Genomic DNA, 228,221 nt, shown 5'->3' on the forward strand with positions numbered 1-228,221 from the left:
TGACACTGGACGTCCGACGGGTGCCGCAGGGGCTCGCGGACTCGAAGCTGCTGTCCGCCAGTCGCCGGACCGAGCTCGTCCCCGTGGTCACCCGCTGGGCGCGGACCGCGGTCGGGATGGCCCCGGCGTCGTACGTCGACGAGCAGGGGATCGTGCCGGCGCTCGGCCTGGCCGGTGCCCGCGCGCTGGCGACGCTCGTCGCGTCGGGGGTGTCGCTGGACGGCGCCGTGGTGCTGCTCGACGGGTCGTTCGACTGGCTCTCACGCGCACTGCCGCCGTCGCTCGTGCCCGCATCCGCGCCGCTCGACGTGGTCGTCCGGGTCAAGGCCGACCGCGACTGCGCCTCGGTGGCTGCGGCCTCGGTCGTCGCCAAGGTCGAGCGCGACGCCCTGATGGTGGCTGCCCACGACGAGGCACCGCACTACGCGTGGGCGTCGAACAAGGGGTACGGGTCCACCGCGCACTACGACGCGATCCGCAGCCGCGGTCCACACGCCCTGCACCGCACGAGCTGGCTGCACGCGGTGTCCGCAGCGCCCGACGCCGTCGAGCTGGCGGGCTTCGACGCACTCGACCAGGTCGCCGGGTGACGTCCTCCGCGCGGCGCGGCCGACCGTCGTCGTTCCTCGTGTCCGTCCCGTCGCCCGCGGGGTGCTCGTGCGCCGTAGACTGTGGCCGCAATGGATGACGACGAATTCGACGACTACGACCGCGAGGTCGAGCTCGCCCTCTACCGTGAGTACCGCGACGTCGTGGCGCAGTTCCGCTACGTGGTCGAGACCGAGCGGCGGTTCTACCTGGCGAACGAGGTGGAACTCGCCCGACGCGACACCGAGCACGACTTCTACTTCGAACTGACGATGAACGACGTCTGGGTCTGGGACGTCTACCGTTCCGACCGGTTCGTGAAGTCCGTCCGCGTGCTCACGTTCAAGGACGTGAATGTCGAGGAACTCACCACGCGGGAACTCGAACTCCCGAAGGAACTCGCACTCGACGAGTGATCGTCGCTTTCTCTTCCGTGCACGTCCTCCGGTATTTCCGACAAATGCACGGTACGCTGGCGGGGATTTCCCGTCCCCACCAGCAAGGAGAACACAATGGCACAGAAGGTCACCGTGCAGCTCGTCGACGACCTCGACGACTCGCCGATCACCCCGGGTGACGGTCGCACCGTCGAATTCGCATTCGACGGCTCCACCTACGAGATCGACCTGTCGAACGACAATGTCGACAAGTTCCGCGACTCGATCTCCGACTACATCGCCGCCGCACGCAAGGTGAGCGGTCGCCGCACCGGTGGAACGGCAGCCCCGAAGTCCGCTCCCAAGCGCGGCAACTCGGAAGAACTCGCAAAGGTCCGTGAATGGGCCAAGGAGAACGGGTACGACGTCTCGACCCGCGGCCGTATCTCCACCCAGGTGCAGGAAGCGTACGCAGCCGCACACTGATCTCCCGCTCCACCGGAACCCGATCGGCCTCCGTGGCCGGTCGGGTTCCGTCGTTCCTGCACAGGTCGTCGTCAGTGGCATTCCGTCCACAGATTGCGGTGGCTTCGCTCGTGGCGCATCGGTGATCGCGACGCTGGGCTCATGGGAACAGCGGAAATGGGCGCTCGGGGCGAGGACATCGCGGTCGACTGGCTCGAACAGCACGGATTCACGATCGTCGACCGCAACTGGCGCTGCGCTCGCGGCGAAGTCGACATCGTGGCGCGACATCAGGACGGACTCGTCTTCGTCGAGGTGAAGACGCGCAGCGGTGTCGTGGGCGGTCATCCGCTCGAAGCGATCACCCGGACGAAACTCCGACGGCTCCGGCATCTCGTCCCGGCGTGGTTCGCCGCACACCCGGAGCACACCGCCGGCCACATCCGCATCGATGCCGTGGCGGTGCACCTCATCGCCGACCGAGCGATCGTCGAGCACGTCGAGGCCCTCGTATGAGCGACATCGGTCGGTCGGCGGCGGTGGCGCTGCTCGGGGTGAGCGGGCGACTCGTCGAGGTCGAGGCCCACCTGACCAGCCAGCTGCCGGGCTTCAGCATCATCGGGCTGCCGGACACCTCGCTCGGCGAAGCCCGCGAACGTGTCCGGTCCGCGGCAGCCAATGCCGGCTGCCCGCTGCCGGCACGTCGCATCACGGTGAACCTCACGCCCGCGGCGATCCCGAAGCGCGGTTCCGGGTTCGACCTGGCGATCGCGATGGCCGTGCTCGCCGCGGCAGGGACGGCACCACGTGCGTCGGGCCGCGTCGTCTACGTCGGTGAACTCGGGCTCGACGGACGGGTCCGGCCCGTTCCCGGCGTGATCCCGATGGTGCTCGCTGCTCGCGACGCCGGCGCCGACCGGATCGTCGTCCCGATCGGCAACCTCGACGAAGCACGTGTCGTCCCCGGGGTCGTCGTGCACGGTGTCGACTCGCTCCGCGGTGCAGCGATCGACGCGGGGGCACTGCTGCAGCCCGTCCACGTCGACCCGGTCCTGACGACGAGCGTGCCCGAGAGCGTGCGGCCCACCGCCGAACTCGGCGACGTCGTCGGCAACGAGATCGGCGTGCGGGCGATGCTCACCGCTGCTGCCGGTGGTCACCACGTGCTGCTGCTCGGACCACCCGGCGCCGGCAAGACCATGCTCGCCGAGCGGCTCCCCGGGATCCTACCCGACCTGCAGTCCGATGCCGCGCTGGAAGTCGCGGCGGTGCGGTCCGTCGCCGGCCTGGGCGCCCGGTCGTGGACGACCCGCCCGCCGTGGGAAGCGCCGCACCACTCGGCGTCGGCGATCGCGCTCATCGGCGGCGGCTCCGGCACCATCCGTCCCGGTGCGGTGTCCCGCGCGACCCGTGGCGTGCTGTTCCTCGACGAGGCGCCGGAGTTCCCCCGAGCGGTGCTCGACGCACTGCGGCAACCGCTGGAGTCCGGCCGCATCACGGTGCACCGGGCCGCGGGGTCGGCCGAGTTCCCGGCGCGGTGCCAGGTCGTCCTGGCGGCGAACCCGTGCCCCTGCGGCCACGCCGGCAGCCGACCCGATCTCGGTGGTCCGGTGTGCGAGTGCACGGCGACGACGGTGCGGCGGTACCTGGGTCGGATGTCGGGGCCGCTGCTCGACCGCATCGACATCCGGGTGCAGGTCCCTCGGGTCACCACCGCGGTGATGCGTCGCGGCGACGGGACGACCCCGACCACGGCCGAGGCCCGGCTCACGGTCGAAGCGGCACGGTCTCGGATGACCGATCGACTGGCCGACACGGCGTGGACGCGCAATGCCGACGTGCCCGGTGCCTGGCTGCGCGGACCGGGGCGTGCCGAGGCGGGGGCGACCGCGGTCCTCGACCGCGGACTCGAACTCGGCACCCTGACCATGCGCGGGTGGGACCGCGTGATGCGTCTGGCCTGGACCATCGCGGACCTCGGCGACGTGGAGCGCCCCGGTCGTGCACAGGTGACCGCTGCGCTCGCCCTGCGGGGTGGACTGTGACCGGGCAGGTCGGGGCGGTCGATGCCGAGGCCGCCGCTCGCGTGGCATGGAGCACGCTCATCGAGCCCGGCGACGCCGCCGCTGGCGTCCTCGTGACGACGCTCGGCGCCGAACGGTCTCTGGCGCTCGTGACCGGGAAGGACCCCGTGCGTGCCGTCGTCGCCGCGCTGCAGTCGTCGGGCGGTGTGGACGTGACGTCGATCGACGACGTCGTGGCCAGCGCGGTGGAACGCTGGCGCCCTCGGTTCCGGCGAGCCGATGCTGCTCGCGTGCTCGATGCGGCCACGGCGGTCGGTGCATCGCTGGTGGTCCCCGGCGACCCGGATTGGCCCGGCGGGCTCGACGACCTGGGAGTGCACGCGCCGATGGTGCTCTGGCGTCGCGGCCGGCCGCGTGGTGGCCAGCCGCCGGTGGTGGAACGCCCGTGTCTGTCGGTCGTCGGCGCGCGGTCGAACACGCTAGCGGGCGCCGAGGCCTGCGCCGAGATCACCTCGGCGGCGGCGGACGCCGGGTGCACGACGGTGAGCGGGGGCGCGTACGGGATCGACGCCGTGGCGCACCGGGTCGCGATCGCCGCGGGGACTCCCACCATCGCGGTGCTGGCCGGCGGGATCGACCAGCTCTACCCGGCCGGACACGTCGAGCTGCTCGGCAACGTCGGTCGGCAGGGGATGCTGCTGGCGGAGTCGCCCCCGGGCACACCGCCCACGCGATGGCGGTTCCTGGCGCGCAACCGGCTGATCGCGGCGCTCGGGCACGCGGTCGTGGTGGTCGAGGCCGGTGCCCGGTCCGGGGCCCTCAACACCGCGCACCACGGGGCGCAGCTCGGACGTCCGGTGTTCGCCGTCCCCGGGGCGTTCACGTCACCGGCATCCGTCGGGTGCCACCGGCTCGTGGCCGACGGCGTGGCGCAGCTGGCGGTGCACCCGCAGGACCCCGTTCGTGCTGCCGTGGCGGTCCATCACGGGGGAGACCCCAAGGACCTGTCGGCGCCGCTCACGTCGGCGATCGTCGACCCCGAGGTGGTCCGTGTGGTCGATGCGCTCGGCCGTCGTCCCGTGACGGTCGTCGACGTCGCGGAGCGGTCGGGGCTGTCGGTCGCGGCCGCGACGGATGCGCTCGCCTTGGCGGAGCTGCAGGGGATCGTCGAGCGACGCACCGACGGGTGGGTGCTCGGAGCAGCGGGTCGGACAGGGACCACCGGTCGTGTCACGGGGCGGCGCGCATGAGTGGACGCACTGCCGCCGCCTACGCTGAGCCGCATGGGACACGACGGCGGGAGGCTCGGTGCGGCGGTCGACGCGTTCCTGAACCACGCCGCGCACGGGCGGGGCTTGAGCGACCAGACGGTGCGGGCGTACCGGGGGGACCTCGAGGACCTCCAGCGGTTCAGTGCTGCGCGGGGCGTCGAGCGGGTCGAAGCGCTGTCGCTCGACGTCCTGCGAGACTGGCTGTGGGCGGGCAACGAGCGCGGACTCGCCCGGTCGAGCATCGCGCGGCGCTCGTCCTCGGTCCGGGCGTTCACCCGGTGGGCCAGTGAGACCGGGCTCGTGGGGACCGACCCGGGCGTGCGCCTGCGAGCCCCCAAGGGTGCGGCCCACCTGCCCCGGGTCGTCTCCGAGGACCAGGTCCGCACGCTGCTCGACGGGCTGTCGGCCCGGGCGGCCACCGACGACCCGGGGGCGCTCCGCGACCTGGCGCTCGTCGAACTGCTGTACGCCGCAGCCATCCGGGTCAGCGAGCTGGTGGGCATCGACGAGCGGGACCTGGACCGCACACGACTGACGGTGCGCGTGCTCGGCAAGGGCGGCAAGGAACGGGTGGTGCCGTTCGGTGTTCCCGCGCGCGACGCGATCGAGGCGTGGTCGGATCGCGGACGTCCGACGTTGCTCGCGCGCGCCGCAGCCCCGACGGACGCCTTGTTCCTGGGGGATCGCGGCGCGCGGCTCGGGGTCCGGAGCGCCTACCGCATCGTCGCGCGGCTGTTGCAGGACCTGCCCGGCGAGGGGCCGAGCGGACCGCACACCTTCCGGCACACGGCAGCGACGCACCTGCTGGACGGGGGAGCAGACCTGCGTGCGGTGCAGGAGCTGCTCGGGCACGCCAGCCTCGGCACGACGCAGATCTACACGCACGTGTCGTCGGCCCGGCTGCGCGAGGTGTACCGGACGGCCCACCCCCGGGCGTGACCGCCGGACCCCGGCTCACGTGACCGCCGGACCAGGGCTCACCCCGGCCATGCGGACGCCGGCAGCAGCACGGGCCACTCCGCCGCCGGCAGGTAGGGCGTCGGGTCGACGTAGCGGTCGTCGAGCCGGGCGCCCAGGTGCAGGCACGGCGCCACAGCCGGGCAGTGCCCCACAGCGACCGCGCCGACGGCGTCCCCCTGCGACACCGTGTCACCCTTCGTGACCGAGGGCTCGACCGAGTCCAGGGTGCTGACCAGCCCCGACCCGTGGTCGATCGTCACGACACCACGACCGGCGACCGAGCCCGCGAACGTCACGACCCCGTCGTCCACCGCCACGGCCGGTGTGCCGAGCGCCGCGCCGACGTCGATGCCGCGGTGGCCGGCCCCGTAGTCGCTGTCGGGGGCTTCCCACGGTCGCTCGACCACACGGCTGTCGGTCGGCCACACCCACGGTGCGACGTCGCGGGCACCCGCACCCAGCGGCGCCGACGTCGCCGCCGACGGTGCCGTGGTGTGGGCGGCGACGAGCACCGCGACGGCGGTGGCGACGGAGATGGTGAGCCGGTCCATGGACCCAGCGTCGGGGAAGCGCCGCACCGTCCTGGCCGGGCGGGCCGATCTGTGGAGGCCGGGCCGAGCCTCCAGGCTGTGCAGGAGCGAGCACGGCGACGCCCCACCCGGCGTGCCGGCACGGGCACCGGAGGGCCGATCGCGACCCGGTTATGACCACCGGCCGATCGGAGAGTACAGTCGGGGCCGCTCCGGACCACGCAACGCCGCTCGGACGGCGAACCAGCCGATCCACCGGGGCACCGTGCCCACACAGCAGCACGGCGGCAGAACCCAGGAGCATCGTGAGCACCTCAGCGACCGGGCACGGCGAAGACCGTGCGTTCAAGGGGAAGGTCACCGCGTTCGCCATCGCTGCGGCGGTCGGCGGCTTCCTGTTCGGGTTCGACTCGTCCGTCATCAACGGCGCGGTCGACGCGATCAAGGGCGAGTTCTCGCTGTCCGAGGGTGCCAGCGGGTTCGCCGTCGCCTCGGCCCTGATCGGCTGTGCGTTCGGTGCGTTCTTCGCCGGTCGCCTGGCGGACCGCTGGGGCCGCACACGCGTGATGTTCTGGGCCGCGGTGCTGTTCTTCGTCAGCTCGATCGGTGCCGGGTTCGCGTTCGCGACCTGGGACTTCGTGATCTGGCGTCTCGTCGGCGGCCTGGGCATCGGGACCGCGTCGGTCATCGCGCCGGCCTACATCTCCGAGGTCGCACCGAAGCAGATCCGCGGTCGCCTGGCCTCGTTCCAGCAGCTCGCGATCACGCTCGGTATCTTCGCCGCCCTGCTGTCGGACCAGTTCTTCGCCGTCACCGCTGGCGGCGCGTCCGAGGTCATCGCCGGTCTGCCCGCGTGGCGCTGGATGTTCCTGGTCGGCGTGATCCCGTCGGTCGTCTACGGCATCCTGGCGATCACCCTGCCGGAGTCCCCGCGCTTCCTGCTGGCGAACGGCCGCAAGGACGATGCGCGCGACGTCATGACCAAGATCGTCCCGCAGGACACCGTCAACACCAGCCTGGAGGAGATCCAGGACGGCATCGACAAGGAAGCGAACGAGAAGAAGGGGACGATCCGGGGCAACCGCTTCGGGCTGATGCCCATCGTCTGGGTCGGCATCATCCTGGCCGTGCTGCAGCAGTTCGTCGGCATCAACGTGATCTTCTACTACTCGACCACGCTGTGGCAGGCGGTCGGGTTCAAGGAGAGCGACTCGTTCCTCATCTCCACGATCACCTCGGTGGTCAACGTCGCGGTGACGTTCATCGCGATCTTCCTGGTCGACAAGGTCGGGCGGAAGCCGCTGCTGGTGTCCGGCTCGGCCGGCATGTTCGTCTCGCTGCTGATGGTCGCGATCGCGTTCTCGCAGGCGACCATCGACAAGGCCGGCGACCCGCACCTGCCCGGCGCCTGGGGCGTCATCGCGCTGGTCTTCGCGAACCTGTTCGTCGTGTCGTTCGGCGCGACGTGGGGCCCGCTCATGTGGGTGCTGCTCGGTGAGATGTTCCCGAACCGCATCCGTGCGACCGCGCTCGGCGTCGGTTCCGCGGCGAACTGGGTGGCGAACTTCATCGTCACGATCACGTTCCCGGTGCTGTCCGGCTTCAACCTCGCGGTGACCTACGGCATCTACGCGCTCTTCGCGCTGCTGTCGTTCTTCTTCGTGCTCGCCAAGATCCCGGAGACCAAGGGCCGTTCGCTCGAGGAGATGGGCATCACGGCCGAAGGCGACACGGTCGACGCCAAGGCGTAGCCCCGGCGCCAGACAGGAGGCACGGTGCGGGTCCGAACCGCATCGTGCCTCCTGTCATGTCCTGCTAGTATCTCTGCAGCAGCGCGCTGAGCGCGCTGACTTCGCGTGTCCACGCAACGCACCCGATCACCGGTCCCGCTCTCGAGCGGGCGGTCGCGTGTCAGGGCACCAGGGATCGCGACCTCCGGTCGCAGTCGACACAACCGCACCAGGTGCACGGTCATGCCGTGCGCCGAGAACACAGAAGGAGGACGGCACATGGCCGTCGTCACCATCCGCCAGCTGCTCGACAGCGGCGTCCACTTCGGACACCAGACCCGTCGGTGGAACCCGAAGGTGAAGCGATTCATCCTCGCCGAGCGCTCCGGCATCCACATCATCGACCTGCAGCAGTCGCTGGCCTACATCGACCGCGCGTACGACTTCGTCAAGGAGACGGTCTCGCACGGTGGCACGATCCTGTTCGTGGGCACCAAGAAGCAGGCCCAGGGCTCCATCGCCGAGCAGGCGATGCGCGTCGGCCAGCCGTACGTCAACCAGCGTTGGCTCGGCGGTCTGCTCACGAACTTCCAGACGGTCTCCAAGCGCCTGGCGCGCATGAAGGAGCTCGAGGAGATCGACTTCGACGACACGACGAAGGGCTTCACCAAGAAGGAGCTCCTCATCAAGAAGCGCGAGCTGGACAAGCTCCACAAGACCCTCGGTGGCATCCGCAACCTCACGCGGACCCCGAGCGCGCTCTGGATCGTCGACACCAAGAAGGAGCACCTCGCCGTCGACGAGGCGCAGAAGCTCGGGATCCCGGTCATCGGCATCCTCGACACCAACTGCGACCCCGACGAGATCGCCTACCCGATCCCGGGCAACGACGACGCGATCCGCTCCGTCGGCCTGCTGACCCGCATCATCGCCGACGCCGCTGCCGAGGGTCTCAAGACCCGTCACAACGGTGGCGACGACGACGAGGCCACCGAGCCCCTCGCCGAGTGGGAGCAGGAGCTCCTGGGCGGCGACACCGCCGCTCCGGTAGCCACGGAGACCCCGGCCGCTGCCGCCTCCGAGACCCCGGTCGAGGAGAACGACGCCGACGCGCAGGTCGCAGCGAAGGAGATCGGCGAGCCGATCGCCGACGACGCCAAGAACGCGGAGCCGACCGCCGAGGCCGAGGCCGCCGCGGAGACCACCCCCGCCGAGTGAGTGTCCGAGGGCGCCGGGCCGTCTGGCCCGGCGCCCTCGACGCCGCTCTCCCCTCCACACACGCACAGTCCAGAAAGGACGCCAGTCAATGGCAAACTTCACCGCACAGGACGTGAAGAAGCTCCGCGAGGACCTCGGGGCCGGCATGATGGACGCGAAGAACGCGCTCGTCGAGGCCGACGGCGACTACGACAAGGCCGTCGAGCTGCTCCGCATCAAGGGTGCCAAGGCCGTCGCCAAGCGCGATGACCGGGCCACCTCCGAGGGTGTCGTCGTCGCGACGGCCGACAACGGTGCCGCCACCGTCGTCGAGCTCGCCAGCGAGACCGACTTCGTCGCGAAGAACGAGAAGTTCACCACGCTCGCCGACAAGGTCCTCGGGGCCGTCGCCGCTGCGGGTGCAACCGACGTCGCGTCGGCCAACCAGGCGCCGCTCGAGGGCAAGACCGTCCTCGAGGTCGTCAACGAGAGCGCCGCGGCGCTCGGCGAGAAGCTCGAGGTCCGCACGGTCCGCCGTGTCGAGGGCTCGGCCTTCGAGATCTACCTGCACAAGACCAGCCAGGACCTGCCGCCGCAGATCGCCGTCGTCGTCGCCTACCAGGGTGACAACGCCGCCGAGGCACGTTCCATCGCGCAGCACGTCGCGTTCGCGAACCCGTCGTACCTCACCCGCGACGAGGTCCCGACCGAGGCGATCGAGAAGGAGCGCGCGACCGTCGAGGCGATCACGCGTGAAGAGGGCAAGCCCGAGGCCGCCCTCCCGAAGATCGTCGAGGGTCGCGTCAACGCCTTCATCAAGGGCATCGCGCTGCTCGACCAGGACTACGCGAAGGACAACAAGATCTCCGTCGCGAAGGCCGCCGAGAACGCCGGCATCACGATCCAGGGCTTCGCTCGCGTCAAGGTCGGCGCGTAACGAACCCGTGACGGGGTCAGGAACCAATCGGTTCCTGACCCCGTTTCTGCGCCCGCGGCACCCCGCCGGTCGGCGGCGCTAGTAGATTCCACGAGACGCATGACGAAGGGCGAGTACATGACCGACGAGAAGACCGGACGACGACGGGTCCTGCTGAAGCTCTCCGGTGAGGCCTTCGGTGCCGGGTCCCTCGGCGTCAACCCCGACGTGATCGGCACCATCGCCAAGGAGATCGCCATCGCCGCGCGCGACGTCGAGGTCGCCATCGTGGTCGGTGGCGGCAACTTCTTCCGCGGCGCCGAGCTGTCGCAGCGCGGGATGGACCGTGGGCGTGCGGACTACATGGGCATGCTCGGCACGGTGATGAACGCGCTCGCGCTGCAGGACTTCCTCGAGCAGGCCGGTGCCGCGACCCGCGTGCAGTCGGCCATCAGCATGACCCAGGTCGCCGAGCCGTACATCCCGCGTCGCGCCGAGCGGCACCTCGAGAAGGGCCGCGTCGTGATCTTCGGTGCCGGCGCCGGGCTGCCCTACTTCTCGACCGACACCGTCGCGGCGCAGCGGGCGCTCGAGATCGGTGCGACCGAGGTCCTGGTCGCGAAGAACGGCGTCGACGGCGTGTACTCGGCCGACCCGAAGAAGGACCCGTCGGCCCAGAAGCTCGACCACGTCACCTACCAGGACGCCCTGCTCAAGGGACTCAAGGTCGTCGACGCCACCGCCTTCTCGCTCTGCATGGACAACGGCATGCCGATGCACGTGTTCGGCATGGAGGGCGAGGGCAACGTGCAGGCCGCGATCCGCGGTGAGCGCATCGGCACGGTGGTCAGCAACTGACCCACTCGGCTGACTAGACTCGACGACGTACCGAAGGAGAACCACCGTGATCAGTGATGTCATGACCGAAGCCACCGAGAAGATGGCGAAGGCGGTCGACGTCGCGAAGGACGACTTCGCCACCGTGCGCACCGGCCGCATCAACGCCGCGCTCTTCCAGAAGATCCCCGTGGACTACTACGGTTCGCCGACGCCGCTCGCTCAGCTGGCCTCGCTCCAGACGCCCGAAGCCCGCACGCTCATCGTGACGCCGTACGACAAGACGGCACTCAAGGAGATCGAGCGGTCGATCGCGACGTTCCCGAACCTCGGTGCCAGCCCGACGAACGACGGCGAGATCGTCCGGGTCACGATCCCCGAACTGACGCAGGACCGCCGCAAGGAGTTCGTCAAGCTCGTCCGCGGCAAGGGCGAGGACCACAAGGTCGTCATCCGCAACATCCGTCGCAAGGCCAAGGACGACCTCGAAGCGCTCAAGGGCGAGATCTCCGACGACGAGATCGCGCGCAGCGACAAGGACCTCGAGACCCTGACCAAGAAGCACGTCGACCTGATCGACGACGCGCTGAAGAAGAAGGAAGCCGAACTCCTCGAGGTCTGATGCCGCGTCGTGACGAGGGCGCAGACCGCCCGACAGCAGATGAGCCCCGACCGGCGACGAAGGGCCTGAGGCACGACTTCGACGCCCGGGCGCGCGCGGCCCGGTCCGACTTCGAAGCGCAGCTTCGGCAGCGTCGTGCGTCGTTCGACGCTCGCCGGGCGTCCTTCGACGCGCGGAACGAGGCGCTGACGGCGCGCACCGGACGCAACCTGCCGGCAGCCATCGCGATCGCCCTGGCGTTCGCCGTGGTGATGCTCGGCTCGCTGCTGATCTGGCCGCCGTCGTTCATGGTCGTCGCGGCGTTCCTGATCGGGTTCGGCGTGTGGGAACTCGCCGGAGCGATGCGGTTCGCCGGCCGTGACGTCCCGCGCATCCCCAGCGTGGCGACCGCCATCGCGATGGTCCCCGCCGCCTTCCTGGGCGGTCAGGCCACGGCGCTGTTCACGATCCTGGGCGGCATCGTGCTGATCAGTGTCTGGCGGCTCGTCGAGGTCGCGGTCGCCCGACCGCGTCCCTCTGCGGGCAACGTCGTGCGCGACCTGACGAACGGCCTGTTCGTGCAGGCCTACGTCACGTTGCTCGGCGCCTGCGTGGTGCTGCTCGCCCCGCTCGAACGCGGCAACCTGTGGGTCATCGGGTTCGTCCTGGTCGTCGTCGCCGTGGACACCGGTGCGTACGCCACGGGGCTCAACCTCGGCAAGCACCCCATGGCGCCCCGGATCAGCCCCAAGAAGACCTGGGAGGGCTTCGCCGGATCGGTCGCCGCGAGCATCGTGATGGGCATCCTGGTGTCGTGGCTCATGCTCGGCCAGCCCTGGTGGTTCGGCATCGTCCTGGGGGTCCTGATCTCCGGCTCCGCCACGCTCGGCGACCTGACCGAGTCGATGATCAAGCGCGACCTGGGGATCAAGGACATCTCGTCCTTCCTGCCCGGACACGGGGGTCTGCTCGACCGGATGGACAGCATCCTGCCGTCCGCCGCCGTCGCCTACCTGCTCTACCTCATCGTCAACCACTGACCCCCGCTGAGCGGCCGCGCGGGGTCGGCCCCGCGCGTCCAGCTGGTACCGGGGGAGTGTCCTGGCAGAATGACGCCGTGCCCACGACGTTCCCGACAGCTCCCCGCTCGGTCCTCGGCTACGACATCGACGAGGTCGAGCGTTTCCTCGAGGACGCCCGTCGCGCCTACACGGCGAACGACAGCGCTCCGGGGATCGAAGCCGCCAAGATCCGCGCGACCGCCTTCTCGATGAAGAAGGGCGGGTACTCGACGCAGCACGTCGACGCCGCGCTCGAACGACTCGAGGACGCCTTCGCCACGCGCGAGCGTGAACGCGAGATCGCCGAGTCCGGCCAGAAGACCTGGTACGCCGAGGCGCGCACGAAGGCCTCGGACGTCGTGGCACGGCTCGAGCGCCCGGACGGCCAGCGCTTCCACCGCGTGAACGTCCTGGCCACCGGGTACCACCCGAAGGACGTCGACGCGTTCGCGAAGCGCCTGGGCGGGTACTTCCGCGACGGCAAGCCGCTCAGCCTGACCGAGGTCCGGTCGATCGTGTTCCGGCCGAAGCACGGCGGGTACCGCGAGGCCCAGGTCGACGCGCTGCTCGACGCGGTCGTCGAAGTCATGCTCGCCGTCCGCTAGCCAGCTCGGTCGAGCCCGCGGGACGGGCTCGGATCGCGACCCGCCGCGACGCGCTGGGTGGATGCGCTTCGCTTTCCGTGATCGTTCCGTTATCCTGGTCGAACTCATGGGCAGGCACACGGCAGACATTCGATCCGACCGCGCATCCCGGCAGCAGTTCGACCACCCCGTGGTCAGCGAGCGCCGCGCGGCACAGAACCGAATCCGCACCGCGGACACCTCGGTTGCTCCGGCGAACGCACCGACCCCGGCGACAGCCCCGGTCGCGACGCCGGTCCCCACCCCGATCGCGCCGAAGTCGGTGGCGGCCAACCGCGTCAGCCCCCAGATCGCGCACGCGGTCCCGGCGACGCCGACCGACGGCCGCATCGTGCGGCAGCGCCGTGCCTCCGTCGCGCGTGCGGCCTCCCGTCCCGCGTCGACGCACCCGACGACGCTCAACGGCTTCATGCGCCGCCGCGCCACCATCCCCGCGCTGTCGTTCTTCGCGGTGTCGCTCATGGCGGGCGGGTCGCTCTTCAACCCGCTGCAGGCCGACGTCGCACAGGCGGCCGTCACGACCCCGGTGCTGACCAAGGCACCCCCGGCAGCGCCGCAGCAGTACTCCGCGCACGGCACCTACGCCTCGTTCGACGTGACGCGCGACAGCTACGACATCACCAAGCCCGCACCGAAGGTCGTCGCACCCGCCCCGACCCCGACGGCCGACGCCACCACGAGCACCTCGACCACGTCGAAGACCGCCGTCACCCCGTCGAACACCATCGCGCCGACTGCCGCCACGCCGGACCCGGGCAGCGCCCAGGCCATCGCCCAGCAGCTCGTCGCGGCCCGCGGCTGGGGCAGCGACCAGTACAGCTGCCTCGTCTCCCTGTGGAACAAGGAGTCGGGCTGGCGTGTGAACGCCTACAACCCGAGTGGCGCGTACGGCATCCCGCAGGCGCTGCCCGGCAGCAAGATGGCCTCGGCCGGCGCTGACTGGCAGACGAACCCGGCGACGCAGATCACCTGGGGCCTGAACTACATCTCCGGTGTCTACGGCACCCCGTGTGGTGCCTGGGGTCACAGCCAGTCCTTCAACTGGTACTGATCGGCGGTCCCGCAGGTGCCGCGCAGCAACCGACCGCGGCGGCCTCGGGTCGACCGGCAGATCGATGACGTCGAGGAACCCTTCGGCCTCGATCGTCTGATGAGCGGCTGGAAGCGCACCGAGGTCCGACGCGGCCGCGAGTACGCGGTCCAGCCGATCTCGACCGCCTCGGCGCAGAAGGAGTACGTCTGCCCGGGGTGTGGCGGCACCATCCTGCCCGGGGTCGCGCACGTGGTGGTCTGGCGGATCGACGGCGTCCTCGGCGACGCGGCCGACCTGGCGTCTCGCCGGCACTGGCACAACCACTGCTGGAGGACCGCATGAGCGATCCACACGACACCATCGCGGCAGACGACACCGAGATCCGGTCCGGCACGGTGCTGCCGGCGCGGCGCACGGACATCGAGCTGGTCACCGACGACCACCTCGTGCTGGTAGGGGAGCTCGCGGAACCGGCGGAGCGGCCGGCCCGCGGCACGATCGTCACCCTGCACCCTCTGCCCACCGCACACGGGTTCATGGACTCCCACGTGCTCAAGAAGGCCGCGTCACGCCTGCCGGCCCTGGCCGACATCGCCGTCCTGCGCTTCAACTTCCGCTCCGTGACGTCGCCGCGCGGCACGTCCGAGGGCACCTTCGGTGACGGCGTGTCCGAGGGGTTCGACCTGCGCGCCGCCGTGGCCGAGATCACGCACCGGCAGCTGCCGACCCCGTGGCTGGTCGGGTGGTCCTTCGGCACCGAGGTCGTCCTCAAGCACGCGCTCGAGCACGTCGGATCGGGCGCGGTGGCGGGCGTGGTCCTGCTCTCGCCGCCGCTGCACCGCACCACCGACGACGAACTGGCACGGTGGGCCGCGGTCGACGTCCCGGTCATCGCCCTGGTCCCCGAGCACGACGACTTCCTGCGGCCGGACGAGGCAGCCCGCCGCTTCGCCGTCGCGCCGAACGTCCGGGTGGTGCCGGTCGAGGGGGCGAAACACCTCTGGGTGGGCGAGCGGTACGTCCGCATCGTCCTCGATGCGATGGCGGACCTGGTCGTCCCCGGCATCGCGCCCCTGCCGACGCACTGGGCTGGCTGACCGGCGCCCCGGCGGCCCGGCGCCTGTCACGTCAGCCGCAAGCACCGAGCAGCGAGCAGCGAGCCGCGTGGCACCGGTCAGGAGGCGCGGCATGCGCCCCCTGGACCGGCTGCGGTCAGCGGTCGGCCGGTCCGGACTCGGCCGGTGCGTCGTCGACGATCCCCGCGGCGTGCGACAGGACGCCGCGCAGGTTCTCGAGGTAGCCCGCCACCGCGTCGCGTTCGGTGCGGATGGTGGCGAGTCGGTCCTCGGCGTCGGCGATCTCGGCGGCGGTGCGTGCTTCGGCTTCGGCGACGATCCGGTGCGCCCGCTCGTTCGCGTCGGCGAGGACGGTGCGTGCACGTGCCTCGGCTTCGGCGGTGCTGGTGCGCTCGAGGTCGTTCGCCTCGTGCTGCAGCCGCTCGGCACGTTCGCGGGCCTCGGCGGCGCGGCGGGTGGCCTCGGCGAGCTGCAGGTTCGCTTCGTCCAGGTACTTCTGCGTCTCGGTCACGGTCTCGTGGTGCTTCCGCAGGTACTCCTGCTCGGCGTCGTCACGGCGGTTCGCCAGTTCGGACTCGAGCGTGGTGCGGGCTTCGTCGCGGTCGCGGGCGAGTTCGGCGCGGACCTCGTCGCGCTCCTTGGCCAGGTCGGCCCGGGCGGTGTCGATCTCCTGCCGCAGGGCGGTGCGCTCGGCCTGCAGGTCGTCGAGCTCGGCGCTGCGCCGCTCGGCGATCTCGGTGTCGACCTCGGCGTGCTCGCGTTCGCGACGTGCGGCGAGTTCGGCCTCGTGGTCCTGTGCGGCGCGCTCCGCCGCTGCGAGTGCCTCGGCCCGCTCGCGCTCGATGCGCGCGACGTGCTCGTCGGTCTCGCGGGCGATCCGGTCCTCGGTCTCCTGCACCAGACGGGCGTTCTCGGCGGCCGTCTGCTCCTGGTCGACACGCAGCTGGGCGCGGGCGGCGTCGAGCTCCTGGGCCAGTGCGACCCGGGCGGATGCGAGTTCGCGGTCCCACTCGGCTCGCGCGGCGGCGAGCTCTTCGTCGTGGACGCGGCGTCGGTCGGCGAGTTCGGCGGCCAGGTCGGCGCGACGTCCGTCCACCTCGGCGGCCAGGTCGGCGCGCCCGGTGGCGATCTCGAGTTCGAGCGCGCGGAGCCCCTCGGTGCGCTCGTGTTCCCACGCGGCGCGGCCCTCGGTGACCTCGCGCTCGAGGGCGGCGCGGCGGTTCTGTTCGTCGCGGTCCAGGTCCTCGAGTCGGCGGGCGTGGTCGGCTTCGAAGACGCTGCGACGGTGCTCGGTCTCGCGGTCGAGGTCGGCCGCCGCGCGACGGGCCTCGGCCGCTTCACGCTGGGTGAGCTCGCGGAGCTCGGCGACCTCGCGCTCGACCGCAGCGCGCAGCGCGTCGGTCTCGCGGATGGCGATCGAGCGGACCTCGGCGGCCTCGGTCACCGCGGCCCCGCGGATCGCAGCGGCCTCGTTGTGGGCGTCCTGCGTGCGCATGCCGGCCTCGGAGCGGGCGCGCTCGACGGTGTCGGCCGACTCGGCGCGGGCGCGGGCGAGTTCGTTCGTGGCGCGGGTGCGGGCGTCCTCCAGGGTCTCCTGGGCCTCGGTCCGGGCTTCGCGCAGGGTGCGGTCGGCCTCGGCGCGACTCGAGGCACGCAGGCGCTGGGCGTCGATGTCGGCCTGGCTGATCAGCCGGGTGGACTGCTCTTCGGCGACACGCAGGGTGGACTCGAGGCGTGTCCCGAGTCCGCTGTACGTGGGCGTGCCGGCTTCGTCGAGCTCGCCCTGCATGTCGGCGACGCGCGTCTGCAGGAGACGGATCTCCTTCGCGGCCTCGGCGCGGTCGTTGTTCGACTTGATGAGCTCGCGGCGCAGGTCGTTCAGGGCACGCTCGACCTCGTCCTTGCGGTAGCCCCGCAGTTCGACCCCGAACTCTGCCTCGTCGTTCGCCACGTGTCGCTCCCGCTGGTCCCGCCGGACGACCCCGTGCCGCCCGCGCGTCGATTGTAGTGGTGCCGCACCGAGCACGTCTGAGGCGCTGGACAGCGGGCGGGGATGCGCTGTCCAGCGTCCCTCGCGTACCCTGGGGCGTTGGTTCGCGCGCCGATTCCCCCACCCCGGCGCAGAGGGAGAGAGATCCGTGCGATTCGTCCTGGCGATCGTCGCCTTCGTCATCGGGCTGCTGCTGGTCGGCCTCGGTGTGGCTCAGCGGACCGTGTTCGCTCCACCGTCCTCGATCGTCGCGCAGACGTCCACGACCTCGACGGCACCGGTCACCGTCATCCCGGGCACCGTGCTCAACGCCAACCCCGGGTACCAGCGCATCAACATCGCCGACTCCGGCGCGTTCGCGGCGTACGGCAAGACCAGCGACGTCAAGGCCTGGGTCGGTGACGCCGAGCACGAGACGCTGCGCTACGACGCCGAGACCTCGAAGCTCGTCGAGAAGCAGACCGGCAGTGAGTCCTCCGTGCCGGACCCGCGCGGCAGCGACCTCTGGTACCAGGAGTGGGACGGCGCGGGACAGTTCACCGTGCGGTTGCCCCAGGACGTGTCGATGGTCATCGTCGGCAAGGACGGTTCCACCGCGGCGCCTGCCGTGTCCGTCACCTGGCCGCGGGACACCGCCACGCCGTCGGTCGGCCCGCTGATGACCGCCGGTGGAGTGTTCGTGCTGGGCGGCATCGTGTTGCTCGTCTGGGCGTTCCTGCACCAGCGTCGGTCCCGCGGTCCGCGTCGTCGCAGCGGTGGCACCCGTCCGCCGCGCGTGCGTGCCTCGCGCCGCGCCGCTGCCGCCGGTGCGCAGGTCCCGACCAAGTCGCGTCGCGGCCGTCGCTCGCTCGTCGCCCTCCCGGTGGTCGTCGTCGCAGCCCTCTCGCTCGCCGGGTGCTCGTCCGAGTACTGGCCGCAGGGTGGAGCGGACGCCGCGGCGACCGCCACCCCCACGGCCACGGCGACGGGTGCCGCGCAGCAGGCCGAGCCCACCGCGGCCACCCGGCAGCAGATCAACCGTGTCGTCACGCGCGTCGCCGAGGTCGCCACCAAGGCCGACGCCGACAAGGACGCCACGCTCGCAGCGACCCGGTTCACCGGTCCGGCACTCGAACTCCGCAAGGCCAACTACACGATCCGCGGCAAGGACCAGGACGTCCAGGCCCCGCCGGCGATCTCGGCGTCTGACATCTCGGTCTCGCTCCCGCAGCAGACCGACTCGTGGCCCCGGACGGTGTTCGTCGTCGCGTCCGACCCCGACGACCAGAAGACCGCCCCCCAGGCGCTCACACTGGTGCAGGAGTCCGCGCGTGACGACTACAAGGTCATGTACGACGTCTCGCTCGAGGCCGACGCCAAGCTGCCCTCGGTGGCACCGGTGTCGATCGGCGCGGCACAGCTGGCGTCGGACACCAAGCTGCTGGCGCTCGCGCCGGACCAGGTCGGCACCGCTTACGGCGACATCCTGTCCAAGGACGCCGACAGCGAGTACGCCAAGCTGTTCCAGTCCGACGGCGACGACCTGCGCGCCAAGATCGGCAAGGACTACAAGGACAAGAAGTCCGCGGGCCTGCCCGACACCGCCAAGATCGAGTACTCGTCCGAGTCGCCCGACGACTCCGCGATCGCGTTGGCGACGAACGGTGCCGGCGCGCTGGTGTCGGTCGACCTCAACGAGATCGAGAAGGTCACGCCGACCGCCGACGGTGCCGAGGTGAACACCGAGGGTGCCGTCAAGGCGCTGTCCGGTGTCGACTCCAGCAAGAAGGGCGTCAGCGCCACCTACGGCGTGCAGCTGCTCTTCTCCGTTCCGGCCGTCGGGTCGGACGACAAGATAGTCCTGCTCGGGTTCACGCAGGGCCTGACCGCAGCAAGTGAGGTGCAATGAGCAACGTCCCCCCGACCCCGTCCGGCCTCCGCGGCGCCGTCGACCTGTCCTCCCTGGTCGACCGTGCGCAGCGCCCGGCACCGCAGCAGCCGACAGCATCCGGGACCCCCGGCACGTCCGGGACCCCCGGCGTGACCGGTGGTGACACCGGGGCAGCACTGACCGTCCCGTCGCTCGTGATCGACGTCACCGACCAGAGCTTCCAGGACGTCCTCGAGCTCTCCACCGTCGTCCCCGTCATCGTGGACATCTGGGCCGAGTGGTGCGGCCCGTGCAAGCAGCTCTCGCCGATCCTCGAGCAGCTCACCGCCGAGTACGACGGCCGTGTCGTCCTGGCCAAGGTCGACGCCGACACGAACCCGCAGCTCGTGCAGGCGTTCCAGGCGCAGTCGATCCCGACCGTGGCAGCGCTGATCGGCGGACGCCCGCTCGGACTGTTCGTCGGCGCACTGCCCGAGGCGCAGGTCCGCGACGTCTTCGAGCAGGTGCTGCAGGCCGCCGAGCAGAACGGTGTGTCCGGCCGCGTGAGCGTCGACGGCGCGGACGCTCCGGTCGACACCGCCGAGCAGGGCGAGCCGGAGCCCGAGCCGCTCCCGCCGCACCACCAGGCGGCGTACGACGCGATCGAGCAGGGCGACTACGCCACCGCGATCCAGGAGTACACCACGGCGATCGCGCAGGACCCGCACGACCAGATGGCCGTCGCGGGTCTGGCGCAGGTGTCGTTGCTCGACCGGCTGAACGGCCGGACGGCGGACGACATCCGCGCGGCGGCGGGCAACGACCCGGCCGACGTGCCGGCACAGCTGGCCGTGGCCGACCTGGACATCAGCGGCGGGCACGTCGAGGACGCGTTCGGTCGTCTGCTCGACCTGGTGCCGACGGTGTTCGGCGAGGACCGCGAAGCGCTGCGCGTCCGGCTCGTCGAGTACTTCGAGCTCATCGGTGCCGAGGACCCGCGCGTCGTCGCGGCCCGACGTCGCCTGGCGAACGCCCTGTACTAGCAGGGACACGAGACGGACAGGAGGCCCGGTGCCAGCTGGCACCGGGCCTCCTGTCCGTCTGTCATCACCGCGAAAGCGACAGAACGCCCCGGACCTTCCGCGGTGAACTGTCGCTTCCGCGATGAAGAGCGGAAGGACTACCGCTCGAGCCGCAGCCAGACGGCGCCGAGTGGCGGCACCACCAGGTGCGCCGAGGCGGGTCGACCGGCCCACGGGGTGTCCTCGGCGGTGACGACGCCCAGGTTGCCGACACCGGACCCGCCGTACTCTGCGGCGTCGGTGTTGAGGACCTCGGTCCACGTACCGGCCAGGGGCAGCCCGAACCGTCGCTCGACGGGCACGCCGGAGAAGTTCACGAACACCGCCAGGCGCTCGTCACCCGCCTTCCGCAGGAACCCGATCGTCGAGTGCGGTGCGTCGCCGCCCTCGATCCACTCGAAGCCCTCGGCGGTGGCGTCGAAAGTCCACAGCGCGGGGGTGTCCTTGTACACGCGGTTGAGCTCGGCTACCAGCCGCTGCACCCCGTTGTGTCCGGGGTCGTCCGACTGCCACCAGTCCAGCCCACGCTCTTCGGACCACTCCGAGACCTGCGCGAACTCCTGGCCCATGAACAGCAGCTGCTTGCCGGGGTGCGCCCACATGAAGGACAGGTACGCACGGACGTTGGCGAGTTTCTGCCACTCGTCGCCGGGCATCTTGCCGTAGAGCGAGCCCTTGCCGTGCACGACCTCGTCGTGGCTGATCGGCAGCGTGAACTGCTCGCTGAACGCGTACACGAACGAGAACGTCAGCTCGTCGTGGTGGTACGCGCGGTACGCCGGGTCGCGCTGCACGTACTCGAGCGAGTCGTGCATCCAGCCCATGTTCCACTTCTGCCCGAAGCCCAGACCGCCCGCGTTGGTCGGCTGGGTGACGCCGGGCCACGAGGTGCTCTCCTCGGCGATCATGACGATGCCGGGGTAGCGCTTGTACGCGGTGGCGTTGGTCTCCTGTAGGAACGAGACGGCGTCCAGGTTCTCGCGTCCGCCGTGGATGTTCGGCAGCCAGTCGGTGCGCGAGTAGTCCAGGTACAGGATCGAGGCCACGGCATCGACCCGCAGGCCGTCGATGTGGAACTCCTCCATCCAGTACAGCGCGTTCGCGACCAGGAAGTTGCGGACCTGCGGCTGCCCGAAGTCGAACACGTAGGTGCCCCAGTCGAGCTGCTCGCCGCGGCGGGGGTCCGGGTGCTCGAACAGCGCGTGGCCGTCGAACCTGCCCAGTGCCCACTCGTCCTTGGGGAAGTGCCCGGGGACCCAGTCCATGATCACGCCGATGCCCGCGGAGTGCAGACGGTCGATCAGGTAGCGCAGGTCGTCGGGCGAGCCGTAGCGCGAGGTCGGGGCGTAGTAGCCGGTGACCTGGTAGCCCCACGAGCCGCCGAAGGGGTGCTCGGACAGTGGCAGGAACTCGATGTGCGTGAAGCCGAGGTACTGCACGTGGCCGATGAGCTGGTCGGCGACCTCGCGGTAGCTCAGCCCCGGCCGCCACGAGCCGAGGTGCACCTCGTACACGCTCATCGGCTGGTCGTGGGTGGTCGTCTCGGCGCGCTGCTGCATCCAGGCGGCATCCCCCTCGGACCAGGTGTAGTCCGAGCTGGTGATGACCGAGGCGGTCAGCGGCGGCACCTCGGCACGGCGTGCGAACGGGTCCGCGCGTTCGACCCAGCCGCTGTCGGTCAGGATCTGGAACTTGTAGCGCTGGCCGTCGAGCGCCCCGGGCACGAACAGCTCCCAGACGCCCAGCTCGTTCAGGCGACGCATCGCGGTGGTGCGGCCCTCCCAGCCCTCGAAGTCGCCGATCACGCGCACGGCGGTCGCCCGCGGTGCCCAGACGGCGAACGCGACGCCGTCGACGTCGTCGAGGGTGGTGACGTGTGCCCCCAGGTGGTTCCAGAGCTGCTCGTCACGGCCCTCACCGAACAGGTGCAGGTCGAGTTCACCCAGGGACGGCGCGAACCGGTACGCGTCGTCGGTGGTCCAGGTGGCGTCGTCCGAGTCGGTGGAGTCGTCGAAGTCGTAGTCGGCTTCGACCCGGTAGCGGCCGAGCGTGTCCGCGGTGGCGCCGGCCCACAGGCCGTCGCCCTCGTGGGACAACTCGATGTCGTCGCCGTCGGGCCGGACCAGACGGACGGCCTTCGCCAGGTGTCGGACGACACGCACGCTGGTGCCGCCGTCGACGGGGTGCGGGCCGAGGACGTCGTGCGGTTGCGACCAGCGGGCCTCGGCGACCTGCTGCCGCAGCCACTCCTCGACGGGGGCGGGACGCGGTTCCACGGTCGGACGGGAGGCCCGGGTCGGCTCCGGCGCGTCGGCGGGCGCACCCGGGGCGGTCGCGTCGGCCGGCACGCTGGCTGCGGTCGGCACGCTGGCTGCGGTCGGCACGCTGGCTGCGGTCGGCACTGCGGGCGCGGTCGGTGCTGCGGTGTCGGGCAGCGGCGTGGAGCCGCCCGCCAGGGTCTCCGACTCGGTCACGCCGCGGTCGGGCGCCTCACGCTTCGGCAGCCGCGCGCCGGGCATGTCCTCGCCCGGCGCGGAGACCTTCGGCTCGGTGCGGGGCGCAGCGGCAGGATCGGCCACGGGGCGCGACGGCACCGGTCGCGGGACGGCTGCGGCGGGACGAGCAGGCACGGGCGGAGGCGGCGGCTGGACCGGCGGCACGCTCGGCCCCTGCCCGCGGTCCCGGGGAGTGGTCCGGTCGGCCTCGTTGGGGTCGGTGGTCATCGGTGTGGTCCTTCCACGACGAGCAGGTGCACGGGCTCCTGGAAGGCATCCAGGCGCACGTAGTTGGACGATCCCCACACCCAGCGCTGCCCGGTCACGACGTCGCGGACGTCGAACGCCTGCTCCGGGTCGAGTCCGAGGGCGGTGAGGTCGAGGTGCACGGTCGTCTCACGGGCGGAGTGGGGGTCGACGTTCGCGACGACGATCACGGTGTCGTCGCGACCGGAGCGGATGAACCGTCCGGGCAGGTGCTTGGAGTAGACGACGATCGCGCCGTCCTCGGCGTCGTGCACGTGCAGGTTGCGGAGCTGGCGGAGCGCGGGGTGCGCGGACCGGAAGCGGTTCAGCATCGTGACGTACGGCGCCAGGCTGGCACCCTCGGCTTCGGCCAGCGCGAAGTCGCGCGGCTTGTACTCGAACTTCTCGTTGTCGATGTTCTCCTCGGACCCCGGGCGGGCGACGTCCTCGAAGAGCTCGTAGCCGGAGTACATGCCCCACGTCGGCGCACCCGTCGCGGCGAGCGCTGCCCGGACCTTGTAGCCGGCGCGGCCGCCGAACTGCAGGAACTCGGTCAGGATGTCCGGCGTGTTCACGAACAGGTTCGGGCGGAGGTAGTCGCTCGTCTCGTGGCTGAGCTCCTCGAAGTAGTCGGCGATCTCGTCCTTCGTGTTGCGCCAGGTGAAGTACGAGTACGACTGCTGGAACCCGGCCTCGGCCAGGGCGCGCATCATCGCCGGGCGGGTGAAGGCCTCGGCCAGGAACACCGTGTCGGGGTGCTCGTCGCGGATCTCGCGGATGACCCGCTCCCAGAACCACAGCGGCTTGGTGTGCGGGTTGTCCACGCGGAAGATCCGGATGCCGAACGCGATCCAGTGCTCCAGTACACGCTCGACCTCGGCGACCAGGCCCTCGGGGTCGGTGTCGAACTGGATCGGGTAGATGTCCTGGTACAGCTTCGGCGGGTTCTCGGCCGTGGCGATGGACCCGTCGGCGCGCACGGTGAACCACTCCGGGTGCTCGGTGACCCAGGGGTGGTCGGGGGAGCACTGCAGCGCGAAGTCGAGCGCGACCTCCATCCCGGCGTTCTTCGCCGTCTCGACGAAGTCGCGGAAGTCGTCCTCGGTGCCCAGGTCGGGGTGGATCGCGTCGTGCCCACCGGCCTCGGAGCCGATCGCCCACGGGCTGCCCGGGTCGTTCGGCCCGGCGTCGAGGGTGTTGTTCGGCCCCTTGCGTGCGGTGTGCCCGATCGGGTGGATCGGCGGCAGGTAGACGACGTCGAAGCCCATCCGGGCGACGCCGGGCAGGCGACGCGCGGCGGTGCGGAAGTCGCCGCTCTTCCACGACCCGTCCGGGTTCCGCTTGGCGCCCTCGCTGCGCGGGAAGAACTCGTACCAGGCGCCGACGCCCGCGCGGGTGCGCTCGACGTCGAGGAGCTGGACGGGGGAGTGGGTGCGGAGCGAGGTGAGCGGCGCTTCCTCGACCTCGGCGGCGATGCGCGGGTCGTCGACCGCGGCCAGACGCTCGGCCGGGTCGAGGTCCTGGTCGCGGACCCGGGCCGCAGCGCGGGTGGCCGCGGGGGAGTCGGTCTCGTCGGCGAGTCGGTCCAGCAGCGCAGCACCGTCGAGCAGGGTCGCCTGCACGTCGACGCCCGCGGCGACCTTGAGCCGCGCGCCACGCAGCCAGGTCGTCCAGTCGTCGGAGTACGCCTCGACGTGCCAGGTCCAGACGCCGACGTGGTCGACCTGCACGGTCGCCTCGTAGCGGTCGGTCCCCGGTGCGACGAGGGTGAGCGGTACGGTCCTGGTCCCTCCGTCCGGCCGCTCCAGCACGACGTCGGCGCCGATCACGCCGTGCCCCTCGCGGAAGACGGTCGCGCCGAACGTGATCACCTCGCCGTCGAAGGCCTTGCCCGGGAAGCCGTTGGGCGTCCGGGGGCTGAGTTCGGTGATCGGGATGCGCCCGATCTTCGGACGCCGGGGTCGGTCTGCGGTGGCCACGGAGCAGACGCTACCCGGCCGGGCCCGCTCTGTTCCCCGGAACTGCCGGACGGTCCGGGCGTGGCGGAGACGAGCCGGGCCTCCAGGCGGTGTCCGAGTCGTGGTGTGGCGGGCTGTCAGACGATGTCGAAGACGTGGATGCCGGGGCCGTACGCGGTGAACACGGTGCCGGCGGGACGCAGCCGCTCGTGGTCGCGGTGCTTCTCGCTGGACCAGGCCAGCCGGTACGCGGTGACGTCGTCGGGAGCGGGCAGGGTCAGGTCGCGGGTGCGGCCGCTGCCGTGCACGACGACCAGTACCCGGTCGTCGGACTCGTCCTGGTCGTGGGGCGTCGACGCGACGGACCACTGCACGACCCGGTGCAGCGGCTGGTCCCACCACTCGCCGGTCATCGGGCCGCCGTCGGGGCCGTACCAGCGCATCCGCGACGCACCTGGCGTTGTCTGCCCGTCGACGCCGTAGCGGTCGGGCCGGAGTGCCGGGTGGGCCGCACGCAGGCGGGTCAGCGCGGCGACGGTCTCGGTCATCGACTCGGCGTCCTCGTCGCCCGACCAGTCGACCGGCGTCAGGTCCTCGGTCACGACGTAGGCGTTGTTGTTGCCGTGCTGGGTGCGGCTGCGCTCGTCGCCCGCGGTGAGCATCGGCACGCCCGCCGACAGGAACAGCGTGCCGAGCAGGTTCCGCATCGAGCGACCGCGTGCCGCACGCACCCCGCGGTCCTCGGTGGCGCCCTCGATGCCGTGGTTGAACGAGCGGTTGTCGTTCGAGCCGTCGCGGTCGTCCTCGCCGTTCGCGTGGTTGTGCTTGCGGTCGTACGCGGTCAGGTCGTGCAGCGTGAAGCCGTCGTGCGCGGTGACGAAGTTGACGCTCGACAGCGGACCGCGGTCGGCGCCGAACACGTGACGCGAGCCGGTCAGGGCCCCGGCGAGCGCCCCGATCCCGGCGCCGGGGACCCCGGAACGGCGTTCCTCGGCGATGTCGGTGAGCCAGAACTGGCGGACCGTGTTGCGGAAACCGTCGTTCCACTCGCTGGAGCGGGCGCCGAACTGGCCCGTCCGCCACCCGTCGGGTCCGACGTCCCACGGTTCGGCGACGACCAGCACGTCCTGCAGGTCCGGGTCGGTGCGGATCCGGTCGAGCACGGGGTGCGCCGGGTCGAACGCGTGGTCGCCGTTGCGGGCCAGGGACGCCATCAGGTCGAAGCGGAAGCCGTCGACCTGCATCTCGCGTGCCCAGTAGCGCAGGCTGTCGAGCACCAGGTCCGCCGTCGCCTCGACCGAGGTGTCGAGCGTGTTGCCGCAGCCGGTCGTGTCGAAGTACGTGTCGTCCGCCGCCCAGCGGTACCGGTTCGTGCCGTCGATCCCGCGCAGTGACGACGTCGGACCGCCCAGGCCCTCTTCGGCGGTGTGGTTGTAGACGACGTCCAGGACCACCTGGATGCCGGCCTCGTGCAGCAGCCGGACCATGCCCTTGAACTCGCGCAGCACCGCCTGCGCGCCGGCCTGGCGTGCGGGTTCCGACGCGTACGCGGCGTGCGGGGCGAAGAACCCGAGCGTGTTGTAGCCCCACGCGTTCTCGCGCCCGGCCTGCTGCAGCCAGTGCTCGGAGTCGAACGCCTGGACCGGCAGCAGCTGGATCGTGGTGACGCCGATGCGCTGCAGGTGCCGGATGGTGCTGTCGTGGGCGACCCCCGCGTACGTGCCGCGCAGGTGCTCCGGCACGGCGGGGTTCGCGCTGGTCAGGGTGCGGACGTTCGCCTCGTAGACGACCGCGTGCTCGAGGGGCACCACGGGCTTGGTCGATTCGCCCCAGTCGAAGGCGTCGTCCACGACCACGCTGGTCCACCGTGCCGACGACCCGCGGACGATGCCACGCGCGTACGGGTCGAGCAGCGGACGCTCGGCATCGAAACCGTGCCGCGGACCGGTCGGCCCGTCGACCAGCAGGTGGTAGGTGTCGCCCAGCTGCACGTCGTCGAGCGAACCGGTCCACAGGTCCGTGTCCGGCAGCTGCTCGAGCGCCACGGACCCCCGCCCGTCGACGACGAGCGTGGCAGCCGTCGCCGAGGCGCTGCGCATCGTGAACCGCGCACCGCCGTCGACCAGGCGCAGCCCCTGGGCGGTGTCGATCGCGGTCTCCTGCATCTGCCCAGGGTACGAGACGACGCGACTATCCTGGGAACGCACCAGAAAGGGGTCCCCGTGCCGGTCTACCTCGACCACGCAGCGACCACGCCGATCCTGCCCGAGGCGCTCGCCGCCTTCACCGACGCGATGGCCACCGTCGGCAACCCCTCGTCGATCCACAGCGCCGGGCAGCGCGCCAAGATGCTGCTCGAAGACGGCCGCGCCCGCGTCGCCGCATCGCTCGACGCCGAACCCGTCGAGGTCGTCTTCACCTCGGGCGGCACCGAGAGCATCAACCTGGCGATCAAGGGCCTGTACTGGGCCCGGCAGCAGGACCGGCCCCGGCCGCGCATCGTCGTGGCAGCGGGGGAGCACCACGCGACGGTGGACACGGTCGACTGGCTCGAGCGCCACGACGGCGCGGTCGTCGACGTGGTGCCGTTGGACGCGCTGGGTCGCGTCGACCTGGCCGGACTGGAGGCCCGACTCGCTTCCGCCGACGACGTCGCCCTGGTCACGTTCCTGTGGGCCAACAACGAGGTCGGCACCATCCAGCCCGTCACCGCGATCACGGCGCTGGCGCATGCGGCCGGCGTGCCGGTGCACGCCGACGCCGTCGCCGCCTACGGGCAGGTCCCGGTGTCGTTCCGCGAATCGGGCCTCGACGCGCTGAGCGTCTCCGCGCACAAGATCGGTGGGCCGGTGGGCATCGGTGCGCTCGTACTCGGTCGCACTGCCACGGTCGAGCCGCTCATCCACGGTGGTGGGCAGCAGCGTCAGGTCCGCAGCGGCACCCAGGACGCCCCCGCCGCGATCGCGTTCGGGGTTGCAGCGGCTGCTCCGCACGTGTCCGTCCGGGCGCTGCGCGATCGTCTGGTCGCCGGGGTGCTGGATGCCGTGCCCTCGGCCGAGCTGCGCGGCGACCCGGTCGACCGACTGCCGGGCAACGCCCACTTCACGTTCCCCGGGTGCGAGGGCGACTCGCTGCTGTTCCTGCTCGACGCGGCCGGGGTCGCGGTGTCGACCGGCTCGGCGTGCCAGGCCGGCGTCCCCGAGGCGTCGCACGTGCTGCTCGCGATGGGGTTGTCCGAGGAGCAGGCCCGCGGGGCGCTCCGCATCACGCTCGGGCAGACGTCCACCGACGCGGACGTCGATGCGTTCCTGGCCGCGCTGCCCGACGCCGTGGCACGGGCGGGTGCTGCGGGGATGGCGTCCCGCGAGCCGCTGCTGGGTCGGTAGTGCGGGTCCTTCCATGCGGATGCTCCTGACGTCGAACGGCATCACGACCGATGCCATCCGCGATGCACTCGTCGGCCTGCTGGGCAAGCCCGTCGCCGAGTCGCGCGTCGTCGTGGTGATCGACGCGATCCTCGGGTTCCCCGGGGACAGCTCCACGCTGGTCGACCACCTGGGGGCGCTGCGTGCGCTGCCGTGGGCCGAGTTCGACGTCGCGTCGTTGTTCGCCGGGCCGCCGGCGCTCGTCGCGTCACGGCTGCGGGCGGCCGACGTGGTCCTCGGGTACGGCGGCAGCAACCTGTGGGCGGCGCACACCTGGCACGCGAGCGGTCTCGCGCCGGTGCTGGCGGAGGTCCTCGACCAGCAGGTCTACGTCGGTTGGAGTGCGGGTTCGATGGTCTTCGCCCGCCAGCTCGGCCAGTGGCCCGTGGCCTTCGACGACCAGGACGAGCTGAACCTGTTCGGGCTCACCAGCGTCGCGCCCGCCGTTCCCCTGTTCGATTGGTTCTTCGCCGGCCACCTGGGGGCCGACTGGATGCCCGCGGACGCCGAGGAGCGGTTCGCTCGGGGCGCGGCACGGTCGGGGCAACCGGTCTGGTTCGTCGACGACGACTCGGCGCTGCTGATCCGCGACCCGTCCGCGGCGCCGGTCGTCATCGGCGACGGGCACTGGCGGCACTTCGGTGCGGACGGGGCGCTCCTGGCGTCGCGCTGACCGGACACCCGTGCTCAGGATTGCCATGCTGACCGCTCTCGGCCCGGCCGCCGACGCCTGACCGGTCGACCTGCGAAGCTGGGGACATGTCATGGCCACGAGCGGACGACCTGCACACGGAACGTGTCTCGCTGGAACCGCTCACCGAGCAGCACGCGAGCGAGATGGTGACCGCTCTGGCCGCCGAGGAGCTGTACCGCTTCACGGGCGGGGGACCGCCCACGCTCATCGAGCTCGAGGAGCGCTACCGCCGCCAGTCGCGAGGTCAGTCCGAGGACGGAACGGCGGGATGGATGAACTGGATCATCCGACCCGTCGCCGGCGGGCCGGCGATCGGTTTCGTCCAGGCGACGCTCGCCCGGCAGGGTCCGGCCCTCGACGCTGACCTTGCGTGGCTGGTGACGGTGTCTGAACAGGGCCGCGGTCTCGCCGTGGAAGCCACAGCTGCCGTCGTGAGGTGGTTGACCTCGATCGGTGTCGGGCGCGTGCGTGCCTTCATCCGCCCCGACCACACCGCGTCCCAGCGTGTGGCCGAGCGGCTCGGGCTCGTGCCGACGTCGACGCACGTGGACGGCGAGGTCCTCTGGTCCGCCGACACGTCGTCCACGACTGATCGACCGGGGGTGGTCCGAGAGCTGGCTCCGCACTGGTCGTTGTCCAGGCGCCCTGCGTGACATGTGTCACGGAGGATCGTGACAACCGGGCACGTCCGCTCACGGACCGGCGGCACTTGACTGATCAGGCCCGCTGCGCACGTCCGCGCGGCCCGACCGGAACGAGCACCATGCGGAAGCCCCTGCGCATCACCCTGATCACCATCGGCGCGCTGGTGGCGATCCCGGTGCTGGCGCTCGCCACGACCTCGGTCGTCAACGTGGTCGCCACGCACCGCGAGGCGTCGGAGATCACCGACTACGGCCAGCGGGTCGAGGTGGACGGCAAACGGATGAACGTCGTCGTCCGCGGGTCCGGCGCGCAGACCGTGGTGCTCCTGCCCGGGCTGGGCACGGCGGCGCCCGGGCTGGACTTCGCGCCGCTGATGGACCAGCTCGACCGGACCTACCGTGTCGTCGCCGTCGAGCCGTTCGGGACCGGACTGAGCGACCAGACCGACGTCCCGCGGACCGCTGCCAACATCACCCGCGAGGTGCACGAGGCACTGCACCGGCTCGGGGTCGACCGCTACGTGCTGATGGGTCACTCGATCGCCGGCATCTACGCGCTCGAGTACACGAAGGACTACCGGGACGAGGTGACCGCGTTCGTCGGGATCGACAGCAGTGTGCCGCGGCAGGCGAGCTGGGACGAGCCGATCCCGACCGGTACCATCGTCGCCGCCGACCGACTCGGGCTGCTGCGGATCGCGAACGCATCGGCACCCGACACGCTCGGCGATGCCTACGACGCCCGGACGAAGCGGCAGATGCGGCTGCTGACCGGCAAGAACGGTGCGGCACCCACGCTCATCGACGAGATGCGTCGCACCCCGCAGAACTTCCGTTCGGCCGAGGACCGCACCTTCCCCGCCGACCTGCCCGTGCTGCTGTTCGTGCGGACCAACGACAACGACGTGCCGAACTGGGTCGCACTGCACGACCGTCAGGCGGCGAGTGTCGAGCACGGTGCAGTGATCGGCATGGTCGGCGACCACTACCTGCACCACACCCTGTCGGCGCAGATCGCCAGGGACACCGTCGCCCGTCTCGCTACCCTGGGCGTGTGACGCTCCCCGGGCACGCGCGGCCCCGCGCCGACATCGACGTCCGCGTCGTCCGCTGGTCGTCGATCGCGTCGCTCTGGCTCGTCGTGGTCGTCGGCGGCGGCGTGCAGTTGCTCGTCGGCACGGACGGAGCGCCCTCGTCGCGGACCCCGGTCCTCGTGGTGCTCTCGGTCGTCGCCGTGGTTGCCGCGACGGTGACGATCCCGCTGCTCATCCGCCCGGCCGGGGAGGCCTCGGTCCGTCATCCCGCCGTCCAGGCCCTGGTGCTGACCTCCCTCGCCGTCTGGATCGTGTCGATCGTACCGCCGTCCCGGGGATCGGCGTGGTCGTTCACGTTGGCCATCGCCGGTGGGACGGCCGCCTGCCTGCTGCGCGGGTGGGGACGCGTCGTGCTCCTCGCCGGCACGGTCGTCCTGCTCGTCGTCATGACCGATGCGGATGCACCGCCCGGGGACCTGGTCCTCGTCGGGACCCTGGTGCTCTTCACCCTGATGCCGCTCAGCGTGGTGTGGATCCACCGCGTGGTCCTCCGGCTCGAAGCCGCCCGCCGGACGGCATCCGACCTCGCGGTCGCCGAGGAACGACTCCGGTTCGCGACGGACCTGCACGACATCCAGGGCCACCACCTGCAGATCATCGCGCTGAAGAGCGAACTCGCGGAACGGCTGGTGCTCGCCGAGCCCGACCGCGCCCGCGCCGAGCTCGGAGACATCCGGTCCGCGGCACGGGCCGCACTCGATGACACGCGCGCGCTCGTGCACGACTACCGGACCGTGACCGTCGCCGCCGAGGTCCGGAACGCGGCGTCGGTGCTGCGGTCAGCGGGTATCGACTGCTCGGTACAGATCGTGACCACCGGCATGACCGATGCGATTGGGGCCCTGTTCGCCGTCGCCATCCGCGAGGCCGCGACCAACACGATCCGGCACAGCCGGGCGACCACTGCTGCGATCGAGCTCCGACGGGTCGACGACGCGTGGCGGCTGACGGTGTGGAACGACGCGCCGATCACCGCCGGCCGTCGCGAGAGCGGCATCGCGGGCCTCCGCCAGCGCATCGCGCCGCACAGCGGCACGGTGGAGACCACCCGAACCGACGACCGGTTCACCCTGGTGGTCCGGATCCCCGCAGGCGCCGAGTCGGAGGTCCGACCGTGATCCGGATCGTGATCGCGGACGACGAGGAACTCATCCGTGGAGCGCTGGTCGCGCTGCTCGGCCTGGAACCCGACCTGGAGGTCGTGGCTGAGGTCGCGGACGGAGCTGCGGCTGTCGCCGCCACGCTTTCATGCCAGCCCGACGTGGTCCTGCTGGACCTGGAGATGCCGGTGATGGACGGGATCGAGGCGGCGCGGTCGTTGGCCGCATCCTCGACCGGAGCGCCGGTCCGCACCGTGATCGTCACCCGACACGCCCGACCCGGGACCCTCAAGCGCGCGCTCGCCGCCGGCGTGCGTGGTTTCGTCCCGAAGTCGACGCCCGCCGCGCGCCTCGCGCAGATCATCCGCGACGTCGCTGCCGACGTGCGGTACATCGACGCCGGTCTGGCGGCGGCCGCGCTGACCGAGGACGAGAGCCCGCTCACTCCGCGCGAGGCCGACGTCCTGCGACTGACCCGCGACGGACTGGCCACCAAGCTGATCGCACGGGAACTCTCCCTCGCGCACGGCACCGTCCGGAACCACCTGTCGTCCGCGATCGCGAAGCTGCACCGTGACGACCGTCGTGCTGCCGCACAGGTGGCCTGGGACCGCGGCTGGATCTGAGCTCGGACCGCCCAGGCGGCGGCGGATCGAGCCGGAGCGACTCCGCACTCAGGCTGGTGCCACGCCAGGAGTGGACCTCAGGGGGCGAACGGCGTCAGACAGAACGGATGCCCCGCGGGGTCGAGCATGACGACCCACCGGGTGTCCGGCTGATCGGGAGCCACGACCGCGCCGCACGCTTCCGCATGCTCGCGGAGCGCGCCCAGGGCATCCCGCTCGCACGTCAGGTCGAGATGCACGATGGACGTTCCGGGCCACACCGGACGACGGTAGGGCGACACCCGCTGGGCCACGAGGGACCAGCTGCCGGCGGTCACTCCGGCGGCGCTGTCCGTGACCCAGTCGACCCGGCCGCCCAGGAGTCGGGCGTAGAAGGCCGACAGCTCGCGGTGGTCCTCGCAGTCGATCGAGACCCCAGCGACGCGAGCGCTGGCCACTGCTCCGCTCATGGGAGCGAGCGTACGCACTCAGTCCGCGCGGTCGCCGCGGCGACCGCGTCGTCGCAGTGTTCGGCGGACTGCGAACAGCGCAGCACCACCCGCAACCGTGGCGACACCGCCGAACGCGACCGCGCTCGTCGACCCAACGCCGTAGTTGGACCACGGGAGCCCGAGCGACCACTGGGCCACCGGGCCGACCAGGAGCATCGCGCCGGCTGGTGCGACGACGACGACCACGGCCGTGCCGCCGCTCCAGGCTGGGTGCCGGATCACCGCGATGCTCGCTGCTGTCGCGGTGGCGAGTGCGCCGTACACCCAGGAACTGCCGGACATCCGCCAGCCGTCGTACGCGAACCAGTCCTGCACCCCGCGAACGGTCCGCGCCCACGCATGCGGTCCTGCGCTGCCGTGTGTCGACGAGATGACGGGCAACGGCCACCCGACGACGGCCAGCAGACCCGCGAGTGCGCTCACCACCCCGAGGACGACGATCACCGTCCGCCGGCGGACGACGGGCTCGCCGTCGAGGTCCGGGATGCTCACGCGGAGGACAGTACCCGGCAGGCACGCAGGAGCTGGCGCTCGGCGTCTGTCGCTGGGGAACGAGGCCTGCGTCAACCGCACCGCGGCGTCTCGTGTCGCTTCGAGCGCGTCGTCGTCGGTCGCCGTCGCGCCCTGGGCTGCGATGAGCGCCGCACGGAGCCGCAGCGGCGAGCGCTAGCGACAGGGACGGGGACAGCGAGGTCGTCACGTCCGGATCTGCGCTCGTATCGTTGGGCGATGGACCTCGAGCACGTCTGGCCGCTGTACGGACTCCGCCTCGTCACGCCGCGGCTGGAACTGCGGCCGCTGCGCGACGACGACCTGCCCGGGCTCGTCGATGCGGCGCTGTCCGGCGTGCACGATCGGGCGCGCATGCCGTTCGGTGTCCCGTGGACGGATGCGGAACCCGCGGTGATGGCTCGATCGATGGCGCAGTACCACTGGAAGATGCGGGCCGAGGTGACCCGCGACTCGTGGGGTGTGGGCTTCGCCGTGCTCCGTGACCGGACACCCATCGGGGTGCAGGAGCTGCACGCTCGTCGGTTCGCCACACGCAAGACCATCGACAGCGGGTCGTGGTTGTCGCTCGCACACCAGGGCCAGGGACTCGGGACCGAGATGCGCGCGGCACTGCTGCTGTTCGCGTTCGACCAGCTCGGGGCCTCGTGGGCGGAGTCGAGCGCGGCCGCATGGAACGAGGCGTCCCTTGCGGTGTCCGCGAAGCTCGGGTACCAGCGCAACGGCGTCACCCGTTCGCAGACCCGTGCCGACGAGGTCGTGGACGAGGTCCGGGTCCGTCTGCGCCGCGATGACTTCGTGCGGCCGAGCTGGAACCTGGTGACCGAAGGTGCGGCAGCAGCCATCGAGCAGCTGCACCAGGTCGGGTAGCTTCACCGCATGCAGTCGTTCGCGTCGCCCCGCGGCGGCACCCGCACGTACCGCCGCACCGGGCACGGAACGCCGTTGGTGTGCGTGCCGGGCGGTCCGCTCCTGTCGGCGGAGTACCTGGGCGACCTCGGCGGGCTGGCCCGGTACGCCGAACTCGTCCTGTTCAACCCGCCCGGGTCCCTGCCGGATGACGACACCCAGGCCGCGGACCTGCGGTGTGACCGCATCGTCGACGACCTCGAGGCGCTCCGGCAGCACCTGGGGGTGGACCGGGTCGCGCTGCTCGGGCACTCGGCCGGCGCGAACATCGTGCTGCGCTACGCCGAGCGGTTCGGGAAGCACGTCGACCGCCTGGTGCTCGTCACGCCGAGCACGCGTGCCGTCGGCCTCGACGTCGCCGACGACGAACGCTCCGCCGTCGCCCGGTCGCGCGCTGGGGAACCCTGGTACGACGCCGCTGCCGCGGCGCTCGCACGGATCCAGGCCGACCAGGCCAGGGACGACGACTGGGACGCCATCGCGCCGTTCAGCCACGGCCGGTGGGACGCTGCGGCAGCCGAGTACGACGCCGCGATGGACGCGGCCCGCAACCCGGCAGCGGCCGCTGCGTTCGGCGCTGCGGGCGCCTTCGATCCGCCGACCACCCGGGAGGCCCTGGCACAGTTGGACGTGCCGGTCACCGTCATCGCGGGTGCCGTCGACGTCGGCCTGCCGCGGCCCGTCATGCGGCAGTTCGTCGACCTGTTCCCGCGAGCGACCCTCGCGGTACAGGACGGCGCGGGCCACTTCCCCTGGGTCGACGACCCCGACGCCTTCGTCGAGCTCGCACGTTCGGCCCTCAGCCGATCGTGATCGGCTTGCTGTACCAACGGTCCGAGTACGGGTCCTCGTTGAAGGCGGCAACACGCTCGAAGCCGTGTCGCTCGTACATGGCGCAGGCCTCCGTCAGCGCAGCGCGGGTGTCCAGACGGAGCGTGCCGACGCCCCGTGCTCGGCATGCGTCTTCGGCGGCACGGAGCAGCTGAGCGCCGATGCCGCGTCCCCGATGCGTCGGCAGCGTGAAGACCTTCGTGAGTTCGGCCACGTCGCCGAGGAACCGGACGCCAGTGCAGCCGACGGGGTACCCGTCCTCGACCGCGACGAACAGGGTGCCGCTGGGGGCTCGCAGATCGTCGGAGGGCTCGTCTCGCAGGGCCTGCTCCACCTCGGCATCGGTGGCCGTTCGTCCGTGCCACCGCGACGCGACGTCGGCCAGGTACGCGCGGACGACCTCGGCCGCGACGGGGGAGTCCGGGGCAACGGTCTCGATCGTGTGCACCGGGGGAGCGTACGGGACCCGGCCGCAACGACGGGCACGCGACCTGCCGTCGACACGGTGTCCCCAGTCCGGGGCGCACCTGCTCCGGGCCCTGTCCCCAGTCCGGGGTTGACCCACTCCGAACCCTGTCCCCAGTCCGGGGACGGCCCCGGAACAACGGGCTGCTCCGCACGTACTGTCCTGATCGTTCCGGCCGGTCAGGGTCGGACCAGGGTCAGGGGAGCACACGATGGACATGCAGACGGATCCGGACGCGGTGCGGCCACGCACGGATGGACGCAGGGTCGTCGTCCGCGCCCACGCACGCCGACGCCTCGCCGTCGTCGTCACGGTGTCGGCGATCGTCGCCGCGGCGTTCAGCCCTGCGCCGGCGTTCGCCGCGAGCCCGACGACGACGGGCTCGCTCGACGGTGTCGTCGCCGGACCCGGGACCGTCACGGTCCGCGGGTGGGCGCTCGACCGCGCGAAGTCGAGCGCCTCGACCAGCGTCCGCGTCACCGTCGGGGGCGCCGTGGTCGGCACCGTCCCGGCCACGTCGGCCCGCGCCGACGTGAACCGCGTCATGCGCGTCAGCGGCGCCCACGGGTACAGCGCGACCCTGGTCACCGCGAAGACCGGCTCGCAGTCGGTCTGCGTCACGGCGCTGAGCGTGACCCGCGGTAAGGACGTCGCGCTCGGGTGCCGGACCGTCGTCGTCGGGGACCCGTCCCCGACGGGTTCGTTCGACAGCGTCGCCGCGACTCCGGGCACGGTGGTGGTCCGCGGGTGGGCACTCGACCCGAACACCCCGGCCGGTGCGACCGACGTGGCCGTCACCGTCGGCGGCACCCGGATCGGGACCGTGCACACCGACGTCGTCCGAGGCGACGTGAACCGGGTCCGCGGCGTGACCGGTAGCCACGGCTTCGCCGCCTCGCTCGCGACGACGAAGACCGGCGTCCAGTCGGTGTGTGTCGTCGGAGTGAACGCCGGCCCCGGGACCGACAAGCAGATCGGGTGCCGGTCGGTGACCGTCCCGGCCGCACAAACGGCCACGTCCCCGTCGCCCGCCCCGTCGACCACGCCCGCCCCGTCGACCACGCCTGCTCCGTCCCTCCCGACGACTCCGGTCAGCACCGCGGGGTCGGACCAGCGGGACGGCGGGACCATGCCGGCGGCGGCGTCGGGATGGACGCGCATCTTCGGCGAGGACTTCACGACACCGGCCGCGCCCGGGGCCTTCACGACGACCTACGGCGACCGCTTCATCGCCTACGACGGGTTCGGTGACACGAGCGGCGCCGGCATGTACCGACAGTCCGCGATGTCCGTCACCGACGGGGCGCTCGACATGCACATGTCCACCGACGCCACGGGACAGCCCACCGGCGCGGCGTTCATCCCGCTCGTCGACGGCCGGTGGGGCGGACAGACCAGCGGCCGGTACGACATCCGGCTCCGCGCCGACCCGGTCGCGGGCTACGGCCTCGCCGGACTGCTGTGGTCGGACACCAACACCTGGGACGACGGCGAGGTGGACTTCCCCGAGGGCGCCCTCGACGGCAGCGTCACGCTCGCGAACCACTGCCCCGGCGACCCGTCCGTCAACTGCCTGCACCGGGACATCGGGACGACGTTCTCCGCCTGGCACACCTACACGATCGTGTGGACGCCGACGAAGCTGGACTTCTTGGTCGACGGCGTGAGCGTGAGCTCGACGACGCAGAACATCCCCACGAAGCCGCTGCACCTCGTGCTGCAGGCGGCGACGGCCACCTCGCAGAAGCCGGCGAAGAACGCTTCCGGCGACGTGCAGGTCGCATGGGTGAGCATCTCCCGCGCCGCGTGACGGACCGTCGGCGCGTGGAAGACGGGGGTCGCGTCGACGTGACCGGCGTGACCGGACCGCACCGGGCCTCCCGTCCGGTCCGCGCGACCAGCGCACGCCGGTAGGATCGGGGACCATGGTCGAACTGGACTTCACCGAACAGATCTCCGCTCTCCGCGAGACCTTCGGCAACATCCGCTCGGTGGTCGACGTCGACCGCCTGCAGCGTGAGATCGCCGAACTCAGCGAGCAGGCCGGGGCCCAGGACCTCTGGGACGACGTCGACCACGCGCAGCAGGTGACGAGCGCACTGTCCCACCGGCAGGCCGAGCTCAAGAAGATCACCGACACGCAGGCGCGCATCGACGACCTCGAGGTGCTGGTCGAGATGGCGAACGAAGCCGAGGACCAGGAGTCCGCCGACGAGGCCGCAGCCGAGCTCAAGGCGATCACGAAGACCATGGGCGAGCTCGAGGTCCAGACGCTGCTGGACGGCGAGTACGACGACCGTCCGGCCGTCATCACCATCCGTGCCGGGGCCGGCGGGGTCGACGCCGCGGACTTCGCCGAGATGCTCATGCGCATGTACCTGCGGTACGCCGAGCAGCACGGCTTCAAGTCGACCGTGATGGAGACGTCGTACGCCGAAGAAGCGGGCATCAAGTCCGCCACGTTCGAGGTCGACGCACCGCACGCGTTCGGCACCCTGTCGATCGAGGCCGGCACGCACCGCCTGGTCCGCATGTCGCCGTTCGGCGCCGCGGGCAAGCGTCAGACGTCCTTCGCCGCGGTCGAGGTCATCCCGCTCATGCCGGAGACCGCCGTCATCGACATCCCCGAGAACGACATCCGGGTCGACGTGTTCCGCTCGTCCGGTCCCGGTGGGCAGTCGGTCAACACGACGGACTCCGCGGTCCGCCTGACCCACATCCCGACCGGCACCGTCGTCTCGATGCAGAACGAGAAGTCCCAGATCCAGAACCGTGCGGCCGCCATGCGCGTGCTGCAGTCGCGTCTGCTCCTGCTGAAGAAGGAAGAGGAGAACGCGAAGAAGAAGGAGCTCGCCGGCAACATCACGGCGAGCTGGGGCGACCAGATCCGCTCCTACGTGCTGGCGCCGTACCAGATGGTCAAGGACCTGCGGAGCGAGCACGAGGTGAACAACCCCTCAGCCGTGTTCGACGGCGATCTCGACGGGTTCATCAACGCCGGCATCCGCTGGCGGAAGCAGCGGGACGAGTCCTGAGGGCATCGCGGGGCGTTCGTGAGCCGCGCGCCTCACTTGCTTTCCGAGCGGGGCGACCTACCCTGATCCGGTCATGATCAAATTCGACCAGGTCACCAAGGTGTACTCCGGCAACCCGAGTCCCGCCCTCGACGACGTCACGCTCGAGATCCTCAAGGGCGAGTTCGTCTTCCTCGTCGGGGCGTCCGGCTCCGGGAAGTCGAGCTTCCTGCGCCTCGTGCTGAAGGAGGAGAAGCCCTCGCGCGGGCAGATCCACGTGCTGGGCCAGCGCCTCGGTTCCCTGTCCTCGCGCAAGGTCCCGTACTTCCGGCGGAACCTCGGCGTGGTCTTCCAGGACTTCCGCCTGCTGCCGAACAAGAACGTCTTCGACAACGTCGCGTTCTCGCTGCAGGTGATCGGCAAGAGCAAGGGCTTCATCAGCGAGGCCGTGACCGACGTGCTGAAGCTCGTCGGCCTGAACGGCAAGGCCACCCGCATGCCGCACGAGCTCTCCGGTGGTGAGCAGCAGCGTGTGGCCATCGCCCGCGCCGTCGTCAACAAGCCGTCCGTCCTGCTGGCCGACGAGCCCACGGGCAACCTCGACCCGACCACCTCGGCGGGCATCATGGCGCTCCTCGAACGCATCAACCAAGGAGGCACCACCGTGCTCATGGCGACGCACGACGCCAGCATCGTCAACCAGATGCAGCGCCGGGTCATCGAGCTCTCCGGTGGCCGTGTCCTCCGCGACGAGCAGTCCGGCGGTTACCAGACCCAGGCGCTGCCGGTGCAGCACCCCGCGGGCGTCTCGAACACCACCGGTATCCAGACCATCCCGGGGCTCATCCGATGAGGCTCGGGCTCGTCATGTCCGAGGTCGGTTCCGGCCTGCGGCGCAACGCCTCGATGGTGGTCTCCGTCGTCCTGGTGACCTTCATCTCGCTGACCTTCGTCGGCACCGCGATCCTGCTGCAGATGCAGATCAACCAGATGAAGGGGTACTGGTACGACCGGGCGCAGGTCGCCGTCTACCTGTGCACCGACACCGACACCACCGGCAACTGCACCGGCGCGAAGGCCACCGACGACCAGCGCCAGCAGGTCGAGGAGCAGCTCAAGGGCTCGACGCTGTCGCCGTACATCGAGAAGTACTACTTCGAGAACCAGCAGGACGCGTACACACGGTTCAAGCAGCAGTTCAAGGACTCGCCCGCGACCGAGTTCGTCAAGCCCGAGTACCTCAACGAGACCTACTGGGTGAACCTGAAGAACCCGTCGCAGGCTGACGTGCTGCAGGAGAGCCTGTCGAAGGTGGCCGGCGTGCAGAGCGTCGTCGACCAACGCGGCTACCTGCAACCGATCTTCAACCTGTTGAACGCGTCCTCGTACACCGCGATCGGCATCGCCGCCCTGATGCTGGTGGCCGCCGTCCTGCTGATCGCCACCACGATCCGGTTGTCGGCGTTCTCGCGACGCCGAGAACTCGGGATCATGCGCTTGGTGGGCGCGTCCAACCGGTTCATCCAGACACCGTTCGTGCTCGAGGGCGTGATCGCCGCCGCCATCGGGGCGGTCCTGGCCGGGGGCGCGATCACCGCGGTGGTCTGGTTCTTCGTCCGGAACTACCTGACCAAGCGGTTCTCCGGCACGGCGTTCATCGGCATGAGCGATGCGGCCGTGGTGGTGCCGGCGGTGATCGTCATCGGCGTGGTGCTCGCGGGCATCTCCGCCTCGATCGCGATCCGCCGTTACCTCAAGGTGTAGCGGCGCTCGCGCGCCCGGCCGTCCCGCGGCGTCGGCTGCCGCCGAGTCTCGGCTGGGCGGACATCCTGCGTCGCGAACCGGGCGCGATGTGCCCGCGGGGCCGAGTCTCGGCGGCGCGCCTCGGGTGGCCAGGCCCGCGGACGGGCGCCCGCCGCGCCCGCCGCGCCGGGAAGGTGCGGCGCGCGTCCGCCGTTGTGTACTCTGGGGGGCTGCCCACCGGTAGCGACCCAGCGGAAGGAGACGCGCATGGCGAAGGAACGCGGCGAGAAGACCGTGGCCACGAACCGTCGTGCCCGTCACGACTACCTGATCGAGGACACGTACGAGGCCGGCATGGTCCTGTCCGGCACCGAGGTCAAGTCCCTGCGTGAAGGCCGCGCGTCACTCGTGGACGGGTACGCGTTCGTCGACGGCGGCGAAGCCTGGCTCGACGCGGTGCACATCCCCGAGTACACCGAGGGGACCTGGAACAACCACGCACCGCGACGCAAGCGGAAGCTCCTGCTGCACAAGCAGGAGATCGTGAAGATCTCGCACAAGACGGCGCAGGGCGGCTACACGCTCGTGCCGATGAAGATCTACTTCCACGACGGCCGCGCCAAGGTCGAGATCGCGGTCGCGAAGGGCAAGCGCGAGTTCGACAAGCGCCAGGCCCTGCGCGAGAAGACCGACAAGCGCGAGGCCGAACGCGCCATGCGCTCACGCAACCGTCTGGGCGACTAGGCTGGCGGTGTCGACCGTTCGTCGGTAGACTGAACAGCTGCCTGTGCAAGCAGGCGTTGGTAACTCCACAGTGTGACAGCGGCTCGCTGCTCGGCCAGTACGGGGATGATCGGTTTCGACATTGCCTGTGTGCCGACGGGAAGCGGGCCGAGGACCCACGGTCATCTCGTCAACGATCCGTGGAAAACAACAAGTGCCAATTCCAAGCGCACTGACTTCGCTCTCGCTGCGTAAGCAGCCCAGCACATGAAGTCCGTCGGCCAGGTGATCGTCTCCTAACCTGAGTTCCGGCGTCATCCAGGGGGCTTGCTGCACGGTTGCGCCTCAGGGCCGTGCGGGACTTGCACTGAGACTGGGCCCGTCGTCCTAGAAGCCGGTAGCAAAGGACGGGGCCGAGCAGAACGAATCATCCGGATACGCCCGTAGAAGACGTCGAATTGCAGCGATGGACGGGGGTTCGATTCCCCCCATCTCCACCAATGCCGACGCAGCCGCTGTCACATCGTGCGTGCCATGAGCGCCCCGACATCGTTCCCGGACCCTGCGTCCTGGACGTAGCCGGGGCGTTTGCTGTTGCCGGCAGCTCTGGGCGCTACGCTCCGGGAAGGGTGCAGCGGACGCTCGTGCCCGAACCCGTGAGTGGAAGGTGTCGACGTGCAGGAGATCGCGATCCGAGTCCGGCTGCGAGAGCAGGAACGAGTCGGCCTGGCCGAGTACGAGCGCATCGTCGGCTCTGTCGCCACGGTGGCAGCCGTCGTCGCCTGGCTGCCGACGCCCGACGCGCGGCTGGTGATCCGCGGACGCAGTGCCGAGCCCGTGCGGCTCGAGACGGTGTCGTACGGGTCGACGTTCGAGATGCTCGTCGTGCTCGACCAGCGGAGCGCCGCGGTCGAGCGTGCCGCAGCGACGGTCGCCGCCCTGATCGAGTCGGTGCGCCACGAGCACGTCGAGGACGACGTCGCCGGGGTCGCGGGTGAACTGGATCGCCTGGACCGGTCGGCACCGCGTGGACGGTCGGTGGCCGAGCGCTCGCTGCGCACCTTCCTGGAGGGCGCTCGCGCCGACGTCCTGGCACGCAGGAGCACGACGCGGCTGCGTGCCGCACAGGCGCTGGTGCGACTGGCCGAGGACGCCGCCGAGCTCACCGTCGAGCGGGTCGAGGACGCGTTGGCGTCGGAGCTCACCGAGCAGCCGGTGGACGTGCTGCAGGACACCGGGTCAGCGGTGGTGGTCGAACCCGTGGACGGCATCGTGGACGACGCACCTGCGGCTCCCGCCGCCGCAGAGCCGAAGCCGAAGAAGCAGTCCGACAAGGGCGACCCGAAGAAGTCGAAGAAGTCGAAGAAGTCCGACAAGGACAAGAAGCAGGACAAGGACAAGGACAAGAAGGTCAAGGGCAAGGACGACAGGAAGGCCAAGGGCAAGAAGAAGGCCAAGGGCGACGACGACAAGAAGTCCAAGAAGAAGCAGTAGCCTGAAGGCTTATACAGGGCAATTGTTTCGGACTGGTTAACAAATCGTCCGAGTCCGCCCCACAGTGCCAGAGTCGATGACCACGGCCCCTGCCGAGGGGTCGTGGTCATCTCGACAGGAGCAACTGTGGCAACCACGACTACACAGGCGCTGCCCGATTCCGGGCTCAAGCGCAACGTCGGCTTCATCGGCCTCATCTGGGCCTCGACCGGATCGATCATCGGTTCCGGGTGGCTCTTCGGTTCGCAGGAAGCCCTCAAGACGGCCGGGCCCGCGGCGATCATCTCGTGGGTGATCGGCGGCATCGCCGTCCTCGTCCTGGCACTCGTGCACGCCGAGCTCGGCGGCATGTTCCCGATCGCCGGTGGCACCGCCCGCTTCCCGCACATCGCGTTCGGCGGCATCGCGGGCGCCTCGTTCGGCTGGTTCTCGTGGCTGCAGTCGGTCACGGTCGCGCCGATCGAGGTCGAGGCGATGATCAAGTACGCCCAGCACTGGCAGTTCGCGCACCCGTGGCTGCACACGACGACCGTCGACGGGGAGACCCAGCAGCTGCTGACCGGCAGCGGCATCGCCGTCGCGGTCCTGCTGATGGCCGTCGTCACCGCGATCAACCTGCTGAGCGTGAAGATCCTGGCGAACACGAACTCCGCGGCGACCTGGTGGAAGGTCTTCATCCCCCTGCTCGTCATCCTCGTGCTGGCCTTCAGCGGCTTCCACGGCAGCAACTTCACGGCGGCGAACGGCTTCATGCCCGAGGGCGCGAAGGGCATCCTGGCGGCAGTGTCGACGTCGGGCATCATCTTCGCGTTCCTCGGGTTCGAGCAGGCGGACCAGCTGGCCGGCGAGGCGAAGAACCCCAAGCGCGACATCCCGCGCGCGGTCATCGGTTCCGTGCTGATCGGCCTGGTCATCTACCTGCTGCTGCAGATCGTGTTCCTCGGCGCGCTGCAGTCCGGCGCGATCCAGGGCTCGTGGGCGACGGCGGACTTCACCAAGTACAGCGGCCCGTTCGCGGACATCGCGATGGCGGCGGGCATCACCTGGCTGGCGGTCATCATCTTCATCGACGCGATCATCTCGCCGGCCGGCACCGGCCTGATCTACGTCACGGCGACGACGCGCATCTCGTACGGCCTGAGCCGGAACGGGTACTTCCCGAAGGCGTTCGAGTGGACGACCAAGGCGGGCGTGCCGTGGGTCGGGCTGATCACGGCGTTCGTCGTCGGCTGCGCCTGCTTCGCACCGTTCCCGTCGTGGCAGGGCCTGGTCAGCCTGATCACGAGTGCCTCGGTGCTGATGTACGCGGGAGCACCGCTGGCGCTCGGTGCGTTCCGCAAGCGCATCCCCGAGGTCGAGCGCCCGTACCGGATGCCGATCGCTTCCGTGCTGTCGCCGATCGCCTTCGTCATCGCCAACCTGATCATCCTGTGGACTGGGTGGGACACCGACTGGAAGCTCGGCATCGCGATCCTGCTCGGCGCGGTCGTCATCATCCTGAACAACGTGTTCCGTGGCGCGTCGAGCGTCACACCGCGCTGGGACTGGAAGGCGGCGCAGTGGCTGCTGCCCTACCTGATCGGCATGGGGCTCATCGTGTTCCTGAGCGACTTCGGGCCGCTGACCAACCCGGTGTTCCCGCTGTGGATCGACATCGTCGTGGTCGCCGTGTTCTCGCTGGTGATCTACTACTGGGCGATCAACTCGGCGTCGCCGCGTGAGGAGATCCTGCGCACCGCCGCGGACGTCCGCGACGTCGAGGAGTCCAGCGTGGTCGAGCCGGTCCGTCACTGACGCGACGCACCACCGAACGGACGGGAGGCCCGGTGCCCGCTGGCCCCGGGCCTCCCGTCCGGCGTCCCCGTCTGCGGGTCAGAAGTCGAACAGGTTGCCGCGGATCCCGCCGTCGCCGTACTCGCGGCGCAGCAGCCCGCGCTGCCGCAGCGCCGGCACCAGGTCGCCGAACATCCGGTAGACCGACGCCGGGTGCAGGTCGCCGGAGAAGATGATGCCGTCGTTGTCGGCATCCGCGCCGAGTTCCTCGATGAAGTCCGCGAACTCGCCGGCCGTGCCGACGAAGCCCTCGCGTGACGACACCCGACCCTTGCGGGCCTTGCGCGTCAGCAGTTCGCGCAGCGGTGCGTCGGGGGTGTCGCCGACGAGCCCGCGGATCGTGCCCGCGGACACGTGGTCCCCGAAGGTGCCGGACGGGATCGGTGTGTCGAGGTCGAGCGCCAGCAGGTCGGTCTCGGAGTCGCTCGACCACGCGATCGCCGCCGTGCGCAGGTCGTCGTCGGAGGGGTGCCGGGACGCCTCGACGATCCGGGCGGCCTCGTCCGGTGACACGGCGATCTCGGGCTTCAGCACGAACAGGATGCGCAGGTCCGACGGTGCGCGCCCGGCGTCCGCGGCCGCTGCGAGCACCCGCGCGCGGTAGTCCGACACCGCGGACGCCGACAGCGGTGCCAGGGCGAGCTGCACGTCGGAGTGGGTCCCCGCGAACCCGAGACCCCTCCCAGAGCCGCCAGGAGAGACCACGACCGGGTCCGACTGCAGCGGCAGTGCGTTGAGCGGTCCGGCTGCGGTGAAGTACGCCCCCTCGTGCTGGAACCCGTCGAGCGCGTCTCCGTCGGCGAAGTGCCAGTCGTCGCGCGAGCCGACGTACCCGGCATCGCCCCACGAGTGCCACAGGCGCCGCAGCAGCGTGATCCACTCCTCGGCGCGGTCGTACGCCTGGTCGTGGGGGAGCGGCGGCAGTCCCGCGTGCCGGGCGCTGCCCACGTCGGTGACGACGTTGATCCCCAGGCGCTCGGACGACAGGTGCGCCAGCGTGGCGAACTGTCGTGCGGCCAGGTACGGCGGGGTGATGCCGGCGTTCACCGTCGGGGCGATGCCGATGTGGCTGGTGGCGGCGAACAGGTACGGGGCGAGCAGCAGCGGGTCGTGCTTCGGCCCGCCGTACGCCTGCCGGATGCGCAGGTCGAGCGTCGACGGGTTGCCGAGCGAGATCGCGTCCTCGGCGATGACCAGGTCCATGCCGGCCTGCTCGAGCGCGCGGACGGACTGCTGGTACAGGTCGGGCTTCGTCCAGTCGTGGCCCCAGTCCCAGTCGGACCGGCCCCACGCCTGCGGGCCGAACCCGCGCGAGAAGAAGTACCCGAAGTGCTGCAGGTCGGCCATGCTCAGATCTCCTCGGCGATCACGTGCTGCTCGGGGACGGTGTGGCCCAGGGACTGCAGCTCGGTGAGGGAATCGCCCTGAGCATGCTGCTCGGCACCCCGCAGCGCCGCGAACCCGCGCTCCAGGTCGCGCAGCAGGTCGGCGACGTCCTCGATGCCGACGGACAGCCGGATCAGTCCGTCGTGGATGCCCTGCGCCGCCCGCTCCGCCGGCGTGCGACCCGCGTGGGTCGTGGTCGCGGGGTGCAGGATGAGCGACCGGACGTCGCCCAGGTGGGTCATCCGGCTGAACAGCTGCACCGCGTCGATGAAGGCCCGGGCTGCCGGCTCGCCGCCGGCGAGCGTGAACGCGAACACCGACCCGGCGCCGCGCGGCAGGTAGCGCTCGGCCAGGTCGTGGAACGGACTGGAGGCCAGACCCGCGTGGTCGACGCTCGTCACCTCGGGCTGCTGGTCCAGCCACTGCGCGATGGCCAGCGCGTTCTGGCTGTGGCGCTCGATCCGCAGGCTCAGCGTCTCGATGCCCTGGCGGAGCAGGAACGCGTTGAAGGGCGACGGGGTCGGTCCGATGCGCGAGCTGATCACGTCGCGGGCGTAGACGACGTAGGCGCGCGTGCCGTGGGCGTCGACGTAGCTGCGGCCACCCAGGGCGTGTTCCGGCGAGGTCAGGTGGGTCCAGCGCTCGGGGGAGACCGACCAGTCGAACGTGCCGCCGTCGACGACGACACCGCCGAGGCCGGAGCCGTGCCCGGACAGGAACTTCGACGCCGAGTGGATCACGATGTCCGCGCCGTGCTCGACCGGACGGACCAGGTACGGCGTGGCCAGGGTGTTGTCGACCACGAGCGGGACCCCGGCACGGTGCGCGGTCGCCGCGACGCCCGCGATGTCGAGCACGTCGTTCTTCGGGTTCGGGATCGTCTCGGCGAAGAACAGCTTGGTGTTCGGGCGCACCGCCGCTGCCCAGGCATCGAGGTCGCGGGCGTCGGCGACGAAGTCGACCTCGATGCCGAGCCGGCCGAGGTTCTGCAGCAGCAGGCCGCGCGTGCCCTCGTAGATGCTCTGCGCGCTGACGACGTGGTCGCCGGCCTGCAGCAGCCCGAGGAACGCGACCGTGGCGGCAGCCTGACCGCTCGACACCAGGATCGCCTCGGCACCGCGTTCGAGCAGCGCGATCCGGCGCTCGACGTCAGCGTTCGTCGGGTTGCCGAGCCGCGTGTACGTGTAGCCGTCGTCGGTGCCGGCGAAGCGGTCGCGTGCCTGGTCGAAGTCGTCGAACAGGAACCCGGACGACATGTGGATCGCGGGCACCCGGGCGCCGTGATCCGCGTCGGGCACGAACCCGCCGTGGACCTGCTCGGTCGCGAAGCCGTGGTCGTCGTTCGCCATGGGGCACCTCCGGTAGACGTGCCGACACTCTCGCAGCCCTCGCTGCGGAGACACCCCATTGCGGCGTCCGGTTACGTGCGGCGTCGCGGTGGGGCGGTGGGGTCCGCGCGAGCGGGCGGACGTCCTCGTCTGACGCGATGGCCGATCCGGTCGGGGAAGCGCTGGGTTCGTCGACCGGATCGGCCATCTCTGCGGAGCAACATGCTCTGCCCCAGGCCGTGAGCGGTGTGCGGTGGGCGGTGGACGGGGATCGATGGGCGGGGTGCAGCGCGTCGGATGGGGTCGCGTCAGCGTGCGGTGGCGGCGAGGACGCCGGCCAGGCGGGCCGGGAACCCGTCGGGCAGCGGATCGGGGAGGGCGTCGACGGGGAACCAGCGGACGTCGGTGCTCTCGTCGCTGACCCGCAGGTCGACGGACAGCGGGGCGATCGCAACGAGGCCGACGTCCCAGTGCGCGGCACACGAGAACCCGCCGTGCAGCTCGTGGCGGTCGAGGTCGACGATCCGCTCGGACGCCAGGTGCAGGTCGGCGATGCCGGACTCCTCGCGGGCCTCGCGCTGCGCGGCGTCGGCGAGCGAGCGGTCGCCGGGCTCGAGGTGCCCGCCGAACTGCACCCAGAACCGGCCCTTGCGGTGCAGGCAGAGCAGCACGTGCGCATGGTCCGGCGACAGCACGAAGCACGACCCGGTCAGGTGCTCGGAGCCGCCCTCGCGCCACAGGGCAGCATCACCCTGCTCGGCGACGAACGCGGTGTATCGGTCGCGGAGCGGTCCCGCGGGTGCCGTGGCGAGCTCGGTGAGGACGTCGGTCGCGCGCACGTCAGACCAGCCCGCGGACGCCGGCGACGATCGTGTCCCACACGTCGACCAGCGGGCCGCGCGCGAACCACACCGCGATCCCGTTGACGACGACGAACAGGACGAACCAGACGGCCGCGGGCAGGCGCATCTCGGCCGCGGCGATGTGGAAGTCGGTCTGCACCCGGGCTCCGGTCACCAGCCAGCGGGCGACCTGCACCACGGAACGCAGCCCGTCGACGACGAAGAGCGCACCGACCGCGGCGACGACGAGCACGGTGGCCTCGGACGGACGGAGTGCGACCCAGAGTGCCAGCGCGTCGAAGCCGACCACGACGAGCAGCCCGAACCAGTTCCGGACGAACAGCAGCGCGATCAGCCCGATCACGCCCAGCACCACGACCGGCAGCCACCGCGAACCGTGCAGCACGCCCGTCAGCAGCAGCGCCCCGGCCCACAGTGGCGCGCTGTAGCCCGCGTACAGGTTGAGGATGCGGACGAGCCACCGGATGCCGCTCGGGACGCCGCCGAGCTGGACCCAGGCCTCACCCGAGCCGTCCGGTCGCAGGTCGATGCGGCGGATCTGCCCGCCGAAGGGCACGACGACGACCGCGTGGCCGACCTCGTGCGCGATCGTCGCAGCGATCCGGGCGACCCGACCGACCACGGGGACGAAGGGCAGCACGGCGCCGACGAGGATCGCGACGAACACGAACGAGGCGGAGGACACGAGCGGGACGGTGGACATCGCCCGCCACTGTGGCAGAGACGGCTAGGAGATCACCGAGGCGGCCGTCAGCAGGACGACGAGCGTCACTGCGACGGCGACCGCGGTCAGGACGATGAGGAACACCGTCAGACGGTTGTTGCGCGAGTGCCCGGCTATTCGACCGTCACCGACTTCGCGAGGTTCCTCGGCTTGTCGACGTCGCAGCCGAGCTGCAGCGCGAGTTCGCGGGCGAGCATCTGCAGCGGCACGACGGCCTCCAGCGGTCCCCAGGGTCCGGTCGTCCCGAGCGCCGGGATGTCCGATCCCGGGCCGCCGATCGTGATGACGAAGCCGCCGCGGGCACGGACCTCGGCGATCGCGGCCTGTAACCGGTGCTCGCCGTGGTCGATGACGACGACCGGCGTGCCCTCGTCGACGAGCGCCAGCGGGCCGTGCTTGAGTTCGCCCGCAGGGTACGCCTCGGCCCAGCGGTAGCTGAGCTCCTTGAGCTTCAGCGCGCCCTCGGCGGCGTAGGGCAGTCCGACCCCACGACCGAGGAACAGGAAGCCGGTGGCCGCGCGCAGGCTCGACACCAGCAGCGGGATACGGTCCGCTGCCACCTGTCCGGCCGTCGCGATCCGCACGGGGAGTTCCCGCAGGCCGTCGACGAGTTCGCGGGCGCGGACCAGGTCCACACGACCGGAGGCCACGAGCGCCGAGATCATCGCGGCGACCCCGACGACGACCTGCGCGGTGAACGTCTTGGTCGCGGCGACCCCGATCTCCGGGCCGGCCTGGCAGTCGAGGACCGCGTCGGCGCGGCGGGCGAGCGAGGAGTGCACGTTGTTCGTCAGTGCCAGGACGGGGAAGTCGCCCGCCAGCCGGTCGAGCGCCCGCAGGACGTCGGCGGTCTCACCGGACTGGCTGATCGCGACGACCAGGGTGCCCGGGCCGAGGACGGCCTGGTCGGCCTCGCTGGCGACGACGATGTCCGTCGGGATCCCGCCGATGCCGCGCAGCGCGGTGGCGATGACCTGCCCGGCGTTCAGCGAGGTGCCGCACGCGACGATCGCGAGCCGGTGGAAGCCGGGCAGCCCGAGGCCGACCCACATGCTGCCGTCCGCGGCCCGCGCGGCGATGCGCTCGATGATCTCGGCGACGACGCGGGGCTGCTCCTCGATCTCCTTCGCCATGAAGTCCGGGTGGTCGCCCAGGTCGAGTGCTGCGGCGGCGAAGGGCGAGGGCGTGGGGAACGGCACGGGGACGGACACACCGTTCGACGACCAGCTCCACGCTTCACCGAGCTCGACGACGTCCCCGTCGCGCAGCGCCACGAAGGTCTCGCACCACTCGGCGATCGCACCGATGTCGCTCGCGACGAAGTCACCACGCGGTGCGCGGGCGACGACCAGCGGCGAGCGGTCCGCTGCGACGACCATGCGGTTCGTCCGCGCGTCGAGGACCACGAGCGCCCACGACCCCTCGAGCTGCACGGTCGCGATCTGCACGGCGAGCATGAGGTCCTGGTCGACGGCGAGGGCACGCTCGACCAGGTGGGTCACGACCTCGGAGTCGACGTCCGAGACGAACCGGTGTCCCTGCGCCTCGAGCCGCTCGCGGAGCGGTCCGGCGTTCTCGATGATGCCGTTGTGCACGACGCTGATCCGGCCGGAGCAGTCGTGGTGCGGGTGGGCGTTCCGCTCGGACACGCCGCCGTGGGTCGCCCACCGGGTGTGGCCGATGCCGGTGCCCGTCAGGGCGTCCCCGGCGCGCGCTGCGACGAGCGTCCGCAGGTCACCGACCCGGGACACGGACCGGATGGTCTCCGTGCCGCCCGAGGCGGTCCGCACGGCGATGCCCGCGGAGTCGTAGCCGCGGTACTCGAGTCGTTCGAGGCCGTCGAGCAGGTAGGGCGTCGCGTCGTCCGAGACGCGTGCCGCGATGATGCCGCACATCGGGTTCCCTTCGGGTGGGATGCAGGGGGAGTGGGGCGGCACCGACCGCCGCTCGGGATCTGCCACGCGATCGGGACCACCTGCCCGGACCGCCGCCCGTCCTCGGATCAGGCGAGGACGGACGGCGGCGTTCGTGGGCCGGTGGTTCGGGTACCGATCGGGGTACCGTGGCTGGCCTCCGCAGAGGCGCGGCGGTCGGTGCACCAGAAGCATCTCCGGTGGCGCACCGGCCCGACAACGTGGCGCGACGGTTGTTGCGGTTCTCCGCGCAGAGGGTGCGAGTCCGTGCGGCGTGTGCGGGGTCGCGCAACGGCCGCAGGATCCCGCGTCCGCACACGACGAACGGGAGGCCCGGTACCAGCTGGTACCGGGCCTCCCGTCAGACGGAACGCACGTTCAGATCACGTGAGCAGCGCGACCAGGTGGGAGCGCGAACGCGCTCCGACCTTGCGGTAGATCTGCGTCAGCCGCAGCTCCACCGTGCGCTGGGACATGTACAGCGACGAGGCGATCTCGCGGTTGCGGTACCCCTCGGTCACCTTCTGCACCACAGCACGCTCCTCCGCCGTCAGCGAGGTGAGCACGGTTGCCGCGTCGGGTGCGCTCCGCGGCGTCCCCGGGGTCATCGGCGTGACCGGGGACAGCAGCGCGCCGGAGCGCACGCCACCCGCGAACGGTCCAGCGGCCGTCGGGGTGCCGAAGGACGGCATCGCGACGGTCGGCGCCGGCGTGACGAGCGGACGACGGAGCCCCGCTGCCTCGTAGGCGGCTGCCGCAGCAGCACCGAGTCGGGCACGGTCCGCCGGGTTGCCGATCGCGGCGAGGGCCGCGAACGTGCGAGCCCGCTCGAACTGCGAGTCCGCCGGCTGGAAGAGCTCCAACGCACGACGCCGCGAGGTGTCCCTCGTGGTGTCGTCGGCGATGAGCGCCAGGCTCCGTGCCAGCACCAGGGCGCCCCAGCGGGACGGACGGGCGTGGTGGTCGGCGGCCAGGCGTGCGGTGATGTTCCGTGCGTCGTCGATGCGGTCCAGCCGGACGTAGGCCTCGACCAGGTCGCCGAGGTGCCGGAGCACGGCGGGGTTCCGCAGGCTCCGTCCGATGGCGTCGGCCGCCTCGAGTGAGGACGCGGCCTCGTCGAGTCGTCCGTCGAGCAGCAGGACCCGACCGCGCAGTGCGTACAGCTTCGCCGTCGCTCCCCACAGTCGGTTCGTCGAACGCTGCCGCAGGCAGTGGTCGACGACGTCGAGCGCATCGGCGGTGCGGCCCTCGGCGAAGTGCCGCCATGCGATCGCGATCGCCCGCGAGGGCTCGCGCAACCGCTCGACGACGGCCGAACCGGACTCCCACACGTCGATCGCGCGGAGCGCCTGCCGGTAGTTGCCGGAGCGCACCTCGTTCTCGGCGGACAGGTAGCGGGCTGCCTCGATCCACACGGGCTGCGTGTCCTTGGCGCGGGCCAGGACGAGCGCGAACACCCGGCGGGCGCTGCGGTAGCGCTCGGCGATGCTGAGCGCGTGCGACAGCAGGAGCAGTGCCGGGTCGCTCATGGCGAGCAGCTGCTGGGCGGCCAGGCCGTCGTGCAGCTCGGCGTCCGGCGGCAGGGTGCCGTCGACCGCGGCCACGAGTTCCCGCGACGTGGTGAGGATCTCCGAGGTGTGGGTGGACGCGTGGTCCTCGAACACCTCGGCACGGTGCAGCAGGTCGCGGGCCTGGTCGAGCTCCCACGCCTCGGCGCGGAACGACGCGACCATGGCGAGCAGACCGGCGAACGCGTCGGCCTCGGCCGGCTTGTCCGTGTCGATCGGCACCATGAGCTCGTCAGCGTGCACGGCATCGCCGCTGAGGTACTGCACCGAGTACTGCAGCCGGAGTCGGCGGACCTCGTCCGACAGCTCGGTGAACGGCTTGATCGCCGCCAGGTAGCGCTGCGCGTAGCCGAGCAGGCGGTGCGCGAGCAGCACCTCGGTGACGCCGAGCAGGGCGACGTGTTCCGTCTCGGACCCCGTCCCCACGTGCAGGGCACGTTCGGTCAGCGTCACGGCGGCGCGGGCGTCACCGTCACGGGCGTACGAACGACCGGCCGCCAGCAGCGCGACGGCGTCGGGGACGTCGTCGACGAAGCTCTGGTGCCACGCGGCCGAACGGTCGTCGTGGGCGGCGGCCGCCGTCGCCAGCTCGGTGTGCGCCTCGCGGCGGTCCCGGGCGGACGTGCTCCAGTACAGGAACGAGCGGACGAGCGGGTCCTTGATGCCGATCGACTGCCCGCGCACGGTCGCCAGACCGGCGCCGACGAGGTCGTCGATCGCATCGCGGTCCCACGCGGCGACACGCGCCGTCGGGACGAGGGACAACCGTTCCAGGACATCCAGATCCCGTCCTGCAACGGCTTCGAGGACGAGCTCCGCCGCAGCGGTGGTCGTCGTGGTGGGGCGGAGCGGCAGCACGAGCGGCTCGGTGCCCACGAGCTGCTCGCGACGGAGTCCGGCGATCTGCTCGCGCAGTGCACCGGGGTTGCCGCCGGTCTCCTCGGCGAGGACGGCGAGCACGCCGTCGTTCGCCTCTTCGGGCGCCATGTCACGGGCCAGCACGAGTGCCTCGTCCGACGCCAGCGGTGTGAGCCGGAGGATCGGGAGGGACGCGAGCGGACCGTCGAGCGGCACACGGCGGACCGTGGCCACGAGACGCAGCGCGGTGCCGGCGAGCCGACCCGCCAGGAACGCGATGAGCTCCTGGCTCTCGGCGTCCATGCGGTCCAGGTCGTCGATGAGCACGAGCGTCGGCGGGAGCGTCAGCGCGTGCACGGCGTCCAGGAAGTCGTGCGCTGCGGCGAGACCCTCGTCGACGTTCCGGACGAGCCGCGCGATGTGCGCCGAGGCCCGGGGGTCGTCGAGAGCGGTGAACAGGGAGGTGACGCCCGACATCGGCCAACGTGCTTCTGCACCGTTGACGCCGAGACGGACGACGGGGATGGAGACGCGGTGCGAGACCGCGTCGAGGACGCTGGAGCGTCCGGAGCCAGGGTCGCCGACGACGACCATCGCAGACTCCCGAGGGAGTACGGCGAGGGCCGCGATCCGGTCGACCTCAGAACGTCGACCGGTGAGTTCCATGCGGACTCACCGGCCTCCGGGTCCGAGGACGAACGGGAGGGCGGGGCGCACGGAAGCGGACCGGACGCTCGCGCGGCGGGTGGCCGCGGCAGAGCTCGGACGTGTGGCGGCCATCAGGGTGGCGCCGGGCTGATCGTGGTTGGAATGCGGCCGAGTGAGGGTGCACTCGGTTCCGCTCGGGAACGATGATGTCATCGTCGTATCACCCTTCGGGTTGGGTTGTTTGACGAACACGACGGATCTGGCGCTGCATCGGGACTAGGGATCCTGAGACATTGCCTGACCTGCCGTCTGTGCTCGACGATAACCCAGGTCGGGGGGCATTGATCCAGCGCACGCAATCGGATGTGACGGATGGTCACCCCAGAATGGGGGGTGCCACCCCCCGCGAGGGGGTCATCAGGCGCTTGACGTGGTCGGAACGAGGTACGGCACCGGGGTACATCGTTGGAGCGCTCCGTTCGGACGACCCGGGGGTGTGGTGCGCACAGCGGACATGATGAGCGCTCACTCGGCCGTGGGTGCTGTGGTTCAGCGTCGGACGACGTCGACCACGGCGTCGTGGACCAGGCCGTTCGTCGCCAGGGCGCTGCCGTGCCAGGGGCCGGGAACGCCGTCGAGCGATGTGAAGCGCCCGCCGGCCTGTTCGACGATCGGCACCAGCGCGGCCATGTCCCACGGCTTCAGGTCGGGCTCGCCGGCGACGTCGAGGACGCCCTCGGCCACCATCATGTACGACCACATGTCGCCGTACGCGCGCGTCCGCCAGACCTGCCGGGACAGGGCGACCAGTGCGTCGAGCCGCCCGTCGTCGTCCCACTGCTGCAGGCTGTTGTAGCTGAGACTGGCGTCGGCGAGCGTGGGGACGCCGGACACGCGCAGCACGCCGTCGAGCGAGTGGGCGCCGAGCCCCTCGGCGGCCCACCAGCGCTTGCCGAGGGCCGGGGCGCTCACGACCCCCAGGACCGGGCGCCCGTCGACGGCGAGCGCGATGAGCGTCGCCCAGACCGGCACGCCGCGCAGGTAGTTGACGGTGCCGTCGATGGGGTCGACGACCCACTGGCGGTGGCCCTGGCTGGTGGCCTCGGCGCCGGTGTCGGCGGTCGTCTCCTCGCCCAGGAACGCGTCGTCCGGGCGGTCGGATGTGATGCGTTCCCGCAGGGCCCGTTCGACGGCCTGGTCGGCATCGGTGACGTGGGTGCTGTCGGCCTTCGTGGCGACGCGCAGGTCGGCGGCCCGGAAGCGGTCGAGGCTGATGGCGTCGGCGGTGTCGGCGAGGGAGCGTGCGAAGTCCAGGTCGGCGCTGAGGTCCACGGACCGAGCGTACTGGTGTGCTGGAAGGTTCGTGCGTCCTGGTGTGCCGCGAGGCGCGTGCGTCCTGGTCTGGCCCGAGGCCCGTCGTCTACGCGGCGACGACCTCTTCTTCTTCGAGACGGGTCACGGCGCGCTCGTGCGCCATGCGGGTGCGGTGCGCGACCAGGCCGTGTACCAGGACGCCGAGCAGCACCGCGCCGACCAGCCAGAGCGTCAGCACGAGCGAGCTCCGACCGAGCGAGGCGCCGGGGAAGTACTGCAGGTCCTGCGCGGCCTGCAACCAGGCGGCGCCGCTCCAGAACGTGTTCAGGCCGGCGAAGAACCCGGGCTGGAACGCCGGCTGGAAGATCCCGCCGCTCGAGGTGAAGTTGAGCATCACGAACAGCATGGTCAGCACCGGTGTGGTCCAGCGTCCCAGCAGGGGGTGCAGCCCGATGCCCAGGGCGACGATGATCGCGTCGTACATCCAGGCGAACAGGAACACCTGCCACTGGTGGGTCGTGAGCACTCCGTAGACCGGGCCGGCGACCACCGTGCCGATGCCGGCGACGACCCCGGCGGTGGCGAGCCCGACGATGGCGGTCCACACGGGGCCCAGGCGCTTGGCGAAGGCGGCGACCGCGATGGCCGACGCGTACCCGCCCACACTCAGCGCGACGAGCAGGAAGAAGAGCCCCTGCCCGGTGCTGTCCTGGTCGCGGGCGGGGACGACGTCGACGACCCGGAAGGGCAGGTGCTGCTGGTAGGCGATCGGCAGGAAGACCTTCTGTGCCGCGGTCGCGGTGGTCTCGCTGGCTGCGGTGGAGACGTAGAGCGTGGCCGAGGTCGCCGTGGGGGCGTACACGGCGGCGAGGTCGCGATCGCGGACCCGGCGCTCAGCACTGGTGGTGTCGGCCACCACGTGTGCCACGAGCGCGCCGTCGGACCGGTCGGTCACGGTCTGCGCGAACACCTGCGTGGTCGCTCCCTGGCCGACGATGCCGACGGCGAGGTCCTTCGGCGCGGGGGCGTGGAAGGCGCCGAGGTACGCCAGGCCCATGCCGGCGGCCAGGAACAGCGGCACGAGGATGTGGGTGGCGAAGGACAGCAGGGTGCGCCCGAGCCCGGCTGGGCGCAGGGTGCTCGGGGTGCGGTGGGGCGGCCGGGGAGCGACGTGGCCCCGGTGGTGGGACGCGGCGTCGTCGGCGCGGGCGGGGGAGACGGGAGCGTCGACGCGGGTCGGCGCAAAGTTGTACTTTGCAACTTCAGACACGATCGTCAACAGTACCACTCCGGTACGACCATGTCGACATCCGACGCCCGACGCCCGACGCCCTTACCGGTGTCGGTGCCAGCCGAGCGGTCACGAATCGTCGCTCGGCTCGTGCTCGAGCGACGTACTCCGACAACTCGGGGGACGTGAGCGGGGTGTTGTGACCGGCCGGCGTGACCGATGGCGCGGCCTGTGACCGGTCGCGACACCCCGGGTGCGCGATGTCGAGCGGTCGGAGATCGTCGCTGGAGGGCTCGGCGAGCGACGGACTCCGACCACTCGACGGACGTGAGCGGGGTGTTGTGACCGGCCGGGAAGCACGCGAGCACGCGAGGGCGCGAGCACGCGAGGGCGCGAGGGCACGAGGGCGCGAGGGCACGAGGGCGCGAGGGCGCGAGGGCGCGGGGGCGCGGGGAAGCGCAGCGCGGCGTGCAACGGTCGCGACGACCGGGCACCGCCCGTGGGACTACTCCGTCCCCGGGTCCGCCCCGCCCATGCCCGTCAACAGCGCCCGGAACGAGTCGAGCCGCTCGATGCCCGTCGACCCGAGCTCCCCGGCCTGCACCCGGTCGACGATCTCCCAGTCGTGCGCCTGGTCGAGCGGGATGCCCGGGTCCGGGATGCCCGACTCGGCGGACGGCACCGGGATCGCGTGCGAGGCGAACGCCCGGAACACGTTCGCCGGGTCGACGTGCCCCAGGCCGAACGACCGGACGCCCGGGGTGTCGATGATCCAGCCGCCGCCCGTGACCTGCAGCGCGATCGACGACGACGACGTGTGTCGCCCCCGCCCGGTGACCGAGTTGACGACGCCGACGGCCCGCGTCGAGCCGGTCAGTGCGTTGACGAGCGTGGACTTGCCGACGCCGGAGTGCCCCACGGTGACGGTGACCTGCCCGTCCAGCACCTCGTGCAGCGCGTCCAGGGGGAAGGCGTCCGAGCGGCTCGTGACGATCCGCAGGTCCAGGCACGCGAAGTGCGCCAGGAAGTCGGTCGGGTCGGCGAGGTCGGTCTTGGTGATGCAGAGGATCGGGTCGAGGCCCGCGTCGAACGCCGCCACCAGGTACCGGTCGATCAGTCGTGTCCGGGGCTCGGGGTCGGCCGCCGCGACGACGACGAGCATCTGCGTCGCGTTCGCCACGATCACGCGCTCGACGTCGTCGCTGTCGTCGGCGCTCCGGCGCAGCAGCGTGGTGCGGTCCTGCACGCGGACGATCCGGGCGAGCGAACCCTCGGCCCCCGAGACGTCCCCGGTCAGGAACACGGTGTCCCCGGTGACGACGGACTTCTTGCCGAGCTCACGTGCCTTCGTCGCCGTGATCACCCGCTGTCCGTCGGGCCCGGAGACGAGCACACCGAAGCGCCCTCGGTCGACGTTCGTCACCCAGCCGCTCGGCGCGTCGTCGTACGTCGGGCGGACCTTGGTGCGCGGCCGGTTGCCCTTCGGGTTCGGCCGGACCCGCACGCTCGACTCGTCGTACTGCCCGTACGGCTCGTCCTGGTCGTCGTCACCGTCGACGTCGTCCCACCAACTCACGGCGTCAGGCTCCGGTCCGGGCGGTCGCGACCAGGTCGGCCCAGAGTTCCGGGAACTGCGGCAGCGTCTTGGCGGTCGACCCGATGTCGTCCACCGCGATGCCCGGGGTCACCAGGCCGACGACCGCGCCAGCGGTCGCCATCCGGTGGTCCTCGTACGCGGCCCAGCCGCCGCCGTGGAGCGGCGCCGGCTCGATCCGCAGGCCGTCGTCGAGGACCTGCACCGAGCCTCCTGTCCGGGTCACGTCCGCCGCCAGCGCGGCGAGCCTGTCCGTCTCGTGTCCGCGCAGGTGACCGATCCCGGTGATCGTGCTGGGCGTGTCGGCCAGGGCCGCCAACGCGACCAGGGCCGGTGCGAGCTCGCCACCGCGGGTCAGGTCCAGGTCGACCCCCGGACAGGAGGCCCCACCCCGGATCCCGACGCCGCCGTCGAACACCAGGTCGTCGCCGTCACGGCGCACGGTCGCGCCCCACAGGGGCAGGAGCGTCTCGAGGTCGGCGCCGACCTGTGTGGTCGCGGTCGGCCAGGTGCGGATGCGGACGGTGCCGCCCGCCACCAGGGCCGCGATCGCGAAGGGCGCCGCGTTGGACAGGTCGGGCTCGATGGTGACGTCACGGGCCGCGATCGGGCCGGGGTGCACGACCCACTCGCCGACGGCGGGTTGGTCGACCCGGACACCGCGGGCCCGGAGCGCGGCGACGGTCATGTCGATGTGGGGGATGCTCGGCAGGCGGTCGCCGGCGTGCGTGAGGTGCAGGCCCTCGTCGAAGCGCGGTGCAGAGAGCAGCAGGCCGGACACGAACTGGGACGATGCCGACGCGTCGATCGACAGCGCACCGCCGCGCACCGAGCCGGAGCCGGTGAAGGCGAACGGCAGCGATCCGTCGCCGTCGTCGGTGACGTCGATCCCGAGCGCGACGAGGGCGTCGATGACGGGGCGCATCGGTCGCCGGCGGGCTGCTTCGTCGCCGTCGACGACGACCGGGCCGGTGGCCAGCGCGGCGAGCGGCGGCAGGAAGCGCATCACGGTGCCGGCGAGCCCGCAGTCGATCCGGACGTCGCCGTGCATCGGTGCCGGGGTGACCCGCAGGTCCGGACCGTACGGGTTCGGGGTGGCGCCGTCGTCAGGCGTGACCTGGTCGATGCCGACGCCGAGCGCCCGGAGCGCCTCGATCATGAGCGTCGAGTCGCGGGAGTAGAGCGGCAGGTGGATGGTCGACGGACCGTCGGCCAACGCGGCGAGGACGAGTTCGCGGTTGGTCAGCGACTTCGACCCGGGCAGGGCGACGTCGCCCTGCAGGGGGCCCACTGCGACGGGGGCGGTCCAGGCGTCGGGCTGCTGGGAATGCGTCGTGTCTGCCATCGGTTCACAAGACTACTGAAACGATCGGGAGGACCCTTGGCGACAGCACTCGCACCAGCGCGGACACGCATGCCCGCCGTGGTGACCACGCTCGCGCTGGACGCGCCCGCTCGCGACGCGCTCGCTCTGGACGCGCCCGCTCTAGACTGGCCCGCGATGACCACCGACGAGCCGCAGGCAACTCCGCACGACCTGGTCCACGAGACCGAGGAACAGCTCGACGCCGTCGCCGAGGAAGCAGCGGACCTCGACACCGAGGCCGACGTCGTCGACGCCAAGACCGTCTCGGCCGCCGAACTCCGCTCCCTGTTCGAAGACCAGGCGCTGCCGTTCATGGACCAGCTGTACGGCGCGGCGATGCGGATGACCCGCAACCCGGCCGACGCGTCCGACCTGGTGCAGGAGACCTTCGTCAAGGCGTTCGCCGCCTTCCGGCAGTTCCGCCAGGGCACGAACCTCAAGGCGTGGCTGTACCGGATCCTGACGAACACGTTCATCAACACGTACCGCAAGAACCAGCGGAACCCCTACCAGGGCACCATCGACGAGCTCGAGGACTGGCAGCTGGGCGGCGCCGAGAGCGTCACCCAGTCGATCTCCGCCCGCTCCGCCGAGGCCGACGCGATCGACCACCTGCCGTCGTCAGCGGTGAAGGACGCCCTGCAGGCGATCCCCGAGGACTTCCGGATGGCGGTCTACTTCGCTGATGTCGAGGGGTTCTCGTACCAGGAGATCGCGGACATCATGAAGACCCCCGTGGGGACGGTCATGAGCCGTCTGCACCGTGGACGCCGGCTCCTGCGGGGGCTGTTGGCGGACCATGCCCGCGAGACCGGGGTCGTCCCCGACGCAGCGTCGACGGCGACGATGCGTGGACGAGGCCGGAACACCGCGGCTCCGAGCCGTAGTGCGGCGACGACCCGCACGGCGGCGTCGAGCCGTACCGCGGCGTCGAGCCGCACTGACCGAGAGGGTGAACGATGAGCGGCTGCGACTGCTCCAAGGCGAAGGCGGAGCTCGAGGAGTTCCTGCACGACGAACTGGGCCGCGAGGACGCGGCGGACATCCGTGAGCACATGGCCGACTGCCCCGACTGCGAGACCGAGCACCGTGTCGGCGTGGTGCTGATGGAGACCGTCAAGCGTGCGTGCAGAGAGACTGCTCCGGAGCAGCTGCGGACCGAGATCCTGACCCGCATCCGCGCGGAGCAGGCGACCCACTGACGTCGAAACACGGATGCCGCGCCGGGTAGGGTCGCGATCATGACCCTCTCCGTCGAGTCGATCACCACCTGGTCCGACCCGGACGTCGCCGACGTCGCTGCCCTCGTCCGTTCCCTCGGCCACACGGCCGATGATGCTTCGATGCGCGCGCGTCTCGAGCGGCTCACCCCCGAGGCCGGACACCGGACCTGGGTCGTGCGGGCCGAGGACGGGCGTGCCGTCGCGGTCGCCGGCGCACAGGTCACGTGGGCCTACGCGTCGGACGAGCCGACCGCACAGCTGCTGCTGCTGGTCGTCGACCCGTCGGAGCGCCGCTCCGGAACGGGGTCCGCGCTGCTCGGCACGTTCGAGGCCTGGGCCGCGGAGCAGGGCGCGCGGCAGTTGTCGGCCGTCAGCGCTGCCGCGACCGACAGCGCGCACCGGTTCTACCAGAAGCGCGGCTACCACGACGCCGGGGTCCGGTACACCCGGATCGCGTAGCGGCGCGGGGGGGGGGGGGGGGCTCGTTGCCGCGGGGTCGTCCGCCGCGGCGGTGCACCCCGACAACGACATCGCGCCCCGTTCTCACGGTGTGCGATGTCGTTGCGGGGATGCGAACGATCAGTCGAGCGCCCGGTCGAGGACCTCGGCGGCCTCGGCAGCGGACCGCTTCGACGAGCCCGTCGCCGGCGCGGCACTGGCGGGCCGCGACGCGACGGACAGCGGTCGGCCGTCCAGGTGCGGCGACAGGTTCATGCACACGAACGGCCAGGCGCCCTGGTTCTCCGGCTCTTCCTGGGCCCACACGACGTCGGCGTTCGGGTAGCTGCCGAGGACCTGCAGGATGCGGTCGAGGGGGAGCGGTGCGAGCTGCTCGAGCCGGACCAGGGCGACGTCGGTGCGCCCGCGCTTGTCGGCCTCGGCGCGCAGGTCGTGGTGCACCTTGCCGGAGTGCAGCACGACGCGGCGAACGGCGTTCCGGTCGGTGACCTTCGCGTCGTCGATCACCGGCTCGAAGGTGCCGTTCGTGAAGTCCTCGACCGCGCTGGTCGCCTGCCGCAGCCGCAGCATCGCCTTCGGGCTGAAGACGATCAGCGGCTTCTGCGGACGCTCCCAGGCCTGGCGGCGCAGCAGGTGGAAGTACGACGCCGGGGTCGACGGACGTGCCACCACCATGTTGTCCTCGGCGCAGAGCTGCAGGTACCGCTCGATGCGGGCCGACGAGTGGTCGGGGCCCTGACCCTCGTAGCCGTGGGGCAGCAGCAGGACCAGGCCGGAGCGCTGTCCCCACTTCTGCTCGGCGGACGAGATGAACTCGTCGATGACCGTCTGGGCGCCGTTCGCGAAGTCGCCGAACTGCGCTTCCCAGAGCACCAGGGCGTCGGGGCGCTCGACCGAGTAGCCGTACTCGAACGCCATCGCCGCGTACTCGCTCAGCAGCGTGTCGTAGATGTAGAAGCGGGCCTGGTCCTCGGTCAGGTTCGACAGGGGCAGCCACTCCTGCCCGTTCTCGCGGTCGTGGAACACCGCCTGCCGTTGGACGAAGGTGCCGCGTCGGGCGTCCTGCCCGGCGAGCCGGACGGGCTTGCCCTCGGTCAGCAGCGAGCCGATCGCCATGAGTTCGGCCATCGCCCAGTCGACGCCGCCCTTGCGGGTCATGTCCGTGCGCTTGGTGAGCAGTGCCTGCAGCTTCGGGTGCACCTGGAACCCGGCGGGCGGATTGCCGTGCGCGTCGCCGATGAGCTCGACGAGCTCCTTCGAGATCGCGGTGTCGTGGACCTGCAGTTCGGTGTCGTCACGCTGTGCCGCTGGGCGTTCGAGGCCCTGCACGGCACCGTCGTCGTCGACCTGGATGACGGGGATCGTGCCGGTCTGCGCTTCGTGGGTCTCGGCGAAGGCGCGCTCGAGGCGGTCCTGGAAGTCGCGGTGCGCCTCGTCGTACTCCTGCTGGGTGATGTCACCTCGGCCGACCAGGGCCTCGGTGAACAGCGTCCGGACGGAGCGCTTGGCCTCGATCAGGTTGTACATGAGCGGCTGCGTCATCGAGGGGTCGTCGCCCTCGTTGTGTCCGCGGCGGCGGTAGCAGACCAGGTCGATGACGACGTCGCGGTGGAACTCCTGCCGGTACGCGAACGCCAGGTCGGCGACGCGGGCCACGGCCTCGGGGTCGTCCCCGTTGACGTGCAGGATCGGCGCCTGGATCGTCTTGGCGACGTCGGTGGAGTACACCGAGGTGCGCGCGGAGTCGGGCGGGGTGGTGAACCCGACCTGGTTGTTGATCACCAGGTGCACGGTGCCGCCGGTGCGGTAGCCGCGCAGCTGCGACATCTGCAGGGTCTCGACGACCACACCCTGGCCGGCCATCGCAGCGTCACCGTGGACGAGCACGGGCAGCACGCCGAACTCACCGGCCGGTCCGCGGTCCTGCTTGGCGCGGACGATGCCCTCGAGCACGCCGTCGACGGCTTCGAGGTGCGACGGGTTCGCGGCGATCGTGATCGGGATCGTGGTGCCGTCCGACGCGCGGAAGACCCCCTCGGTGCCGACGTGGTACTTGACGTCGCCGGAGCCCTGACCCTGCACGGCGCCGGGGAGCGTGGTGCCCTCGAACTCGCGGAAGATCTGGCCGTAGGTCTTGCCGGCGATGTTCGTCAGCACGTTCAGGCGGCCACGGTGGGCCATGCCGATCGCGACCTCGTCGAGCCCGGCGACGGCGGCGTGCTGGATGAGCGTGTCGAGGAACGGGATCGTCGACTCGCCGCCCTCGAGCGAGAAGCGCTTCTGGCCGACGTACTTCGTCTGCAGGAAGGTCTCGAACGCCTCGGCCTCGTTGAGCTTGCCGAGGACGCGGAGCTGCTCGTCCTTCGACGGCTTCGAGTAGGGGACCTCGATGTGGGACTGGAACCAGCGACGCTGTTCCGGGTCTTGGATGTGCATGTACTCGATGCCGACCGTGCGGCAGTAGGCGTCGCGCAGGACACCGAGCACGTCACGCAGCGGTGCGTTCGTGGTGCCGGCCAGACCGCCGGTCACGAACTCGCGGTCGAGGTCCCAGAAGGTCAGCCCGTGGCTCTCGATCTCGAGGTCGGGGTGGGTGCGCTGGCGGTACTCGAGCGGGTCGATGTCGGCCATCAGGTGCCCACGGACCCGGAAGCTGTTGATCAGCTCCTGCACGCGCGCGGTCTTGTTGACGCGGTGGGCCAGGTCCACGTTGATGTCGTTGGCCCACTGGATCGGCTTGTAGGGGATCCGGAGCGCCGAGAAGATGCCCTCGTAGAACCCGTGCTCACCGATCAGGCGCTCGTGCACCTTCTTCAGGTACTCGCCCGAGCCGGCGCCCTGGATGACGCGGTGGTCGTAGGTGCTGGTCAGTGTGATCGTCTTGCCGATGCCGAGTTCGACCAGGGTCTTGGATGCCGAGCCCTGGAACTGTGCGGGGTACTCGAGTGCGCCCGCGCCGATGATGGCGCCCTGGCCCTTGGTCAGGCGGGGGACCGAGTGCACGGTGCCGATGCCGCCGGGGTTGGTCAGCGAGATCGTGGTGCCCTGGAAGTCGGCCGGCGTGAGCTTGTTGTCGCGGGCCCGCTTGACCAGGTCCTCGTACGCCGACAGGAACTGGCCGAAGGTCAGGGTCTCGGCGCGCTTGATGCTCGGGACGAGCAGGGAGCGGGTGCCGTCCTTCTTGGGGACGTCGATCGCGATGCCGAGGCCGACGTGTGCGGGGGCGACGACGAAGGGCTTGCCGTCGCGTTCCTCGTAGAAGACGTTCTGGCTCGGGAAGTCCTTGAGCGCCTGCACCATGGCCCACCCGATCAGGTGGGTGAAGGAGATCTTGCCGCCGCGGGCGCGACGCAGGTGGTTGTTGATGACGATCCGGTTGTCGATCATCAGCTTGGCGGGGATGGTGCGCACGCTGGTGGCGGTCGGGACGGTGAGCGACGCGTCCATGTTCGACGCCAGGGTCTTCGCCATGCCACGCAGCGGGGTCGCCACGTCTTCGTGGGTCTCCTCGTGGTCGTCGGCGGCGTCGTTCGCCTCGGCCGGGATCGGCTGCGGGGACGGCTGCTTCGAGGTCGTGCGGGCCTGGATCGTCGCCCCCTTGCCGTCGCCGGACCCGGCCGGAGCGGCCGACCCGGCAGCAGCGGCAGGGCCACCAGGAGCGGCGGGAGCAGGAGCAGGAGCGGCCGCAGGCTGTGCCGGGGCAGCGGTCGCGGCGGCCTTGCCGGAGGTCTGGTGGTAGCTCTCGAGCACGGGCCACCAGGACTCGTCCACCGAGTGCTTGTCCGCGACGAACTGCTCGTAGAGCTCGTCCACGAGCCACTCGTTCGCGCCGAATTCGCCCGCGGTCTCGTCAGTTCCGGTCAGATGGCTCGACACAGCCGATCGCCCACTCTCCGTCGATTGATGCTCGTGTGTGTCGTGCGGCGCAACCCTGCCCCGCACGTCGTCAAGCGTAGCCGTTCCCACATGTCCGTCCGGTGTCAGCCCGAGGCATGTCGTCCCGCAGTACGGTGGGCCGCATGAGGTTCTACGAGACGCGGCCGACCCACGACCTGACCTACTCCGACGTCTTCCTCGTGCCCAGCCGTTCCGGGGTCACGAGCCGCTTCGACGTCGACCTCGCCGCGAACGACGGTTCGGGCGTCACCATCCCCATCGTCAGCGCCAACATGAACTCGGTCACCGGTCCGCGGCTGGCGGCGACGCTCGCACGTCGGGGCGGGCTCGGCGTGCTGCCGCAGGACATGCACCTGCAGGACCTGGACGCCGCGATCCGGTGGGTGAAGGACCAGCCCGTCGCCTTCGACACCGCGATCGAGATGCGCGCCGACACCACGGTCGCCGAGACCCTCGAACAGCTCCTGCCGGTCGCCGGTCGCGGGGTCGTCGTCCGCGATGCCGCCGGCGAGTACCTGGGCTGCGTGCCGGCCACCCGACTGGGCACCGCCGGACCCGACGCCACCCTCCGCGACCTGCTGCACGGCGCGTCGACCGGGATCGACGCCGAGGACGCCGGCACCCCCCGCCACGTGTACGACGTGCTCACGGCAGCCGACGTCGACTTCGCGCCCGTCACCCGGCACGGCAAGGTCGTCGGCACCACCAGCCCGACCAGCGCCATCCGCTCCGACATCTACACGCCCGCCGTCGACGCCTCCGGCCGGCTGCGGGTCGCTGCCGCGATCGGCATCAACGGTGACGTCGCGGCCAAGGCGAAGGCCCTGGCGGCAGCCGGCGTCGACGTCCTCGTCCTCGACACCGCCCACGGTCACCAGGAAGCGATGCTCCGCGCGCTCCGCACGGTCGCCGCCCTCGACCTCGGCATCCCGCTCGTCGCCGGCAACGTCGTCACCGCCGACGCCGTCGCCCACCTGGTCGATGCCGGGGCGTCGATCATCAAGGTCGGCGTCGGACCCGGAGCCATGTGCACCACGCGCATGATGACCGCCGTCGGGCGTCCGCAGTTCTCCGCCGTGCTCGAGACCGCCGCCGCAGCCCGGTCGCTCGGCGCGCACGTCTGGGCCGACGGCGGCGTCCGCTACCCGCGCGACGTGGCGCTCGCCCTGGCCGCCGGCGCCAGCGCCGTCATGATCGGCTCGTGGTTCGCCGGCACGCTCGAGGCACCGGGCGTCCTGCGCCGCGACACCGCCGGCAAGGCCTACAAGGAGAGCTGGGGGATGGCCAGCGCCAAGGCCGTGCGCGAACGCTTCGAGCGCCTCGACCCGTACGAGCGTGCACGCAAGGCACTCTTCGCCGAGGGCATCTCGTCCTCGACGATCTACCTCGACCCCGAGCGCCCGAGCGTCGAGGACCTGCTCGACATGATCACGACCGGTGTCCGCAGCTCGGCGACCTACGCCGGCGCGACCAGCCTGGCCGAGTTCTCGGAGCGTGCGCTCGTGGGCATCCAGTCCGCCGCCGGGTACGAAGAGGGCAAACCGCTCCCCGTCAGCTGGTAGCCGCCACACGACGGACGGGAGGCCCGGTGCCAGCTGGTACCGGGCCTCCCGTCCGTCCTGTGCGCCCGTCTCAGCGGCGGCGGGTCGCGTCCTCGACGGTGCCCACCAGCTCTTCGAGGATGTCCTCGAGGAACAGCACGCCCGTCGTGCGCCCGTCGGCGTCGAACGCCCGCGCGACGTGGCGCCCCGCAGCACGCATCGTGGCGAGCGCGTCCTCGAGGTCCATCTCGGTGTAGAGCGAGATGAGCTGCCGGATGCGCTTGGGCGGCACCGGGTCGTCGAACTCGTCCGGACGCAGGTCGATGACGTCCTTGACGTGCACGTACCCGGTCGGGTCGCCCTGGTCGTTCAGCAGCACGTACCGCGAGAACCCGCGCTGGGCGACGGCCCGCTCGACGTCACCGGGGGTGGCGACGTCGGGGAGCGTGACCAGCTCGGACATCGGCACGGCGACGTCCTTGACCTTCTTCTCGGTGAACTCGAACGCCATGCGGAGCGTGCCGCCGTCGTCGGACAGCGTGCCCTCGCGGCGGGACTGCTCGACGATGGTCTGCACCTCTTCGACGGTGTAGGCGCTGACGGCCTCGTCCTTGGGCTCGACCTTGAACAGGCGCAGCACACCGTTCGCGACCGAGTTCAGGCCGACGACGACCCAGTGCAGGCCGTGGCCGATGTACCAGAGCGTCGGCACCAGCAGCAGGGCCGCGCGGTCCGGCATCGAGAACGAGATGTTCTTCGGCACCATCTCGCCGAACACCACGTGCAGGAACGACACGAGCAGCAGCGTGAACACGAACGCCACGACGCCGATGACCTCGACGCTCCAGCCGGTCAGGTGCAGGGGTGCCTCGAGCAGGTGGTGGATCGCCGGCTCGGAGACGTTGAGGATGAGCAGCGAGCACACCGTGATGCCGAGCTGCGTGGTGGCGAGCATGCGGGTGGCGTGCTCCATCGCCCACAGCGTCATCTGTGCGGCACGGGAGCCCTCTTCGGCGCGGGGCTCGATCTGCGAGCGGCGCGCGGAGATGACGGCGAACTCGGCGGCGACGAAGTACGCGTTGCCCGCCAGCAGCACGAAGAGCCAGAAGATCCCCCACCAATCGGAACTCAATTGGTGCCCCCGATCGAGCCAGAAGATCCCGCTGCGCCCATCCCGGAATCCGAACTCATCGGGTGGCCTCCTTCTTCTTCGCGTGTCGGGCGACCGGGATCGTGATGCCGCCCGGCGGGGTGTCGGTCGGGGTCGGGGTCCAGCGGATGCGGTCCACGCGGCGGCCGTCGAGTCGCTCGACGCGGAACACCCCGTCCTCGAGCGGGACCTCGTCGCCGACCACCGGAAGACGGCCGAGCGTCGACATGATGAACCCGCCGACGGTCTCGTAGGGACCGTCCTCGGGCACGGTGACCCCGGCGCGGTCCTCGAGCTCGTCGGGGCGCAGCAGTCCGGGGAACGTCAGCCAGTTGCGGGAGCGCACCACGTCGATGCGGGCGCGGTCGTGCTCGTCGGAGACCTCGCCGACGATCTCCTCGATCAGGTCCTCGAGCGTGACGACGCCGGCCGTGCCGCCGTACTCGTCGACGACGATGACCATCTGGTAGCCGCGACCACGGACCTCGGTCAGCAGGGTGTCACCGGGCATGGTCTCGGGGACCCGCTCGGCGTCGGTCATCAGCGCACCGACGGGGACCTCGGGGCGCTTCTCGCGCGGGACGGCGACGGCCTGCTTGACGTGCACGATGCCGACGACGTCGTCCGCGTCCTCCTCGATGACGGGGAAGCGGCTGAACCCGGTGCGTCGCGCCAGGGCGATGACGTCCTCGGCGGACTCGGACACGCGGATCGTCGACAGGCGGGGACGCGGGGTCATCACGTCGCTGGCGTCGAGCTCGGAGAACGACAGCGTGCGCTGCAGCAGCGTCGCGGTGTCCTGCTCGAGGGAGCCCTCGGATGCCGAGCGGCGCAGCAGCGAGGTGAGTTCCTCGGCGCTCCGCGCGCCGCTGAGTTCTTCCTGCGGTTCGATCCCGATGGCGCGCAACACGGCGTTCGCCGTGCCGTTCAGCACGGCGACCGCGGGCTTGAACACCGTCGTGAACGCGATCTGCAGCGGCACGACCAGGCGCGCGGTCTGCAGCGGGAGCGCGAGCGCGAAGTTCTTCGGCACGAGCTCGCCGAGGATCATCGACAGCAGGGTCGCGATGACGAGCGCCACGATGGAGCCGACCGTCTCGACGACGGGTTCGGACAGGTTCATCGCCAGGAACGGCGCCTCGAGCAGGGTCGCGATCGACGGCTCGAGCAGGTAGCCCGTCAGCAGCGTGGTGAGCGTGATGCCGAGCTGTGCGCTCGACAGGTGCGTCGAGGTGACCTTGAGCGCGGCGATGACCGGCGCCAGGCCGGCCTCGCCGCGGTCACGACGTGCTTCGACGTCGGCGCGGTCGAGGTTCACGAGCGCGAACTCCGACGCGACGAACACGCCGGTGCCGAGCGTCAGCAGGATGCCACCGACGAGCATCAGGACGTCGATGGGGCTCACCGGGTCCACCACCAGTCGGGGTGCAGGCGCAGTGAGTCAGAGCAGCTCACCGAGTGAGCGGCGGATGAGTGAGGCGAAGAAGGATTCGGAGGATCGTCCACAGTGGGTCGATCGTACCGCAGCGCCGCCCCGGAACCCCGGGAATCCGCCCTACTTGGTGACGGATGCTCGATGGTACTGCTGGGGCTCGTAGTCGATCGTGACACCGAGTTCGCGGGCGGCGCGGAGCGGGAAGCCGGGGTCGCGCAGGAACTCCCGGCCGACCATCACGACGTCGGCCTGACCGGTCGCCACGATCTGCTCGGCCTGGAACGCCTCGGAGATCATGCCGACGGCGATCGTGCCGATGCCGGCGTCACGCTTGATCGCCGCCGCGAACGGCACCTGGTAGCCCGGGCCGACGGGGATCGGCGCGCTGCGGACGTTGCCGCCGGTCGAGACGTCGGCCAGGTCGGCACCGTGCTCGTGCGTCCACCGCGCGACCCGGGTCACCTCGTCGAGCGTCAGCCCGCCGTCGGTCCAGTCCGTCGCCGAGAACCGGACGACGACGGGGAAGCCCTCGCCGACCTCGGCGCGGACGGCGTCGACCACGTCGAGCAGGGCCTGCGCACGGTGCTCGAGCGAGCCCCCGAAGTCGTCGGTGCGGTGGTTGCTCAGCGGGGACAGGAACTGGTGCAGCAGGTAGCCGTGGGCCGCGTGGATCTCGACCAGGTCGAACCCGGCCTCGACCGCGCGTCGGGCGGCGGCGGCGAAGCCGAGCGCGACCAGCCGGATGTCCTCGGTCGTCAGCTCGCGGGGCTCGGCGTACCCCTCGAACGCGACGGCCGACGGGGCCACGGTGGTCCAGCCGCCGTCCTCGGCCGGGACCGAGCCCTGCGTCGACGACCAGGGGCGGTACGTCGACGCCTTGCGTCCGGCGTGCGCGAGCTGCACACCGGCGGCAGCGCCCTGCGCGTGGATGAAGTCGACGATCGGGCGGAACGCGTCGCGCTGCTCGTCGTTCCACAGGCCCAGGTCCTGCGGGCTGATGCGACCCTCGGGCACCACACCGGTGGCCTCGACCACGACGGCTCCGGCGCCGCCCTTGGCGAAGCCGCCCAGGTGCACCAGGTGCCACGGCGTCGGGACACCGTCCTGCTGCTCGGCCGAGTACTGGCACATGGGGCTGACCCAGATGCGGTTGCGGACGGTCAGGTCGCGGATGGTGATCGGGTCGAACAGGGCGTGCGTCACGCGGTGGCTCCTTCGCGGGGTGCGTCCTCGGCCAGGCGCTCGAGGAAGGTCCTGAGCCCGGCCGGCGAGACGTGGTGGTGGCCGACGGCGCCGATCGCTTCCGCGCCGGCGGCGTTCTCGGCCCTGTTGTCCACGAACACCATCTGCGCCGGCGCGATTCCCAGCCGGTCGCACGTGACGCGGTAGATGGACGGATCGGGCTTCAGCACGTGCTCTTCGGCGCTGACCACGACGGTCTCGAACAGCGACCCCATCGGGGAACGGCGGTACGGATCGCCGAAGTCGAAGCCCGCGTTCGACAGCAGGGCCACCCGGGTGCCCGCGTCGTGCAGTTCCTCGACCAGGTCGAGCACCTCGGGGTCGACCTCGAACCACCCGGTGTAGTCGATCGCCCACAGCCGGTGCACCTGGCTGACGCTCCAGTGGCGCCCGGTGCGCTCGGCGATGGCGCGCCAGTACTGCAGCACGGACAGGTCGCCGCGGTCCAGGTCGTGCCGGAGCTCCTGGTACACCGGGAACAGCTCGTCGGCGGTCAACCCGGTCGCCTGCAGCAGGGCGTCCCGCGCGGCGACGGGCGTCCGGCTGATCACCTCGCCGTAGTCGAACACGACGACACGACCAGGCAGGGACAGGCTCATGCGGTCCACCGTAACGTGGGGACGATGAACGCCTTCGTGTCCTTCGCCGTGTCCGATGCCGCCGCGTGGACGACCGCGCCCGTGGGGGAGTCGACGAAGTACCGGCGCGGGGTCCTCGGCGTCGCGACGGGGTCCGACCGCTACCCGGGCGCGGCCGTGCTGGGCGTCGACGCCGCGGTCCACACCGGCGTCGGCATGGTCCGCTACGTCGGACCCCGTCGCGCGACGGACTCGGTGCTGGCGCGGCGCCCCGAGGTCGTGGCGGGCGTCGGCCGGGTGCAGGCGTGGCTGGTCGGGTCGGGGATCTCGGCGGACTCGCTGGACGACCTCGACGACACCACCGCGGACGCGTTCCGGCACGCCTCGGACGACGGGGTGCCGGTCGTCGTGGACGCGGGCGCGATCCCGCTGGTCGACCTCGGCGCGCTCGCCGTGCTGACGCCGCACGCGGGGGAGCTGGCGGGCGTGCTCGGCATCGATCGTGAGCGCATCGAGGCCGACCCCGAGGGTTCGGCACTCCGCGCCGCAGAGCAGACGGGCAGCGTCGTGCTGCTCAAGGGCAAGCGGACCCACGTCGTGACGCCCGACGGCGCGGTCCGCCTGGTGGCGTCCTCGGCGACGCCGTGGCTGGCGGCCGCCGGCGCGGGTGACGTGCTGGGCGGAGTGCTCGGCGCACTCGTCGCCACCCGTGCGGGTCGGGGAGCGCTGTCGCCGTCGGACCTCGCGCACCTCGCCGCTGCGGCCGCCGTGGTGCACGGGACGGCGGCCCGTCGGGCGTCCGGCGGTGGTCCCTTCACGATGACGACGCTGATCGAGGCGCTGCCCGGCGTGGTCCGCGACCTGGTGACGACGGGCGACGCCACCGCCTGACGGGCGACGCCCCGACCTGACCCGGAACGCCGATCCGGCACGCCGATCCGCCCCGCCGATGCGGCTTCGCGGGAACACGCACGTCTCGCGGGAGCCCGCATCGATCCCGCCACCGGGGTGCGGGGTGCTCGTGGGAGTCCGGACGGACGGTTAGACAGGGTCCCGAGGGACGACGCGGGGCTCCCATCACGAGTCCGGTTCCGCCCTCGGGAAGCGAACCCACTCACCATGCAGGATGCAGACCACACCGTCAACGAGGACGGTCACCCGACCCCACGTGCCGACCGGGCGCCGCGACGACGCATGCGCGTCTCGCGGTTCCTGCTCGTCACGGCCGCGGTCGTCGCCGCCGGGGTCACCCTCGGGTCCGTGTCGACCGCCGACGCCCGCCCGGCCGTCGGCGACCGGCCCTCGCCCTCCCCGTCCGCCGCCACCCCGACGCCGACCCCGACGCTCGCGCCGCCCACGACCGCGCCGTCGTTCGCCGAGGACTTCGACACGAACGCCGCGTCGGGTGGACAGTTCGCGGCGACCTACGCGAACGCCTGGCAGCCCTACCCCGACGCGATGAGCAACAAGTACTACTCGGGCGAGGTCATCAGCGCGCACGACGGCATCATGGACGTCGCGATGGACGGCACCCGCGGCGCGGCCGGTACCTTCGGCACCCAGCAGGGTGCGTGGTCGCACGTCGGCGGGACGTTCAGCGTCCGCGCCCGTGCCACCGGGGGCGACGACAACGGCGCCGCCTTCATGCTCTGGCCGACGTCGAACGTCTGGTCCGAGGGCGAACTCGACTTCCCCGAGGGCACCTTCCAGGGCACCGTCGGCGCCTTCAGCCACGCGATGACGCCAGGGCAGGAACGGCACCAGAACGGCCTGCACACCACCGCGACCTGGCGCACGTGGCACACCTACACGACCGTCTGGGTGCCGGGGGAGTCCGTCAAGTACTACGTCGACGGCACGCTCGTCTTCGCCGACACCCAGTACGTCCCGACCACCGCGCACCGGTACATGTTCCAGATCGGCAACAAGGGCGAGCCCGGGAACCTGGAGATCGACTGGGTCCGCATCTGGTCGGCCACCGGTGGGTGAGCTGCGGCCCTGGACGCTCCCACGAGACGGACTGGAGGCGCGGTGCCAGCTGGCACCGCGCCTCCCGTTGCGTCGTTCGGTCCGGCGTCAGGCGGCGCTGATGCGTGCAGCCGTGTCGCGGATCAGGGCGGTCACCGAGGCGCGGACGGCGTCCGGGTCGCTGGCCTCGTGGCGGGCGGAACTGCGGAGCGCCGTCATCACCATGCCGAGCAGCATCTCGGCGGCCTGGGGCGTCGCGGCGTCCGGACCCCACGCGGGATCACGTTCGAGCACCGTGCGGACGGCACCGGTCATCGCCTCGGCGACCGTCGTCATGCGGGTGACCTGGCGGCGCATCAGCTGCGGGAAGCGCACCAGGACCGCTTTCCGGGTCTCGCGCTCGTGCTCGTCGCCGAAGGTCTCGCCGAAGACCAGGAACGCCAGGTCCACCACCGCTTGTGCGGCAGGACGGCCAGCGACGGCCCGCAGATGCGACGCCAGGGTCTCCGGGCTCAGGTCGAGCTCGGTGTGCCCGAGGACCGCGTCCTCCTTGCTGTCGAAGTAGTTGAAGAAGGTGCGCGGCGAGATGTCGGCGCGCGCGGCGATCTGCTCGATCGTGGTGTGGTCGATGTCCTGCTCGAGCGCCAGCGACCTGGCGGAGTCGGCGATCCGGTGCCGTGTCTCGATCCGCTTGCGGTCACGGAGACCGAGTGCAGGGGACGGGTCGGACACAGACATGGCTCGACTGTAACCGGGAAGTCGCAGTGTCTACAGCAGATGCAAACTTGCATTCGTGCAGTGGACAGTACGGTGGGCACATGACGACTCCCGTACTCGAGGCCAGGGGCCTCACGAGGACCTACGGCCGTGGCTCCGCACGGTTCGATGCGCTGAAGGGCGTGTCGCTGGCCGTGCACCAGGGCGAGAGCCTGGCGATCGTCGGCAAGTCCGGGTCGGGCAAGTCGACACTCATGCACCTGCTGGCACTGCTCGACAAGCCGTCCACCGGCGAGGTCCTGCTCGACGGCGCCGACGCGGCGACCCTCAGCGCACGCCAGGTGAACCGCACCCGCAACAGCACGTTCGGGTTCGTGTTCCAGCAGTTCTTCCTGACGCCCAAGACGTCGGTGCTCGACAACGTCGTGCTGCCGCTGAAGATCGCGGGCGTCTCCGGGGCCGAGCGGAAACGTCGGGGCATGGCGGCGCTCGACGCCCTCGGGTTGGCGGACAAGGCCAAGAGCGACGCGAACGACCTGTCCGGCGGGCAGAAGCAGCGCGTGGTCATCGCGCGGGCACTGGTGGGGGAGCCGAGCGTGATCTTCGCCGACGAGCCGACCGGCAACCTCGACACCAACACTGGTGAGATCGTCGAGGACCTGCTGTTCGGCCTGCAGCGCGACCGGGGCATCACGCTCGTGGTCGTCACGCACGACGAGGAACTCGCCGCGCGGTGCGACCGGAGCGTCAACGTGCGCGACGGGCTCATCGTGGGCGGGTCGGACGGCACGGCGGGGGCACCCGCTCCCGCTGCTACCTCGACGCCAGTCGCACCCGCGTCGGCATCCGCTTCCGCCGTCCCGGACCAGCCCGAGCACCACGGAAGGCACTCCGCATGAACGCCCTCGACCTGCTCCGCACCGCGGTGGGCAACACCTTCCGCTCCAAGCTGCGCACCACGCTCACGGTGATCGCGATCTTCATCGGCGCGTTCACCATCACGCTGACCTCGGCCATCGGCACGGGCGTCGGCAACTACATCGACACCCAGGTCGCCTCGATCGGGGACACCGGCACGCTGACCATCACCAAGACCGCCGACACCGGGTCGACCGACGGCGGGCCCGCGAAGTACGACCCCGACGAGTCCAGCCAGAGCGTCAACCGTGGCCCGGCGTCGTTCGCCTACCTGTCCCAGTCGGACGTCGACACGATCGAGAAGGTCTCCGGCGTGAAGAACGTGCGCCCCGCTGTCGCGCTGGCCCCGAAGTACGCCGAGTACGACGGCAACGGCAAGTACGTCGTGTCCCTGACCGCCAACGCGGGTGAGATCAAGGCCGACCTTGCCGCGGGGAAGCAGCTCGACGACAGCGCCTCCGGCAACCAGGTGATCCTGCCGACCAACGACCTGAAGTCCCTCGGGCTCGGCAGCGCGAAGGCCGCCGTGGGCAAGGAACTGACCTTCGCGGTCGACGACTACCAGGGCAAGGAGCACACCCTGACCGCCACGGTCGTCGGTGTGCAGAACGAGTCGCTGTTCGGCGGCGGTGCAGGGGCGAACGCGCCGCTCACCGACGCCATGCAGTCCGCGCAGGAGACCGGCAAGCCGTCGTCGATCGCGACCTCGTACGCCAGCGCATCGGCCACGCTGGCATCCGGTGCGTCGGCGTCGACCGTCAAGAGCGCCCTGTCGAAGGACGGCTACACGGGGCAGACGATCCAGGACCAGCTCGGCCAGTTCCAGACGGTGATCAACGGGATCGTGGGCATCCTCAACGCCTTCGCCGTGATCGCCCTGGTCGCAGCCGGCTTCGGCATCATCAACACGCTGCTGATGAGCGTGCAGGAACGCACCCGCGAGATCGGGCTGATGAAGGCCATGGGCATGGGTGGCGGCAAGGTCTACACGCTGTTCTCGCTCGAGGCCGTCTTCATCGGGTTCCTCGGCAGTGCGATCGGCGCCGGTGTGGCGATCGGGCTCGGCACGGCGATCTCGAACGTGCTGGCGGGCACCGTGCTCAAGGACCTGCCCGGGCTGCAGATCCTGCAGTTCGCACCGTCCTCGGTGATCACGATCATCCTGGTCGTGATGCTCATCGCCTTCCTGGCCGGCACGCTGCCCGCCCGTCGCGCCGCGCGGCAGAACCCGATCGAGGCCCTGCGCTACGAGTAGCCCGTCCCGATCACGCAGCGGGTCCCGTCCGGCGCGGACGGGACCCGCTGCGTGTGCCTGGTGTCAGCACCGTGGTGGCGTACGGACGGGACCTCGGTGACGGGTACTCGCTGACGCTCCGCGACCTGACGACGGTGCGACCCGTGCACGAACTCGTGCTCGCGAACCTCGACCGTCACGGCCGCCGACAACGTGCGCGGCCGTGCCTGGCGGAGCGGCTCGGCTGCGTGCACGAGGGGACCCTGCGGAGCGGGATGCCGCTGGGGGAGCGGCGGGTCGACGTCGCCGTCTACGGCCTGGTGTTCTGACCCGGTCGGCTCGGTTGCCGGAGCGCGCTGACGGCTCGCGGTGTCGGATGCCTGCGGCGTCGCACCCCTCGGCGGACATCGCGCCCCGGTGTGTCGGGGTGCGATGCGTCGCAGGGGGTGCGATCCGTCGGCTCAGCTGCCGGACGTGGCGTGCGACCAGACAGCAAGGGTGCCGAACGCGACGAAGCACGCCACCGCGATGATCCAGATCGCCAGGGCGACCGCGTTCAGCAGGATGCCCCAGCCGGCACGCCCACGGGCCATCGGTTCACGCCCGCGGGACATGATGCCGAGGACCAGCCCGACGATCGGCGCGAAGAACGTCCACCCGGCGAGCAGCGAGCAGATGCCGAGCACCAGGCTGGCGGTGCCGAGGCCGGTGCGGGAAGAAGCGGGGTAGGTGACCATGCGTCCAACGGTAGGGAGACCGACCACGGCGAGTCGTCCCTCCCGGCGGTGATCCGGGTCACCCTGCGGACGGAGGTTCGTCCTCCGCCGGTATCGTCGAGGGCATGGCTCTGTTCGGACGGCGCGGCAAGGACTCGACCGAGCGACCCATCAGCCAGGTCGAGCTGAAGCGGGCGGTCGACGAGGGGTTCCTGATCTCCAAGGCCGCGGTGACGATCGCCGTGGCCAACCGCATCATCACCACCTCGCTGCGTGACCAGGGGTTCTTCGACCACGCCGTCGCCGCCGAGTCCGTGCGCGAAGAACTGCACCGGATGGCAGAGGAGCAGCGCGGCGACGCCGAACGCATGCGGGACATCCGCGCGAAGGCGCTCAAGCAGAAGGGGCGATCGAAGCACCAGCACGACTACAAGCGCGGCGACGACCTGGCGCTCCGGATGCGCGAGGCCACCTACGACCGCCTGGCCGACATGCTGGACGGCCGCCGGGACGACCAGGGGTTCGTCGACCGCATCGTGCTGGCAGCCCGTGCCCGTGCGTGGGACGACATCGGCACCACCGTGGTCGGGCGGCTCGGGTGGGCGCAGCGTCCGGAAGCGGGCTACGAAGTCGGCCGCGACGACCGCGTGCAGGAGATGCTCGAGCAGGACTTCGCGGCGCTGCTGGCGGAGCACCCCGTCGGGTCCGGGCCGAGCGCGCTCGAGGACACCGACGAGCCGGACGACCTGGACGAGCCCGACGCGGGCACGGACCCGGCGAGTGCGGACACCGCGCGCTCCTAGCGGGCGCGCCCGTTCGTCGCCGGCCGGAGCCAGGCCACCCCGAAGGCGCTGACAGCGCCGACGACGGCCAACGCTGCTGTTGCTCCGCCGAGGCGTGTGGGCAGGGGCCCTGTGACGTCAGCAACAGCGATGAGGACGATGGAGAGCGCGATCGCAGCCCCGCCGCACGCGGCGGCCACGACGAGCATCAGGACGGAGAGCAGGCGCATGAGGGGGGTTCCTGCTCTGACGTGGTCGCTGCGACCAGCTTCGGGTTCTGGGTGGGGCTGACCGACGCCGGCACACCGCGCCATCCGCGTCTCAGCTACGAGACCACGCTCTGGCAGCCGCGCATGGTCCACGCGTTCCCGTGGCTCCGAGGAGTGCGGCGAAAGCAGCTCCACCACCGGCTCGACGAGGTCCGTCGCTTCCGCAACCGGCTCGCACACCACGAGCCGATCGTGCGTGCGCCCCTCGAGCGGATACGGGACGACGTCCTCGAGATCGCGGGCTTCGTCCACCCAGAGGCAGAGCGGTTCATCCGAGGCGCCAGCCGGATCGACGACGTCCTCGCCCGGCGATCCCATGTCCTCGAGAACGGCAACGCGATGATCTGATCAGGGACCGCGGGCCATGCTGGTCGAGCACGGGTGGACGACACGGACAGGAGCGCACGCGTGGTCGATGCGGTGGTGGTCGGAGCGGGACCGAACGGGCTCGCGGCCGCGGTGACGCTGGCGCGCGCGGGACTGACGGTCGAGGTCGTCGAGCGCAACGACACGATCGGCGGGGGAGCCCGCACGGCCGAGCTCACGCTGCCCGGGTTCCACCACGACGTGTGCTCCGCCGTGCACCCCATGGCGTTGCAGTCCGAGTTCTTCCGACTGTTCGGCCTGCAGCACAGGATCGAGCTCCGCCTGCCCGAGGTGCAGTACGGCCATCCGCTCGACCACGGTCGCGCGGGCATCGCGTACCAGGACCTCGAGCGCACGGCCGCGGAGCTCGGTGTCGACGGCCCGGCCTTCCGGAGTCTGATGGGACCGCTTGCGCAGCACGCCGACCGGGTCGCCGACTTCACCACGGACGCCCTGCTGCAGGTTCCCCGCCACCCGCTGACGGTGCTGCGCTTCGGCCTGCGGGCACTCGAGCAGGGGACCGCCGCGTGGAACGCCCGCTTCCGGCAGGACGTCGCCCCGGCGATGGTCAGCGGGGTCGCGGCGCACTCGATCCAGCACATGCCGTCGCTGTCGACCGCGGCCGCCGCACTGTCGCTCGGGTCGTACGCGCACGCCCGTGGCTGGCCGGTGCCGATCGGCGGCAGCCAGGCGATCGTGGACGCGCTCGCCGCGGACCTGATCGCCCACGGCGGCACGATCGAGACCGGTCGCGAGGTCCGATCGCTGGGTGACCTGACCCCCGCCAAGGCCGTGCTGTTCGACACGAGTGTCCCCGGCATGCTGCGGATCGCGGGAAGTCAGATCCCGTCACCCCGACGTGGCGCGCTCCGTCGGTTCCGCTTCGGCAACGCGGCGGCGAAGGTGGACTTCGCGCTGTCGGACGCCGTGCCGTGGGCGAACCCCGAGCTGCGTCGTGCCGGCACCGTGCACATCGGCGGGACGCGGCAGGAGATCGCCGAGGCCGAGGGCGCCGTCGCTCGCGGGCAGCACGCCGACCGGCCGTACGTCCTGGGCGCCGAACCCACGGTCGTCGACCCGTCCAGGGCGCCCGCCGGCAAGCACGTCTTCTGGGCGTACGCGCACGTGCCCGCGGGATCGGACGTCGACCCCACCGAGGCCGTCACCCGGCAGATCGAGCGTTTCGCCCCGGGCTTCCGCGACACGGTCCTGGCCTCGAGCTCGCGGACCGCGGTGCAGATGGGCGAGTACAACCCGAACTACGTCGGCGGTGACATCGCGGCGGGGGCGGCGAGCTTCTGGCAGCTCGTCAAGCGTCCGGTGCTGTCGAGCGACCCGTGGCGGATGGGCGGCGGGATGTACCTGTCGTCCGAGGCTGCCGCGCCCGGACCGGGTGTGCACGGCATGGCCGGCTGGCATGCCGCTCGCAGTGCCCTGCGGCACACGTTCGGTCTGTCCGGGGACGTCGACCTGAGTCCGGAGGAGTGACCACCATGGCCAAGAACGTCCGCATCCTGCGCTGCACCCCCGAGGACGTCTTCGCCGTGCTCCGCGACGGTTGGCTCTACCCCACGTGGGTGGTCGGCGCCTCGCGGATGCGCGGCCAGGACCCCGGCTGGCCCGCGGTCGGCACCGAGATCCACCACTCGTTCGGCATCTGGCCGCTCGTCATCGACGACACCACGACCGTGCTCGAGCACGACGAGCCACGACGACTGGTCATCCAGCCGCAGGGCTGGCCGATGGGCGAGGCCCGCGTCGAGATCGACGTCGAGCCGCATCCGCGCGGCTGCCGGGTCACCCTGCGCGAGAACCCGGTGCGGGGGCCGGGCACCCTGGTGCCCCGCTTCATCGCGCAGCCGAGCATCTGGATCCGCAACCACGAGAGCCTGCGTCGGCTCGGCTGGGTCGCGACCGGTCGCGCCGGACGCGACTGAGCATCGGACGCGACTGAGCGCCGAACGCGACTGAGCGCCGGACGGGAGGCCCGGTGCCAGCCCGCCCCGGGCCTGGCGTCCGCGGTCCGGTCGCCTACACGGCGCGGCTGAACTCGCTCGCGCGTCGCACCTGGTCCTCGGTGAGCGCGACGCCCGTGTAGCGCTCGAACTGTCGCGCTGCCTGCAGCGCGATCACCTCGGCGCCGGTGACGACGTGCTTGCCAGCGGCCCGACCGGCGCGCACCAGCGGGGTCTCGGACGGGAACGCGACGACGTCGAAGACGGTGTGCGCCGCGTCGATGCGGGCCGGCTCGAACGCGAGCGTCTCCGCCTGGTCGCCGTCCATGCCGATCGGCGTGACGTTGACGAGCACGTCGGCGTCACCAGCTTGCGACTCGGTGCTCGCCCAGTCGTAGCCGTACTGGTCGGCCAGCGCCGGACCGGTGTCCGCATTCCGGGCGACGACGGTCAGGTGGTCGAAGCCCGCGCCGCGGAACGCCGCGGTGACGGCTTTGGCCATGCCACCGGAGCCGCGCAGCAGCACGCGGGACGCGGGGTCGACGTCGTGCGATGCCAGCAGTGCGGCGACTGCCTCGTAGTCGGTGTTCGAGGCGGTGAGCACGCCGTTGTCGTTCACCACGGTGTTGACGGACTGGATCGCGGCCGCCGAGGCCTCGATCGTGTCCACGAGGGGGATGATCGCCTCTTTGAAGGGCATCGACACCGAGCAACCACGGATGCCGAGCGCGCGGATGCCCGTGACGGCACCCGGCAGGTCATTCGTGGTGAACGCCTTGTACACGAAGTCCAACCCGAGCTCGTCGTACAGCACGTTGTGGAAGCGGGTGCCGATGTTGCTCGGTCGGGCGGCGAGCGAGATGCAGACCTGCATGTCCTTGTTGAGGATGGGCATGCCGGCAGTCTCCCACGGCCACGCCGATGGAGCGGTCCACACCGACGGCGGCCGCGACCAGGGGTAGCGTCGATGCCGATGAGTGATCTTCCTGAGACCATGCGAGCCGTCCGTCTCGATGCGTGGGGGGACCGGAGCGTCCTGCACGTGGCCGACGTCCCCGTACCGACCGTCGAGCCCGGACGCGTGCTCGTCCGGGTCCGCGCCGCCGGCATCAACCCCGGTGAGTCGGCGATCCGCCAGGGTGTGTTCGGCGGTGACCTGCCGTCCGGGCAGGGCACCGACTTCGCCGGCATCGTCGTCGCGGTCGGCGAGGGTGTCGACGGGATCGACGAACACGAAGAGGTCCTGGGCTGGTCGTGGGACCGCGCGAGCCAGGCGGAGTACGTGTCCGTCCCCGCCGAGCAGGTCGTGCAGAAGCCCCGCCTGCTCGACTGGAACGTCGCCGGTGGGCTGGACGTCGTGGCGACCACGGCGGCCGCAGCCGTGCGCGCCGCCGACCCGAAGCCGGGGGAGACGGTCGTCGTCTCCGGCGCTGCCGGCGGTGTCGGCGGCTTCGTCACGCAGCTGCTCACGAACGAGGGCATCGACGTGATCGCTGTCGCGTCCGAGGCCAACCACGAGTGGCTCGCGTCGAAGCGCGCCCGCCCCGTCGCCTACGGGGACGGACTGCAGCAGCGCATCGAGGAGCTCGCCACGAACGGTGTCGACGCGCTCATCGACACGCACGGCGCCGAGTACGTGCACCTCGGCATCGCGCTCGGGATCCCGGCGGACCGCATCGAGACGATCATCGCGTTCGAGGCCGCTGCCGAGGTCGGGGCGAAGGCCTCCGGCAGCGCCGACACCGCCGACCCGGAGATCCTCGGCGCGCTGGCGCAGATGGTCGCCGAGGGTGCGATCGAGGTCCCCGTCGCGGCGACCTACCCGCTCGAGCGGGTGCAGGACGCGTTCGAGGAGCTCGAGCAGGGCCACACGCGGGGCAAGATCGTCCTGATCCCGTAGCGGCTCGATGACGTAGCGTCTGCGTCATGAAGTCACTCACGCGCCCTCGTTCCGGTCGTCTGCTCGCAGGCGTGTGTGCCGGCATCGCCGACCGACTCGGCCTGCCCCGGCTGCTCGTCCGCGTCGTCTGGGTGATCCTGAGCCTGTTCCCGGGCCCCCTGTGGATCGCCTACGTCGTGCTGTGGATCCTGATGCCCGGCGAGGGCGGTCGCCGCCGCTGAGTGCCGCTCGGACGGTTGACCGTCCGGACGGATTAGGGTGGCGGACGTGCCGGTCTCCGTCTTCGATCTCTTCAGCATCGGTGTCGGGCCGTCGAGCTCGCACACCGTCGGGCCGATGCGGGCCGCCGCCGCCTTCGCCGAGCAGGTCGCCGCGCTGCCGGTCACGACGATCCGCGTCGACCTGTACGGCTCGCTGGCGTCCACCGGCCAGGGCCACGGCACGCTCGGTGCCGTCGCGGCCGGGCTGACCGGGGAGCAGCCGGAGACCGTCGACCCCGACGCGATGGCGGCCGCGCTCGACGAGCTCGAGCGCACCGGCGTCCTGCGGCTGTCGGGCGGACAGACCGTGCCCTTCCGCCTGCGTGACGTCGTCCAGCACCCGCTCACGATGCTGCCGCGGCACCCGAACGCCATGCGGTTGCGAGCGTTCGACACGAGCGGGTCCGAGATCGCCGTCGAGACGTACTACTCCGTCGGTGGCGGGTTCATCACCCGCGACGGTGCGGACGAGCCCGCTGCGGTGAGCGAAGCGGCGATCCCGGTCGTCGACGCCGTGCCGCACCCGTTCTCGAGCGGTGCCGAGCTGCTGGCCGCCTGCGCCCGGACCGGCCTGCCGATGAGTGGGATCGCGCTGGCGAACGAGACCGTCACCCGCTCCGAGGAACAGGTCCGCTCCGGCCTGCTCGGGATCCACGCGGTGATGGAGTCGTGTGTCGACCGCAGCATCCGCCGTGTCGGCACGCTGCCCGGTGGGCTGGACGTCCGTCGCCGCGCCGCGACCTGGCACGAGCAGCTCGTGCGGGACGACCCCGACCACGACCCGCTCTTCGCGATGGAGTGGGTCAACCTCACCGCGATGGCCGTCAACGAGGAGAACGCCTCGGGCGGGCGGGTCGTCACCGCGCCGACGAACGGTGCGGCGGGCATCATCCCCGCCGTCCTGGCGTACGCACTGACCTACGTGCCGACGATCACGCCGACGATGCGCGACGACGCCGTCGTACGGTTCCTGCTGACCGCGGGCGCGATCGGCTCGATCTACAAGGAGCGCGCATCGATCTCGGGCGCCGAGGTCGGCTGTCAGGGCGAGGTCGGCTCCGCGGCGTCCATGGCGGCGGCCGGACTCGCCGAGCTGCTGGGCGGGACCCCGGAACAGGTCGAGAACGCCGCGGAGATCGCGATGGAGCACAACCTGGGGCTGACGTGCGACCCGATCGGCGGCCTGGTGCAGATCCCGTGCATCGAACGGAACGCGATCGCGGCGAACAAGGCGATCAACGCCGCGCGCATGGCGTTGCGTGGCGACGGCGTGCACCACGTGTCGCTCGACCAGGTCGTCGAGACCATGCGGCAGACCGGGGCCGACATGTCCACCAAGTACAAGGAGACCGCGATGGGCGGTCTCGCGGTGAACGTGCCCCTGTGCTGAGGGCCCGACGGCACTGAACCCGACCGACCACGGTCGCGGGCGACGGGGGCGGGCGTGCACCGGGCCTCCAGGTCGACCCGAACGGCTCGACCCGAACGGGGGCGCGACGCGTCGCGCTGCCACGCGTTAGCGTGCTGGCGACCCAGGCGCACCGCATGGGCGCGTGCCCACGGACCGGGCACCGGACCGAGTCATGGAGTGACCACCGATGCCGTACCGCCCCCTCGCCCTGCTCGCGGTGACTGCGTTGGCCGGCAGTCTCGCCGTCGGCCTCGCCGCCCCGGCATCCGCGGCCGAACTGCCCACCCCGGCGCCCGCGAGCACCGGCGGCCTCCCGACTCCTGCCGGTCCCACGACCGGCAGGACCCCGGCCGACACGGCGGTCGACCTGACCGTCGTGCTGCGTCCCACCGACCGCGCCGCGCTCCGGCAACTGCCGACGGCGACCGCCGGCGCCGGTGTCGACGACCGCGGTGACGCAGTCGACGCCGTCGCACCCGCGGAGCAGCACGGGACGCTCGTGCGGACGGCGCTCGCCGCCGCCGGGTTCACGGTGACGGACCTGGACACCTGGGAGCTCGAGGCAACCGGGACCGCGGCCCAGGCCGAGGCACTGTTCGGCGTCCAGCTGCTCGGTTCCGGCGACGGCATGCACCCGACCAACGACCCGGTGCTGCCCGCGTCGTTCGGCGACACCGTGACCACCGTCCTCGGGCTCGACACGCGTCCGGCCGCCGCGCACGCCGCCGTCCCCGGTGGGTACGCGCCCGCCGACCTGGCACGCGCGTACGCCGCGTCCGGTGACGCGAACGCGGGTGCCGGCACGACGGTCGCCACCGTCCAGTTCTCCGGGTGGGACCGCAACGACCTGGTGGCCGAGGCCGCCGCCGTCGGCCGCCCCGTCCCCGCGATCGACCAGATCGCGGTCGACGGTGCCGACGTGCACCGGTTCGACGGCAGCGGCGGCGAGACCGAGGTCGCACTCGACCAGCAGGCGCTGCTGGCCACCGCCCCGGCGGCACGGCAGCGCGTCTACGTCGCACCGAACTCGTTCCAGGGCATCTACGACAGCTACAGCCGGATCGCCGACGACGTGCAGCAGGCCGGCATCACCGCCGTCAGTGTGTCGTGGGGATCGTGCGAGTCACTGACCTCGGCCGGCGCCCGTGCCGCGTTCGACGACGCACTCGACCGGATCGTCGCCGCGGGAGCCACGGTCTTCGTCGCCTCGGGTGACGACGGCGCCGACTGCCCGACCGGTCCGCGGACCTCGGTGCGCTCGGTCACCTACCCGGCCTCGTCGCCTGCGGTCGTCGCCGTGGGCGGCACCTCGCTGACGACCTCGGCATCGGGGACCCGCGAGACGGCATGGGGCAACGCGTACGGTGCGAGCGGCGGTGGGACCTCGACCGCGTACGCCCGGCCCGCGTGGCAGACCGGCCCGGGCACCTCGGGCACCAAGCGCCTGGTGCCGGACATCGCCTCGACGGCTGATCCGACCAAGGGACTCGGTATCTCCCTGGGCACCGCGCACGGCTTCGTGTCCGGTGGCGGCACGAGCCTGGCGTCGCCGGTCGTGGCGGGACAGCTCGCCGCGACGCTGAGCGCACGGGGCTGCACGCAGGGGATCGGCGACCTGCACCAGACGTTCTACGCGAACCCCGGAGCGTTCCGCGACGTCACGTCAGGGTCGAGCGGCAAGTACGTCGCGGCGCGGGGACACGACCGGGCGACCGGACTGGGGACGCCGAACTGGGCGGCGCTGGCGAGGGTGCTCCCGACGGGATCGTGCGCTGCCGCAGGGTCGGGCGGATCCGGTGCCACTCCCGCGGTTCCGGCCGGGTCGGCGGCCGCCGCCGGTGCCACGGCCACCGGGATCACCGGGTCGGCCGTCGCGGTGCCGTCCGGGACCTCGATCCGGTCGCCGCACGGGCTGTACTGGCTCGACCTGCAGACGGACGGGCGGCTGGTGGAGTGGGGCGGCAGCGGCGTGCTCTGGTCGACGCCGACCCGGTCACCCGGGGCGACGCTCACGGTGGGGACCGACGGCACGCTCGTGATCCGTTCCACGTCGGGTGCACCGGTCTGGACCGCGGGCACCCCCACCGACGGTGCCGCGCCGACCCTGCAGGTGACCGACCTGGGTGTCGTGCAGCTGGTGCGGGGCAGCACCGTGCTCTGGCAGCAGGCCCCGGCGGCACGCGACCGGCTGGTGCCGGGCGGCAGCCTGGTGCCCGGCCAGGAGATCCGCGACACGGCCGGGCGCCAGCAGTTCCTGCTGCGCGTGGACGGACAGCTGCGGATCGTCCTGAACGGCAGGACGGTGTTCGCCGTGTCGGGTGGACGGAACGCCTCACTCCGCGTGCAGGCCGACGGCAACGTCGTGCTCTACGACGCGACCGGCGGGGCGAAGTGGTCGACGCGGACCAACCGGTACGGCGGGAAGGGCATGCAGCTGCAGATGCGGACGAACGGTGACCTGGTGCTGATGCAGGGGACCACGATGCGCTGGCACTCGGGCACGACGGGCTGAGGTCGGCGCTGGTCGCGCGGGCGCGACCAGGGTGTCCAGACACGGCGGCGTACCGTCGCGGTCATGAGCGATCCGGACCGCGACCACCTGGACGACGGCGTCGACATGACGTTCGACGAGCGGCGACACGACACGCTCCGCCGGATGTCCGGTTCGAACGACCACGACGAGGCGCCACGGGTCGAGGTCGACGAGCTCGCGGACGGGACCGTGCGGATCGACGTCGCGGACTCGGCGGCCGTGCGACCCGGCGGGACGGACCCGCACCGCCGCGACCGCCGCTGAACCGGGGTCAGGGCGTCAGCAGCACCGCCATCGCGAGCAGGGCCATCGCGGTGACGCCGATGATCCCGAGGGCGACGACGGCGAACGCCCCGGGGGCCGGGGAGCCCTGCGGAGGCCGGTGGTGACGTGGTGTGACGGTGGTCATGTCCCCACCATCGAGCACGGGACGGCCGTGGACATCGGCCGCTGGGTGGAAGTGTCGTCGGCCGGGTGACTGAACCGCTGTCACGCACGGACGGTGGTACACGGCATGATCGTCGGCGTGCACCTCGTCCTCAGCCGTGCCGACGGCGGCGTCCTCGCGACGCCCCTGACCGATGCCGGAGCGCCCGACGGGGCACCGTCCACGGTGACGGACGCGGACCTGCCGGCCTTCGTCGCACGGCACGAGGCTGCCGGCGTGCGATGGGTGTGGGACGACACCGCGCGGTGGTACCCGCTCGTGCTGGCCGCCGGTGGTCGGGTCGCCAGGTGCGTCGACCTGCGGCTGGCGCACCGGATCCTGCGTGGGGCGCTCGCAGCTCGTGGGTCCGCGGTGCAGGCGGCGCCGGAGTCGTCGTGGGACCGCGCGACACCGCCCGAACGCCCGGCGCGACCGACCCAGGCGGCGCTGTTCGACGACGCGCTGTTCGCCGGCACGCCCGTCGCTGACGACGTCGACCCCGTGGCCGAGCTCCGTGCACAGCTGGCGGCGATCGCCGGGTCGACCGATCCGGGCGCGCTCCGGTTGCTGGTGGCCGCCGAGTCCGCGGGTGCGCTCGTGGCCGCCGAGATGCGCTTCGCGGGGCTGCCCTGGCGCGCCGACGTGCACGAGCGGCTGCTCGAGGACGCCCTCGGACCGCGGGTGCCCTACGGCGTGCGGCCCCGACGGCTCGAGGAGGTCGCCGACACCCTGCGTGCAGCACTCGACGACCCGGGGCTGAACCCGGACTCACCGGCCGACGTCCTGCGCTCGCTGCGGCGCGCGGGACTCGTGGTGGACAGCACGCGCAAGTGGGAGCTCCAGCAGCTCGAGCACCCCGCCATCGAGCCGCTGCTGGAGTACAAGCGCCTGTACCGGCTGATGACGGCGAACGGGTGGGGATGGCTCGACGAGTGGGTGCGGGACGGACGATTCCACCCCGAGTACGCGGTCGGCGGGGTCGTCACCGGGCGCTGGGCGGCGAACGGCGGGGGAGCGATGCAGCTGCCGAAGACCATCCGTCCCGCGGTCGTGGCGGACGACGGCTGGAAGCTCGTCGTGGCGGACGCCGCACAGCTCGAGCCGCGGGTCCTCGCGGCGATGGCCGGCGACCTCGACATGGCCCGGGCGGGCGACGGACGCGACCTGTACGACGGGGTCGTGGCGTCCGGCGCCGTCGAGACCCGGCAACAGGCCAAGGGCGCGATGCTCGGAGCGATGTACGGCGCCACCCAGGGCGAGGGCGGGCGTCTGGTGCCACGCCTGGCGCGGGCCTTCCCCCGGGCGCTCGACCTGGTGGCGCGTGCCGCGGCAGCCGGGGAACGCGGCGAGCCGGTGACGACCCGACTCGGGCGGACGTCGCCGATCCCCGACCCGACCTGGTTCGAGGCACGCAACCGGGCGTGGTCGGTCGAGGGGACCCCGGCGATGCAACGGTCGGTCGAGTCGCGGGCACGCAGCTGGGGGCGGTTCACACGGAACTTCGTGGTGCAGGGGACGGCGGCCGAGTGGGCGCTGTCGTGGATGGCGTCGCTCCGGACCCGGATGGCCGCGCGGTACACCGGACCGCTCGGCGACGGCGCGCACCTGGTGTTCTTCGTGCACGACGAGATCGTGGTGCACGCCCCGGCGGCCGATGCCGAGTGGGTGGCAGCGCAGGTCGTCGCTGCTGCGGACGAGGCGGGCCGGATCCTGTTCGGGTCGTTCCCGATCACGTTCCCGCTGTCCGTGACGATCGTCGACGACTACGGCAGCGCGAAGGACTGAACGCCAGAACTTGAATTACAAGCCTGTAAGTTCAATTTTGGGGCGAATTGGTTGAACTTGGCCTCTAGTTCTTCAAGTATCGGCACGTAGAATTGCATGATGGACGTCGCTCGATTCCGGAACAGTCCCGTGGGGCAGCTCGTCCCGATCTCGGGGACAGACGGCCGCTCGGGTCTCGCGTACGAGCACGTGGCATTCGTACCGGACCTGCTCGGAACGGAACCGCTCCTGAGCGGGACGACCTGGAGGTCGGTCGCTCGAGCGAACCGGGCGCTCGGTGCTCTGGATCAAGGGGCGTCGCTGATCCCGAACCCCGGCATCCTCCGACAACCCACCCTCAGCCGCGAAGCACAGAGCACGTCGGCACTCGAAGGCACCTTCGCCCCGCTCGACGACGTCCTTGCAGCCGAGGCGGTCGGGGGTGGCGGGCGATCGGCTGCGCTCTCCGAAGTGCTGAACTACGTCGCCACGGCAGAACTCGGGTTCAGTTGGGCGGAGGACCGAGGAGTCACCGTCGGGGTGCTGGAGCACCTGCAAGGCGTACTCGTCCGCGGGACCTCCGCAGACACCGCCCAGGCGGGGAGGATCCGAGAAGTCCCTGTTGCGATCGGATCCCCAGGTGGTGGCATCGAAGAGGCACGATTCGTGCCGATGCCACCCGGAGTCGCACTGCGCAGTGCGGTCGGCGACTTGACGAACTGGATCAACGACGCTCCGGAGCAGGAGATGGACCCAGTCGTGGCGGCAGCGATGGCCCATTACCAGTTCGAGACCCTCCACCCCTTCAACGACGGCAACGGTCGCCTGGGGCGACTGCTGATCGTCCTGCAGTTCATGCGCTCTGCAACCCTGGCGCAACCGCTGCTCAGTGTCTCTCCGTGGTTCGAAGCGCGGCGGGAGCGCTATCAGGAAGGGCTTGCAGGAGTGAGTGCCACGGGAGCGTGGGACGCCTGGATCTCCTTCTTCGCTGAGGGCATCGAGCAATCCGCCATCGACACAGGCGCGCGGATGGCCGATCTGCTCGCGGTGCAGGCGGAGTACCGCGAGCGCATCCGAGCAAGCGGAACACGCGGGATCGTGTTGGACATCGCGGACCTGCTGGTCGGTTCTCCGTTCGTCACGGTGCCGATGCTCGCCAGGTCGACAGGCAGGACCTACCAGGCAGCCAGCAATGCCGTCGCACGGCTCGTCGAGCTCGGGATCCTGACAGAGGTCGAGCGCCAGGGCGTTCGCGTGTTCCGCGCCACCGACGTGGTTCGGGTCACGTCTCGGCCTGCGACCGTCCGAGCGGGCGGTCGCCGCTGACGCCGTCTGCGCGCACACGGCCGCCGCCGGGCAGGCTGGGTCGATGACCGAGGACGCCCGCCGAGAACACCGCACCGTCGGCGACGTCGACCTGACCACCTGGCGCACCCGCGCCGGCCGGACCGCGGCCGGCGCCTGGGTCCGACTGGGCGAGCGTTTCGGGGCGCTGCCGCTGCTCGTCGTCACGCTGCTGATCGGCATCGCCGTCGCCGCGATCGGGACGTGGGCCGCGTCCGAGGTCTACGAGGGCGTCCGCCAGGCGGACGACGCCGCCGTGCTCGACCGGCCGGTCCTGGACTGGATGATGACGCTCCGCTCGCCCGGTGCCGACACGGTCGTCACGTGGTGGACGAACGTCGCGGGGACGATCGGGATGCCGATCGTGGCGCTGGGGTTCCTGGTCGGGTTCACGATCCAGCGTCGTGCGTGGACACCGGTCGTGCTGCTCGTGGCCGCGAGTGCGGGGTCGCTGCTGATGACGGTCGCCGGCAAGGACCTGATCGGCCGGGCCCGTCCGCCGCTCGCCGATGCCGTCCCGCCGTACGAGCACTCTCCGTCGTTCCCGTCCGGGCACACCCTCAACGCGACGGTGGTCGTCGGCACGATCGTGTACCTGTTGCTGCTCCGCGAGAGCCGTCGGGTGACGCGGGTCTGGACGGTGGTGCTCGGCACGGCGTTCGTCGTGTCCGTGGGGTGCTCGCGCGTGTTCCTCGGGCACCACTGGCTGACCGATGTGCTGGCGGCGTGGGCCCTCGGGGTGGCGTGGCTGGCGATCGTGATCACGGCGCACCGGCTGTACCTGACGACCCTGCGGCATCGTGAGGAGACCGCGCCGGACGGCTCCGAGTCGGTTCTCCACAGGGGGTCCTGACGGAGGCCGGGGGCTGATCTCACCTCGTGACGAGGTCAGTGGTCTGAGTCGCGTACAGACTCGAACCGCCTACGGTGCTCGAGTGTCCGCGACCCTCCCGCCCGCGCAGCCCGTCAGGTCGGGCCGGTAGGTTGCCGGGCATGGCAGAACGGGTCTTCGGCGGCAGGTACCGCGTCACCGGCACGCTCGGACACGGGGGCATGGCCTCGGTGTACCGCGCGGTCGACGAGCAACTCGGACGCGAGGTCGCCGTCAAGGTCTTCCGGATGGGCGCGGTCGACCACGGCGAGCGGGCGCGCGCCGAGGCAGAGATCCAGGTGCTCGCCGGCCTGCGCAGTCCGGCACTGGTGACGCTCTACGACGCCGCGCTCGACGACGCCGACGGCGACTCGTACCTGGTGATGGAACTCGTCCCCGGCAGTGACCTGGCGACCCGCTTGCGCGAGGGCCCGCTCGACCGCCCGACCACGGCCCGCGTGGGTGCCCAGGTCGCCGACGGGCTGGCGGCCGTGCACGTGCAGGGCATCGTCCACCGTGACGTGAAGCCCGCGAACGTGCTGCTGGAGTCCGACGGCACCCACGTCAAGCTCGCCGACTTCGGGATCGCGCTGCTCCGCGACGCCGCACGGGTCACCGGGACCGGGACCGTGATGGGCACGGCCGCCTACCTGGCACCCGAGCAGGTCACGGCGCAGGGCATCAGCGGCAAGTCCGACGTCTACTCGCTCGGGCTGGTACTGCTGGAGTGCCTGTCCGGGCGGATGCCGTTCCCCGGCAGCGCGGTCGAGTCCGCGACGGCCCGGCTCACCCGGGCGCCGGAGATCGACGCCTCGTTGCCCACGGCTTGGCGCGTGCTGCTGCACGTGATGACGGCGATGGACCCCGCCGAGCGGCCGACCGCCGCCGAGGCGGCGGAGCGTCTGCGCGCGCTGTCGTACGACGACGGTGCGCCCGCCACGCAGCTGCTGCCAGGAGGCCCGGGCACCCTGACCCCGGCGGCCGCGGCCGCAGGGGCGGCCGGGGCCACGGCCGTGCTCGGCACCCCGGCGTCGGCCTCGGCCGACCAGCCCACCCAGGCGATGGCGGCCGACCAGCCGACCCGGGCGATGCCCGCGGCCCGGCCACAGGACGACGCGACGCGCGTGTTGCCGGCGGGCGGGGCCTCCCGGCAGGACGACGTCGCGACCACCGTGCTCGGCGCCCAGCGGGGCGGCGGCACCTCGGGTGGCGGTGGCGCTCCCGTCGCTCCGCGCGCGCCGCAGGCCGATCCGCCCGAAGAGCGCAAACGCCGCACGGGGCAGATCGTCACGCTCGTCATCGTCGGCGTGCTGGTGCTCGCCGGCATCGTCTGGGCGGTGGTCGCCCTCGGTGGTGGCAGTGGTGACGGCGGCACGACCCCGGCGCCCACGAACTCGTCGACGCCGGGGCAGCAGGAGCAGCAGCCGTCGGACGAGCCCTCGCAGGAGCAGCAGCCCTCGCAACCGGAGCAGCCCTCGCAGCCGGCCGAGCCGTCGGAGCCCGAGCAGCAGCCGTCCGACGAGCCCTCGCAGCCGACCGCGCCGTCGAACGGTCCCGAGCCCTCGGTCGAGCCGACCCTGCCCGTGCAGACGCCGGTCGGCAACACGGGTGCGGGGAAGGGACCGGGCTCGAACGCGGGCCCGGGCAACTCCGGCAACGCGCCGGGGCACAACAAGGGCTGACCGCGCGGGGGCATCGCACCCCCGTGACGACATCGCGCCCCGTTTCCCGGGGGCGCGACGTCCACCAGGGGTGCGATCCGCGCGACGACGACGCAACCGGGTTTCGTCCATCCGCTGGAGCAAATAGGGTGGACGACGTGCGAGAACTGCAACGGAGCGGTGGCCCGACGACGGCCGTCGCAGCCAGGAACCACGTCGGCTTCACCTCGAGTGCGGGGTACCTCGTCGAGCGACCAGCCGGGGGCGAGCAGCTGCAGGCCGCTGTGCCGGGCTTCGCCGGACACGCGATCGCCGCGGGAGAGCGCCTGTCGTGGGTGTGGTTCCCCGAGCGCACCCTGCCCCAGGGCGCGACCGAGCCCACGCCCGACGACCTGCCGCACTTCTGGGACGCCACGGCCTTCACGCTCGACGTGGTCTTCACCGACGGCTCCCGCGCATCGGACCAGGCACGCGACCAGTACGGTGACGCGCTCACCCCGGACGCGCAGGACGCGGCCCGCAAGCAGTGGGTCGACCAGTGGAACCGGCGCGAGGTCGACCTGACGCCGTTCGCGGGTCGGGTCGTCGACCGCCTGGAGGCCCGGCTCGGCTCCGCCACGTCGGCAGCGCCCGCCGACGACGTGCGTCCCGGTGCGTCCGACGCCGACGCACGGCCCGCCCTCCGCGGCTGGCTCGACGACGTCCGCATCGAACAGCCCCGCCGGCCCGCCGCCACCAAGCCCCTCGACCACGTCCGCACCACCCGCGGCACGCAGGCCTCGTCGCGGTTCTCGCGCGGCAACAACGCGCCGCTGGTGGGGATCCCGCACGGCGGGGTGTTCGGCCTGCCGATGACCGACGCCGCCAGCAACCGGTGGCCGTACGCGTACCAGGAGCACGACCGGGCGAGCGACGACCGGCCAGCGATCCAGGCCTTCGCGACCAGCCACATCCCGTCACCGTGGATGGGGGACCGGGGCGTGTTCCAGGTGATGCCGTCCCCGCTGTCCACGCCCGAGGCCGACCGGACCGCCCGGGCCCTGGCGTTCGACCACGACGACGAGCTCGACGGCCCGCACCGGTACCGCGTGACACTCGAGCACGGCGTCACCGCGGAGATGACGGCGGGGGAGTTCGCCCTGGGCTTCCGGTTCACGGGCGTCCGCAGCATCGTGCTCGACCACCACGGCCGGGTGCTCCAGTCAACGGTGCGGCTCGACGACGACGGCACGGCCGTGGTCGAGGCGCACCTGGACGACCGTCCCGGCACCCCGCCGCACTTCGTGCACCTGCGCATCCCCGGCGTGACGGCGGACCACACGGCGTTCGCCGACCAGGTGCTGTCCGGCTGGCTGGCCGTCGAGGGCGACACCGACGTGCTGCTCGGGATCTCGACGGTGTCGTTCGCCGATGCGCGCGCGAACCTCGCCGCCGCCGGAGACTTCGACGCCATGCGCAGTCGTGCCGAAGCGCTCTGGGACGCCGAACTCGCGACGCTCGACGTCCAGGGCGCCACCGACGACCAGCTCGTCTCGCTGTACTCGGGCCTGTACCGGCTGTTCCTCTACCCGAACCGCGCCGGCGAGACCGCGCTGACCGGCACACCGCACCACCGCTCCCCGTACGGTGACGTCCTGGCCTCGCCGATCCGCGACGAGCCCGGGCCCGAGGTCGTCGACACCGCCCTGACCACCACGAACGGGTTCTGGGACACCTACCGCACCGCCTGGCCGCTGCTCGGGCTGCTGACCCCCGACACGGCGGCGGACCTGGCGCAGGGCTTCGTGGAGCACTTCCACGACGGCGGCTGGACCCCGCGCTGGAGCGCACCGGGCGCCGAGGACTGCATGACCGGCACCACGAGCGACACCGTGTTCGGTGACCTGGTGTCGAAGGACGTCGACGGGTTCGACGTCGAGCAGGCGTACCGCAGCGCGGTGAAGAACGCGACCGTCCCGCCGCGCGACGAGCGTGTCGGACGCAAGGGGAGCCTCCCGGGCGCGTTCCGCGGCCACGTCGACACCGACACCTCCGAGGGGATGTCCTGGACCCTGGACGCGGCGATCAACGACTGGAGCATCTCCGTGCTGGCCGCCACCATGGCGGACCGCACCACCGACGCTGCGGAGCGCGAGCGGTACGACGCCGAGGCCGAGTGGTTCGCGCGTCGGTCGCTGCAGTACCGGAACGTGTTCGACCGTCGTCGTGGGTTCTTCATCGGCCGGACGCCCGACGGGCAGTGGCGCGAAGGCGAGGGCTACGACCCCGCCCAGTGGGGCGGCGACTACACCGAGACGAACGCCTGGGGCACGATGTTCACGGCGCCGCACGACGGCGCCGGCATCGTCGACCTGCACGGCGGACCCGAGGCCTTCGACGCCGCGATCGACCGGTTCTTCGCCGAACCCGAGACGGGTGCGACGGACCGTTCCGGCCACTACGGGTTCCCGATCCACGAGATGACCGAAGCACGCGACGTGCGGATGGGCATGCTCGGCCTGTCGAACCAGCCCGCGCACCACATCCCGTTCTTCCCGATGTTCACCGGACGGCACGACGACGCGCACCGCATCGTCCGCGAGTGCCTGCAGCGCCTGTTCGTCGGCTCCGACCTGGGCCAGGGCTACCCCGGCGACGAGGACAACGGCGAGATGAGCGCCTGGTACGTCTTCGCGACGATCGGCCTGTACCCGCTGGCACCGGCGAGCGGGTCCTACGTGATCGTGCCGCCGTCGGTCCGGCGGACCGTGCTGCGCCCGCCAGGAGGCACCCCCACCGTCATCGAGACCAGTGGCGCTCCGACGGGCGCCTACGTCGCGTCCGTCAGCGTGGACGGGGTCCCGTGGACCTCGATCAGCATCCCGCACACGGTGGTCGTGGCGGCATCACGGATCGTCGTCGAGCTGTCCGACGTGCCGGTCGGCTGGGCATCGGACACGCGTCCGCCATCGGCGTCGGAGCTGCACGGCTACCGGGACACCCCGGTGGACGTGCTGCCCGTCGGGGACTCGGCGTTGACGGACGACACCGGACGCACGGCGACGGCGCTCGCCGCGGGGACGACCGTGTCGTTCCCGGTGCAGGTTGGGTCGGCGTCGCTGTACACGGTGACGGTGGCTGCGCCGGGGACCTCCGCGTGGTCGGTGTCGCTCGGGTCGACGTCGGTGTCGGTGACGGGTGCGGTGTTCGAGTGGGCGGGGCAGACGCGTGTGTTCCGGATCGCCGGAGGCGGGTCCACCTTCACGTTCACGCCGGAGACCGACATGGTGGTGACCCAGCTCGAGCTGATCGCGGCGGACGGACAGCGCTGATTCGGAGGCGCTGTCCATCGATCTCGGGCATGCTCGTGGCATGTCGATGAGCAGCGCGTTCGATCCGTCCAAGGGTCTCGCGATCCCCGAGGACAAGGCCACCGAGAACGGCCTCGAACTCGACGAGGACCCCGCGCACGGGCTGGACATCGCGGTCGAGGTGGTCAGCGGGGCTGCTGCCGACCCCGCCGCGACGGCGCTGTTCCTCGAGCCCCAGACCGGGCCGACACCGAGCGACCGGATCTAGTCCGCGTCAGTCCTGGTGTCGGACGGCGGTCGCTGCCATTCGCGGGCGAGCGCGGACATGACGACCTCGTCGTGGAACCGGCCGTCGTGGAAGACCGCCTCGCGCCGCACGCCCTCCTCGCGGTAGCCGACGTTGCGGTACACCGCACGTGCTCGGTCGTTGAACGCGTGGACCTGGATCTCGATGCGGTTGAGACCCATCTCGCGGAAACCGTAGTCGGTGAGCAGTCGGACGGCCTCGGTACCGTAGCCGTGGCTGACGTGCTCGCCGCCGATCATCACCGCGAGGGTTGCTGCCCGGACGGGGAGTTTCCCACCGAACAGGGTCACGTGGCCGACGAGGGTGCCCGAGCGACGGTCGACGACGCTGAACCCCACGTCGCCGCTGCGTTCGCTCGTGCTCCAGGTGCGGAACATCTCGATGACGGGTGCGTCCGGTCGTGGGCGGACGACGATCTGTTGCAGCACCGCCCATGCCGGGTCTCGCCACCAGCGGACCAGGTCTGCGAGGTCGTCGTCCTCCAGTGCGCGGAGGCGGACGAGGTCCCCGTCGAGCAGTGTCGATCCGTACCGCTGGGCATCGGTGGCCCCGTTCCACGCCATGGGACGACTCTGCCACGGTCCGTCGGAGCGCTGCTCGACGACGCGGTCAGGCCTGCTGCGCGTCGGTGCCCTGCTGCGCGTCGGCGCTCTGCTGCAGCAGCCCGGTCGCGACGTCGTTGAACACACTCGCCAGATCGATGCCCGTTGATGCGCCGACCTCGCGCAGCACCGACGCGTAGCGTGCGCGTGCGCCGGCTATCACGGACGACCCGGCGGGGCTCAGCACGATGAGCGAGCCGCGCCGGTCGGCCGGGTTCGGCCGACGTTCCACCAGCCCGGCATCCGTCAGCCGGTCGACCATGTTCGTGACCGCCCCGGACGTCAGCCCGAGGTAGCCCGCGAGTTCCGTCGCGGTGGAGTACCCGGTGTCGTCGATGAGAGTGAGCGCGCGCATGCCCGTCTCGTGGATGCCGGCGCGGGCGCTGAGCTGACCCACCAGGCCCTTCTCCGCGCGGACGACGGCGTCGAACGCCGCGAGGACGTCGGTCGCCTGGTCGTCTGCTGTTCCGGGCACGGGTCTGCTTCCTGTCGGGTCTGCTGCGCCAAGGATGGCACGGCCCGTCCGGGGCCTCGCGGACGTGTCCCCGGCCTGTCCCCCACTCTGGGGAGGTCTCTCGACTTCCGATTGTGTGAACGGTTGGCTATCTTGATCATCAAGCAAACGCCCTGAACACCCAACACAGTCATCGAGGTAACCCCGTGTCCAACCCGAACCGCATCTCCCCGGTCAAGCGCCTCCGCTTCGCGCCCGTTGCGCTGGTCGCGGGCATCTTCGCCGCCGTCCTGCTCTCCCTCTCCCTCACCGGCACCCTCTCCGGGTTCGCGGCGAGCATCACCAACAGCAGCAACACCGCCGCCAGCGGCACGCTCGTCATGCAGGAGCAGAACGCGAACGCGTCGGTCACCTGCCTCAGCACCGACGGTGGCTCGGTCTCCACGAACTCGGCCACGTGTTCCACCATCAACAAGTTCGGCGGCAGCACCACGATGACGCCGGGCGTGACCGTCAACACCCCGATCACGATCAAGAACACCGGCAGCGCCGCCGCCAGCACCTTCACGCTCACCCCCGGCGCCACCTGCACGCAGTCCAACAACGGCTCGCTCAACGGCACCGCCACGGACCTCTGCGCCAAGATGAACATCGTCATCACCTCGGGTTCGACCACCGTGTTCTCCGGCACGCTCGCCAGCTTCAAGGGTGCAGCAGCCTCCGCGTTCACGATGCCCGCCGCTCCCGCCGCCGGCGCTTCCGTGCCCTTCAACTTCGCCGTCACGCTCGACAGCAGCGCCGGCAACACCTACCAGGGCCTCGCAGCGTCCGTCCCGATGACCTGGACCTTCACCGCCTGACCCGTTGTTCGTCCCCACCCGACGGGCGACACCTCGACCGATCCCGAAACGGCCGAGTTGTCGCCCGTCACCCCGCCACCACCACCTGCCTGAGGAAGGACGACCATGAGCCAGACCGCAGCCGCTCCCCTCACCGGCACCCTCTCCCGTCCCCTCATCGGCGCCCCCACCGCCACCCGCTCCGAGGTCACCCTGGCCTGGACGGTCGCGCTCCTCGCCGCCCTGCTGCTGGCCGCAGCCGCTCTGTTCCTGACCAACGGTGGTCGGATGTTCGTCGTCGAGACGCCGTCGATGGGTGAAGCAGCCCCGGTCGGCACCCTCGTGCTCGACCTCCCCGTCCAGGCATCGTCGCTGCAGGTCGGCGACATCGTGTCGTTCCGCGTCAGCGCCGCACCGGACACGATCTACACGCACCGCATCATCGACATCGACAGCGCCGGCGGTATCCACACCCGCGGCGACGTGAACGGCGCGACGGACCCCTGGACGCTGACGCAGGAGAACCTCGTCGGCACGCCGGCGTTGCTCGTCCCGCACCTCGGCTGGCTGTTCCGCGCCGCACCGATCCTGCTCATCGGCACCCTGCTCATCTGGGTCCTCACCAGCCCGTTCGCCGACCGGATCACCCGCAGCTCGCTCCGCATCGCCGGTGGCGCCCTGACCGTCTCCTACGCTGCGTTCGTCCTCCGACCCTTCGTCAACGTCACCACGATCACCAACACCGCCAACCCCGGCTCGGTCGTCGCGACGGTCGTCTCCTCGGGCATCTTCCCCGTCCAGGTGCAGGCGCACGGCGGGAACAGCGTCCACCTGGTCGACGGCCAGGTCGGCCGGGTCGTCATCCACGAGCTCAACCACCACGGCAGCTACCAGCTGACGTCGAACATCGCCCTCGACCCCAGCGGGTGGGCGCTCCTGATCGCCGCCTGCCTGGTGCCCCTGGTGCTGTGCCTGATGGTCGGTCGCGTGCACGCGGTGCGTGCCTCGTGATCGCCTCGCGACTGCGTGACGGCAAGGTCGTCGCCCTGCTGCTCGTCGTGGCCCTGGCGGTCGTCGTGCTCTTCGCCCAGTTCGCCCCGACCCGCTCGGCGTTCAGTGCGAAGGTCACGGACAGCAGCAACACCGCCGGGACCGCCGCGTACTTCACCTGCGCCAGCGCCGTCGACGCGGACGACGCCGGTGCCACGTTCCGGTACCGACTGGGCGAGGCGACCGGCGCGAAGACCGCGGCCGACTCGGCAACGACCGCCGCGAACGGCACCTACCAGGGCTCGATGGTGGCAGCCACCCCGTCGCCGATCGCGTGCCCCCGCGACACCGGGAGTGCGTACGTGCTGAACGGCTCGACGAGCTTCGTGTCCACCCCGACCGCCAAGGCCAACCCGACGACCTTCAGCGAAGAGGTCTGGTTCCGCACGACCGTGGCCGGGGGACTGCTCATCGGCTTCGGCAGCAACCAGGTCGCCGTCTCCGGGCAGCACGACCGGCAGGTCTACATCAACACCGCCGGCCAGCTCGTCTTCGGTTCGTTCAACGCCACCACCCAGGTCGTCACCTCGCCGAACGCGGTGACCGACGGCGCGTGGCACCACGTCGTCGCGACGATGTCGGCCGCCACCGGCATGCGGCTGTACCTCGACGGTTCGCTCGTCGCCTCGAACGCCGCGTACACCACGCCGGAGAACTACACCGGGTACTGGCGGGTCGGGTACGACACGATCGCCAACTGGCCGGGGCAGCCGGCCAACTTCTCCTTCACCGGGTCCATGCGGTTCGCAGCGGTCTACACGTCGGTGCTCACGCCGGCCCAGGTCGCGAACCACTACGCCGCCGGTCGGTGATCCCGACGGTGTACTTGAACCCGACGTGGGACGCCGTGAACCCGAGCCGTTCGTAGAACCGGTGCGCGTCGACCCGGGCCGCGTCCGACGTCAGCTGCACCAGGCCCACGTCGAGCGTCGGAGCAGCCACGTCCGTCACCCAGCGCATCATCGCGCTGCCGATCCCGCTCGACCGCAGGTCGCTGCGGACACGGACGGCCTCGACGAGCAGCCGGGTCGCGCCCTGCCGCGCCATGCCGGGGATCCGCGTGAGCTGCATCGTCCCGACCAGCCGGTCCCGGTCCTCCGTCGCGACCAGCAGCGCGTTGGCGGGGTCCGTCACGAGCGCGTCGAGTGCGGCCGCATACCGGGGACGGTCGGCCTCGTCGGCAACGTCGCCGCGTCCGGCGCTGATCGGGTCGTCCGCCAGCAGGGTCATCAGCGCGTCGAGGTCCTCGGGTGCGGCTGACCGCAGCGTGACCTCGCCGGAGCGGGTGGACAGACGAACGGGCAGGGTGAGGTCGTGGAGCACGACCTCACCCTGCCCGATGCGGACCCGTCGGGGAAAGCGGGTCAGGGGACGATGTGCCCCGCGGCGGTCAGGATGCGGTACCACTCCTCGCGCGAGAGCTCGACGTCGCTGCCCGCGGCCGAGTCCCGCACGCGTTGCGGGTTCGTCGTGCCGAGGACGACCTGGAAGTGCGCGGGATGGCGGGTGATCCACGCGACGGCGATCCCGGTCGGGGTGACACCGTGCGCGGCTGCCAGCTCCTCGAGCACGTCGTTCAGCTCGGCGTGGTGCTCACGGTCGCCCAGGAAGACCCCGTCGAAGAAGCCCCGCTGGAACGGCGACCAGGCCTGCAGGGTCACGTCCGTGCGGCGCGAGTAGTTCAGGATGTCGTTGTCGCGGTCGATCGACTGGTCCAGGCCGCCCATGTTGGCGGACAGGCCCTGCGTGATGAGGTTCGCGTGCGTGATGCTCAGCTGCACCTGGTTGAACGCCAGCGGACGCGTGACCGACTTCTTCAGCAGCTCGACCTGCCCGGGGGTGTGGTTCGAGACGCCGAAGTGGTGCACCTTGCCGGCGGCGTGCAGCTCGTCGAAGGCCTTGGCGACCTCGTCCGGCTCGACCAGGGCGTCGGGGCGGTGCAGCAGCAGCACGTCGATGTAGTCGGTGCGCAGCGCGGTCAGTGACTCGTCGACCGAGGACATGATGTGGTCGTACGAGAAGTCGAAGTACGCGCCGTTCGCCGTGGGCCGGATGCCGACCTTGGTCTGCAGCTGGATCGCGGCCCGCTCGGCTGGCGTCAGCGACACGGCGGCGCCGAACCGTTCCTCGCAGCCGTGCCAGCCGCCGTACACGGCCGCGTGGTCGAACATCGTCACGCCCGCGTCGCGCGAGGCAGCGTAGAGCGATCGGATGTCCTCGTCGCTCATGTCGTTGATCCGCATCAGTCCGACGACGACGTCGGAGGCGGTCAGGTCCGTCTGTGGCAACTCCAGTGTCTTCACCCCACCGATCCTGCCAGGGGTGGTGGCCGCCAGCGGGGCCCTGCCCGTACCCGTCAGGAGCAGCCCCGTCAGGAGCTGCCCGTCAGGAGCGCAGGACGGCCAGTACGGTCGGTGCGGACCCGTTCCACGTCGCGGTCAGCGTCTCGCCAGCGGGCAGGGGCGTCCCGACGACGCGCAGGATCGTGAGGTCGTCGATGGTGGTGAGCGCTCCATCCGTCCGCGGGGTGACCGCGTGCACGGTCGGCGACGTCGCCGCGGAGCCACTGCCGACGGCCGTGCCGAGCACCGGAGGTGCCTCGCCCCCCTCGGCCGACTCGAGACGGGCTTCGTGCCCGCCGGTCGCGATCGCCCGGCGCAGGACGTCCGCGTACACGGGGTCGCCGGCCGCGTCGTACACCCAGCGCCGACCGAGGACGGAGTGCTCCATCTCGCACACCAGGAAGTCCTCGGCACCAGCAAGCGGAGCGCCGCGGTACGTCAGCGGGACGTGCAGGACCGGACCGCCGTCGACGTGCACCAGGTACGTCTCGACCCCGACCTGGCCGTCCGGGTCGTCGAACCGGAACCGCCCGTCCACCAGGACGTCCGACCCCGCTTCCACGCCGCTCCATGGCTGCGACGGCAACCAGCTGCCCATCGCCTCGGTCTTCGACGGACGGAGTTCGGCGTTGTGGATGACGGCCATGTCGCGAACCTAGTGGACGGAGAAGCCCCCGTCGACGGCGATCGACTGCCCCGTGACGTACGCCGACCCCGGTCCGGCCAGGAACACCGCAGCGGCCGCGAAGTCCTCCGGCAGCCCGTTGCGCCCGACCAGGGTCCTTGCCGCCAGACGCTCCACGGCGACCGGGTCGGCGCTGAGCCGCGCGTTCAGCGCGGTCGGCACGAATCCCGGCACCAGCGCGTTGACGGTGACCCCCTGCCCAGACCAGGCCTCTGCCTGGGACCGGACCAGGGCCTCCAGTGCGGCCTTGGAGACCCCGTACGCGCCGCTGGCGGCGAACGGGCGGTGCGCCTGCTGCGAGCTGATCGCGATGATCCGCCCGGACCCGCGTGCCGCCATGCCCGGAGCGAGCCGCTGTCCGAGCACGAACGGGGCGTCGAGGTTGACGGCCATCGTCGCGTCCCAGATCGACTCGTCGAGGTCCGCCATCGGCGGCCGCAGGTTGATCCCCGCGGAGTGCACGAGCACGTCGACGTCGCCGACGGCATCGGCGAGGGCGTGCGCGCCCGCACGCGTGGACAGGTCCGCGGTGATCCCTGCGGCCGAACCGCCGGCGTCACGGACGGCGGCCACGGTCGCATCGATCGCGCTGGTCGTCCGCGCCGCGATCACCACGTGCGCACCGGCGTCGGCCAGCGCGAGGGCGATCGCACGACCGATCCCGGAGCTCCCGCCGGTCACCAGTGCGGTGCGTCCGTCGAGACCGAAGAGCTGCTGCAGCGACATCCGGTCAGGCTAGCGACGCCCGTACGCTGGTGCGGTGCGCGACGACCTGCTCCCCGTGCTCGCCTGCCCCGTCTGCCGCGAGCCGCTCGCCCGCACCGGTGACGGGCAGGCCGGCTGCGCGACCGGGCACCGCTTCGACCAGGCCAGGCAGGGCCACCTCACGCTCCTGCCGGCGAAGCGCCGCGCACTGACCGCGGACACGCCGGAGATGGTCGACGCCCGCATCCGGTTCCTGGGCCGCGGGCACTACGCGCCGGTCGAGCGGGCGCTCGCCGCGGTGGTCGCGTCGGTGGATGCGCCGGGGGTGGTGCTCGACGTCGGGTCCGGCCCGGGGACCTACCTGGCACACGCGCTGCGCGCAGCGGACCGGAGGCTCGGGGTCGCGCTGGACTTGTCGGCGGTCGCCGTCCGCCGCGCGGCTCGGGTCGACCCGCGGATCGGCGCGGTCGTCGCCGACATCACCGAACGGCTGCCCGTCGTCGACGCGGCGGCCGCCGTCGTGCTCGACGTCTTCGCCCCGCGGAACCAGCGCGAGTACGCGCGGGTCCTGCACCCGGACGGCGTGCTCGTCGTCGTGACGCCGCGTCCCGGGCACCTGGTCGAACTCGCCGAGGCGACGATCAACGTCGACCCCGAGAAGGACCGCCGACTGCATGACTCGCTGACGCCGTCGTTCACGCGGGTGTCGTCCGAAGACCTGACGTGGACGATGGCGCTGTCCGCCGAGGACGTGCACGACGTGGTGCACATGGGTCCGAGCCACCACCACGTCGCGCCCGGGGCCGTGTTCGCGCCCGCGTCGGTGACGGCCGCCGTCACGGTGTCGACCTGGGTGCCGACAGGGGACGTCCTTCCTGGCGGATGACCGATCCGGTCCGCGATCGTCGGGGATCGCGAACCGGATCGGCCATCACGCAGTCGGAGCCTCGACGCTCAGCGCCCAGATGACGCCGAACTGGTCGCGCAGCTGCCCGGCCAGTGGCGACCACGCGGACGGCCCGAACGGCTGCCGGACCTCGGCCCCGGGGAGCAGGCCGTTCCAGGCGGCGGTGATCTCGTCTGCGTCCGTGCCGCTCAGGTACACGTACGAGGCGTTCGTGCCCTGGTCCCACGGCTGTCCGGGCCACACGTCGAAGGCCATCACGCGGATGCCGGAGGCGCTCTGCACCTGGCCCCACACGATGCGGTCGGCCCAGTCGGGTTCGTCGGAGGCGCCCATCGCGCCGTAGGTCATGGCGACGGCCTCGGTGCCGAAGGCCGCCGCGTAGAAGTCGAGGGCCCGGCGTGCGGAGCCGTCGAAGTTCAGGTGGGGTGTCGTGGTGATCGTCATGTGAGCGAGTCTGGCGACGGAAGCGGTCAGATCGTGACCGCTTCTCGACGGATACTGGATCCATGGCCGGCCCGTCCTCCCGCATGCTCGCGCTGCTCTCCCTGTTGCAGGTGCGCCGGGACTGGCCGGGGGATGTGCTGGCCGAGCGGCTCGAGGTCAGCCCGCGCACGGTCCGGCGTGACGTCGACCGGCTCCGCGCGCTCGGTTACCGGGTGCAGGCGCTCAAGGGGCCAGCGGGCGGCTACCGGCTGTCCGCGGGGTCCGAACTGCCGCCGCTGCTGTTCGACGACGAGCAGGCCGTCGCCATCGCGTTGGCCTTGGCGGTCGCACCGGCTTCGGGCGCGGACATCGCCGAGTCGGCAGCGCGGGCGCTCGCCGCGGTCCGTCAGGTCATGCCCGCACGGCTGCGGCACCGCGTCGACGCGGTCGACGTCGTGACGACGCCCGGCGCCATCGTCGTCGACCCGTCGGTCCTGGTCGCCGTCAGCGACGCGGTCCGGACCGAGCAGGTCCTGCGGTTCGACTACGCGTCTGCGCAAGGGCAGCCCGACAGTTCCCTGTCGCGTCGGGTCGAGCCGCACGCCGTCATCGCGCGGAACGGCCGCTGGTACCTGCTCGCGTGGGTGGACGAGCACCGGGACTGGCGGACCTACCGGATCGACCGGATCACGCCGAGGGCACCGACGGGACGCCCCTTCACCCGGCGCCCCGTACCCGGTGGCGACCCGGCAGCGTTCGTCGCTGCCCGGTTCAAGGGCTCGTCCGGCGCCGACGTCTGGCCGTGCCGGGGGACCGTCGACCTGCAGGTGGCCGCTCGCGTCGTCGCGCCGTACCTGGACGCGGACGCGGTGCTCGAGGAGACCGGGCCCACATCGTGCCGCCTGACGACGGGGTCGTGGTCGTGGACGGCGCTGATTGCGCAGATCGCCGGGCTCGACACCGACTTCACCGTCGTGGGACCGCCGGAGCTCCGCGAAGCGGCGCGGGCGTCAGCGAACCGCATGCGTCGGGCGGCGGGGCGTTAGGGATCCGTCAGGACCGGCATGGAGGTCCGGTGCCGGATCCAGCATCGGAACCGGCACCACACACGGTGCCGTCCACGGCACCCGCCGTGGAACCGATGAACTCCAGGAGTCCCACGTGTTCGACGTCTTCGTCGTCGCCGGTGTCCTCGCCGTGTTCGGCGTGGTGGCACTGATCGCCAAGGGGGTGGAGCGACTGTGATCGCGATCACCATCGTCGCCGCCGTCCTCGGCATCGCCGCGCTCGTCTACCTCGTCTGGGCGCTCGTGCGCCCCGAGCAGTTCTGATGGGCACCGCTTCGACGTGGGCCGGCATCGCCCAGGTCGCCCTGCTGGTCCTGCTGCTCGTCGTCGTCCACCGTCCGCTCGGCGACTGGATGGCGCGGCTGTACGAGTCGCAGCACCACGGTCGCGTCGAGCGCGGGATCTACCGCGTCATCGGCGTCGACCCCGACGCGGAGCAGTCCTGGCCCGCCTACCTGCGTGGCGTGCTGCTGGTCAGTGTGGTGGGCGTGTTCATCGTCTACCTGCTGCAGCGCATCCAGGTCGTGCTGCCCGGTGACCTCGGGCTGCCGGCCGTCGGTCCGTCGCTGGCGTTCAACACGGCGGTGTCGTTCGTGACGAACACGAACTGGCAGTCGTACTCGCCCGAGGCCACCCTGGGCTACTCGGTGCAGATGGCCGGGCTCGCGGTGCAGAACTTCGTGTCCGCCGCCGTCGGTCTGGCCGTCGCCGTCGCCCTGGTGCGCGGGTTCGCCCGACGTCGCTCCGGCACGCTCGGCAACGTGTGGGTCGACATCGTGCGCGGCACCGGTCGACTCCTGCTGCCGCTGGCGTTCGTCGCCGCACTGGTGCTCGTCGCCGGCGGTGTCATCCAGTCGTGGGGCAGCGGCACCGACGTCACGACGCTGGTCGGCGGCACGCAGCACATCCCGGACGGGTTCGTCGCGTCGCAGGAGGCGATCAAGGAGCTCGGCACGAACGGCGGCGGCTACTTCAACGCGAACTCGGCCCACCCGTTCGAGAACCCGCAGGCGTGGACGAGCCTGTTCGAGGTCTTCCTGATGCTCGCGATCCCGTTCTCGTTGCCGCGCACGTTCGGCCGCATGGTCGGCGACCGCCGTCAGGGGTACGCGATCCTGGCCGTGATGGGGCTGATCTTCCTGGTCTCGCTGTCGGTCATGTCGATCGCCGAGCTCGGCGGGGGCGGAGCGGCAACACACGCCGCCGGTGCCGCGATGGAGGGCAAGGAGGTCCGGTTCGGGATCCTCGGTTCCACCCTGTTCTCGACGGCGACGACGTCCACCTCGACCGGCGCCGTCAACGCCATGCACGACAGCTACACCCCGATCGGCGGGATGATGACGCTGCTGAACATGATGTTCGGCGAGGTCACCCCCGGCGGCGTCGGATCCGGCCTGTACGGCATGCTCGTGCTCGCCGTGATCACGGTGTTCATCGGCGGTCTGCTGGTCGGTCGGACGCCCGAGTACCTCGGCAAGAAGATCCGTGCCCGCGAGATGACCTTCGCCGCGCTCTACATCCTGGTCACCCCGACCGTGGTGCTGCTCGGGACCGCGCTGTCGCTCGTGATCCCGGGCGTCCGCGAACAGGTCCTCGGCACCTCGGTGTTCAACCCGGGCAACCACGGACTGTCCGAGCTGCTCTACGCGTTCACCAGCGCCGGCAACAACAACGGCTCGGCGTTCGGCGGGCTCACCGCGAACACCACGTGGATGAACACCGCGCTCGGCGTCGCGATGCTGCTCGGCCGCTTCGTGCCGATGGTGTTCGTCCTGGCGCTCGCCGGGTCGCTCGCCCGGCAGGACAAGGTGCCCGAGACCGTCGGCACCCTTCCCACCCACCGGCCGCTCTTCGTCGGCCTGCTCACCGGTGTCGCCGTCATCGTGACCGCGCTCACCTACTTCCCGGTGCTGGCACTGGGACCCCTCGCAGAAGGACTGTCATGAGCACCGTGACCTCCGAGTCGGAACCGCGCACCGCCGCGGAACCGGCCACCCGCTCGTCCGCCTTCGGACCCCGTCAACTGGTGGGGGGCCTCCCGGGCGCCCTGCGGAAACTCGATCCGCGCCTGATGTGGCGGAACCCCGTGATGTTCCTGGTCGAGGTGGGCGCAGCCCTGACCACGGCCGCGGCGTTCGTCGACGCGTCCGCCTTCACCATCGCGATCGCGATCTGGCTGTGGCTGACGGTGGTGTTCGCCAACCTGGCCGAGTCCGTCGCCGAGGGGCGCGGCAAGGCGCAGGCCGACACCCTGCGGAAGACCCGCTCGACCACGAGCGCCCGCCGTGTCCTGGACTACGACACCGCCAGTCCCGCCGCCACGGACAACGCGACCGAGGACATCGCCTCGGTCGACCTGGCCAAGGGCGACGTGGTGGTGGTCGTGGCCGGCGAGGTGATCCCGGGCGACGGCGACGTGATCGACGGCATCGCCTCGGTCGACGAGTCCGCCGTCACGGGCGAGTCCGCCCCGGTCATCCGCGAGTCGGGCGGTGACCGCAGTGCCGTCACCGGTGGCACCCGCGTGCTGTCCGACCGGATCATCGTGCGCATCACGTCGACCCCCGGCGAGACCTTCATCGACCGCATGATCCGCCTGGTCGAGGGCGCCGCCCGGCAGAAGACGCCGAACGAGATCGCGCTGAACATCCTGCTGGCGTCGCTGTCGATCGTGTTCGTGATCGTCTGCCTGACGATGCAGCCCATCGCGGGCATGGTCGGGTCGACGGTCAGCATCACGGTGCTCATCGCGCTGCTGGTCTGCCTGATCCCGACCACCATCGGCGCCCTGCTGTCGGCGATCGGCATCGCGGGCATGGACCGGCTCGTGCAGCGGAACGTGCTGGCGATGTCCGGCCGCGCGGTCGAGGCCGCCGGGGACATCACGACGCTGCTGCTCGACAAGACCGGCACCATCACGTACGGCAACCGTCGGGCGTCCCGCGTGGTGCCCGTCCCGGGTGTGACGGTGGGCGAGCTCATGGCGGCTGCGGCGTTGTCGAGCGCGGCCGACGGAACCCCCGAGGGCCGCTCGATCGTCGACCTGGCGGTGGCCGACGGCGTGACCGCGGGCCTGCCGGCCGGTGCGGTCGAGGTGCCGTTCACCGCGAACACCCGGATGTCCGGCGTCGACCTGACCGACGGCTCCCAGGTGCGGAAGGGTGCCGCTGCGGCAGTGCTCGCCTGGGCCGGAACCCCCGATGCCGGTGTGGTCAGCGCCATCGATGCCACCGTCGCCGAGATCTCCGACCAAGGTGGGACGCCGCTCGTCGTCGCCCGCCGAGCCCCGTCGGGCACGGTCGACCTGCTCGGCGTCGTGCACCTGAAGGACGTCGTCAAGGACGGTCTGGCCGAACGCTTCGGCGAGCTGCGCAGCATGGGCATCCGCACGGTGATGATCACCGGCGACAACCCACGCACCGCCGCCGCGATCGCCGCCGAGGCCGGCGTCGACGACTTCCTGGCCGAGGCCACGCCCGAGGACAAGCTCGCGCTGATCCGCCGCGAGCAGGAGGGCGGGAACCTCGTCGCGATGACCGGCGACGGCACGAACGACGCCCCCGCGTTGGCCCAGGCCGACGTCGGCGTGGCGATGAACACCGGGACGACCGCGGCGAAGGAGGCCGGCAACATGGTCGACCTGGACTCGGACCCGACCAAGCTCATCGACGTCGTCCGGATCGGCAAGCAGCTGCTCATCACCCGCGGGGCGCTCACCACGTTCTCGATCGCCAACGACGTCGCGAAGTACTTCGCGATCATCCCGGCGATGTTCCAGCTGGCCTTCCCCGGCCTGGCCGCGCTCAACGTCATGGGCCTGCACAGCCCCTCGTCCGCGATCCTGTCGGCCGTCGTGTTCAACGCGCTCGTCATCGTGGCGCTCATCCCGCTGTCCCTGCGTGGCGTCAAGTACCGCGCAGCCTCGGCGTCGTCGATCCTCGGCCGCAACCTGCTCGTCTACGGGCTCGGCGGCGTGATCGTCCCCTTCATCGGCATCAAACTGATCGACCTCGTGGTCGGTCTCCTCCCGGGGTTCTGACTCATGGCAACCAGCTCTCGTTCCTTCCTCCGCAGCACCGGTGTCGCAGTGCGGCTCATGGTCCTGGCAACCGTCGTGCTCGGCATCGCCTACCCCCTCGCCGTCTGGGGTGTCGGCCAGGCCGCCTTCCACGACCAGGCGAACGGCTCGATCGTGTCGCAGGACGGCACGCCCGTCGGGTCCTCGCTCATCGGGCAGTCCTTCACCGGCAAGCAGGCCGACCGGTGGTTCCAGTCGCGCCCGTCAGCCGCAGGCGAGCAGGGCTACGACGCGAACGCCTCGTCCGGCTCGAACCTCGGCCCGTCGAACCCCGACCTGACCAAGGCCATCGAGGCGCGCAAGGCCGCGATCGCCAAGGCCGACGGGGTGTCCGCCGCGGACGTGCCCGCGGATGCGGTGACGGCGTCCGGCTCGGGCCTCGACCCGGACATCAGCCCGGACTACGCCCGCCTGCAGATCGCCCGCGTGGCGTCGGCCCGCGGGCTGAGCGAGTCGGTCGTGCGGAAGCTGGTCGACGAGCACACCGAGTCGCGGCAGCTCGGCGTGCTGGGCGACCCTGCGGTGAACGTGCTCGAGCTCAACCTGGCCCTGGCGAAGGCCAGCTGACCGATCGCACCCCTGTGCGGACGTCGCGCCCCCGCACACCGGGGTGCGATGTCCGCACAGGGGTGCGACGCCACGCCCCGATCACCACACCACCGCACCGCACGACAACCCGCGAGAGGATGAGCACGTGAAGCGAGGGAAGCTGCGGGTCCTGCTCGGGGCCGCGCCCGGCGTCGGCAAGACGTTCACGATGCTCGAAGAGGGGCGCCGTCTGCGTGACGAGGGCCGCGACGTGGTCGTCGCCGTCGTCGAGACCCACGGCCGTGCCGCCACCGCCGCGCTGGTCGAGGGGCTCGAGCTCGTGCCCCGCCGCGTGGAGTCGCACCGCGGCGTCGAGCTGGACGACATGGACCTGGCTGCGGTGACCGCACGGCACCCCGACGTCGCCCTGGTCGACGAGCTCGCCCACACGAACGCGCCCGGAGGCCCGCACGACAAGCGGTGGCAGGACGTCGAGGCCCTGCTCGACGCGGGCATCGACGTCATCTCGACGGTGAACATCCAGCACATGCAGTCCCTGGGTGACGTGGTGCGCGAGATCACCGGCACCGTGCAGCGCGAGACCGTCCCCGATGCGGTGGTGCGGGCGGCCGACCAGATCGAGGTCGTCGACCTGTCGCCCCAGGCCCTGCGCGAGCGGCTCTCCGAGGGCCTGGTGTACCCGGCCGCCCGGATCGACGCGGCCCTGTCGAACTACTTCCGCCTGGGCAACCTGACCGCCCTGCGTGAGATCGCCCTGCTGTGGCTGGCCGACGAGGTCGACGACGCGCTGAAGCGCTACCGCGCCGAGCACGGCATCGAGCACCGGTGGGAGGCCCGCGAGCGGGTCCTCGTTGCGCTGACCGGCGGTCCCGAGGGCGAGACCCTGCTGCGCCGGGGCGCCCGCATCGCCGCCCGGTCCTCCGGCGGCGAGCTCGCGGCCGTGCACGTCACCACGAACGACGGCCTGCGCGAACGGCACCCCGGCGCGCTCGGCAAGCAGCGCGCCCTGCTCGAACAGCTCGGCGGGACGTACCACCAGGTGGTCGGCGACGACGTCCCGAGCACGCTGGTGCGCTTCGCCCGGTCGATCGACGCGACGCAGATCGTCATCGGCGTCAGTCGTCGCAGCCGATCGGCCGCAGCGCTCACCGGCCCGGGCATCGGCAACACCGTCATCCAGGAGTCCGGCGACATCGACGTGCACGTCGTCACGCACGAGCGCGCGGGCGGCGGCATCGCGTTGCCCCGGCTGGGCGGCAGCCTGTCGCGTGGGCGGGTCCTGGCGGCGTTCGGCCTGTCGATCGTCGTCGGGCCGCTGCTGACCTGGCTGCTGTCGTTCGGCACGGACCCCGACGCCATCACCGTCGACGTGCTGGCCTACCAGCTGCTCGTGCTCGTCGTCGCCCTGGTCGGCGGGATGCTGCCGGCCGTGTTCGCCGCGGTGCTGTCCGGGCTCAGCCTCGACTTCTTCTTCGTGCAACCGCTCTACCGGGTCACCGTCCAGCAGCCGTGGCACCTGGCCGCTCTGGTCATGTACGTCATCAGCGCGGTGCTCGTGAGCTTCGTGGTGGACCGGTCGGCGCGTCGCTCGCGGACCGCTCGTCGCGCGGCGGCCGAGTCCGGGCTGCTCATCGGCATCGCCGGCAGCGTGCTGCGCGGGGACGACGCCCTGCAGGCGCTCGTCGACCGCACCCGCGAGGCCTTCGGCTTCGCCGGTCTGCGTGTCCGGCAGGGGGACCTGGTGCCGGCCACGTCGGGGACGTTCGGCGATGCGCCGGACGCCACCACGAGCCTCCCGTCCGGTGCGGTCCTGGAGTTCGCGGGCGCTCCAGACGACCCGACCCAGCGCCGGCTGCTGCGCGTCGTCGAGCAGCAGATCGACGCGGCGGTCGAGCACCGCGAGCTGACCCGCACCGCGGTGGACGCCGAGCGCATCGCCGCGGCCGACCGGGTGCGGAGCGCGATCCTCGCCGCTGTCGGCCACGACGTGCGGCGGCCGATCGCGGCCGCCTCGGCCGCCGTGCAGACGCTCCGTGCCAGCGACATCGCCCTGTCCGAGACCGATCGGGAGGCCCTGCTCGCCACCGCCGACGAGAGCCTCGGCCAGCTCGCGGTGCTGCTCGGCGACCTGCTCGACGTCTCGCGGGTGCAGGCGGGGGTGCTCGCCGTCACGGCTGTGCCGCTCCCGTTGGAGACCGTGGTCGCGCCCGCCCTCGACGAACTGGAGCTCGGCCCCGAGGACGTCGACCTCGACCTGCCCGCCGAACTCCCGCCCGTGATGGCGGACCCGGTGCTGCTGCAGCGCGTCCTGGTGAACCTGCTGGCGAACGCGGTGCGGTTCTCGCCCGAGGGCACCAGCGTCCGCGTCGCCGCGAGCGCGTTCGGCGGCGGGGTCGAGCTGCGCATCGCCGACCACGGCCCCGGCATCCCCGAGACCCAGCGCGACGACGTGTTCCAGCCCTTCCAACGGCTCGGCGACACCGACAACGAGACCGGGCTGGGACTCGGACTGGCCCTGGCGCGCGGGTTCACCGAGGGCATGGGCGGCACGATCGAGGTCGACGACACCCCGGGCGGTGGGCTCACGATGGTCGTGCGGCTGCCGATCGCCGGGCACGTGGGAGTGGAAGCACGATGAGGGCCGGACCCCGATGAAGATCCTGATCGCCGACGACGACCCACAGCTGGTGCGTGCCCTCGGGGTGACCCTGTCCGCGCGCGGCTACGCCGTCGTCACCGCGCGGGACGGCCGCGCCGCGATCGACGCGGTCATCACCGAGCGACCGGACCTGGTGATGCTCGACCTGGGCATGCCGCGGCTGGACGGCATCGGGGTGCTCGAGGGCATCCGGGCGTGGTCGCAGGTGCCGGTGCTGGTGCTGTCGGGACGCACCGACTCGTCCGACAAGGTCGACGCGCTCGACGCCGGCGCGGACGACTACGTGACGAAGCCGTTCCAGATGGACGAGCTGCTCGCCCGGCTCCGGGCGCTCGGTCGTCGTCGTGCGACGGGCGGAGCGGATGCGGCACCGGCCGTGCGCATCGGGGAGCTCGTGGTGGACCTCGTCGCGAAGCAGGTCACCCCGCCGTCGGGTCCGGCGATCCGGCTGACCCCGACCGAGTGGCGGCTGCTCGAGGTGCTGCTGGCGAACCCCGACCGGCTGATGACGCGCGAGATGCTGCTCACCGAGGTGTGGGGCCCGTCGCACGGCACCGATTCGGGGTACCTGCGGCTGTACGTCGCGCAGCTGCGGCGGAAGCTCGAGCCGGACCCCTCGTCGCCGCGGTACATCGTCACCGAGTCGGGGATGGGCTACCGCTTCACGCCCTGACGGCGCGGGCGCCGCGGCGCGTGGTCACCGGCTGCCGACCCCGGTCGCGGCGAGCTCGGCGCGGGTGCGTGCCCCGCGCTTCCGCAGCAGGTTCGCCACGTGGTACTTGACCGTGTTGACGCTGATCCCGAGCCCGTCGGCGATCTCACGGTTGCCGACGCCCGTCGCCACCAGGCGCAGCACGTCCTGCTCGCGCGGGGTCAGGTCGTCGCCGTCGGAGAGCTCGACCGTGCTCGGGGCCGGGTCGAGCGGCAGTGCGATGTCGAGCACGGACCCCCACGCGGGCGTCGAGGCGACGTCGAGCCGCCCGTCGAGGGCGACGACCCGCTCGGCGATGGGGCGCATCACGTCGTCGTGCACGTCGAGCGTCCCAGCACCGTCGTCGCGCAGCTGCATGAGCAGGTTCCGGCCGTCGCAGTCCCACTGGATCCGGACACGGTGGGCCTCACCCGCATCGACGAGCGCGAGCACCGCGGTGCGGACGATCGCCCGGGCGGCGTGCGCGACGTCCCCGGGCAGCGCGCGGCCCGTCGCGGGCGGTTCGACGAACTGCACGTCGAGGTCACCGAACCGGACGAGTGGTCGCAGGTCGGCACGCAACCGCGAGAACGCCCCGGTCACCGGTTCGAGCAGGGCGCCGCGCTGACGATCCGTGACGGTGCGCAGGTCCACGAGCGCCGCCGAGGCGATCTCGACGGCCTCGGCCCGGGCGGCGGCGTCGCCCACCCGCGATGACCGCAGGACCGCGAGCACCGACTCCAGGGTCAGCGCGTGCCGGTCGGCTTGCTCGGCGACGGTCCGTGCGTGCTCGGCGGCGGCGAGGCGTCCGCCGGGGTCGACCCGGGCCTCCAGATCGGTCGTCGTGTCCACGCTCCGACCGTACGCGTCCCACCCGAGTGGGTGGGCCCACCCGTTCGGACGGGAGCCCTGCCGTGTCGGGTAGCGGCGCACACGAGCGGACAGGACGAGCCTTGTTGCATGTCCCACCCCACGGTCTCGACCTCCCTCGACGTCATCGTCCGCGAGCTCGACGACCTGGTCGCCGGGCTGCGCGACACCGACCAGGCGCCGTTCGACGGCGCCCTCGACCTGCTCGCCGACGCCGACCGGGTGTTCGTGCACGGCGCCGGCCGATCGGGTCTTGCGCTCCGCATGACTGCCATGCGACTCATGCACCTCGGCCTGCAGGTGCACGTGGTCGGCGAGGTCACCACTCCTGCGATCCGTGCGGGTGACGTCCTGCTCGTCGCGAGCGGCTCCGGCACCACGACCGGCATCGTGCAAGCAGCGAAGACCGCGTCGGACCAGGGCGCAAGCGTCATCGCGATCTCGACCACCGACGACTCGCCGCTGGCCGAGCTCGCCACCGTCACCCTCGTGCTGCCGGCCGCCACCAAGACCGACCGCTCGGGCACCGCATCGGCGCAGTACGCCGGCGGACTGTTCGAACAGGCGGTCGCGCTGCTCGGTGACGCGCTCTTCCACACCCTCTGGACCCGCGGCGACCAGTCCGCCGACGACCTGTGGCCCCGCCACGCCAACCTCGAATGACTCCGCTGAACCGAACGAAAGGCACCACCATGCAGCTCCAGTTCGCCATGGACACCCTGACCACCGAGCACGCCCTCGAGCTCGCCGCCGCGGCCGCGCCGCACGTCGACGTCATCGAGCTCGGCACGCCGCTCGTCAAGAGCGCCGGCCTGTCCGCGATCACCGCGATCAAGGAGGCCCACCCGGACAAGATCGTGTTCGCCGACCTCAAGACGATGGACGCCGGTGAGCTCGAAGCGGACATGGCCTTCAAGGCCGGCGCTGACCTGGTCACCGTGCTCGGTGTCGCCGGGGACAGCACCATCGCCGGCGCGGTCAAGGCCGCCAAGGTCCACGGCAAGGGCATCGTCGTCGACCTGATCGGTGTGTCCGACAAGGCCGCCCGCGCCAAGGAGGTCATCGACCTCGGCGCCGAGTTCGTCGAGATGCACGCCGGGCTCGACGAGCAGGCCGAAGAGGGCTTCACGTTCTCGACGCTGCTCGACGCCGGCAAGGAGTCCGGCGTGCCGTTCTCGGTCGCCGGAGGCGTGAACGCCTCGTCCGTCGCGTCGGTGCAAGAGGCCGGTGCGCGCATCGCCGTGGCCGGCAGCGCCATCTACAGCGCGTCCGACGTGGGCGCCGCAGCCGCCGAGATCCGCGCGGCCATCAAGTAACACCACCCACGACCGGTCTGGAGGCGCGACCCACCGCCGCCAGACCGGTCGCGGCCGTCCCGGCGCGGGCCTCGGTCGCGCGATCGGGATAGATTCCGAGGCGTGACCGTGGAACTCCGAGCGCTCGACGCCGACGACTGGCAGCGGTGGAGCCGGGTCCGGCGCGGCGCGCTCGCCGACGCCCCCGACGCGTTCGGGTCACGGCTGGTCGACTGGCAGGACGCCGCCGAGGATCGCTGGCGTGCACGGTTGTCGATCCCCGGTGCGCTCGACCTGGTGGCGTTCGACGGCGACCGGGCCGTCGGGATGGCGAGCGGCGTCCCCGTCGAGGGCGACCGCGCCGAGCTCATCTCGATGTGGGTCGACCCGGCTGCTCGCGGGCAGGGTGTCGCGGGGGCGCTGATCGACGCGCTGGTGCGATGGGCTGCCGGCGCCGGACGCACCGTGCTCGCGCTCGCGGTGATGCCGGACAACGCCCGTGCCCGCCGGGTCTACGAGCGCGCTGGCTTCGTCGCCCTCGACGAACCCGGGGACGTGCTGCCCGACGGTCGCCACGAGGTGCTGATGCGCCGCGACCTCCGCGCCGACCGCACGCTCGACGCCTACGAACGGGCTGCTGCCGTGTACGCCGACCGGACGAGCGCGGATCGTGCGGCGCTGGTCGACGACCTGCTCGCGCTCGTGCCCCGGGGTGCCCGTGTGCTCGAGCTCGGGTCGGGACCCGGCCGCGATGCGCTGGCGCTCGAGGCAGCGGGCCTGCGCGTGGATCGCACCGACGGCGCCCGGACGTTCGTCGAGCGACTCCGGGCCGACGGGCATGCCGCGCGGGTGCTCGACGTGCGCACGGGGATGTTCGGCAGCGGGTACGACGCCGTGTTCGCGAACGCCGTGCTGCTGCACGTCCAGCGGGACGAGCTGACCGGGGTGCTCCGACGCGCGCTCGTCGCCGTCCGGCCCGGCGGGGTCCTCGCGGCGACGGTCAAGCGCGGCGAGGGCGATGCCTGGACCACGGCGAAGGTGGACCGTGCACGGCACTTCACGTACTGGACCGAGGACGCCCTGACCCGGGTCGTCGCCGACGCCGGCTGGGTCGACGTCGACGTCCGCGAGACCACCGCCCCCGGGGCCGACGAGCGCTGGCTCACGGTCACCGCACACCGAGCAGAGGACCACCGATGAACCGAGCACTCCGTTGGACCACGTGGATCGTGGCCGTCATCGTCCTGCTGGTCGTGGTGTTCCTGGTCTGGGCGAACATCGTCATGCAGGGCACCCGGTCCGCGGCGCTGCAGGTGTGGCGCGACGACCGGGTGGCCGTCCGTGACGTCGGCGACTCCGTGCTGATGACCCCGACGGGCTCGGCGAACGGCGTGGGCATCGTGTTCATCCCCGGCGCGAAGGTCGACGCGTACGCGTACATGGACTCGTTCCGGCAGGTCGTGGCGTCCGGCACCACCGTCGTCATCACGAAGCCGACGCTGCACCTGGCGTTCTTCGACCTGCGTCCGATGTCCACGTTCGAGCGGCACGCACCGTCGGTCACCACGTGGGCGGTCGGCGGGCACTCGCTCGGCGGGGTCCGGGCGTGCCAGCTGGCCGATGACCCGGACGTCGCCGGGCTGCTGCTGTTCGGCAGCTACTGCGCGAACGACCTGTCCGGGTCCAAGGTCGACGTGCTGAGCGTGTCGGGCTCCCGCGACGGGCTGTCCACCCCGGCCAAGGTCGACGCCGCCCGTGTGCGGTTGCCCGAGGACGCGACGATGACCGAGATCCAGGGCTCGAACCACGCCGACTTCGGGGCGTACGGCGCGCAGCCGGGCGACCTGACGGCGACGATCCCGCGGTCCCAGGCGCGGGCCGAGATCAGCGCGGCCGTCGAGCGCTGGGTCGAGCAGCTCCGCGCCGGTGCCCTGAACTGATGCGCCGAGCCGTCCTGGTCCACCTGAACGGCATCCCGGCCAGTGGGAAGTCGACGCTCGCCGCAGCGTGGGTCGAGCGGCACGCGGCTGCGCTGCCGGTCGCGCTGGACATCGACGTGCTGCGGGGGATGCTCGGCGGCTGGCGGGAGCAGCTGCGCCCCGCGGGCTTGGCGGCGCGAGCCATGGCGACAGCCGCGATGCGTGCGCACCTGCGCGCCGGGCGTGACGTCATCGTCCCGCAGTACGTGCGTGCCGACGGGTTCGTCGACGAGCTCGCGGCGCTCGCCCACGACGAGGGCGCCGCCTTCGTCGAGTGCGCCGTCCGTGCCGACGCGGCTGCGGCCGACCGCCGCTTCGCAGCGCGCGCGGTGTCCGGGCCGACGGTCCACGGCGACCTGGGTGGCGACCTGATGGTGGACGTGTTGGCCGACCTGGAGGCCTTCCTCGCCACCCGCGTCCGGCTCACGTGGCTGGGTGGCCTGGACGACGCCACCGCTGTCGCGCTCAACGAACTCGACGCGGCCGTCGCCGCCGCGCGCTGACCCCGGTTCGGTCCACAGGGGAACGCGCTCGGGACACCACCGAACCGGCTCCCACGAGGCTGACTCATCGTCTCCGCATGGCACATGGTGACCACTGATGCGCCGAGCTCCGCGCGTCGTCGCCCTGACCGTGGCGATGCTGGTCGAAACGGTGCCGGGCTCCCGAACAGTGTCGAGAATCGCCGGCGACGACGCCCGGGCGCACCTCAGCGCCGCGGTCGGGCAGCTCCGCGCCGGCCCGCTGAACTGGCTGGGGTTCCGCAGATCGTGTGAACCCTCGCGGAGTGATATCGTCGATGATATCAACCGGAGGTGCAGCATGGTCTCGATCGTCATCCGTGATCTCGACGCGTCCGTCAAGGCGCGGCTCGTCGCACAGGCTTCGCAGCACGGCCGCTCGATGGAGTCCGAGGCGCGCGAGATCATCGCGCGGGGGACCGAGCCCAGGCACATCGGCGTGGCGCTCCTCGACGCCGTCCGCGCAGCCGGAGCCGTCGAGTCACTGCCCCTCCCGCCTCGTGACGACGTCGCACGCGTCGCTGACCTCGGATGATCGTCCTCGACACGAACGTCCTCTCCGAGCTGTTCCGACCGACGCCGGACGACGCGGTCGTGGAGTGGGTGACCACGCTCACCGGCAAGGTCGCGATCACGGCCATCACGGTCGCGGAGCTCCTCGCCGGGGTGCGCCGTCTCGATGACGGCAGGCGCAAGACCGCTCTCGGCCAGGCGATCGGCGGCGTCCTCGACGACTACGACGCGCGTGGCGCGATCCTGCCGTTCGACTCGGTCGCCGCGGAGCACTACGCCGACGTCGTCGTCGGCCGTCTCCGCGCGGGACTGCCCATCTCCACCGCCGACGCGCAGATCGCCGCGATCTGCAGGGCTCGTGCGGCCACCTGCGCGACCAGGAACACCAAGGACTTCGCCGGGACGGGCATCGACCTCGTCAACCCGTGGGGAGCCGGGGGAGCGGAAGTCGACGAACGCGGTCGGTGAACAACGATCCACAGGCGTGCGTCCGAGGCCACGGGCGGCCTGGAGCGGTCCTAGACTCGGCGCAGCACTCGTTCGACACCACTCCCTGGAAGGTGTGTCCATGACGTCGTCTGACCGACGGGCCCCAGCGCGCCTCGCTGATGCGCGCGCGCTCCTCTTCGACCTCGACGGGGTGCTGACGCCGACGGCCGACGTGCACATGCGCGCCTGGAGCCGGCTGTTCACGCCCTACCTCGAGCAGCACGGGGTCGCGCCGTACACCGAGCAGGACTACTTCGCGTTCATCGACGGCAAGCCCCGCTACGACGGCGTCCGCTCGCTGCTCGACGCGCGGGGGATCGACCTGCCGCAGGGCACCCCGGACGACGACCCCGACCAGGACACCGTCTGCGGGCTCGGCAACCGCAAGAACGCCGAGTTCACGGCCGAGCTGACCGAACACGGCGTCGAGCCGTACCCGGGGTCGATGCGGTTCCTGACCGCAGCGATCGACGCCGGGCTGTCCGTGGCCGTCGTGTCGAGCTCCGCCAACGCCAAGCAGGTCCTGCGCACCGCCGGCATCCTCGAGCGTTTCCCGGTGATCGTCGACGGCATGGTCGCGCGCCAGGACGGACTGGCCGGCAAACCCGCGCCCGACACCTACCTCGACGCGGCCAGCCGGTTCGGCCTGACGGCTGCCGAGTGCGTCGTGGTCGAGGACGCCACGAGCGGCGTCGCCGCCGGCCGGAACGGCGCGTTCGGCCTGGTGATCGGCGTCGACCGCGGTGCCGGGGCGGACGAACTCCGTGCCAACGGCGCCGACGTGGTCGTCACGGACCTGGCGGACCTGGTGGCCGAGTTGCCCCAGCCCGCCACGTCGACGACCTAGCCCGACCCGCCGGGCGCGATCCGTGCCTCCAGAGCGTCCCTGACCACTCCCTCCCACGGAGACCCCATGAACCCCATCACCTCGGACCCCCTCGACCGCGTGCGCTACCCGCTCGACGAGTGGGCGCTCGTCGAGACCGAGTACGCCCCCGACGAGCAGGGCGTCGCGGAGACGAACTTCGCGGTCGGCAACGGCTACCTCGGCCTGCGCGGCAACCTCGACGAAGGTCGCGGCGGCGTGCAGTACGGCACGTACATCAACGGCTTCCACGAGACCTGGCCGATCCGGCACGCCGAGGACGCCTTCGGCTTCGCCAAGACCGGCCAGACGATCATCAACGCGCCCGACGCCAAGGTCATCCGGCTCTACGTCGACGACGAACCGCTGGTGCTGGCCGAGGCGGACATCCTGCGGCACACCCGCCGGCTCGACTTCCGTGGTGGGTACCTGCTGCGCGAGACCGAGTGGTCGACGCCGTCCGGCAAGCGCGTGCTCATCCGGTCCCGCCGCCTGGTCTCGTTCACCGACCGGCACCTGGCGGTCATCGACTACGAGGTCACGATGCTCGACCACGACGCGTCGATCCTGCTGTCCAGCCAGATCCTCAACCGCCAGGACGTCGTCGACGAGTACCACGCCGGCATGCGCGCAGCGGCGACCGCGTTCGACCCGCGCAAGGCCGAGTCCTTCACCGAGCGCGTGCTCGAGCCGAAGCTCAAGCGGAACTCGGGCAGCCGGTCGCTGTTGGGTTACCAGGCGGCCAGTTCCGGCATGACCATCTGCGTCGGCGTCGAGCACCGCATCGAGACCGACAACGCGTGGGACGAGTCGTCGTCGATCGAGGACGACCTGGCCAAGCACGTGTACCGCGTGCACGCCAAGGCCGGGCAGCCGATCCGCCTGACCAAGAACGTCGTCTACCACACCTCGCGCGGGGTGCCGGCTCGGGAACTCGCCGACCGATGCGACCGAACGCTCGACCGCGCGCACGCCGAGACGGTCGAGGAGACCTTCGCCAAGCAGCGCACCTGGATGGACGACTACTGGGCGCGCAGCGACGTCGAGATCGCCGGGCAGCCGGAGATCCAGCAGGCGGTGCGCTGGAACCTGTTCATGCTCGCGCAGGCAACGGCCCGCACCGACGGCCACGGCATCGCGGCGAAGGGCGTCACCGGGTCCGGCTACGGCGGGCACTACTTCTGGGACATGGAGATCTACGTCCTGCCGTTCCTGTCGTACACGGCGCCGATCGTCGCGCGGAACGCCCTGCGGTTCCGCTACAACATGCTCGACTCCGCGCGGTCCCGTGCGCGTGAGCTCAACCAGCACGGCGCGCTGTTCCCGTGGCGGACGATCAACGGCGAAGAGTCCAGCGCGTTCTACGCCGCCGGCACCGCGCAGTACCACATCGACGCCGACATCGCTCATGCGCTCATGCAGTACGTGCGGGCGTCGGGCGACACCGAGTTCCTGAAGCGCGGGGCGATCGACATCCTGGTCGAGACCGCCCGGCTGTGGGAGGACCTGGGCTTCTGGCGCTCGAACGGCGACCAGAAGTTCCACATCGACGGCGTCACCGGCCCGGACGAGTACACGACGGTCGTCGACGACAACATGTACACGAACGTGATGGCCCGGGCGAACCTGTGGTTCGCGGTGAACGCGTGCCGCGAACTCGCGGTCGACGACCCGGAGGAGTACGCCCGCATGGTTCGGCGCACCGGGCTGAGCGAGGCCGAGGTCGTCGACTGGGAGCGTGCGGCCGAGTCCATGGAGATCCCGTTCGACCCGCACCGTGGCATCCACCCGCAGGACGCCCAGTTCCTCGACAAGGAACTCTGGGACCTCGAGAACACGCCCGAGTCCAAGCGCCCGCTGCTGTTGCACTACCACCCGCTGGTGATCTACCGGTTCCAGGTGCTCAAGCAGGCGGACGTCGTGCTGGCGCTGTTCCTGCAGGGGCACGAGTTCACCCCGGCCGAGAAGCGCCGCGACTTCGACTACTACGACGCGCTGACCACGGGCGACTCCACGTTGTCCGCGGTCGTGCAGTCGATCATGGCGGCCGAGGTCGGTTACCACGAGCTCGCCGAGCAGTACTTCCAGACGGCGCTGTACGTCGACCTGGCCGACCTGCACGGCAACACCTCGGACGGCGTGCACATCGCGTCGACGGGCGGCATCTGGGGCGGGCTCGTCAACGGGTTCGGCGGTATGCGTGACCACGGCGGCAAGATGTCGTTCAACCCGCGGCTGCCGGCGTCGTGGGAGCGCCTGACCTACCGCCTGACCGTGCGCGAGTCACGGGTGCGGATCGACCTCGAGCAGGAACGCATGACGTTCACGGTCGAGACCGGCTCGGGGTTCACGGCGTGGGTGCACAACCAGCCGCACGACATCCAGGCCGGTGAACCGACGGTCGTCGCGATCCCGCACCACGGGCCGCGCATGTCCGGACACGCCCCGACGACCAGCGACATCCAGGGCACCCTGCGAGCCGACGGGTCGGTCATCACGGCATCGATCCCGACGATCTCGCTGGAGCGCGAGCTGGAACCGGACGAGCAGACCGTCTGAGCGCCGACCGTCAGAGCAGCTTGCGCAGGGTGTTCGCGTTGCGGGTGGTCGTCGTGCGCCTGAACCGTGCGGCGCCGGCGCGCTTCGCGAACGTGGTGTCGGTGCTCGATCCCTTCGGGCACGACCAGTACACGACGCCGGGTCCGCGCTCGACCCGTTCGACCGCGGGGTCCAGGTCGAGGTCCGCCAGCAGGTCATCGAGCGCGGCGTCGTCGGAGCCGAACAGCACGTAGTCGTGCCGGTCCGGGGCCGAGGGGAACGGGAACCCGTCCACGATCGCGGCCAGGTCGTCGTGGGGGACGAGCACGATCCACGCGTCGTACCCGAACCGGTCGCGCAGGGCCTGCTCGACGTCGGCCTTCAGGCGACCCGGCTCGGCGTCGGCGCCGAACACCACGTTGCCGGACGCCAGAACGGTGCGCACGTCCGTGTACCCGCGCTCGGTGAACAGCGCCCGCAGGTCGGCAGACCGGATCGTGATCCCGTTGACGTTCACCCCGCGCAGCAGCGCGATCCACCTGGCCATGTCGCGACCGTACCGCGACGGCCCGACGCGCGTCGGGCCTCCTGGCCGTAGATCCACAACGAGTCTTGCGCAACATGTCTTGCGGACCTAGGCTCGCGCCATGGACAACGGACGCATCGACGACCCGGCGCACATGCGGGCCCTCGCGCACCCCACGCGGCTGCGCATCCTGGGGTTGCTCCGGGCCAGTGGTCCCCAGACCGCCGCCATGCTCGGCGAGCTGATCGACGAAGCACCGGGCACGATCAGCTACCACTGCAGCCGACTCGCTGGTGCCGATCTGATCGAACCGGCACCAGGCCTCGGGACCGATCGTCGCGAGCGGTGGTGGCGGGCCGTGCACGAGTCGTCGTCCTGGTCCCTCGAGGACGCGCTCGACGACCCGGAACGCTCGCTGGCCGTCAGCGCGCTCGACCGCGCGGTGGCCCGCACGTACGCCGCCAACTACGAGGCCTACGTCGACCGGGCGGCGACCTACGGACGCGAATGGGTCGCCGCCGGCACCAGCTCCGACCGGGTGGTCCGCCTGACGGTTGCCGAGCTCGCCGAGCTCGGCGCCGAGATGCACGCGGTGATGGAGCGGTGGCAGGCGGTCGGTGCTCAGCACGTCGAGGGCGACGGGTCCGAGCAGGTCGTCGTGCTCCAGCAGGCGTACCGATGGCCGCGCGTCTGAGCCCCCGCGGGCGGCTCCGTGCACTCCTGGCAGTGCAGGTCGCTTCGCGGATCGGCAACGTCGTCACCACCGTGAGCGTGCCGTTCGTGGTGCTCGCCCGTGGTGGGTCGGCGACGGACGTGGGCATCACGGCCTTCGTGGCGACGGTGCCGATCGTCCTCGGAGGCCCGTTCGGCGGGGCCCTGGTGGAACGCGTCGGGTTCGTCCGGTCGAGCATCGGGTCGGACGTCGTCAGCGGTGTCACCCTGCTCGCCATGCCGGTCCTGGCGTGGACCGTGGGGCTGCCGTTCTGGGCGCTGCTGGCACTGGTGTTCGTGAGTGGACTGTTCGACATGCCCGGGGAGTCCGCCCGCCGCGTGCTGCTGCCCGGGCTCGCGACCCAGGCGGGCGTGCCGCTGGAACGGGCGGTGGGGCACTTCGAGGCGTCGGCGCGGTTCTCCGTGCTGATCGGCGCACCGGTCGGTGGCGTCCTGGTCGCGGTCCTCGGTCCGCTGCCGGCGTTGGCGTGCACGGCGCTCGCGTTCGGCGCGGCCGCACTGCTGACGGCGCTGTTCGTGCGCGCTGCCGAGGTGCCCGCGGTGACCGCGGACGCTGCGGGACAGCCCACATCGCGCGGCTACTGGCGCGACCTCGCCGAGGGGTTCCGTTTCTGCGCCCGCGACCCCTTCTTCCGGCTGATCATCGCGCTGGTGCTCGTCACGAACCTGCTGGATGCGGCGCGGTCCACGACGCTGTTACCGCTCTACGCCGACGAGCGGCTCGGGGGAGCGCAGGCGCTCGGCTTCGTCACGGGGACGTTCGGTGGTGCGGCGTTCCTTGGCTCGGTCGTGTTCGGGTACGTCGCCCACCGGGTCCCGCGACGCATCACCTTCGTGGTGTGCTTCGTGCTGGCGGGCGGCCCCTCGCTGCTGGTGCCGGCGCTCGGCCTCGGGCTGCCGTGGATGCTGGTGGCGAGCGCGGTGTCCGGGCTGGCCGCGGGGTCACTCAACCCGATCCTGGGGGCCGTCGAGCTCGAGCGCATCCCGGAGCACATGCGGGCGCGGGTCTTCGGGCTGCTCGGCGCGGGGTCGTGGGCGGGGATCCCCCTGGGCGGGCTGCTCGCAGGGTTCGCCGCGCAGGGCATCGGCGTGTCGGCGACCTTCGCCGTGGTCGTCGCGCTCTACACGGTGGTGACGCTGGCACCGCTGACAGGAGGCGCGTGGCGGCTCATGGAGCGGCCGTCCGGCTCCGGCGAGACTCACCCTGGCGGACATGGTGCGGCTCCGGAGGAGCGCATCCTGTCCGCCTGACCGAGACTCGGCCCGCGGCCGACGGCCGACGGCGCGCGCAGCGCGCGCCGCGCGCGCAGCGCGCGCCGCGCGCGCCGCGCGCGCCGCGGCTCAGGACCAGGTGCGCGCGACGGTCCAGCCACCGCGGTCGGGGACGATGTCGAGCACCAGCGTCTCGCGGTCGTCGGCGGTCACCTGGAAGCGCCACCCCGCGGTGCGCTCGGGGGCGTGGGTGATGGCGGTGGGCAGGTCGGTGGGCGTGACGGTGAGCCGGGTCGGCACGTCGGTCACCCGCCAGCGGCGCCCCTGCCAGACGATCCGCACCGGCGTGCCGTGCTCCCACCAGACCGTGACGGCTGCATCGACGACGATCATCGGGTCCTCCTCGTTCGAACGTGTGTTCGAATGGTAGGCGTCCGTTCCGACAGCGCGCAACCGACATCACAACCGGGAGCGGTCCCCGGAGCTCTCGTGTAGACGAAGAGGCATGACGAACGACGCACAGGGTCCCGACGCAGCACACCAGGTCCCGGACGGGGTCTCCGACGCCACGGTCGAGGCCCTCGGCACGCTGTCCGCAGCGGTCGAGGCCATCGAGCACGCCCGAGGCCTGCTGTACGGCTTCCACCGGCTGACGGGCAAGGCAGACCTGGATCTGGGCGATGCCGTCGAGCAACTCCGGGCGGCCGGGCACACCGAGCTGGCCGACCGCATCGACACCGAGCTGATCGGCCGCAACGTCATCGCGGGACGATGGACGTTCCAGATCGTCGAGGACTACGACGACGGGTACTACGCGCTCGCCAAGGAGCTCGAGCGCACGGCGCGGGACGAGTTGGCCGAGGGGCGCCGCCACCTGCTCGAGGCGCGCATGAAGGAGGACCGGCGCACCGGTGGCCGACGCCACCACGAGGCGACGCCGGCCGACCTGCCGGAGTGACCCCGGGCCTCCGGGCCGACGCCGGGGGAGGCTGCGTCAACCGACGCCGAGCACGGCCTCCAGCGGACCACGCGCGAAGTACAGCAGGAAGCCCGCGGCGACGACGTAGAGCAGCCACGAGACCTCGCGGCCTCGGCCGGACAGGGCCTTGATGAGCACCCAGCTGATGAAGCCCGCGCCGATGCCGTTGGCGATCGAGTAGGTCAGCGGCATCACGACGATCGTCAGGAACGCCGGCAGTGCCGACCCGAAGTCGGTCCACGAGATGTCTGCGACCTGGGCGACCATGAGCGCACCGACGACCACGAGCCCCGCGGCGGCGACCTCGAGCGGGACCACCTGGGTCAGCGGCGTCAGGAACATCGACGCCAGGAACAGCAGTCCGGTGACGACCGAGGCCATGCCGGTCCGTGCGCCCTCGCCGATGCCCGCTGCCGAGTCGATGAAGACGGTGTTCGACGACACCGACGCGCCACCACCGGCGATCGCGCCGGCACCCTCGACGACGAGCGCGGCCTTCAACCGGGGGAACGTGCCGTCCGGGCGCGCGACGCCGGCGGCCTTCGCCAGACCGGTCATCGTGCCCATCGCGTCGAAGAAGTTCGTGAAGACCAGCGTGAAGACGAGCATCGACGCGGCGAGCGGCCCGATGCGGCTGAACGCGCCGAACAGGTCGGCGTGCCCGACGAGCGACAGGTCGGGGACGGCGAACAGCGCACTCGGCAGGCCCGGGGCGTTGAGGTTCCAGCCGGTCTTCGAGTCGACCGAGGTCGGCACGTGGAAGATCGCCTGCAGGATGATCGCGATGATCGTCGTCGCCACGATGCCGATGAGCAGGGCGCCCTTGACCTTGCGGGCCATGAGCGTGCCGATGATCACCAGGCCGATCAGGAACACGATCGTGGGCAGCGCGCCGACGGAGCCGTCCTCGCCGAGCTGCAGCGGGGGCGACGCCAGGCCGGAGGAGCGGACGAAGCCCGAGTCGACCAGCCCGATGAACGCGATGAACAGCCCGATGCCGACCGTGATCGCGGCCTTGAGCTGCGCCGGCACCGCGGTGAAGATCATCGTCCGGATGCCTGTCAGTGCCAGCACGACGATGACCACGCCGTTGATCACGACCAGCCCCATCGCTTCGGCCCACGTGACCTGGTGGACGACGCTGACGGCCAGGAACGAGTTGATCCCCAGGCCGGCGGCGATCCCGAAGGGCAGGTTCGCGATCAGCCCCATCGCGATCGTCATGAGCCCGGCGACGAGCCCGGTCGCGGCAGCGACCTGCGCGTTCTCGAGCCACCCGCCGGTGACGTCCTTGGCGGCCTGGTCGGCGCTGAAGCCACCGAGGATCAGCGGGTTGAGGATGACGATGTAGGCCATCGTCACGAACGACACGAGGCCACCACGGACCTCGCGGGGGATGCTCGATCCGCGCTGGGTGATGGAGAAGAAGCGGTCGAGGCCGGAAGCGACGCGGTTCCGGGGCGTTTCGGTTGTCTGCGGGGCGCTCACCAACGAAGTTTAAAGGAACCTGGGACCCGGGCGCGACGTACCCCGGGCTTCGTTCCCCGGATGTTCCTGGTGTTGGATGAGTGGGTGACCCAGCCCTTCGACCGTGTTCGTGTGGAGGCCGCGGTCCGCGAACTCCTGCTCGGCATCGGTGACGACCCAGACCGCCCGGAACTCGCCCGCACGCCCGCCCGTGTCGCGGACGCCTACACGGAGTTCTTCAACGGCATCGGCACCGACGCCGTCGCGATCACCCGGCAGGGCACCGTGCACGCCGAGGACGGCGACCGCGGCCAGCTCGTCGTCGTGCGCGACGTCCGCTTCCGGTCCGTGTGCGAGCACCACCTGCTGCCCTTCATCGGGGTCGCGCACCTGGCGTACGCACCGGGTGACGAGCTCATCGGCCTGGGGACGCTGTCGCGCGTGCTCGACACCGTCGCGTCGCGTCCGCAGCTGCAGGAGCGGCTCGGGGAACAGGTCGCGGGGACGATCGCCGAGGGACTCGACGCCCAGGGCGTGCTGGTCGTCCTCGACGCGCAGCACCAGTGCGTGACGACCCGTGGCGAGCGGCAGAGCGGCTCGACGACCGTGACCGTGGCTGCCCGGGGGACCCTGGCCGAGCCGGCCGCCCGCGCCGAGGCGATCGCCCTGATCAGCGCCCGCGGCAGTGGCCCGGGCATCGAGCACGACGGCCACGCCGACCCTGCCGGCCAAGCCGACCCTGCCGGCCAAGCCGACCCTGCCGGCCAAGCCGACCCTGCCGGCCAAGCCGACCCTGCCGGCCACGGCGGCGGCGCCGACCACACCGGTCAACCCGACCACGAGGCGGACGCATGACGACCGAACCGGCCGTGCCGAGCCTCCAGGCAGCCCCCGGGTGGGTCGTCCCCGTCCTGCGCCACCCGGTGCGCACGCTCGGCCGGCGCACCATCGACTTCGACCACCGCATCGCGGTGATGGCGATCATCAACCGCACGCCCGACTCGTTCCACGACCAGGGCGCCACGTTCGAACTCGACCGCGCCGTGGCGGCCGCCGTCCGTGCTGCCGAGCAGGGCGCCGACTGGGTCGACATCGGGGGCGTCAAGTTCGCTCCGGGCCCGGAACTGCCCGCGGCCGACGAGATCGACCGGGTGGTCCCCGTCATCGCCCAGCTGAGCGCCGAGTCCGACGTCATCATCAGCGTCGACACGTTCCGCGCCGACGTCGCACGGGCCGCGATCGAGGCCGGGGCGAACGTCGTCAACGACACGACCGGCCTGTCCGATCCGGCGATGGCCGCGGTGGTCGCCGACTCGGACGCGACGATCGTGATCACCCACTCGACCGCGCCGCCCCGCACGAAGCTGCCGGAGCCGCCGCACTACGACGACGTCACGGCCTCGGTCGTGGGCTTCCTGCGGGAGCGGGTCGACCGGGCACTCGCCGCGGGCGTCCCCGAGTCGCGGATCATCGTCGACCCGGGGCACGACCTCAACAAGAACACCGTGCACACGCTCGAGGTGACACGGCGTCTGCCCGAGGTCGTCGCGCTCGGCTACCCCGTGCTCGCCGCGGTGTCGAACAAGGACTTCGTGGGCGAGTCCCTCGGCCGACCGCGCGGGGAGCGGCTCTCCGGTTCGTTGGCGGTCGCCACGGTCAGCGCGATGCTCGGCGCGCGGATCGTCCGGATGCACGACGTGGCCGAGTCCGTCGACGCGATGCGGATGGTCGAGGCGACCCTCGGGTGGCGCGCACCCCTGGAATCGAGGCACAACACGTGACCCTGCTCCCCGCCCCGATCGCGGACCTGTCCGACGACGACGTGGTCGCCCTGTACACCGACGGTGTCGGCCTGGAGGCCCCGCCAGCGTCCGCCACGTCGGCCGGCGGCTGGATCCGGGTCAACTTCGTGGCCACCGCGGACGGCGCCGCCTCGACCGGCGGCGTGTCCGGCTCGCTCGGCGGTGACGACGACCTGCGCGTCTTCGAGCTGCTGCGTCGGTTCGCGGACGTGGTGCTCGTCGCCGCGGGGACGGTCCGCGACGAGGGCTACGGTCCGATGCGGCTGCGGGAGTCCGACGTCGCCTGGCGGCGGGCGCACGGCAAGCCCGACCACCCGGTGTTCGCGATCGTCACCGGGTCGTTGTCGCTCGATCCCGCGTCGAACGTGTTCACCGACGCGCCGGTGCGACCGCTCGTGTTGACCGCGGCGTCCGCGCCCGACGACCGTCGTGCGGCGTTGTCCGCCGTCGCCGACGTCGTGTCCTGCGGCCAGGAAACCGTCGACGTGGCGCTCGTGCGTGCGGCCCTGGTGTCGCGCGGGCTGACGGCGATCCACTGCGAGGGCGGCCCGTCCTTCCTGGGGGCACTCGTTGCCGCGGACCAGGTGGACGAACTCTGTCTGACGATCGACCCGTCGCTCGAGGGCGGTGCCGCGCCGCGCATCAGCACGGGATCCTCGCCCGAGCTGCGCCGGATGCGCCTGGCGCACGTGCTGCTCGGCGCGGACGACGTGCTGCTGACGCGGTACGTCCGCCGGTAGGGTCGGGCGCTGTGCTGCGCTGTGCTGCGCCGTGCTGTGCTGCGCCGTGGTGTGCTTCGCACCCCGGTGCGGCCATCGCGCCCCGGTGTCCGCGGGCGCGATGTCCGCGGGTGGGTGCAATGCGCCGTGAGTGTGCCCGGTAGGGTCGGGCGCGTGATCGACATCGTGGCGTCCGGGGTCCTGTTCGACATGGACGGCACGCTCGTCGACTCGACATCGGTGGTCGAGGGCGCGTGGGGCCGGTTCGGCGCCGCGCACGACATCGACCCGCGGACGATCCTCGCCTTCTCGCACGGCCGTCAGACCATCGACACGATCCGGCACTTCCTGCCCGACCTGCCGCCCGCCGAACAGCGACGGGTCGCCGAGGCGCTCGTCGCGGACGAGGTCGAGAACACCCGCGGCATCGTCGAGGTCCCCGGGGCCGCGGCCTTCGTGCGACGCCTGGTCGACGCCGGGGTGCCGGTCGCCCTCGTCACGAGTGCGCCGCGCGACCTGGCACTGAACCGGATGCGTGCCGCCGGGGTGCCGGTGCCCCAGGTCGTCGTGACGTCCGAGGACACCGGGCAGGGCAAGCCGCACCCCGAGGGTTACCTGCGCGGCGCCGAGCTGCTCGGGCTCAGCGCCGACCGGTGCCTGGCGTTCGAGGACGCCCCCGCGGGTGTCGAGTCCGCTCGCGCATCGGGTGCGACCACCGTCGTCGTAGGGGCGCTCGAGTCGGACGCCACGGTCGGGATCCCCCGGGTGCACGGGTACGACGGTGTCGAGGTCACGGTCGAGGGATCCGCGTTCCGCATCCGCGGCTGACCGGCACGGGGTGGGCCGTGCGGAGCACCGCCGGGCCGAGGGTGAGCACCCCGTCGGTCTCGGGGTCGCACCGCACCCCGCCCCGGCCGCGCATCCCCCGGAACGCCCCCGGTGCGATCTCGTGGTCCATCCACGCGCACGGGTTCGCCGCCCGGTAGCCGCGGAACCCGACGGGGCCGGACCCGGTGTCGAGCGAGAACGGCTCGCCACGCAGCGCCTCGACGTCGACGCCGCGCAGGAACACGTTGCGCCGGGTCGCGACGGGGTCGACCGTGACACCGAGGGCCCGGCCGAGGTCCTCGAGCGGCTCGAGTCCGATCACGGTCACCGACGCGTGCACGTGGGCGCGCGCCGCGAAGTACCGGTCGCCCACGATCCCGAGCCCGGCGCGCAGCTCGATGCCCTCGCGCAGTTCGTCCTCGTCCGCCGGCAGTGGTCCGTCGGCGGGACGGCCCTCGTAGCGGTGGCGGCGGGAGACCAGGAGCAGGGCGACCTCGACCCGGGTGACGTGCGTGAGGGCCGTGGACGCGACCACGTCGTCAGCTGCACCCATGCGCTCGACGGTAGTCGAGCCTCCCGTCCGGTGTGCCCGGGCATCCCCGTCCTGCCGTGTCCGATTCCCGCCAGTCGATGACGGTGGCGCGTGTCAGGCTGACGGCATGACCGACGCACTGCACGACGAACGACACCGCATCGCCGCCTCGCGCGACGCGCGGTTCGACGGGCAGTTCGTCACGGCCGTGCACTCCACGGGCATCTACTGCCGACCGAGCTGCCCGGCCCGCACGCCCCGGTCCAGCGGGGTCACCTTCTACCGCACCAGCGCCGCCGCGCACCTGGCCGGGTACCGCGCGTGCAAGCGCTGCCTGCCCGAGGCGACGCCCGGCAGCCCGGAGTGGGACCTGCGCGAGGACGTGGCGGGACGCGCCATGCGCCTGGTCCTCGACGGCGTGGTCGAACGCGAAGGCGTCTCGGGGCTGGCGGCGCGCGTCGGCTACTCGGAGCGACACCTCGGCCGGATCCTCACCGAGGAACTCGGCGCCGGACCCAAGGCCCTCAGCCGTGCGCACCGGGCGCAGACCGCGCGGACCCTGCTGACGTCGTCGGACCTGCCGATCGCCGACGTCGCCTTCGCGGCCGGGTTCGCGAGCGTCCGCCAGTTCAACGACACGGTGCGCGAGGTCTTCGCGGTCACGCCGACCGAGCTCCGCGCGCGCCGTCGCATCGCTCCGACGCTCGACGGAGGCCTGCACGTGCACCTGCCAGCCCGTCCGCCGTTCGACGCGCAGGGGCTGCTCGACTGGCACGCGCTGCACGCACTGCCGGGGCTCGAGCAGGTACAGGTCGGTGACGACGGTGTGGTCACCGCGTACGCGCGGCTGGTCGACCTGCCAGGAGGCCCGGGCTGGTTCCGCGCATCGGCTGCGGTCCCCGACCGGGCCGGCCGGGGCTCCGGGATCGACCTGGTCGTCCGGGTCACGGACCTCAGCGACCTGCCGACCCTGGTGGCGCGGGTGCGGTCCCTGTTCGATCTCGATGCCGACCCCGTGGCGGTCGACACCGTCCTGGGTGGTGTCCCGGTCCTCGCGCCGGCGGTGGCGCGGGTGCCCGGCATCCGGCTACCGGGGGCGGTCGACGCGCACGAGGTCGTGTTCCGCACCCTGATCGGGCAGCAGGTCTCGGTCGCGGCGGCCCGCACGGCACAGACCCGCCTGGTCGCGGCGCTCGGCGTCCCGGTGCCCCCATCGATCGCACCGGACGGCCTGCTGTTCCCGTCCGCCGACCGCATCGCGGCGGACGGCGCCACGGTGCTGCGAGGACCCGCGGCCCGCGTCGACACCATCCTGCGCGTGGCGGCCGCACTGGCCGACGGATCGCTCGTCGTGCACGGCGGGCAGTCGCTCGACGAGCTGCGCGCCGGGTTGCTCGCCGTCAAGGGGATCGGGCCGTGGACGGCCGACTACGTCGCGCTCCGCGTGCGGCACCATCCCGACGTCTTCCTCCACAGCGACCTGGCCGTGCGCAACGGTGCACAGGAACTCGGCCTGCCCGGAACCGCGCGCGAGCTCTCCCTATGGTCGGAGCAGGTGGCCCCCTGGCGGAGCTACCTCACGATGCACTGCTGGCGGCCGATCGTCGACCGCGCCACCGCCGCTGCTCGCGCTGCCCACTCGACCACCCGGAAGGACACCCCATGACCGACGCCGTGATCTCCACACTCCAGACCCCCGACGGGTCGTTCACCGTGCTCGAGGACGACCAGGGCCGGGTCCTCGCCTCGGGCTGGACCGACTCGTTCGACCGGGTCGTCGCGCGCATCCCCGCCCGGCACCGACCGGTCACCATCACCGAGGGGACGGTCACCTCGGCCGACGCCGTCGACGCGTTCTACGCGGGCGAGATCGAGCACGCCATGCAGGTGCCGGTCCGGCAGGTCGGCACCGAGTTGTTCGAAGCCGGGTGGCGGCAGCTCCGGCAGATCCCCGCCGGCTCGACGCTGACGTACACCGAGCTCGCGGCGGCGATGGGGCGCCCCGACGCCGTCCGGGCAGCAGCGAGCGTGTGCGCCCGGAACGCTCCGGCGCTCTTCGTCCCGTGCCACCGCGTGCTGCGCTCCGACGGGTCGCTCGGCGGGTTCGCATGGGGGCTCGACGTCAAGCGCTCGCTGCTCGAACACGAGTCGGTCCAGTCGGACACCCTCGTCTGAGCAGGGCGTCCGCTGACCGCACGCTGTGTCTGCCCCTGGAACCGGGGGGAGACGTCCCAGGTGTGGCCTGTCACACTCGTCACAACCGACGACCGCGCGGTCCGGCCCCCAGGGCTCGATGCACCGCGGACGTATCCATCCTGAAGGACCCCATGACCGCTCCAGTCGACCGAACGGTCGTCTCCGCCGACGGCACCGTCCTTGCCGTGTCCGAAGCGGGTGCGGGTCCAGCGGTCGTCATCGTCGGCGGGGCCTTCCACCACCGCGGCACCCCGTACGTCGACCGGCTCGTGGACCTGCTCGCGGCGGACCACCGGGTCATCACGTACGACCGACGGGGCCGCGGCGCCAGCGGTGACAGTGACACGTGGGCGATCGAGCGCGAGTCGGACGACTTCCGTGCCGTGGTCGAGAGCGCCGACGCGCCCGTCACCACGATCGGCATCTGCGTGGGCGTCGGGGTGGTCCTGCACGGCATCGCCGCGGGTGCCCCCGTCGACGGCGCCGTGCTGTGGGAACCGCCGTACCGCGCCAGTGTCGACCCGCATGCCGAGGACGTCGTTTTTGCCGACGTCCTCGACGAACACGTCGCCGCCGGCCGTCGTGGTGCTGCCCTCCGCGCCTACCTCGCCCAGGTGATCGGCATGCCGATGGGGCAGATCGCGGGCCTGCGGCTGAAGTCCGGCCTGTGGCGCACGCTGCTGGCCGACGCGCACGTGCTGCCGCGCGACGTCCGGATGCTCAACGGCCTGGCCATCCCCGAGCGGGTGCTGGCCTCGGTCGGGGTCCCCGTGCTGGTGGCGTCGGGCACCGAGTCGCCGGACTGGATGGCCCCCGCGTCACGCGCTGCGGTCGAGGCGATCCCGGGTTCGGTGCACGTCACGGTGCCCGGGCAGGCCCACGTGCCCGATGCCGAGGTGCTGGCGAGCCTGCTCGACCGGGCACGGACCGCGCAGCACTGACCCGCAGGGACCCTCGGGTTCGGGGCTGCCGCGCCGGGTCCGGCCCGGGGTGCGAGAGGATGGCACCGTGACCGCACCCCGACTCGGACTCCTGCTGGACGTCGACGGCCCCATCGCCAGCCCCGTCTCGCGCACCATCGCGATCCCCAGCATCGTCGCCGACCTGGTGGCGCTCGCCGCCGAGGGCATCCCCGTCGTCTTCAACACCGGACGGAGCGACGCCTTCATCCGCGAACAGGTGGTCGGGCCGCTGCTGGCCGGTGGCCTGGCTGCGGGCGGGCGGGTCCACGCCGTGTGTGAGAAGGGCGCCGTGTGGTGCTCGATCGGCCCGCAGTACCCCGACGGCATGGGCGACCTGACCGTCGCCGAGGACCTCGCCCTGCCCCGCGACTACGCCGACGAGATGCGCGAGCTCGTCCGGACCGACTACGCCGACCTGGTGTTCTTCGACGAGACCAAGCGGGCGATGGTGTCGATCGAGCAGCGCGTCGAGGTGCCGAACGCCACGTACCTCGAGCGCCAGCCGGGGTTCGACGCGCTCGCGATGGCGGCCCTCGAGCGCCGCGGTCTGGGTGTCCGCCGGCTCGACGACGTCCGCCCCGACGCCGACGGTGCGGTGCAGTGGCGCATCGACCCGACGATCATCTCGACCGACGTCGAGTCCGACCGCAGCGGCAAGGACCTGGGGGCCGAGCGGTCCCTCGAGCTGCTGGCCCAGGACGGCGAGCTCCCCGTTGCGTGGCGCACGATGGGCGACTCCCGCAGCGACTACGCGATGGCCGACTGGCTGCACGCGAACGGGCACCAGGTCGCGCACGTCGACGTCCGGCCGGCCGACGGGGTCCCCGAGACGCCGTACCCGGTGTGCACCGCCCCCGAGGGCGTCATCCACGACGAGGCGGGCGCACGGTTCCTGGCGGACTGGCGCGCCGGGCGCAGCTGAGCCGGCCGCAGCTCTGCCGGCACCGCTCAGCCGACGCGGGCGAGCCGGCCACCTGCCGGGCCGGGGGCCACTCGTCGTGCAGGCACCGGGCCTCCCGTCCGGTTCCCGTTCCGTTCCTGCCGCTTCCGCCGCGGAACCACCGTCCGGGTGGACGCGTTGCGTGACACGGTGGTACACCAGTACCCTTCCGTGGTCCACCGCCAGCCGATGACGGGATCCACCCCATGGCAACGAAGCTCCGCACGAAGTCCATCGAGGCCTCGCTCGCCGACGCCGACGAGCAGGGTCGCTCGCTCAAACGGTCGCTGAAGACCTTCGACATCGCCGCGATGGGCATCGCGGTCGCGGTCGGTGCCGGCATCTTCTCGGTCGGCGCGAACGCCGCCGCGAACTTCGCGGGCCCCGGCGTCATCGTGTCGTTCCTGCTCGCCGCGGTCACGTGCGGCCTGGCGATCATGTGCTACGCCGAGTTCGCCTCGACGATCCCCGTCGCCGGGTCGGCGTACACGTTCACCTACGCCACGATGGGCGAGCTGCTCGCCTGGATCGTCGGGTGGGACCTGATCCTCGAGACCCTGACGGCCAGCGCCGTGATCGCGAAGTACTGGGGGATCTACCTCAGCACCGCGTTCGACGTGTTCGGCATCACGCTGCCCAGCACCATCGCGATCGGCCCGGTCGGCTTCACCTGGGGCCCGGTGCTCATCGTCGGCGTCTTCACGGCGCTGCTCGCGTTCGGCACCCGCCTGTCGTCGCGGGTCTCCGCCGTGATCACGGTGATCAAGGTCGCGATCGTCCTGTTCGTCATCGTGGTCGGCGCCTTCTTCGTCAAGGCCGCGAACTTCACGCCGTTCATCCCCGCCGCCGAGCCCGCGAAGGGTGCCGAGGGCAGCGTCTGGACCCAGTCGCTCGTGTCCTTCGCGACCGGGTCCGAGCCCGCGCAGTACGGCGTCTTCGGGCTGCTCGCCGCCGCCTCGCTGGTGTTCTTCGCGTTCATCGGCTTCGACGTCGTCGCCACCAGTGCCGAGGAGACCGAGAACCCGCAGAAGACCCTGCCCCGCGGCATCTTCATCGGACTGGGCATCGTCACGCTGCTGTACGTCGGCGTGAGCATCGTCATCACGGGCATGGTGTCGTACAAGCAGCTCGCACAAGAAGAGGCACCGTCCCTGGCGTCGGCCTTCGACATCGTCGGACTGCCGTGGGCCGCGGGCATCATCGCGATCGGGTCGCTCATCGGCCTGACCACGGTGGTCATGGTGCTGCTGCTCGGCCTGTCCCGCATCGTGTTCTCGATGAGCCGCGACGGGCTGCTGCCCCGCTGGTTCTCGGTCACGAACCCGAAGACGCAGACGCCCGTCCGGGTGCAGCTCATCGCCGGGATCGTGGTGGCGGTGCTCGCCGGGTTCACGCCGGTCGAGAAGCTCGAGGGCCTGATCAACATCGGCACGCTCTCCGCCTTCGTGCTCGTGTCGATCGGCATCATCGTGCTCCGTCGGACCCGCCCGGACGCGCCGCGCTCGTTCCGTGTGCCGTGGTCGCCCGTGATCCCGATCCTGTCGGCGGTGCTGTGCTTCTGGCTGATGCTCAACCTCGAGGTCGAGACCTGGGTGCGCTTCGTCATCTGGCTCGTCATCGGGTTCGCGATCTACTTCGGCTACAGCCGCCGCAACAGCCGGGTCGGGCAGTCGATGCGGTAGGTGCGAGTCCTCGCGCAACGGAAAGCAGCTCGAACAACCGGTCGCGGTGGTTCGAGCTGTTTTCCGTCGTGCGGGCGGCGGCCGGTCAGGCGCCGACGACCAGCAGGACGCCGAAGGCGAGCATCACCACGGCGACGCACGCGTCGAACACCCGCCAGGTCACCGGTCTGGCGAAGAGCGGTCGCAGCAGCCGGCCGCCGAACCCCACGGCGCTGAACCACAGGCAGCTCGCGGCGACGGCGCCGGCGGTCCACCACCAGCGGTCGTCGATGCCCTGCTGGTTCGCGACCGAGCCCAGGAACACCAGCGTGTCCAGGTACACGTGCGGGTTCGCCCACGTGAAGACGAGCATGGTCAGCACCGCGGCGCGCATGGCCGGGGCGGTCCGGACGGGAGGCCCGGTGACCGTCGACCGCGCGGGCTCGGCTGCGTGCGCGGTGGCGGACGCGTGCGCGGTGGGCGCGGCCGCGCTGGCGGACGCGTGCGCGGTGGGCGCTGCCGCGCTCGTCGTCGCCGTCTTGTCGGGACCGCACCCCGCCACGGACGTCGCGCCCGCAGGCATCGGGGCGCGATGTCCGGCCGGGGGTGCGACGTCGGCGACCCCGTCGTCCTCGACGGCGACCCGGATCGCCTCGCCCGACGGGCGCAGCGCTCGCCGGGCAGCCAGCACGCCGTACGTCAGCAGGAACGCCGCGCCGACGAACCGGATGACGACGAGCGCCACCGGGAAGCGCTCGACCACGGCCCCGACACCGAGCACGCCGGCCACGATGAGCACGGCGTCCGACACGGCACACACGAGCACCGCGGCGGCGACGATCCGCACCCGGGCGCTGACCGCCAGGCGGAGCAGGTACGTGTTCTGCACGCCGATCGCCACGATCAGGGCCAGGCCCGTGCCGAGGCCGGACAGTAGGGGGAGCAGCGCGTTCACGATCTGACCGTACGACGCCGCACTGATGCAGTACAGCTCACGTTCCTGTTGCACCGTAAGCTCAGCTCATGCTCCGCCTGCAGCGCGAACACCTCGAGACCCTGGTGGCTGCCGTCGACCTCGGTACGTTCGACGCCGCGGCCCGGGCCCTGTCGATCACGCCGTCGGCGGTGTCCCAGCGGGTGAAGGCGATGGAACTGCAGGTCGGGCGGGTCCTGCTGCAGCGGACGACCCCGATCGCGCCGACCGCGGACGGCGCGGTCGTCCTTCGCCATGCGCGGCAGGTGCGTCTGCTCGACGACGAGACCGCGCGGTTGCTCGGCGAGGGCGAGTCGGGGAGCGACACCGTCCCGTCGATCCCGCTCGCGGTCAACGCGGACTCGCTCGGGACCTGGTTCCTCGATGCCCTGGCGCTCGTCCGGGCCGACACCGAGGTCGTCTTCGACCTGCACCGCGAAGACCAGGACCGCACCGCCGAGCTCCTGCGCTCCGGCACGGTGATGGCCGCGGTGACCGCCGAGTCCGATCCCGTGCAGGGGTGTTCGTCGGTGCTGCTGGGCGTCGACCGGTACCGCGCGGTGGCATCACCCGCCTTCGTCGACCGGTACCTGGCCGATGCGGACACCGAGCGGCGGATGGTGCAGCGCCTGGACCGGGTGCCGCTCGTCGACTACGACCACGACGACGACCTGCAGCAGGGGTTCCTCCGGCGGGTGGTGGGCCATGCCCCGCGCGCGCCGCGGCACTTCGTCCCGACGTCGGCCGACTTCGCCCGAGCCGTCACGCTCGGGTTCGGGTGGGGCCTGTTGCCCGAGGCGCAGTGTCTCGCAGGGCTCGGCGACGGCACCCTGGTGGAACTGACCCCGGGCCGGCGGGCGGACGTGGCGCTCTGGTGGCAGCGCTGGAACCTGGCGTCACCGTTGCTCGAACGCGTGACCGACGCTGTCCGGACCACCGCGCGGGAGCGGCTGCACCAGGCGGGCTGACGGCCTGGGCAGTTGTGCGACCGTCGCCGTCGCCGTCGCCGTCGCCGTCGCCGTCGTCGTCGCCGTGGCCGTGGCCGTCGTCAGGCGCTCGCGCGCCACCGCAGTCCGTCGACCAGCAGGCCGACCAGGTGCTGGCTCTGCTCGACCGTCGGTGCCCCGTGGCACAGGTCGGCCACCGCGCGCAGCAGCTGCGGCGCATCGAGGTCGTTCTGCACGGTTCCGGCTGCCGACGCCGCGTCGAGCAAGCCCGTCAGTGCGCCGCCGAGCCGTTCCATCAGGTACGGGTGCAGCCCTTCGAACGCCGGGTCGCCGGACTGCAGCGCTGCCGCGAGCCCGCGCTTCGTCGCGACGAACTCCGTGAACCGCTGGAGCCACAGCGCGAGTGCCTCGTCCGGGGCGTGCGCAGCGCTGAGTTCGGGGGCGGCATCGGCGCATGCCTCGACCGCCTGGTGGAACACGGCGACGACCAGGTCGGATCGCTGGGGGAAGTGCCGGTAGAGGGTGCCGACGCCGACTCCCGCCCGGTCGGCGATCCGTTTCGCGGGCGCATCGACGCCGTCGTCCGCGAAGACCTGGCGTGCGGCATCGACCAGGGCATCGAGGTTGCGACGGGCATCAGCGCGCACGAGTCCTCCAGATCGGGGTTGCGGAAACGGAAAGCCATTCCGTAAAGTTCTGGAAGAGCGTTCCGCTTCGGTCCACCATACGGCACCGCGGATCGGGACGCCAACGACAGGAGGCACCATGCAGTACCGCACCCTCGGCCGGACCGGAATCCAGGTCAGCCCCATCGCGCTCGGCGCCATGATGCTCGGCACCGACGGCCGCATCGGCAACGGTGACGAGCAGGACTCGATCCGCATCGTCCACCGTGCCCTCGACGCCGGCATCAACCTCATCGACACGGCCGACCGGTACTCGCAGGGCGGGTCGGAGGCCCTGCTCGGCACGGCGCTCCAGGGTCGCCGTGACGACGTGGTCCTGGCCACCAAGTTCAACGGCCCGATGGGCGATGACCCGAACCAGCGCGGGAACTCCCGCCGCTGGATCATGCGCGCGGTGGAGGACTCGCTCCGTCGCCTGCAGACGGACCACATCGACCTGTACCAGGCGCACCGGCCGGACGACACCGTCGACCTCGAGGAGACACTGTCCGCCCTGACCGACCTGGTCCGCAGCGGCAAGGTCCGGGCGATCGGCACGTCGGACTTCCCGGCGTCGATGCAGGTGGAAGCGCAGTGGACGTCGGAACGCCGCGGTCTGGAGCGGTTCCGCACCGAGCAGCCGACCTACTCGATCCTCAACCGTGGCATCGAACGCGAGGTCCTGCCGGTCGCCCAGCGCTACGGCATGGGAACCCTGGTGTGGAGTCCGCTGGCGGGCGGCATGCTGACCGGTCGGTTCCGTCGCGGGCAACCGAGCGACCTGGCCCGGGTCGGCATGTTCCAGCACAACCAGGACGAACGCCGCATCGACGCCGTCGAGCAGGTCGTCGCCCTGTCCGAGGAGACCGGCATCCCGATGACGCACCTGGCGCTGGCGTTCGCGACCGCCCACCCAGGGGTCACCAGTGCCCTCATCGGTCCACGGTCGATGGAGCAGCTCGACGACCTGCTCGCCGGAGCCGACGTGGTGCTGTCCGACGAGGTCCTGGACCGCATCGACGCGATCGTCCCGCCGGGCACCGACGTCGGACGACTCGACCAGCAGTACGCCCCGCCGGCGGTGCTGCGGCCCGAGTTGCGCCGTCGCCCGCTCGCGGCCCGCGCAGCCACGGTCTGACGCCGGGCACTGGGCTTCCCCCGGCCTGTGCGAGGTCGATTGCCCCGTGCCGCCCTGTTGCCCCGCACGCGACAACCAACCTCGCACCGGTCGCGAACCTCGCACCGCGCAGCCACGGGCGCGGACGCGTCAGGTCTGGCAGCGCGGACACCAGTACGTGTCGCGCAGGGTCAGGTCGGACTCGCCGAGTTCGCCGTACCGGATCGGCGTCCGGCAGCGCAGGCACGGCCTGCCGCGCCGGTTGTAGACCCAGAAGCGCGACCCCGGCCGGTCCACCCCCGTCGTCACGCGGGCGCTCCGGTCGCGGTTCGTCAGGATCAGTCGGTGGGCGAGGGTGATCATCCGCGCCGGGTCCTCGACCTGCCTGACCGGTCGGGTGGGCAGCACGCCCCGCAGGAAGCAGAGCTCGTTCCGGTAGACGTTGCCGAGGCCAGCCAGGACGCGTTGGTCGAGCAGCGCGAGCCCGACCGGTCGTAGCGGGTCGGCGGTCAGGTTGGCGAGCGCGAGTGCGGGGTCCCAGTCCGGGCCGAGCAGGTCGGGGCCGAGGTACCCGACGATGTCGCCCTCGTCTGCCCGGGGCACGACCTCGAGCACGCCGAGGGTGAAGCCGACCGTCGACACGTCCGCGGCGTCCAGCACGGCCCGGGCCTGGTGCGCGGGACGTCGCCAGCGGTCACCCGGCGCGTAGACGTCCCACCGGCCCTCCATCTTCAGGTGGGAGTGCACGGTCAGGTCGCCGATGCGGTGCAGGATGTGCTTGCCGCGGGGCACGACCTCGTCCACGGTGCGTCCGACCAGGTCGAGCGTGGCGAACGCGGGCACCCGGAAGTCGCTGCGCGTCAGGACCTTGCCGGCCAGTGCGGTGTGCAACCGGTGCGCTGCCCGGAAGACGGTGTCGCCCTCAGGCACGCAGGCGCACCCCCTGCGGTGTCGCCGCGAACCCGGCGGCGCGCAGGGCATCGCCGAGCGGGGACTCGAGCACGAACACCCCGTCCACGCGTTCCACCGAGAGCTTGCCCAGGCCGCTGCGCACCGTGGCGGCGATCGAGGTGGCGGCCGCGGTGAGGTCGGCCGGGTCGTCGGTGAAGGTCAGGACGGACTTGCCACCGCGTTCGACGTAGACGCCGAGCTCGCCGTCGATGAGCACGACCAGTGCCCCGGCCTTGCGTCCGGGACGGTGTCCACGGCCCTTGCCGGCAGACCCGGCGCCCGCGGACCCGGCGCCCGCGGACCCGGCGGACGCAGCGCCGGCAGCGGTGCTGGCTGTCGGAGTGCCCGCAGCAGCAGCCCCCGCGGTGTCGGGAGCCGCGTCCCCGTCGGCCGCCGCGTCGGTCGGCCACGGCAACGACGCCCCGTACGGGTTCGCCGGGTCGGTGGCGGCCAGCGTCAGGACCTCGCGCACCCGGTCGGGGTTCGCCCGTTCGTCGTCGTCCAGGTCGCGGGCGTACGTGCGCAGCCGGTCGATCGTCGGGCTCGTCGCGAACTGCGCAGCACCGAGTCCCTCGATGAAGTACCCGCGGCGGGCGCGGCCCGACTCCTCGAACCGTGCGAGCACACGGTAGACCCCGGCGAACCCGCCGCGGACGCCCTCGACCTGCACGGCCCCGCGGGTCACCACGCCGTACCGTTCCAACAGCTGCTCGGCCGTCGCTGCCGCGCGCACGGTGCCGTCCGCCTCGGCCAGCGGGAGCAACGACCAGCGTCCACCGACGTTCGGCGGCCCGGCCTGGGTGGGCAGCGTCGGGCGCCGTCGGCCGCGGTACGCGCGGGTGCGTGGCGCGGTGGTGCTCTTCGCCCGGCCGCCCAGCATCGCCCGGAGCGGCGCGAAGGTGTCGTTCGTGATCTGCCCGCCCCACACCAGGTCCCACAGCGCGGTCGTCAGCGCGTTGTCGTCGGTGCTGCCCACGGCCTGGCCGAGCTGCCGGAAGAAGTACGCGCCGCCGCCCGCCAGCGCACCGAGCACGTCACGCTGCAGCTCGGTCGTGTCCTCGCCCGACGGCTCGGCGAGCGTGGTGGCCGCCGTGTCCGCCAGGTGCAACCGGACCCAGCCGTCGTTGCCGGGCAGCGTGCCGCCGCCGGACCACAGGACCTCGCCGGTGGCGGTGAGCTCGTCGAGCATGCTCGGGGCGTAGTCGGACACGCGCGCGGGCAGCACGAGTGACTCCCAGGCACTCGCGGGCAGCGCGACGCCGGCGAGCTGGTCGATCACCTGCAGCACCCCGTCGATCCCGCGCAGCCCACCGCGCGTGCCGGGCACACGGACGTGTTGCCAGGCGGGCAGGAACCGGGCGAGGGTGTCCGTCGAGACGGGTTCGACCTCGTGCCGCAGGGCCGCGAGCGACCGGGTGCGGATGCGACGGAGCACTTCGGCGTCGCACCACTCGGCACCCTGCCGGTCGGGCCGGAACTCGCCCTCGACCAGACGGCGGTCGGCGGCCAGGCGGCGCAGGGTGTCCTGCACGACGGCGATGCCGAGCCCCAGGCGCGAGGCGGCTTCCTGCGCGGCGAAGGGCCCGTGCGAGCGGGCGTACCGGCCCACCAGGTCGCCCAGGGGATCGGCGACGGGTTCGATGAACGCCGTGGGGACGCCGATCGGCAACGGCACCCCCAGGGCGTCGCGGAGTCGGGCCGCATCCTCGATGACGGCGTACCGCGTCGTGCCTGCGTGCGAGAACGACAACACGCGGCGATCGCGCTCGAGCGACTCGAGCGTCGTCCGGACCGTCTCGCGTGCGGCCGCCCGGTCGGACGCGTCAGCCAGCCAGCTGCGGTCGACGGCCTCGTCGAGGTCGAGGGCGCCGACCAGGCGCAACACGTCGACGAGTCCCTCGGTGTCCCGCGCGCGCCGGTCGGGCGACAGCCGCTGCAGGTCCTGTTCGGTCGAGGCGATGACGGCGGGGTCGAGCAGTTCGCGCAGCTCGGCCCGCCCGAGCAGTTCGCCGAGCAGCGTCGAGTCGAGCGACAGTGCGGCGGCACGGCGCTCGGCGAGCGGGGAGTCCCCCTCGTACATGAACGCGGCGACGTACCCGAACAGCAGCGACCGGGCGAACGGTGACGGCTGCTCGGTCTCGGTCTCGACCAGGCGGATGTGCCGTCGGGCGATCTCGTCCGCGATGCCGAGCAGCGCGGGGACGTCGTACACGTCCTGCAGGACTTCGCGCACGGTCTCGAGGACGATCGGGAACGTCGGGTACTTCTGCGCGACCTCGAGCAGCTGGGACGCCCGCTGGCGCTGCTGCCAGAGCGGGGAGCGTCGGCCCGGGTCGCGGCGGGGCAGCAGGAGCGCGCGGGCGGCACACTCGCGGAACCGGGCGGCGAACAGCGCCGAGCCGCCCACCTCGTCGGTCACCAGGGCCTCGAGGTCGTCGCGCTCGAACACGAACAGGTCGGCGCCGGGAGGCTCGGCGTCGGTCTCCGGGATCCGCACGACGATCCCGTCGTCGGCGGCCATCGCGTCGCCGTCGATGCCGTGCCGCTCGCGCAGGCGTGCCGCGACCGCCAGGGCCCACGGCGCGTGGACCTGCATGCCGTACGGCGAGTGCAGGATGAGCCGCCAGTCGCCGAGTTCGTCGCGGAAGCGCTCGACCACGAGCGTGGTGTCGTTCGGCACGTGCCCGGTGGTGGACCGCTGCTCGCGCAGGAACATCAGCAGGTTCGTGATCGCTCGTTCGTCCAGACCACCCGCCGCCACGCGCGCCCGGGCGTCGGCGTCCGAGGCGCCCTCGACCTCGCGGATGAAGGCACCCGTGGCACGCCCGAGCTCTGCCGGTCGGCCGAGGCCGTCGCCCTTCCAGAACGGCACCCGGCCAGGCTGCCCGAACGCGGGACTGACGATGACCCGGTCGTGCGTGATCTCCTCGATGCGCCAGCTGGTGGCACCGAGCGCGAAGACGTCACCGACGCGGGACTCGTAGACCATCTCCTCGTCGAGCTCGCCGACCCGCGACGCCCGTTCGCCGACCATGAAGACGCCGAACATGCCGCGGTCGGGGATCGTCCCACCGCTGGTGACCGCGAGCCGCTGGGCCCCCGGGCGTCCGGTGAGCGTGTCGTGCACCCGGTCCCAGACCAGGCGCGGCCGCAGCTCGGCGAACTCGTCACTGGGGTAGCGCCCGGTGATCAGGTCGAGTGTCGCTTCGAACGCCGACCGCGGCAGACCGCTGAACGGCGCGCTGCGCCGGACGAGCTCGAACCAGTGCTCGACGTCGAGGGTGTCGACGGCACCGGCTGCGACGGTGTGCTGCGCCAGGACGTCGAGGGGGTTCGCCGGCACGGAGATCGACTCGATCTCGCCCGCGACCATCCGCTCGACGGTGACGGCGCTGTGCACGAGGTCGGCGCGGTGCTTCGGGAACAGCACGCCGCGCGAGATCTCGCCGACCTGGTGTCCGGCACGACCGACGCGCTGCAGGCCGCTGGCGACCGACGGCGGGGACTCGACCTGGATCACCAGGTCGACCTCGCCCATGTCGATGCCGAGCTCGAGCGAACTGGTCGCGACCACGCAGCGAAGGCGCCCGGACTTCAGGTCGTCCTCGATGATGGCGCGCTGGTCCTTGGACACCGAGCCGTGGTGGGCGCGCGCGAGCACGGGGAGTGCACCCGCGGTCTGTCCCGAGGCGCCGATGACCTCGGCCGGCGGGCGCGTCGGCTGCGGGACCGGGGCGTGCGCCGACGTCCGTGCCGGGGACTGCCCGCGTCCGCTCGGCAGTCCGACGTCACCCGGCGAGGCCCCGGCCGGTACGAGCATGCCGTCGCCAGCGGCGGCGGTCACGCGTTCCTCGTGGATCTCGTTGAGCCGTGCGGTCAGCCGCTCGGCCAGTCGCCGGGAGTTGGCGAACACGATGGTCGAGCGGTGCTCCTCGATCAGGTCGACCACGCGTTCCTCGACATGGGGCCAGATCGAGCCGTTCGTCGGAGCGTCGGAGGCGTCGGCCCCGACCGGTGGTGCTCCGAGTTCGGACATGTCGTCGACGGGCACGACGACCCGCAGGTCGAAGGTCTTCTGCGCCGGCGGTGCGATGATCTCGACCGGGGCGCGCCCGCCCAGGAACCGCGCGACTTCTTCGGCCGGCCGGACCGTCGCCGACAGGCCGATCCGCTGTACGGGCTCGTCGAGCAGGTCGTCCAGCCGCTCGAGTGACACGGCCAGGTGCGCGCCACGCTTGGTCGCAGCGACGGCGTGGACCTCGTCGATGATGACCGTGTCGACGTTCACCAGGGTCTCGCGCGCCTTGGACGTCAGCATCAGGTACAGCGACTCGGGCGTCGTGATGAGGATGTCCGGCGGCAGCCGCAGCAGCTTCTGGCGGTCGGACGACGGGGTGTCGCCGCTGCGGACACCGACCGTGACGTCGGGGGGTTCGAGCCCGAGTCGCCGCGCTGTCTGGGTGATGCCGACGAGCGGGCTGCGCAGGTTCCGCTCGACGTCCACACCCAGGGCCTTGAGCGGCGAGACGTACAGCACGCGGGTGCGCTGCTTGGTTGGTGGGTGGTCCGTCGAACTGATCAGCCGGTCGATGGACCACAGGAACGAGGCCAGCGTCTTGCCGGATCCGGTGGGGGCGACGACCAGGGCATGACGCCCGGTCGAGATCGCGTCCCACGCGCCGGTCTGCGCGGGTGTCGGCGCCGAGAACGCGCCCCGGAACCACGCGGCGGTGGCCGGGGAGAAGCGCTCGAGGACGTCCGTCATGGTCAGCCCATCCTGCCCGTCACCCCCGACAGGGAACCCAACGAGGACCAGGGTTGACAGAACGATAGTTACCGATCTATCGTTGACGCATCGCGACAGGGACCAGAACATCCGGAACTGATCGCGAGCTCACTTCAGACACGAACCCAGGAAGGAGTCATCATGCGCCCCATGACTGACGACTCGAACGAACAGCACCACGACTCCCACGACCGCGGACACCGCGGTCAGCGCGGCCTCCGCTTCGGCGGTCCGCGCCACCACCACGCACCCGGCTTCGGCGGACGCGGCGGCTTCGGCCCCGGCATGGGCTTCGGCCCGGGCTTCGGGGGCCCCGGCGGCCCCGGCTTCGGCCGGGAACGCCGTCGCCGCGGCGACGTCCGCCTGGCGATCCTCGGCCTGCTGGCCGAGGGCCCGCAGAACGGCTACGCGATCATCAAGACGATCGCCGAGCGCACCGGCGGCGCGTGGAAGCCGAGCCCCGGCTCGGTCTACCCGACGCTCCAGCAGCTCGTCGACGAGGACCTCGTCGTCTCGACGGGCGACGGTCGCAAGACGCTCTTCGAGCTCACCGACGCCGGCACGGCCGAGGCCCAGGCCAAGGCGGACGAGATCGCCGCGGCGTGGGAGTCCACGCCCGGCATCCCGGACGGCCAGCGCGAGTTCATGGAGTCCCTCCGGAAGACGATGGGCGTGCTGCACATGTACCGCACGTCGGCGACCGACGAGCAGACGAAGGCCGCTGCGGCCAAGGTCGACCAGCTCCGCAAGGACCTCCTGCAGATCCTCGCCGACTGACGACCGACCCGCCTGCCGACCAGAACGCGAAAGCGACAGATCTCCGCGGACATCCGGGGCCGCTCTGTCGCTTTGGCGCACGGAACCGGCGGACGGGCGGACAGACCGACGGGAGGCCCGGGGCCCGCGGGCACCGGGCCTCCTGTCTGCAGTCAGTCGCCGATGAACGCGGCGACGTCCGCCAGCTCGGCTGCGGACACGGCGTGCGGCAGGCCGGCGTAGGTGCGGTCCGTCACGGCGGTGTGCGCCGCTGCCCAGGCGCTCGTCCGCGCCGTGGCCTCGGCGGGGATGACCGGATCGGCGTCACCGTGGCCCAGGAACACGCGAGGACGCACCGCGGCGACGGCCTCGTCGCGTGAGTCGTCCACTCCCGGCACCACGAAGCCGGAGAGCGACACCGCGAACGCGAAGCCCGACGGCCGCGCACGCAGCAGCTGCAGCGCCATCGACCCGCCCTGCGAGAATCCGAGCAGCCCGATCCGCGAGTGCTCCGGTGCGACTCGGTCGACCCAGTCGAGGACCCCCTGCGCCGCGGTGTCCACGGGCGCGAGCTCCGGCGACCCGGGCGTGCCGAGCGGGTACCAGCTGAACCCGGGCCCCCACTCCATCGGTGCACGGAGTGCCGCGACCGTCCACGCGGGCGGCAGCGCGGGTGCCAGTCCGAGCAGATCCCGTTCGTTCGACCCCACCCCGTGCAGGGCGACGAGCAGGGGTGTCCCGGCGCGTTCCGGCTCCGGGCGGGTCCACTGGACGATGTCCGCATCGATCATGTGGACAACGCTAGCCATCCACAGCCCGCGCGCGGCGCGCCGAACTCGCCGCACCGGCTGGTAGACACGGTGCATGGCCTCGACGCGCACCCCCGACCCCGATCCCGACTCCGGCTGGCTGTCCGACGAGGAACTCGCCTCGGTCCGTCGCCGTCTGCCGATCTGCTACGTCGAGGCCATCCCGGTCCGCACCGACGGGCTCGGCGTCGTGACCGAGGTCGGCGTCCTGCTGCGCGTCGCTCCCAGCGGGTCGATCGCGCGCACGCTGGTGTCCGGGCGGGTGATGTTCGGCGAGTCGATCCGCACCGCGCTGTTCCGCCACCTCGAGAAGGACCTGGGGCCGATGGCGTTCCCGCAGCTGCCCTCGAACCCGGCGCCGTTCACCGTCGCCGAGTACTTCCCGCTGCCCGGGGCCTCGGTTTACACCGACGAGCGCCAGCACGCGATCTCCCTGGCGTACGTCGTCCCGGTCACCGGCACGTGCGAACCGCGACAGGACGCCCTCGAGCTCACGTGGATGACGCCGATGGAAGCCGCCTCGGTCGCGGTCTCCGACGAGATGGAAGGCGGTCGCGGCGCACTGATGCGCGCGGGGCTCGCCTCGGTCGGCGCCCTGCTGTAAACCGGAGCGCGCCGCGCTGATCGGGCTGGCACCAGCCCGCGCACGACGAAGCCCCCGTGTCCATCCGGACCCGGGGCTTCGCAGCGCGGTCGTGACGACCGGGCTTGGTCTTACTTGTCGTCCTTGAAGCTGTCGGCCACGCCGTGCGCGGCGTCCTTGACGTCGGTCGCACCCTGCTTGGCCGAGGCCTTCGCCTGGTCGGTCTGGCCTTCGGCCTTGAGACGGTCGTTGTCCGTCACGTTGCCGAGAGCTTCCTTGGCCTTGCCGGCTGCCTTCTCGGCAGCGTTCTTGATGTCATCGATGCCAGCCATACGCGGGCTCCTTCCGTCAACGGACAAATCCACCGGCGACGCTCGCGCGTCCTCCGGTGGATCAGAACGTACCCCTGGGTGGGCCGAGCTTCGCAGGCAGCGTCAAGGTTGCCTCGACACTGCCTGCGAGGGATCAGCGCCCGGAGCCTGCGGGACGCGACGCGCGGCGGGAGCCACCCTGGCGACGGTTGCCGCCGGACTCGCTCGACGCGCTGCGCCCGGGGGCGTAACCGTTGTCCGAGGACCAGACCGGAGCCGAGCCACCGCGGACGGTGTCACTCGATGCCCGACGGCTGCCACTGGAACGGCGCTGCCCACCGGCACCGGCGGTGTCAGCGGCACGACCGCGACCCGCGCCGGCGGCCTCGGCGGCACGACCGCCGCGACGCCCTGCACCCGAGCCGCTGGGGGCCGAGCCGGTCTGCGCAGCTGCGGTGGAGCCTCCGGTGCGGCCACCACGGCCACGACCGCGACCGCGCGCACCAGCGGCGTCGGACGAGCCGGACTGCTGACGGCGCTGCTGCTGCTGCGGCTGCGCGGCCACCGGGTCCTCGTGGCGGATCGGCGCGATCTCGCCGACCAGCGTCAGGACGGGTGCCGAGTTCGGGGTGACCTGCTGCGGGGCGACCGAGATCGCGGCCTTGCGCATCATCTGCGCCACGTCGCGGCGCTCGGCCGGCATGACGACGGTGACGACGTCGCCGGACGAACCGGCACGCGCGGTGCGGCCCGAGCGGTGCAGGTACGCCTTGTGCTCGGTCGGCGGGTCGACGTGCACGACGAGCTCGACGTTGTCGACGTGCACACCGCGGGCGGCGACGTCGGTGGCGACCAGGACGAGCGCGTCGCCGGCGGAGAACTTGGCGAGGTTGCGCTCACGGGCACCCTGAGACAGGTTGCCCTGCAGGTCGACGGCGGGGATGCCCTGCGACGACAGCTGCTTGGCCAGGCGCTTGGCGTGGTGCTTCGTGCGCATGAACAGGATGCGACGACCGGTGCCCGAGGCGAGCGTGCGGACGAGGTCCTTCTTCGCGTCGGCGTCGGCGACCTCGAACACGTGGTGCGTCATCGCCTCGACGGGGCTGGACTCGTCGTCGACGGAGTGCATCACCGGGTTGTGCAGGAACTTCTTGACGAGCTTGTCCACGCCGTTGTCGAGCGTGGCGGAGAACAGCATGCGCTGCCCGCGCTCCGGCGTGGCCTGCATGATCTTCGTCACGCCGGGCAGGAAGCCCATGTCGGCCATGTGGTCGGCCTCGTCGAGGACGGTGACGTCGATCGCGTCGAGGTGCGCGTGGCCCTGCTGCATGAGGTCGGCGAGACGGCCGGGGCAGGCGACGACGATGTCGACGCCGCTCCGGAGCGCGTCGACCTGACGGCCCTGCGAGACGCCGCCGAAGATCGTCGTGGTGGTCAGGCCCATGGCCTTGGCGAGGGGGGCGAGCACGGCGTCGATCTGCGTCGCGAGCTCACGGGTCGGGGCGAGGACCAGGGCGCGGGGGCGGCCCGGTCGACGCTTCTGCGGGTTCGCCGCGAGACGGGCGACCAGGGGGATCGCGAAGGCGATGGTCTTGCCGGAGCCGGTGCGGCCGCGACCGAGCACGTCCTTGCCCTTGAGGGAGTCGGGCAGCGTGTCGGCCTGGATCGGGAAGGCGTTCTCCTTGCCCTGGGCGACGAGGACGTCGACCATCGGGGCGGGGACGCCGAGGTCGGAGAAGCGGATGTCTTCGATGGGGTTGGTCATCGTGACCTTTCGGGCCGTTGCCGGCCGTGGTGCGCGCTCGATCGGCGCGCGGGCGGGATCGTGTCCGCGGCCGGTGGCCACTCCGGGGAGCGGACCTGCCTGCTCGTGCGAGTGGGCTGCCTGCTCAGGAAGCGGGCGGCCTGCTCGGTGGAGCGGGCGCGGCATTGCGGGCACTGTCGCCGCAGCAGAGAGCCTGGCACCGAGTTGCTCGGGCCCGGATGGGTTCCGGGGGAGACGGTGCGCGATACATCGACCCAGAGGGTCGGGAGTTTCGGGGGCGTCCGTACGACGCACGAGACGATCGGCGTCTCGAGTACCACCAGTGTAGCGGTCCACGGGCCCCAGGCGGAAGTCCGAGCACCGTGCGAGGATGCGCAGCGTGCGTCTGCCCGCTGCCGTCCTCCTGTCCGCCCTCGTCCTGGCGGCGTTCGGGCTGGCCGGGTGTACCGCGCCGCCGAGTGCCGACGCCACCCGGTCCTTCCCGACGTCGGGCGTGCCGGACTACCAGCTCGGGGGTGGGTACACGCCGGCTGACGGCGTGACGATCGTCGAGCGCGACAGCACCGAGCGCCCCGCGAAGGGCGTGTACGGCATCTGCTACGTCAACGGGTTCCAGACCCAGCCCTCGGACGCGGCGATGTGGGAACGGTCACACCCGGACGCGCTGCTGCGGAACGCCGCGGGCGAGCCGGTGTCGGACCCGGGGTGGCCCGACGAGATGCTGCTCGACACCTCCCGCGCAGCGGCACGCGGGGACGTCGTGTCCGTGATGACGCGGTCGATCGCCCGCTGCGCCGACCGCGGGTTCGACGCCGTCGAGTTCGACAACCTCGACTCGTGGACCCGGTCGCACGGTGCGCTGACCCGGTCGGACAACCTCGCGCTGGCGTCGGCGCTGGTCGACGTGGCGCACGAGCACGGGCTCGCCGCCGGCCAGAAGAACACCCCGCAGCTCGGGTCGACCGGACGACGGGACGCCGGTTTCGACTTCGTGATCGCCGAGGAGTGCGTGACGTACGACGAGTGCGGCGCCTACACGAAGGCCTACGGCGACCGGGTCATCGATGTCGAGTACACGGACGACACCGACGGGGCCTGGTCGGCCGTGTGTGCGCGGAAGGACCGGCCGGCGATGACGATCCTGCGCGACCGTGAGCTGGTCGCCCGCGGCCAGGACGGGTACGTGTTCGAGCACTGCTGACCGCGCACCGTGCTGGGTTCGTGCCCGCGTGCGACTCGCGCACCGTGCGCGGTTCGTGGCCCGTGCGAGCCTGACGGCCCCGTGCGAGCCTGTTGCCTCGCACGGGCCGGTCAACCTCGCACCGGCCAGCACCACCGCACCGTGCGACCACCGCACCGTGCGACCACCGCACCGTGCGACCACCGCACCGTGCGACCCGCACAGCGTGCGACCCAGCCGCCGCGCGACGCGCCCCTACGCGGGCCAGGCGTCGCGCAGCGCCGCGGCCGTCTGGTCCGCCGACAGCCCCGACGCCCGCGCCGCCACCACGAGCGCACGCACGGCGTCGGCGACCTCGTCCGGCACGTCGGCCGGCCGCACGACCCGCGTGCCGGCGCCGCGCGCGGTGTGCACCAGCCCCGACTCCTCGAGCAACGTGTAGGCCTTCGCCACCGTGCCCGGCGCGAGCCGGAGCTGGTCGGCCAGTGCCCGGACGCTGGGCAGCCGCTGCCCGTCCACCAGGTACCCGGCGCTGATCTGCGCGGCGATCTGCGACCGCACCTGTTCGAACGGGGGGATCCGTCCGCCGGCGTCGATCGCGACGAGTCCGCTCGCCGTCGACGTGCCCGTCTTCGAAGCCATCGTGCCCGCCCTAGAAGTCGTACTGCTCGCCGACGGGGATCGCCACGGGCACGGTGTTCCCCGGAGGCGCCAACGGGCACGCCCACGCCGGGTCGTACGCGCACGAGGGGTTGTACGCGAAGTTGAAGTCGAGCACGAGTTCCCCGTCGTCGCCGCCCAGGTCGGCGCCCTTGATCGTGTCGAGCAGGTAGCGCCCGCCGCCGTAGGTCCCGCGGGCCCTGCCGGCGCTGGCGTCCTTGACGGGGACGAACACCCCGCCCGCGTAGCCGCCGTGCGACCAGACGTCCAGGGTCCCGATGCCGGGCAAGCGCACCACGCCCAGGCGGTCGAAGTGCACGGTGCCGTCGGTGCCGGTCTCGACGTCCATCGCCTGCGCCTCGGCCGGTTCGATGCGCGCCCGGAAGCGCCACTCGGGGTCGTAGGTCGGCACGGGGAGCTGCTCGAAGTCGACCGCGTCCTCGTCGAGCAACGGGCTGGCCGGGTGCTCCGCGAACATCGCGTCGCGGGTCTCGCGCCACAGCGCGTGCGCGGTCTCCGGGTCGGCGGTGGCCCGGACGCGGCGGTACAGGTCGAAGGTCATCCGCCGCCAGTCCACGGTCGCCAGCGTGCTGTGCACGCGGTCGTCGGTCGTCGGCTCCTGGGGGCGCGTCTGGCTCACGGGTCGAGGCTACGCCCGCCCACGGACGAACGGGAGGCCCGCCCCACCCCGGCGCGGCGTGTCACCGGGCGGGCGACCGACACCAGGCGCATCGCACCCCGCCACACACGTCGCTCGCCGTCGCATCGGGGCGCGGCGTCCGTCGGGGGGTGCGATACAGCATGCACCGAGTCCGGAGCGGCCGGGAGGCCCGGCGCGCGTCCGTCAGGTCCCGCGCCTCAGGCGGGCGGCCAGGTCGGCGCCTGCTGCCGCATCCGCAGGGCTCGCCACTGCCAGATCACCCACATGCCCGGCCACAGCGCCAGGCCGAGCACCGCAGGCCGCATCCGGTAGTCCAGACGATCGACGAACAGCGTCGTGCCGTCCGGCAGCGCCGACACCGCCATCCGGTGGCGCATGTCCATCCGCCCGAACAGTCCGCTCGTGCCGCCGCCGTTGTCACGCTGCACGGGAACCCCATCGACCTCGTACAGGTCGATGTCGACGTGGCTGTTGCCGCTCGGCACGACGCCGAACGCGCTCGCGGTGATCGGGTGCGGCTGCCCGGGGGTCCAGCGGTGCGGGAAGCCCGCCGGGTCGAGCGAGCGGTACACCAGGAACGGCTTCGTCACCCCGACCATCACCGCGGGCGACAACAGGGCGTCGCGGACGACGTCGACGGGGGCATCGAGGACGAGACGGAGACCGACGTGCATGCCGCGCACGCTACCCGGCGGCGGGCTCAGGCGTGCCGGGCGGAGCGGCGTCGGGAGCCCTCGGCCCGGTCGTGCTGGCGCAGGCGCTCCGCCAGCGACAGCCGGACGGTCGGCCACTCGGACGCCGTGATCGAGAAGACGACGGTGTCGCGCAGGGTGCCGTCGCGCCCGATCTGGTGGTTGCGCAGCACGCCGTCCTGCTTGGCGCCGAGCGCCGCGATCGCCGTGCGGGACTGCAGGTTGTGCCAGTGCGTCCGGAACTCGACCGCGATGCACTGCCAGGCGTCGAACGCGTGCGACAGCATCAGCAGCTTGGACTCGGTGTTGATGCCGCTGCGCTGCGCCGACTTCGCCAGGAACGTCGACCCGATCTCGACCCGGCGGTTGCCGAGGTCGATCGCCATGAACGTGGTGGATCCCACGACGCGGCCGGTCGGACGGTCGCGCACCGCGAAGGGCACCATGCGGCCGGCTTCCTGCTCGGCGAGACGACGGTCGATCTCCGCGTCGACCTGTGCCGGCGCCGGGACCGCGGTGTACCAGGTGCGCCAGAGGTCCCCGTCCGCGACCGCGGCCCGCAGGTCGTCCGCGTGCTCGTGCGCGAGTGGCTCGAGCGTGACGCGGTCGCCGGTCAGGGTGGGTGCGGGGGCGATCTCCATGGGACTCGATCGTACTGGCGGGCTCGCTGGTGATCGGACCCGGTGGTCCCCGCCTGTGGAAAGGGACAGGTGGTGCACAGCGGTTATCGTGGCCGGGTGCGTGAACCAGGCCAGCAGCAGTACCAGGTCCGCTTCGGATGGGGCATCGCCGGTGCCCGTCGCGTCGCTGCCGACGCACACCTGCTCGTCTGGGTGGACGTGCTGCCCGAGGGACCCGGCGTGGACCACCGGACCATCGGCCGACAGCTGCCGCCCGGCCCGGCGGTGGTGCTCGGCCACCTGGGCAACGCGGCGGCGGTGGCGGATCGCGTGACGCGCCTCCAGGCCGGACTCGGCGACCGCTGTGTCGTGGCGGTCGTCGCTGCCGGCACCCACCGCGCGCCCGCGTTCGACGACGTCGCCGAGGCCGCGGGCGAGTCCGCCGACGTGCCCGACGCACCGGACCCCGCGGTCGAGGACCTGCTCGGCGCCGGTGCCGTCGTCGACGCGCTGTCCGCCGTCGGGATCGACCACTGCTCGCCCGAGGCGGCCGCTGCCTGCGCCGCGTTCACCGGGCTCCGGGGGGCCGTGCGGCACCTGGTGACGGCCTCGGAGACGGCGCGCGAGCTCGGCCCGGAGCGAGCTCGTGCGGCGCTCGCCGTCGGTCCCGAGCTGGTGGAGGTCCGGGCCGGGGAACACAGCGCCCGCGGGTAGCGTTCGGCTGGTGAGACCCGCGGCCGCTCCGGCCGTGCGCGAGCGAAGGAGCACACCATGAAGGCAGTCGTCGGCGACACCGTCATCGCAGAGGCACCCCAGGACGACCTGATCCAGATCGAGGGCAACTGGTACTTCCCGCCGTCGAGCGTGAACACCGAGCTGTTCACCGACAGCGACACCCAGTACCACTGCCCGTGGAAGGGCGACGCGAAGTACTTCACCGTGAACGCTGACGGGCAGTCGCTCACCGATGCGGCGTTCTCGTACCCGACGCCGATCCCCTCGTCGTTCGACCGCGTCGGCAAGGACTACAGCGGCTACGTGGCGTTCTGGAAGGGCGTCCGCGTCGTCGAGTAGGACGACCCGTCACGCCGGCACCGGTGGTGCCGACCGTCACGTGACGGTCAGCACCACCAGTGCCACGTTGAGCGTGACGATGACCGCCGCGATCAGCCACGCGACGACCCGGGTGGGGACGGCGTTGACGTCGCTCCCCATCAGGCTCCGGCGCGAGGTGTAGGCCACCAGCGGCACCAGCGCGAACGCGATGCCGAAGCTCAGCACGACCTGGCTCACCACGAGCAGCATCGTCGCGTCGGCGTTCAGCGCCAGCAGGACGATCGCCGGCACGAGCGTGACGATGCGTCGCACCACCAGCGGCACCCGCACGTGCAGCAGCCCGTGCATGATCTCCGCCCCGGCCATGCAGCCGACCGAGGTCGACGCCAGGCCGGACGCCAGCAGGCCCACGGCGAACAGCACGCCGACGACCGGACCGACGTGGGTGGCGATCGCGGCCTGGGCGCCGGGGATCGAGTCCGTGCCCGGCACCCCGGGCAGCGTCGCGGCGGCCAGCACGAGCATGCAGACGTTCACGCCGCCCGCGACCAGGAGCGCGAGCCCGACGTCCCACCGCGTCATCACGAGCACCCGCCGCCGCTCCGGCCCGGCCGGGGTGTCGCAGTGCCGGTCGCGTGCCAGTGCCGAGTGCAGGTAGACCGCGTGCGGCATGACGGTCGCGCCGAGCATCGACGCGGCGAGCAGCACCGACTCGGAGCCCTGGAACCGCGGCACCAGCCCGGACACGAGCTCGCCGGGCGACACCTGTGCGACGAGCAGCCCCGCGCAGAACCCGACGGTCAGGATCGCGAGCATCGCCGTCACGACGACCTCGAACGTCCGGGCGCCGCGCCGGTTCTGCAGCACCAGGATCGCCATCGAGACCACGCCCGTGATCAGCCCGCCGGCCACCAGGGGCAGCCCGAACAGCAGGTGCAGAGCGAGTGCCCCGCCGATGACCTCGGCGATGTCGGTCGCGGCCGCCACCACCTCGGCCTGCGCCCAGAACAGCAGCCGCGGGGTGCGCCGCATGCGCATCCCGAGCAGCTCCGGCAGGGACTTGCCCGTGACCACCCCGAGCTTCGCCGACAGGTACTGCACCACCACGGCGCTGGCGTTCGCCGCGACCAGGACCCAGAGCAGCAGGTAGCCGTACTTCGCACCGGCCGTCAGGTTGGCGGCGACGTTGCCCGGGTCGACGTACGCGATGGCGGCCACGAAGGCGGGGCCCAGGAGCGTCAGGCTGGCGGCGCGCCCGCGCGGTGCGTCGCCGGGGGGCGCGCGGTGCGGGGTCACGAGGCCGGTCATGTCGACCAGCATGCCAGAGGATTCGGTGTACCGAAAACAAGGATTCGGCACTGTGCGCATGATGAACTGACGTGAGGATGCATCGGGACGTGACCTGGGGCGGGCGGGTCCGTACCGTGGCGACCATGCAGGGGACCAGACGACGACTGACCACGGCGGCCGTGCTCGCCGCCACCGCCACGTTGGCGCTCACCGGCTGCGCCCAGGGCGGCCACGAGATCGGCGAGGGCGTCACGACGAAGCTCAACGGCTCGGCGTTCCACGGCCAGCTCAGGATCACCGCGACGAAGGTCGAGCGGGTGACCGACGCCGCGCTGGACCAGTTCGGGCTGACGTCCCGTGGCGACGACACCTACCTGGCGCACTTCACCGTGCACCGGGTCAGCGGGACGTTCGACCCGGACGCGGTCGGTGACCTGGCCAACGACGCGTGGGGACTGCGGGCGGACGACCGGTTGCAGGCGGGACCCGACCTCGCCGCCTCGGACCGCAACAGCGTCCTGCAGGACGCCTGCCCCTTCGACCGCGCGGCCATCACGGAAGCGCTGCGCTCGGACGGCACGGCCGACGTGTGCGCCGTCCTGCTCGCGCCGGCGGACAGCACGGTCGAGGCCGTGACCTACCTGCGTGCCGCCCCGGTCGACCAGGGCCCCGAGGGTGACGCGACGATCACCTGGCGTGCGGCGTAGCTCAGGCCGCGGCGCGCCGGGCCCGGTGCGCCCGCACCTTCGCACGGTTGCCGCACCGCTGCATCGCGCACCACCGCCGTGTGCCGCCGCGTGACGAGTCGTGGAACACCAGCCCGCAGTCCGGCGCGGAACACCGGCTGAGCCGGGAGGGCCGGCCGTCGGCCTCGACGTCGTCGAACCCGACCTCGGTGAACAGGGCCACGGCGTCGCGCGCGACGCTCGACAGCGCCTGGGCGAGCCGGACCCGGTTCGCGCCGGCCCGGCGTCGTCCACCCGGGAGGCTCGGGGGCACGTCCGGCAGGGCGGCGAACAGGTTGACGGTGTCGATGTCGTCGGGCGCGGGGCGCGTGCGGCCGGTCCCGGCACGCAGGCCCGCCGCCACCGCGGAGCGCTCCGCGGCGGACGACGCGGGAGCCGGCGCCGCGGCCGTCGCGAGCCGACCGATGGCTGCGCGCAGGGCCCGGGCGTCCTGCAGCTCGCGGGCGGTCGCCCCGGTGTCGATCGGTTCGGTGTGCTGGCTCAGCCACTCGTCCAGGTCGGCCGGGGTCATCAGGAGCTCGCCGAGGTGTGCGCGGGGACGTCGGCCGTCGGGGTCGTCGGCGAACCCGCCCGTGTGCGCGAAGTCCAGGGAGATCCGTCCGGCGTCGAAGAACCACGACGACCCCGAGTCCGTGCGGATGTGCTGCCCCGTCTGCATCCGGCAAGGCTAGTCCGTCACCACCGAACCGTGCGAGCCGGTTACCGGTCAGCGAGGGACGGCGCGGGGCGACGGTGCCACGTGATCCGGTTCCGGTCGTCGAACCGACGCGAGCACACCGCGCACGCCAGCGGCCGGGTGGGCGTGCGGTACCGGAAGTGTTCGTGTCCGGCGGGGCAGGTGCCGATCCAGGGAGCGAGCTCGCTGGCGATCGGCCCGTCGTGCAGGCGCGACCCGGTGTACCCGATCGCGGCAGCCCGACGGCGCCAGGCCGGGCCGTGTCCCGCGCGGGCACCACTCAGCGCGTGGGCGATCTCGTGCAGCAGGACCTGGTCGACGTCGTCGTCCGAGAACCGTGCGGCCAGGTGCCGGCTCACGGTGATGCGGCGTCGGGCGAAGTCGCACTGCCCCGCGCGGGTCTTGGCGTGGTCGAAGGCGAACGACCACGTGCCGTGACCGAGGTGCGCACGCATGAGCTCGTCGGCGCGTGCCCGGACGGTCTCGAGTGCGGTCACCGGTCGTCGTCGGTGGGGCGCCTGCGGTCGGTGAGCTTGCCCCACAGGGTGTCGGCCTCGGTTCGGGCGGCGTCCGGAGCGCCCAGGACGCGACGGCGGACCGGCGGGATCTCCTTGGCGGGCTCGGCGAAGCGGGTCTCCGGCTCGGTGTCCCGGCGCATCGCGGCCTCGCGCGCCGTGCGGGGCCGATCGGTCCCCGCGGCGGCAGGGGCACCCTCGGTCCGGGCTCCGTCCGCACGGGGTCGCTCGGGTTCGACCAGGGGACGGGCGATGGACGCGCGCATGGCCGTCTCGACCGCGGACCGCAGGGCATCGGTGCGCTCGGCGGGGGCGCCGGCAGCACGGAACGCCTCGTACGCGCGGCCCAGGACCTCGCGGGCCTCGTCGAAGCGGTCCAGCTCGAACAAGGACCAGCCCTCGATCTCGGCAGCCGCGCCCTCGAGCTCGGGCCACTCCTCGGTCACGGCGGTGTCGCGGGCGAGCGCGGACTCGGTGGCGGCCCGCTCGTACCGGCCCAGGTCGTGCAGCACGTGCGCGCGGCGGATGCGTGCGGCGACCTTGTCGGAGCGTTCCCCGGTGAACATGGTCAGCCGGAAGACCTCTTCGGCCAGGACCAGTGCCTCGTCGAGTCGGCCGAGCAGGCGCAGCAGCTCGGCGCGCTCGGCCAGGGCCTCGGTCGACCGGCTCTGGCCCAGGTCGCGCAGACGGTCCTGCACGACCTGCACGTCCACGGCGGGTCGCAGGCTGATCGGCGCGAAGGTGCTGCCGGGGGTGACGCCCGTGGTGCCGGGAGCCGCATGACGCGGTTCCCGAGCGCGGTCGTCGCGGTCGGGGGTCTGGCGGTCGTCGGGCGGCAGGGACATCAGGACCGAGGGTATCCGGGCGTACCCGCGAGCGAGCAGTGCCACGCGCCGGTCATCGACAGTCGCCTCAGGACGCGGCACCGGAGGTCGCGACGGCGACCCCGATGTACACGACGAACGCGACGATCGCGGCGGCGACGGCCAGGACGAGCGCGAACACGCCCCATCCACGGCCGCGCTTGCTGGCGATCGCGACGATGCCCTGCACGATCGCCCACAGCCCGAAGAGCGTGCCCACGCCCATCAGGACCGAGCCCAGCATGAGCTGCGAGCGCTGCGCCGGGTCGCTCGCCAGGTCCCGGCCGAGCTGCTCGGTGTCCGCGCCCGTGGTGCTGCCGTCGAGGACACCGCGCAGGGTGCCGCTCGAGCCGAGGGCGTTCCCCAGCACGAAGCCGCCGATGATGCCGACCACCAGGGCGATGACCGCGACGACCAGGGCGATCCGGCCGACGGTCTTCTTCTTCGGTGCCGGCTCGTCGTGCGACTGCCACGACGGGGCGCCGGCCGCGTGCTGCTGGCCGTACTGCTGCGGCTGCTGCCCGTACTGGGGCTGCCCGTACTGCTGCTGGCCGTACTGCTGGGGTGCCGCCTGCTCGCCGTACTGCGGCTGCTGACCGTACTGCTGCTGCTCGCCGTACTGCGGTGCCGACGCCGGGGCGATCCGCTCGCCGTACCGCGGGGTGTCGCCCTGCGGCTGGCCCCAGCTCGGGGTCTGGCCGTCGGCCGTCCGGTCGTCGTTGCTCCGGTCGTCGTTCGTCATGACTTCCCCGTCTCGGCTCGGTCGCGCACCTCGCGCGGTCGTTCACCGCCCATCCTGGCAGCGACGGCCGGACAGCGCCCGCGAACGCCGGACTCAGGCGCCGAAGACGGACCGGTTCGGCTCGGGCGACGCGATGGCGGTGGCGTCCGTGACGACGGGGGCCCCGGCGATGAAGGCCCGCAGTTCGGCACCGTGCACGACCTTCGCCGGCATCGGGTCCGACGAGTACCGACGGGGCATCTCAGCCACTGGCAGGTCGGTCGGCGACCCGAGCAGCACGATGTTGCCGAAGCGCCGGCCCTTGAGCATCCCGGTGTCCGCCACGGCCGCCACCGAGGGCAGCACCGCCTGCAGTGTCGACGCCTGGCCCCGGGCGAACGCCAGACCGGCGCCGTCGGCGACGTTCACCGCGACCATGCCGGTCGGCGACAGGAACGCCGCGACCTCGCGGTAGAACTCGACGCTCGTCACGTGGGCCGGGATGCGCGCGCCCCCGAACACGTCGACGACGGCCAGGTCGACCGTGCCGCGCAGGCCGGCCGGCAGCTTCGTCAGGACCTCGCGGGCGTCGCCGTAGCGCACGCGGATCGAGGCACCGCGGGGGAACGGCAGCACCTCGCGCACCTGGTCGACCAGGTCCCGCTCGAGCTCGATCACCTGCTGGCGCGACCCGGGTCGGGTGACGGCGACGTAGCGCGGGAGCGTCAGGGCACCGGCGCCCAGGTGCAGCGCCGTGACCGGGCCGGGGGGCAGCAGGTCGATCGCGTGCCCGATGCGCCGGATGTACTCGAACGCCAGGTGGGTCGGGTCCTCGAGGTCGACGTGCGACTGGGGCGTGCCGTCGACCACGAGCGTGAAGGACCCGGGGCGGTGCCGGTCGGGTTCGATCACCAAGAACCCCGCTCCGAGCCGGAATCCGTCGAACGCGTCAGCCATGGGTCCATCGAACACCACCGCGATCCCCACCCGGGTCACCACCCGTGGGTGGTGGGGCCGCGGACGCCGCCGAACCAGCATGGGAACACCGGATCGGGACCGCCCCGATCCCCGGCGTGAAAGGCACACACCATGTCCGTCCAGCTCCTCGCGAACGTCGTCATCGGGCTCGCCCTGGTCGGGTTCCTCGCGTACCGCCAGGCGACCTGGCAGTACCTCGACCCGGCCCGCATCTGGCGCACCCCGCTCGTCATGGCCGTCATCGGCGTCGTCGTCCTCGCGCAGACGAAGGCCACCATCACCACGACCGACATCGTCTTCCTGGGCATCGAGGCGCTCATCTCGGTCGGCATCGGCCTGACGATGGGCCGCATCACGTCGTTCCGCACCGCCGGCACCCCGGACGACAAGGGCCGCACGCTGCAGTCCCGCACGGGTGCGCTCGGTGCCGTGCTCTGGTTCGTGCTCATCGCCGTCCGCGTGGGGCTCGACGCCCTCGGCGGCCAGATGGGCGCGCACCTGCTCACCTCGACCGGCGCGATCCTGCTCATGCTCGCGATCAACCGCGCCGCCCGTGCCCTGGTGCTCGACCAGCGCATCCCCGAGCGCACCAGCGGCATGATGGTCCGGTGACCCTGCTCCCCGGAGACGAACGGACCGACCTCCCCGGAGGCCGGTCGCGTTCGCGCCTCGGGTGGGGGCTCAGCGCGGCCGGCATCGTCGTCATCACGTTCTGGTTCGTGAAGAACGGGACGGCCCTCGACCACCCCGCCTGGGTGTGGGTCGTCGGTGGTGTGGCGCTCGCCGCCTGGGCCCTCCGCGAGCTCGTCCGGACGTCGCGAACCGTCCCCTGGCTGGCCTCGGTGATGGTGCTCGCCGGCGCACTGGCGGTGGTCCCGACCGACTCGCTCATGCTCGTGCCCACGATCATCGGCATCGTCGCCCTGCAGGCCTCGCAGCGGAACCCGGTGTGGTCGGGCGCAGTCGCCGCACTGGTCGCGCTCGTCGTCATCGCCGTCGAGGCCACCCTCGAGCGCACGTCTGTCACCTTCGTCCTGGGCACCGCTGCGGGACTCGCCCTGGGTGTGCTGATCGGGGTGAACCGTCGGCAGGCGGTGCGCGCCGAGGTGCAGGCGCGCCAGGCCGAGCAGGACCAGCAGCGTGCGGCCCTGCTGGCCGACCGCTCCCGCGCGGCGCGCGACGTCCACGACGTGCTCGCCCACTCGCTCGGCGGTCTGGTGCTGCAGCTCGACGCGGTCGAGGCCCTGCTCGAGGCCGGTCGCGTCGACGAGGCCACGCGCCGTGCCGCCGACGCACGGACGCTCGCCGCCGACGGCCTCGCCGAGGCCCGCCGAGCGGTCCGTGCACTGCGTGACGACCCACCAGGGCCGTCCGACGCACCCGGCCCGTCCGACGCACCCGAACGCTCGGACGCGCCCACCGCAGCACCAGCACCCGCCGCACCGGAGCCGAGCCGGGCCTCCCCTCCGGACCTGCCCGCCCTGGTCGCCGCGCACCGCTCCTTCGGTGGGCAGGTCCACACCCACGGCGACCTGGACCTGTCCGACCTGGACGCGGCGCACCGCGCCGCCGTGGTCGCCGCCACCCGGGAGGCCCTCAGCAACGCCCGCAGGCACGCGCCGGGCCGCCCCGTGTCCCTGTCCGTCATCCGCGACGGCGACGCGGTCGACGTGGTCGTCGCGAACCCGCTCGCCGCAGGTGGCCACGGACTGGTCGGCATGCGGGAGCGGTTCGCCGAACTCGACGCCGGCGCGAGCCTCGAGGCCGCACGGTGCGAGGACGAGTTCGTCGTGGCGATGCACGTGCCCGTCGCCGGCGCGCGGGTGGAGGGCGGCGCATGAGCATCCGGGTGCTCGTCGTCGACGACCAGGCGATCGTGCGGGACGGTCTGGTGACGGTGCTGTCACTCGTGCCCGACCTCGAGGTTGTGGGCCAGGCCGCGGACGGCGCGCAGGCGATCGCCGCCGTGGACGAACACCTGCCCGACGTCGTGTTGATGGACCTGCGGATGCCCGGCGTCGACGGTCCGACGGCCACGGCGCGCATCACCGAGCAGCACCCCGGGGTCGCCGTCCTGGTGCTGACGACCTACGCCGACGACGACTCGATCACGACCGCGCTGCGTGCCGGTGCCCGCGGGTACCTGACCAAGGACGCCGGACGCGTGGAGATCGCGACGGCGGTGCGGGCCGTGGCGTCGGGGCAGACGACGTTCGACGCGGCGGTCGGTGCACGGCTGGTGGCGCACCTCGCCGCCCCCACCGCTCCTGCGCCGACGCCCGCCACGCCGCTGTCGTTGCGCGAGCGGTTCCCGGACCTGACCCCGCGCGAGGCCGACGTGCTCGAGCGCATCGCCGCCGGCCGGACGAACCCGGAGATCGCCGCAGAGCTGTTCCTGACGGTGCCGACGGTGAAGTCGTACGTCAACCAGGTCTTCCAGAAGCTCGACGTCCGCAGTCGCGCCGAGGCGGTCGCCCGGGTCCTGCGCTGACCCCACGATCGCATCCGTGGCCGCTCTGCCCGTGCATCGTGAACGGACAGTGAACGCCAAGCGTCGCCGCGTACCGTGGACGTCCGTCATCGCGCCGTGCGCGTCGACCTCCGGAAGCTCCCACTCCCGCTGGTCCGCCCCGGCCGACCGTGACGTGCGCCAGAGCGCCGTCACCCGTGGTCCTCACCGGGCCGCGCCCCGGCCCGCCGACGTGCCCGCCACCAGCACCGCGCACCGTGTGCGCACCGAACGAGCACCACGGCAGGAGACCGATGTCCGCCGACACCATGAGCATCCAGACGCCCCGCGTCGCCAGCGCGAGCCGGCCCACCCGGCCGACCCGGGCCTCCCGTCCGACCGGGGCCTCCCGTCCGTCCGCGGCGGAGCGCCCGCCCGTGTCGGACCGCGAGAGCGCACCGACCTGGATGCGTGTGACCGGGGCCGCGCTGTTCGTCGCCGGCGGTGGCCTGACCGGGGCGGTGCTCGCGTGGCCGGGGGACGCCCCCGAGATCGCCCTGATCGTCCCCGGCCTGGTCGGCATGGTCGTCGGCCTGCTGCTGCTGGTTGCCCGGGCGGGCTCCACGATCACCGAGCGCCACGTCGTCCTGCACTTCCGGCCGCTCCCACCGCGGCGGATCGCGCGCGAGCACATCGTCGCCGTGCGCCTGGTCGAGGCCGACGCGTCGACGTTCGGCGGCGTCGGGCTGCGCCGACACCGCGGCGTGCGGGCGATCCTGCTGACCCCGGGCCTCGGCCTCGAGCTGACCGACGACCGCGGTGCGGTGACGTTCGTCCGCACCCGTCGTCCCGAGGACGCATTCCGGGCGCTCGCCGGTCGCCACGCCGAGCCGTCGGTCGCAGCGCACACCGAGCGCGAACGGCTCGGTTGAGCGGATCCGCCCCGGCACAGCACGGGAATGCAGGTCGGTCGGCGGTGCTTATACACGTCGCCAGCGAATTTGGTCAAGCCAGGACTGGACACCGTGCGCGGACGCTGCCTATGATGACAGTTCGCGCTCCCTGGCTGCGTGTCGTCATATTGCGGTCGACTCGACGTCCTTCTCAGATGTGTCCTGCTCGGACGCGTCATCTCGGACGGGCCTGGTGCTGCCGCTCCCGCACATGACGGCGGGGGCCGCTCACCCAGATCATCGCACACACCTCGTCTCCAGCGGACTCGAGTGTGCGTGCGTGTCACCGGGTCGCGCCGAGCGTCAATCCACTCACCTACATGCTGCCCGTCAGTACCGGCCCGACGGGGCCAACCGGAGGTCACACCCTTGGCTGCTGCGCCCAACGCATCCACCAACCCCAAGAACGGTCGCAACCACTCGCGACTCTCGTTCGCCAAGATCACGGACACCCTCACGGTTCCTGATCTGCTCGCTCTCCAGACGGAGAGCTTCGACTGGCTCGTCGGCAACGACGTCTGGAAGGCCCGACTGGCCGAGGGGCAGGAGCAGGGTCGCACCGACCTCGCGCTGCACTCCGGCCTCGAGGAGATCTTCGAGGAGATCTCCCCGATCGAGGACCTCGGCGAGACGATGCAGCTCTCGTTCACGTCCCCCGAGCTCGAGGACCCCAAGTACTCGATCGACGACTGCAAGGAACGCGGCAAGACCTACGCGGCCCCGCTGTACGTCAACGCCGAGTTCATGAACCACATGACCGGTGAGATCAAGACGCAGACGGTCTTCATGGGCGACTTCCCGCTCATGACCGAGCGCGGCACGTTCATCATCAACGGCACCGAGCGCGTCGTCGTCTCGCAGCTCGTCCGCTCGCCGGGCGTGTACTTCGAGCGCCAGCAGGAGAAGACGTCCGACAAGGACATCTACTCCGCTCGCGTCATCCCCTCGCGCGGTGCCTGGCTCGAGTTCGAGATCGACAAGCGCGACCAGGTGGGCGTGCGCATCGACCGCAAGCGCAAGCAGTCGGTCACGGTCTTCCTCAAGGCGCTCGGCCTGACCAGCGAAGAGATCCTCGAGGAGTTCCAGGGCTTCGCGTCGATCGAGTCGACCCTCGAGAAGGACGCCATCCTCACCAAGGAAGAGGCGCTCAAGGACATCTACCGCAAGCTGCGTCCGGGCGAGCAGGTCGCTGCCGAGGCTGCGCGTGCGCTCCTCGACAACTTCTACTTCAACCCGAAGCGCTACGACCTGGCGAAGGTGGGCCGCTACAAGCTCAACCGCAAGCTCGGCATCGACGCGCAGCTGAGCGACTCGGTCCTGACCGTGCAGGACATCGTCCGCACGATCAAGTACCTGGTCTCGCTGCACGCCGAGAAGACCAACCTCGACGGCGTCCGCGACGGCGAGCCCGTGCAGCTGCGCCTCGACGTGGACGACATCGACCACTTCGGCAACCGTCGCATCCGCGCGGTGGGCGAGCTCATCCAGAACCAGGTCCGCACCGGTCTGTCCCGCATGGAGCGCGTCGTCCGCGAGCGCATGACCACGCAGGACATCGAGGCGATCACCCCGCAGACCCTGATCAACGTGCGCCCCGTCGTCGCCGCGATCAAGGAGTTCTTCGGCACCTCGCAGCTGTCGCAGTTCATGGACCAGAACAACCCGCTCGCGGGCCTGACGCACAAGCGGCGTCTGTCGGCCCTCGGCCCGGGTGGTCTGTCCCGTGAGCGTGCCGGCGTCGAGGTCCGCGACGTCCACCCGTCGCACTACGGCCGCATGTGCCCGATCGAGACCCCGGAAGGCCCGAACATCGGTCTGATCGGCTCGCTCGCGTCGTTCGGTCGGATCAACTCGTTCGGCTTCATCGAGACCCCGTACCGTCGCGTCGTCAACGGCGAGGTCACGAAGACCATCGACTACCTGACCGCTTCGGAAGAGGACGAGTTCGTCGTCGCGCAGGCCAACGCCCCGCTGACGGACACGTTCCACTTCCAGGACGACAAGGTCCTCGTGCGCAAGAAGGGCGGCGAGGTCGAACTCGTCGCCAAGGCCGAGGTCGACTACATGGACGTCTCGCCGCGCCAGATGGTGTCGGTCGCGACGTCGCTCATCCCGTTCCTCGAGCACGACGACGCGAACCGCGCTCTGATGGGTGCGAACATGCAGCGCCAGGCCGTGCCGCTGCTGCGTTCCGAGTCGCCGCTCGTCGGTACCGGCATGGAGGGTTACACCGCCATCGACGCCGGCGACGTCGTCATCGCGGACAAGGCAGGTGTCGTCTCCGAGGTCTCGGCCGACGCCGTGACCGTGCAGCTCGACGAGGGTGGGACGCAGTCCTACTACCTGCGCAAGTTCGACCGCTCGAACCAGGGCACCAGCTACAACCACCGTGTGGTCGTCAGCGCCGGTGAGCGGGTCGAGCAGGGCGAGGTCATCGCCGACGGCCCCGCGACGGAGAACGGCGAGCTCGCGCTCGGCAAGAACCTCCTCGTCGCGTTCATGCCGTGGGAGGGCTACAACTACGAGGACGCGATGATCCTGTCGCAGAACCTCGTGAAGGACGACACGCTCTCCTCGATCCACATCGAGGAGTACGAGGTCGACGCCCGCGACACCAAGCTCGGCAAGGAAGAGATCACCCGCGACCTGCCGAACGTCAGCCCGGACCTGCTGGCCGACCTCGACGAGCGCGGCATCATCCGCATCGGTGCCGAGGTCCGCCCCGGCGACATCCTGGTCGGCAAGGTCACGCCGAAGGGCGAGACCGAGCTCAGCGCTGAAGAGCGTCTGCTCCGTGCCATCTTCAACGAGAAGTCGCGTGAAGTCCGCGACACCTCGCTCAAGGTGCCCCACGGTGAAGAGGGCACGATCATCGGCGTCAAGGTGTTCGACGCGCAGGACGGCGACGACGAGCTCGGCTCGGGCGTCAACCAGCGCGTGGTCGTCTACATCGCCCAGAAGCGCAAGATCACCGCGGGCGACAAGCTCGCCGGTCGTCACGGCAACAAGGGCGTCATCTCGACGATCCTGCCGGTCGAGGACATGCCGTTCCTGGCGGACGGCACCCCGGTCGACATCGTGCTGAACCCGCTCGGCGTCCCCGGCCGCATGAACTTCGGCCAGGTGCTCGAGATCCACCTCGGGTGGCTCGCGAAGCAGGGCTGGAAGGTCGACGGCATCCAGGAGTGGGCTTCGGCCCTCCCCGAGGCCGCGCACAGCGCCGAGCCCGGCACCAAGGTCGCGACCCCGGTGTTCGACGGCGCCTACGAGCGTGAGATCGAGGGTCTCCTCGACTCGACGCTCCCGAACCGTGACGGCGAGCGCCTGATCGGTTCCTCCGGCAAGGCCCAGCTCTTCGACGGCCGCTCCGGCGAACCGTTCCCGGAGCCGGTCTCGGTCGGGTACATGTACATCCTGAAGCTCCACCACCTGGTCGACGACAAGATCCACGCCCGTTCGACCGGCCCGTACTCGATGATCACGCAGCAGCCGCTGGGTGGGAAGGCGCAGTTCGGTGGACAGCGTTTCGGCGAGATGGAGGTGTGGGCGCTCGAGGCATACGGTGCCGCCTACGCCCTGCAGGAGCTCCTGACGATCAAGTCCGACGACATCCTCGGCCGCGTGAAGGTCTACGAGGCGATCGTCAAGGGCGAGAACATCCAGGAGCCCGGCATCCCCGAGAGCTTCAAGGTCCTCATGAAGGAGATGCAGTCGCTCTGCCTGAACGTCGAGGTCCTCTCGGCCGACGGCCAGGCGGTCAGCCTCCGCGACACGGACGACGAGGTCTTCCGTGCCGCTGAAGAGCTCGGCATCAACATCTCCTCGCGGTTCGAGTCGTCCTCCGTCGACGACATCTGATCCCGCCCCGCCCGTCACGTCTCGAATTCAGCAAGAGAGAAGAACATTGCTCGAAGCAACTTCCTTTGACGCACTGCGGATCGGCCTCGCCACGGCCGAGGACATCCGCCAGTGGTCGTACGGCGAGGTCAAGAAGCCGGAGACCATCAACTACCGCACCCTCAAGCCCGAGAAGGACGGTCTGTTCGGCGAACAGATCTTCGGTCCGTCCCGCGACTGGGAGTGCGCCTGCGGCAAGTACAAGCGAGTCCGGTTCAAGGGCATCGTCTGCGAGCGCTGCGGCGTCGAGGTCACCAAGTCCTCGGTCCGTCGTGAGCGCATGGGCCACATCGAGCTCGCCGCACCCGTCACGCACATCTGGTACTTCAAGGGCGTTCCGTCGCGCTTGGGCTACCTGCTCGACATGGCGCCGAAGGACCTCGAGAAGGTCATCTACTTCGCCGCGTACATGATCATCTCGATCGACGACGAGGGCCGGCACGCTGACATGCCGGGTCTCGAGAACGAGATGCGCCTCGAGATCAAGAACCTCGAGAACCAGCGCGACTCGATCATCGCCGACCGCCTCAAGAAGCTCGAGGACGACCTCGCAGCGCTCGAGGAAGAGGGCGCCAAGGCCGACATCAAGCGCCGCACCAAGGACACCGCCGAGAAGGAGATGTCCCAGGTCCGCAAGTCGTTCGACGAGGACATCACCCGTCTCGAGCGTGTGTGGGAGGACTTCCGCAACCTCAAGGTGGGCGACCTCAAGCCCGAGGACGCCGTCTTCCACGAGCTGCAGGACCGCTTCGGGATCTACTTCGACGCCTACATGGGCGCCGAGGCGATCAAGCTGCGGCTCGAGGCCTTCGACCTGGCCGCCGAGGCCGAGTCGCTGCGCCTGCAGATCGCCGAGGGCAAGGGCCAGAAGAAGATCCGCGCGATCAAGCGTCTGCGCGTCGTCTCCTCGTTCCTCGCCACCGGCAACTCGCCGGCAGCGATGGTGCTCGACGTCGTGCCGGTGATCCCGCCCGAGCTCCGCCCGATGGTGCAGCTCGACGGTGGCCGCTTCGCCACGTCGGACCTCAACGACCTCTACCGTCGTGTGATCAACCGCAACAACCGTCTCCGCCGCCTGCTCGACCTCGGTGCCCCCGAGATCATCGTGAACAACGAGAAGCGCATGCTGCAGGAAGCGGTCGACGCGCTGTTCGACAACGGTCGTCGTGGCCGTCCCGTCACGGGCACCGGCAACCGCGCCCTGAAGTCCCTGAGCGACATGCTCAAGGGCAAGCAGGGGCGTTTCCGCCAGAACCTGCTCGGCAAGCGCGTCGACTACTCGGGCCGTTCGGTCATCATCGTGGGCCCGCAGCTCAAGCTCCACCAGTGCGGTCTGCCCAAGCAGATGGCGCTCGAGCTGTTCAAGCCGTTCGTGATCAAGCGCCTGATCGACCTGTCGCACGCGCAGAACATCAAGTCGGCCAAGCGCATGGTCGAGCGTTCGCGTCCGCAGGTGTGGGACGTGCTCGAGGAGATCATCCGCGAGCGCCCCGTGCTGCTGAACCGTGCGCCGACGCTGCACCGTCTGGGCATCCAGGCGTTCGAACCGCAGCTCGTCGAGGGCAAGGCCATCCAGCTCCACCCGCTCGTGTGTGCTGCGTTCAACGCGGACTTCGACGGTGACCAGATGGCCGTGCACCTGCCGCTGTCGGTCGAGGCCCAGGCCGAGGCCCGCATCCTGATGCTCGCCTCGAACAACATCCTGAAGCCGTCCGACGGCCGTCCGGTGACCCTGCCCGCGCAGGACATGATCATCGGTCTGCACCACCTGACGACCGTCCGCGAGGGCGCCGTCGGTGAGGGCCGTTCGTTCTCCTCGGTCGCCGAGGCGATCATGGCGAAGGACCAGAACACGCTGCACCTCAACGCGCAGGTGAAGATCCGCATGACGGGTGTCCACTTCGCCGAGGGTGACGCTCCCGAGGGCTACGAGGTGGGTCAGCCGATCCTGCTCGAGACCACCCTGGGCCGTGCGCTCTTCAACGAGACCCTGCCGGCGGACTACCCGTTCGTGCAGAAGGTCACCGACAAGGGCACCCTCTCCGCGATCGTCAACGACCTCGCCGAGCGCTACTCCAAGACCGAGACGGCCGCTGCGCTGGACCGGATCAAGGACGCGGGCTTCTACTGGGGCACGCGCTCCGGTGTGACCGTGGCGCTCTCCGACGTCGTGACGCCTCCTCGCAAGAAGGAGATCATCGCGGGCTACGAGATCCAGGCCGCCAAGGTGCAGGGCGAGTTCGACAAGGGTCTGATCACCGACTCCGAGCGTCGCGCCGACCTGATCAAGATCTGGACCGAGGCCACGAACGAGATCGCGCAGGAAATGCGCGACAACTTCCCGGTCGACAACACCATCAACCGCATGGTGTCGTCCGGTGCTCGTGGTAACTGGCTGCAGGTGCGCAACATCGCCGGTATGCGTGGTCTGGTGAACAACCCGAAGGGCGAGATCATCGCCCGCCCGATCATCAACTCGTACCGCGAGGGCCTGACCGTGGCGGAGTACTTCATCGCCACGCACGGTGCTCGCAAGGGTCTGGCCGACACCGCGCTCCGGACCGCCGACTCCGGGTACCTCACCCGTCGTCTGGTGGACGTCTCGCAGGACGTCATCATCCGCGAGGACGACTGCGGCACCACGCGTGGTCTCGAGCTGCCGATCGCCACGGCCGACGCGGACGGCAAGCTCGTCCGTGACGCCCGTGTCGAGAACACCGTGTACTCGCGCACCCTCGCCTCGGCGGCGTCGGACGCGAAGGGCACGGTCGTTGCCGAGGCCGGCGAGGACGTCGGTGACGTCCTCATCGACAAGCTGGTCGCGGCCGGTGTCGAGAGCATCAAGGTGCGCTCGGTCCTGACCTGCGAGTCGGCCGTCGGTGTCTGCGCGAAGTGCTACGGCCGTTCGCTCGCCACCGGCAACCTGGTCGACATCGGCGAAGCGGTCGGCATCATCGCCGCGCAGTCCATCGGTGAGCCCGGTACCCAGCTGACGATGCGTACCTTCCACACGGGTGGTTCGGCCTCGGCCGACGACATCACCCAGGGTCTGCCCCGCGTCACCGAGCTCTTCGAGGCTCGTACCCCCAAGGGCGCGTCCCCGATCGCCGAGGCCCCCGGCCGCGTCGTCATCGAGGACACGGACAAGGGTCGTCGCATCATCCTGACGCCGGACAACGGTGACGAGCCGTTCATCTACCCGGTGCTCAAGCGTGCGACGCTGCTGATCGAGGACAACCAGCACGTCGAGCTCGGCGAGCAGTTCATCGCCGGCACCGTCGACCCGAAGGAAGTCCTGCGGGTCAAGGGTGTGCGCGAGGTCCAGAAGCACCTGGTCAACGGTGTGCAGGACGTGTACGGCTCGCAGGGCGTGCCGATCCACGACAAGCACATCGAGGTCATCGTCCGCCAGATGCTCCGCAAGGTGACGGTCGTCGACCACGCCGACACGGACCTGCTGCCGGGTGAGCTCGTCGACCGGTCGCGCTACAACGCGATCAACCGCGCGGCGCTGCAAGAGGGTCGCAAGACCGCTTCCGCTCGCCAAGAGGTGATGGGCATCACCAAGGCGTCCCTCGCGACCGAGTCGTGGCTGTCCGCCGCGTCCTTCCAGGAGACCACCCGCGTGCTCACGCAGGCGGCCATGGAGGGCAAGCAGGACCACCTCGTCGGCCTCAAGGAGAACGTCATCATCGGCAAGCTCATCCCCGCGGGGACGGGTCTCAGCCGGTACCGGGACGTGGACGTGAACGCGACGGAAGAAGCGAAGGCCGAGCGGTACCCCAACCGCATCTTCGCGGACGACTCGTCGTTCTCGGACGCCGACCTGAGCTTCGTCGACTTCGACAGCTTCTCGTCGGACGACTTCACGCCGGGGACCTACAACTGAGTCTGAAGTAACCCACCACAGACAGGAGGCGCGGTGCCAGCTGGCACCGCGCCTCCCGTCCGGTGGTTCGCGCGTCGGGCGCGGGGCGCCCCCCTCGGCAGCTCCCCGCGCTCGGCGCGCGGCGCAGGTCGAGCGGCGCTTCAGTCGACGTCGGTCGGTGCCGCCGGTGCGAGCCGGTGGATCGTCGCGTCGAGTCGGCGATCGACGGCGATCTGGTCCGCCTCTGCCTTCCGGAGCACGGACGCGTCGCTCGCCGTGACGTGCAGGAGGCGGCTCCACTCCGCGTCGTACAACGCGCCCCGGTAGCCGGAGGACTGCTGGCAGGCGACGTCCCGCGTCGCGATGGCGATCTCCGGGTCCTGCACCGGGGTCGAGGCGATGTCCGTTCCGTAGTCCATCCGGATCGACTGCGAGGGCATCCCGTTCGGCGTCGCCGGGAGGTCCGCGAGCTCGGCGGGTGCCATGCACGCGTGCCACTTCGCGGCCGCTGCGACGACGGTGTCGTCCTCGCGGGCAGCGGTCGCGGCGAGGTACGTCAACCGCTTCGCCACGGTCGAGGCGGCCTGTACGGCACCACCCGCGTCGGCGGTACCGAGCGTGCGGTAGCCCTGTCGGAAGCAGCGGGCCGTTACTCGCTCGGAGGCGTCCGCGAATGCCGCGTTCCGCTTCGGGTTCTCACCCCACGCCTTCATGCCGTCCTCGTTCGCGCCGACGGTCGACGGTCCGTGGTACCCGCGTGTCCGAGCGGTCTCGGCATCGAGTGGTTCGCTCCAGGCGAGGGCCGGCGAGGTGTTGCCCCGCTCCGGTGTCTCGTCCTGGTCGGAGACGGCGTCGAGCCCAGCGGTCGTCGCCCACGGCACCGGGAAGCCGATGCCGGCGGCTCGGAGACACGGTTGGGTGACCAGGTTCAGTGCGTAGGTGTCCTTCCGCCCGCCCGGCTGGACGTAGCCGTCGAGGGGCATCGTCCACGCGCCCGGGTCCCGGTCCGTCGTCGGTGCGATCGCGACGTCGGCGGGCTCGGGCAGGCCGTGCACGACGCTGGCGGCCAGACCGACGATCACGAGGGCGAGTGTGCCGGTCTTCGCGGCTCGGTTTGTGATGTGCATGGTTCTTCCCCCTGGTTCAGGCGCGGACGAGGCCGCGTTCGTGGGCCGTGATGACGACCTGGATGCGGTTGCGCAGGCCGAGCTTCGTGAGCACCGCACGGACGTGTGACTTGACGGTGGCCTCGCTGATGAACGTCGACGCGGCGATCTCAGCGTTGCTGAGGCCCTTGGCGACGAGCAGGAACACCTCGCGTTCGCGCGCACTCAGCGCATCGAGGACCTCGTCGCGGCGGTGGACCTCGACGGCGACGCCCTGCGCGCGGAGCAGGTCGAGCGCCTCGGTCTCGGTCGGTGCCGGCCGGCCTTCGTGGACGTCGCGGATCGTGGCGGTCACGACGTCGGGCAGCGCGTCCTTGGTGAGGAACGCTGCGGCTCCCGCACGCAGGGCCGACAGGACGGCGTCGTCGCGGCGGATGGTCGTCAGGGCGATCACGCGGGGCCGGTCGTCCGTCGTCGCGGCGAGCCGGGCCAGGGTCTCGATGCCGTTCATGACGGGCATCCGGAGGTCCAGCAGGAGCACGTCGGGGTGCTCGGCCGCGCAGAGCTCGAGCGCTGCCGCACCGTCCACCGCGATCCCGACGCAGGTCATGTCGTCCTGGGCGTCGACGAGCATCTGCATGCCGCTGGCGAACAGGCGCTGGTCGTCGACGACACCGACGCGGATCACGGGGCGACCTCCAGCGCCGGAGCGGCATCCGCGTCGACCGGCGCGTCGTCCGGTGCGTCCGTCCGTCCGGTCGTCGGCAGCCATGCCGTCACGACCCACTCCGGCGCCGCGTCGCCCGCACCTGCGCGCAGCCATCCGCCCGCCAGGCGTGCACGCTCCTGCATGCCAGCGACTCCCGAGCCCGGTCCGTCGAGTTCGACGAGCGGCTGGGCGCCGGTCGACGTCACCACGAGGCCGAGCCCCGGACCGCGCCAGTCGAGGACCACCCGGGCCGATGCGGTCCGGCCCTGGTGCTTCAGGACGTTCGTCAGGCTCTCCTGGACGATCCGGTGCACCGCTCCGGCCGCCCCGGGTGCGCAGTGCCCCGGTTCCCCGTGCTGTTCGAACTCGGCGTGCATGCCGAGTTCTCGCATGTCGTCGACGAGCATCGGCACCGCGTCGAGTCCGAGCCGGGTGTCGACACCGGCCCCCTGGATCCGTTCGACCAGTGCGCGGACGTCCCCGAGCGCGGCGCGGCTGACCTCGGCGATGTCGGTGAGCGCCCGGACGGCGTGCTCGTCGCGGACCGCGATCGCGGCGGCACCCTGCGCCTGTGAGACCACCACGGCCAAGGAGTGCGCCAGGGAGTCGTGCACGTCGCGGGCGATCCGGGCGCGCTCCTGCTCGGCCTGCAGCTCGACGGTGGTGGCCTCGGTCTCGTGCTCGGCCTCGACGACACGCAGCCGCGCCAGGCCGATCCGCCACGTCGCACCGATCGCCACGCCGACGGCCCATCCGATACCGCTCGCGCCGGCGATGGCCAGCGTGATGACGACGAGGTCGTTCCGGGTGCCTCCCGACGAGCCGACCCACTGGCCCCACACGTCCTGGTCGGCCACCGTCGGCACGACCATGGCCCACGCGGCGGCGGCACTCGCGACCGCGAGCACGGGCACCGCGAGCCACCGCAGCAGGTCCGACCGTCCGGCACCGACGATGCCGACGACGATCGCGATGGCCAGGTACTCCGGCCAGGTCGTGTCCGTCGGACGGTGCAGCAGCCGGAGGGCCTGCAGCAGCGGCACGACGACGACCAGTCCGAGCGAGGTCGCGGGCATCCAGTTCGCCAGGCCGATGGCGATCGCCAGGGCCGACACCACGATGACGTGGTCCGCGAGCCCCGACCGACCGGCCTCGGCGATGATCCAGAGCACGAGGTACACGGCGCCGGTGGCCGGGGCCAGCAGGTGCCGGAACCGGCGGAGGGTGGAGGTCATGGGCCCGAGCGTATGGTGCGCCTCGGGCGGTCAGCGAGCGCTGGCGGCACGTTTCATCCGAGGTGATGAGCGGGCGTCAGCGGCCGAGGTCGCGGCGGTGGCGTTGCGCGGCCGCCAGGAGTTCCCGCGCGCTGTCACTCGCTGCCTCGGCGTCGTCCCGAGCGTGCTCGAGGCGTCCGACCTCGGCGGTCGCGCGCTCGAGGTCGCGCTGGAGTCCGGCCCGACGCGCCTCGGCGGCTTCGAGGTCGGTCTGGGCCGCGTCGAGCACCGCGTCGGCATCGCGGGACTCCGCCCGCGCGGCGGTCTCGGCCTGGCGGGCGGCGCGGCGGTCGGCCGCGGGGTCGCGGCCCGGTTCCGGTTCCGGTTCCGGTTCCGGTTCCGGTTCCGGTTCCGGCTTGGAGGCTCGGCTCGGCTTCGTCGTTCGTCGCGCGCTGGTGATCGGGATGGGGTCCGCCCCGCTGCCGGACCAGGCGTCGGGCACCGCGTCCGGCACGGCGAGCGCCCCGTCGAGGTCGACGTCGTCGAACCCGGCGCTCGTGAGGGGCTGCACGAGCAGCCCCGAGCGGACCGCGGCCCCGGCGTGCGGGTCGGCCATCGCGGCCTCGATCGTCGCCCGGACCTGGTCGAGCACAGCGGTCGTCGCGGGGTGCCCGGCGTCGGAGGCCAGGTCGGCTCCGGCTTGCGCGAGCGCCGTGAGGACGCCCGCGCGTTGCCGCCGGAGGGTCGCGATCTGCTGCGGGTCGGCATCCGCCTGGGCCTGACGGATCACCGGTCCGAGGTCGATCGCTTCGTCCAGGGCGCCGTCGTGGGCGAGCAGGTCGATGACCCAGGCAGCGGGTGCGGGCTTGCGAAGTGTGCCGATCGCTGCGGCCAGGTCACGGTCGTCCTTCCGGGCGGCCCGCTGCCGTGCAGTGCGTTCGGCGACGAAGTCGGCCGGTGCGACGAGCAGCAGCTCGCGGGCTGCCTGGGCGAGCGTGTCGATGTCCACGCCCGCCGAGGCTACCCGCGCCCGTGTCACCAGTCGTGGACGGTGCCGTCGGCCAGGCGGTTGAACGGCAGGTACGCCTGTTCGTAGGGGTACTTGCCCGCTTCGTCTACGTCGAGCGAGACACCGAGGCCCGGCTCGTCGCCGGGGTGCAGGTACCCGTCCGTGAAGGTGAAGGTCTGCCGGAACACCTGGTTGGTGCGGTCCCCGTGCTGCATGTACTCCTGGATCCCGAAGTTGTGGATCGCGAGCCCGAGGTGCATCTGCGCTGCCAGGCCCACCGGCGAGATGTCGGTCGGCCCGTGGAACCCGGACTTGATCTGGTACATCGCGGCGTACTCCATCGTCTTCTTCAGCGGCGTGACCCCGCCCATGTGGGTCACGGCACCGCGGACGTAGTCGATGAGCTGGTCGCGGATGATGTCCTTGAAGTCCCAGATCGTGTTGAAGACCTCGCCGATCGCGAGCGGCGTGGTGGTGTGCTGCCGCACGAGCCGGAGTGCCTCTTGGTTCTCGGCGGGAGTGCAGTCCTCGAGCCAGAACAGGTCGTACGGCTCGAGCGACTTGCCGAGCTTGGCGGCCTGCAGCGGGGTCATCCGGTGGTGGCCGTCGTGCAGCAGCGGCAGCTCGGGGCCGAACTCGTTGCGCACGGCTTCGAACACCGTCGGCAGGTGGCGCAGGTACGCCCGGGTGTCCCAGTCCTCCATCGCGGGGAAGGCCCCACGCTGCGCCGGCTCGAAGTCGTACCGGACGCCGGCGTTGCCCTCGGTGGTGCGGTTGGACGCGATGCCGTAGATCGACTCGAGCCCCGGGACGCCGGTCTGCACGCGGATGGAGCGGTAGCCCTCGGCCTGGTGTGCCCGGATCGAGTCGAACAGCTCGGGCAGTTCCTTGCCGGACGCGTGTCCGTACGCCATCAGCCCTGTCCGCGAGGCCCCGCCGAGCAGCTGGTACAGCGGCATGCCGGCGACCTTGGCCTTGATGTCCCAGAGCGCCATGTCGACAGCGGCGATCGCAGCCATCGTGACCGGCCCACGACGCCAGTACGACGAGCGGTACAGGAACTGCCAGGCGTCTTCGATCCGGCTGGCGTCGCGTCCGGTCAGCAGCGGGACGACGTGCTCGGACAGGTACGCGGCCACGCCGAGTTCGCGCCCGTTCAGCGTCGCGTCACCGAGGCCGGTGACGCCGTCCACCGTCGTGAGCTTGAGCGTCACGAAGTTGCGGTCGGGGCTGGTGACGATGACCTCGGCCTTGTCGATCAGCTGCCCGCGGTCCGCACTCGCCCAGGTGTCCGGGCGGCCCGACGTGGCACCGCCGGTGGACCGGTCGTCGGTCGCGCCGGGGACGGGGTCAACGGGCACGGGGGCGGCCGGGTTCGTGGTGCCGGTGTGGTCGTCGGTCATGCGGGGACTCCTTCGGGTGCGTGGGCGCGGGCCTGGCGGATGCGGTCGGCCGCGGCCGTGACGGCAGCGACCACCGGGGTGGTGTCGAGGTCGGGGGCGATCACGGTCAGGACGTCGTGCACGTCCGAGCCTGCACCGGGCGCGCCGGGGTCGTTCACCAGCTCGGGTTGCTCGGTCACGTGCAGCCACCACGCGGCGATGAGCGTCGCTGCACCGGGTCCGACACCGGCGCCCGGGTCGCGCTCGAGGCGTCGGCGCAGGACGTCGACCACGCGGACGGGGAGCTTCTCGGAGCCGCCCGACGCGATCTGGGTCAGGGTGTGCCGGATGCGCGGGTTCTGGAACCGGTCGACCAGGGCCGCCCGAGCCGCTGCGACCTGGTCGTCGGGCAGCGGCAGCTCGAGGGCCGCCTCGTCCCACAGGTGCTCGACCGCGCTACGGCACACCGGGTCGGCAACGGCCTGGGCGACGGTCTGGTGGCCGAGCAGCAGGCCGAGGTACGCCAGCAGCGAGTGCGACCCGTTGAGCAGCCAGAGCTTGCGCTGCTCGTACGGGGTGACGTCGTCCACGATGCGGGCGCCGGCGGACTCCCATGCGGGGCGGTCGATGCCGTCGAACCGGTCCTGCAGCACCCACTCGGTGAAGGGCTCAGTGACGACGGGGACACGGTCCCCGGGCAGCGCGCCGGTGAGATCGGGCAGCCCCTGCACGTCGTCCGTGGTGGTCGCGGGGGTGATCCGGTCGACCATCGAGCTCGGGAACGTGACGGTCGACGCGATCCACGACCGCAGCTCGGGGTCGGACGCGGCGTCGAGCACGGCCTGGCGCAGGACCTGGCCGTTGTGCGTGAGGTTGTCGAGACTGACCAGCGCGAGCGGCCCTCCGCCGGCAGTACGGCGGGCATCGAGTCCGGCGACCAGCCGCGCGGGGACGTCGGAGTCGGGACGGTAGCCCTGCTCCGTCACCGTCAGGGTGACGATCGTGGTGTCCGCCGACGCCAGCGCCCGGGCGAACGCGTCGGTGTCACTGCCGGGGCGCGCGGCGACGATCGCATCGATGACCTCGGCCGAGTCGCCGTCGGCAGCGCGGGTGACCAGCGTGTACCGGCAGTCCTGCGCCGTCAGGGCGTCGGCCGCGTCCGGGGAGCGCCCGGTGAACGCGGTGATCCCCCACGGGGTGCCCGTGGCGTGCTGGGTGTACCAGGCCAGGTGGGCGCGCGCGAACGCTCCCACCCCCAGGTGCACGATGCTCGGATGGCGATCGGTCATGCCGGCACCGACACGAGCGACCGCAGGAACGCCAGGTTGTCGGCGGTGCGGGCTTCGAGCGGCAGGTCCGTGGAGAAGTCCTCGATGGTGACCCAGCCGTCGTACCCGAAGGCCCGCAGGTCGGCGAAGTAGTCGGCGACCGAGGCCTGGCCCGACCGCAGCGGTGCCCACTCGTGCTGCCAGACGCTGCTGCCGTCGGCGCGGGTGTCCCCGGTGTCGACCCAGCGGGCGTTCTTCACGTGCACGTGCGCCAGGTACGGGCCGAGGAGCTCGAACGCGGCCAGGTGGTCCTCGTGCCCCTCGATCACCAGGTTGCCCAGGTCGTGGATGACCCCGACGTGCTCGGGATCGAGTCCGTCGATCAGGCGCAGCGCGGCCGAAGCGGACGGCGTGATCGTCATGTGGTGCAGCTCGACGAGTGCCTTGACGCCGAGCTCGGACGCGCGGGACACCGCCCACTCGAGATCGGCTCGGGTGCGGTCGAACACCTGCGGGTAGGTCTCGCCGGTGCGTTCCTTCTCGTGCCGGTAGACGGGCATGGACACGCGGACCTGCCGGGCGCCGAGCTCGCTGGTCACGCGCAGCATGGTCTCGACGCCGTCTCGGTCGGACGCCTGCCGGTAGCCACCGATGCCCGAGTAGGCCAATCCGGCCTGCTCGGTGATGCGGGCGATCTCCGGCACCTGCTCGGTGATGCCCGTGTACTGCCACGTGGACCGGTTGCCGGCCCAGAACGAGCGCTCAGCAGGGACGACGGTGCCGGGCTCGGGGATGTCGTCGACCACGCGCCACTCGATGCCGTCCCAGCCCTGCGCGGCGAGCGTGTCGGCGGCCTGCGACGGGGTCCAGTCGGGGGTCGATGCGGTGAACACGGAGAACTTCATCGGACTGCTCCTTCTGCTGCGGGGACGACCGGTACGACGTCGTCGTACTTGCCGCTGATCACGTCGTCGATCCGGACGGGCTGCCCGAGCGTCGCGCTGACGTACAGCCCGCGCACGGTCGCCAGGGACACCAGGGCGTCGTCGACGGTCACCCCGGCTTCGCGCCCGGTGCGGATCGCGTCGACGATGTCGTCGTACTGGCGACCGTGCCCGGCCAGGAAGTGGTCGGGCTCGGGCGGCCCGCCGACCACGTGCTCGGCGGGGACGACATCGGCCTTCTGGTCGACCGGGTCGGCCACGGCCGTGGTGTTCGCGCTGGCGGCGGCCGACGCCAGGGTGGCGGCGTCGGGGGCGACGTGGAAGTAGCCGAGCTTGTCGTCGTCGACGACCGCGGAGCCCTGCGTGCCGTAGATCGCGTACCGCGCACTGAGACCGGGGTAGGCGGCCGTGGTGCAGTGGATGACCCCGAGGGCACCGTTGTCGAAGCGCACGGTGGCGACCGCCGTGTCCTCGACCTCGATGCGGTCGTGCGCGAGCAGCCCGACCTGGGCGGAGATCTCCACCGGACGACCGAGCGTCCACACGAGCAGGTCGACGGTGTGCACGCCCTGGTTCATCACCGCGCCACCGCCGTCGAGCTCCCAGGTGCCGCGCCAGTCGCCGGAGTCGTAGTAGCCCTGCGAGCGGTACCATGCCACGCTCGCGACACCCGAGGTGACGCGGCCGAAGCCGCCCCCGTGCGCGGCTTCGGCGACGGCGACCGATGCGGGGTCGAACCGGTGCTGGCTGATCACGCTGACGACGAGTCCGCGCTGACGTGCGGCGTCGGCGAGTGCGGCGATCTGCCGGGCACGGGGCATGGTGGTGTCGAGCGGCTTCTCGATCACGACGTGCTTGCCGGCCGCCAGCGCCGCTTCGGCCAGGGCGACGTGCATGCCCGACGGCGAGCAGATCGCGACGACGTCGATGTCGGTCTGCGCGATGGCGTCTTCGATGGTGGCGGTCGTGAGCGGACGGGGAGCGCCCGATGCCTCGATCTCGTCGGCCGCACTGGTGGCAGCGGCGGGGATCGCGTCGACCAGCGCGACGACCTGCAGGCCGGCGTTGGCCAGGGCGACCCGGGCGTGGTGGCGGCCGATGACACCGGCGCCGACGACGGCGAGCTTGAGGGGGGACGTGGTGGCTGCGGTCATCGCAGGGTCACTCCGATCTGGTCGGTGAGGGTCCGGAAGGCTCGCCCGGCGCGGCCGAACGCGGCGGGACCGGAGAACCCGCCGAGGGAGGTGACGTTGCTGAGGTGCGGCTCGAGTGAGGCGTACCCGGAGTACCCGGCGTCGCGGAGCGCGGTGAGCGTGAGCAGGAGCTCGCCGTCGCCGTCACCCGCGGGGACCACGGAGTCGTCGGCGGCCAGGGCGTCCTTGACCTGCAGGTAGTCGACGTACGGCGCGAGCTGCGCCCAGCCGTCGGTGAAGGGCCGGACGCCGCACTGCACGTAGTTGGCGTTGTCCCAGGCCAGGCGGAGCGACGACGACCCCACGCTCTCGACGATGTCGAGCACCCGGTCGGGCACGTCGCCGTAGATCGCCTTCTCGTTCTCGTGCAGGAGCGTGACCCCCTCGCGCTGCGCGAGGTCGGCGAGGGCCCGCATCCGGACGAGCACGTCGTCGCGGACGGACTCGGGGGTGCGCCCGTCGAAGTAGAACGAGAAGATCCGGATGTTCGTGGTACCGAGGGCGTGAGCGGCGGCGATCGCCCGGCCCAGGCGACCGAGCTCGTGCTCGACGGGTTCGTCGACCGAGACCTTGCCGATCGGCGATGCGATGGCGGACACGCTCTGCCCGCGTTCGTCGAGCAGGCGGTGCAGGCCGGCGAGCTGGTCGTCGTCGAGGTCGACGACGTTGACGCCCCAGGCGCTGCGGACCTCGATCGCGCTGGCACCGAGTGCCTGCAGCACCGCGACCTGCACCGCGGGGTCGGCGTCGATCTCGTCGCCGAAGCCGGAGAGTTCCCAACTGATGTGATCGCTCGTGGGCTGGGTCATTGCGTTCCCTTCATGAGGACCAGGGTGACCGACGGGGCGGACGCGCGCCGGGCCTCCAGTCCGATCTGTGGACAACTCGCTACTTCACACTGCCGGCCGTCAGACCGCCGACCAGGTAGCGCTGGAAGATGAGGTACAGGGCGACCACCGGGACCGCGCACACGATCGAGGCGGCCATCATCTGGCCGTAGATCGGGACCGCGCCGCCCTCTTGCGTGGTGCCGAGGACCTGCAGGACGACGGCGACGGTCCGCGTGTTCGGGGTCGTCATGATCGTCGAGAACAGCACGTCGTTCCAGCCGAGCAGGAACGCGAAGATCGCCGAGACGACGATGCCCGGCCACGACAGCGGCAGGACGATCTTGGTCAGGATCTTCGTGGACGACGCCCCGTCGATGCGCGCGGCCTCTTCCAGCTCCTTGGGCAGACCGCGCAGGTACGTGACCATCACCCAGGTCGAGAACGGCAGAGCGAACGTCAGGTAGGTCACGAACAGCCCCCACCGGGTCCCGATGATCTGCACACCGGTTGCGCTCGCGATGTTCGAGAACACCACGAACACGGGCAGCAGCAGGAGCGTGCCGGGGATCGACTGCAGCGCGAGCAGGCCGCGCAGGAACGTCAGGCGGCCGAGGAACCGGAAGCGGACGAGCACGTAGGCGGTCGACACGGCGAGCGCGGCGCTGGCCACGGCGACCGCTCCGGCGGTCAGGATGCTGTTGACGAGCCCCTGGCCGAGCGCGACCGTCGACCAGATGTCGACGTAGTTGGACAGCGTGAACTCGGACGGGAAGTACTCGCCACGGGCGACCGCGACGTCGGAGTTCACCGAGCCGAAGACGATGTAGAGCACCGGCACGGCGATGAAGGCGATGATGACGGCGATCACCGTGATGAGCAGCCACTTCGGCAGCAGCCGGGTGACGTCGGTGTCGTACGGGCGCTTGCCGCGACGGCGCTGTCCCTGCGAGGTGATGCTCTCCGTCAGGGTCGCCGTCGGACGGGTCCGGGTGGCGCTGTAGCCGCTCATGCGCGGGCTCCCTCGATGTCGGCGGCGGCCGGGGCGGCGACCGCGGCGGTGTCGAGCGTCACCTGGTCGGCGCGGCGCTGCTTGCGGTTCGGCCCGGCGTCGTCACCGGTGTCCAGCTGCACGGCTCGCAGGTAGACGAACAGCGGGATGGCGACGATCACGAGCGAGCAGATCGCCATGGCGGCGGACAGCCCGAAGCGGAACGACTGGAAGCTGGCGATGTAGGTCAGGACCGGCATCACCTCGACGCTCGACGGCAGCGGGATGCCGAACAGCACGAACGGCAGCGTGAAGTTGTTGATGTTGTGCAGGATCGCGATGATCACGGCCAGGCTGAGCGGCCCCCGCAGGTAGGGGAAGACCACGTACCGCAGTTTGATCCACCAGGTCGCGCCGTCGAGCGACGCGGCTTCGTGGACCTCGAGGTCCACGGCCTGGAGGCCCGCCAGGCTGAGCAGGTAGACGAACGGCCACGACGTCCACACCATCACCGCGGCGAGCGCCCAGTAGGACGCCGCACCGTTCAGCCAGAGCACGTCGGTGTGGAACACCGCGTTCACGACGCCCTGCGGCTGCAGCATGGTGCGGAAGAAGGTCCCCACGACGAATGCGGGCAGCACGTACGGGATCAGGTAGATGGACCGCACCAGTCCCCGGCCCGGGAACCGGTTCTGCGTCGAGATCGCGGCGGCGACGCCGATCGGCACGGTGACCGCGGTGACGAGCACCGCGAGCGACGACGAGATCCAGACGGAGTGCAGCAGCGGCGAGTTCGTGATCGCCTCGGCGAAGTTCGCGAACCCGACGAAGGGTGCGCTGAACCACTGCCGGAGCGTGTACTGGTCCAGGTCGAGCATCGCGATGAACAGGCCGACGAGCAGCGGCACCACGATGATCGCGGCCATCAGCACCCCGCCGGGCAGGAGCATCCAGAGCGGGCGTTCCTTCTTGTACAGCGGGGTCTTCCCGTGCGGGCGGACCGTCCGGTCGGGGTTGTGCACCGGGGTGCGGGTCGTGCTGTGGTCGGTCTGTGTGGCGGTCATCACAGGCCTCCGTTCTTCTGCCGGTCGAGCGTGGCCTGGGCGTCCTTCTGGGCGTCCTGCAGACGCTTCCGGAGCTGGTCGTCGGTGACCTCGCCGCTCTTCAGCGAGGGGATCGACTGCACGACGACGTCGACGAGGGCGAGCTGGATGTCGGACCAGGCTCCCGTGAACGCGGTCGGCTTGGAGAGCTTGCCGGCGTCGATGATCGGCTTCAGCTGGGGGTTGTCGTCGGCCAACTGCTTGGCCGCCGCGGTGTTGGTCGGCAGGTTGCCGAACAGGTCGTAGTACTGCAGCTGGGCCTTCTTGCTGCTGACCTGCTTGATGAAGTCGAACGACAGGTCCTGCTTGGTGCCGTAGTCGGCCACGACGAAGTTGTCGCCGGACAGGATGCTCGCCGCCTGGATGCCGTCGGCGGGACGCTCGGTGGCGCCCGGGGGGACGGTCGGCAGCAGTGCGAACTCGTACTTGCCGTCGATCTCGGTGCCCGTGAAGGAGTTGATGGCCGTCGTCGTGGTCATCGGGAAGAAGGCGGCCTTGCCCTCGGTGAACTGCGCGAGCGCCTGGGCGTTGTTCCACCCGATCGCCGACTTGTCGACCACGCCGTCCTTCGTCACCCAGTCGAAGTAGGTGCGGTAGGCGTTCTGCACCGCGGGAGCGTCCAGCTCGGCCTCCGAACCGTCGACCAGGGTGTTGCCGGCGTTCTCCGACATGCCCCAGACGAACTTCCACGGGTCGAAGCCGTCGGCGTAGGCGATCGCCATGCCGTGCACGTCGCCGCTGGTGGTGGCCTTCGCGTCGGCGGTCAACTGGTCCCAGGTGGTGGGCATCTCGGTGATGCCGGCCTTGGCCAGCAGGTCCTTGTTGACGGCCATCACGAACGGACGGCTGGCGAACGGGATGCCGATCTGCTTCGACGCGCTGGGGCCCGAGATGCCGAACGATGCCGGGTCGAACTGGTCCTTGCCGCCGACCGCGGCCCACTGCTTCTCGCCCATCTCGACGAACGCGCCGGTGGCGTACGCGGTGGGGGTGAACGTGGTGCCGATGGCGTAGACGTCGGGGCCCTGTCCGGAGATGACGCTCGTCTGGATGGCGGTCAACTCCTCTTGCGCGGACGAGTACGTCTCCCACTGGATGTCCGCGCCGGTGGTGCGCTTGAACTCGGCAGCGGTGTCCTGCTGCCACTGCTTGCGTTCCTTGGGGTAGGTCGTGTCCGCGCCCATCATGACGCGGAGGGTGTTCGGGTCGTCGCCACTGCCGTTCACGATCGCGCATCCCTGCAGGGACAGCGCGGCGAGGGCGACCACGACCACGGAACCGATCAGGGTCCGTGTCTTCATGGGGGTTCCTCCTCGGAGCATCCACGGGCAACGCTGCCGGTGGTGCCTCCACTGTCCCGCTGGTGGCAACATCCGGCAACCGGTTGCCACTTGTTGCCAGAACGGCCTAGGTTCGGGTCACCGGGGCACCGTCCAGGCGCCACCACCGTCGGACGATCGGAGGCCCGATGACCGAGACCGACACGTCCCGTCCGGCGTCGGATCGCGCGTCCGCGACGTCCCGTCGGGTCACCATCCGTGACGTGGCCGACGCCACCGGGGTCGCACCGTCGACGGTCTCGCGCGCCCTGTCCATGCCCGACCGTGTGAACCGCGTGACCCAGCAGCGGATCCAGGACGCCGCCCGCGAACTCGGGTACGTGGCGAACTCGCAGGCACGCGCGCTCACGTCCGGTCGCACCCGCGCCGTCGCCGTCCTGGTCTCGGACATCACCAACCCGTTCTACTTCGACGTCATCCGCGGGACGCAGCACCAGCTCGCCGCGGCCGGCTGGACGCAACTGCTGGTCGACACCGAGGAGTCCGCCGACGCCGAGATGGCCGCCCTCAGCGCGATCTCCGCCAAGGCCGACGGCGTCGTGCTCACGGCGTCCCGCCTGTCCGACGCGCAGATCGCCCGGTACGCCGAGCGCACCCCGCTGGTCGTCGTGAACCGGCGGCCGGCCGGGGTCCCCTCGGTGCTCATCGACACCCCGGGCGGGGTCGAGCAGGCCGTGCAGCACCTGGTGTCACTCGGACACCGCGACGTGCTGTACGTCGCCGGGCCGGACAGCTCGTGGTCGAACGAACGCCGGTGGAAGGCCCTGGTGCAGGTCGCCAAGCGCCTGGACGTCCGGGTCGCCCGGATCGGCCCGCACGCGCCGTTCGTCGACTCGGGTGCCGCCGCTGCCGATGCCGCGGTGAACGCCGGAGCCACCGCATGCATCGCCTTCAACGACCTGATCGCGATCGGCATGCTCGGACGACTGCGCGAGCGTGGCGTGCGCGTGCCCCAGGACATGAGCATCGTCGGCTGCGACGACATCTTCGGTGCCGACTTCTGCAACCCGCCGCTGACCACGATGACCTCGCCGATCGAGCGCGCCGGTCGGGTCGCGATCACGATGCTGCTCGGGCGGCTCGGCGCGATCCCCGCCGAACAGCTGCCCGGCGAGCGCATGCAGGGCGCCGTCGTGCTCCCCACCCACCTGACCGTGCGCGAGTCCACCGGTCCCGCGCCCTCCCCGGCCTCCCCGCCGTCCCCGGCCTCCCGACGAAAGGGTCGATGATGTCCCAGCCGACCACCACGACGTCCACCGTGCTCGCACCGCACCCCGACCGGTTGTTCCCCGCCGATCCGGCCGCCCGCCGGATCGCGCGCACCGTGTACCAGGCGGTCGCCGACGCCCCGGTGATCTCCCCGCACGGACACGTCGACGCGGCGATGATCGCCGCGGACGTCCCGTTCCCGGACCCGGCGGCGCTGCTCGTCACGCCCGACCACTACGTGCTGCGGCTGCTCCACGCGAACGGCGTGCCGCTCTCAGACCTCGGCCGCGGACCCGGCCCGGCGGACGGCCGGGCGATCTGGCGCCGCCTGGCCGAGCACTGGGACGACTTCCTCGGCACCCCGGTGCGGTACTGGTTCGAGACCGAGCTGCACGACGTGTTCGGGCTCGACCAGCAGCCTTCCGCCGCGAACGCCGACGCGCAGTACGACCACATCGCCTCGGCGCTGCTCGAGCCGTCGTTCCGACCCCGCGCACTCTTCGACGCCTTCGGCATCGAGGTGCTCGCGACCACCGACGACCCGACGGCCGACCTGGCCGCGCACGCGCAGCTCCGAGCCGACCCCACCTTCACCGGTCGCGTGGTCCCGACGTTCCGTGCGGACGCGGTCTTCGATCCAGCCCGACCGGACTGGAGGACCGTGGTCGCGGCCATCGGACAGGCTGCGGGCATCGACACGGGCACCCACGACGGGCTGCTGGCAGCACTGCGCGCCCGTCGCCGCCACTTCATCGACCACGGGGCGACGGCCACCGACACCGGGGTCATCGACGCCGGGTCGGCTCCGCTTCCTGCAGCCGACCGGGAGCGCATCCACGCCGAGGCGCTCCGCGGGGACGTCTCCCCCGCCGACGCCGTGGCCTACCGACACGACATGCTGTTCCGCTGGGCCGAGATGAGCGTCGACGACGGACTCGTGATGCAGCTGCACCCGGGGGTCATCCGCAACCACCACACACCGACGCTCGAGCGCTTCGGGCCGGACACCGGGCACGACCTGCCCGCCGTCGGCGCGTTCACGGAGCCGCTCCGTCCGCTGCTCGAGGCCTTCGGCACCGCGCCGGGGTTCCACCTGGTGCTGTTCACGGTGGACGAGACGGTGTTCTCGCGCGAGATCGGGCCCCTGGCCGGCTTCTACCCCGCCGTGTACGCCGGGGCCCCGTGGTGGTTCATCGACACCCCGGCGGCGATCGGGCGGTACCGCGGCGCGATCACCGACTCGGCGGGGTTCACGAAGACCTCGGGGTTCATCGACGACACCCGGGCGTACTGCTCCATCCCCGCGCGGCACGACATGGCCCGGCGCGCCGATGCCGCGTACCTGGCGTCGCTCGTCGTGACGCACCAGGTGTCGGAAGAGGACGCCGTCCGCACTGCCCGGCGCATCGTGTCGGACATCCCGAGGGCGACGTTCAAGCTCTGACGCTGCGCCAGCGCCGGTGCCGTCTCGCCGGGTGCGGGTTTGGTGGCCCCGTGCAGCGCTGATCCGCTGCACGGGGCGATCGTCCTCGCACGAGGCGGGAGTGACACGTCGTGCGGTCAGTGCGGGGCCGCGGCGCGGACGGCGCGGAGTGCTGCGTCCATCTGCGGCTCAGGGTCGTCCGACCACCGGCACTCCAGCGACACCGGGCCGCGGTACCCGCCCTGGTGCACCGCGGCCAGGAACTCCGGCCACGGCCAGTCCCCCTCGCCCGGCGGCAGGCGGTCGCGATCGGACACGTGCACGTGCCCGATCCGGTCGGCCAGAGACCGGACGACGTCGAACGACTCGTGCTCGGCCTGCACGTGGAACAGGTCCGCGACCACGCTGACACCCTGCAGGTCGAACGCGTCGAGGAACGCCACGGCCTGCTCGATCGTGTGGACGACGTTCGTCTCGTCGCGGTTCAGCGGTTCGAGCACGATGCGCAGGTCGTGCGTGGCCGCGAGGTCGCGGGCGACGCGGACGACCCGGGCGAAGCGCTCGTGTGCTTGTGCCATGGGCATGTCCGGCGGTGCCGTCCGGGCGGTCCCCGACCCGAACACGATCCTCGCGCCCGACGTGGCGACCAACGCGACGATCGGCAGCACCGCACGGAGGTACCCGTCCACCACGTCAGGATCCTCGGTCAGGAGCGACAGGTCGGGCGGGACGAACAGGGCGAACGACCCGAACCGTTCGTCGTCGTAGGCGGGGTCGAGCCGCCACCCGTCGCCGTCGCGGTGGACCAGGTTGCCCGCGATGCCGGGTTCGACGTGGTCGGCGCCCGCTCGGCGGACGATGTGGGTCAGTGCTGCGCCGGCGACGATGCCGATCCCGCTGAAGGCCATGCGTCCATGCTGCTCCCCGACCGCAGAACAGTGCGGCGTTGCCATGCGTTGTCGTGTGTCGTGACGCTCACCGGAGGGTCCGGCGCATCAGGACGCGCGCAAAGCCGTTGAGCACCGACGTGGTGTCCGCCCTGTGCTCGAAGCCCGCTCGCTCGAACAGCCGACGTGTCCCGACGTAGGCCATCGTCAGGTCCACCTTCGCCGACCCGTTGTCGACCGGGTAGCCCTCGATCACCCGCGCACCGTGCTCGTCCGCGAACCGCACCGCGCCGTCCAGCAGCGCGTGCGAGATGCCCTGCCCGCGGTGCCCGGGGCGGACACGGATGCACCAGACGCTCCACACGCCGGTGTCCCCGGGGTCGTCGAGGTGCGGGATCCGCCGGTTCCGGGCGAAGGTCGTGTCGGGCCGTGGATGGACGCCCGCCCACCCCACGACCGCGTCGCCGTCGTACGCCAGCACCCCGGGCGGCGGGTCCTGCCGCACGAGCTCGCGGACCCGGTCGCCACGGGCCGTCCCGCTCAGCTGCTGGTTCTCGCGCGAGGGGATCCGGTAGCTCAGACACCAGCAGACGTTGGCGTCGGGACGCTTCGGCCCGACCATCGTCCGGACGTCGTCGAACGAGGTCGCTGCGCGCACCACGATGCCCATGGCACGATCCTGACATCCGGTCTGCCCCTTGTCCGGGACGGTCGGCGCGCTGGCGGACGCACGCGTTCAGCTCGGGGTCGCCGCACCGCGGAACTGTGCAGCGATCGCCTCGACGTCGTCGAGTCGTCCGTCGGCGATCGCGACGATGAACGCGCACTCCTGGTCGTTCGACATGGTGAGCGTCCGGCCGTTCACCCCGAGGAACACGACCAGCAGCATCCGCCCGAGCCGCTCGTCGCCGTCCACCAGCGCGCGGTTGCGGACGGTCGAGTGGACGAGTGCCGCGGCTTTGTCGACGAGCGTCGGGGAGACATCCTGCCTGCCGACCGTCGCGGCGGGTCGGGCGACGGCAGCCTGCAGCAGCCCCGGATCTCGGACCAGGGCATCGGACCCCACGGTCCGTCGGACGACGTGGAGCGCTTCGTCGAGGGTCAGGTGGATCACGATGCGACAGGACTCAATGCGCGAGGCGGTCGAGTGCCTCGGCGTACCGCGGCAGCAGGTCGGTCATGCCTGCCACCCGGGCGTCGCCAGCCCCGTCTCGTAGGCGAACACCACGAGCTGGGCACGGTCCCGCGCACCGAGCTTGATCATCGCGCGGGACACGTGGGTCTTCGCGGTGGTCGGACTGACGAACAACCGCTCGGCGATCTCGGTGTTGGTGAGCCCGGCCGCGACGAGCCGCATCACCTGGCGTTCGCGGTCGGTCAGGACGTCGAGCCCGGGAGCGAGTGCGGCCGGCTTGGCGTGGGTCGCGAAGGCCTCGACCAGGGAACGCGTCGCGCCGGGCGACAGCAGGGACTCACCCGCCACCACGGTACGGATCGCGCGGAGGAGCTCGGCAGGCTCGGTGTCCTTGACCAGGAACCCGGCGGCGCCACCACGGATCGCCTCGAACACGTAGTCGTCCTCTTCGAAGGTGGTGAGGACCACGACGTGGACGTCTGCCAGGGCCGGGTCGGCCGAGATGCGCCGGGTCGCCGCGAGCCCGTCGGTGCCGGGCATCCGGATGTCCATGAGCACGACGTCCGGGCGCTCACGCGTGGCGATCTGCACGGCGGCGTCACCGTCGCCGGCCTCGCCCACGACGGTCATGCCGGGCTCGGCGTCGACGAGTGCCCGCAGCCCAGCGCGGATGAGGACCTGGTCGTCGGCCAGCACCACACGGATCGGCGTCGCCGGGGTGGTGACGGGGTCGGCGAGGCGGTCGGTCATGCGTCCCGCTCCGGTGTCCCGGACGGCAGGCGCGCAACGACCGTCCATCCGCCGTCCGGCCGGGGTCCGGCGCGGAGTTCGCCGCCGACCGCGATGGCTCGTTCGCGCATGCCGATGATCCCGTTGCCGGACTCGCCGAACAGCGCGGGCGGCACCCCCGCGGCACGGCGTGCGGAGTCGGACGCCGCGGTCGGCTCGTCCTCGACGACCAGGTCGACCACGTCCGTCCCGATGTCGAGCGTCAGGGTCGCGCGGTGGTCGGGCGCGTGCTTCATGACGTTCGTGATCGACTCTTGTGCGATGCGGAACGCGCTGCGGTCGACGACCCCGTCGATCGCTGACGGGTCGCCGTGGACCTCGGCCGTGACGTCGAGCCCGGCAGCACGAGCGCGCTCGACCAGGTCGGCCACGCGGGCGAGTCCGGGCGTCGGGGTGCGCTCGGCTCGGTCGGCGTCGACTGCTCGCAGGACACCCAGCACCCTCCGGAGCTCGACCAGGGCCTGCTTGCTCGTGTCGCGGATGCTCGTCAGGGCCTGCTGGGTCGGCTCGGGCAGTTCCCCGCCGAGGTGCAGCGCGACGCCGGCCTGCAGGTTGATCAGGGACATGCTGTGTGCGACCGAGTCGTGGAGCTCCCGCGCGATCCGCACGCGTTCGTCGTCGGCTCGCGCGCGTTCCGCCGCAGCGCGGGCACGACGTGCTTCGGTGGCACGCTGCACCCGCACCCGGACGACTTCGGTGATCGCGACGGTCGCGGTCAGCCAGGCGAGGCAGAGCGTCACGGTGGTGGTCGAGGCGAACGGGGCACGTCCGGTGAGCGTGTCCGCCCACGGCAACACGACCACCGCGATGCCCGCAGCAACCCAGACGGCGACACGGTGACCGCGGAACCAGGCGTTCGCCAGGGCCATCGTGAGGGCCGCGACGAACGGGCCGCGCGGGCTGACGACGAGCGCGTAGCCGATCGTCGTACCGAGGCTCACCGCGAGGACTGCGACGGGCCACCGCCAGCGGAACGGCAGCGCGACGACGCCCGCGACGAGCAGGACGACGGCAAGCGGCCCGACGTCGACCGGCTCGAGCCCCGGCCGGCCACCGCCTGCCCACGGCGGACCGGAACCGTCCCCGGCGCCCGACCACCGCGACGCGGCCAGGGTCACCACGATCTGGACGACCGCCACCGGGACGACCCGGCCGATGCGCGCGAACCGCAGCCGACCCGTGCGGCCGGTGAACGGCCGGTGCGGCTCGGCGGCCTGCGTGTCGGTGGTCATGCTCCGACTCTAGGGTCGAGCCTCCTCCGCGGCATCGGGCCGCGGGGGGACCTGTGGACTACTCCCCGGGGAGTACCGGCATGTGGAGGAGGCGCCGCCGTACGACCCCGGGAGCAGGCGGAAGTGGGCCTCGGCGACGGACGCGCCACGGGCCTCCCGACCGGAGTCTTGGAGGGTCGCATCTGCGGCACCGGATCCGACCCAGGAGGTCACCATGCTCACCACCCTCGCCGCCACCGCTCCGTACTGGCACGGCGGCGGATTCCCGTTCCCCGTCTTCCCCGTGTTCTTCTTCGTCGTGTTCCTGGTCCTGTTCCTGGTGGTCGGCGTCCTGCGCCGTGGGAGCTGGCGGGCACGCGCCGATGCCCGGTCGGTGCTGGCAGACCGCTTCGCCCGCGGCGAGATCAGCGCCGAGGAGTACCGCTCGCGGCTGTCCGAGCTCAGTCGGAAGTGACGGACGGCAGTGCGTCGAGGATCGCGGCGACGGTGTCGTCCACGGAACCGTGGATCGGGATCGACGCCGCGGCCTCGTCGGCCTGCGGGCGCTCGAGTGTGGCGAACTGCGAGTCGAGCAGGGAGTTCGGCATGTACTCGTGGTGCCGGTGCGACTGGCGCTCGGCGATGAGGTCCTGCGACCCGTCCAGGAACGCGATCACCAGGCCCGGCGCGCTCGTCCGCAGCCGGTCGCGATAGGCACGCTTCAGCGCGGAGTTCGCCATCACGCAGCGCTTCCCGCCTGCCTGAACCGCCGCGATGCGTGCAGCGCAGGCGTCGAGCCACGGCCAGCGGTCCTGGTCGGTCAGCGGGGTGCCCTGCCGCATCTTCTCCTTGTTGGCGGCGGGGTGCAGGTCGTCGGCGTCGATGAACTCGGCCGGCTCGCCGCGGGCGACGAGTGCGCGGGTGAGTGCCTCGCCCACCGTCGACTTGCCGGAGCCGGAGACCCCCATCACCAGGACGGGCGGGCGGACGGATCGGTCGCTCATCCCTCCACCGTAGGGAGACGGGTGAACACCATCCACAGGTTGCGGCAACACCCGTGCGGTCCCAAGCGTCGATCCGTAGGTTGGCCGCAGGACATCGGCACTGCGCTGGTGCAACGTGGCATCGCGCTGCTGCAGTGTGTGCGGGCGTCGCGACGTCAGGACGAAGGAGACCATGGTGGCAGACAGCAACGGACAGGCGAACATCGGCGTGGTGGGGCTCGCGGTGATGGGGTCGAACCTCGCCCGCAACCTCGCGTCGCGCGAGGGCAACACGGTCGCGGTCTACAACCGCACGTACGCGCGCACCGAAGAACTCATGCAGGAGCACGGCGACGCCGGCTTCATCGCGTCCGAGTCGATCGACGACTTCGTCGCATCGCTCTCCAAGCCCCGCACCGCGATCATCATGGTGCAGGCCGGCAAGGGCACCGACGCCGTCATCGAGCAGCTCGCGGAGCGGTTCGAAGAGGGCGACATCATCGTCGACGGCGGCAACGCCAACTTCCACGACACCATCCGCCGCGAGCACGACCTGCGCGACAAGGGCCTGAACTTCGTCGGTACCGGCATCTCCGGCGGCGAGGAAGGCGCGCTCAACGGCCCGTCGATCATGCCCGGTGGCTCGAAAGAGGCCTGGGAGACCCTCGGCCCGATCCTGAAGTCGATCGCCGCGGTCGCCGAGGGCGAGCCGTGCGTGACCCACATCGGCACCGACGGCGCCGGCCACTTCGTCAAGATGGTGCACAACGGCATCGAGTACGCCGACATGCAGCTCATCGCCGAGTCCTACGACCTGCTCCGCCGCGCCGGTGGGCACAGCGTCGACGAGCTCGTCCAGATCTACAGCAAGTGGAACGAGGGCGACCTCGAGTCCTACCTGATCGAGATCACCGGCCAGGTCCTCAAGCAGCAGGACGCCGACACCGGCAAGCCCCTGGTCGACGTCATCCGCGACGAAGCCGGCTCCAAGGGCACCGGCGTGTGGACGGTGCAGAACGCCGTCGGTCTCGGCATCCCCGTCTCGGGCATCGGCGAAGCCGTCTTCGCCCGTGCGGTGTCATCCAAGCCGTCACAGCGTGCCGCGGTCCAGCGGTCGGTGCAGAGCCGACCCGACATCGCGCAGGTCCCCGACACCTTCGAGGACGACGTCCGTGCCGCGCTCTACGCGTCGAAGGTCGTCGCGTACGCGCAGGGCTTCGACCTCATCATCGCCGGGGCCAAGGAGTACGACTGGGACATCAACCTCGGCAACATCGCCAAGATCTGGCGTGGCGGCTGCATCATCCGTGCGCAGTTCCTCAACCGCATCGTCGAGGCCTACGACAAGAACCCCGAGCTCGAGTCGCTGCTGGTGGACCCGTACTTCGCGAACGCCGTCGCCGAGGGCGAAGCCGCGTGGCGCCGCATCGTCGGCATCGCGGCCGCCTCCGGCATCCCGGCGCCGGGGTTCTCGTCCGCGCTGTCCTACTACGACTCGCTGGCGTCCGACCGCCTGCCCGCGTCGCTGATCCAGGGGCAGCGCGACTTCTTCGGCGCACACACCTACCAGCGCGTCGACAAGGACGGCACCTTCCACACGCTGTGGTCCGACGACGACCGTCGCGAGGTCGAGCAGGAGCCGTCGACGCACTAGCTGTCAGCGGCGCCGCGCTCGGGACGGGTCTCGCCACACGGCGGGACCCGTCCTGCGTCAGACCACGACGCGTGCGGCACCGACGCGTGGGGCACCGACGCTTGCGGCACCGACGCGTGGGGCACCGACGCGGCGGACGCCGACGCGTCTGGCGACGACGCGTCAGGCGACGATGCGCTCCCGTGCCAGCTCCGCCAGCAGCCGTTCGAGCTTCGGACCTCGCCCCAGCAACCGCCGCGAGCCCGGCGCCGTCCGGACATGGAACGTGGCGACCGCCATCGAGTCATCCGGCCGCACGTAGTGGACGGCGATCGCGCAGGCGTCCCGGTGACCCGGTGCCGGCACGTCCTCGAGTCCGATGTGCATCACCCGACTCCAGCGGATCACGAGCAGCCGGGTGGCCCGCCGCTCGTCGAGTTCCCACAGCGAGGCCTCGGTCGCGCCGAACGCCCACGTGACCCGCGGTCCGAGCGTCACGTCGGAACGCTGCTCCTCGACCGCGGCGCGCAGCTCGGCCGTCGGCGCCGCGGGCACGAGCCACACGGTGGGGTCGATGCGACGGATCGCGAACGCCAGTGACTCGTCCTCGCGGCGACGACGCATCCCCTGCATGCGGATGACCCCGGCCAGGATGACCCCCACCCCGAAGGCGATCACGACGACCTCGGCGACACCGAACGCGGTCATGTCGGCGTCGGGGCGCTGCGCGACGACGACGACCCGCGCCACCAGCAGCGCTCCCCACACGGCGACGATGACCCAGCGCACGGTCAGCAGTCGCCGGTCGGGTGACATCGGGCGGCGGGCGCGCGGGTCCCCGGGGACACGACCGCGACGCCTCAGCACACCCTGATCCTCGCACGCCAGCCCGGCCAGGGGCACCGCACCCCGGATGAACACGAACAGGACCCATGGCCGGGACGCGGCTGGGTCCCAGTCCGCCGGACGTACGATCGTCCCGTGCCTGCCCCTGGAACGTCGATGCGGCCGCGCCTGCTGGCCGCGGTGTCGGGTGTCGTCGCCGCGCTCGCGTTCCTGGCGGTCGCCGAGCTCGCCGCCCTGTTCCTCGGCGGTGCCGGCAGCCCGCTCGTGGCGGTCGGCGGTGCGGTCATCGACCTGGCTCCGGCGGGGGCGAAGGACCTGATGGTCTCCCTGTTCGGTACGGGCGACAAGGTCGCGCTCTTCGTGCTGATGGGCGTCCTGATGGTCGCGATCTCGGCTGCCGCCGGGATCCTCGAACGACGCCGTCCCCCGTTCGGTGCGATGGTCTTCGCGCTCGGCGGTGCGCTGTCGTTGCTCGCCGTCACGACGCGCTCCGGATCGGGGATGTGGGACGGCCTGCCCTCGGTCGTCGGCGTCGGTGCGGCGATCGGTGTGCTCCGTCCACTCATCACCCGTCTGCGCCGCTGGGAGGCGGTCGCCGAGACCCCCACCCGGCAGGACGCCGCGCGCCCGGAACGCCGGGCGTTCCTGGCGTGGTCGGTGACCGCCGGAGCGCTGGCCCTGGTCGTCGGGACCGGCGCGCGGCTCGGCTCGGCCGCGATGCAACGCACGGCCGCCATCCGACGTGCGGTGCGCCTCCCGTCCCCCGCGACAGCGGCACCGGCCGTGCCGGCGGGATCGTCCCTCGACGTCAGCGGGATCACCCCGTACGTCACGCCGAACGCCGACTTCTACCGGATCGACACGGCACTGCGTGTGCCGTCGATCGACCCGGCCGATTGGAGCCTGCGCATCCACGGCGCCGTCGAGCACGAGATCACGCTGACCTGGGACGAGCTGCTGGCGCTCCCGATGACCGAGCACATGGCAACACTGAGCTGCGTGTCGAACGAGGTCGGCGGTGACCTGATCGGCAATGCCCTGTGGCTCGGGTACCCGATCCGCGACCTGCTGGCCCGCGCGAAGCCGACCGGGAACGCCGACATGGTGCTGTCCCGCAGCATCGACGGGTTCACCGCCGGCACACCCCTCGACGTCCTGCAGGACACCGGCACCCAGGCACTGCTGGCCGTCGGCATGAACGGCGACCCGCTGCCCGCAGAGCACGGGTTTCCGGTCCGCATGGTCGTCCCGGGCCTGTTCGGGTACGTGTCCGCGACGAAGTGGGTCACCGAGATGGAGGTCACCCGCTTCGCCGACGCTCAGGGCTACTGGACGCCGCGCGGCTGGTCGGAGCGCGGACCGGTCAAGCTCGAGTCGCGGATCGACACCCCCGCCAACGGCACGAGCGTCACGGCCGGCGACCGGGTCGCGATCGCGGGCGTCGCCTGGCAGCCGCACGTCGGGGTCAAGGCCGTGCAGGTCAAGGTCGGCGGCGCGGACTGGCAGGACGCGGAACTCGCCGACTCGGTGTCGGCCGACACGTGGCGCCAGTGGGTGTACCGCTGGACCGCGACGTCCGGCAACCACGAGGTCCGCGTCCGCGCCGTCAGCACCGACGGTCAGGTGCAGACGAGCGTCGAACGCCCGCCCGCGCCCAACGGTGCGACGGGCTGGGACACGATCACGATCAGCGCGGGCTGACGCCGGCGGGTCCGGCAGGTCCGGTCGGGAGGCGCGGTGCGGGTCAGGCGGGCAGGCTCGCCACCACGCACGTGCCGTCCACGGCGTCGTCGTGCTCGGTGCGTGTCCGGAACCCGGCAGCACGGAACGCCGCCGCTGACGCGTCGGCCTGCACCGCGGAGACCTCGATGACGACCGAACCACCCGGACGCAGCCACTCCTCCGCCCCGAGCGCGATGCGCCGGTGCAGGTCGAGCCCGTCGTCGCCGCCGTCGAGCGCCACCCGGTGCTCGTGGTCGCGCGCCTCGGACGGCATCGTCGCGACGGCATCGGTCGGGACGTACGGGGCGTTCACCGCGATGACGTCCACCGCGCCGCGGAACCGTGCCGGCAGTGGGGCGAACAAGTCGCCGGCGACGACGATCCCGCGATCACCGACGTTCTCGGCCGCCACGGCGACGGCGTCCGGGTCGATGTCGCTGGCGACCAGGTCGAGTGCGCCCACCCGCTCGAGCAGTGCCACCGCGATCGCCCCGGCACCACAGCACAGGTCCACCACCCGGTCGTAGCGGTGCAGCAGTCGCGCTGCCTGGTCGACCACGACGGTGGTCCGCGTGCGCGGCACGAAGACCCCCGGTGTCACCCGGATGCGGTGCCCGTCGAACGCCGCCCAGCCGAGCACGACCTCGAGCGGTTCGCCGCGCAGCCGCCGCTGCACCAGGGACCGCAGGCGTACCGGGTCACCGTCACCGGCATCGAGCAGCAGGTCGGCCTCGTCTTCGGCGAACACGCTGCCCGCCGCCCGGAGTCGGGCGGCGAGGGCGGCGCGAGCGGGGTGCGTCAGGCTGCACCGTCGAACATCGAGGTCACGGAGCCGTCGTCGAAGACCTCGTGGATCGCGCGGGCCAGCAGCGGGGCGATCGGCAGGACCTCGAGTCGTTCCCAGCGCTTGTCGTGCGGCACGGGCAGCGTGTCCGTGACGACGACGCGGTCGATGAACTCGCTCTGCAGCAGTTCCGTCGCGGGGTCGGAGAAGACCGCGTGCGTGGCGGCCACGACGACACCGATCGCCCCGGCGGCCTTGAGGGCTTCGGCCGCCTTGGCGATCGTGCGGCCGGTGTCGATGAGGTCGTCGACCAGCAGGCACCAGCGCCCGGAGACGTCGCCGACGATCTCGTGCACCGTGACCTGGTTCGGGACCAGGGGGTCACGACGCTTGTGGATGATGGCGAGCGGTGCGCCCAGCTTCTCCGACCAGATGTCGGCCACACGGACACGGCCCATGTCGGGCGACACGACCGTCAGCATCGACGGGTCGAGGATCGCCTTGAAGTGCTCGAGCAGCACCGGCATCGCGAACAGGTGATCGACGGGCCCGTCGAAGAACCCCTGGATCTGCGCGGCGTGCAGGTCGACGCTCATGATGCGGTGGGCGCCGGCGGCCTTGAACAGGTCCGCGACCAGACGCGCCGAGATCGGTTCGCGGCCACGGCCCTTCTTGTCCTGACGCGCGTACGGGTAGAACGGCGCGACGACCGTGATGCGCTTGGCCGACGCACGCTTGAGCGCGTCGACGATGATGAGCTGCTCCATCAGCCACTCGTTGATGGGCGACGTGTGCGACTGGATGACGAACGCGTCGCAGCCGCGGACCGACTCGTCGAAGCGGACGTAGAGCTCACCGTTCGCGAACGTTCGGGCATCCGTCGGGACGAGGTCGACGCCGAGTTCCTCGGCGATCTGCTCCGACAGCTCGGGGTGTGCTCGCCCGGAGACGAGGACGAGTCGTTTCTGGCCGGTGATCTTGATTCCGGACAAGTGCCGTACTCACTCCCTGGCCCAGCTGGGCCGTGTGGCCGGGGACCCGGATCCGGGCCCCCGTGTGACGACCGGTGGCCGTCGAGAAGGTGTCATGCTCCGTGCGCGCGCCGAGCCGCCTCGGCCGCCGGCGTGCCGGGTCGGTGTTCGGAGACCCAGTCGTCGGTGTTGCGCTGTGGGGCGTAGCTGATCGCGAGCGACCCGGCCGGCACGTCCTTGCGGACCGTCGTGCCTGCACCGGTGTACGCCCCGTCACCAATCCTAACGGGGGCGACGAAGACGTTGTGCGAGCCTGTACGGACGTGCGAGCCGACCTCGGTGCGGTGCTTGTGCACACCGTCGTAGTTCGCGGTGATGGTGTTCGCCCCGATGTTCGAGTCCTCGCCCACCTCGGCGTCGCCGATGTAGGACAGGTGCGGCACCTTGCTGCCGCGGCCGATCGTGGCGTTCTTGGTCTCGACGAAGGTGCCGATCTTGCCGTGGTCGCCCAGCGCCGTCCCCGGACGCAGGTACGCGAACGGCCCGACCGAGGCGTCGTCGCCGATGACCGCCAGCGTGGCGTCGACGCGGTTCACCGTGGCGCGGGCACCGACCTCGGTGTCGCGCAGGGTCGTCCCCGGTCCGACGACGGCACCCGCAGCGATGGCGGTGGCCCCGATGAGCTGCGTGTCGGGGAGGATCTCGGCGTCCGGCTCGATCGTCACGTCGAGGTCGATCCACGTCGACCGCGGGTCCTGCACGGACACGCCCGCCAGCTGGTGCGCCCGGACGATGCGGTCGTTGAGCACCCGTGCGGCGTCGGCGAGCTGTGCGCGGTCGTTGATGCCGGCGAGCAGCCACGGGTCGTCGAAGCGCAGCACGTCGATGCGCCCGCCGCGTGCGGCGATGAGGGACGGCGCGTCGGTGATGTACTTCTCGCCCTGCACGTTCGCGGTCGTCAGCTGCGGCAGCACGGCACGCAGGTGGGTCACGTCGAAGGCGTAGATGCCCGCGTTCGCCTCGGTGATGGTCCGCTGCTCGTCGGTGGCGTCCTTGTGCTCGACGACCCCCACGAACGCACCGTGCTCGTCACGCAGGATGCGGCCCAGTCCGGTCGGGTCGGGTGCGATCGCGCTGAGGAAGGTGACCGCGTTCGTCGCCGTGGTGTGGGCCTGGACCAGGCGACGGAGGGACGCCGGGTCCACGAGCGGGACGTCACCGGAGAGCACGACGACCGATCCGTCGAAGTCCGCGGGCAGGGCCTGGACGGCGACCTCGACCGCGCGGCCGGTGCCCGGGACCTCGTCCTGGTCGACGACGACGGCGTCGGGCATCCGCTCGGTGACCTCGGCGGCGACGCGCTCACGTTCGTGGCGGACCACCACGGCGATGTGCGCGGGCTCGAGGGACTCGGCCGTCCGCAGCACGTGCGCGATGAGCGGCAGGCCGGCGAGCCGGTGCAGCACCTTCGGGGTCGAGGACTTCATGCGCGTGCCCTGCCCGGCGGCGAGGACGACGACGGCGATCCGCTGGTCGGTCATGTCCCCATCCTGGCGCACCCGACAGCGGCGCACCAACGCACGCCGGACTCGTGCGGTGCCGCGGCGGACCCCCGCAACCACGGCGGGCGACCACCCGCGCGACACCACCGATGTCGTACGACAACGCACATGTCGCACCTGCGGCACTCGACCGGCCGCGCGACACCTGCGACGTCGTACGACAGCGGACGTGTCGTTCCAGGTCGGCAGACCCGCCCGCCCGGACCTCAGCGCGCCGCGCGGCCCTCGTCCCGCACGAACGCCATCAGCACCAGCCCCGCGACGAGCACCACCACGACACCGATGATGCCGAAGCGCGTGGACCCGCCGAGGGTGACCGCGATGCCGAACATGGCGGGAGCGATGAACGACGCCGCGCGACCGGTCGTGGCGTACAGGCCGAACAGCTCACCCTCGCGACCCGGGGTCGCCAGCCGGCTCAGGTACGCCCGCGAGGACGACTGCACGGGCCCGACGAAGGCGCACAGCGCCAACCCGAGCACCCAGAAGCCGATCGGCGCCGACCCGACGAAGAACACCGCAGCACCGCACACGGCCAGTCCGACGAGCGAGACCATGATGAGCACGCGGGACCCGAACCGGTCGTCGAGCCGGCCCGAGGCGAAGGTCGCGACGCCCGCGACGATGTTGGCGGCGATGGCGAACAGGATGACCTGGGACGCGCTGAAGCCGAAGACCTGTGCGGCGATGATCCCGCCGAACGTGAACACGCCCCCGACGCCGTCGCGGAACACGGCACTGGCGACCAGGAACGACAGCACGTTCCGGCGCTCGCGCCACAGCCGGGCGATGTCCCGCCCGAGGTCGCGGTAGGCCGACCACAGGGACCCGCGACGCGTGGGGTCCGCCGGTGCCTCGGGGACGACCAGGAACAGCGGGATCGAGCTGACGGCGAGCCAGATCGCGGCGATGCCGATCGCGACCCGCACGTCCCACTGCCCGGACGCCACGGTGGCCGGCAGGTTCAGCAACCCCGCGGTGTCGCCGGCGCCGAAGTCCTGGATGCACAGCACCAGCAGCACGACCAGCAGCACGATGCCGCCGAAGTACCCCGCCGCCCACCCGATCGCGGACACGCGGCCGGTCTTCTGCCCGACCGCCACCTGCCCGAGCATCGCGTTGTAGCCGACGCAGGCGATCTCGTACGCGACGGTCCCGATGCCGATCAGAGCTGCCCCCAGCACCAGGAACGGCTGGCTCGGGGCGACGAACACCATCGCGCCGATCGACAGGGCGACGCCGATCGTGGCGACGAGCACCGAGCGGCGACGGTGTCCGGACGAGTCCGCGAGCCGACCCACCGCGGGGGCGACCAGCGCGACGACGATGCCGGCGATGGTCAGTGCCGTCGAGACGACCCCGGCGTTGTGCGCGAGTTCCCGTTCGACGGCCTGCTTCGCGGCCGCGGAGGTGTCCTCGGCTGCGACGAGCGCGGGGTCGACGAAGGCGCGGCTGGCCAGGTAGGTGCTGAAGACGAAGGTGGTCACGACCGCGTTGAAGGCCGCGGAGCCCCAGTCCCACAGCGCCCAGGACACGAGGGCGCGGCGATCGGTGCGCTGCGGCGGCGGAGCGACGGTCATGCGCGAACCGTAGCGCGTCCCGGTGACGCGGGGGTGGCCCCGTTCCGGGGCACGCACCGGACGGCAGGCACGGTGCCGGACCCGCACCGAGCCTCCCGTCCGCCCCGGGGCACGCTGACCGCCGCATCGCACCCCTGCACGCACATCGCGCCCCGCCGGAACGGGGCGCGATGTGTGCAGCGGGGTGCGATGCCGCGCGGCGCGCGGGTCAGGCGGGGACGCCGCCCGGGTACACGACGGACTTCAGCGACTCGGGGTCGGTGTCGCTCTCGAGCGCCTGCCGCACGTCGTCCAGTCCGAAGCGGCCGGTGACCAGCGAGTCCAGGTCGACCTGCCCCGACGCGACGAGCTCGATCGCGACCGGCCACGTGTTCGTGTACCGGAAGATGCCGGTGACGGTGACCTCGAGGTTCTGGATGTGCTCGACCGGCAGGGTCATCTCGGAGTTGCCGAGCCCGACCAGGACCGCTGCGCCGGCGGGGCCGACCGCCTTGATGCCGTCCGACACCGCGCGGGGTGCTCCGCTGGCGTCGATGAACGCGTCGACGGGGGTGATGTCCGCGGTGACGTCGACGACGGTGGGGTCGACGACCTCGGTCGCACCGAAGGACAGGGCACGCTCGCGGCGTTCGGCGACCAGGTCGCTGATGACGATGCGGGTCGCGCCGAACGCCCGCGCTGCCTGCGCGCAGATGATGCCGATCGGGCCAGCCCCGGCGATGAGCACCGACGAGCCGGGGACGATGCCGGCCTTGCGGACCGCGGCGATGCCGACCGACAGCGGTTCGAGCAGCGCACCGGCCTCGAACGACACCGCATCGGGCAGCGTGTGCGCGAACTCGGCCTCGATCGTGACGTACTCGGCGAACGCGCCGTCGACGGGCGGCGTCGCGTAGAAGCGCATGTGCGGGCAGAGGTTGTAGCGGCCGGCCAGGCACTGGGCGCAGCGGTGGCAGGGGCGCTGCGGCTCGATGGCGACGCGCTCCCCCACGCGGGACGGGTCGACGCCGTCGCCGACGGCCACGACGGTGCCGGACAGCTCGTGCCCCAGGACGAGCGGCTGCTCGACGACGAAGTCCCCGATGCGGCCGTGCCGGAAGTAGTGCACGTCCGAACCGCACACGCCGACGGCGGCGACCTGCACGAGCACGTCGCCCGGGTCGACGGCGGGGACGGGGCGGTCCTCGATGGTCAGGTCGTCCTGTCCGAGCAGGACGCTGACGCGCTGGGTGCTGACGTGCTGGGAGTCGGGTGCGGTGGTGCTCATGGTGTGGTCGCTTCCTGGTGCAGTACGGATCGGGTGGGGTCGTCGAGCAGGTCGCGGAAGCCGATCTCGGCCGCGCCGCGCAGCAGCACGTCGGCGCCGAGCGCGGTGGGGACGATCCGGACGCGGTCGGCCATCGCGGCCATCGACTGCGCGCGGACGGCGTCCACGATCCGGTCGCCGACGTGGCCGAGCAGGGTGCCGAGGAAGCCGCCGAGCGCGACGACCTCGGGGTTGACGGTGTGGATCGCGTTGCGCAGTCCGGTGGCGAGCGCCGCGACCTGCCGGTCGACGACCGCCTGCACCTCGGGCCCGCCGGCGGCGAGTGCCCGGCCCAACGCGGGGAGGTCGTCCGCGGCAACTCCGGTGACCGCGACCAGGTCGGCACGCGAGGCCTCGGTCTCCAGGCACCCGAAGGCACCGCAGTGACACCGGATGCCGTTGTCAGCGACGAAGGTGTGCCCGAGCTCGCCGGCGTACCCGTCGGCGCCGCTCAGGGGTCGGCCGGCGCTGATGACGCCGCCACCGATGCCGGATGCGCCACCGTTCAGGTAGATGAGGTCGCGGACTCCTCGGCCGCTGCCGTACAGGTGCTCGGCGAAGGCGCCGAGGTTCGCGTCGTTCGCCACGCGCACCGGGCGGCCGGTCGCGGCGGCGAGCGGCTCGGCGAATGGCTCGTCGCGCCAGCCGAGGTGCGGGGCATAGCGCACCAGGCCGTCCTCGACGCGGACCGTGCCGGGGATCGCGACACCGATGCCGACCGTGCGGAAGGGTCGCATGGCGTCGGCCAGGTCGTCGAGCATCGTGGCGACGGCGGCCACGGCCTGGGGTGCTGTGGGGCGCGATGTCGTCGGGGACGTCACACGGTGCCGGATGGTGCCGTCGAGTCCGACGAGTGCGACCGTGACCGCGTCGATCTCGACCGTGACGGCGACGGCGACCACGTCGGACGACGCACGGACGACGGGGCTCGGCCGCCCGACACCGACGCCGACACCGGCACCGGCGCTGGCGCTGGACGCGGTTGCGCCGACGGCGACACGGCCCCCGGCCGCGGTGGCAGCCGCCGCACCGGGTGCGCCGCCGTCGGACTCGTGCACCAGACCGAGCGCCACGAGTTCGCCGACGAGCGCCAGGGTCGTCGAGCGGTTCAGGCCGGTGCGTCGGGTGACCTCGGCGCGGGTGACGGGGCCCTCCTGGTGGACGAGCCGGAGTACGCGCGCGGTGTTCCGGCGCGGAACCGCGCCGCCCACGCCGCGCGCGCCGCCTGCGCCACCCGTCGCCGTCGCCATCCCGCTCAGCGCGACCGCGAGAACGCGGCGTCGAACGAGGCCTCGGGCGGCGCGATGGTGCCGAGCCGCCGGACGAACGCCAGCGCCTCGGGCCCGCCGACCAACCGGTCCATGCCGGCGTCCTCCCACTCGACGCTGGTCGGGCCGGCGTACCCGATGTGGTTCAGCACGCGGAACACCCGCTCCCACGGCACGTCGCCGTGGCCGGCGGTCACGAAGTCCCACCCGCGCCGGGGGTCGCCCCACGGCAGGTGCGAGGACAGTCGTCCGTTGCGGCCGTCGAGCTGCTTGACCGACTCCTTGCAGTGCACGTGGTACACCCGGTCGGCGAAGTCGAGCAGGAACGCGGCGGGGTCGAGGTCCTGCCAGACGAAGTGCGACGGGTCGAAGTTGAACCCGAACGCCGGCCGGTCGGCGAAGACCTCGAGCGTGCGCTTGGCGGTCCAGTAGTCGTACGCGATCTCGGACGGGTGCACCTCGAGCGCGAAGCGCACCCCGACCTCTTCGAACACGTCGAGGATCGGTGACCAGCGGTCGTGGAAGTCCTGGTACCCGGCGTCGATCATCGACGGCGGCACCGGCGGGAACCCCGCGACGGTCTTCCAGATCGACGAGCCCGAGAACCCGGTCACGGTGTCGACCCCCATCGCGGCAGCAGCCCGGGCGGTCCACTGCAGTTCTTCGGCGGCGCGCTGGCGGACGCCCTCGGGGTCGCCGTCGCCCCACACGTGCGGCGGGACGATGTCCTCGTGCCGCTGGTCGATCGGGTCGTCGCACACCGCCTGTCCGACCAGGTGGTTCGCGATGGTCCAGACCTGCAGGCCGTTGTCGGCCAGGATCCGCTTGCGGTCGGCGACGTACTCCGGGTCCGTCGCGGCACGACGGACGTCCAGGTGGTCACCCCAGCACGCGATCTCCAGCCCGTCGTAGCCCCACTCGCCGGCGAGTCGGGCCACCTCGGTGAAGGGCAGGTCGGCCCACTGGCCGGTGAACAGGGTGACGGGCCTGGTCGGCGTCGTCGCCGGACCGGAGGCTCGTGGTGCGTCCGTCATGGTGCTTCCTTCCGTCGCGTGGGTCACCAGGTGTCGGGTCGTGCGTCGAACGGGACCGTCGCGGGTCGCTCGACCCGCGAGGTCACGGGCACGACCGTGTGCTCGCGAGCGGCGGTGCCGACCGCTTCCATCACCTCGAGCACGTGGTACGCCAGTTCCCCGGACGCCCGGTGGGGACGGTCGGTGTCGATGGCGTGCGCCATGTCGGCGAGCCCGTACCCGCGGCCCGCATCGGCGTACCCCGCGCGGACCGGCAGGTCGTGCCACGTGCGGTCGTCGGCGGTCGCGATGGCCGCGGTCTCCGAGAACGTGTTCGGGTCGGGCACGGCCAGGGTGCCGGCGGTGCCGTACACCTCGAACAGCGGCGACCGGGTGGCCCAGACCTCGAACGACACGGTGACCGTCGAGACGACGCCGTCCTGGTGTTCGAGGATCGCGACCACGTGGGTGTCGATGTCCACCGGGATCGGGGTGCCGGCAGCGGGGCCGGTCACGACGGTGCGCTGGCGGGCGGACCGGGTGGCACTGCCGCTGACCCGCACGACGGGACCGAAGAACGACACCAGGCTGGTCAGGTAGTACGGCCCCATGTCCAGCAGCGGTCCGCCGCCCGGCTGGTAGTAGAACGCCGGCGCCGGGTGCCAGAGCTCGTGCCCGGGCGCACTCCAGGACACCGCTGCACCGACGGGCTGGCCGATCGCGCCGTCGTCGAGCGCTGCTCGGGCGGTCTGGATGCCGGTGCCGAGCACGGTGTCGGGTGCGCTGCCGACCCGCAGGCCGGCGGCACGGGCGTGTTCGAGCACGGGAGCGGCCTCGGCGGTGCTGGTCGCCAGGGGCTTCTCGCCGTAGACGTGCTTGCCCGCGGCGAGCGCCCGGGTGGCGACGTCGGCGTGCGCTGCGGGGATCGTCAGGTTGAGGACGACGTCGACCTCGTCGTGCGCGAGCAGCGCGTCGACGCTGAGGGCCAGCACGCCCTGCTCGGTCGCCACGGCTGCGGCGCGCTCGGTGTCCAGGTCGGCGACCGCGGTCAGGCGCAGGTTCGGCAGGGACGGCAGGTGCTCGAGGTACTGGCGACTGATGTTCCCGACGCCGACCATGCCGACCCTCATCGGGCTGCCCACAGGAGCCCCCGTTCGATGACGGTGCGGAGCGGTTGCGACTCGACGACCTCGAGCCGGTGCCCGGGTGCCGAGACGAACACGCGACCCTGTCCCCACTGCCGGGTCCAGATCGCGGGTGCGGTGACCGGGCGGTTCCAGGCGTCGAAGTCGCGGGCATCCTGCGTGGTGGTGGCCAGCACGTCGTTGTACTCGTCGCTGAGCACCCAGTACTGCTCGGTGAGCAGGTCGAAGTCCTCGATCCCCTGGGTGATCGGGTGCGACCGGCCGAGGTCGGTGATGTGCACCGTGTACGGGATGTAGTTGTCGGACTGCTCGCCGGTGCGTTCTGCCGGCGGCCTGGCGGCGTGGTGGGCGAACTGTCCGCCGACCATGTGCAGGTAGTCGGCGGTGTTCCGGAAGGCGTCCGCGATCCCGCCGTGCCAGCCGGCCAGCCCGGCACCGCCGAGCACGGCACGCTGCAGTCCGGCGAACTCGTCGTCGGCGATCGTCGACATCGTGACGACCTGCACGATCAGGTCGACGGAGTCCATGACGGTCGCGTCGGCGTAGACCGCGGTGGAGTCCGACACGTGGACGTCGAAGCCGTTGTCCCGCAGGAACGGCAGGAACGCGTCGGTGGTCTCGACGGGCTGGTGGCCGTCCCAGCCGCCGCGGACGACGAGGGCTTGGCGCCGGGGGCTCATGCGGCATCCGATCCGGTGGTGGTGGGCGTCCAGCTGCTGCCGTCGGCGGCGCTGCGTTCGACGGCGTCGAGCACGCGCTGCACGTGCAGGCCGTCCTCGAACGACGGCGACGGGTCGGTGCCGGCGGTGATCGCGTCGACGAAGTCCTTCACCTGGTGGCTGAAGGTGTGCTCGTACCCGATCAGGTGCCCGGTCGGCCACCACGCGGCCATGTAGGGGTGCTCGGGCTCGGTGACCAGGATGCGGCGGAAGCCCTGCTCGCCGGCGGGGGCGGCGGACTCGTACAGGCGGAGTTCGTTCATCGACTCGAGGTCGAACTGGATCGCGCCCGTCGAGCCGGAGACCTCGAGCGTCAGCCCGTTCTTCCGGCCGGTGGCGTAGCGGGTGGCTTCGAAGGTGCCGATCGCGCCGTCGGCAGCGCCGCCGCTGAGCCGGCCGAGGAAGAACGCGGCGTCGTCGACCGTGACCTGGCCCCGTTCGCTCGACGCGGTGCCGGACAGCCCGACGCCCTCGCCCAGCAGCGGGCGTTCGTGCACGAAGGTCTCGAGCGTGCCGGAGACGCTGGCGAGCTGTGCGCCGGTGACGAACTCGGCCATGTCGATCGCGTGCGCGCCGATGTCGCCGAGCGATCCGGAGCCGGCGAGCGACTTGTCGAGGCGCCACGTCATCGGGCCCTCCTCGTCGGTCAGCCAGTCCTGCAGGTACAGCGCGCGGACCTGGCGGACGGTCCCGATCCTGCCGTCCTGCACCAGCTGGCGCGCGAACGCGATGGCGGGCACGCGACGGTAGCTGAACCCGACCATGGCGCGGACACCGTGTTCGCGTGCTGCGCGGGCGGCGTCGACCATCGCCTCGGCCTCGGCCACGGTGTTGGCGAGCGGCTTCTCGCACAGCACGTGCTTGCCGGCCTGCAGTGCGGCGACGGCGACCTCGACGTGCGAGGACCCGGGCGACACCACGTCGACGACGTCGATGTCCGGGTCGGCCACGACGGCCCGCCAGTCGGTCGATGCCCGCTGCCAGCCGTACTGCACACGAGCCGCTTCGGTCCGGTCGGGATCACGTCCGACGACCACGGTCATCTCGGGTTCGGCGTCGAGGTCGAAGAACCTGGGCGCCGTCCGCCATGCCTGTGAGTGCGCGGCTCCCATGAAGCCGTGCCCGATCATCGCCACCCGGAGGGGTCTGCGTGCCATCCGTTCGCTCCCTTGCGATCACGTCCTTGCCAGAGTCAACACTACCGCTTATGTTGGGCGCGGCAACATTTTGTTTCGACGACGAACGGTGACCACCATGGCAGCGACGCCCACCCGTGCAGACAAGTTCTCCTTCGGTCTCTGGACCATCGGTTACAACGGCTCGGACCCCTTCGGCGGACCCACCCGCCCCCAGCTCGACGTGGTCGAGGCAGTCGAGAAGCTCGACGAGCTCGGCGCCTACGGCCTGACCTTCCACGACGACGACCTGTTCGCGTTCGGCTCGACCGACGCCGAGCGCCAGACCCAGATCGACCGCCTCAAGGGCGCGCTCGAGTCGACCGGCATCATCGTGCCGATGGTCACGACGAACCTGTTCTCCGCCCCGGTCTTCAAGGACGGCGGCTTCACCTCGAACGACCGCCAGGTCCGCCGCTTCGCGCTCCGCAAGGTGCTGCGCAACGTCGACCTGGCCGCCGAGCTCGGCGCGAAGACCTTCGTGATGTGGGGTGGCCGCGAGGGCGCCGAGTACGACTCCGCCAAGGACGTGCAGGCCGCGCTCTCCCGCTACAAGGAGTCCGTCGACCTGCTCGCGCAGTACGTCACCGACAAGGGCTACGACATCCGGTTCGCGATCGAGCCGAAGCCGAACGAGCCCCGCGGCGACATCCTGCTGCCGACCCTCGGCCACGCGATCGCGTTCATCGACACGCTCGAGCGTCCGGAGCTGTTCGGCGTGAACCCCGAGGTCGGCCACGAGCAGATGGCGGGCCTGAACTTCACGGCCGGCATCGCCCAGGCGCTGTACCAGGGCAAGCTCTTCCACATCGACCTGAACGGCCAGCGCGGCATCAAGTACGACCAGGACCTGGTGTTCGGTCACGGCGACCTGCAGAACGCGTTCTCGCTCGTCGACCTGCTCGAGCACGGTGCTCCCCAGGGCGGTGTCGCGTACGACGGCCCCCGCCACTTCGACTACAAGCCGAGCCGCACCGAGGACATCTCCGGCGTCTGGGACTCCGCCGCGGCGAACATGCGCATGTACCTGCTGCTCAAGGAGCGTGCGCAGGCCTTCCGCGCCGACCCCGAGGTGCAGGCCGCACTCGCCGCGTCCAAGGTCGACGAGCTGAGCACCCCGACGCTCAACCCGGGTGAGACCTACGACGACGTGCTCGCCGACCGCAGCGCGTTCGAGGACTTCGACGCCGACGCCTACTTCGGCGCCAAGGGCTTCGGCTTCGTCCGCCTGCAGCAGCTGGCCGTCGAGCACCTCATGGGCGCGCGGAACTGATGTCGGACATCCGACCGGGCGCGGTCGACCCAGGCGACGGCACGCTCGTCGCCGGGGTCGACTCCTCGACCCAGTCCTGCAAGGTCACCATCCGTGACGCCCGCACCGGTGCCGTCGTCCGCGAGGGCCGCGCGTCGCACCCGGACGGCACCTCGGTCGACCCGGAGCACTGGTGGACCGCGCTCGGCGCCGCGATCGCGGACGCCGGCGGGCTGGACGACGTCGCCGCCGTGGCGATCGCCGGACAGCAGCACGGCATGGTCGCCCTGGACGCCGAGGGCCGCGTGGTCCGCGACGCGCTGCTGTGGAACGACGTCCGCAGCGCCGACGCGGCAGCGCAGATGGTCGACGAACTCGGCCGGGAGGCATGGGTCGCCCGCACGGGACTGGTCCCGGTGGCCTCGTTCACCGGTACCAAGCTGCGGTGGCTCCGCGACGCCGAGCCGGCGAACGCCGACCGCGTGGCCGCGGTCGCACTCCCCCACGACTGGCTGTCGTGGCGGCTGCGCGGCCACGGGCCCGCGGACGTCAGCCCGCTCGGCCCCGATCTCGACGCCCTGGCGACCGATGCGTCGGACGCCAGCGGCACCGCGTACTGGGACCCCGCTCGTCGGGAGTACGACCCGGAGCTGTTCACGCTGGCACTCGGTCGCCCGATGCGCGTCGCGGGTGACGGTGCCACGGACGGCGTCGTCGTCCCCCGGGTCGTCGCCGCCGACCAGCCGATGGCCACGCTCGACACCGACGTGCCGCTCGCCGGGGGCGGGGTCGCACACCACGGCCTGGTCGTCGGCGCCGGCACCGGCGACAACGCCGGCGCGGCGCTCGGCCTGGGCCTCGGCCCGGGCGACGTCGCGGTGTCCCTCGGGACCAGCGGGACGGTCTTCGGCGTGACCGACGCCGCGCTCGCGGACCCGAGCGGGACCGTGGCGGGCTTCGCCGACGCGACGGGGGCGCGCCTCCCGATCGTCACGACGCTCAACGCGGCCCGCGTGCTCGAGGTGATCGGTGGCCTGCTCGGCGTCGACCACGGCGAGCTCGGCGAGCTCGCACTGGGCGCGCCGGCCGGTGCCGACGGACTCGTCCTGGTGCCGTACTTCGTCGGGGAACGCACGCCGAACCGCCCGGACGCCACCGCGTCCCTGCTGGGGATGACCCCGACGACGACCGACCGGGCCCACCTGGCCCGAGCGGCGTTCGAGGGCATGCTCTGTGCACTGGCCGACGGACTCGCTGCCGTCGAGGACGCCGGCGTCACCGTGGAGCGCCTGCTGCTGATCGGCGGTGCCGCACGCAACCAGGCCGTGCGGACGATCGCCGCGCAGGTGTTCGGTCGCGACGTGCACCTGCCCGAACCGGGCGAGTACGTCGCCGCCGGCGCTGCCCGACAGGCAGCGTGGGCACTCACCGGCACCCTGCCGACGTGGTTGCTGCAGACGACGACCGTCGCCGCGGACCCGCACCCCGAGGTGCTGGCCCACTACCGGGACGCCGTCGCGGCGTCCTGACCCATCCGATCACCGTGCCCCCGGTACCCGTCACACGGGCACCGGGGGCATGATCGTCCCCGGAGGACACCGATGCCGCTGACCGACCTGCCCCTCGTAGAGCTCCGCACCCACCGACCGACCGTCCGCGTGCCGGACGACTTCGACGCGTTCTGGGCCGACACGATCGCCCAGGCACGCGCCGATGCCGACCGCACCGGCGCCCGGCCCGAGACCACCCCGGCCGACACCCCGGTCACCGGACTGGTGATCGAGGACCTGACGTTCCCGGGTTTCGCCGCCGACCCCGTGCGCGCCTGGATCACCCGCCCCGCCGGATCCGGGTCAGAACCGTTGCCCGTCGTCGTCGAGTACCTCGGGTACAACGGCGGGCGCAGCCGACCCGGCGAGCGGATCGCGTGGGCACTGGCCGGGTACGTGCACGTCGTCATGGACACCCGCGGCCAGGGCAGCGGATGGGGCGGGGGCGACACCCCGGACCCGCACGGTGCCGGGCCGCACATCGGCGGGTGGATGACGAGCGGCATCGAGCGCCCCCAGGACCACTTCTACCGCCGCGTGTACACGGACGCCGTCCGGCTCGTCGACGCCGTGCGGACGCTGCCGGGTGTCGACCCGGAGCGCATCGCACTGACCGGGGGCAGCCAGGGCGGTGGGATCGCGATCGCCGCGGCCGCGCTGGTGCAGGCGCACGTCGGGCCGATCGTCGCGGTGCTGCCGGACGTGGCGTTCCTGTGCGACTGGGAGCACGGTGCCGACGTCGCGGTGAGCGACCCGTACCAGGAGCTGGTCCGGTACCTGGCCGTACACCGGGACGCCGCCGAGACGGTGTGGACGACGGCGTCGTACCTGGACGGCGTGAACTTCGCCGCCCGGATCACGGCGCCCGCATTGTTCTCGGTCGCGCTCATGGACGAGGTGGTGCCGCCGCGGACCACCTTCGCCGCCTACAACGCCCTGGGCTCGGCCGACAAGCAGATCGAGGTGTACCCGTACAACGGGCACGAGGGCGGTGGGTTCCGCCACTGGGAGCGGCAGGTCGCGTTCCTGCGCGCACGCTCCTGATCTCCAGATCCGCTCAGACAGGTGCGGAAACCGTCGTGAACCACTAGTTTCAGTGCTCATGTCCACGGTGTCGTGGAACTCCGGCGACGGAATCCGTTGCCGCCTCGGTCGAGAGAGGTGTGGTGGGCCATGCGAGACGAACGTGTCGTGACGGCGTCGACAGCGACGGTCAGTACCGAGAAGGGCCTGCGACCCGGTGCCATCGGGCTGATGGGCAGCGTCGTGATGGGGATCTCGTCCACCGCACCGGCCTACAGCCTGGCGGCGAGTCTGGGCCTGGTCGTGGCCAGCGGCGGAGCACTGCTGGCGGGCGTCAAGGCCCCCGCGATCATGCTGCTGGCCTTCATCCCGATGTGGATGATCGCGGTGGCCTACCAGGAACTCAACCGCGAGGACCCGGACTGCGGCACGACCTTCACGTGGGCGACCCGGGCGTTCGGTGCGGTCACGGGCTGGCTCGGTGGGTGGGGCATCATCGCCGCCGACGTGATCGTGATGGCGAACCTGGCGCAGATCGCCGGGTCCTACGGGTTCTCGTTCGTCGGTGTCGTCACGAACGACCCCGCCGTCAGCGCACTCGGGAACAGCACGCTCTGGTCGACCGTGGCCGGGGTGGCCTGGATCGCCGTGATGACCTTCATCTGCTACGTCGGCGTCGAGGTGTCGGCCCGCCTGCAGTACGTGCTTCTGGGGATCGAGGTGCTCGTGCTCGTGATGTTCGCGGTCGTCGCACTCGTCCGGGTGGGCACGGGCACGGGCGTCGAGGGCTCCCTCACCCCGTCGCTGTCGTGGCTGTGGCCGAGCGGCATGGACTTCGGGTCGGTGATCGCCCCGGCGATGCTCACCGCGATCTTCATCTACTGGGGCTGGGACACGGCGGTGTCGCTGAACGAGGAGACGAAGGACCCGGAGAAGACCCCCGGGCGCGCAGCGGTCATCAGCACCGTGCTGCTGCTCGTCATCTACGCGCTCGTCTCGATCGCCGCGATCGCGTTCGCGGGCGTGGGCACCAAGGGCATCGGCCTCGGCGCGCAGGGCAACGCGGACGACGTGTTCTCGGCGATCGGGCCGGCGCTGTTCGGCACGTCGTTCATCGGGCACGCCGCGATGGCCCTGCTGTCGTTCTCGATCCTGACCTCGGCGTCGGCATCCACCCAGACGACGATCATGCCCACGGCCCGCACCGCGCTGTCGATGGCCGTCTACAAGGCGCTGCCGCCCCACTTCGCCCGCATCCACAAGCGCTTCCTGACGCCGACCTGGTCGACGCTCGGGATGGGGATCGCGTCCATCGCGTTCTACGTGCTGTTCACCGTCATCTCGACCAACCTGCTGACCGCGCTGATCGGCTCGGTCGGGCTGATGATCGCCTTCTACTACGGGCTGACCGGCTTCGCGTGCGTGTGGGTCTACCGGCGCACGCTGTTCACGACCGTGCGCAACTTCGTCATGCGCGGCCTGGTCCCCCTGCTCGGCGGTCTGACGCTGGCGGTGACGTTCGTGTACGGCCTGGTGCAGTTCGCGCAGCCCGACTGGCTGCAGGGCGACGACGGCAAGGACGTGACCATCCTGGGGATCGGAGCTGTCGCCGTGGTGGGGGTCGGTTCGATCCTGATCGGTGTCGTGCTCATGGCGATCTGGTGGTACCGCTCACCGGACTTCTTCGCCGGGCGCACCCTGACTGCGCAGACCCCGATCCTGGTGCTCGACGACACTCCGGACCCGATGGGGCTCCCCGGTGCCGGGCAGCAGCCGACCCTGATCGCGCCGGACTTCTCGAACCTGCCGACGGGCAGCATCGCGGTCGACGAGGAGACCGGCAAGCGGTTCCGCAGGACGCGGTCGCGCGACGAGGACTGAGGCTCAGTCGAGCTCCGCTGCCCGGGCCTCGCGCGCGACGTGCTCGGCAGGACGCGCGAGCCCATCCAGTCGGTGGCCGGCCGCCCGGTCGTTCCACTCCACCCGCTGCCGCTCGGTGGCGACGCGGTGCTGCCCGTCGTGTCCAGCCGGCAGCTCACAGCACCAGCGGTCGAAGGTGCTGCTGCAGCGCCCGTTCCGATCGTAGGACGGGTCGCCGCCGCCGGGGGTCCGCTCGCCCGCGGCCGGATCGGCCGCGACCAGGTCGCCGATGACCGGCAACGCGGCGGTGTCGTACTCGTGGTCCATGCATCCCTCGGTCGTCTGCCTCTCTCATACAGACGCACTGAGGACGGGATTCGTCACACATCCGGGCAGGACCCCCGTCAGACTCCCGGCCTGGTGACGGCTCGGACCCCGAGCTCGGACGTCAGCAGGGCCGCCATCGCGTCGTCGACCAGGACACTGCCTTGCGATCGCGGTACCCGTCCGCTCGCGACGAGGGCGGCAATGCCCTGCATGGTCGCCGCGAACAGCAGCGTGAACCGCTCGCGGGCACCGCTGTCGTCGGTCTGGTCCGCGTCACCCATCGCGGCGTCGAGCACGTGGAACAGTCGCCCGGCCGCGGCGCGGACGGGCTCCGGTGCCGCGCTGCCCTTGCTCGAGAACATCAGCTCCATGAGCGCGGCGTCGTCGATCGCGAAGTCGACGTAGACGCGGGCGACCCGCACGAACTGCCCGCGGACCGGGTCCTCGACGCCGAGCGCGCGCTCGACCAGAGCGGTCAGCCGGACGAACCCGCGTTCGGCGAGGGCATCGAGCAGCGCCTGTCGGTCGGGGAAGTGGCTGCGAGGCGCTCCGTGGCTCACACCGGCACGGCGGGCGAGGTCACGCAGCGAGATCCCGTCGACACCGTCCTGACGCAGGACCTCCTCGGCCTCGTCGAGCAGCACGGCGCGCAGGTTGCCGTGGTGGAACGGGCGCGTGGACATCTCCTCATCCTAGAACCTTGCTAGGCATTGACTAGATAGTAGTCACCGCCTAGATTGCAACGCATGACCTCTTCATGGACCTTCCTGGTGTTCGGCGGCACCGGCCAGACCGGCCAGCACTTCGTCCGGATGGCGCTCGAGCAGGGCCACCGCGTCCGGGCACTCGCCCGTACACCCGGCAAGTTCACGACGCACCACCCGGACCTGGCGGTGACCCGGGGGTCGATCACCGACCACCCGGACCTGGATGCCCTGCTGCCGGGTGTCGACGCCGTCGTGGCGATGCTCGGCGACGCGGGTGCCCAGCAGCACCGTCTGGTGAACACCGCGTTCGTCCGCGAGCTCGTGCCGGCCATGCGTCGCCACGGCGTCTCGCGGTTCCTGTACCAGGCGGGCGGTCTCAGTGCGGCACCCGGCAAGCCACTCCCCGTGGCGCTTCGAGCCGTCAGGGCGACGATCGCACGCGGGTACATCGGACAGCACCGCGACAACGAGGCGGTGATGCGGTACCTGACCGACGAGGCAGCGGACCTCGAGTGGATGGTGCACCGCGCGGGCATCGGCTCGGACGGCCCGTCGAAGGGTGTCCTGCAGCGCTCGAGCAGCGCGATCAGCATCGGCACGTTCCGGGACTGCGCGGACTACACGCTCCGCACGGTCACGGACGCAAGCGCGGTGCACACCTGCGACCCGAGTCACTACGCACCGGCGGCCTGAACGCGGTCCGACGCTGCCGTCGATCGGACATCGTCAGGGCCCGTGGTGCATGCTCGTTCGAGGGGACCCGTTCGAGCGCACCGCGGTCGAGACCCGACCGGAAGGCGAGGATGGACCAGCAGTCGCTCTCCGGTGCCGAAGACGCCACGCTGGTCGTCCGTGCTGCGGACGGCGACGTGCAGGCGTTCGAGGTCCTGGCACGGCGACACGGACCACTGTTGCGGGTGTTCGCGGCGAAGATGCTCGGCTCGAACCTGGAGTCCGACGACGTCGTGCAGGAGTCCTTCCTGACCGCATGGCGGCGGCTGTCCGAGCTCGAGTCCCCCGCGCGGTTCCGGGCCTGGGTGACGCAGATCATCACGCGCAAGGCCCTCGACCGCATCCGCTCCCGCCGGCACCACGACGACGTCGCCCAGGTCGATCCGCCGGCTGATGCCGTGCATTCGCCGGAGCGTATCGTTGAAGCACGGCTGCAGCTCGACGCGGTGTGGGAAGCGCTCGACAAGCTCCCCGAAGACCAACGCCGGTGCTGGCTGCTCCGTGAGACGGCCGGGTACAGCTACCAGGAGATCGGTGAGGCCCTCGAGCTGCCCACCTCGACCGTGCGGGGGTTGCTCGCCCGGGCCAGGCGGTTCCTGCTCCAGGAGATGGAGGCATGGCGATGACGATCGACGATGCCGCTGTGCCCGAGGACGACCTCGACGGCCACACCATGGAGGAACTCGGCGCCTACCTGGACCGTGGTCGCACCCCGCGCGATGCCGCGATCGAGAGCTCGCCCGCCTGCCGTCTGGCGCTGTCCGGCATGCAGCGACTGCGTGAGCTGTCGTGGGATGCGATGCAGCGCCGTGCCGACGAGGAGCCCGACCGCGACTCCGTCTGGATCTCCGGCCTGCTCGACACGATCCGGTCCGAGGTCCGCTCGGGCCGCGACGTCCCCGTGGAGCACCCGGACCCCCGACTCCGCCTGACCATCACCGAGGCCGCCGTGCGCGGCCTGGTCCGCCGCACCGGCGACACGATGGGTGGGCTGGTCATGGGCAGGTGCACCCTGGACGGCGACGTCGGTGTCCCCGGCGCTCCGATCCGGGTCGAGGTCACCGCGAGCATCGCTTACGGCCTCGTCGCGGAGACCACCGCCGACCAGCTCCGCGCGCGCATCGAGGACGCCCTCGCGCGCCACACGGACCTGGTCATCGACCGCATCGACGTCGTGTTCGACGACGTCCACGTCCCCTGAGGAGCACGGTGTCCGACGACCAAGACCTGTCACGCCGCCTGACCGGGCTGCTCCGCACGATCGACGGTGTGGACGACGTCTTCCCCGCCCAGCCGATCCTCGAGGCCGCAGCGGACGCGATCGCCGTGCAGCTCGCGCTCCGGCAGCCCGACGTGCTCGTCGACATCGACCGCTCGGGCGGCGCGGTCAGGATCACCGCCGGCATCGCGGCGAGCGACGCCCGCCCCGCCGGGGACACCGTGCGCGAGGTCGGCGAACGCATCCGCGACCAGCTCGCTGCCGACGGCGAGCAGCCCGACCTGATCAGCGTCGCGATCCGCGTGATCGAGGGTGGCGGACCACCCAGACCTGCTCCGACTGAGGTAAGCCTGGCCTGACAAACCCCAGGTCAGGGCAGCCTTTCCTGGCTAGCGAAGCGCGCTCGGGAGTGCTTTCCTGGTCGTCATGGCCATCATCTCCGTCCCCGCACTGCCGACCATCGACCCGGTCGAGTCGACCAGCGCCGCCCGGCTCAACTGGTTGCGCGCCGGACTGCTCGGTGCGAACGACGGCATCGTGTCCGTCGCCGCGGTGATCGTCGGCGTCGCCGGTGCCGGTGCACCCGTCGGCCCGGTCCTGGCGTCCGGTGCGGCAGCCCTGGTCGGTGGGGCCGTGTCGATGGCGCTCGGCGAGTACGTCTCGGTGAGCGGTGCCCGCGACGCGCAGGAGACCGGGCAGGCCGCCCGCGCCGCACGTCGTGCGACCGAGGCGGTGGAATCCACCGACATCGCCGCCGCCTACCGCTCGATCGGCGTCTCCGAGGACGCGGCGCGCACGATCGCCGACGAGCTCGGTCGCCCCGAGGTCCGCGACCGCTGGGTCGCCGCCGAGCAGCAGGCCGAGCAGGACGACGTGGTCAGCCCCTGGCGCGCGGCCTGGGTGTCCGCGGCGACCTTCACCGTGGGTGGGCTGCTGCCCTTCCTGGCGACGCTGCTGGTGCCCGAGTCCGTGCGCCTGGCCGTCATCGTGGTGGCGGTGCTGCTGGCCCTGGCGGCGACGGGCACCACGGGCGCCGTGCTGGGCGGGGCTCCCCGTGGTCGCGCGGCGTTGCGCGTGGTGATCGGCGGCGCGGCGGCCCTGGCGGCGACGTGGTTGGCCGGCACCCTGCTCGGCGCGCACGCCCTCTGAGTCCACGCCCGCTGACGCAGGGTGAGGGCGCCTGCTTCGAGTTCGGGTCTGGAAGCAGGCGCCCTCGTGATCCGGCCACGTGGGGACGCCCATCGGTCGAGGTCGTCCCGTCGCGAAGCCGGGTGACGGCAGCCAGGGTGGGCTGAGCCGCTCCGCAACGATACTCCTAAGTGGAGACTTGTCTCCACTTGAAATCCGGCTACATTGCTCCCATGTCCGAGATCCCTCGCACGCGAGCGGAACGTGTCGAAGTGCGGCGCAGCCGCGAGGCGATCCTCGCGGCGGCGGAAGCGCACTACGCCGTCAAGGACACCGACCCGTCGATGGTCCAGCTGGCACAACTGGCCGGTGTGGGCGTCGCCACGCTCTACCGCCGGTACGCCAGCGTCGACGACGTCATCCGGGAACTCCACGCCCGGCTCCTCGGCCACTTCACGCGCGTGGAAACGCTGGTCGCTGCACGACCGACCGCCTGGGAGGCCGTGGTCGCGTTGGTGACGGGCATCATCGACGTCCTGCAGGAGCACCCCGCGATCCCGCAGCTCAACCGGAAGATGGTGGCGCTGGAGAACAACGACCGCTTCACCTCGACGTGGAACGACCAGCTCGACGCACTGATCCGCGCGGCCCAGACCGAGGGCACGCTCCGGTCCGACGTCACCGCGAACGACGTGACGTTCGCCGCGTTCCGGATCGGCAGCTACGCGAACCTGCCCCCGGACGACGCCGGGCGGATCATCGGTCGGCAGGTCGGCATCGTCCTCGACGGACTCCGCGCCGACGGCAGCCGGCACCCGCTGCCCGGGGACCCCATCACCATGCAGGAACTGCAGCGGATCTTCCGACACGAGGTCGACCACCCCGTCGAGTGACGGCGCGGGCGCACCCCCGACGTCAGTCGCAGCGCTCGAGCGCGAACGACCCGGTCCCGCCGAAGCCGCCCCGCCCGCCGAACCCCGACGTCGCACTCCCCCACCGGTGCACCACCGTGCAGCCGAGGGCAGCGCCCGCCTGCCGCACCGGGTCCTGCGCGCGGGAGCTCGAGGAGACGACCAGCAGTCGGGTGTCGCCGCTGTGCACCATGGACTCGATCTGCGCCGTCGTGAACACGGGCACCTGCCCGGAGAACCCGCCGTCCGTCAGTACCTGGTCCCCGGTGGTCTCGATGACGTCGGCGGAGATGCGCCACGAGTCGTCGAGGAACAGCGGGGAGCCGTCCTTCCCACCGCCCTCGCGCTCGGCGGTCGCCACGAGGGACGCCTCGTCCGCCGACAGCCGCGTGTGGCCGCCGATCACGTCGGGCGCCGACACCGTGAACGCCGCCGACGACCCGAAGCCGAGCGACGAACGTCCGCCCGGCAGGACCTGCCCGCCGAACGCCGCCCGGCCCGCACCCGCGCCGCCACCGGTTCCCGTCCGGCTCGCACCCGCGCTTCCGCCGAACGCGGACCGACCGGCACCCGAACCGAACGCCGGGCGCCCCGCACCCGCCCCGAAGCCGCCCCCGCCGAACTGCTCGGCGACCGCTCCCACCGAGGCGTCCCCGCCGCTGCCGTCCCGCGCGGCGTCGAGCGCCTGCAGCGAGAAGCACGCCGGGCCCGCGACGACCGCGGCGACGAGCACCCCGACGACGACCCGACGACCGCGCATTCCGCGCATGCCGGAGACGACACCGTCGCCCGACCGGAGACCGATGACCAGCACCGCCACGAGCGCGACGACCGTCAGCCCGACCGCCACCGACCCCAGCAGCAGCGGTTCCGAGCTCGCCGACGCCAGCCACGACCACCATGCCCCCTGCACCACCAGCAGCGCGACGGGAACCGCCAGCAGTCGCCGATCGGCAGCGGTCACACAACGCACGGCACCCCACCACCCGACGGCCGCGAGCACGGCGAGCTGCACGCCGACCGCGGCCACGTACGCCGTGTGCGGGAGCCGCAAGACCGACAGCACCACGACGGCGGTCGCCAGCCACACGACCACCGTGAGCAGCGTGGCGGCGGCGACCCGGGCCTCCCGGTCGGCGCGTCGCTGCCACGAGCGGACCGCGCCGATCCCGATGCCGGTCAGTGCCGCGGGCCACGACCAGCCCACCTGCGAGGCGTAGCGCGCCGAGAACAGCTGCAGCAGGTCGCGGTGCGCGCCGCCGGCGCCGAAGCGCTGCGCCGCGGCGCCGACCGCGTGCCCGACGGCGCCGAGCGCGCCGACCGCCCCGGGCCACAGTCCGGGCAGGAACCGGTCCACCCCGTTGTAGCCGAAGACCATCGCGAACACGTCGTCGTCGGTGGACCCGTCGACGTAGGGGTGCGCGCCGGTCGGCAGGAGTGCGACGACGACCATCCACGCGAGCGAGGCCACGACCGCAGCGCCGACCAGGATCCCCGCGTGTGCGAGTCCGCGCCGCCAGCGCCGCCCCGCTCCCGCCGCCACGAGCGTCCCGATCACCAGCGCCGGCAGGACCAGCCAGGCCTGCAGCATCTTCGCCTGGAACCCGATCCCGACGAACAGGCCCGACACCAGCAGCGGCCACCAGGTCCCCGCGATCGCCGCCCGCTGCCACCAGACGAGCGCGACGGCGAGCGCCATCGTGAGCAGCCCGTCCTCCATCGGGTGGCCGAACATCGACACGAAGATCGGCGTGCTCGCGGCGAGCGCTGCGGCCACGAGTCCGACGCGGGACCCGGCCCAGCGCAGGCCGACGAGTGAGACGGCCCAGACGGTGACGATGCCCTCGAGCACCTGCGGCAGGGCGAGCGCGGCCGTCGACATGCCGAACAGCCGGATGCTGAGTGCCTGGGGCACGGCGAACCCGGCGAGCTTGTCGAGCGTGACGGTGGCGCCCGGGTCGAACGCGCCGCTGAAGAACGCGGGCCACGACTCCGACATCGACCGGGCGGCGGCCGCGTAGAACTCCGAGTCGCCGCCGCGCGCCAGGTTCCAGCTCGTCAGCACGGCGCCGAGGACGATGATCGCGGCGAGCGTCAGACGCTCGCGCGGGGGCTGGTGCGTCCAGCGCGGGGTGCGTGCGCGGAAGCCGTCGATCCGGTTCATGGTGGGAACTGTGCCGCCGGACTCGATGAACCGGCCGCCAGTGGCGGCCTGCTGGCCTGCAGTTCGTTCAGGACGACGGCCAGGAGGCTCGGAGCGCGCCCGCAGGCAACCACCTGTCCACAGGTGGCTGCTCCTGACTGCTGCTGGCACGCCCGGCATGGCAGGATCGGGGCACGACGAGGGGGGCGCGATGCGCGCGGAGGATGTACGGGCCAAGCGGTTCGGCACGACCAAGTGGCGGGAGGGCTACGAGCAGGACGACGTGGATGCGTTCCTGGACCGGGTGCAGCGCACGCTCGCCGGGTACGAGCTGCGGCGGCCGGTCGACCCGCTCGAGCCCGAAGACGTGGTGGCTGCGCGCTTCACGCCGACGCGGTTCCGCGCGGGCTACGACCAGGGGCAGGTGGACGACTTCCTCGACCAGGTGGTCGTCGCGCTCCGCACGCACCGGGGGCACTGACCGCAGGCGACTCAGCCCGACGCAGCCCGATCGCGTGACACGGTGTCGCCCGCCTGGCCGGCGACGGCTCGGTAGGCCTCGGCGGCACCCGTCAGCTGTCTGGCCAGCGTGCCGTCCGACTGCTCCTCGAGCCGGACCAACCCCATCCGCCGCAGGTACGGCGTCTTCCGGCCGGAGCCGGCGCGCTCGGCGACGACGTCGGGCGCGACCGCGAACTCCTCGACGTTGCGGCCGCCGGACGCGTACGACCAGTCCACGAAGTCGAAGACCGGCCACCACGTCCACCCGCGGACGTCGACGCCGGCGTCCACGAGCGAGCGGACCGCGGCGACGGAGTCCCGCACCCAGGCGGACCGGACGGTGTCGTCGCCCTCGATGGACGTCTCCGTCACGACCATCGGCAGCCCGTAGCGTGTGTCGAACCGGGTCAGGGACGCGACGAGCCCCTCGGTCCAGCGGTCGTAGGCGTGCTGCACGGTGCCGTCCGGCCCGTGCTCGAGCCGGCGGGGTGACAGGTCCGGGTAGTAGTTGACGCCGAGCAGGTCGATCGTCACGGCTCCGTCGACCAGCTCGGCCAGTGCGGCGGCGGACGCCCCGTGCGACAGCAGCCAGTCGTGGAACGCGTGCGTCGGGTCGACGCGGCCGAGCACCAGGTCGGTCGGCAGGAAGCCGAGTCCCTCGAGCAGCGCGGCTTCGGTGACGAGAGCCGACGACGGCGGTGACGCGGACGACGCCGACGAGGAAGCCGAGGGCGACGCCGTCACCGCGGGTGACGCCGTCACCAACGACGAGGCCTCGACGTGCACGATCACCGCGTCCGGGTTCGCCGACCGCACCGCCGCCACCGTGTGCTGCAGGCCCGCGGCGATGCCGAGCACCACGCGGGTCCACCCGCGCCACCCGGTCAGTGCCGGCGGCCACACCCCGCGCAGCCCGGCGAACGACGCCGTGGTGATCGGCTCGTTGAGCGGGGTCACGTGGTCGACCACGCCCGCGTACCGTCCGGCGAACGCCCCCGCGAACGAGGCCACCGCCGCCGGGTACCCCGGGTCGGCGAAGGAGTCCTCGAGCCAGGTGGGCGTGCCGTAGTGCACCAGGTCCGCGATGACGGTGATGCCGAGCGACGCCGCGTACGCCAGCCGTTCGTCGAGGACCGCCCAGTCGAACACCCCCGGGGCGACGTGCACGCGGGGCCAGTCGACCCCGTAGCGCAGGGCGGTCGCACCGAGCGCGGCCACGGTGTCCAGGTCGTCGCGCCAGGCCAGGTCGTGCCCGGTCAGCTCGTGCTCGTCCAGGGGCGCCATCGCGAAGTGCAGCGGCGGGTACACACAGGTGTCCTCGATCCCGGCGACGAAGGTGAAGGTCCCCGGCGCGAAGGCACCGCGCGGGCCCGACGCGCTCACTTCAACCCCGTGGTCGCGACGCCCGCGACGAAGTACTTCTGCGCGAAGAAGAACCCGACGGCGATCGGCAGCAGCGAGATCACCGCGCCGGCGAGCAGGACCGCGTGGTCGGTGACGTGCGCTCCCCCGAACAGCGTCAGCCCGGCCGGCAGCGTCAGCATGTCGTTCGAGGTCGTCACGACGAGCGGCCAGAGCAGGTCGTTCCACAGCGCCATCCCGTTCAGCACGGCGACCGTGGCGATCGCGGGCTTGGCGAGCGGCAGGATGACCTGCCAGTAGATCCGCCAGTGTCCGGCGCCGTCGATGCGGGCGGCCTCGTCCAGCTCGACGGGGATGTCGATGAAGAACTGCCGGAACAGGAAGATGCCGAACGCGCTGGTCGCCCGCGGGATGATCAAGCCCTGGTAGGTGTTCAGCCAGCCCAGGTGGAACAGCTCCACGAAGACCGGGATCAGCGTCACCTGGAACGGCACCATCAGCGTCGCGATGACGAGCACGAACGCGACGTTCCGCCCGACGAACCGCATCCGCGCCAGGGCGTAGGCGCACATCGAGTCGAAGAACAGCGTCAGCACGGTCGTCACGACCGTGAACAGGAACGAGTTGAGCAGCAGCCGCAGGAACGGCAGCTGTTGCCAGACCCCGATGTAGCCGTGCAGGGTGACGCTGGTCGGGAACAGGCTGGCGGGGTGGCCGAACAGGTCGGACTCGGACCGGAACGACCCGCTCACCATCCAGATGAACGGCACGAGCGCGACCACGAGGCCGATCCCCAGGTACACCCACTTCAGGACGGAGCCGGTGCGCCACGTCCCGCTCGGACGACCGGGTCGCCGGGTGCGGGCGGTGGACGGCCTGGAGGCCCGGGCCGGCCTGGTCACGGACGGTCGCCGGGTGCGCGCCTCAGTCGACATCGTCGTACCGGAAGAGCTTCAGCTGCAGCAGGGAGATGAGCATGATGATGACGAAGAGGACCCAGGAGATCGCCGACGCGTAGCCGGTCTGGTAGTTGACGAACCCGTCGCGGTACAGCAGGTTCACGAGCGTGTCGGTGTGGAAGACCGGACCGCCGCCGGTCATCACGTACACCAGGTCGAACACCTGGAACGACTGGATCGTCAGGATCATCGACGTGAAGAGCATGGTCGGGCGGATGCTGGGCAGGGTGATCCGCCAGACGGTCTGCCAGCGGTTCGCGCCGTCGAGCTCGGCGGCCTCGTACCGTTCGGCCGGCACGCCCTTGAGCCCGGCGATGAACAGGATCATCGCGAAGCCGATGCTCTTCCAGACCGAGACGAAGATGATCGTCGGCAGCGCCAGCGCGGTCGACTGCAGCCAGGCCACGCTCGGCAGCCCCAGGGCCGCGGTGATGCCGCCGACCAGGCCGATGTCCGGGTCGAGCAGGAACTTCCACACCAGGCCGATCGTGACGAGCGACACGATCGTCGGGAAGAAGAACACCGACCGGACGATCCGGTTCGCCAGGGTGTCACGCTGCAGCAGCAGTGCCGCGACGAACCCCAGGACGACCAGCAGGACGACCGACACGATCGTGTACTCGAGCGTGATCCACAGCGCGTTCCAGAACTGCTGGTCGTGGAACAGCTTTTTGTAGTTGCCGAACCCGACGAACGGCTGCGACGTGGCGCCGACCGTCCAGTCGAAGAACGAGTAGTACAGCGACCGAAGGATCGGGAAGACGACGAACGCGCCCAGGATCAGCAGCGACGGGGCCATGAAGAGCCAGGCCGGCTGGAACCGGCGCGCTCGGCGGCGGGTGGGACGGGCCTCCTGTCCGGTGTTCCGACCGGAGGTCGGGGCCCCGCCACGCGGTGTGCGTGGCGGGGCCGACCCGGTGAGCTGGTCGGTCACTGGCTGCAGCCGGTGAGGCCGTCGATCGTCTGACCGGCGCTCTTCGTGGCGTCGTCGATCGACTTGCCGCGGGTGATCTCGCCGATCAGCGGGACGTAGCCGTCGGAGTCGACCTTGGTGGCGTTCGGCACGTGCGGCAGGTACAGCCGCGCGTCGGGCACCTGGCTGGCGAAGACCGACACGGTCGGGTCGGCCTTCAGCTTCGCGTCGTCGGACAGGTCGGAGCGCAGGGGCGGGAACCCGGTCTGCAGCGAGAACTTCTGCTGCGCGGTCTTCGACGTCCAGTAGGCCAGGAACTCCTGCGCCTGCTTCGGGTACTTCGTCTTCGCCGAGATCGACAGCGGAGCGATCGAGCCGAGCGTCGAGGACTTGCCGTCGACGCCGACCGGGACCTTCACGATGCCCAGGTCGATGCCGGCCGACTTGTAGCCGGAGGCAGCCCACGGGCCGTTGATCTCCATCGCGGCCTTGCCGGCGGAGAACAGCGAGTCGGCCTCGGCGCCGGTGAGGCCGACCGGGCTGACCTTGTCCTTCGCGACCAGGTCGGCCCAGGTCTTCAGGCTCTGCTTGCCGCTGCTCGACTGCACGACGCTGCAGTTCTTGCTGTTGACGATGTCGCCGCCCTCGAGCCACTGCAGCACCGGCCACATCTGGATCGTCTGGTTGTCGGCGAGCGCGATGCCGTACTTGCCGCCGGTCGTGAGCTTCTGGGCATCCGTGGCCAACTCGGCGACCGTCGACGGCGGGTTCGCGATGCCGGCGTCCTGGAACAGCTTCTTGTTGTAGTACAGGCTGAGCGTGGCGAAGTTCGCCGGGACGCCGTAGAGCTTGCCGTCGTAGGTGAACTCCTTGACCGTGCCGGGTGCGAACGACGAGGTGTTGATCTTGCTGTCGCCGCTGCCGGTCATCGTGATCGGCAGCACGGAGTTCGTCTTGACGTACTGCGCGACGGCGTTGGGGTCGGAGCTGACCGCCGCGACGTCGGGGCCCTGGCCGGTGAGCCAGGCGGACGGCAGCTTCTGCTGGATGGTGTCCCACGGCTGGACGGTCATGTCGACCTTGATGTCCGGGTGCGACTGCTCGAAGTCCTTGACGATCGTGGCGTAGCCGGGGCGGTCGCCGCCGGTGAACCCGGTCCAGACCTTGAGGGTCGCGGGGCCGTCGCTGCTGGCGGTGCTGCCGGCCGAGCAGCCGCTCAGGGTGAGGGCTGCCACGGCGGCGACGGCGCCGATCGCCAGGGTGGTGCGTGCGTGCTTCATCGGGGAACGCTCCTTTGCGTTGCTGTGCTCGCGGAGGTGGTGCGGGTGGGTGCTCGGTACGTCGTTCGGTGTCGGGTCTTGGTGCTTGGTGCTGTTCGGTGTCGGGTCTTGGTGCGTGGTGCTGTTCGGTGGTGCGTCGGTCAGGTGCGGACGCGTTCCGCGTCGGGGTCGCATCCGCACGAGGCGCGGACGACGAGCTCGACGGGGAGCTCGGTACGGGCGGGCTGGCCGCCGCGGTGGTCGACCAGGTCGAAGAGGCGCTCGGTCGCGATGCGGCCCATCTCCTCGGCGGGGACACGGATGGTGGTGATGCCGGGGGTCGTGACGCGGGCGAGCCCGAAGTCGTCGAACCCGACGACGGCGACGTCACCCGGGACGTCGAGGCCCGCGCGGCGCAGGGTGTGCAGGCCGCCCACCGCCATGTCGTCGTTCGCGAACACGACGCCGTCCGGCCTGCTGCCCGGGTCCGACGCCAGCATCTGCTCCATGGCCGCAGCACCCGAGGTCTCGGACAGGTCGCCCTCGATCACCGTGACGTCGGTCAGGCCGTGCCGTTCCGCCGCGCGCAGGAAGCCCTGGCGGCGGTCGAGCCCGGTCTGGTGGTCGAGCGTGCCGGTGACGTGCAGCAGACGGCGGCGACCGTGCACCTCGACCAGGTGGTCGACCAGGCGTTCGGTCGCGGAGACGTCGTCGATCCCCACCGTGACCGCGTCGGCCAGGTGCGGGTAGTTGCCGATGAGCACGGCGGGCAGGCCACTCGCGACGAGCCCCTGCACGTGGTCGTCGTCGACCGCGGCACTGGTGACGATGGCGCCGTCCGCCGTCCGCGATCGCATGACCCGCTCGTACGCCACATCGCCGGAGCTGGTGTCGGCGTTCGTCGACACGATCACCTGCGCGTCGTGGGCGTTCGCCGCGGACGACATGCCGGTCAGGACGTGCATGAAGTACAGGTGCCCGAAGACGTGCGCGGACGAGTTCGGGACGATCAGGGCAACCGCGTCGGCGCGCTGGCTGCGGAGCGCGCGGCCGGCGGAGCTGGGGACGTAGCCGAGTTCGTCGGCGGCCCGCTTGACGGCGGCGCGGGTCTTCTCGCTGATGCGCTCGTGCCCGGAGAGCGCCATGCTGGCGGCGGCGGACGTGACGCCGACCTTGGCGGCAACGTCCTTCAGGGTGACGGACTTCGGCATGGGGATCGCCTTCTTCGGGGAGCGGTGCTTTATCGATTAACTCGTCACATCATGCACGTGCTTAATCGATGAAGCAAGGGGCGTGTCCGCACTCGGCGCTCGATGGCCGGAATCGGACACGTTGCGACGTCGCGGTGGGCGAGGCGACGTACCACCGGAGGGGTCGCGTGCACCGCCGGTCGGTTCACCGAGCCTCAGGCGCATCTCGGGCACCGAAATCGCCCTTCAGACCAGCTCGGACTGCACCAGGTCCCATCGTGCGGTCGTTCCTCCCCGCCGCGGCTGCCCGAGTACCTGCCCACCGCGCGAGTCAGGTGTGCTGTTTGGCGCCCCCTCATCGAGACGACCATCGGACCACCCATGTGCGACATCGACGGGTAGGAACCTGATCCACCGGTGTGAGCAGCTTCGCTCTGTGTCGTCCTTCTCGCTTCGCTCTGTGTCGTGATCGCGTCCCGGTAGCCGATCGGGTGCCGGACGGGGCGATATACTGTCAGCGACGAAACCTCCGCCGACCACGGCGGAGGTTTTCTTGTATGAGCACCCCAACGCCCCTGACCATCACCACCGCCGACGAACGACACCGCCATCAGCTCGAACAGCTCTGGACCATGTTCCGGCACGAGATGTCCGCGTTCACCGGCACGCTCCCCGATGAGCGCGGCCGCTTCCGCCAAGAACGACTCGACGCCGGCCTTGCGGAGCCGGGCTGGTCGGCACACGTATTCCACCTCGGACCGCACCCGGTCGGACTCGCGGTCCTCCGCGGACTCGACGAAGAGGAACACATCATCAGTAGCTTCTTCATCGCGCACGGAGCACGACGCTCTCGCATCGGACGTGCCGCCGTGACGGAACTGACCGCGGTGCACCCGGGGAGATGGGCGGTGGCCTACCAGGACCGCAACGAAGTAGCAGCGAAGTTCTGGCGCACGGTCGCGACCGAAATCGACCCGACGTGCACGTTCGAGCACCACGCCGTCCCAGGCCAGCCGGAGCTACCCGCCGACTCCT

At 71.5% G+C, this 228,221-nt stretch carries 213 protein-coding genes, 1 other RNA gene and 3 pseudogenes (2 of these 217 cut by a window edge); 123 read left to right on the forward strand and 94 right to left on the reverse strand.

All coding sequences use genetic code 11. The features are described from left to right. The 7 genes from MT346_RS00515 to MT346_RS00545 form a co-directional block, all read left to right on the forward strand. On the forward strand, positions 1-590 hold the 3' portion of the coding sequence (locus MT346_RS00515) for a ribonuclease HII (RefSeq protein ID WP_243560667.1). It extends 130 nt beyond the left edge of the window; only the last 590 of its 720 coding nucleotides appear in the window; its start codon lies off the left edge, out of view; the stop codon is at positions 588-590. A 90-nt stretch (positions 591-680) separates the two neighbouring features. Then, a complete protein-coding gene (locus tag MT346_RS00520; protein ID WP_056126028.1) occupies positions 681-1,004 on the forward strand; it encodes a DUF2469 family protein in 324 nt (107 codons plus the stop codon). Between the two features lie 96 nt (positions 1,005-1,100). Then, positions 1,101-1,451, forward strand: a complete 351-nt coding sequence (locus tag MT346_RS00525; RefSeq protein ID WP_243560669.1) for an Lsr2 family protein — start codon at positions 1,101-1,103, stop codon at positions 1,449-1,451. A 141-nt stretch (positions 1,452-1,592) separates the two neighbouring features. After that, the gene (locus tag MT346_RS00530) at positions 1,593-1,946 is read left to right on the forward strand and encodes a YraN family protein (protein ID WP_243560671.1); all 354 of its coding nucleotides are present in this window, start codon (positions 1,593-1,595) and stop codon (positions 1,944-1,946) included. Continuing rightward, positions 1,943-3,475: a YifB family Mg chelatase-like AAA ATPase gene (locus MT346_RS00535; RefSeq protein WP_243560673.1), complete on the forward strand. Its 1,533-nt coding sequence runs from the start codon at positions 1,943-1,945 to the stop codon at positions 3,473-3,475. The genes MT346_RS00530 and MT346_RS00535 overlap by 4 nt, the downstream gene beginning before the upstream one ends. Further along, entirely contained in the window at positions 3,472-4,704 is a 1,233-nt protein-coding gene (locus MT346_RS00540) for a DNA-processing protein DprA (RefSeq protein WP_243560675.1), read from the forward strand. The genes MT346_RS00535 and MT346_RS00540 overlap by 4 nt, the downstream gene beginning before the upstream one ends. Positions 4,705-4,737: 33 nt before the next feature. Further along, the gene (locus tag MT346_RS00545; protein ID WP_243560678.1) at positions 4,738-5,664 is read left to right on the forward strand and encodes a tyrosine recombinase XerC; all 927 of its coding nucleotides are present in this window, start codon (positions 4,738-4,740) and stop codon (positions 5,662-5,664) included. A gap of 38 nt (positions 5,665-5,702) precedes the next feature. On the opposite strand, the gene MT346_RS00550 is transcribed toward MT346_RS00545, so the two are convergent. Then, positions 5,703-6,236, reverse strand: a complete 534-nt coding sequence (locus MT346_RS00550) for a M23 family metallopeptidase (protein ID WP_243560680.1) — start codon at positions 6,234-6,236, stop codon at positions 5,703-5,705. 284 nt (positions 6,237-6,520) lie between these two features. On the opposite strand from MT346_RS00550, the gene MT346_RS00555 reads away from it, so the two are divergent. From MT346_RS00555 to MT346_RS00600, 10 genes are all read left to right on the forward strand, one after another. Beyond that, positions 6,521-7,966 carry a sugar porter family MFS transporter gene (locus MT346_RS00555; RefSeq protein WP_243560682.1) on the forward strand — a complete coding sequence of 482 codons (1,446 nt, stop codon included), beginning with the start codon at positions 6,521-6,523 and terminating at the stop codon, positions 7,964-7,966. 258 nt (positions 7,967-8,224) lie between these two features. Then, positions 8,225-9,163: a 30S ribosomal protein S2 gene (gene rpsB, locus MT346_RS00560; protein ID WP_243560684.1), complete on the forward strand. Its 939-nt coding sequence runs from the start codon at positions 8,225-8,227 to the stop codon at positions 9,161-9,163. Between the two features lie 88 nt (positions 9,164-9,251). After that, positions 9,252-10,079 (forward strand): translation elongation factor Ts, encoded by an 828-nt coding sequence (gene tsf, locus MT346_RS00565; protein WP_243560685.1) that lies wholly within the window; start codon positions 9,252-9,254, stop codon positions 10,077-10,079. Positions 10,080-10,196: 117 nt separating this feature from the next. Continuing rightward, entirely contained in the window at positions 10,197-10,916 is a 720-nt protein-coding gene (gene pyrH / locus MT346_RS00570) for a UMP kinase (protein WP_243561063.1), read from the forward strand. Between the two features lie 46 nt (positions 10,917-10,962). Continuing rightward, positions 10,963-11,517: a ribosome recycling factor gene (gene frr, locus MT346_RS00575; protein ID WP_243560688.1), complete on the forward strand. Its 555-nt coding sequence runs from the start codon at positions 10,963-10,965 to the stop codon at positions 11,515-11,517. Then, complete coding sequence (locus MT346_RS00580) at positions 11,517-12,536, forward strand: phosphatidate cytidylyltransferase (protein ID WP_243560689.1); 1,020 nt, start codon at positions 11,517-11,519, stop codon at positions 12,534-12,536. The genes frr and MT346_RS00580 overlap by 1 nt, the downstream gene beginning before the upstream one ends. A gap of 77 nt (positions 12,537-12,613) precedes the next feature. Then, positions 12,614-13,162, forward strand: coding sequence for a DivIVA domain-containing protein (locus MT346_RS00585; RefSeq protein ID WP_243560691.1), 549 nt, complete (start codon positions 12,614-12,616; stop codon positions 13,160-13,162). Between the two features lie 106 nt (positions 13,163-13,268). Next, positions 13,269-14,252, forward strand: coding sequence for a transglycosylase SLT domain-containing protein (locus MT346_RS00590; protein WP_374202492.1), 984 nt, complete (start codon positions 13,269-13,271; stop codon positions 14,250-14,252). A gap of 15 nt (positions 14,253-14,267) precedes the next feature. Continuing rightward, positions 14,268-14,576: a hypothetical protein gene (locus MT346_RS00595; RefSeq protein ID WP_374202493.1), complete on the forward strand. Its 309-nt coding sequence runs from the start codon at positions 14,268-14,270 to the stop codon at positions 14,574-14,576. Beyond that, entirely contained in the window at positions 14,573-15,331 is a 759-nt protein-coding gene (locus MT346_RS00600; protein ID WP_243560695.1) for an alpha/beta hydrolase, read from the forward strand. Before MT346_RS00595 ends, MT346_RS00600 begins: the two co-directional genes overlap by 4 nt. Positions 15,332-15,446: 115 nt before the next feature. Here the strand turns inward: MT346_RS00600 and MT346_RS00605 are convergent, their stop codons facing one another. Then, on the reverse strand, positions 15,447-17,261 hold the full coding sequence (locus MT346_RS00605) for a hypothetical protein (protein WP_243560697.1): 1,815 nt from the start codon (positions 17,259-17,261) through the stop codon (positions 15,447-15,449). A 187-nt stretch (positions 17,262-17,448) separates the two neighbouring features. Here MT346_RS00605 and MT346_RS00610 point away from each other — a divergent pair, with 187 nt between their 5' ends. Both MT346_RS00610 and MT346_RS00615 read left to right on the forward strand, forming a co-directional pair. Beyond that, entirely contained in the window at positions 17,449-19,188 is a 1,740-nt protein-coding gene (locus MT346_RS00610) for a hypothetical protein (RefSeq protein WP_243560699.1), read from the forward strand. Further along, positions 19,185-20,192 (forward strand): tetratricopeptide repeat protein, encoded by a 1,008-nt coding sequence (locus MT346_RS00615; RefSeq protein WP_243560700.1) that lies wholly within the window; start codon positions 19,185-19,187, stop codon positions 20,190-20,192. The genes MT346_RS00610 and MT346_RS00615 overlap by 4 nt, the downstream gene beginning before the upstream one ends. 137 nt (positions 20,193-20,329) lie before the next feature. Here the strand turns inward: MT346_RS00615 and glgB are convergent, their stop codons facing one another. The 3 genes from glgB to MT346_RS00630 form a co-directional block, all read right to left on the reverse strand. Beyond that, positions 20,330-22,954 carry a 1,4-alpha-glucan branching protein GlgB gene (gene glgB, locus MT346_RS00620; protein ID WP_243560702.1) on the reverse strand — a complete coding sequence of 875 codons (2,625 nt, stop codon included), beginning with the start codon at positions 22,952-22,954 and terminating at the stop codon, positions 20,330-20,332. Beyond that, positions 22,951-24,951 carry a maltotransferase domain-containing protein gene (locus MT346_RS00625; RefSeq protein WP_243560704.1) on the reverse strand — a complete coding sequence of 667 codons (2,001 nt, stop codon included), beginning with the start codon at positions 24,949-24,951 and terminating at the stop codon, positions 22,951-22,953. The genes glgB and MT346_RS00625 overlap by 4 nt, the downstream gene beginning before the upstream one ends. A gap of 116 nt (positions 24,952-25,067) precedes the next feature. Then, positions 25,068-27,095, reverse strand: coding sequence for a glycogen-debranching protein (locus MT346_RS00630; RefSeq protein ID WP_243560707.1), 2,028 nt, complete (start codon positions 27,093-27,095; stop codon positions 25,068-25,070). A gap of 57 nt (positions 27,096-27,152) precedes the next feature. On the opposite strand from MT346_RS00630, the gene MT346_RS00635 reads away from it, so the two are divergent. The 6 genes from MT346_RS00635 to MT346_RS00660 all read left to right on the forward strand — a co-directional run bounded on the left by MT346_RS00635 (position 27,153) and on the right by MT346_RS00660 (position 32,513). Next, positions 27,153-28,316, forward strand: coding sequence for a cysteine desulfurase family protein (locus MT346_RS00635; protein WP_243560709.1), 1,164 nt, complete (start codon positions 27,153-27,155; stop codon positions 28,314-28,316). A 13-nt stretch (positions 28,317-28,329) separates the two neighbouring features. Next, entirely contained in the window at positions 28,330-29,028 is a 699-nt protein-coding gene (locus MT346_RS00640; protein WP_243560710.1) for a Type 1 glutamine amidotransferase-like domain-containing protein, read from the forward strand. Positions 29,029-29,114: 86 nt separating this feature from the next. Next, positions 29,115-29,702, forward strand: a complete 588-nt coding sequence (locus MT346_RS00645; protein ID WP_243560711.1) for a GNAT family N-acetyltransferase — start codon at positions 29,115-29,117, stop codon at positions 29,700-29,702. A gap of 110 nt (positions 29,703-29,812) precedes the next feature. Continuing rightward, complete coding sequence (locus MT346_RS00650) at positions 29,813-30,751, forward strand: alpha/beta fold hydrolase (protein WP_243560712.1); 939 nt, start codon at positions 29,813-29,815, stop codon at positions 30,749-30,751. Then, positions 30,748-31,905, forward strand: a complete 1,158-nt coding sequence (locus tag MT346_RS18285) for a sensor histidine kinase (protein WP_243560713.1) — start codon at positions 30,748-30,750, stop codon at positions 31,903-31,905. Before MT346_RS00650 ends, MT346_RS18285 begins: the two co-directional genes overlap by 4 nt. Next, the gene (locus tag MT346_RS00660; protein WP_243560715.1) at positions 31,902-32,513 is read left to right on the forward strand and encodes a response regulator transcription factor; all 612 of its coding nucleotides are present in this window, start codon (positions 31,902-31,904) and stop codon (positions 32,511-32,513) included. Before MT346_RS18285 ends, MT346_RS00660 begins: the two co-directional genes overlap by 4 nt. A 77-nt stretch (positions 32,514-32,590) precedes the next feature. Here MT346_RS00660 and MT346_RS00665 read toward each other — a convergent pair whose 3' ends face one another. Both MT346_RS00665 and MT346_RS00670 read right to left on the reverse strand, forming a co-directional pair. Further along, positions 32,591-32,962 carry a VOC family protein gene (locus MT346_RS00665; protein ID WP_243560717.1) on the reverse strand — a complete coding sequence of 124 codons (372 nt, stop codon included), beginning with the start codon at positions 32,960-32,962 and terminating at the stop codon, positions 32,591-32,593. An 18-nt stretch (positions 32,963-32,980) separates the two neighbouring features. Further along, a complete protein-coding gene (locus MT346_RS00670) occupies positions 32,981-33,496 on the reverse strand; it encodes a hypothetical protein (protein WP_243560719.1) in 516 nt (171 codons plus the stop codon). A gap of 237 nt (positions 33,497-33,733) precedes the next feature. On the opposite strand from MT346_RS00670, the gene MT346_RS00675 reads away from it, so the two are divergent. Then, positions 33,734-34,384: a GNAT family N-acetyltransferase gene (locus MT346_RS00675; RefSeq protein ID WP_243560721.1), complete on the forward strand. Its 651-nt coding sequence runs from the start codon at positions 33,734-33,736 to the stop codon at positions 34,382-34,384. 9 nt (positions 34,385-34,393) lie between these two features. After that, entirely contained in the window at positions 34,394-35,236 is an 843-nt protein-coding gene (locus tag MT346_RS00680) for an alpha/beta fold hydrolase (RefSeq protein ID WP_243560723.1), read from the forward strand. Here MT346_RS00680 and MT346_RS00685 read toward each other — a convergent pair. Beyond that, on the reverse strand, positions 35,223-35,702 hold the full coding sequence (locus tag MT346_RS00685) for a GNAT family N-acetyltransferase (protein ID WP_243560724.1): 480 nt from the start codon (positions 35,700-35,702) through the stop codon (positions 35,223-35,225). The two genes, MT346_RS00680 and MT346_RS00685, sit on opposite strands and share 14 nt — an antisense overlap. A 229-nt stretch (positions 35,703-35,931) precedes the next feature. Between MT346_RS00685 and MT346_RS00690 the strand changes: the two genes are divergently transcribed. From MT346_RS00690 to MT346_RS00725, 8 genes are all read left to right on the forward strand, one after another. Beyond that, complete coding sequence (locus MT346_RS00690; protein WP_243560726.1) at positions 35,932-37,530, forward strand: glycoside hydrolase family 16 protein; 1,599 nt, start codon at positions 35,932-35,934, stop codon at positions 37,528-37,530. A 115-nt stretch (positions 37,531-37,645) separates the two neighbouring features. Continuing rightward, complete coding sequence (prfB, locus tag MT346_RS00695; protein WP_243560728.1) at positions 37,646-38,755, forward strand: peptide chain release factor 2; 1,110 nt, start codon at positions 37,646-37,648, stop codon at positions 38,753-38,755. Positions 38,756-38,828: 73 nt separating this feature from the next. Continuing rightward, positions 38,829-39,587: a cell division ATP-binding protein FtsE gene (gene ftsE, locus MT346_RS00700; RefSeq protein WP_243560730.1), complete on the forward strand. Its 759-nt coding sequence runs from the start codon at positions 38,829-38,831 to the stop codon at positions 39,585-39,587. Continuing rightward, positions 39,584-40,498: a permease-like cell division protein FtsX gene (gene ftsX, locus MT346_RS00705; RefSeq protein ID WP_243560732.1), complete on the forward strand. Its 915-nt coding sequence runs from the start codon at positions 39,584-39,586 to the stop codon at positions 40,496-40,498. The genes ftsE and ftsX overlap by 4 nt, the downstream gene beginning before the upstream one ends. A 246-nt stretch (positions 40,499-40,744) precedes the next feature. Beyond that, positions 40,745-41,221, forward strand: coding sequence for an SsrA-binding protein SmpB (gene smpB / locus MT346_RS00710; protein WP_056125981.1), 477 nt, complete (start codon positions 40,745-40,747; stop codon positions 41,219-41,221). A 101-nt stretch (positions 41,222-41,322) separates the two neighbouring features. Further along, positions 41,323-41,700, forward strand: a transfer-messenger RNA (tmRNA) gene (ssrA, locus tag MT346_RS00715). A gap of 175 nt (positions 41,701-41,875) precedes the next feature. After that, entirely contained in the window at positions 41,876-42,694 is an 819-nt protein-coding gene (locus MT346_RS00720) for a hypothetical protein (RefSeq protein WP_243560734.1), read from the forward strand. A 126-nt stretch (positions 42,695-42,820) separates the two neighbouring features. After that, positions 42,821-44,488 carry an APC family permease gene (locus tag MT346_RS00725; RefSeq protein ID WP_243560736.1) on the forward strand — a complete coding sequence of 556 codons (1,668 nt, stop codon included), beginning with the start codon at positions 42,821-42,823 and terminating at the stop codon, positions 44,486-44,488. A gap of 78 nt (positions 44,489-44,566) precedes the next feature. On the opposite strand, the gene MT346_RS00730 is transcribed toward MT346_RS00725, so the two are convergent. The 10 genes from MT346_RS00730 to aroA all read right to left on the reverse strand — a co-directional run bounded on the left by MT346_RS00730 (position 44,567) and on the right by aroA (position 59,299). Continuing rightward, positions 44,567-45,874: an LLM class flavin-dependent oxidoreductase gene (locus tag MT346_RS00730; protein WP_243560738.1), complete on the reverse strand. Its 1,308-nt coding sequence runs from the start codon at positions 45,872-45,874 to the stop codon at positions 44,567-44,569. Between the two features lie 2 nt (positions 45,875-45,876). Then, on the reverse strand, positions 45,877-47,262 hold the full coding sequence (locus MT346_RS00735; protein ID WP_243560740.1) for an O-acetylhomoserine aminocarboxypropyltransferase/cysteine synthase family protein: 1,386 nt from the start codon (positions 47,260-47,262) through the stop codon (positions 45,877-45,879). 287 nt (positions 47,263-47,549) lie between these two features. After that, positions 47,550-48,080: an NUDIX hydrolase gene (locus MT346_RS00740; protein WP_243560742.1), complete on the reverse strand. Its 531-nt coding sequence runs from the start codon at positions 48,078-48,080 to the stop codon at positions 47,550-47,552. Position 48,081: 1 nt separating this feature from the next. After that, positions 48,082-48,807 carry a M50 family metallopeptidase gene (locus tag MT346_RS00745; RefSeq protein WP_243560744.1) on the reverse strand — a complete coding sequence of 242 codons (726 nt, stop codon included), beginning with the start codon at positions 48,805-48,807 and terminating at the stop codon, positions 48,082-48,084. A gap of 134 nt (positions 48,808-48,941) precedes the next feature. After that, on the reverse strand, positions 48,942-50,723 hold the full coding sequence (gene glmS, locus MT346_RS00750; protein ID WP_243560746.1) for a glutamine--fructose-6-phosphate transaminase (isomerizing): 1,782 nt from the start codon (positions 50,721-50,723) through the stop codon (positions 48,942-48,944). 401 nt (positions 50,724-51,124) lie between these two features. Then, the gene (locus tag MT346_RS00755; RefSeq protein ID WP_243560747.1) at positions 51,125-53,833 is read right to left on the reverse strand and encodes a LuxR family transcriptional regulator; all 2,709 of its coding nucleotides are present in this window, start codon (positions 53,831-53,833) and stop codon (positions 51,125-51,127) included. 531 nt (positions 53,834-54,364) lie between these two features. Next, positions 54,365-55,147, reverse strand: coding sequence for an inositol monophosphatase family protein (locus MT346_RS00760; RefSeq protein ID WP_243560749.1), 783 nt, complete (start codon positions 55,145-55,147; stop codon positions 54,365-54,367). 88 nt (positions 55,148-55,235) lie between these two features. Beyond that, the gene (locus tag MT346_RS00765) at positions 55,236-56,399 is read right to left on the reverse strand and encodes a hypothetical protein (protein WP_243560751.1); all 1,164 of its coding nucleotides are present in this window, start codon (positions 56,397-56,399) and stop codon (positions 55,236-55,238) included. A 466-nt stretch (positions 56,400-56,865) separates the two neighbouring features. After that, the gene (gene rsgA, locus MT346_RS00770) at positions 56,866-57,936 is read right to left on the reverse strand and encodes a ribosome small subunit-dependent GTPase A (RefSeq protein ID WP_243560754.1); all 1,071 of its coding nucleotides are present in this window, start codon (positions 57,934-57,936) and stop codon (positions 56,866-56,868) included. A 4-nt stretch (positions 57,937-57,940) separates the two neighbouring features. Beyond that, positions 57,941-59,299, reverse strand: a complete 1,359-nt coding sequence (aroA, locus tag MT346_RS00775; RefSeq protein ID WP_243560756.1) for a 3-phosphoshikimate 1-carboxyvinyltransferase — start codon at positions 59,297-59,299, stop codon at positions 57,941-57,943. Between the two features lie 156 nt (positions 59,300-59,455). On the opposite strand from aroA, the gene MT346_RS00780 reads away from it, so the two are divergent. From MT346_RS00780 to MT346_RS00790, 3 genes are read left to right on the forward strand one after another with little or no spacing between them, the layout of a single operon-like run. Then, entirely contained in the window at positions 59,456-60,283 is an 828-nt protein-coding gene (locus MT346_RS00780) for a sigma-70 family RNA polymerase sigma factor (RefSeq protein ID WP_279396549.1), read from the forward strand. After that, positions 60,280-60,522 (forward strand): zf-HC2 domain-containing protein, encoded by a 243-nt coding sequence (locus MT346_RS00785; RefSeq protein WP_243560758.1) that lies wholly within the window; start codon positions 60,280-60,282, stop codon positions 60,520-60,522. Before MT346_RS00780 ends, MT346_RS00785 begins: the two co-directional genes overlap by 4 nt. A 39-nt stretch (positions 60,523-60,561) precedes the next feature. After that, on the forward strand, positions 60,562-61,002 hold the full coding sequence (locus MT346_RS00790) for a GNAT family N-acetyltransferase (RefSeq protein ID WP_243560760.1): 441 nt from the start codon (positions 60,562-60,564) through the stop codon (positions 61,000-61,002). A 120-nt stretch (positions 61,003-61,122) separates the two neighbouring features. Here the strand turns inward: MT346_RS00790 and MT346_RS00795 are convergent, their stop codons facing one another. Next, entirely contained in the window at positions 61,123-64,878 is a 3,756-nt protein-coding gene (locus MT346_RS00795) for a multifunctional oxoglutarate decarboxylase/oxoglutarate dehydrogenase thiamine pyrophosphate-binding subunit/dihydrolipoyllysine-residue succinyltransferase subunit (RefSeq protein WP_243560762.1), read from the reverse strand. Positions 64,879-65,021: 143 nt separating this feature from the next. Between MT346_RS00795 and MT346_RS00800 the strand changes: the two genes are divergently transcribed. Beyond that, positions 65,022-66,461 carry a GuaB1 family IMP dehydrogenase-related protein gene (locus MT346_RS00800; protein ID WP_243560765.1) on the forward strand — a complete coding sequence of 480 codons (1,440 nt, stop codon included), beginning with the start codon at positions 65,022-65,024 and terminating at the stop codon, positions 66,459-66,461. A 70-nt stretch (positions 66,462-66,531) separates the two neighbouring features. Here MT346_RS00800 and MT346_RS00805 read toward each other — a convergent pair whose 3' ends face one another. The 4 genes from MT346_RS00805 to MT346_RS00820 form a co-directional block, all read right to left on the reverse strand. Further along, entirely contained in the window at positions 66,532-67,572 is a 1,041-nt protein-coding gene (locus tag MT346_RS00805) for a hemolysin family protein (protein WP_243560767.1), read from the reverse strand. 55 nt (positions 67,573-67,627) lie between these two features. Then, complete coding sequence (locus MT346_RS00810; RefSeq protein WP_243561066.1) at positions 67,628-68,974, reverse strand: hemolysin family protein; 1,347 nt, start codon at positions 68,972-68,974, stop codon at positions 67,628-67,630. A gap of 171 nt (positions 68,975-69,145) precedes the next feature. Continuing rightward, positions 69,146-70,228, reverse strand: coding sequence for an NADH:flavin oxidoreductase/NADH oxidase (locus tag MT346_RS00815; protein ID WP_243560768.1), 1,083 nt, complete (start codon positions 70,226-70,228; stop codon positions 69,146-69,148). Further along, the gene (locus MT346_RS00820) at positions 70,225-70,866 is read right to left on the reverse strand and encodes an HAD family phosphatase (protein WP_243560770.1); all 642 of its coding nucleotides are present in this window, start codon (positions 70,864-70,866) and stop codon (positions 70,225-70,227) included. Before MT346_RS00820 ends, MT346_RS00815 begins: the two co-directional genes overlap by 4 nt. A gap of 24 nt (positions 70,867-70,890) precedes the next feature. Here MT346_RS00820 and MT346_RS00825 point away from each other — a divergent pair, with 24 nt between their 5' ends. After that, positions 70,891-71,736, forward strand: coding sequence for an ADP/ATP-dependent (S)-NAD(P)H-hydrate dehydratase (locus MT346_RS00825; RefSeq protein ID WP_243560772.1), 846 nt, complete (start codon positions 70,891-70,893; stop codon positions 71,734-71,736). Between the two features lie 228 nt (positions 71,737-71,964). Continuing rightward, the gene (locus MT346_RS00830) at positions 71,965-72,834 is read left to right on the forward strand and encodes a glycoside hydrolase family 16 protein (RefSeq protein WP_243560774.1); all 870 of its coding nucleotides are present in this window, start codon (positions 71,965-71,967) and stop codon (positions 72,832-72,834) included. A gap of 87 nt (positions 72,835-72,921) precedes the next feature. Here the strand turns inward: MT346_RS00830 and MT346_RS00835 are convergent, their stop codons facing one another. Continuing rightward, a complete protein-coding gene (locus MT346_RS00835; RefSeq protein ID WP_243560776.1) occupies positions 72,922-73,551 on the reverse strand; it encodes a TetR/AcrR family transcriptional regulator in 630 nt (209 codons plus the stop codon). Positions 73,552-73,631: 80 nt separating this feature from the next. On the opposite strand from MT346_RS00835, the gene MT346_RS00840 reads away from it, so the two are divergent. Genes MT346_RS00840 through MT346_RS00850 form a run of 3 tightly spaced genes read left to right on the forward strand, consistent with a single transcriptional unit; the run spans position 73,632 to position 76,011 of the window. Further along, entirely contained in the window at positions 73,632-74,429 is a 798-nt protein-coding gene (locus MT346_RS00840; protein WP_243560778.1) for an ABC transporter ATP-binding protein, read from the forward strand. Further along, a complete protein-coding gene (locus MT346_RS00845; RefSeq protein ID WP_243560779.1) occupies positions 74,426-75,703 on the forward strand; it encodes an ABC transporter permease in 1,278 nt (425 codons plus the stop codon). Before MT346_RS00840 ends, MT346_RS00845 begins: the two co-directional genes overlap by 4 nt. 53 nt (positions 75,704-75,756) lie before the next feature. Further along, positions 75,757-76,011 carry a hypothetical protein gene (locus MT346_RS00850; RefSeq protein WP_243560781.1) on the forward strand — a complete coding sequence of 85 codons (255 nt, stop codon included), beginning with the start codon at positions 75,757-75,759 and terminating at the stop codon, positions 76,009-76,011. 132 nt (positions 76,012-76,143) lie between these two features. Here MT346_RS00850 and MT346_RS00855 read toward each other — a convergent pair whose 3' ends face one another. Next, positions 76,144-76,419, reverse strand: coding sequence for a hypothetical protein (locus tag MT346_RS00855; RefSeq protein WP_243560783.1), 276 nt, complete (start codon positions 76,417-76,419; stop codon positions 76,144-76,146). A 104-nt stretch (positions 76,420-76,523) separates the two neighbouring features. On the opposite strand from MT346_RS00855, the gene MT346_RS00860 reads away from it, so the two are divergent. Then, positions 76,524-77,201, forward strand: a complete 678-nt coding sequence (locus MT346_RS00860; protein ID WP_243560785.1) for a hypothetical protein — start codon at positions 76,524-76,526, stop codon at positions 77,199-77,201. On the opposite strand, the gene MT346_RS00865 is transcribed toward MT346_RS00860, so the two are convergent. Continuing rightward, entirely contained in the window at positions 77,198-77,410 is a 213-nt protein-coding gene (locus MT346_RS00865) for a hypothetical protein (RefSeq protein ID WP_243560787.1), read from the reverse strand. The genes MT346_RS00860 and MT346_RS00865 overlap by 4 nt on opposite strands. A gap of 21 nt (positions 77,411-77,431) precedes the next feature. Between MT346_RS00865 and MT346_RS00870 the strand changes: the two genes are divergently transcribed. The 3 genes from MT346_RS00870 to MT346_RS00880 are packed head-to-tail and all read left to right on the forward strand — an operon-like array spanning position 77,432 to position 79,752. Beyond that, complete coding sequence (locus MT346_RS00870; protein ID WP_243560789.1) at positions 77,432-77,797, forward strand: hypothetical protein; 366 nt, start codon at positions 77,432-77,434, stop codon at positions 77,795-77,797. A 60-nt stretch (positions 77,798-77,857) separates the two neighbouring features. Next, complete coding sequence (locus MT346_RS00875; protein WP_243560791.1) at positions 77,858-79,303, forward strand: NAD(P)/FAD-dependent oxidoreductase; 1,446 nt, start codon at positions 77,858-77,860, stop codon at positions 79,301-79,303. A gap of 5 nt (positions 79,304-79,308) precedes the next feature. After that, a complete protein-coding gene (locus MT346_RS00880; protein WP_243560793.1) occupies positions 79,309-79,752 on the forward strand; it encodes an SRPBCC family protein in 444 nt (147 codons plus the stop codon). A gap of 94 nt (positions 79,753-79,846) precedes the next feature. Here MT346_RS00880 and MT346_RS00885 read toward each other — a convergent pair whose 3' ends face one another. Beyond that, complete coding sequence (locus MT346_RS00885; protein WP_243560795.1) at positions 79,847-80,665, reverse strand: shikimate 5-dehydrogenase; 819 nt, start codon at positions 80,663-80,665, stop codon at positions 79,847-79,849. A gap of 78 nt (positions 80,666-80,743) precedes the next feature. Between MT346_RS00885 and MT346_RS00890 the strand changes: the two genes are divergently transcribed. The 5 genes from MT346_RS00890 to MT346_RS00910 all read left to right on the forward strand — a co-directional run bounded on the left by MT346_RS00890 (position 80,744) and on the right by MT346_RS00910 (position 86,138). Next, the gene (locus MT346_RS00890) at positions 80,744-81,670 is read left to right on the forward strand and encodes an NADP-dependent oxidoreductase (RefSeq protein ID WP_243560797.1); all 927 of its coding nucleotides are present in this window, start codon (positions 80,744-80,746) and stop codon (positions 81,668-81,670) included. Between the two features lie 26 nt (positions 81,671-81,696). Beyond that, the gene (locus tag MT346_RS00895) at positions 81,697-81,891 is read left to right on the forward strand and encodes a PspC domain-containing protein (RefSeq protein WP_243560799.1); all 195 of its coding nucleotides are present in this window, start codon (positions 81,697-81,699) and stop codon (positions 81,889-81,891) included. Positions 81,892-81,937: 46 nt separating this feature from the next. Next, positions 81,938-83,320, forward strand: coding sequence for an L-serine ammonia-lyase (locus MT346_RS00900; RefSeq protein ID WP_243560801.1), 1,383 nt, complete (start codon positions 81,938-81,940; stop codon positions 83,318-83,320). Between the two features lie 208 nt (positions 83,321-83,528). Further along, complete coding sequence (locus MT346_RS00905; RefSeq protein WP_243560803.1) at positions 83,529-85,853, forward strand: hypothetical protein; 2,325 nt, start codon at positions 83,529-83,531, stop codon at positions 85,851-85,853. 63 nt (positions 85,854-85,916) lie between these two features. Next, positions 85,917-86,138: a multidrug transporter gene (locus tag MT346_RS00910; protein WP_243560805.1), complete on the forward strand. Its 222-nt coding sequence runs from the start codon at positions 85,917-85,919 to the stop codon at positions 86,136-86,138. 7 nt (positions 86,139-86,145) lie between these two features. On the opposite strand, the gene MT346_RS00915 is transcribed toward MT346_RS00910, so the two are convergent. Then, positions 86,146-86,283, reverse strand: coding sequence for a hypothetical protein (locus MT346_RS00915; protein WP_243560807.1), 138 nt, complete (start codon positions 86,281-86,283; stop codon positions 86,146-86,148). A gap of 117 nt (positions 86,284-86,400) precedes the next feature. Between MT346_RS00915 and MT346_RS00920 the strand changes: the two genes are divergently transcribed. From MT346_RS00920 to MT346_RS00945, 6 genes are all read left to right on the forward strand, one after another. Further along, the gene (locus MT346_RS00920; RefSeq protein WP_243560808.1) at positions 86,401-88,086 is read left to right on the forward strand and encodes a bifunctional 3'-5' exonuclease/DNA polymerase; all 1,686 of its coding nucleotides are present in this window, start codon (positions 86,401-86,403) and stop codon (positions 88,084-88,086) included. Positions 88,087-88,215: 129 nt separating this feature from the next. Then, on the forward strand, positions 88,216-89,391 hold the full coding sequence (locus MT346_RS00925) for a Fic family protein (RefSeq protein ID WP_243560810.1): 1,176 nt from the start codon (positions 88,216-88,218) through the stop codon (positions 89,389-89,391). A 43-nt stretch (positions 89,392-89,434) separates the two neighbouring features. Then, positions 89,435-90,262 (forward strand): phosphatase PAP2 family protein, encoded by an 828-nt coding sequence (locus tag MT346_RS00930; protein ID WP_243560812.1) that lies wholly within the window; start codon positions 89,435-89,437, stop codon positions 90,260-90,262. A gap of 140 nt (positions 90,263-90,402) precedes the next feature. Further along, complete coding sequence (locus MT346_RS00935; RefSeq protein WP_243560814.1) at positions 90,403-91,962, forward strand: serine/threonine-protein kinase; 1,560 nt, start codon at positions 90,403-90,405, stop codon at positions 91,960-91,962. Between the two features lie 137 nt (positions 91,963-92,099). Further along, positions 92,100-95,252: a GH92 family glycosyl hydrolase gene (locus MT346_RS00940; RefSeq protein WP_243560816.1), complete on the forward strand. Its 3,153-nt coding sequence runs from the start codon at positions 92,100-92,102 to the stop codon at positions 95,250-95,252. 40 nt (positions 95,253-95,292) lie between these two features. Then, positions 95,293-95,499, forward strand: a complete 207-nt coding sequence (locus MT346_RS00945) for a hypothetical protein (RefSeq protein ID WP_243560818.1) — start codon at positions 95,293-95,295, stop codon at positions 95,497-95,499. Here MT346_RS00945 and MT346_RS00950 read toward each other — a convergent pair. Both MT346_RS00950 and MT346_RS00955 read right to left on the reverse strand, forming a co-directional pair. After that, positions 95,496-96,101: a GNAT family N-acetyltransferase gene (locus MT346_RS00950; RefSeq protein ID WP_243560819.1), complete on the reverse strand. Its 606-nt coding sequence runs from the start codon at positions 96,099-96,101 to the stop codon at positions 95,496-95,498. The genes MT346_RS00945 and MT346_RS00950 overlap by 4 nt on opposite strands. A gap of 46 nt (positions 96,102-96,147) precedes the next feature. After that, positions 96,148-96,615, reverse strand: a complete 468-nt coding sequence (locus tag MT346_RS00955; RefSeq protein WP_243560820.1) for a MarR family transcriptional regulator — start codon at positions 96,613-96,615, stop codon at positions 96,148-96,150. A gap of 185 nt (positions 96,616-96,800) precedes the next feature. On the opposite strand from MT346_RS00955, the gene MT346_RS00960 reads away from it, so the two are divergent. From MT346_RS00960 to MT346_RS00970, 3 genes are all read left to right on the forward strand, one after another. Further along, positions 96,801-97,454 (forward strand): hypothetical protein, encoded by a 654-nt coding sequence (locus tag MT346_RS00960; protein WP_243560822.1) that lies wholly within the window; start codon positions 96,801-96,803, stop codon positions 97,452-97,454. A 105-nt stretch (positions 97,455-97,559) separates the two neighbouring features. After that, on the forward strand, positions 97,560-98,444 hold the full coding sequence (locus tag MT346_RS00965; RefSeq protein WP_243560824.1) for a S26 family signal peptidase: 885 nt from the start codon (positions 97,560-97,562) through the stop codon (positions 98,442-98,444). Continuing rightward, complete coding sequence (locus MT346_RS00970) at positions 98,441-99,295, forward strand: LamG domain-containing protein (RefSeq protein ID WP_243560825.1); 855 nt, start codon at positions 98,441-98,443, stop codon at positions 99,293-99,295. The genes MT346_RS00965 and MT346_RS00970 overlap by 4 nt, the downstream gene beginning before the upstream one ends. Here MT346_RS00970 and MT346_RS00975 read toward each other — a convergent pair. From MT346_RS00975 to MT346_RS00990, 4 genes are all read right to left on the reverse strand, one after another. Next, the gene (locus MT346_RS00975; RefSeq protein WP_243560827.1) at positions 99,252-99,806 is read right to left on the reverse strand and encodes a GNAT family N-acetyltransferase; all 555 of its coding nucleotides are present in this window, start codon (positions 99,804-99,806) and stop codon (positions 99,252-99,254) included. The two genes, MT346_RS00970 and MT346_RS00975, sit on opposite strands and share 44 nt — an antisense overlap. Before the next feature lie 41 nt (positions 99,807-99,847). Beyond that, positions 99,848-100,786 carry an aldo/keto reductase family oxidoreductase gene (locus MT346_RS00980; protein WP_243560829.1) on the reverse strand — a complete coding sequence of 313 codons (939 nt, stop codon included), beginning with the start codon at positions 100,784-100,786 and terminating at the stop codon, positions 99,848-99,850. Positions 100,787-100,868: 82 nt separating this feature from the next. Beyond that, a complete protein-coding gene (locus tag MT346_RS00985; RefSeq protein WP_243560830.1) occupies positions 100,869-101,471 on the reverse strand; it encodes a hypothetical protein in 603 nt (200 codons plus the stop codon). 9 nt (positions 101,472-101,480) lie between these two features. Next, entirely contained in the window at positions 101,481-102,236 is a 756-nt protein-coding gene (locus MT346_RS00990) for an SDR family NAD(P)-dependent oxidoreductase (RefSeq protein ID WP_243560832.1), read from the reverse strand. A gap of 34 nt (positions 102,237-102,270) precedes the next feature. Here MT346_RS00990 and MT346_RS00995 point away from each other — a divergent pair, with 34 nt between their 5' ends. Beyond that, a complete protein-coding gene (locus MT346_RS00995; protein ID WP_243560834.1) occupies positions 102,271-103,101 on the forward strand; it encodes a putative RNA methyltransferase in 831 nt (276 codons plus the stop codon). Positions 103,102-103,146: 45 nt separating this feature from the next. Here MT346_RS00995 and MT346_RS01000 read toward each other — a convergent pair whose 3' ends face one another. Beyond that, positions 103,147-103,566 carry a VOC family protein gene (locus MT346_RS01000; RefSeq protein WP_243560836.1) on the reverse strand — a complete coding sequence of 140 codons (420 nt, stop codon included), beginning with the start codon at positions 103,564-103,566 and terminating at the stop codon, positions 103,147-103,149. 62 nt (positions 103,567-103,628) lie between these two features. Between MT346_RS01000 and MT346_RS01005 the strand changes: the two genes are divergently transcribed. From MT346_RS01005 to MT346_RS01035, 7 genes are all read left to right on the forward strand, one after another. Further along, positions 103,629-104,591 (forward strand): YafY family protein, encoded by a 963-nt coding sequence (locus tag MT346_RS01005; protein WP_243560838.1) that lies wholly within the window; start codon positions 103,629-103,631, stop codon positions 104,589-104,591. Positions 104,592-104,786: 195 nt separating this feature from the next. Further along, entirely contained in the window at positions 104,787-104,876 is a 90-nt protein-coding gene (locus MT346_RS18290; RefSeq protein WP_243560840.1) for a potassium-transporting ATPase subunit F, read from the forward strand. Then, entirely contained in the window at positions 104,876-106,558 is a 1,683-nt protein-coding gene (kdpA, locus tag MT346_RS01015; RefSeq protein ID WP_243560842.1) for a potassium-transporting ATPase subunit KdpA, read from the forward strand. The genes MT346_RS18290 and kdpA overlap by 1 nt, the downstream gene beginning before the upstream one ends. Then, positions 106,555-108,651 (forward strand): potassium-transporting ATPase subunit KdpB, encoded by a 2,097-nt coding sequence (kdpB, locus tag MT346_RS01020; protein WP_243560844.1) that lies wholly within the window; start codon positions 106,555-106,557, stop codon positions 108,649-108,651. The genes kdpA and kdpB overlap by 4 nt, the downstream gene beginning before the upstream one ends. Positions 108,652-108,654: 3 nt before the next feature. Then, positions 108,655-109,257 (forward strand): potassium-transporting ATPase subunit KdpC, encoded by a 603-nt coding sequence (kdpC, locus tag MT346_RS01025; RefSeq protein WP_243560846.1) that lies wholly within the window; start codon positions 108,655-108,657, stop codon positions 109,255-109,257. 127 nt (positions 109,258-109,384) lie between these two features. Then, positions 109,385-111,877 carry an ATP-binding protein gene (locus tag MT346_RS01030; protein ID WP_243560848.1) on the forward strand — a complete coding sequence of 831 codons (2,493 nt, stop codon included), beginning with the start codon at positions 109,385-109,387 and terminating at the stop codon, positions 111,875-111,877. A 13-nt stretch (positions 111,878-111,890) separates the two neighbouring features. Then, entirely contained in the window at positions 111,891-112,571 is a 681-nt protein-coding gene (locus MT346_RS01035) for a response regulator (protein WP_243560850.1), read from the forward strand. Between the two features lie 24 nt (positions 112,572-112,595). Here the strand turns inward: MT346_RS01035 and MT346_RS01040 are convergent, their stop codons facing one another. Next, entirely contained in the window at positions 112,596-113,441 is an 846-nt protein-coding gene (locus tag MT346_RS01040) for a LuxR C-terminal-related transcriptional regulator (RefSeq protein WP_243560852.1), read from the reverse strand. A gap of 108 nt (positions 113,442-113,549) precedes the next feature. Here MT346_RS01040 and hxlB point away from each other — a divergent pair, with 108 nt between their 5' ends. The 9 genes from hxlB to MT346_RS01085 all read left to right on the forward strand — a co-directional run bounded on the left by hxlB (position 113,550) and on the right by MT346_RS01085 (position 121,680). Further along, positions 113,550-114,122, forward strand: a complete 573-nt coding sequence (hxlB, locus tag MT346_RS01045; RefSeq protein WP_243560854.1) for a 6-phospho-3-hexuloisomerase — start codon at positions 113,550-113,552, stop codon at positions 114,120-114,122. Positions 114,123-114,151: 29 nt separating this feature from the next. After that, a complete protein-coding gene (gene hxlA / locus MT346_RS01050; RefSeq protein WP_243560856.1) occupies positions 114,152-114,775 on the forward strand; it encodes a 3-hexulose-6-phosphate synthase in 624 nt (207 codons plus the stop codon). 102 nt (positions 114,776-114,877) lie between these two features. Continuing rightward, positions 114,878-115,954 carry a bifunctional GNAT family N-acetyltransferase/class I SAM-dependent methyltransferase gene (locus MT346_RS01055; RefSeq protein WP_243560858.1) on the forward strand — a complete coding sequence of 359 codons (1,077 nt, stop codon included), beginning with the start codon at positions 114,878-114,880 and terminating at the stop codon, positions 115,952-115,954. Next, complete coding sequence (locus MT346_RS01060) at positions 115,951-116,694, forward strand: alpha/beta hydrolase (RefSeq protein ID WP_243560860.1); 744 nt, start codon at positions 115,951-115,953, stop codon at positions 116,692-116,694. Before MT346_RS01055 ends, MT346_RS01060 begins: the two co-directional genes overlap by 4 nt. Further along, complete coding sequence (locus tag MT346_RS01065) at positions 116,694-117,236, forward strand: AAA family ATPase (protein WP_243560861.1); 543 nt, start codon at positions 116,694-116,696, stop codon at positions 117,234-117,236. Before MT346_RS01060 ends, MT346_RS01065 begins: the two co-directional genes overlap by 1 nt. Before the next feature lie 319 nt (positions 117,237-117,555). After that, a complete protein-coding gene (locus tag MT346_RS01070; RefSeq protein WP_243560863.1) occupies positions 117,556-117,789 on the forward strand; it encodes a toxin-antitoxin system in 234 nt (77 codons plus the stop codon). Then, positions 117,786-118,235: a type II toxin-antitoxin system VapC family toxin gene (locus MT346_RS01075; protein ID WP_243560865.1), complete on the forward strand. Its 450-nt coding sequence runs from the start codon at positions 117,786-117,788 to the stop codon at positions 118,233-118,235. The genes MT346_RS01070 and MT346_RS01075 overlap by 4 nt, the downstream gene beginning before the upstream one ends. A 100-nt stretch (positions 118,236-118,335) precedes the next feature. Further along, positions 118,336-119,103, forward strand: a complete 768-nt coding sequence (locus tag MT346_RS01080) for an HAD family phosphatase (RefSeq protein ID WP_243560867.1) — start codon at positions 118,336-118,338, stop codon at positions 119,101-119,103. Positions 119,104-119,169: 66 nt separating this feature from the next. Next, positions 119,170-121,680 (forward strand): glycoside hydrolase family 65 protein, encoded by a 2,511-nt coding sequence (locus tag MT346_RS01085; RefSeq protein ID WP_243560869.1) that lies wholly within the window; start codon positions 119,170-119,172, stop codon positions 121,678-121,680. Between the two features lie 10 nt (positions 121,681-121,690). Here MT346_RS01085 and MT346_RS01090 read toward each other — a convergent pair whose 3' ends face one another. Beyond that, on the reverse strand, positions 121,691-122,206 hold the full coding sequence (locus MT346_RS01090) for a DUF1697 domain-containing protein (RefSeq protein WP_243560871.1): 516 nt from the start codon (positions 122,204-122,206) through the stop codon (positions 121,691-121,693). 100 nt (positions 122,207-122,306) lie between these two features. Between MT346_RS01090 and MT346_RS01095 the strand changes: the two genes are divergently transcribed. Then, complete coding sequence (locus tag MT346_RS01095) at positions 122,307-122,879, forward strand: helix-turn-helix domain-containing protein (RefSeq protein ID WP_243560873.1); 573 nt, start codon at positions 122,307-122,309, stop codon at positions 122,877-122,879. Next, entirely contained in the window at positions 122,864-124,168 is a 1,305-nt protein-coding gene (locus MT346_RS01100; RefSeq protein WP_243560874.1) for an MFS transporter, read from the forward strand. Before MT346_RS01095 ends, MT346_RS01100 begins: the two co-directional genes overlap by 16 nt. A gap of 90 nt (positions 124,169-124,258) precedes the next feature. Here MT346_RS01100 and MT346_RS01105 read toward each other — a convergent pair whose 3' ends face one another. Continuing rightward, a complete protein-coding gene (locus MT346_RS01105; RefSeq protein WP_243560876.1) occupies positions 124,259-124,522 on the reverse strand; it encodes a hypothetical protein in 264 nt (87 codons plus the stop codon). 112 nt (positions 124,523-124,634) lie between these two features. Between MT346_RS01105 and MT346_RS01110 the strand changes: the two genes are divergently transcribed. Next, the gene (locus MT346_RS01110; RefSeq protein ID WP_243560878.1) at positions 124,635-125,087 is read left to right on the forward strand and encodes a hypothetical protein; all 453 of its coding nucleotides are present in this window, start codon (positions 124,635-124,637) and stop codon (positions 125,085-125,087) included. Between the two features lie 36 nt (positions 125,088-125,123). Here the strand turns inward: MT346_RS01110 and MT346_RS01115 are convergent, their stop codons facing one another. Beyond that, a complete protein-coding gene (locus MT346_RS01115; protein WP_243560880.1) occupies positions 125,124-126,599 on the reverse strand; it encodes an NCS2 family permease in 1,476 nt (491 codons plus the stop codon). A gap of 57 nt (positions 126,600-126,656) precedes the next feature. Between MT346_RS01115 and folE the strand changes: the two are divergent. From folE to MT346_RS01135, 4 genes and pseudogenes are all read left to right on the forward strand, one after another. Continuing rightward, positions 126,657-127,253 (forward strand): annotated as a pseudogene (gene folE / locus MT346_RS01120) (GTP cyclohydrolase I); the annotation flags it as partial. A 173-nt stretch (positions 127,254-127,426) separates the two neighbouring features. Further along, a complete protein-coding gene (gene folP / locus MT346_RS01125) occupies positions 127,427-128,356 on the forward strand; it encodes a dihydropteroate synthase (protein ID WP_243560882.1) in 930 nt (309 codons plus the stop codon). Further along, complete coding sequence (locus tag MT346_RS01130; RefSeq protein ID WP_243560883.1) at positions 128,353-129,117, forward strand: pyrimidine reductase family protein; 765 nt, start codon at positions 128,353-128,355, stop codon at positions 129,115-129,117. Before folP ends, MT346_RS01130 begins: the two co-directional genes overlap by 4 nt. Before the next feature lie 153 nt (positions 129,118-129,270). After that, a complete protein-coding gene (locus MT346_RS01135; RefSeq protein ID WP_243560885.1) occupies positions 129,271-129,924 on the forward strand; it encodes an HAD-IA family hydrolase in 654 nt (217 codons plus the stop codon). On the opposite strand, the gene MT346_RS01140 is transcribed toward MT346_RS01135, so the two are convergent. After that, on the reverse strand, positions 129,887-130,477 hold the full coding sequence (locus MT346_RS01140) for a molybdenum cofactor biosysynthesis protein (RefSeq protein ID WP_243560887.1): 591 nt from the start codon (positions 130,475-130,477) through the stop codon (positions 129,887-129,889). The two genes, MT346_RS01135 and MT346_RS01140, sit on opposite strands and share 38 nt — an antisense overlap. A gap of 106 nt (positions 130,478-130,583) precedes the next feature. Here MT346_RS01140 and MT346_RS01145 point away from each other — a divergent pair, with 106 nt between their 5' ends. From MT346_RS01145 to MT346_RS01165, 5 genes are all read left to right on the forward strand, one after another. After that, positions 130,584-132,122 (forward strand): AlkA N-terminal domain-containing protein, encoded by a 1,539-nt coding sequence (locus MT346_RS01145; protein ID WP_243560888.1) that lies wholly within the window; start codon positions 130,584-130,586, stop codon positions 132,120-132,122. After that, complete coding sequence (locus MT346_RS01150) at positions 132,119-132,631, forward strand: methylated-DNA--[protein]-cysteine S-methyltransferase (RefSeq protein WP_243560890.1); 513 nt, start codon at positions 132,119-132,121, stop codon at positions 132,629-132,631. The genes MT346_RS01145 and MT346_RS01150 overlap by 4 nt, the downstream gene beginning before the upstream one ends. 152 nt (positions 132,632-132,783) lie before the next feature. Beyond that, entirely contained in the window at positions 132,784-133,593 is an 810-nt protein-coding gene (locus MT346_RS01155) for an alpha/beta fold hydrolase (protein WP_243560892.1), read from the forward strand. Positions 133,594-133,660: 67 nt separating this feature from the next. Beyond that, the gene (locus MT346_RS01160; protein ID WP_243560894.1) at positions 133,661-134,536 is read left to right on the forward strand and encodes a hypothetical protein; all 876 of its coding nucleotides are present in this window, start codon (positions 133,661-133,663) and stop codon (positions 134,534-134,536) included. A gap of 224 nt (positions 134,537-134,760) precedes the next feature. Continuing rightward, a complete protein-coding gene (locus MT346_RS01165) occupies positions 134,761-136,236 on the forward strand; it encodes an APC family permease (RefSeq protein WP_243560896.1) in 1,476 nt (491 codons plus the stop codon). An 85-nt stretch (positions 136,237-136,321) separates the two neighbouring features. On the opposite strand, the gene MT346_RS01170 is transcribed toward MT346_RS01165, so the two are convergent. Continuing rightward, positions 136,322-137,170: a LysE family transporter gene (locus MT346_RS01170; protein WP_243560897.1), complete on the reverse strand. Its 849-nt coding sequence runs from the start codon at positions 137,168-137,170 to the stop codon at positions 136,322-136,324. A gap of 68 nt (positions 137,171-137,238) precedes the next feature. Here MT346_RS01170 and MT346_RS01175 point away from each other — a divergent pair, with 68 nt between their 5' ends. Further along, on the forward strand, positions 137,239-138,156 hold the full coding sequence (locus tag MT346_RS01175) for a LysR family transcriptional regulator ArgP (RefSeq protein WP_243560899.1): 918 nt from the start codon (positions 137,239-137,241) through the stop codon (positions 138,154-138,156). An 80-nt stretch (positions 138,157-138,236) separates the two neighbouring features. Here the strand turns inward: MT346_RS01175 and MT346_RS01180 are convergent, their stop codons facing one another. Continuing rightward, on the reverse strand, positions 138,237-138,782 hold the full coding sequence (locus tag MT346_RS01180; protein WP_243560901.1) for a TetR/AcrR family transcriptional regulator: 546 nt from the start codon (positions 138,780-138,782) through the stop codon (positions 138,237-138,239). A gap of 118 nt (positions 138,783-138,900) precedes the next feature. Here MT346_RS01180 and MT346_RS01185 point away from each other — a divergent pair, with 118 nt between their 5' ends. Further along, positions 138,901-139,938: an aldo/keto reductase gene (locus MT346_RS01185; protein WP_243560903.1), complete on the forward strand. Its 1,038-nt coding sequence runs from the start codon at positions 138,901-138,903 to the stop codon at positions 139,936-139,938. 129 nt (positions 139,939-140,067) lie between these two features. Here MT346_RS01185 and MT346_RS01190 read toward each other — a convergent pair whose 3' ends face one another. Further along, positions 140,068-140,847, reverse strand: a complete 780-nt coding sequence (locus MT346_RS01190; RefSeq protein WP_243560905.1) for a DNA-formamidopyrimidine glycosylase family protein — start codon at positions 140,845-140,847, stop codon at positions 140,068-140,070. Beyond that, on the reverse strand, positions 140,840-145,633 hold the full coding sequence (locus tag MT346_RS01195) for an ATP-dependent helicase (RefSeq protein WP_243560907.1): 4,794 nt from the start codon (positions 145,631-145,633) through the stop codon (positions 140,840-140,842). The genes MT346_RS01190 and MT346_RS01195 overlap by 8 nt, the downstream gene beginning before the upstream one ends. Before the next feature lie 171 nt (positions 145,634-145,804). Here MT346_RS01195 and MT346_RS01200 point away from each other — a divergent pair, with 171 nt between their 5' ends. Further along, a complete protein-coding gene (locus tag MT346_RS01200) occupies positions 145,805-146,431 on the forward strand; it encodes a PadR family transcriptional regulator (protein WP_243560909.1) in 627 nt (208 codons plus the stop codon). Between the two features lie 152 nt (positions 146,432-146,583). On the opposite strand, the gene MT346_RS01205 is transcribed toward MT346_RS01200, so the two are convergent. Beyond that, a complete protein-coding gene (locus MT346_RS01205; RefSeq protein WP_243560911.1) occupies positions 146,584-147,201 on the reverse strand; it encodes an alpha/beta hydrolase in 618 nt (205 codons plus the stop codon). A gap of 73 nt (positions 147,202-147,274) precedes the next feature. On the opposite strand from MT346_RS01205, the gene MT346_RS01210 reads away from it, so the two are divergent. Beyond that, positions 147,275-147,823, forward strand: coding sequence for an NUDIX hydrolase family protein (locus MT346_RS01210; RefSeq protein ID WP_243560913.1), 549 nt, complete (start codon positions 147,275-147,277; stop codon positions 147,821-147,823). A gap of 110 nt (positions 147,824-147,933) precedes the next feature. Here the strand turns inward: MT346_RS01210 and MT346_RS01215 are convergent, their stop codons facing one another. Both MT346_RS01215 and MT346_RS01220 read right to left on the reverse strand, forming a co-directional pair. Next, positions 147,934-148,134 carry a CsbD family protein gene (locus tag MT346_RS01215; RefSeq protein WP_243560915.1) on the reverse strand — a complete coding sequence of 67 codons (201 nt, stop codon included), beginning with the start codon at positions 148,132-148,134 and terminating at the stop codon, positions 147,934-147,936. Positions 148,135-148,267: 133 nt separating this feature from the next. Continuing rightward, positions 148,268-149,878: a DEAD/DEAH box helicase gene (locus MT346_RS01220; RefSeq protein ID WP_243560917.1), complete on the reverse strand. Its 1,611-nt coding sequence runs from the start codon at positions 149,876-149,878 to the stop codon at positions 148,268-148,270. A 370-nt stretch (positions 149,879-150,248) separates the two neighbouring features. Here MT346_RS01220 and MT346_RS01225 point away from each other — a divergent pair, with 370 nt between their 5' ends. After that, complete coding sequence (locus MT346_RS01225) at positions 150,249-151,079, forward strand: endo alpha-1,4 polygalactosaminidase (protein ID WP_243560919.1); 831 nt, start codon at positions 150,249-150,251, stop codon at positions 151,077-151,079. A gap of 234 nt (positions 151,080-151,313) precedes the next feature. Here the strand turns inward: MT346_RS01225 and MT346_RS01230 are convergent, their stop codons facing one another. The 4 genes from MT346_RS01230 to MT346_RS01245 all read right to left on the reverse strand — a co-directional run bounded on the left by MT346_RS01230 (position 151,314) and on the right by MT346_RS01245 (position 153,712). Continuing rightward, entirely contained in the window at positions 151,314-151,700 is a 387-nt protein-coding gene (locus tag MT346_RS01230; RefSeq protein WP_243560921.1) for a GntR family transcriptional regulator, read from the reverse strand. A gap of 10 nt (positions 151,701-151,710) precedes the next feature. After that, positions 151,711-152,280: a DUF1684 domain-containing protein gene (locus MT346_RS01235; protein WP_243561067.1), complete on the reverse strand. Its 570-nt coding sequence runs from the start codon at positions 152,278-152,280 to the stop codon at positions 151,711-151,713. A 296-nt stretch (positions 152,281-152,576) separates the two neighbouring features. After that, positions 152,577-153,053 (reverse strand): hypothetical protein, encoded by a 477-nt coding sequence (locus MT346_RS01240; protein ID WP_243560923.1) that lies wholly within the window; start codon positions 153,051-153,053, stop codon positions 152,577-152,579. Positions 153,054-153,079: 26 nt separating this feature from the next. Further along, positions 153,080-153,712, reverse strand: coding sequence for a GNAT family N-acetyltransferase (locus tag MT346_RS01245; protein WP_243560925.1), 633 nt, complete (start codon positions 153,710-153,712; stop codon positions 153,080-153,082). Between the two features lie 96 nt (positions 153,713-153,808). Here MT346_RS01245 and MT346_RS01250 point away from each other — a divergent pair, with 96 nt between their 5' ends. Both MT346_RS01250 and MT346_RS01255 read left to right on the forward strand, forming a co-directional pair. Next, positions 153,809-154,405: a hypothetical protein gene (locus tag MT346_RS01250; RefSeq protein WP_243560927.1), complete on the forward strand. Its 597-nt coding sequence runs from the start codon at positions 153,809-153,811 to the stop codon at positions 154,403-154,405. A 57-nt stretch (positions 154,406-154,462) separates the two neighbouring features. After that, positions 154,463-154,765, forward strand: coding sequence for a DUF427 domain-containing protein (locus MT346_RS01255; protein WP_243560929.1), 303 nt, complete (start codon positions 154,463-154,465; stop codon positions 154,763-154,765). Between the two features lie 36 nt (positions 154,766-154,801). Here MT346_RS01255 and MT346_RS01260 read toward each other — a convergent pair whose 3' ends face one another. Then, on the reverse strand, positions 154,802-156,055 hold the full coding sequence (locus MT346_RS01260) for an Nramp family divalent metal transporter (RefSeq protein WP_243560931.1): 1,254 nt from the start codon (positions 156,053-156,055) through the stop codon (positions 154,802-154,804). 125 nt (positions 156,056-156,180) lie between these two features. Between MT346_RS01260 and MT346_RS01265 the strand changes: the two genes are divergently transcribed. Further along, entirely contained in the window at positions 156,181-156,744 is a 564-nt protein-coding gene (locus MT346_RS01265) for a hypothetical protein (protein WP_243560933.1), read from the forward strand. A 1-nt stretch (position 156,745) separates the two neighbouring features. Here the strand turns inward: MT346_RS01265 and MT346_RS01270 are convergent, their stop codons facing one another. The 5 genes from MT346_RS01270 to MT346_RS01290 form a co-directional block, all read right to left on the reverse strand. Beyond that, on the reverse strand, positions 156,746-157,441 hold the full coding sequence (locus MT346_RS01270; protein ID WP_243560935.1) for a CGNR zinc finger domain-containing protein: 696 nt from the start codon (positions 157,439-157,441) through the stop codon (positions 156,746-156,748). 41 nt (positions 157,442-157,482) lie between these two features. Next, complete coding sequence (locus MT346_RS01275; protein WP_243560936.1) at positions 157,483-157,956, reverse strand: SprT-like domain-containing protein; 474 nt, start codon at positions 157,954-157,956, stop codon at positions 157,483-157,485. Continuing rightward, on the reverse strand, positions 157,953-158,819 hold the full coding sequence (locus MT346_RS01280) for a tetratricopeptide repeat protein (RefSeq protein WP_243560938.1): 867 nt from the start codon (positions 158,817-158,819) through the stop codon (positions 157,953-157,955). Before MT346_RS01280 ends, MT346_RS01275 begins: the two co-directional genes overlap by 4 nt. A gap of 67 nt (positions 158,820-158,886) precedes the next feature. After that, positions 158,887-159,579, reverse strand: coding sequence for a hypothetical protein (locus MT346_RS01285; protein WP_243560940.1), 693 nt, complete (start codon positions 159,577-159,579; stop codon positions 158,887-158,889). Positions 159,580-159,672: 93 nt separating this feature from the next. Next, entirely contained in the window at positions 159,673-160,515 is an 843-nt protein-coding gene (locus tag MT346_RS01290; protein WP_243560942.1) for a spermidine synthase, read from the reverse strand. A gap of 132 nt (positions 160,516-160,647) precedes the next feature. Here MT346_RS01290 and MT346_RS01295 point away from each other — a divergent pair, with 132 nt between their 5' ends. From MT346_RS01295 to MT346_RS01320, 6 genes are all read left to right on the forward strand, one after another. Next, complete coding sequence (locus tag MT346_RS01295) at positions 160,648-161,148, forward strand: hypothetical protein (protein ID WP_243560944.1); 501 nt, start codon at positions 160,648-160,650, stop codon at positions 161,146-161,148. Then, entirely contained in the window at positions 161,145-162,377 is a 1,233-nt protein-coding gene (locus MT346_RS01300) for a histidine kinase (RefSeq protein WP_243560946.1), read from the forward strand. The genes MT346_RS01295 and MT346_RS01300 overlap by 4 nt, the downstream gene beginning before the upstream one ends. Beyond that, positions 162,374-163,027, forward strand: coding sequence for a response regulator transcription factor (locus tag MT346_RS01305; protein WP_243560948.1), 654 nt, complete (start codon positions 162,374-162,376; stop codon positions 163,025-163,027). Before MT346_RS01300 ends, MT346_RS01305 begins: the two co-directional genes overlap by 4 nt. Positions 163,028-163,299: 272 nt before the next feature. Continuing rightward, the gene (locus MT346_RS01310) at positions 163,300-163,917 is read left to right on the forward strand and encodes a hypothetical protein (protein ID WP_243560950.1); all 618 of its coding nucleotides are present in this window, start codon (positions 163,300-163,302) and stop codon (positions 163,915-163,917) included. 390 nt (positions 163,918-164,307) lie between these two features. Then, positions 164,308-167,796, forward strand: coding sequence for a DNA-directed RNA polymerase subunit beta (rpoB, locus tag MT346_RS01315; RefSeq protein WP_243560952.1), 3,489 nt, complete (start codon positions 164,308-164,310; stop codon positions 167,794-167,796). 46 nt (positions 167,797-167,842) lie between these two features. Then, positions 167,843-171,724 (forward strand): DNA-directed RNA polymerase subunit beta', encoded by a 3,882-nt coding sequence (locus MT346_RS01320; RefSeq protein ID WP_243560954.1) that lies wholly within the window; start codon positions 167,843-167,845, stop codon positions 171,722-171,724. 140 nt (positions 171,725-171,864) lie between these two features. Here the strand turns inward: MT346_RS01320 and MT346_RS01325 are convergent, their stop codons facing one another. The 12 genes from MT346_RS01325 to MT346_RS01380 form a co-directional block, all read right to left on the reverse strand. Then, a complete protein-coding gene (locus tag MT346_RS01325; protein WP_243560956.1) occupies positions 171,865-172,830 on the reverse strand; it encodes a hypothetical protein in 966 nt (321 codons plus the stop codon). 16 nt (positions 172,831-172,846) lie between these two features. Continuing rightward, a complete protein-coding gene (locus MT346_RS01330; protein WP_243560958.1) occupies positions 172,847-173,497 on the reverse strand; it encodes a response regulator transcription factor in 651 nt (216 codons plus the stop codon). Next, positions 173,494-174,753, reverse strand: coding sequence for a sensor histidine kinase (locus tag MT346_RS01335; protein ID WP_243560959.1), 1,260 nt, complete (start codon positions 174,751-174,753; stop codon positions 173,494-173,496). Before MT346_RS01335 ends, MT346_RS01330 begins: the two co-directional genes overlap by 4 nt. 76 nt (positions 174,754-174,829) lie before the next feature. After that, positions 174,830-175,741: a hypothetical protein gene (locus MT346_RS01340; protein ID WP_243560961.1), complete on the reverse strand. Its 912-nt coding sequence runs from the start codon at positions 175,739-175,741 to the stop codon at positions 174,830-174,832. 26 nt (positions 175,742-175,767) lie between these two features. Further along, positions 175,768-177,144, reverse strand: coding sequence for a D-mannonate dehydratase ManD (gene manD, locus MT346_RS01345; RefSeq protein WP_243560963.1), 1,377 nt, complete (start codon positions 177,142-177,144; stop codon positions 175,768-175,770). Beyond that, positions 177,141-178,412 (reverse strand): mannitol dehydrogenase family protein, encoded by a 1,272-nt coding sequence (locus tag MT346_RS01350; protein WP_243560965.1) that lies wholly within the window; start codon positions 178,410-178,412, stop codon positions 177,141-177,143. Before MT346_RS01350 ends, manD begins: the two co-directional genes overlap by 4 nt. Then, positions 178,409-179,296: a sugar phosphate isomerase/epimerase gene (locus tag MT346_RS01355; RefSeq protein WP_243560967.1), complete on the reverse strand. Its 888-nt coding sequence runs from the start codon at positions 179,294-179,296 to the stop codon at positions 178,409-178,411. The genes MT346_RS01350 and MT346_RS01355 overlap by 4 nt, the downstream gene beginning before the upstream one ends. Beyond that, positions 179,293-180,489, reverse strand: a complete 1,197-nt coding sequence (locus MT346_RS01360; RefSeq protein WP_243560969.1) for a Gfo/Idh/MocA family protein — start codon at positions 180,487-180,489, stop codon at positions 179,293-179,295. The genes MT346_RS01355 and MT346_RS01360 overlap by 4 nt, the downstream gene beginning before the upstream one ends. Next, positions 180,486-181,337: a sugar phosphate isomerase/epimerase gene (locus tag MT346_RS01365; protein WP_243560971.1), complete on the reverse strand. Its 852-nt coding sequence runs from the start codon at positions 181,335-181,337 to the stop codon at positions 180,486-180,488. Before MT346_RS01365 ends, MT346_RS01360 begins: the two co-directional genes overlap by 4 nt. Before the next feature lie 79 nt (positions 181,338-181,416). Further along, a complete protein-coding gene (locus MT346_RS01370; RefSeq protein ID WP_243560972.1) occupies positions 181,417-182,367 on the reverse strand; it encodes a carbohydrate ABC transporter permease in 951 nt (316 codons plus the stop codon). Beyond that, positions 182,364-183,410, reverse strand: coding sequence for a carbohydrate ABC transporter permease (locus tag MT346_RS01375; RefSeq protein WP_243560973.1), 1,047 nt, complete (start codon positions 183,408-183,410; stop codon positions 182,364-182,366). Before MT346_RS01375 ends, MT346_RS01370 begins: the two co-directional genes overlap by 4 nt. Next, positions 183,410-184,750 carry an ABC transporter substrate-binding protein gene (locus tag MT346_RS01380; RefSeq protein ID WP_243560974.1) on the reverse strand — a complete coding sequence of 447 codons (1,341 nt, stop codon included), beginning with the start codon at positions 184,748-184,750 and terminating at the stop codon, positions 183,410-183,412. The genes MT346_RS01375 and MT346_RS01380 overlap by 1 nt, the downstream gene beginning before the upstream one ends. Positions 184,751-184,917: 167 nt before the next feature. Here MT346_RS01380 and MT346_RS01385 point away from each other — a divergent pair, with 167 nt between their 5' ends. Then, positions 184,918-186,018: a LacI family DNA-binding transcriptional regulator gene (locus tag MT346_RS01385; protein WP_243560975.1), complete on the forward strand. Its 1,101-nt coding sequence runs from the start codon at positions 184,918-184,920 to the stop codon at positions 186,016-186,018. After that, on the forward strand, positions 186,018-187,442 hold the full coding sequence (uxaC, locus tag MT346_RS01390; RefSeq protein WP_243560976.1) for a glucuronate isomerase: 1,425 nt from the start codon (positions 186,018-186,020) through the stop codon (positions 187,440-187,442). Before MT346_RS01385 ends, uxaC begins: the two co-directional genes overlap by 1 nt. A 116-nt stretch (positions 187,443-187,558) precedes the next feature. Here uxaC and MT346_RS01395 read toward each other — a convergent pair whose 3' ends face one another. From MT346_RS01395 to MT346_RS01415, 5 genes are all read right to left on the reverse strand, one after another. Continuing rightward, on the reverse strand, positions 187,559-188,329 hold the full coding sequence (locus MT346_RS01395; protein ID WP_243560977.1) for a sugar phosphate isomerase/epimerase: 771 nt from the start codon (positions 188,327-188,329) through the stop codon (positions 187,559-187,561). A gap of 67 nt (positions 188,330-188,396) precedes the next feature. Further along, a complete protein-coding gene (locus MT346_RS01400; protein WP_243560978.1) occupies positions 188,397-188,978 on the reverse strand; it encodes a GNAT family N-acetyltransferase in 582 nt (193 codons plus the stop codon). A 66-nt stretch (positions 188,979-189,044) separates the two neighbouring features. Continuing rightward, positions 189,045-189,422, reverse strand: a complete 378-nt coding sequence (locus MT346_RS01405; protein ID WP_243560979.1) for a type II toxin-antitoxin system death-on-curing family toxin — start codon at positions 189,420-189,422, stop codon at positions 189,045-189,047. 63 nt (positions 189,423-189,485) lie between these two features. After that, the gene (locus MT346_RS01410; RefSeq protein WP_243560980.1) at positions 189,486-190,193 is read right to left on the reverse strand and encodes a response regulator transcription factor; all 708 of its coding nucleotides are present in this window, start codon (positions 190,191-190,193) and stop codon (positions 189,486-189,488) included. Further along, positions 190,190-191,464, reverse strand: coding sequence for a sensor histidine kinase (locus MT346_RS01415; protein ID WP_243560981.1), 1,275 nt, complete (start codon positions 191,462-191,464; stop codon positions 190,190-190,192). Before MT346_RS01415 ends, MT346_RS01410 begins: the two co-directional genes overlap by 4 nt. A gap of 214 nt (positions 191,465-191,678) precedes the next feature. On the opposite strand from MT346_RS01415, the gene MT346_RS01420 reads away from it, so the two are divergent. Further along, the gene (locus tag MT346_RS01420) at positions 191,679-191,918 is read left to right on the forward strand and encodes an SHOCT domain-containing protein (protein WP_243560982.1); all 240 of its coding nucleotides are present in this window, start codon (positions 191,679-191,681) and stop codon (positions 191,916-191,918) included. Here the strand turns inward: MT346_RS01420 and MT346_RS01425 are convergent. Further along, positions 191,905-192,447, reverse strand: coding sequence for a gluconokinase (locus tag MT346_RS01425; RefSeq protein ID WP_243560983.1), 543 nt, complete (start codon positions 192,445-192,447; stop codon positions 191,905-191,907). The genes MT346_RS01420 and MT346_RS01425 overlap by 14 nt on opposite strands. 172 nt (positions 192,448-192,619) lie before the next feature. Here MT346_RS01425 and gndA point away from each other — a divergent pair, with 172 nt between their 5' ends. Beyond that, a complete protein-coding gene (gndA, locus tag MT346_RS01430) occupies positions 192,620-194,080 on the forward strand; it encodes an NADP-dependent phosphogluconate dehydrogenase (RefSeq protein ID WP_243560984.1) in 1,461 nt (486 codons plus the stop codon). A gap of 162 nt (positions 194,081-194,242) precedes the next feature. Here the strand turns inward: gndA and MT346_RS01435 are convergent, their stop codons facing one another. Continuing rightward, positions 194,243-194,926: a hypothetical protein gene (locus MT346_RS01435; RefSeq protein WP_243560985.1), complete on the reverse strand. Its 684-nt coding sequence runs from the start codon at positions 194,924-194,926 to the stop codon at positions 194,243-194,245. Between the two features lie 114 nt (positions 194,927-195,040). On the opposite strand from MT346_RS01435, the gene MT346_RS01440 reads away from it, so the two are divergent. Beyond that, positions 195,041-196,606, forward strand: coding sequence for a molybdopterin-dependent oxidoreductase (locus MT346_RS01440; protein WP_308221861.1), 1,566 nt, complete (start codon positions 195,041-195,043; stop codon positions 196,604-196,606). Positions 196,607-196,649: 43 nt separating this feature from the next. Here MT346_RS01440 and MT346_RS01445 read toward each other — a convergent pair whose 3' ends face one another. The 10 genes from MT346_RS01445 to MT346_RS01490 form a co-directional block, all read right to left on the reverse strand. Continuing rightward, positions 196,650-197,429 carry a putative protein N(5)-glutamine methyltransferase gene (locus tag MT346_RS01445; protein WP_279396602.1) on the reverse strand — a complete coding sequence of 260 codons (780 nt, stop codon included), beginning with the start codon at positions 197,427-197,429 and terminating at the stop codon, positions 196,650-196,652. Next, positions 197,426-198,403, reverse strand: a complete 978-nt coding sequence (locus MT346_RS01450) for a ribose-phosphate diphosphokinase (protein ID WP_243560987.1) — start codon at positions 198,401-198,403, stop codon at positions 197,426-197,428. Before MT346_RS01450 ends, MT346_RS01445 begins: the two co-directional genes overlap by 4 nt. 92 nt (positions 198,404-198,495) lie before the next feature. Continuing rightward, positions 198,496-199,923 carry a bifunctional UDP-N-acetylglucosamine diphosphorylase/glucosamine-1-phosphate N-acetyltransferase GlmU gene (gene glmU, locus MT346_RS01455; RefSeq protein WP_243560988.1) on the reverse strand — a complete coding sequence of 476 codons (1,428 nt, stop codon included), beginning with the start codon at positions 199,921-199,923 and terminating at the stop codon, positions 198,496-198,498. Positions 199,924-200,150: 227 nt separating this feature from the next. Next, on the reverse strand, positions 200,151-201,524 hold the full coding sequence (locus MT346_RS01460; RefSeq protein WP_243560989.1) for an MFS transporter: 1,374 nt from the start codon (positions 201,522-201,524) through the stop codon (positions 200,151-200,153). A 208-nt stretch (positions 201,525-201,732) separates the two neighbouring features. Further along, positions 201,733-202,791 (reverse strand): NAD(P)-dependent alcohol dehydrogenase, encoded by a 1,059-nt coding sequence (locus tag MT346_RS01465; protein WP_243560990.1) that lies wholly within the window; start codon positions 202,789-202,791, stop codon positions 201,733-201,735. After that, positions 202,788-204,080 carry an ROK family transcriptional regulator gene (locus MT346_RS01470; RefSeq protein ID WP_243560991.1) on the reverse strand — a complete coding sequence of 431 codons (1,293 nt, stop codon included), beginning with the start codon at positions 204,078-204,080 and terminating at the stop codon, positions 202,788-202,790. Before MT346_RS01470 ends, MT346_RS01465 begins: the two co-directional genes overlap by 4 nt. Positions 204,081-204,085: 5 nt before the next feature. Continuing rightward, positions 204,086-205,132, reverse strand: a complete 1,047-nt coding sequence (locus tag MT346_RS01475) for a sugar phosphate isomerase/epimerase (RefSeq protein ID WP_243560992.1) — start codon at positions 205,130-205,132, stop codon at positions 204,086-204,088. Positions 205,133-205,155: 23 nt separating this feature from the next. Then, positions 205,156-206,241, reverse strand: a complete 1,086-nt coding sequence (locus MT346_RS01480) for a Gfo/Idh/MocA family protein (protein WP_243560993.1) — start codon at positions 206,239-206,241, stop codon at positions 205,156-205,158. Continuing rightward, entirely contained in the window at positions 206,238-206,936 is a 699-nt protein-coding gene (locus MT346_RS01485; RefSeq protein ID WP_243560994.1) for a ThuA domain-containing protein, read from the reverse strand. The genes MT346_RS01480 and MT346_RS01485 overlap by 4 nt, the downstream gene beginning before the upstream one ends. Further along, positions 206,933-208,132 carry a Gfo/Idh/MocA family protein gene (locus MT346_RS01490; protein ID WP_243560995.1) on the reverse strand — a complete coding sequence of 400 codons (1,200 nt, stop codon included), beginning with the start codon at positions 208,130-208,132 and terminating at the stop codon, positions 206,933-206,935. The genes MT346_RS01485 and MT346_RS01490 overlap by 4 nt, the downstream gene beginning before the upstream one ends. A 97-nt stretch (positions 208,133-208,229) precedes the next feature. Between MT346_RS01490 and xylA the strand changes: the two genes are divergently transcribed. The 4 genes from xylA (at position 208,230) to MT346_RS01510 (ending at position 213,856) form a co-directional block, all read left to right on the forward strand. Then, positions 208,230-209,423: a xylose isomerase gene (xylA, locus tag MT346_RS01495; RefSeq protein WP_243560996.1), complete on the forward strand. Its 1,194-nt coding sequence runs from the start codon at positions 208,230-208,232 to the stop codon at positions 209,421-209,423. Further along, positions 209,423-210,931, forward strand: a complete 1,509-nt coding sequence (gene xylB / locus MT346_RS01500; protein WP_243560997.1) for a xylulokinase — start codon at positions 209,423-209,425, stop codon at positions 210,929-210,931. Before xylA ends, xylB begins: the two co-directional genes overlap by 1 nt. A gap of 72 nt (positions 210,932-211,003) precedes the next feature. Further along, positions 211,004-211,996, forward strand: coding sequence for an acetylxylan esterase (locus MT346_RS01505; protein ID WP_243560998.1), 993 nt, complete (start codon positions 211,004-211,006; stop codon positions 211,994-211,996). 129 nt (positions 211,997-212,125) lie between these two features. Next, a complete protein-coding gene (locus tag MT346_RS01510; RefSeq protein WP_243560999.1) occupies positions 212,126-213,856 on the forward strand; it encodes an APC family permease in 1,731 nt (576 codons plus the stop codon). A gap of 3 nt (positions 213,857-213,859) precedes the next feature. Here the strand turns inward: MT346_RS01510 and MT346_RS01515 are convergent, their stop codons facing one another. Both MT346_RS01515 and MT346_RS01520 read right to left on the reverse strand, forming a co-directional pair. After that, entirely contained in the window at positions 213,860-214,162 is a 303-nt protein-coding gene (locus tag MT346_RS01515; RefSeq protein ID WP_243561000.1) for a hypothetical protein, read from the reverse strand. Between the two features lie 77 nt (positions 214,163-214,239). Continuing rightward, positions 214,240-214,845, reverse strand: coding sequence for a TetR/AcrR family transcriptional regulator (locus MT346_RS01520; RefSeq protein ID WP_243561001.1), 606 nt, complete (start codon positions 214,843-214,845; stop codon positions 214,240-214,242). A gap of 63 nt (positions 214,846-214,908) precedes the next feature. Here MT346_RS01520 and MT346_RS01525 point away from each other — a divergent pair, with 63 nt between their 5' ends. The 6 genes from MT346_RS01525 to MT346_RS01550 all read left to right on the forward strand — a co-directional run bounded on the left by MT346_RS01525 (position 214,909) and on the right by MT346_RS01550 (position 218,841). Then, positions 214,909-215,562 carry an NAD(P)-dependent oxidoreductase gene (locus MT346_RS01525; RefSeq protein ID WP_243561002.1) on the forward strand — a complete coding sequence of 218 codons (654 nt, stop codon included), beginning with the start codon at positions 214,909-214,911 and terminating at the stop codon, positions 215,560-215,562. A 110-nt stretch (positions 215,563-215,672) separates the two neighbouring features. Then, the gene (locus MT346_RS01530) at positions 215,673-216,227 is read left to right on the forward strand and encodes an RNA polymerase sigma factor (protein ID WP_243561003.1); all 555 of its coding nucleotides are present in this window, start codon (positions 215,673-215,675) and stop codon (positions 216,225-216,227) included. Further along, entirely contained in the window at positions 216,218-216,802 is a 585-nt protein-coding gene (locus tag MT346_RS01535) for a hypothetical protein (protein ID WP_243561004.1), read from the forward strand. The genes MT346_RS01530 and MT346_RS01535 overlap by 10 nt, the downstream gene beginning before the upstream one ends. Before the next feature lie 8 nt (positions 216,803-216,810). Then, entirely contained in the window at positions 216,811-217,179 is a 369-nt protein-coding gene (locus MT346_RS01540; protein ID WP_243561005.1) for a hypothetical protein, read from the forward strand. 67 nt (positions 217,180-217,246) lie between these two features. Further along, a complete protein-coding gene (locus tag MT346_RS01545; RefSeq protein ID WP_243561006.1) occupies positions 217,247-217,969 on the forward strand; it encodes a VIT1/CCC1 transporter family protein in 723 nt (240 codons plus the stop codon). 212 nt (positions 217,970-218,181) lie between these two features. Continuing rightward, positions 218,182-218,841 (forward strand): TetR/AcrR family transcriptional regulator, encoded by a 660-nt coding sequence (locus MT346_RS01550; RefSeq protein WP_243561007.1) that lies wholly within the window; start codon positions 218,182-218,184, stop codon positions 218,839-218,841. Between the two features lie 22 nt (positions 218,842-218,863). Here the strand turns inward: MT346_RS01550 and MT346_RS01555 are convergent, their stop codons facing one another. Beyond that, entirely contained in the window at positions 218,864-221,023 is a 2,160-nt protein-coding gene (locus MT346_RS01555) for a glycosyltransferase family 39 protein (protein ID WP_243561008.1), read from the reverse strand. A 190-nt stretch (positions 221,024-221,213) separates the two neighbouring features. Here MT346_RS01555 and MT346_RS01560 point away from each other — a divergent pair. Together MT346_RS01560 and MT346_RS01565 are read left to right on the forward strand one after the other, a co-directional pair. After that, positions 221,214-221,309 (forward strand): annotated as a pseudogene (locus tag MT346_RS01560) (DivIVA domain-containing protein); the annotation flags it as partial. Between the two features lie 24 nt (positions 221,310-221,333). Further along, positions 221,334-221,465 (forward strand): annotated as a pseudogene (locus tag MT346_RS01565) (DivIVA domain-containing protein); the annotation flags it as partial. A 29-nt stretch (positions 221,466-221,494) separates the two neighbouring features. Here MT346_RS01565 and MT346_RS01570 read toward each other — a convergent pair. The 5 genes from MT346_RS01570 to MT346_RS01590 form a co-directional block, all read right to left on the reverse strand. Continuing rightward, positions 221,495-222,886 carry a family 1 glycosylhydrolase gene (locus MT346_RS01570; protein WP_243561009.1) on the reverse strand — a complete coding sequence of 464 codons (1,392 nt, stop codon included), beginning with the start codon at positions 222,884-222,886 and terminating at the stop codon, positions 221,495-221,497. Then, positions 222,883-223,800 carry a carbohydrate ABC transporter permease gene (locus MT346_RS01575; protein WP_243561010.1) on the reverse strand — a complete coding sequence of 306 codons (918 nt, stop codon included), beginning with the start codon at positions 223,798-223,800 and terminating at the stop codon, positions 222,883-222,885. The genes MT346_RS01570 and MT346_RS01575 overlap by 4 nt, the downstream gene beginning before the upstream one ends. After that, positions 223,790-224,758, reverse strand: coding sequence for a carbohydrate ABC transporter permease (locus MT346_RS01580; RefSeq protein ID WP_243561011.1), 969 nt, complete (start codon positions 224,756-224,758; stop codon positions 223,790-223,792). The genes MT346_RS01575 and MT346_RS01580 overlap by 11 nt, the downstream gene beginning before the upstream one ends. After that, complete coding sequence (locus MT346_RS01585) at positions 224,755-226,017, reverse strand: ABC transporter substrate-binding protein (protein ID WP_243561012.1); 1,263 nt, start codon at positions 226,015-226,017, stop codon at positions 224,755-224,757. Before MT346_RS01585 ends, MT346_RS01580 begins: the two co-directional genes overlap by 4 nt. Before the next feature lie 140 nt (positions 226,018-226,157). Next, on the reverse strand, positions 226,158-227,207 hold the full coding sequence (locus MT346_RS01590; RefSeq protein WP_243561013.1) for a LacI family DNA-binding transcriptional regulator: 1,050 nt from the start codon (positions 227,205-227,207) through the stop codon (positions 226,158-226,160). 536 nt (positions 227,208-227,743) lie between these two features. Between MT346_RS01590 and MT346_RS01595 the strand changes: the two genes are divergently transcribed. After that, positions 227,744-228,221, forward strand: partial view of a hypothetical protein gene (locus MT346_RS01595; RefSeq protein ID WP_071282841.1) — the 5' portion only. The gene runs 23 nt beyond the window's last position; the window shows 478 of its 501 coding nt (coding positions 1-478); it begins with the start codon at positions 227,744-227,746; the stop codon falls past the right edge of the window.

The sequence above is a fragment of the Curtobacterium sp. VKM Ac-2922 genome, from assembly GCF_022815645.1.
Classification (GTDB): Bacteria; Actinomycetota; Actinomycetes; order Actinomycetales; family Microbacteriaceae; genus Curtobacterium.

Coding starts and splice junctions, on each gene's coding strand:
- MT346_RS01480 (WP_243560993.1), bottom strand. CDS start 206,241: ATGAGGGTCGGCATGGTCGGCGTCGGGAACATCAGTCGCCAGTACCTC.
- MT346_RS01235 (WP_243561067.1), bottom strand. CDS start 152,280: ATGACCTTCGACCTGTACCGCCGCGTCCGGGCCACCGCCGACCCGGAG.
- MT346_RS00650 (WP_243560712.1), top strand. CDS start 29,813: ATGCGGAAGCCCCTGCGCATCACCCTGATCACCATCGGCGCGCTGGTG.
- MT346_RS00990 (WP_243560832.1), bottom strand. CDS start 102,236: ATGTCGCTGCAGCAGCTCTTCGGTCTCGACGGACGCACCGCACTGGTG.
- MT346_RS01210 (WP_243560913.1), top strand. CDS start 147,275: ATGGCCTCGACGCGCACCCCCGACCCCGATCCCGACTCCGGCTGGCTG.
- MT346_RS01035 (WP_243560850.1), top strand. CDS start 111,891: ATGAAGATCCTGATCGCCGACGACGACCCACAGCTGGTGCGTGCCCTC.
- MT346_RS01585 (WP_243561012.1), bottom strand. CDS start 226,017: ATGAAGCACGCACGCACCACCCTGGCGATCGGCGCCGTCGCCGCCGTG.
- MT346_RS00800 (WP_243560765.1), top strand. CDS start 65,022: ATGAGGTTCTACGAGACGCGGCCGACCCACGACCTGACCTACTCCGAC.
- MT346_RS01385 (WP_243560975.1), top strand. CDS start 184,918: ATGACCGAGACCGACACGTCCCGTCCGGCGTCGGATCGCGCGTCCGCG.
- MT346_RS00785 (WP_243560758.1), top strand. CDS start 60,280: ATGAGCGGCTGCGACTGCTCCAAGGCGAAGGCGGAGCTCGAGGAGTTC.
- MT346_RS00580 (WP_243560689.1), top strand. CDS start 11,517: ATGCCGCGTCGTGACGAGGGCGCAGACCGCCCGACAGCAGATGAGCCC.
- MT346_RS00935 (WP_243560814.1), top strand. CDS start 90,403: ATGGCAGAACGGGTCTTCGGCGGCAGGTACCGCGTCACCGGCACGCTC.
- MT346_RS00950 (WP_243560819.1), bottom strand. CDS start 96,101: ATGGCGTGGAACGGGGCCACCGATGCCCAGCGGTACGGATCGACACTG.
- MT346_RS01530 (WP_243561003.1), top strand. CDS start 215,673: ATGGACCAGCAGTCGCTCTCCGGTGCCGAAGACGCCACGCTGGTCGTC.
- ftsX (WP_243560732.1), top strand. CDS start 39,584: ATGAGGCTCGGGCTCGTCATGTCCGAGGTCGGTTCCGGCCTGCGGCGC.
- MT346_RS00665 (WP_243560717.1), bottom strand. CDS start 32,962: ATGAGCGGAGCAGTGGCCAGCGCTCGCGTCGCTGGGGTCTCGATCGAC.
- MT346_RS01510 (WP_243560999.1), top strand. CDS start 212,126: ATGCGAGACGAACGTGTCGTGACGGCGTCGACAGCGACGGTCAGTACC.
- MT346_RS00965 (WP_243560824.1), top strand. CDS start 97,560: ATGAGCCAGACCGCAGCCGCTCCCCTCACCGGCACCCTCTCCCGTCCC.
- MT346_RS01490 (WP_243560995.1), bottom strand. CDS start 208,132: ATGGCACGCAGACCCCTCCGGGTGGCGATGATCGGGCACGGCTTCATG.
- MT346_RS01470 (WP_243560991.1), bottom strand. CDS start 204,080: ATGGCGACGGCGACGGGTGGCGCAGGCGGCGCGCGCGGCGTGGGCGGC.
- MT346_RS01085 (WP_243560869.1), top strand. CDS start 119,170: ATGAACCCCATCACCTCGGACCCCCTCGACCGCGTGCGCTACCCGCTC.
- MT346_RS00865 (WP_243560787.1), bottom strand. CDS start 77,410: ATGCGCCTGCTCTCCGTCCTGATGCTCGTCGTGGCCGCCGCGTGCGGC.
- MT346_RS01150 (WP_243560890.1), top strand. CDS start 132,119: ATGACCGACGCCGTGATCTCCACACTCCAGACCCCCGACGGGTCGTTC.
- MT346_RS01310 (WP_243560950.1), top strand. CDS start 163,300: ATGTCCGCCGACACCATGAGCATCCAGACGCCCCGCGTCGCCAGCGCG.
- MT346_RS00830 (WP_243560774.1), top strand. CDS start 71,965: ATGCAGGATGCAGACCACACCGTCAACGAGGACGGTCACCCGACCCCA.
- rpsB (WP_243560684.1), top strand. CDS start 8,225: ATGGCCGTCGTCACCATCCGCCAGCTGCTCGACAGCGGCGTCCACTTC.
- uxaC (WP_243560976.1), top strand. CDS start 186,018: ATGTCCCAGCCGACCACCACGACGTCCACCGTGCTCGCACCGCACCCC.
- xylB (WP_243560997.1), top strand. CDS start 209,423: ATGTCGGACATCCGACCGGGCGCGGTCGACCCAGGCGACGGCACGCTC.
- MT346_RS00675 (WP_243560721.1), top strand. CDS start 33,734: ATGGACCTCGAGCACGTCTGGCCGCTGTACGGACTCCGCCTCGTCACG.
- MT346_RS01485 (WP_243560994.1), bottom strand. CDS start 206,936: ATGAGCCCCCGGCGCCAAGCCCTCGTCGTCCGCGGCGGCTGGGACGGC.
- MT346_RS00530 (WP_243560671.1), top strand. CDS start 1,593: ATGGGAACAGCGGAAATGGGCGCTCGGGGCGAGGACATCGCGGTCGAC.
- glgB (WP_243560702.1), bottom strand. CDS start 22,954: ATGACCACCGACCCCAACGAGGCCGACCGGACCACTCCCCGGGACCGC.
- hxlA (WP_243560856.1), top strand. CDS start 114,152: ATGCAGCTCCAGTTCGCCATGGACACCCTGACCACCGAGCACGCCCTC.
- MT346_RS00880 (WP_243560793.1), top strand. CDS start 79,309: ATGGCCAAGAACGTCCGCATCCTGCGCTGCACCCCCGAGGACGTCTTC.
- MT346_RS01240 (WP_243560923.1), bottom strand. CDS start 153,053: ATGCACGTCGGTCTCCGTCTCGTCCTCGATGCCCCCGTCGACGTCGTC.
- MT346_RS00905 (WP_243560803.1), top strand. CDS start 83,529: ATGCCGTACCGCCCCCTCGCCCTGCTCGCGGTGACTGCGTTGGCCGGC.
- MT346_RS01415 (WP_243560981.1), bottom strand. CDS start 191,464: ATGACCACCGACACGCAGGCCGCCGAGCCGCACCGGCCGTTCACCGGC.
- MT346_RS00730 (WP_243560738.1), bottom strand. CDS start 45,874: ATGGCCGACCTGCAGCACTTCGGGTACTTCTTCTCGCGCGGGTTCGGC.
- MT346_RS01140 (WP_243560887.1), bottom strand. CDS start 130,477: ATGGGTGCAGCTGACGACGTGGTCGCGTCCACGGCCCTCACGCACGTC.
- MT346_RS01245 (WP_243560925.1), bottom strand. CDS start 153,712: ATGGAGATCGCCCCCGCACCCACCCTGACCGGCGACCGCGTCACGCTC.
- MT346_RS01305 (WP_243560948.1), top strand. CDS start 162,374: ATGAGCATCCGGGTGCTCGTCGTCGACGACCAGGCGATCGTGCGGGAC.
- aroA (WP_243560756.1), bottom strand. CDS start 59,299: ATGGCAGACACGACGCATTCCCAGCAGCCCGACGCCTGGACCGCCCCC.
- MT346_RS01060 (WP_243560860.1), top strand. CDS start 115,951: ATGAACCGAGCACTCCGTTGGACCACGTGGATCGTGGCCGTCATCGTC.
- MT346_RS01295 (WP_243560944.1), top strand. CDS start 160,648: ATGTCCGTCCAGCTCCTCGCGAACGTCGTCATCGGGCTCGCCCTGGTC.
- MT346_RS00735 (WP_243560740.1), bottom strand. CDS start 47,262: ATGGCGAACGACGACCACGGCTTCGCGACCGAGCAGGTCCACGGCGGG.
- MT346_RS01110 (WP_243560878.1), top strand. CDS start 124,635: ATGACGAACGACGCACAGGGTCCCGACGCAGCACACCAGGTCCCGGAC.
- MT346_RS00680 (WP_243560723.1), top strand. CDS start 34,394: ATGCAGTCGTTCGCGTCGCCCCGCGGCGGCACCCGCACGTACCGCCGC.
- MT346_RS00745 (WP_243560744.1), bottom strand. CDS start 48,807: ATGTCCACCGTCCCGCTCGTGTCCTCCGCCTCGTTCGTGTTCGTCGCG.
- MT346_RS01105 (WP_243560876.1), bottom strand. CDS start 124,522: ATGATCGTCGTCGATGCAGCCGTCACGGTCTGGTGGGAGCACGGCACG.
- MT346_RS01575 (WP_243561010.1), bottom strand. CDS start 223,800: ATGTCGACTGAGGCGCGCACCCGGCGACCGTCCGTGACCAGGCCGGCC.
- MT346_RS00590 (WP_374202492.1), top strand. CDS start 13,269: ATGGGCAGGCACACGGCAGACATTCGATCCGACCGCGCATCCCGGCAG.
- MT346_RS00755 (WP_243560747.1), bottom strand. CDS start 53,833: ATGGAACTCACCGGTCGACGTTCTGAGGTCGACCGGATCGCGGCCCTC.
- MT346_RS01360 (WP_243560969.1), bottom strand. CDS start 180,489: ATGACCGCAGCCACCACGTCCCCCCTCAAGCTCGCCGTCGTCGGCGCC.
- MT346_RS01535 (WP_243561004.1), top strand. CDS start 216,218: ATGGCGATGACGATCGACGATGCCGCTGTGCCCGAGGACGACCTCGAC.
- MT346_RS01365 (WP_243560971.1), bottom strand. CDS start 181,337: ATGACCCAGCCCACGAGCGATCACATCAGTTGGGAACTCTCCGGCTTC.
- MT346_RS00825 (WP_243560772.1), top strand. CDS start 70,891: ATGAACGCCTTCGTGTCCTTCGCCGTGTCCGATGCCGCCGCGTGGACG.
- kdpC (WP_243560846.1), top strand. CDS start 108,655: ATGGCAACCAGCTCTCGTTCCTTCCTCCGCAGCACCGGTGTCGCAGTG.
- MT346_RS01155 (WP_243560892.1), top strand. CDS start 132,784: ATGACCGCTCCAGTCGACCGAACGGTCGTCTCCGCCGACGGCACCGTC.
- MT346_RS01420 (WP_243560982.1), top strand. CDS start 191,679: ATGCTCACCACCCTCGCCGCCACCGCTCCGTACTGGCACGGCGGCGGA.
- MT346_RS01520 (WP_243561001.1), bottom strand. CDS start 214,845: ATGTCCACGCGCCCGTTCCACCACGGCAACCTGCGCGCCGTGCTGCTC.
- MT346_RS00600 (WP_243560695.1), top strand. CDS start 14,573: ATGAGCGATCCACACGACACCATCGCGGCAGACGACACCGAGATCCGG.
- MT346_RS01065 (WP_243560861.1), top strand. CDS start 116,694: ATGCGCCGAGCCGTCCTGGTCCACCTGAACGGCATCCCGGCCAGTGGG.
- MT346_RS01185 (WP_243560903.1), top strand. CDS start 138,901: ATGCAGTACCGCACCCTCGGCCGGACCGGAATCCAGGTCAGCCCCATC.
- MT346_RS01475 (WP_243560992.1), bottom strand. CDS start 205,132: ATGACGGACGCACCACGAGCCTCCGGTCCGGCGACGACGCCGACCAGG.
- MT346_RS01080 (WP_243560867.1), top strand. CDS start 118,336: ATGACGTCGTCTGACCGACGGGCCCCAGCGCGCCTCGCTGATGCGCGC.
- MT346_RS01290 (WP_243560942.1), bottom strand. CDS start 160,515: ATGGCTGACGCGTTCGACGGATTCCGGCTCGGAGCGGGGTTCTTGGTG.
- MT346_RS01325 (WP_243560956.1), bottom strand. CDS start 172,830: ATGCACATCACAAACCGAGCCGCGAAGACCGGCACACTCGCCCTCGTG.
- MT346_RS01230 (WP_243560921.1), bottom strand. CDS start 151,700: ATGGCTTCGAAGACGGGCACGTCGACGGCGAGCGGACTCGTCGCGATC.
- gndA (WP_243560984.1), top strand. CDS start 192,620: ATGGTGGCAGACAGCAACGGACAGGCGAACATCGGCGTGGTGGGGCTC.
- MT346_RS01525 (WP_243561002.1), top strand. CDS start 214,909: ATGACCTCTTCATGGACCTTCCTGGTGTTCGGCGGCACCGGCCAGACC.
- MT346_RS01370 (WP_243560972.1), bottom strand. CDS start 182,367: ATGAGCGGCTACAGCGCCACCCGGACCCGTCCGACGGCGACCCTGACG.
- MT346_RS01260 (WP_243560931.1), bottom strand. CDS start 156,055: ATGACCGGCCTCGTGACCCCGCACCGCGCGCCCCCCGGCGACGCACCG.
- MT346_RS01380 (WP_243560974.1), bottom strand. CDS start 184,750: ATGAAGACACGGACCCTGATCGGTTCCGTGGTCGTGGTCGCCCTCGCC.
- MT346_RS01000 (WP_243560836.1), bottom strand. CDS start 103,566: ATGACGATCACCACGACACCCCACCTGAACTTCGACGGCTCCGCACGC.
- MT346_RS00840 (WP_243560778.1), top strand. CDS start 73,632: ATGACGACTCCCGTACTCGAGGCCAGGGGCCTCACGAGGACCTACGGC.
- MT346_RS00885 (WP_243560795.1), bottom strand. CDS start 80,665: ATGCCCATCCTCAACAAGGACATGCAGGTCTGCATCTCGCTCGCCGCC.
- MT346_RS01265 (WP_243560933.1), top strand. CDS start 156,181: ATGCAGGGGACCAGACGACGACTGACCACGGCGGCCGTGCTCGCCGCC.
- MT346_RS01545 (WP_243561006.1), top strand. CDS start 217,247: ATGGCCATCATCTCCGTCCCCGCACTGCCGACCATCGACCCGGTCGAG.
- MT346_RS00895 (WP_243560799.1), top strand. CDS start 81,697: ATGAAGTCACTCACGCGCCCTCGTTCCGGTCGTCTGCTCGCAGGCGTG.
- MT346_RS00535 (WP_243560673.1), top strand. CDS start 1,943: ATGAGCGACATCGGTCGGTCGGCGGCGGTGGCGCTGCTCGGGGTGAGC.
- folP (WP_243560882.1), top strand. CDS start 127,427: ATGACGACCGAACCGGCCGTGCCGAGCCTCCAGGCAGCCCCCGGGTGG.
- MT346_RS01465 (WP_243560990.1), bottom strand. CDS start 202,791: ATGAGCACCACCGCACCCGACTCCCAGCACGTCAGCACCCAGCGCGTC.
- MT346_RS00780 (WP_279396549.1), top strand. CDS start 59,456: ATGACCACCGACGAGCCGCAGGCAACTCCGCACGACCTGGTCCACGAG.
- MT346_RS01145 (WP_243560888.1), top strand. CDS start 130,584: ATGACCGACGCACTGCACGACGAACGACACCGCATCGCCGCCTCGCGC.
- pyrH (WP_243561063.1), top strand. CDS start 10,197: ATGACCGACGAGAAGACCGGACGACGACGGGTCCTGCTGAAGCTCTCC.
- MT346_RS00910 (WP_243560805.1), top strand. CDS start 85,917: ATGAGCGATCCGGACCGCGACCACCTGGACGACGGCGTCGACATGACG.
- MT346_RS01355 (WP_243560967.1), bottom strand. CDS start 179,296: ATGAAGTTCTCCGTGTTCACCGCATCGACCCCCGACTGGACCCCGTCG.
- MT346_RS01220 (WP_243560917.1), bottom strand. CDS start 149,878: ATGACCAACCCCATCGAAGACATCCGCTTCTCCGACCTCGGCGTCCCC.
- MT346_RS01070 (WP_243560863.1), top strand. CDS start 117,556: ATGGTCTCGATCGTCATCCGTGATCTCGACGCGTCCGTCAAGGCGCGG.
- MT346_RS00835 (WP_243560776.1), bottom strand. CDS start 73,551: ATGTCTGTGTCCGACCCGTCCCCTGCACTCGGTCTCCGTGACCGCAAG.
- MT346_RS01335 (WP_243560959.1), bottom strand. CDS start 174,753: ATGACCTCCACCCTCCGCCGGTTCCGGCACCTGCTGGCCCCGGCCACC.
- MT346_RS01095 (WP_243560873.1), top strand. CDS start 122,307: ATGGACAACGGACGCATCGACGACCCGGCGCACATGCGGGCCCTCGCG.
- MT346_RS01100 (WP_243560874.1), top strand. CDS start 122,864: ATGGCCGCGCGTCTGAGCCCCCGCGGGCGGCTCCGTGCACTCCTGGCA.
- MT346_RS01075 (WP_243560865.1), top strand. CDS start 117,786: ATGATCGTCCTCGACACGAACGTCCTCTCCGAGCTGTTCCGACCGACG.
- MT346_RS01550 (WP_243561007.1), top strand. CDS start 218,182: ATGTCCGAGATCCCTCGCACGCGAGCGGAACGTGTCGAAGTGCGGCGC.
- MT346_RS00790 (WP_243560760.1), top strand. CDS start 60,562: ATGACCCTCTCCGTCGAGTCGATCACCACCTGGTCCGACCCGGACGTC.
- MT346_RS01400 (WP_243560978.1), bottom strand. CDS start 188,978: ATGGGCATCGTGGTGCGCGCAGCGACCTCGTTCGACGACGTCCGGACG.
- MT346_RS00985 (WP_243560830.1), bottom strand. CDS start 101,471: ATGGCCGTCATCCACAACGCCGAACTCCGTCCGTCGAAGACCGAGGCG.
- MT346_RS00520 (WP_056126028.1), top strand. CDS start 681: ATGGATGACGACGAATTCGACGACTACGACCGCGAGGTCGAGCTCGCC.
- kdpB (WP_243560844.1), top strand. CDS start 106,555: ATGAGCACCGTGACCTCCGAGTCGGAACCGCGCACCGCCGCGGAACCG.
- MT346_RS00615 (WP_243560700.1), top strand. CDS start 19,185: ATGAGCAACGTCCCCCCGACCCCGTCCGGCCTCCGCGGCGCCGTCGAC.
- MT346_RS00820 (WP_243560770.1), bottom strand. CDS start 70,866: ATGAGCCTGTCCCTGCCTGGTCGTGTCGTCGTGTTCGACTACGGCGAG.
- MT346_RS01005 (WP_243560838.1), top strand. CDS start 103,629: ATGGCCGGCCCGTCCTCCCGCATGCTCGCGCTGCTCTCCCTGTTGCAG.
- MT346_RS00690 (WP_243560726.1), top strand. CDS start 35,932: ATGGACATGCAGACGGATCCGGACGCGGTGCGGCCACGCACGGATGGA.
- MT346_RS00810 (WP_243561066.1), bottom strand. CDS start 68,974: ATGCTCGTCGGTGGCATCCTGCTGACGCTCGGCACCGGCGTGTTCGTC.
- MT346_RS00930 (WP_243560812.1), top strand. CDS start 89,435: ATGACCGAGGACGCCCGCCGAGAACACCGCACCGTCGGCGACGTCGAC.
- xylA (WP_243560996.1), top strand. CDS start 208,230: ATGGCAGCGACGCCCACCCGTGCAGACAAGTTCTCCTTCGGTCTCTGG.
- prfB (WP_243560728.1), top strand. CDS start 37,646: ATGGTCGAACTGGACTTCACCGAACAGATCTCCGCTCTCCGCGAGACC.
- MT346_RS01165 (WP_243560896.1), top strand. CDS start 134,761: ATGGCAACGAAGCTCCGCACGAAGTCCATCGAGGCCTCGCTCGCCGAC.
- MT346_RS00855 (WP_243560783.1), bottom strand. CDS start 76,419: ATGGTCACCTACCCCGCTTCTTCCCGCACCGGCCTCGGCACCGCCAGC.
- MT346_RS00945 (WP_243560818.1), top strand. CDS start 95,293: ATGTCGATGAGCAGCGCGTTCGATCCGTCCAAGGGTCTCGCGATCCCC.
- MT346_RS01090 (WP_243560871.1), bottom strand. CDS start 122,206: ATGGCCAGGTGGATCGCGCTGCTGCGCGGGGTGAACGTCAACGGGATC.
- MT346_RS01590 (WP_243561013.1), bottom strand. CDS start 227,207: ATGCCGAAGTCCGTCACCCTGAAGGACGTTGCCGCCAAGGTCGGCGTC.
- MT346_RS01285 (WP_243560940.1), bottom strand. CDS start 159,579: ATGACGAACGACGACCGGAGCAACGACGACCGGACGGCCGACGGCCAG.
- MT346_RS01505 (WP_243560998.1), top strand. CDS start 211,004: ATGCCGCTGACCGACCTGCCCCTCGTAGAGCTCCGCACCCACCGACCG.
- MT346_RS00915 (WP_243560807.1), bottom strand. CDS start 86,283: ATGACCACCGTCACACCACGTCACCACCGGCCTCCGCAGGGCTCCCCG.
- MT346_RS01270 (WP_243560935.1), bottom strand. CDS start 157,441: ATGCAGACGGGGCAGCACATCCGCACGGACTCGGGGTCGTCGTGGTTC.
- MT346_RS01425 (WP_243560983.1), bottom strand. CDS start 192,447: ATGAGCGACCGATCCGTCCGCCCGCCCGTCCTGGTGATGGGGGTCTCC.
- MT346_RS00890 (WP_243560797.1), top strand. CDS start 80,744: ATGAGTGATCTTCCTGAGACCATGCGAGCCGTCCGTCTCGATGCGTGG.
- MT346_RS01555 (WP_243561008.1), bottom strand. CDS start 221,023: ATGAACCGGATCGACGGCTTCCGCGCACGCACCCCGCGCTGGACGCAC.
- smpB (WP_056125981.1), top strand. CDS start 40,745: ATGGCGAAGGAACGCGGCGAGAAGACCGTGGCCACGAACCGTCGTGCC.
- MT346_RS01195 (WP_243560907.1), bottom strand. CDS start 145,633: ATGACGGACGTCCTCGAGCGCTTCTCCCCGGCCACCGCCGCGTGGTTC.
- MT346_RS01175 (WP_243560899.1), top strand. CDS start 137,239: ATGCTCCGCCTGCAGCGCGAACACCTCGAGACCCTGGTGGCTGCCGTC.
- MT346_RS01375 (WP_243560973.1), bottom strand. CDS start 183,410: ATGACCGCCACACAGACCGACCACAGCACGACCCGCACCCCGGTGCAC.
- tsf (WP_243560685.1), top strand. CDS start 9,252: ATGGCAAACTTCACCGCACAGGACGTGAAGAAGCTCCGCGAGGACCTC.
- MT346_RS00545 (WP_243560678.1), top strand. CDS start 4,738: ATGGGACACGACGGCGGGAGGCTCGGTGCGGCGGTCGACGCGTTCCTG.
- ftsE (WP_243560730.1), top strand. CDS start 38,829: ATGATCAAATTCGACCAGGTCACCAAGGTGTACTCCGGCAACCCGAGT.
- MT346_RS01515 (WP_243561000.1), bottom strand. CDS start 214,162: ATGGACCACGAGTACGACACCGCCGCGTTGCCGGTCATCGGCGACCTG.
- MT346_RS00630 (WP_243560707.1), bottom strand. CDS start 27,095: ATGCAGGAGACCGCGATCGACACCGCCCAGGGGCTGCGCCTGGTCGAC.
- hxlB (WP_243560854.1), top strand. CDS start 113,550: ATGTCCCACCCCACGGTCTCGACCTCCCTCGACGTCATCGTCCGCGAG.
- MT346_RS01215 (WP_243560915.1), bottom strand. CDS start 148,134: ATGGCTGGCATCGATGACATCAAGAACGCTGCCGAGAAGGCAGCCGGC.
- MT346_RS00550 (WP_243560680.1), bottom strand. CDS start 6,236: ATGGACCGGCTCACCATCTCCGTCGCCACCGCCGTCGCGGTGCTCGTC.
- MT346_RS01225 (WP_243560919.1), top strand. CDS start 150,249: ATGCGCAGCGTGCGTCTGCCCGCTGCCGTCCTCCTGTCCGCCCTCGTC.
- glmU (WP_243560988.1), bottom strand. CDS start 199,923: ATGACCGACCAGCGGATCGCCGTCGTCGTCCTCGCCGCCGGGCAGGGC.
- MT346_RS01410 (WP_243560980.1), bottom strand. CDS start 190,193: ATGACCGACCGCCTCGCCGACCCCGTCACCACCCCGGCGACGCCGATC.
- MT346_RS00525 (WP_243560669.1), top strand. CDS start 1,101: ATGGCACAGAAGGTCACCGTGCAGCTCGTCGACGACCTCGACGACTCG.
- MT346_RS01205 (WP_243560911.1), bottom strand. CDS start 147,201: ATGATCGATGCGGACATCGTCCAGTGGACCCGCCCGGAGCCGGAACGC.
- MT346_RS01200 (WP_243560909.1), top strand. CDS start 145,805: ATGACTGACGACTCGAACGAACAGCACCACGACTCCCACGACCGCGGA.
- MT346_RS01255 (WP_243560929.1), top strand. CDS start 154,463: ATGAAGGCAGTCGTCGGCGACACCGTCATCGCAGAGGCACCCCAGGAC.
- MT346_RS01395 (WP_243560977.1), bottom strand. CDS start 188,329: ATGGCCTTCAGCGGGATCGGCATCGTCGCCGGCGCAGCACTGACCCAC.
- manD (WP_243560963.1), bottom strand. CDS start 177,144: ATGACCGACGACCACACCGGCACCACGAACCCGGCCGCCCCCGTGCCC.
- MT346_RS01460 (WP_243560989.1), bottom strand. CDS start 201,524: ATGACCGTCGCTCCGCCGCCGCAGCGCACCGATCGCCGCGCCCTCGTG.
- glmS (WP_243560746.1), bottom strand. CDS start 50,723: ATGTGCGGCATCATCGCGGCACGCGTCTCGGACGACGCGACGCCCTAC.
- MT346_RS00860 (WP_243560785.1), top strand. CDS start 76,524: ATGGCTCTGTTCGGACGGCGCGGCAAGGACTCGACCGAGCGACCCATC.
- kdpA (WP_243560842.1), top strand. CDS start 104,876: ATGGGCACCGCTTCGACGTGGGCCGGCATCGCCCAGGTCGCCCTGCTG.
- MT346_RS00845 (WP_243560779.1), top strand. CDS start 74,426: ATGAACGCCCTCGACCTGCTCCGCACCGCGGTGGGCAACACCTTCCGC.
- MT346_RS00645 (WP_243560711.1), top strand. CDS start 29,115: ATGTCATGGCCACGAGCGGACGACCTGCACACGGAACGTGTCTCGCTG.
- MT346_RS01350 (WP_243560965.1), bottom strand. CDS start 178,412: ATGACCGATCGCCATCCGAGCATCGTGCACCTGGGGGTGGGAGCGTTC.
- MT346_RS00640 (WP_243560710.1), top strand. CDS start 28,330: ATGCGGATGCTCCTGACGTCGAACGGCATCACGACCGATGCCATCCGC.
- MT346_RS01280 (WP_243560938.1), bottom strand. CDS start 158,819: ATGTCCCTGCCGCCCGACGACCGCCAGACCCCCGACCGCGACGACCGC.